We start from the raw sequence: 226,043 nt of genomic DNA on the forward strand, positions 1-226,043 counted from the left end.
CGTGTTCGCCGCGTTCGCCACCCCCGGCTCGGACCCGTTCTCGATGCTCGGCCTCGCCGCCGCGCTGACCCTGCTGTTCGAGATCTCGATCCAGATCGCCCGCTTCCACGACCGCAAGCTCGACCGCGTCCGCCACGACGAGGGCTGGGACCAGCTCGCCGACGACGAGGCCGCACCGTTCAACTACACGCCGAGCACCGTGGACGAGGAAGAACCGGCCGCCAAGCGGCCGTCCGGCAACTCCGTCGACGACATCACCTGACCGTGGGCCTGAACGCAGCACTGGCCGTCCACCCGGCCTCCGGTCGCGGCGCGGCCGCCCGCGTCGCCGAAGCGGTCGCGGCACGGCTGCGGCCCGCGGTCGACCGGCTCGACCTCCTCACCGCCACCAGCGTCGAGGAATCCCGCGCGCTCATGCGGTCCTCGCACGCCGAAGGCCTCGACGTGCTCGTCGTCCTCGGCGGCGACGGCGCGGCCCATCAAGGCGTCCAGTTCTGCGCCGACCACGGCGTCGCGCTCGGCCTCGTCCCCTCCGGCACCGGCAACGACTTCGCCCGCGCCCTCGGCGTCCCGGCCGACCCCCGCGCCGCGGTCGACGCGCTCGCCAAAGCCCTCCAGGCCGGGCACCGGCGCAGCCTCGACCTCGGCCGCCTCGGCGACACCTGGTTCGCCACCGTGCTGTGCGCCGGATTCGACGCCGCCGTCAACGCCCGCGCGAACGCGCTGCGCTGGCCCACCGGACCTCGCCGCTACGACCTGGCGATCCTCGCCGAACTCGCCGCGTTCAAGCCCCGCCCGATCGTCGTGCACACCGACGACCGCGTCCTCGAACTCGAAGCCACCCTCGTCGCGGCCGGCAACACCCCGTACTACGGCGGCGGCATCCCGATCTGCCCCGACGCCGCTCCCGACGACGGCCTCTTCGACGTCACCGTCATCGGTGCCCCCGGACGCGCCCGCCTCCTGCGGATGCTGCCGCAGCTGCGCACCGGCGAGCACGTGCACAAGCCCAGCGTCGAGACCTTCCGCACCCGGACCCTCCGCATCGAAGCACCCGGCTGGCCGGTCTACGCCGACGGCGAAGACCAAGGCCGGACGCCGGTCGAAGCGGTCTGCGTGCCCTCCGCGCTGACCGTCGTCGTGCCCGCGCCGTGACCGGCGGCACGCCGCGTGCGGAATGTCGGGGGTGTGTGGAACCCTGACGGGGTGGCCACTAGCCCTTCACCATCGCCGGCCGAGGCCTACGCTGCCTCGCGCCGCCGCGCCAAGCATCCCCAGCTGACCCGGTTTTCCGCCGAATCGGCCTTCGAATTCGACGATTTCCAGATCCGCGGCTGCGAAGCGCTCGAAGAGGGCCACGGCGTCCTGGTCTGCGCCCCCACCGGGGCGGGCAAGACCGTGGTCGGCGAGTTCGCCGTCCACCTCGCCCTCGCCGAGGGCCGCAAATGCTTCTACACCACGCCGATCAAGGCGCTGTCGAACCAGAAGTACGCCGACCTCGTCGAGCGCTACGGCAACGACGCCGTCGGCCTGCTCACCGGCGACACCTCGATCAACGGCAACGCCCAGGTGGTCGTCATGACCACCGAGGTGCTCCGCAACATGCTCTACGCGGGCAGCTCCGCCATCCCCGAACTCGGCTACGTCGTCATGGACGAGGTCCACTACCTCGCCGACCGCTTCCGCGGCGCGGTCTGGGAGGAAGTGATCCTCCACCTGCCCGACCACGTCCGCGTCGCCGGCCTGTCCGCCACCGTCAGCAACGCCGAGGAATTCGGCGAATGGCTCGTCGAGGTCCGCGGCGACACCACCGTCGTCGTCGACGAGCACCGGCCGGTCCCGCTGTGGCAGCACATGCTCGTCGGCAACCAGCTGCTCGACCTGTTCGCCGGCCAGAACGAGGCCGACCCGGGGGAGCAGCTGCGGATCAACCCCACGCTGCTGCGCAAAACCGACGACCTGGGGCGGTTCGCACCGACCTTCCGCGGACCCCGCGGCGGCCGCCGGGGCGCCCCGCCGCGCGGCCCCAGGTTCCGGCCCCCGTCGCGCGTCGACGTCGTCGAACGGCTCGACCACGCCGGGCTGCTGCCCGCGATCGTGTTCATCTTCTCCCGCGCAGGCTGTGACGCCGCGGTCGCCCAGTGCGTCCGCTCCGGCCTGCGGCTCAACGGCCCCGAGCAGGTCGAGGAGATCCGCCGGATCATCGACGAGCGCACCGCCGAGCTGCCCGAGGGCGACCTCGGCGTCCTCGGCTACTGGGAATGGCGCGAGGCGCTCGAACGCGGCTTCGCCGGCCACCACGCCGGGCTGCTGCCCGCGTTCAAGGAAACCGTCGAGGAACTGTTCGTCCGCGGCCTGGTCAAGGTCGTGTTCGCGACCGAAACCCTCGCGCTCGGCATCAACATGCCCGCCCGCACCGTCGTGCTCGAACGGCTCGTGAAATACAACGGCGAGGCGCACGTCGACCTCACCCCGGGCGAGTACACCCAGCTCACCGGCCGCGCCGGCCGCCGCGGCATCGACATCGAGGGCCACGCCGTCGTCGCCTGGCAGCCCGGGGTCGACCCGAAGGCCGTCGCCGGGCTCGCGTCCACCCGCACCTACCCGCTGCGCTCGTCGTTCCGCCCCGGCTACAACATGGCGGTCAACCTGGTCTCGCAGGTCGGCGCGGACGCGGCCCGCGACCTGCTGGAACAGTCGTTCGCGCAGTTCCAGGCCGACCGGTCGGTCGTCGGCACCGCGCGGCGGATCGAACGCAACAAGGAAGCCCTCAAGGGCTACAGCGCCGCGATCTCCGGCGATTTCGACCAGATGCTCGACTACGTCGAACTCCGCGCGAAGATCTCCGCCCGCGAGAAGACCCTGTCGCGGCAGAACACCTCCTCCCGCCGCGCGGAAACCGCCCAGTCGCTGGAGAAACTGCGCAAGGGCGACGTCATCGCGGTCCCGGCGGGCCGCCGCGCCGGGCTCGCCGTGGTCGTCGACCCCGGCCTCGACCCGATCCGCGAACCCCGGCCGGTCGTGGTCACCGAGGACCGCTGGTCCGGGCCGCTGTCGTCGGCCGACTTCCCGGCCCCGGTCGAAGCGCTCGGCCGGATCCGGCTGCCCAAGCACCTCGAACTGCGCTCGCCCAAAACCCGCCGCGACATCGCCTCGGCGCTGCGCGAATCCGGCATCGCCCTGCCCGGACGCCAGCGCCGCCGCACCGCGGCCGCCGACGACGCCGAACTCGCCTCGCTGCGCCGCGCCCTGCGCGCCCACCCGTGCCACGGCCTCGCCGAACGCGAGGCGAATCTCCGCTGGGTCGAGCGCTACCAGCGGCTCGCCGCCGAAACCGAACAGCTCGAACGGAAAGTCGCGGCCACCACGCACTCGCTGGCCCGCGCGTTCGACCGGATCCTGCGGCTGCTCTCCGAACGCGGCTACGTCCGCCCGGGCGACGGCGAGGACCGCGTCACCGAGCACGGCCGCCGCCTCACCCGCCTCTACAGCGAGTCCGACCTGCTCGCCGCCGAATGCATCCGGCACGGCGTCTGGAACGGCCTCGGCCCGGCCGAACTCGCCGCGGTGGTGTCCACGCTCGTGTTCGAGGCCCGCCGCGACACCGCGGGCGAACCCCGCCTGCCCGGCGGCGCGGTCCCCGGCGCGTGGCAGGAAACCAGCAGGCTGTGGGTCGAACTCACCGAGGACGAACGCCGCCACCGCCTCGACCGCACCCGCGAACCCGACGCCGGATTCGCGTGGCCGGTCTACCGCTGGGCGCGCGGCGAATCCCTGGAAAAGGTCCTCACCGCGGCCGAGACCAACGGACAGGAACTGTCCGCGGGCGACTTCGTCCGCTGGTGCCGCCAGGTGATCGACCTGCTCGACCAGATCCGCGACGTCCTCGGCAAGGAGGACCCGGTCGGCTCGGCGGCGGCACAGGCGGTCCGGGCACTGCGCCGCGGCGTGGTGGCCGCGGGCGCGGCATGACCGCCAGGGCACACCTTGGCGGCGACTGCGCGCGGACAGGTGTGCCCGGTCCAGACCTGTGGTTGGATCGCGCACGACACCCGCGGCCCGGCCTGCGGATGCGGACAGACGAAGGCGGAGGCGAACGATGAGCACGCCGTACGGCGGCAACGACCCGCGGCAGCAGCCCCAGTACGGGCAACAGCCCTACGGCCAGGATCCCCACTACGGGCAGCAGCCGGGCGGCGCGTACCCGCAGAGCGGGCCGCAGCAGCAGCCGTACCCGCCTCAGCAGTACGGGCAGCAGCCCTACGGTCAAGACCCGCAGTACGGCCAGCAGCCCGGCGGCTACCCGCAACAGCAGCCGCCCCAGCAGCCGCAATGGGGCCAGCAGCCGCCGCAGTACGGGCAGCAGCCGCCCTCCTACGGCCAGCAGCAGCCCTACGGCGACCCGCAGCAGCCCTACGGCGGCCAGCAGCCCGGCCAGTACGACTACGGCCAGCCGGGCGGAGCCGCGCCGGAGTCCTCGGGCGGGTCGAAGAAGGGCCTGTTCATCGGGATCGGCGCGCTCGTCGTCGTGGTGGCCGTCGTGGCGATCCTCGGCTTCGTCGCGCCCGGCTTCTTCAAGACCCAGGTCTTCAACAACCAGCAGATGCAGACCGACGTCGCGAAGCTGCTCACCGACACCTACAAGATCCAGGGCGTCAGCGGGGTCACCTGCCCGGCCGAGCAGAAGGTGGAGGACGGCGCGAAATTCGAGTGCACCGCCACCATCAACGGCAAACCGCAGCAGGTGCCGATCACCGTCAAGGGCACCGAGGGCAACTACGAGGTGTCGCCGCCCTCGGCCAAGTGACGCCATTCAATTCAGTGGCGGTCCGGCGGCCGGCCCGGCGATGATCGGGGCATGAGCGACCGCACCGTCCGCCTCCTCCGTCCCGACGAGCAGCGCGCGGCCTGGGACCTGTTCCGGGCCGCGCTGCACGTCCAGCCCGGCACCGACGAGGAATGGGAACGCGTCTCCGCGGCATACCGGGCCGAACGCAGCTGGGGCGTCTTCGAACCCGACCTGGTCGGCACCGCCCGGTCCTTCGCATCGGAAATGGTCGTCCCGGGCGGAGCGCGGCTCCCGCTGGCCGCGGTGACCGGCGTCGGCGTCAAAGCCGGACGCACCCGGCGCGGCGTGCTCAGCGCGCTGCAGGCCGCGCAGCTGGCGGACCTCGCCGAAAGCGGCGTCGCGCTCGCGCTGCTGCACGCGTCCGAAGGCGCGATCTACGGCCGCTACGGCTACGGCGTCACCACCCTCGCGAACCAGGTCGTGGTGAAGAAGCACCGCGCGCAGCTTCGCCCGGACGTGCCGGCCGGGGGAGAGGTCACGGTGCTCGGCATCGACGAGGCCGCCCCGAAATGGCCGGAACTGTACGCCTCGACCGCGATGGGCCGGGTCGCCGCGATGACCCGGTCCGAGGTCTACTGGCCGAGCCACGAAGCCCACCTGCGCCGTCGCGCGAAACTGGTCCAGACCGCCGTGCACCGCGGCCCGGACGGGACCGACGGCTACCTGATCTACCACGTCGAGGACGGCGCCACCCACGACAGCGGCAAGCTGCAGGTGATGGCGTTCCACTACGCCAACCCGGACGCGTTCGCCGGACTGTGGCGGTTCCTCCTGTCGGTCGACCTCGTCGACGAGATCGTCCTCCCGATGCGCCCGCTCGACGAACCGCACGCGCTGCTGTTCACCGACCCGCGCGCGGCGAAAACCGAAAGCACCGAGGACGAAAGCTGGCTCCGGCTGATCGACGTCCCGGCCGCGCTCGCCGCCCGCACCTACGGACCGGCCGAACCCGTCGTGCTCGAACTCTCCGACCGGTCGCTGCCCGCCAACGACGGCCGCTACCGCGTCGGACCCGACGGCGCCTCCCGCACCGACGCGGAACCGGCGCTGCGGCTCTCGGCGGACACCCTCGCGATGCTCTACTTCGGAACGTGGCGCGCGTCCGCGCTCGCCGCCACCGGCCGGATCGAGGTGCTCGACCCGGCCGCGCCCGAGGCCGCGGACGTTCTCTTCGGCACGCGCGAATCGGTGTGGTGCGGTACGTTCTTCTGACCGTTGACCAGACGTTTCGCGCAGAGGAGCGGGATTGATGCGCGCCGTGCGGGTGCTGCTGTTGTGCGGCTTGGGAATGCTCGGCGCGGCGGGCTGCGACAGCGGCACGCCCCCGCCCGCGGTCCACACAGTCACCGTCACGCCGAGCAGCTCCGCGCAGCCGAGCACCGCGCTGTCGTCTGTGCCCAGCTCTTCCTCGGCGACGCGGGTGTTCGACTCCCGGGCGATGGCCTCGGCCGTCACCCGGCTCCTCACGACCGACTACAAGCTGGCGCACGTCGGCGCGGTGTCCTGCCCGGACCGGCAGCCCGTCGCCGACGGCTCGCGGTTCCAGTGCACTGTGGACATCGCGGGCACGACGAAACACGTCCCCATCACGGTGACCGGCGCGGACGGCAACTACCGCGTCGACCCGCCGCAGTGACCCCGCCGCGCTAAATCCGATAGCCGCGCGGCGGCCCGCATTGGTTCAATCGGGACATGAGCGACTACGTGGTACGCCAGATCACCGACGCCGAAAGCCGCGCGACTTTCGAGCTTCTGGTGCGGTCCCTGCACGGAAACCCGCCCTCGGACGAGCGCTGGGCGCGGGTCGCCGAGTCCTGGACGGCGGACGGCCGGACCGGAGCGTTCCACGACGGCGAAGCCATCGGCATCGCCAGCTCCTTCGCCACGAAGCTCACCGTCCCCGGCGGCGGCACCGTTGCGATGGCCGCGGTCGACGGCGTCGGCGTCCGCGCGGACTGGACCCGCCGCGGCGTGCTCACCGCGATGATGGACCGGCAGCTGCACGATTTCGTGCAGCGCGGCCACGTCGTCGCCGCGCTGCACGCGAGCGAAGCGCTGATCTACGGCCGCTTCGGCTACGGCGTCGCCACCCGCATGGCCACCCTGCAGGTCCGGCAACCGGCCCCGCTGCGCGAAACCGTCGTCGCTCCCGGCCGTGTCCGGCTGCTGTCCACGGACGAGGCGATCGCGACGATTCCCTCGCTGTACCAACGGATCGACACGGGTCGTCCCGGCCGGATCGCCCGCCCGGAACTCTGGTGGCCGATCGCGTTCAACTGGCATCTCCACGCGGACGGCGGCAACCACCGAGTCGCTGTCCACAGTGGACCGGACGGCGACGACGGCTTCGCGGTCTTCCACGTCGTGCCGCAGAACAGCTACCTCGACCCGGAGCGCGGCGCCGCACTCGAAGTCCGCGAACTGCACGCGGCGTCCCCGGAAGCGCTGGCCGGGCTGTGGCGGTTCCTGCTGTCGGTGGACCTGATCGAGGTCGTGAACGTGCGCGGCCGTCCCGTAGACGATCCCGTCGGGCTGCTGCTCGTCGACCCGCGCCGCGCGCACACCGTCGGCCTGGACGACGAACTGTGGCTGCGGCTGATCGACGTGCAGGCGGCGCTCGCGGCTCGCGCGTACGGCTCCGCGGAACCGGTTGTGCTGGAAGTGAACGACCGGATGCTGCCGGACAACCGCGGCCGGTACCGGGTCAGCAGCAGCGGAGTCGAGCGCACTGAGGCCGATGCCGATCTGCAGCTCGACGTCGACACCCTGGCGATGCTGTACCTCGGCGCGTGGGAAGCCGGTCCGCTCGCGTTGTCCGGCCGGATCACCGGCGCGAGCGCGGAAACGCTGGCCCGGGTGGACGCGCTGTTCCGGACCGCGACGCAGCCCTGGACCGGCACGCACTTCTGATCTGGCAGGGAGGGTTCAAGCGCTCGGCGGAACCCTCCCTGACAGATCAGGCTCCGGGCAGCGCCGCGAGCAGACGCTCCACTGAACGGCCCAGATTCCACCGCTCCGCCAGCTCCGCCACGCGCTCCGGATCGGCAGGTGCGGAGGGCACCGTGTCCGGCCCGGACTGCACGACCGGCGCGTCCACCGCGACCCGCACCACGGTGGGCGCGACGGCCAGATAGTCCGCGGCGTCGGAGAGCCGCAGCCGGGTCTTCAACGGCACCCGCGAATCCCCGGCCGAGGACGCGGCGACGAGTTCCTCCAGCGAACCGAACTGGGTGATCAGTTTCGCCGCGGTCTTCTCGCCGATCCCCGCCACGCCGGGCAGCCCGTCCGACGGGTCGCCGCGCAACGCGGCCATGTCGGCGTAGGCGGGTCCGGCGTGCTCGGCCGGAACGCCGTACTTCTCGGCGATTTCCCGCTGCCCCAGCACTTCCGCCTTCGCCCAGCCCTTGCCGACGTACACGACCGACGTCGGCGTCGGCTCCGCGCGCACCAGCTGGAACAGATCGCGGTCGCCGGTGATCACCTCGACCGGAGCGTCCTTCTCCCGCGTCGCGAGCGCGCCGATCACGTCGTCCGCCTCGTAGCCGTCCGCCTCCGCGACGGCGAACCCGAACGCCTCCAGCACTTCCAGGATGATCGGCACCTGCGGGGTCAGCGTGTCGGGCACCTCTTCGACGTCCGCCCCGCCGTCCCCGGGCACCGCGACCCGGTGCGCCTTGTAGCTCGGCAGCAGATCGGTGCGGAACTTCGGCCGCCAGTCCGCGTCGAGACACGCGACCAGCCGCGACGGACGGCGGTCGGTCAGGATGCGCGCGATCGTGTCGGTGAACCCGCGCACGGCGTTGACCGGCGTCCCGTCGGGCGCGGTCATCGAATCGGGCAGCGCGTAGAACGAGCGGAAGTAGAGGCTCGCGGAATCGAGGAGGGCGAGTGGTCCGGTCACCCGCACAGCCTGCCACGTCCGGCCCGCGTTGCCCCGAAACCGGCGCCGGGCGCGTCAGCTCTCGCGAAGGCCAAGATCCGTGAAGGGCTCCTTGCGGGAATCAGATTCCCGCAAGGAGCCCTTCACGGACAACCTCCCCGGGCGCGCTGGCGGGAGAACCCGCGGCTGCCGGGAAACGGCGCGATCGGCCGCCCGCGCGGGACTTCGGCAGGAGGACCGGGGCGGCACGCCGAAGGGAGGACGGGCGGGCTGCGCCGGGTCGCCGGTACTAGGCTCGGCGTCATGTCGAGCCGATCCCTCCACCCGCCCGCTCCCGACGCCGCCGCGCTCCGCGCCCGTCTCGACCGTGCCGCGAAAGCGGCCGCCGCCGCCGGCGCCGACGCGCTGCTCGTCGCGCCCGGGTCCGACCTGCGGCACCTGCTCGGCCAGGCGGGCGGCTCGTTCGAGCGGCTGACCACTCTCGTCGTTCCCGCCGACGGCACCCCCGCGCTCGTCGTGCCGAAGCTCGAGGCACCCGGCTACGCCGACGTGCCCACCGACGACCTCGGCGTCGAGGTGCTGACCTGGGTCGACGGCGACGATCCCTACCGGCTCGTCGCCGACCGGCTCGGCAAGCCCGGCCGGATCGCGGTCAGCGACTTCACCCCGGCGCTGCACGTGCTGTCCCTGCGCGCCGCGTTCGGCGACGCCGAGCAGACGCTCGCCGGGCCGATCGTGCGCGAGCTGCGGATGCGCAAGGACGCCGCCGAGATCGAAGCACTGCGCAAGGCGGGCGCGGCGATCGACCGCGTGCACGCGCGGATGGGCGAATGGCTGCGGGCCGGCCGCACCGAGGCCGAGGTCGGCGCGGACATCACCGCCGCGATCGTCGAAGAGGGCCACACGCACGCGGACTTCGTCATCGTCGGCTCCGGGCCCAACGGCGCCAGCCCGCACCACGACGTGTCCGAGCGCGTCATCGAACGCGGCGACGTCGTCGTGATCGACATCGGCGGCCCGGTGCCCGAGGGCTACAACTCCGACTCCACCCGCACCTACTCGATCGGCGAACCCCGCGACGCCGACGTCGCCGAGACCTACGCCGTGCTGCAGCGCGCGCAGCAGGCCGCGGTCGACGCGGTCCGCCCCGGAGCCACCGCCGAGAGCATCGACAAGGCCGCGCGCGACATCATCGACGCCGCCGGCTTCGGCGAGTACTTCATCCACCGCACCGGCCACGGCATCGGCCTCGACGTGCACGAGGAGCCCTACATCATCAAGGGCAACGCGCTGCCGCTCGAAGCGGGCATGGCCTTCAGCGTCGAGCCGGGCATCTACCAGCCGGGCCGCTGGGGCGCGCGGATCGAGGACATCGTGCTCGTCACCGACTCGGGCGTCGAGCCGGTGAACACGCGCCCGCACGAACTGGTCGTGCTGGACGCATGAGCGCGGCTCGCGAGCGAATCATCGCCATTCATGCCCTCGCCTCCCCGGTGCCCAGCGTGAAACTCCTCGAGGAGGCGACGGCATGAGCACGCTGGAACCGCTCGACCAGGCGATCGTGCAGGAGCTGGCCGCCGACGGCCGGCGCAGCTTCACCGATCTCGCCGAACGGGTCGGGCTTTCGGTGTCGGCGGTGCACCAGCGGGTGCGCCGCCTCGAACAGCGCGGCGTCATCCTCGGCTACACCGCCCGGCTCGACGGCGAGCAGATCGGCCTCCCGCTCACCGCGCTGATCTCGCTCACCCCGAACGACCCGGCCGCGCCCGACGACTACCCGCAGCGGATCCAGCACATCACCGAGATCGAGTCCTGCTACTCGGTGGCCGGCGACGAGTCCTACATCCTCCTGGTGCGGGTCGCGTCGCCGCTCGGCCTCGAAGACCTGCTCCGGCGGATCCGCGAGGCCGCGAAGGTGTCCACCCGGACCACCGTCGTGCTGTCCACCCCGTTCGAGGGCAGGTCGCCGACGCTGTGAGAGTGGTACGGTAAAAGGTATGGCAACACGTAAGGTGACACTCTCGCTCGACACCGGTGCGCTCGAGTACGCCGAGCGGGCCGCGAAAGCACACGGAATCTCGGTCTCGTCCTGGCTGTCCAAGGCGGCCCGGCGCGAGGCGGTTCGGACCGGGTACACCCCGCAGCGCGCTCCCGTCACGCCGTCCGCCGAAGCGGACGAGGCGGAGCGGGCGGCGGCGGAGAAGGAGATGCGTGCGCAGGGGTGAGGTCTGGTCCTACCACCCGCCTACTGATCCCGCGCGGCAGCGGACTGTCGTGTTGCTGTCTTCGGACGGCGTGAACGAGTCCGAACGGCCTTGGCTGCTGGGCACGGAATTGCTGGACCGGGATCCGCAGGACATTCTCGGGGTGGCGGTGGATGCTCGGTATTGGGTGTCCACGTTGAATTTGACGCGGTTGTATCGGCCTTGGCTGGCGGAGAGGATCGCGGAAGTGGATTCGGATGTTCAGGAGCAGATCGATGTGGCTTTGAGGGCTGCGTTGGATTTGTGAGTTCTGGGGCGCTTCGGCTCGTCGCCTGGGGGCGACATTGCGGTTGGTGGTTGCGTGGGGGCACCCCGAAGCTGAGTGTGACTACGGCGCGGGGGTGCTTGTCAAGGCGGGAAAGATGCCTTGACAAGCACCCCCGCGCCGTGTTTTTGGCTTCGTATCGGGGTGCGGGGGTGGTGTGGGTGCTGGGTGAGTTGGGTGCGATGGCTGCGGTTGGTGGTGGGTGCGCGGGTTGGGTGGGTGGTTGGGGTGGTGTTCGCGGGTTCGGTTTAGCGGCTCAATGTGGCATGGGGCATGTGGCGCATCGAATGCCGTATTGGGTGTGGTCGCGGCGGCGCGGGGGCCGTGAAGGGGGCCTGAGTTCGTGAAGGGGGCCTGAGTTCGTGAAGGGGGCCTGAGTTCGTGAAGGGGACCCTCGCGGAGTGCTGGCTCTGGAAGTTGCGCGCGGGGTCAGCTGATGGGTTCGGGGACTGCGTGGAGCTTTCCGTCTGGCCCGGCCAGGCAGGAGGCGTTGCCTTGCTGGGTCTTGAGGAAGTCGGTGAGGCAGTCGGCGATGGCGGCGTGTCCGGCGGCGTTGGGGTGGAAGGATTCCTGCAGGGCGTGGGCTGCCCGGTCGGTCTGGGTGAGGTCGTTCAGGTGCAGGGTGAGCCGGGTGAACCATTCCGAGGCCGGGTTCGCGCCGCCGGAGCAGGCTTCGTGTTTTTCGCCTGCTCGGGCCAGGTCCAGGAATCGTGCGCCGGATTGGGCGGCGGCCTGTTTGATTCCCGCGGACAGGGTGCTGATTCCGGTGGTCGAAATCCACTGCAGGTCGTCGGTGCGGAAGGGGCAGCCGTTGAGGCTTTGCAAGTCCGGCGGGATATCCGGGCCGACCGGGGTGGCGTACGACTGAAGCACCAATTGGTAATCCGCGGGCACGTATCCGGCGTCGGCCAGGACCTTTTTCACGTCGCCTACCGCGTTCGCCACTTTGGGAACCATGGCGTCCACTTTGGACTTCCACGATTCTTTCAGCGCGACGTTGCAGGACGGGCCGTCGGCGGAGAACCAGGCCCGGAAGCATTCGCTGACCTGCGCGGAGAACTTCGGGTCGTCGTTCGCGCCGACCGCGATCACCACCGCGGCCACCCGGTGGTCTTTCACCACGTCGGCCAGTTGCGCGGCTTGGGACCGTTCGCCCCATTGTTTCGCGTCGCCCAGGGCGACCTGGGCGGAGGGCGCCCCGGAACATCCCAGGTTGACCCGCGAGGTGATGCCGGGGATGCGGACCTTCTCCACGAACGCGGCGGACGAGCGGTGGCACCAGTCGCCGTTCTTGCCGTCGGTGTCCGGGGTGTAGGCGCCCGCGCCCTCGCCGGAGACGGTGCTGTCGCCGATCGACACGATGGTCAGCGGGCCCCGGCCGGGCGGGCCTTGGCGCGGCAGAGGCTGGCCGGGCCGGCTCTCGGTGCCGAAAAAGACGAAAAAGCCTACGAGAACAGCTACGCAGGCGAGGACCAGCGCCCCCCACCACCACCGGAATCGTCGCATCGCTCGCCAAGTCTAGCGAGAACCGGCCCGGCCACGTCAGGGTTCGCGGCGGCTGGGACGCGGGTCACCGCCCATCGACTGTCTACTGTGGACTCAAGGGGTCACTCGCCTGCCCAGACCGGCGGCTTGCGGTGGGCCCACGGGGCGGCCTTCTCCAGCTGTCCGGCCAGGCGGAACAGCAGATCTTCGCGGCCGAAAGCGGCGGTGAACTGCATGCCGACCGGGAGTCCGGCGTCCGCGGCCAGCGGGACGGACATCGAGGGGACGCCGGAGACGTTCGCCGCCGCGGTGTAGGGCGAGCGGTCGAGGACGCGGTCCAGCCAGCCGAGGCCGTCCAGCTGGTCCGCGCCTTCGCCGTAGACGCCCAGCGGGACCGGCGGCTCCGGCAGGGTGGGGGAGAGCAGCACGTCGTAGCACGCGAAGTGCCGGGCGAAGGTTCGGGAGACCTGGTTGCGGATCGCCAGTCCACGGACGAACTCGTCGGCGGTGACCTGGAGGCCGTAGCGATAGCTGGCCAGCGTGACCGGCTCCAGCGTGGTCTCGTCGACCGGGCGGCCGGTCGCGGCGGCGATGCCGTCGACCCACGGGGCCAGGTTCGCGGTCCATATCCGTGCGTTGCCGAGGACGAATTCTTCCCAGGAGACGCCTAGCTCCAGCGAGGTCTCTTCGACCTCGTGGCCGAGGGATTCCAGCAGTCGCATCGTTTCGGAGAGGGCTGCGGAGACCGCTTCGGTCGGCTGCCGGCCGCCCCACGGCTGCCGCAGGACCGCCACCCGCAGGCGGCCGGGGTCGAGTCGGGCTTCTTCCGCATAGGGGCGATCGGGGTGGGGAGCGAAGTACGGGTCGCCGGGTTCGGGGCCTTCGATCAGGTCGAGCAGGACGGCGCTGTCGCGTACGGACCGGCTTAGGCTGCCCTGGACGGCCAGTCCGTTGAAGATCTCGTCGGCACCCGGACCCTGCGAAACCCGGCCGCGGGTCGGCTTCAGACCGAACAATCCGTTGCAGGAAGCGGGAACTCGGATGGAACCCGCGGCGTCGGTGGCGTGCGCGACCGGGACGATACCGGCGGCGACCGCCGCGCCGGAGCCGCCGCTGGACCCGCCTGCGCTCCGGTCCAGGGACCACGGGTTGCGGGTCGCGCCGGAGAACTCCGGTTCGGTGGTGGTGCTGTAGGCCATTTCCGGAGTGGTGGTGCGGCCGATCGTCACCAGGCCTGCCCGGCGGAAGCGGCGCATCAGGAACGAGTCCTCGGGCGACACGGCGCCTGCGGCCAGGCGGCTGCCCAGTTCGCTGCGCTTGCCCGCCATGGCGACGCCGAGGTCCTTGATCAGGAACGGCACTCCGGCCAGCGGAGCGGACCCGGGAGCCGGGGCGTCCTCCGGCGGCCAGGCTTCGACTACCGCGTTGATCCGCGGATTCACCGCTTCGACTGCTCGCGCGGCCGCGTCGGCGACCTCGGCCGCCGTCACCTCGCCGCGTGCGATCAGGTCGGCCAGGCCGACCGCGTCGCAGCTCGCGTATTCGGAGATTTTCACCAGAACGCCCTTCGGGAGACTCATTCGTATCGCGTGATACCGAGTGGTATCACGAGGAACGGTTGTGTACCGTAGCTCGTGACGAACCGCATTGCCAGCCCCTCGAGGAAGAACCGATGACGAGCACCTCCGCCCGGCGGCCGACGCGCGTCGCGACCCTCCCGCCTCGCGAGCGCATCCTCGACGCGGCCGAGGAGCTGTTCCTCAACGAGGGCGTCGTCCGGGTCGGGGTCCAGGCGATCGCGGACCGCGCCGGGACCACGAAGATGGCGATCTACCGGCACTTCGGCACCAAGGACGCGCTCATCGCGGAATGGCTGCGGATCGTGGTGCACGACTACTCCGCCGCGTTCGACGCGGCCGAACAGACGCATCCCGGCGATTACGCGGAGCAGATCCGCGCGGTGGGGCGGTTCATCGTCGACGGCCTGCCCGACTTCTCCCACCGCGGCTGCCCGTTCACCAATTCCGTCGCCGAACTGCCCGATCCGGACCATCCGGCGCGAAAGCTGATCAGCGAGCACAAGACCCGCCAGTTCGGCAGGCTCCGCGCGATGTGCGAGGGCCTCGGCCTTCCCGACCCGGAGCTGGGCGCCGCGGAGCTGACGTTCGCGATGGAGGGGGCGCAGATCGCGGTGCAGAACGGCGGCGTCGAGAACGTCGGCGCGCACCTGACGAAGATCGTCGAAGGCGTGATCAGCCGCGGGAAGCGGGACTGAGGGCCGCCCGTTTTCGTTGCAGCAGACGGCGTTCGGCCTCGTTGGTCACCAGGCGCAGGGCTTCGTCGTAGGACTCGGCGGCTTCGCCGGTCCGGCCTAGGCGGGCGAGCAGGTCCGCCCGGACGGCGTGGAAGAGGTGCCGGTTCCCGAGGTCCAGAGTGTCCACAATGGTCAGCGCGGCGGCAGGTCCCTCGACCTCGGCGACCGCGACAGCCCGGTTCAGCGCCACGACCGGCGTGGGGGTCAGGGCGAGCAGCTGGTCGTAGAGGGCGAGGATCTGGATCCAGTCGGTGCCGTCGCTGTGCACGGCGTTGATCGCGGCCTGGATCTGGTACGGCCCTGGGCGATCGAGCCGCAGGCAGCGGCGGACGAGGTCCTGGCCTTCGGCGATCAGCGTCCAGTCCCAGCGGTCGCGGTCCTGGTCGGGAAGCAGCACGGGGATTCCGTCGGCGTCGAGCCGGGCCGCGCGGCGCGATTCGGTGAGCAGTTGCAGCGCGAGCAGGCCCAGCACTTCCGGTTCGTCCGGCAGCAGGTCGGCCAGGACGCGGGTCAGGCGAATCGCCTCGGACGCCAGGTCCGGCCGGGTGAGGTCGGCGCCGCTGCTGGCGGTGTGGCCTTCGGTGAAGATGAGGTACAGCACCGCAAGGACCGAGCTGAGCCGGTCCGGGAGGTCGGCCGCGTCCGGCACGCGGTAGGGGATCCGAGCGGCGCGGATCTTGGCCTTGGCACGCACAAGCCGTTGTGCCAGCGTCGATTCCGGGACGAGGAACGCGTGCGCGATCTCCGCGGTGGTGAGGCCGCCCAGCAGCCGGAGAGTGAGGGCGACCCGGGCGGCTGTGCCGAGGGCGGGGTGGCAGCAGGTGAAGATGAGCCGCAGTCGTTCGTCGGGCACCGCGCCTTCGTCGAACGGTTCGCTCGCGTGCAGGAGCGCGGCTTGCGCGTGCCGGTCGGCGCGGGCGGATTCGCGGCGGAGCCGGTCGATCCCGCGGTTTCGGGCGGTGGTGACGAGCCAGCCCGCGGGGCTCGGCGGCAGCCCTTCGGACCGCCATTTCACGGTCGCGATCGCGCACGCCTCCTGGACGGCGTCCTCGGCGAGGTCGAGGTCGCCGAAGACCCGCGCCAGCACCGCGACCGCACGGCCGTGCTCGGCGCGGAATACCCGCTCGAGCACGGCCGTCGAGATCAATGGAACTCCCGGACTTCCACCGGCAACGTCGTGATCTCCGAAATCCGCCGCGCCCAATCCGTGGCGGCAGCGGAATCCGGGGCGGTCACGATGGTGAAGCCGCCCAGGTGCTCCTTGCCCTCCGCGAAGGGCCCGTCGGTGTACAGGACGTCGTCGCCGGAGGCCCGGACCACCTTCGCCGCGGCCGCGGGATGCAGCCCGCCCGAGAACACCCAGGCGCCGGCTGCTTTCATCTCGTCGGTCACCGCTTCGAGGCGCGCCGCGATGTCCGCGAGCACCTCGGGCTCCGGGGCTCCGCTGTCGGGCTGGTAGATCCCGAGCAGGTACTGCGGCACGGCCTCCTCCTTCGCTCAGCGCTGCCGGGCCGGCCGCACGATCATCTCGCTGACGTCGACGTCGGCCGGCTGGTCGAGAGCGTAGGCGATGGCGTCGCCGATCGCTTTCGGTTCGATGGAGTCCTTGCGGTAGATCCGCATGAACTCCCGCGTTTCCGGGACGCTGATCGTGTCCGCCAGTTCGGAGGCGACGACGCCGGGGGAGACCGTGGTGACGCGGATCGACGGTTCGCATTCCAGCCGCAGGCCCTCGGTGATCGCCCACGCCGCGTATTTCGTCCCGCAGTACACCGCCGCGGTCGGGGTGACCTGATGCGCGCCGATCGACGCGACGGTCACGAAATGGCCCCGGCGCTGGCGGGTGAAGTGCGGCAAGGCGGCGGCGATGCCGTGCAGCAGGCCCCGGATGTTGACGTCGATCATCCGGTCCCATTCCTCGACCAGCCCGGCGTCCAGCCGGGACAGCGGCATCACCCCGGCGTTCGCGACGAACGCGTCGATCTCGCCGTGGTCTCGCACCGCGCGGTCGACGAACTCGGCGACGGCGGCGCGGTCGGTCACGTCGAGGCGGTGGACTTCGATGCCGTCCGCGCTGGCGGCGAGTTCCGCGAGCCGGTCTTCGCGGCGTGCTCCGGCGACCACGTGCCAGCCGTCGGCGGCGAGCCGGCGGGCAGTGGCTTCGCCGATGCCGCTGCTGGCACCGGTGATCAGGGCGACCTTGCTCATTCGGCTTCCCTCGGGAAATCGGCGGACAGCGTGACGTCGCGCCAGTCGTCGAACGTCTTGCGGAGGGTGTCGAGGCGGGCGGTGGCGATGTCGTAGGCCGCTCGGCCGAGCAACAGGCGCAGCGGCGGTTCGGCGGAGGTGACCGCATCGATGACCGCGGTCGCGGCTCGCGCCGGGTCGCCGGGCTGCTTGCCGTAGGTGGCGAGCGTCGAGGTCCGGCGCGCACCCGCGGTGTCGGCGTAATCGTCGATGCGGATCGCGGACTCCCGCATGGACGGGCCCGACCAGTTGGTGCGGAACGCGGCCGGTTCGACGATCGTGACGCCGATGCCGAGCGGCCCGACTTCGGCGGCGAGTGACTCGCTGAAGCCTTCGACGGCGAACTTCGTGGCGTGGTAGTAGCCGGTCGCGCCGAAGGCGGCCAGCCCGCCGAGCGACGAAACCGAGACGATGTGGCCGCTGCGCCTCGCGCGCATCCCCGGCAGGACAGCGCGGGTCAGCGCCATCAGGCCGAACACATTGGCCTCGAACAACGCGCGGATCTCGGAGTCCTCGCCCTCTTCGGCGGCGGCGAGATAGCCGTAGCCGGCGTTGTTGACGAGCACGTCGATCTGGCCGAATTCACGCTGTGCCTCGCCGAGCGCGGCGGTGATCTGCTGCTGGTCGGTCACGTCGAGCGCGACGGCCAGCGCGCGTCCGGGGTGCGCGGCGACGAGGTCCGCGACGCGTTCGGGATCGCGGGCGGTGACGACCGCGCGCAGGCCGCGTTCGAGCACGGCGGTGGCGAGTGCGCGGCCGAGACCGGTGGAACATCCGGTGATGAACCAGACGGGTGTGGCGTTTTCAGACATGGATCTGCCCCTGAAGGAATTCGGAAATGGCAAAAAAGGTCAGCGGTCGCCCGCGGCGAGGCTCCCGAGCAGCCCCAGAGAGGCCTCCGACGGACTGCCCGGATCCGCTTGGTACACCACGAGTTGCTGGCCGGGAGCGCTGTTCACGGTCATCGATTCGTAGTGCAGGGTGAGCATTCCGACCAGCGGATGCCGGAACCGTTTCAATTCGTGCGTTTTCTGCCGGAGCTCGTGGCGCGCCCACAGCCGGCGGAAATCGGCGCTCTTGAGCGACAGCTCGCCGACCGCCTCGATCAGCAGCGGATCGTCCAGATCGGTGCCCGCCGCCGACCGCAGGCCGCCGACGGTGTTCACCGCGACCCGCTCCCAATCCGGGTAGAACTCCCGGGCGTCGGGGTCGAGGAACACCAGCCGCAGCAGGTCGCCGCTGTACTCGTGCCCGGCGAACAGCGCCTCGCCGAGCAGATTCGACGCGAGCACGGTCATGCACCGGCCGAGCACGACCGCGGGAGTCTGCGGCCACGCGTCCATCAGCTGCACCAGCCGCGGGCTGACCCGTTCTTTCGCGGGCGGCCGCTTCGGTCGCTTCGGCTGGGCCAGCGAGTGCAGATGGGCCAGCGCCTCGTCGTCGAGCCGCAGCGCTCGTCCGAGCGCCTCGACGACCTGCGCCGACGGCGTCCGCTCCCGGCCCTGTTCAAGCCGCACGTAATAGTCGGTGCTCACCCCGGCCAGCCGCGCGACCTCCTCGCGGCGCAGGCCGCTGACCCGGCGCCGGGTGTCGGCGAGCAGGTCCGCGTCCGCCGGGGCGGTAGTGCTCCGCCGGGCCCGCAGGAACTCGCCGAGGAGGTTGCTGTCGCTCATGAATCCAGGCTAGGTCTCCGGCGGCGGCCGCGGGGCACGCAAAGGGGGTGTGATTCTCCCACCCTCGCGGTACCCCGTGCGGCAATGGTTCAAACCTTTCCGGCCGCGCTCTGCCCGCGCGCACCGCGGCCGCGGACCCGGCAGGCAGACTGTTTTGACTGGTCAGCGGCGCAGTCCGACCCTGCTGAGACCAGCCCTCCACCGGAAAGGCCCGCCATGCGCCGAACTCCGATTCTCCTGGCCGTCGTGGCCGCCGTGTCCGCCGTGTTGCTGACCGCCGCGCCCGCACAAGCGGCCGAAACCTGGACCACGGTGTTCGAGGACACCTTCGACGGCCCCGCCGGCACCGGTCTCGACCCGCAGAACTGGCTCTACGACAAGGGAACCGGCTACCCCGGCGGTGCGGCGAACTGGGGCACCGGCGAGATCGAGACGTCGACCGACTCGACGGGCAACGTCTACCACGACGGAGCCGGGCACCTGGTGATCAAGCCGCTGCGGGACGCGAACGGCGCGTGGACGTCCGGCCGGATCGAAACCCAGCGCACCGACTTCGGCGCGCCGGCGGGCGGGCAGATGGAAATGAGCGCGACGATCCAGCAGCCCGACCCCTCGCACGGCCTCGGGTACTGGCCCGCGTTCTGGGCGATGGGCGCGGACGCGCGGCCGGTCGGCGCGACGAACTGGCCGAGCATCGGCGAACTGGACATCATGGAGAACGTGAACGCGCTGGACAAGCATTCCAGCACGTTCCACTGTGGACAGTGGGCGGGGGAGTGCCACGACCCGGACGGGATCAGCAGCGATCTGCAGGACTGCGCCGGCTGCAAGACGGGATACCACACGTACTCGGTGGTGGTGGACCGCCGGAACGCCGCGGCGGAGGAGCTGCGGTTTTCCCTGGACGGCAAGGAAACCTTCGCGGTGAAGCAGAACCAGGTGTCCGACGCCACCTGGAAGGCCGCGGTGGACCACGGGTTTTTCGCGATCTTCGACGTCGCGATCGGCGGGTCTTATCCGAACAAGGTATGCGGGTGCACCAGCCCGGGGGCGGACATCACGCCGGGGGCGGGGATGAGCATCGACGCGTTCTCGGTGAAGGTCAGCAAGGGGTGAAGGCGTTGTGCGTGTTTATCCCGGTTCTCACCGGGATAAACACGCACAACGCGCCGCGTCAGCCCGCCCCGGACAGATCCGTCGTCTCCGCCAGCCGGGTCGCCACCTCCAGCAGGGCGGCCGGGCGCGGGCCGTCCGCGCGCCACACCACCACCGTGTGCGCTGTCTCGCCCTCCAAGGGCACGAACACCACTCCCGTGCGGCGAAGGCTGTGCGCGGACCGCGCCAGCCGCGTCACGCCGACGCCGGCCGCGACCAACCCCAGCAGTCCCTGAACCGTCGCGGTGCGCTGCACGACGTCCGGAGTGAACCCGGCCGCGGCGAAATCGGCGTCGTACTTGCGATGCCAGGGATCCCACGACGTCCGCGGCGTCAGCACCCACGGCTCGTCGGCGAGGTCGGCCAAGCGCAGCGACGACCGGTCGGCCAGCCGGTGACCGGAGGGCAGGACCGCGCAAACCTCCTCGGTGAGCAGAGTGTGCGTCGCCAGCCCGTCGACCAGCGGCGGGCGCGTGAAGCCGGCGTCGAATCGGCCGTCGAGGACACCGTCGACGAGGTCCGCGATCGAGAGTTCCGCGGTCGTGACGGTCAGCTCCGGGAGCTGCTCCCGCACCGCGCGCACGACCGGCGGGAGCAGGTAGTTCGCCGTGCTGGCCAGGAAAGCCAGCCGCAGGGTGCCGAGCTCGCCGCGTACCGCACGAGCGACCGTCGCGACCGCGGCGTCGGCGCGGGCGAGCACCGCACGTGCTTCCGGCAGGAAGAGTTCGCCGATCGCAGTGAGCCGAGTGCCGCGGGCGTCACGGTCGAAGAGTTTCGCGCCGAGTTGGCGTTCCAGCACGGTGATCTGTTGGGACAGCGACTGCTGCGCGATGTGCAGGGCCGCTGCCGCGCGCGTGAAGCTCGTCGTCTCGGCGACGGCGACGAAGTAGCGCAGCTGCCGCAGCTCAGGGGTCACAGGCTGAGACTGTAGCCCGCCAGCGAACCGGTGTTGGCGGCCCACGGCAGGTGCGCGCCACGATCGGAGGCGGAAGAAACCACTGGAGGGACTGCTCAATGACCGAGGAAACCGACGGCCGCGTCTGGCTGATCACCGGATGCTCGAGCGGCTTCGGCCGCGAACTCGCCCAGGCCGCGCTGGCCGCGGGGGACCGGGTCGTCGCGACCGCCCGCAAACCGGAGACGCTCGCCGACCTCGCCGACGCAGGCGGGAACCGGGTGCGCACGGCTGCGCTGGACGTCACCGACCCGGCGCGGATCGACGCCGCGGTGCGGACCGCGCTGGACGGATTCGGCCGGATCGACGTGCTGGTCAACAACGCCGGCCACGGCTCGGTCGGCGCGGTCGAGGAACTGACGCTGCCCGATCTGCGCGCGGTGCTCGAGGTGATGTTCTTCGGCGCGGTCGCGATGACCAAGGCCGTCGTCCCGCTGCTGCGGGAACAGAGGAGCGGCACGATCGTGCAGATGAGCTCGATGGGCGGGCTCCTCGCGCCGCCCGCGTTCGGGGCTTACTGCGCGGCGAAATTCGCGCTGGAAGGCCTGTCCGAGGCGCTCGCGGCGGAGGTCGCGCCGCTCGGGATCAAAGTGCTGATCGTGGAGCCGGGCGCGTTCCGGACGTCGTTCGGCGGCGCGGCGATGCACCGCTCCCGGGCGATCGACGCCTACGCCGAGTCGACTGCGGCCACTCGCGCCGCGATCGAGGGGATGGACGGGACCCAGCCCGGTGACCCGGCGAAAGCGGCGGCGGCGATCCTTCGCGCGGTGAACGCGCCGGACGCACCGCTGCGGCTTGCGCTCGGCGCGGACGCCGTGGACGCGATCCGCGGCAAGATCGCCGCGCTGAGCAAGGATCTCGACTCCTGGGAGACGGTCAGCCGGGCCACCGCGCTGGACTGAGGACTGGTGGCCGCCCGCGCGGGCGGCCACCAGCTCGGATCACGGGTAATTCGGGACGTCGACCGGCTTGGTGCCGTCCGGGGTCGCGTCGCCCGTGTCGTTCACGACGTGGGTGATCGTGCCGCGGTGGTTCAGCGACACGGTGAGCAGGCTGTGCAGTTTCACCCCGCCGTTCTGCGGCACCTCGAACGCGTGATAGCTCGAGACGGCCGGGTTGGTGTCGAAGAAGCAGTAGCTGCCCAGGCCCCACGCCTCGTGCGACGTCACGTTCGCGCCGACCTTGTACGCGGCGTACCCGGCGGTGCCGGGCGCGGAATTCCACGAAGCCTGATCCGGGACGTCGTAAGGCATTTCGTTCTGGAAGAAGATCGTCTTCCCGTTCTGGCCGTTCCACACGACCTGGAACTTCTGGTAGTGCTCCACGAACAACCCGGTCGCGGTCACGTTGTCGCCGTTGACGAGCACCCCGGTGTCGGCGGTGTTCGTGGTCCAGCCGACGGTCCCGCTGTCGCCGTGGTCGGCGCGCCACGCCCAGACGTGGTCGACGATCGTGTCGTCGCTGTTCACGACCAGGCTGGTGGTCGCTTTCCCGGCCAGATCGCCGCCGACGCGGAAGAACACGTCCTGCAGCGACGTCGGATTCGCCGCGTGGCTCGTGTGCTTGCCGCTTTCGCCGACGGTCAGCAGGGACTGCGAATTCTGGGTGCCCGCGTCGAACAGCAGGCCCTTCACCCGCACACCGTCCACATCGGACACATGCATCGCGTCGACGCCGTTGTCCGGGATCAGCGTCGGGTAGCCGATGCCGAGCACCGTCGTGCCCGGGCGGGTCACGTTCAGCGTCTGGTCGAGGTGATAGGTGCCGGGGGTGAAGAACAGGTTGCAGCCGGAGTCGAGGGAGCTGTTGATGCTCTCCGCGGTGTCGCCGGGCTTGACGACGCGGAACTGGCTCATCGGGACGGAATCGCCGGGCGTGCCGCCGTTCGCCCAGCTCGGACCGGACGCGTTCGTGCGCAGGGACGGCAGGAAGACGCGGTAGTTGCCGCCGTCGTCCACGTACAGGTACGGCACGTCGCGCGACACCGGCGTGGTGTCGAGCGTCGTTTCCGGCGGGCTCGGGAACGAGTTGGCCGGCGCGCCGGTGGTGCCGGAGAAGACCATGTTCCAGACGCCGCCGTCCCAGCTGCCCAGCGCGGAATCCCGCGTGTACCACTGCTGCTGCGAAACGGACGCGGCCTGCCCGGACACACGGGTGTCGGCGACGTAGCCGCCGCTCGCGTAGCCGTAGCTGGCCGGGTACAGCTGCAGTCCGCCCTTGACGTCCATCCGGCGGAACGGCGCGGCCTGCGACACCGCCCAGCGGTCGCTGCCGCTGGACGGCGTCACGGCCATGTTCTCCGCCGACCGCCAGAAGTTCTGCAGTGCGGAACCCTGGTCGGACTGGTTGAAGGCGTCCACGGTGATGTCGCCGTTGATCTGGACGTCGTCCGGATTCTGTCCGAGGCCGGCGACCGAGGTGTAGAAGCCGACGTTGTCGTGCACCGCGTAGGTGCCCGGTTTGAACAGGTGCGCGACGCGGCCCGAGCCGAACTGCGCGGTCTGCGTGTCCTTCTGCGCCTCGAAGTCCTTGTCCAGCTGGGCCTGGATCGTCGCGGAAGGCATTCCCGGGTCGAAAATGTGCACGTTCGGCCCGAAGTCCGGCTGGTCGGACTGGCCGGTGCAGCCCGCCTGCCCGGACGCTGGGTCCGCGGCGGCGGGGACGGCGAGACCGGCCGCGGCGAGCAGGGCCAGCGCGAGCAGGGCAGGTCCGCGGGATCGGGACGGCCGCCCGGGCGGTCGGGAAGTCCGGTTCATGTGGGGACACCTCCGGCGGTAGGGAATTTGCCCACCAGTTTGTGGTTGGCAACAACAAATTAAACGGCCCCGCCTGTGTCGCCGGTCACAACTCGGTCACAGTTGTCTGGACCACTCGCGCCATTCCGGGTGCCGGAATCGTGATCACTTCCGGGTGACGCAGCCAGCCCCGGGCGGCGTTGTGCCCCACGATGGGCCGTGGACCTGCCACCGTGAAGATCGGAGTCTCGGTGACCCGGACAGCAACGGACAAACCCCGGCGGCTCGGCTTCGCCGCCGCCGCGTCGGCCATGGCGATGGTGTGCGGCGTCGCGACCGCCGGACCGGCCGCGGCCGCGGACTACTCGAAGGCCGGCGAAAATGTGGCTGGTTCACAAATTCTGCGGCACGAGGGCGTGCGGAGCGGGACCCCGCGGCTCGACCCGGCGACCGGTCAGACCCTCGGCCACGACGTGAGCGGACACCAGGGCGCGGTCGACTGGGGCCAGGCCGCGGGCGCGGGCGCCCGGTTCGCCTACGTCAAGGCGACCGAGGGCACCGGATACGTGAGCCCGCAGTTCGACCAGCAGTACAACGGCGCGCACGACGCGGGCCTGGTCCGCGGCGCCTACCACTTCGCCCGCCCGGACGTCTCCAGCGGAGCCGAACAAGCCGACTACTTCATCGCCCACGGCGGCGCGTGGCGCGGCGACGGCACGACGCTGCCGGGCGCGCTGGACATCGAATACAACCCGTACGGGGACGCCTGCTACGGCAAAAACCCGGCCGACATGACCGCGTGGATCGCCGACTTCACCCAGCGCTACCTGGCGAAACAGCGCCGCAGCGCGATCATCTACACCTCGACGTCCTGGTGGAAGCTCTGCACCGGCAACGCGGACGGGTTCGGCGACACGAACCCGCTCTGGCTCGCCCGGTACGCGCCGGAAATCGGCGAGCTCCCGGCGGGCTGGGACAAGCAGAGCATCTGGCAGTTCTCGCGGACCGGCAGCCTGCCCGGCGACCAGAACTACTACAACGGCCCGATGAACCGGGTGGAGGCGCTCGCCAGAGGAGGCGGTTCGTCGGCGTGATCGCCGGAAAAGCCGTACCGGGGAGGGTCCCGGCGTAGTTGGATCGCCGGGTGACTTTCGCGATCGGACTCTTCGACCTCTTCACCTACGCGATCCCGGGCGCCCTGCATCTGGCGGTCCTGGCCTATCTCGCCGGACGGCTGCACTGGGTCGACGTGGGCACCGTCGCCCGCGGGCCGGGCGCGGTGGTCGTGATCGGGATCGTGGTGGCGAGTTATCTGCTCGGGTACCTGGCGTATCCGCTGGGCGCGCGGGCAGCGCGGTGGCTGCCGCGGCGGCGGAAGCGGAACGCGCGAGAGGAATTCCTGCGCCGGAACCCCTCCGCGCGCGGCCAGGCGTTCGTCGAGGCGGACTCGTTTCTCCTGCTCTCAGCGCTGCAACTGCACGACGCCGACGCGGCGATGGAGGCGACCCGGCTGCGCACCGCAGGGCTGATGCTGCGCAACTCCAGCCCGGCGATGGCTTTCGGTTTCGTGGCGTCGGTGGTGGAACTGATCGTCGGGCCGCATCGGGTGTTCGCCGCGTGCGCTGCGGTGCTGTTCGCGGTGACAGGCCCGGCGCTGATCGCGCAGGGACGGTTGATGACGCACTGGGCGAGCGTGAAGACGCTGGAACTCAGTTTTTGGGTGCCGGAGGTGGAGGAGACGCTGGCGGCCAGGCAGAAGACGGAGCGACCTTGATGCGTTCGACGAGCGCGGGGTCGTCGAAGACAGTCACCCCCGCGATCCCGTCCCGTCGGACGTCGAGCACCGCGACGCCGAACGGTTTCCCCTGCCAGCGGACGACGGCTGCGGGCTGACCATTGACGACCGCTCGGTCCATCCGCCAATCGCCGGGACTGCCCACGGCAGCGGCGAACACCTGGGAACAGTCGCCCATGCCCTTGAACCAGGTCCGGCTCGGCAGCAGCTCCAGCGTCGCGTCGGCGCGAAGCACGTTCGTCAAGCCGGAGACGTCCGCGCTCTCGAAGGCGGTGACGTACGCGTCGAGCAGCCGCCGCGCCTGCGGGGAACTGGGCTCGACGACGTCCTCGGGACCGGACTTGACCTCGGCCAGCCGCGCCCGGGCGCGTTGCAGGCTGCTTTTGACCGCGGCGACGGACATATCCATCATCTCGGCGACCTCGGCGGCGGGGAACGCCAGCACCTCGCGCAGCAGCAGCACCGCCCGCTGAGCGGGAGGGAGCGTCTGCATCGCGGCGATCAACGCCAGCCGCAAGTCCGCGCGGTCGCCGGGGAACGGCTCGATCCACGTTTCCGGCGGCAGCACGTCCGGTTGTGCGTCGTCGGCGGGCGCACCGATGCCCGAGGGCAGGGCGCGCCGCCCGCGGTCCCGGACGGCGTTGAGGCACACGTTGGTCGCGATGCGGTGCAGCCAGGTGCGCACCGACGACCGCTCTTCGAAGCCGTCCCAGGCTCGCCAGCCGCGCAGATAGGTCTCCTGGACCGCGTCCTCGGCCTCGTGCCACGACCCGAGCAGCCGATAGCTGTGCGCCAGCAGCTCGCCGCGGAGCGGGGCCGCCGCTCGTTCGAAATCCGTCACCGGACCAGTGTCGACCGCAGCCACGATCCCGCCTTCCCAACCGCCTCGTCGGCCACGGCGGTGTTGCCGGCCGCCATCTGGAACGTGTGGACCTGGCCGGGGAATTCGTCGAGGCGGACCTCGACGTCGGCTTCTCGCATCCGCCGGGCCAGCTCCCTGCTGTCGTCCAGCAGGGATTCTTCGGCACCGGCCTGAAGATATGTCGGCGGAAGCCCGTGCAGGTCCGCGTGCAGGGGCGCCGCGAGCGGGTCGCGCGGATCCGCTCCGGCCAGGTAACCGGCGGCCAGCCCGCGGACTAGTTCTCGGGTGAAGAACGGGTCGCTGCCGGTGTCGTATGTGGTGCCGTCAGCTTCGAGGTCGGTCCATGCCGACAGCAGCAGCAAGGACGCGGGCATCGGCAGGTCCTCGTCTCGGGCACGTGCTGCGAGGCCGACTGCCAGCGTCGCTCCGCAGGAGTCGCCAGCGATGGCGATCGGGCCGGATTCGCTGGTGAGCAGCCATCGATAGGCCGCCGTGACGGTGTCGAGCTGGCTGGGGAACACGTGCTCCGGGGTGAGGCCGTACTCGACGGCGAACGTGCTGACCTCGGCTGCCCTCGCCAGGTGGCCGAACATCCGGCGGTGGATAGCGGCCGATCCGCCCACGAATCCGCCGCCGTGGATCGCCAGGATCGCCGGACCGGCCAGCGCGTTCGGCGGACGCAGCCACAGTCCGGCCGGTGCCGCTATTGCCTCGACCGCGACGTCGCCGGGTTCTGTCGCGAGCGTTTCCCAGGCAGGGGTTTGCTGACCGCGCGCCCGTGCTTCCCAGAGCGCGCGGTTGGGGTCCTGCGTTGTTGTGGTCATGACGGATAGACCCCGGGCGGCCCGGAAAGGAATCGGTCAGCTGCTGGCGGGTTCGCGCCAGATCAGGCTGGCGTCGAGCGCTGTCGTGAGGCAGGTGATCGTTTGCCGGGTGGCTTCGTCGTTGACGTGCTCGGGGAGCCAGGCACAGGCGAGGTAAGCGGCGGCGAGGTCGGCGGTAGCGGAGCCGGCGGCGAGGCATTCCTCGATCTGAGCGAGAGAGGAGCCGGTGCCGGAGGGGAAGCGCGCGCGGTGATCGCGGCGGGCTCGGCGGGGACGCGGTGGACCTGGCTGGTGGCGAGGGCGTCGCTCTCGGCCGGGTCGAGGTCGCGGGCGTCGGCGAGCACGACGCTGGTGTCCGGGACGGGGCGCAGGCCGAGCGTGTCGTCGAACAGGCCAGGTGCGGCCGGTCAACATGGACAGTGCCATCCGCCGATGTAGCTGCTGGGGGAGATGGCGGGAGTGGTGAAGTTGCCGTGGGTGTCCAGCCACAGCACTGCCAGGTCGCGGTGGCGTTGCTGCACCGCGGCTACGGCGGCGCGGCTGGTGGGACAGTCGCCGGCGGCGAGACAGGGAGACGAAGCGGGGTCAGAGCCGTGCCCCGGGGAGAGCGGTGTCGGACGCGTCGTTACTGCACCGCGTTCGTGCTGGCGGAGGTCCCGGCCGCGACGGGAAACCGCGGCCGGGATTCCACAAAGGACAGTCTCAGCGACCCCGGAACCGCGCGGCCAGCGCCGCGATCGGGGAGCGTCGTCCTCGCAGCGGGACTTCGCCCGAGGTGATGTCTGCCAGCAGCGTGGCTACCGTTTCCCGGGCGCACGTCCGGTTCGCGCCGATTCCGCCCGACGGGCCGCGCTTGATCCAGCCCACGACGTACGCGCCGGTCCGGCCCTCGACCCGTCCCGCGGTGTTCGGGATCGTTCCGGCCGCCTCGTCGAACGGCAGGCCCGGCACCGGACGACCCCGGTAGCCGACGGCGCGCACGACCTGGCCGGCGGCGATCTCGACCGGTTCGGAAGGGCCTTCGACCCGCAGGCCGCGCACCTGCCGGTCGCCGGTGATCTCGACCGGGGCCGAGTGGAAGCGCAGCACGATTCGGCGGGGGCCGTCCGCGGGCGGGGCGGTCCAGTCGACCGTCTCGCGGTCCAAGTCCCGCAGCAGCGCGGCTTTTCCGGTGCCCGCATCGATCGCGGCGGTGGTGCGCGGGTCTTCGGCGTCGACGACGAGCGGCACGGAAGACCGCTGCGCCAGCGCGATCAGTTCGGGGGAGGTGTAGGCGGCGTCTTCCGGGCCGCGCCGGGCCAGCAGCACGACTTCGCGGACCTTGCTGGAGCGCAACCGTTCCAGCGCGTGCGGAGCGATGGTCGTGCCGTCGAGATCGTCCGGGTCGGCGGTGAGGATCCGGGCCACGTCCAGTGCGACGTTGCCGGTGCCGATCAGCACCACCCGCTCCGCGGAGAGGTCGACCGCGTCCGCGGGGACATCCGGGTGGCCGTTGTACCAGGCGACCACCGTCGTCGCGGCGAGGCTGCCGGGCAGATCCTCCCCGGCGAGGCCGAGGGTGCGCGCGGACGAGGCGCCGATCGCGTAGATCACGGCGTCGTGGCGTTCGGCCAGTTCGTCCACCGTCACGTGGCGGCCCACCTCGACGCCGAGCTTCAGCTTCAGCCGCGGGTGGTCGTGGAACCTCGAGAAAGTCTCGCCGATCCGCTTCGTGTCCGGGTGGTCCGGGGCGACGCCGAAGCGCACGAGACCGCCCGCGACCGGCAGCCGGTCGATCAGCGTGACGCGCGCGTTGGTGTGCAGCAACAGGTCTTCCACCGCGTACATCCCGGCCGGGCCGGTGCCGACGACCGCGACGTCCGCGGGCTCGAGGTCGCTCGGGATGTCCCGGTCGAACGTCGGCGGGCCCCAACGGTGGAAGTTGGGCGCCGGGTTCGCGGTGACCTGCGGGCGGTCGGCGAAGAAGTCCGCGTTGATCCCTGCGTACACCTTCATCGAGTCGGTCAGCAGGTCCACCGGGAAGATCGCGTCGACCGGGCACGCGTCGGCGCACGCGCCGCAGTCGATGCAGGACGCCGGGTCGACGTAGAGCATCTCGGTGGTGCCGAAGTCCGGCTCGTCCGGCGTCGGGTGGATGCAGTTGACCGGGCAGACCGACACGCACGTCGCGTCGTTGCAGCAGGTCTGGGTGATCGCGAAGGCCATGTCAGATCAGATTCGCCCGCTTGTAGAACACCAGCGCCGGCTTCGTGAGCAGCCCGCACGAGCCGAGGAACTCCATCAGCCCGGCACAGCTCGAGCGCATCATGGACTTGTGGTGCTCGTTGGCCTTCGCCTCGCGCAGCGCGCGCTCGGCGTCCAGCCCGGCGTTCTTGTACACGTCGCGGTTGACCATGCTGCTGACGATGAAGTACGACGCGATCGCGATGACCAGCGCGTTGAACTGACGGCGCACGGCTCCCGCGCCCTCCAGCTGCTCGCGCGTCTCCTCGCGGGCGAACTTCATGTGCCGCGACTCTTCGACGACGTGGATGTTGTTGATGGTCCGCACGAACGGGACCACGCGCTCGTCGCGCATCCAGTCACGCTGCATCACGTCGAGCACCTCTTCGGCGACCAGGATCGCCGCGTACGCCGCTTCGCCGCCGGCGACCGCCTTGAAAACGCGGCCCAGTTCGACGGCGAGCCGGCGCGGCCGGTACGGGGGAGCGCCGAGCTTCTGCGCGCCGCGGGCGAACATGATCGAGTGGCGGCATTCGTCGGCGATCTCAGTGAGCGCCCACTGGAACGCCGGGTCGGTCGGGTCCTTGGCGTAGAAATCGCGCAGCACCATCTGCTGCAGGATCATCTCGAACCAGATCCCGGTGCTCGCGACCGACGCCGCCTCCTGGCGCGTCAGCTCCTTCTGCTGCTCCGGGGTCATCTCGGCCCAGTAGCTCGTGCCGTAGAGCGTGCTCCACTCCGGGCTGGCCCCGTGGAAGTCCTTGTCCAGCGGGGTTTCCCAGTCGACCTCGGTGGCCGGGTCGTAGGACAGGGTCGCGGAGGAGTCGAGCAGCCGCTGCGCGGTCTCGTGCCGGCCGGACGGGGCTGCTTCCGGTGCTCGTTGCACGTCTGCGCTGGTCATTCGGTCCTCCCTGAGCGACATTGATTAGGCGTTACCGCGGTTCACTGTTACCAAAGGTAACACCTATCTGGCCGTATCGCGAGAGGCACCGGCGAACGGGGTGTCGTCCGTTCGGGCAATCGGCCCGGGAAGGGGGCGCTGACCTGGCAGGATGAGCCAGGAACGCCTCTCCTGACCTCGGAGGAAACGCTGTCGTGACGCAACCGCCGCAGCCCGGCCAGCCGCCCTATCCCGGCGCGGGGTCGCAGCAGTACTCGCCGTTGCCGCCTGCTTACGGCGGGCAGTCGCCTTACAGCGGTCAGTTCGCGACGCAGCCGCCGATGCCGCAACCGTCGGCACCGCAGACCGCGTATTTCGGGGCCGCTGCCGTCGCCGCCGCGACGTTGGCCTCGGTCATCGGCCTGGTCGCCACGATCGGCTTCATCGTGGCCGTCATCCGGATGATCGACCATCCGTCGTCGAGCAGGCTGCTTTCCAACGGGATCGCCGGCGCGGCGGACCTAGCGATCGCGGCCCTCACAGTCGCCGGCGCGATCGGACTGTTCAAGCGTTCTCCGGCGGGCCGCATCTGCGTGCTCGTCGGCAGCAGCTTGGCGATACTGGACATCGTCGTCTTCATGCTCGTCGGTCTCGGTTCCAGTTTCGTCCGGAGGAGCGCGCCGCCGACCCTGCAGATGACGTTCCCGAGCGGCTTCCTGTGGCTGATCGTGCCGGTCGCCGCGCTGGTGCTGGCCGCGCATCGCGCGACCGGCGCGTGGCTGCTGCCGAAAACCCCGCCGCCGCCGTACCACCCCGGCTGGTGACCGGCCGCGAAGAAATCCTCCGCACCCCGCGGCTGCGGCTGACCACCTGGGTGCCGGAGGACCTGGACGATCTCGCCGAACTGCACGCCGACCGGGCGGTGATGCAGCACATGACGACCGGCCCGCAGACCCGCGCGGCAACCCGCGAACGGCTGGAGACGTTCATCGCCGAACACCGGGCGCGGGGCTGGTCGAAATGGCGCGTCGAAGGTGCGTCGGCATTTCTCGGCCGGGCCGGGTTCGGCCTCGCGCACGGCAGCGGACACCGGGAAGTCGGCTATCTCCTGGCGCGCACGGCGTGGGGCGCGGGGCTCGCCACTGAGCTGACGCGGGCGCTCCGGCAGTGGCACGAAGACCACCCGGACCCCGCTCTCGCAGCGGAACTTCGGGCGTATGTGCTGCCCGGCAACGCGGCGAGTTGCCGCGTGCTCGAGAAAGCAGGCTTCCGGGAGATCGGCGAGGAGGACGGACAGCTCGTCTTCGAATCAGGCGGTTCCTGACCGGCGCAACCTCGGCAACACCGCTAGCCACAGCAGAACGGTCGCGACCCCGTACGCCACTGTCATAGTCAGGCTCATCGACAACGGCGTGGTCCCACCCAGCGACACGAGCGGCGCGACGATCGGCCCGATCGCGAACGACGACGTCCCCAGCAAGGCCGCCGCGGTTCCTGCTCGCCGGCCATGGTCGGCCACGGCGAGCGCGTTGCCGTTCGCCTGCGTGGTCCCGCCCGCGAACATCACCAGCGCCAACGGAATCAGCAACGCCGCCAGCCCGGCCCCGAACAACACCGCACCCAGCATCGTCACGGCCGCCGCCGTGGTGAAGGTCGTGCCCAGCACGTACATCCGGACCGGCCCGGCACGCCGCACCGCCGCCCGGTTCGCCTGCGCGCCGAGCACCGACATCACCGCGTTCGCCGCGAAACACGCGCTGAACAGCTGCGGCGACAACGAGAATCCGTCCTGCAGCACGAAACTGATCGACGCCAGGTAGGTGAAGAACGCCGCTCCGCCGCAGGTGCTGACCAGCAGGAATCCCACGAAAAGCGGGTCTTTCAGCAACACCCGGAACTCGCCGCTGTCGCTGCGCCGACGGCGGGCCTCGCGCGGCAGGCTCTCCGGCAACGCGGTCGCGGCGACGATCAGCAACGCCGCTCCGATCCCGGCGAGGACGCCGAAGATGCCGCGCCACCCGACGACCGCCGCCAGCTGTCCGCCGACCACCGGAGCCACGATCGGCGCGAGCGCCCCGACGGTGGTCAGCAATGCCAGCAGCCGCACCAATTCGACGCCCTCGGCTAGGTCTCGGGCCACGGCCAACGACAGAACGATTCCGGCCGAACCGCACAGCCCTTGGAGGAATCTCGCCGCGAGCAGCACCTCGATCGACGGCGCGAAGGCGCAGACCAGGGAGAGCACGGTGAACAGCCCGATCCCGGCCAGCAGCGGACGCCGCCTGCCGAACCGGTCGCTCAACGGGCCCACGACGAGCTGGCCGAAGGCGAGCCCGAGCATGCACACCGACATGGTCGCCTGGGCGAGGCTCTCCCCGGCGCGGAGGTCGTCGGCGAGTCGCGGGAGGGCGGGCAGGTACAGGTCCATGGAGATCGGGCCGAAGACCTCCAGCAGCCCCAGCACGATTGCCATTCGGAACGCGGTTGGACGTCTCTTCGCCGGTGCTTCAGTTTGCAGTGGCTTCATCCGGCACGCAGGATCCGGTGCAGCCACGAAAGCCGGGTCGCGACTGCGGAGCGGGAGACCTCCGCATCGGGGGAGAAACCGGCGAAGCCGTGGTAGCCGCCAGCCCAGACGTGCAGTTCTGCCTGTCCGCCCGTCGCCCAGATCCGCAGGGCGTACTCGGTCGTCTCGTCCCGGAAGACTTCCGCGGCTCCGACGTCCAGGTACGCGGGCGGCAGGCCGGACAGATCGGTCATTCGCGCCGGGACCGCGTAGGGCGAGGCTGCGTCGGTGCCCCGCGCCGGACCGAGCAGGGCATTCCAGCCGGTGTCGTTGTTGTTGCGGTCCCAGGCGCCTAGTCCGTCGTATTGCTGGGCGGACACGGACTCGTTGCGGTCGTCGAGCATCGGGCACGCCAGAAGCTGTCCGGCGATGGCTGGGCCGTTGCGGTCCCGGGCCAGCAGGGCGACGCCGGCCGCGAGGCCGCCGCCCGCGCTGGCGCCGGTGACGACGATTCGGGACGGGTCGATGCCGAGTTCGCTGGCGTGTTCGACTGTCCACAGCAGACCGGCGTAGCAGTCCTCGACGGCGGCTGGGGCCGGGTTTTCCGGTGCCAGCCGGTATTCCACTGAGATGCCGACCGCGCCGAACCGCAGGACGTCGTCGACCAGGCCGTCCAGGCCGAAGAATCGGTTGCCGAGCACCATTCCGCCGCCGTGGATGCTGTACAGGGCGGGCGCGTCGGCGACTCGCGAGGCGGGACGGACGACGGTGAGCACGATGTCGGGCGCGCCCTCGGGACCGGGAACGGTGCGCTCGGCCAGTTCGACCGGGCGGTCGCCGACGATTTGCTCGGCAGGCGGGATGATCGTCGCGAAATGCGCGCGGTTGGCGAGGATCGTGTCGGCGCGCAGCGGGATTCGCTCGACCAGGTCGAGGAAAGCGGCGAGTCCAGGTTCCAGTTCCGGGTCGTAGGGCACTGGCGGGACGCTCATCTGCCCGCCTTCCCGAGGATCCGGCGCAGCCACGAGTTCCGGGTTTCGAGCGCGGCCTTGCTGATCGGCCAGTCCGGCACGTACATGTCGAACCCGTGGAAGGCACCCGCCCACACGTGCAGTTCGGCCTGACCGCCGGTCGCCCAGATGCGGAGCGCGTACTCGGTGTCCTCGTCGCGGAACGGCTCCGCGCTGCCGACCTCGATGAACGCCGGGGGCAGGCCGGACAGGTCGGTCGCGCGGGCCGGGGCGGCGTAGGGGGAGACATCGTCGGTGCCGACCGCGTCGCCCAGCAGCGACTGCCAGCCGGCGAGGTTGGCTTCCCTCGTCCACGTGCCCAGGCCGGGGTACTGCTGGCTCGCGATGGTCGTATTGCGGTCGTCGATCATCGGGCACAGCAGCAGCTGACCCGCGATGGCCGGGCCCTTTCGATCACGGGCGAGCAGCGACACCGCCGCGGCGAGACCGCCGCCCGCGCTGCCGCCCATCACCACGACGCGCGACGGGTCGATGCCGAGTTCGCCCGCGTGCTCGACTGTCCACACGAGACCGGCGTAGCAGTCCTCGACCGGCGCGGGGTGCGGGTGTTCGGGCGCGAGCCGGTATTCGACGTTCACCGCGACGACGTTCAGCTCCAGCACCAAAGCCAGCAACCGGGGGACGTCCATGTTGCGGTGGCCGACCATCATGCCGCCGCCGTGGATGTTGTAGAGCGCGGGCAGGGCGCCGTCGCTCTCGCGCGGGGAGAGGATGGTGATTTCCAGGTCCGGCGCGCCTTCCGGGCCGGGGATGGTCTGCTCGACGACGGTGACCGGCGCGTCGCCGACGGCTTCCGCGGCGGGCGGGAACATCTCGGCCATCGCGCGGCGCAGGCCGGGGATCGTCTCCGGGGTGAACGGCGGCGCGTCGGCCGGGACGATCTCGGCGAGCGCGGGCTCGATCTCCGGGTCGAACGGGACGGGGGGATAGGTCAAGACAGCCTCCTCGGCGAGGGCGGATTGGTGGTGGTTCAGGGACCCTCGGGATCGACGGCGTCGCGGTCCGCCCAGAACGGCTCCACCAGCGCGCGGATCTGCTCGGCCCCGACCTGCTCGACCAGCTCGACCGCGGCGAGGTTGTCCTCCAGCTGTTCCATCCGGGTCGCGCCGAAAAGGGTCGTGACGTTCGCGGGATGCGTCAGCGTGAACGCGACCGCGAGCCGGGCCGCGCTCGTGCCGAGTTCCTCCGCGACCTTCACGACCTTGGGCGCGTCGCGGACGATGCGTTTGCGGACGTCGCCCGGGTCGCGGCCGATCTCGCGGGTCAGCTTGGTGCGCCCGGCGAGGATGCCGCCTTCGAGGACGTCGGAGGCCTGCATCACGAAACCGTCGGCGAACAGCCGGGCGAACGGTTCGCCGTCCGGAATGGACCGGCGGCCGATGCTGTACTTAAGCTGCGCGATCTGCGGTCCGGGCACCTGCAGGGCCTCGGCGATTTCGCGCAGCCGCGCGATGTTCCCGGCCGACCAGTTGTTCACGCCCCACGCCCGGATCAGGCCGGACCGAGTCAGCCCGGCGAGGTCTTCGACCAGATCCTCGAGGGCGACGTCGTCGCGGCGCAGGTCGCCGAGGATGACCAGGTCGGCGACGTCGAAACCACCGCGCAGGAACGCGTTTTCCAGCTGCGGCCGGAATCCCTGGTCGCTGAAGCCTTCGATCCACAGCTTCGCCGAGACCAGGTAGTCCTCGCGCCGGATGTGCGCGGCACGCATGATCGCGCTCCACAGCACGTCGGTGAACACCGGCGGGTGGCCGGGCCTGCCGTAGACGCCGACGTCGAACAGGTTCACGCCGGCCTCGACCGCGGCGCGGACCATCGCGACCGCGTCGGCGAAATCCATCCGGTCGTAGGTATGCCACGAACCGAGCGACAGCAGCGAAACGTCCAAACCGGACCTGCCGACCTTGCGGCGGGGCAGCGGCGAGGATGCGGACACGAGACCTCCTTGGCTCGTAAGGGAAGGGTGATCAGGGAAGACGGGGATCGACGACGGCTTTCGTCTCGTCCAGCCGGTGCATGGCCTCGATCCGCTCGCTCGCGCCGGACAGGCCGACCGGGCTGCCGAACAGCCGGTCCCACGGCATCCGGGAGGCGAACGAGCCGAAGAACTCGATCGCATGGTGGTAGTCGGCGATGTCGCCGTTGAGCGAGCCGACGACGGTCAGCTCCTTGCCCATCACCGTGCCGAGCGGGACCGGCGTCGGCTCCGGCCCGGTGCTCCCGACGATCACGACCCGTCCGCGCTGTGCCGCCATCGCGACTGCCTCGCGGCCGATCGACGGCGCACCGGCGAAGTCCAGTACGAGGTCACCGCCGCGGCCGCCGGTCAATTCGGTGACGCGCTCGACGATCGCGTCCGAACCCCCGGCGACGTCGACCACCTCGTCGGCACCGAACTCCTTCGCCAGCTCAAGTCGCGATGCGGGCGCGCCGACGGTGGTGACGCTGCCCGCCCCGCTCAGGTGCGCGACCGCGGTGGCGAACAGGCCGAGTGCGCCGGATCCCTGCACCACTACGCGAGATCCGGGCCGGACGCCGCCGACGCGGTCGAACGCGCGCAGCACGGTTTTCGCCGCGCACCCGGCCATCGCGGCCCACGTGTCGGGCACCTCGGCGGGCAGCAGCAGCTTCGCCGCGCCCGGGACGACGTAGGCGTATTCGCACAACCCGGCGGTCGCGAACGGCGGGACGTCGGACCGCTGCAGGAATCCGTAACCGCGCCGCGAGCACGCGACCGGCTCACGCAGCACAGTGCAGCCGTAACATTCGCCGCAGGTCGATTCGGACCAGCCGATCCTCGCCCCGACAGCGATCTCCCGGCCGAGTGCGTCGCGCGTGTCCGGTCCGGCCGCGACCACTTCGCCGACCATCTCGTGGCCCAGCACCATCGGCAGCATGCCTGGAAAACTCATCTTCCCGGACCAGATCTCCACGTCCGTGCCGCACAGCGTCGCGCACGAGACGCGGACCAGCGCCGCCCCGGCCTCGAGCGCGGCGGGCAGCGGGAGTTCGGTCAGCTCCAGCGGCGCGCCGTGCTCGGTCAGCACCGCGGCGCGGGTGGAAGTCGGGACGGTCATGGGAAACCTTTCCGGGGACTGGCGGGCCCTGAGCGGCCGTGTGATGGGTTAGTCTACGGACGTCGACAAAAATGTCGAGTCCCCGAATCCCTCCAGGAGCGCCTGTGCCGACCTCAGTTGCGGACCTCGTCGTGCGGGCAGCGGCGGTGCACACCATGGCCGGCGCCGCGCCCGCGACCGCGCTGGCGGTGCGGGACGGACGCGTGCTGCGCGCCGGAACCGACGCCGACGTGCGGGAGCTGATCGGCCCCGGCACGAAGGTGCTCAACCTCGGCGACCGCGCGGTGCTTCCGGGCATCAACGACGCGCACCTGCACGGCGCCTGGCTCGGCGCGCTGTGGCCGGCCACCCTCTTCGCCGACGACGGCACGCCCGGAGCCGGCCCGGAAAAGCCGCTGCGCACCGCCGCCGAACGCCGGGCGGCGATCCTCCGTGCGGGCGAAATCCTTGCCGCACTGGGCATTACGAGCTATACCGAACCCGGTCTCGGTCCGGGGGAGGACGACGGGCGCATCGGCGCGTTCGGCATGTCCGTCGTCGAGCAGTACCGGGAACTGGCCGCCGAAGGTCTCCTGCGGGCACGGGTGACCGCGCTCTGGCTGTACGGCGAACTCGACGGCCCGAGCACCTTCGACACCTTCCGCACCGGACTGACCACAGTGGACGGATCGAGCCCGGACCCGCGCCGGCTGAACTTCCGCGGGGTGAAGATCTTCGCCGACGGCATCCCGCCGATGCGCTCGGCCTACACCCACCACTGTTACGCCGACGGCAGCCACGCCCACCTGCTCGTCGGCGGCGCGGACGACCCGGAGCGCGAGGAAAACTTCACCCGGATGGTCCTCGCCGCGCACGAGGCCGGGCTCCAGGTCGGGGTGCACGCGACCGGAGACCGGGCGATCGAGCTGATGCTGGACGCCGTCGAACGGGCCCGGGAAGAACGCGACGTCGATCTCGGGCACTACGTCATCCACGGCGACCTGGTGAACGCGGCGCAGCTCAAGCGGATGGCCCGGCTGGGGGTCGGGCTGTCCGCTCAGGCGGGGATCGCGGTGCGGACCGCCGGGGTAGTCGACACGGCGCTGGGGCTGGGCAGCTCGGAGACCGCGTGGCCGCTTCAGGAGGCACTGGACGCCGGGGTTCCGCTGTGCCTGACATCCGACGCGCCGGTCCTGCCGCCGGACTGGCGCAAGGAAATCGCCGCGGCGGACCAGTGGATGGGCCCGGCCGAAGACGTGCGGCAGCGGATGGAAACCCTGCTGCGCTGCTACACCGTGCACCCGGCTCAGCAGGACGGTGCCGCGTCGTGGAAAGGCACGCTCGCGCCGGGGATGGCGGCCGATCTCTGCGTGCTGTCCGCGGATCCGTACGCGGTGACCCCCGCCGAGCTGCCCGAGGTCGAGGTGGACCTGACTGTCCTGGATGGACAGATCGTCTTCGAGCGCTCGGGGCTGTTCGCGTAGATGCGAGGTCCGTGAAGGACTCCTCGCGGGAATCAGATACCCGCGAGGAGCCCTTCACGGACGGCTGGCTCAGGTGAGCAGCTGGCCGCCGTCCACCGGGAGGCTCGTTCCGGTGATGTGCGCGGCGGCCGGGCTCGCCAGGAACACCACCGCGGCGGCGACGTCCTCGACCGCGGCCATCCGGCCGTCCGGGATCCGCGCCACCCACGCGTCGTGCGCGGGCGAGCCGGGCGGCATCGCGGCCGCGAGCATCGGCGTCGCGACCGGGCCGGGCGCGACCGCGTTCACCCGGATCCCGTGCTCCGCCAGTTCGATCGCGGCCCATCGGGTCAGCGCGTCCACCGCCGCCTTGCTGCTTTCGTACCCGCCCATGCCCGGCGTCGGCTGTCGTCCGCCGATCGAGGACAGGTTGACCACGACGCCCGGTTCGCCGCGCTCGACCATCCGGCGGGCGACCAGCTGCGTCATCAGGAACGTGCCGTGCACGTTGGTCGAGAGAATGCGCAGCAGGTCCGCGCCGGGCAGGTCCAGCAGCCGGCCGTGGACGCTCAGGAGGCCGGCGTTGTTGACCAGGACGTCGATCGGACCGACCTCGTCGAGGGTCGCGGCGATCGCGGTTTCGTCGGTGATGTCCACCCGGATTCCGCGCCCGCCCAGCGGTTTCGCGGCTTCCTCGGCACCGTCGAGGTCGGCGAGCACCACGGAATCGCCGGCCTGGGCGAAGGCGGCTCCGATCGCGCGGCCGATGCCGCCGGCGCCTCCGGTGATCAGCACGGTACGGGCAGCGGGCATCGTCGTTTCCTTTCGCCGGGAGCGGGGTTCGCGGGCTTATAGTATACAAGCGTAGAAAATAAATCCCTTGACTCGCAGGAGGAATCGTGGCGACGGATCGACCTGGACTGGGCCCGGCGTTCCCGCGCGTGCCGGCGTTGTCGCTCGGCTCGTGGAACACCTGGGACCGGATGGATTTCGACGACGCGGTGGCGCTGATCGCCCGGGCGGCCGAATTGGGGCACGCCTTCTTCGACGTCGCGCACTACGACATGGGCCCGCATGCCGAGGGCTCCACCACCGACCAGATCTTCGGCCGCGCGGTGCGCGAGGCCGGACTCGCCCGTGAGGATTGGCTCTACTGCGGGAAACTTTGGCTCTGGGACTACCCGAACGTCGGCTTCTCGCAGCAGATGAACGTCTCACTGGAACGCGTCGGCGTCGAGTCGGCCGATCTGGTCGTGGTCGGCGACTACTTCGGCGAAATCGACCTCGAGCGGGTCGTCGCGGAGGTCGCCGAGCAGATGGAGGCTGGCCGGTTTCGTGCGTGGGGCGTGAACAATTGGCGCATTGACGATCTGCGCACAGCTTTTGCCATTGCGCGCAAGAAAGGTCTCGCGCCGCCGACCTTCGCGCAGCTCAAATACGGGCTCGCGCGCCGGTCGATGGCCGAAGGCGAGTTCTATGCGCCGCTGTTCGCTTCCGGCGAGTTGACGCTGCAGGCGTCGGATATTTTCGAAGGCGGTTTGCTGGTCGGGAATCTGGAGCCGAATCGCAAGATCGGCGCGGACGTCGGCGGCATCCGTGAGAAGATCGCCGCTGCTTGGCCGACGGTGCGGCGGATCGCCGGCGAACTGGACGCGTCCCCCGCGCAGCTGGGAATTGCCTTCTGCCTGGCCAATCCCGCGACCGCGAACGTCCTCGTGGGCGTATCGCGGCTGGCGCAACTGGAGGACAACGCGGGCGCGCTCGCCTTGCTGGAACGCGTCGGCGCGGACCGGATCCGCGAGCTGACGAGGGACCTGTGGCTCGATCGCGAAGTCGCCGCCGACGGAACCTGGTGAAGGGGCTGGTGTTTTTTGTCGACGTGCGTAGACTAAAGCTCCCCGGGTTGCCCGGAGAGGCATCCCCGACGCCGTGAGGAGCCGCCACATGACGAAACCAGCGCCGGACCGCATCGTCGACATCGCCATCGGGTACATGGGCGCGAAACAGTTGTTCGCCGCCTCGCGGATCGGCTTGTTCCGCGCGCTCGCCGACGGTCCGCGCACGGCGCCGGAACTGGCCGCGGCCACCGGCAGGGGCGAGCAGTTGACCCGGATCCTCGCCGACGCGATGAACGCGCGCGGCCTGCTGGAGCGCATCGACGGCCGCTACGAGCTGGCCGAGGACGCACGGGAGTACCTCGGCGGGGGCGGCACCACGGACCTGGCGCCGTTCCTGACCTTCCTCAACGAAATCAGCTACGGGCACTGGCTCCAGTTCGACGCCACTGTGGACAGTGGCGAACCGGGCGACCTCCGGATGGACGAGGGCCGCTGGGCGACGTTCATGGCGGGCGTGATGCGCTTCAACGCGCTGCACGCGTCGATGCTCGCGCGGGCGTTCGATTTCTCGCCGTACCGCAGCATGCTCGATCTGGGCGGTTTGTCGCCGGAATTCGCGATCGGTGCGCTGCGGGCGAATCCCGCACTGACCGCCCGGTTCGTTTTCGCCCCCGAGTCCACGCAAGGGATCACTGACGCGGTGAACGCGGCCGGGCTCGCGGATCGCACGAGCATCGACCCCGCGCCGACCGAATCCGCGGCACCGGGCGGAGAGCACGATCTGGTGATGGTGAACCACGTCGTGCACCGGTTCACCGCGGAGCAGAACAGGAAAATCCTGGCCAACGCGCGCGCCGCCGCCGCGGACGGAGCGACGTTGCTGCTGCTGGACTTCTTCCTCGACGACAACGAACGGCAACGCCCGATCGACGCGCTGCACGCGGGGGAGTACTTCGTGATCGACGGAACCGTCGTCTATCCGGAGGCGGAAGTCCGCGAATGGCTCCACGGGGCGGGATGGCGCGTATGCGATGTCCTCGCACTGCCCGGAAGCCCGCGCGTGCTGGTCGCCGACGCCGTCTGAAAACGGCCTCTCGGCCGGAGATAACGAACGCATCCGGCCCGTTGATTTTTTAGCCGACAATCGTAGACTATCCGGCACCGCGGCGAGCCGGGCCGCACTCGAAGGCCCGCCGTTCCGGGCGGGGCGCCGAGCGGCCCCGCCGGCGGTCCAGCACCCTGAGAGAGGGACTCAATGACGAGGACAAGGACAGCGGCGTTGTTCGCGGCGGCCGCCGCGGCGCTGCTCGCGATCGCCGGATGCACCGGCTCGGGCGCCGCCGGGGCGGGCGCGGGCACCGACGAGCTGAAGGCGGGCGTGTTCCTCGACGTGACGTCGTGGGATCCGGCCAACGCCGACATCGGCTTCGACGGCCCGTACCTGTCCGCGGTCTACGACCCGCTGATCGCTCTGGACAAGGACGCCAAGCCGGTGCCCGCGCTCGCGAAGTCGTGGGACTGGTCGGCCGACCGGCTGACCCTGACCCTGCACCTGCGCGACGACGTCGCGTTCGACGACGGCCAGAAGTTCGACGCCGCCGCGGCGGTCGAGAACCTCAACCACCTCAAGGCGGGCACCCGGTCCGGCCAGGCGTACGTCGACGTGAAGAGCGTCGAAGCGAAAGACCCGTCAACGGTCGTGCTCACCCTGTCCGAACGCGACGACGCACTGCTCTACTTCATGGGGCTCGGACGCAGCTGGATGGCCTCGCCCAAGGCGATCAAGGCCAATTCCCTCGCCACCGGTCCGGACGGCTCCGGTCCGTACACGTTCGACAAGGCGTCCTCGCAGCCGCAGTCGCAGTACGTCTTCAAGAAGCGCGCGAAGCACTGGGACAGCGCCACCTACCCCTTCCCGACTGTGCGGCTGTTCCCGATCACCGACCAGGCGGCCAGTTTCAACGCGATGCTGTCCGGCCAGCTGAACGTCCAGTTCGCCAACGCGGCCAACCTGCCGAAGGCACAGCAGAACGGCTGGAACGTCGCGAAGAAACCGGCCTCGTGGGTCGGCGTGCAGTTCGCCGACCGCACCGGCAGCCAGGTGAAGGCGCTCGGCGACCAGCGCGTGCGGCAGGCGATCTCCTACGCCTTCGACGCGGCCGGGATCCTCAAGGCGGTGGGCAACGACGCCGGCACGGTCACCGACCAGCTGTGGCCGAGCGGCAGCGAGGTGTACGACCCGGCGGGCAACGGCAAGTACAAGACCGACCTCGGCAAGGCCAAGCAGCTGCTCGCCGAAGCGGGCTATCCGAACGGGTTCAGCCTCAAGATGCCGATGTCCACGATCTTCCAGGCGTGGCAGCCCGCCGCCGAGCAGACGTTCGGGCAGCTGGGCATCAAGGTCGACTGGCAGAACATGTCGATGCCCGACTACCAGAAGAACGCGCCGACGTACCCGATGTTCCTCGCGGTGATCGCGATGGACGGCAACGACATGGCCACGCTGACCGACCAGGTCACCTCGGCGCAGTGGTACAACCCCAAGCCGTCGGTGGACGCCTTCCCGGAGGTGAAGGCGCTCGTGCGGCAGGCGCAGCAGGCCCAGCCCGGCGCGGCGCAGACCGCGGTGCTCAAGCAGCTCAACGCCAAGCTCGTGGACCTCGCCTGGTGGAACGTCTGGTACCAGGCCGACAACCTCTACTTCAGCGTCAAGGGCATCACCGTCACGCCGATCACCGGCATGATGTTCCCGACGCTGCGGTTCATCCAGCGCGGCTGACGCGCCCGTCGTCCCGGGTCCGTCCTTTCCGGACGGACCCGGGGAGGAGCCGGAACATGCTCACATTCATCGTCAAACGCCTGGTGTCCGGGATCCTGCTGCTCGTGCTCGTCACGAGCGGCACGTTCTTCCTGGCGCACACCGCGGTGGGGGACCCGACCGCCGGGCTGCTCGGCAACAGCGCGACCCCCGCGCAGCAGGCCGCGCTGCGCGCCCGGATCGGGTACGACCGGCCGCTGCTCGCCCAGTTCTGGGACTGGCTGTCGCACGCGGTCACCGGCGATTTCGGGACTTCCTGGCGGAATTTCCAGCCGGTCGGCGAACAGATCGCGTTGCGCGTGCCGGTGACGCTGTCGGTCGTCGTCGCCGCGACGCTGCTCGCCGCGATCCTCGGCGTGCTCGTCGGGGTCGTCTGCGGCCTGCGCCCGGGCGGCGTGGTCGACCGCGTGCTGAAGCTCGCGTCGGTGGTGCTGTTCGCGCTGCCCGGGTTCTGGATCAGCCTCGTGCTGGTCACCTGGTTCGCGATCCAGCTGCAATGGTTCCCCGCGGTCGGCTACGTGTCGCCGGACCAGTCGGTGGTCGGCTGGCTGCGGTCCATCGCGCTGCCGTCGATCTCGCTGTCGCTCGGCGCGATCGTGATGATCGCCGAACAGCTGCGCAACGGCTTCCTCCAGGTCGCCAACCAGGACTTCGTCCGCACGCTGCGGGCACGGGGCCTGTCGCCGCGCCGGGTCACGACACACGTGCTGCGCAACGCTTCGCCGTCCGCGCTGACCGTGCTGGCGCTGATGTTCGTCGGCCTGCTCGGCGGCGCGGTGGTCGTGGAGATCGTGTTCAACCTGCCCGGGATCGGTAGCCTGACCCAGTCGGCGTCGCAGATTGGGGACATCCCGGTGCTGCTCGGCCTGACCGCGGTGACCGTCGTGTTCGTCGTGATCGTCAACTTCCTGCTCGACCTCGTGCTCGGGTGGGTCAACCCGAAGGTGCGCGACCGATGACCGCTGCCCCGTTCCCCGCCACGCTCGCCCCGGTGAAGCGAATTTCCCTGCTGCGCCGGTACTTCCGCCGCCCGGTCGGGGTGTTCGCGCTGGCCGTGTTCGCGCTCGTCGTGCTGGCCGCGGTGTTCGCGCCGTGGCTGGCCCCGTACGACCCGAACCACGTCGACTTCGCGCTGACCCACGCCGAACCCGGCAACGGGCACCTGCTCGGCGGAGACTCCGCCGGCCGCGACATTCTCAGCCGGCTGCTCTACGGCGCGCGGACCACCCTGTACGGCGGCGTGATCACCTGCGTCACCGGCGTCGTGCTCGGCGTCCCGGCCGGGGTGGCCGCCGGATACTTCGGCGGCGCGACCGACCGGATCTGCTCGTGGATCAGCGACGCGCTGCAGTCGGTGCCCGGGATGATCGTGCTGCTGGTCGTCGCGGCCGGCACCGGCCAGGACTTCACCGTGCTGATGATCGCGCTCGGCGTGTTCCTCTCGCCCGGCTACTACCGGATCACCCGCGCCCGCGCGCTCACGGTGCGCCGCGAGCCGTACATCGACGCCGCGCGCGTGGCCGGCGTCGGCACACTGCGGATCCTGCGCACGCACCTGCTGCGCGCGGTGTACGCGCCGATCATCGTGCAGACCGCGCTCACCGCCGGGCTCGCCATCGGCATGCAGGCCGGTCTGCAGTTTCTCGGCATCGGTTCGGCGTCGACGCCCAGCTGGGGCCAGACGATGAACGACGGCTTCCTGAACATGCTGACGTACCCGCTGATCCTGCTGTGGCCGTCGATCGCGCTGGGCGTGACGATCGCGGCGCTGGCGTTCATCGGCTCGACGCTCGCCGACCTGGTCAGCGTCCGCGCCGAACAGCCGACGCGCCGCGCGCGGGCACGGGTTCGGGAAGCGCTCGCGGCCCCCGCGTCCTTGCCCAGTGGCGTGGCGTCCGGCGGACACGAACACGCGGCGGCGGACTGCGCGCTGCGGATCGAGAACCTGCGAGTCGGCTACGCGACCGACAAGGGGGTCAAGGAGGTCGTGCGCGGAGTGTCGCTGGACGCGGCGCCCGGCGAGGTGCTCGGGATCGTCGGCGAATCCGGGTCCGGCAAGACGCAGACGGTGTTCTCGGTGCTGGACCTGCTGCCGCCCGGCGGAACCGCGGTCGCCGACGGCATCTGGGTCGGCGGGCGCCAGGTCGGCAACGCGGCGGAGCGGGCGAAACTGCTCGGCCGCGAGATCGGATACGTGCCGCAGGAACCGATGACGAACCTCGACCCGTGCTACCCGATCGGACACCAGCTCGTCGAGCCGCTGCGGCGCGTGCACGGGCTGGACAAGGCCGCGGCGAAGGAGCGGGCGCGGGAGGTCCTGGTGCGGGTCGGGCTCACGGACCCGGACCGGGTGATGGCGAGCTATCCGCACCAGATCTCCGGCGGCATGGCGCAGCGCGTGCTGATCGCGGGCGCGGTGGCCGGGCGACCGTCGCTGCTGGTCGCGGACGAGCCGACGACCGCGTTGGACGTGACGGTGCAGGCCGAGGTGCTGGAACTGCTGCGCGAACTGCGGGCCGAGTACGGGATGGCGCTGGTGATCGTGACCCACAACTTCGGCGTCGTCGCGGACATCTGCGACCGCGTCGTGGTGATGAAGGACGGCCGGATCGTGGAAACCGGTCCGGTGGAACGGATCTTCCGCACGCCGGAGAGCCCCTACACCGCCGAACTGATCAGCGCGTCGCTGGACGACACCGAAGGCCGGGACGAGTTGGACGAAGCCTGGGAACGCCGCGGCCTCGCCCACGCGGCCGGAGAGGAGGCCGGGCGATGACGGGGCCGGCGCCGCTGCTCGCGATCGAGGACCTGGTCGTCGACTACCGGCTCAGCCGCCGGGTCCGATTCCGCGCCCTGAAAGGGATTTCGCTCGACGTCAAGCCGGGCGAATGCGTCGGGCTGGTCGGCGAAAGCGGGTCGGGAAAGTCCACTTTGGGCAAAGCCGTGCTGGGCCTGGCCGCGCCGGAGTCCGGCCGGATCACCTTCGACGGCGAGGACATCACTCACGCCCGCGGTGCGACGCGCCGTCGGCTGGCGAGCGACATCCAGGTGGTCTTCCAGGACCCGTACGGTTCGCTGGACCCGACCATGACCGTCAGCGAAGTCCTCGCCGAACCGCTGGTGGTGGCGGGCACCTCGCGCGCGGAGGCCCGAACGGTGGTCGCGGACATGCTCGACCGGGTGCGCCTGCCCGCCGACGCGGTCCACCGGTATCCCGGGGAGTTCTCCGGCGGTCAGCGGCAGCGCATCGCGATCGCGCGCGCGTTGGTCCGGCGGCCGCGGCTGATCGTGTGCGACGAGCCGGTGAGCGCGCTGGACCTGACCACGCAGGCGACGATCCTCGACCTGTTCCTCGAACTGCAGCGCGAAACCAGCGTGTCGTACCTGTTCGTGTCGCACGACCTCGGCGTCGTGCGCCGGATCTGTCACCGGGTTTCGGTGCTGTACCAGGGAGAGATCGTGGAGTCCGGGCCGACGGCTGCGATCACGCGCGCGCCGGAGCATCCCTACACGCAGCGGCTGCTGCTGGCCGTCCCGGTCGCGGACCCGGCCCGGCAGGCGGAGAGACGGGCGGCCCGGCTGGGGCTCGGATAAGCGCTCCGTCGTCAGGCCGCCTTGGGCCGCACCATGTCCGTGCCCGTTTTCCGGTTCGCCGCTCCCGCGGGCGGGTCGAGCAGGGCCGCATCCGTCGCGGGAGAATACGAGTTAGAGTCTGTAACCATGCCGAAGGTCATCGATCACGATCAGCGCCGACGGGAGATCGTCGAGGTCGCCAAAAAGCTGATCATCGAAGGCGGGTTCGAGGCCGCCACGATGCGCAGCATCGTCACCGCGGCCGGGTTCGCGAACGGTGCCCTCAAGCACTACTTCCCCAGCAAGGACAGCATCATCGCGGCGACGTTCGAGAGCGTGCTGCAGGAGACCTCGCAGCGGATGTCCGAGCTGGATCCTTCGCTGGGCCCTCTCGAATCCCTGCGCGGGTTCGTCGAGGCGGCGATCCCGATGGATGCGCATCAGATCGCGTCCGCCCGGGTGCTGTTGGTGTTGTGGGAGCATTCCGTGGCCAATCCGGACCTTGCTCGGCAGTATCGGGATTTGCTGACCAGCTGGCGGGCTGAGCTGACCTCGCGGATCGCTGCCGCGCGGGGAAGGGGGAGTCGGTGGACGCTCCGGCTATCGGGGTGTTGGCGGACGAGATCATCGCGGTGTCCATTGGGGCGAACGTGACGAGTTTGATGCATCCGGTGGGGAAGGTTGCCGGTCGTTATCGGGCTTATGTGGACGGGTTGATGGCTCGGATCGGGGATTGAGGCCGGGTTTCAGGGGTCGCGGGCGGCTCGTCGCCCTGGCGGGCGACATTGCGCCCGGTCGGTTGCGTGGGGCACCCCGAAGCCAAGTGTGCTGACGGTTCGGGGGTGCTTGTCAAGGCGGGAAAGATGCCTTGACAAGCACCCCCGAACCGCAGGGAGGCTTCGTATCGGGGTGCGGGGAGGTGTGGGTGCCTCGATGGGTGGGTGCGGCGGCTGCGGTTTTTGTGGGTCGTGAAGGGCTCCTTGGGGGGATCAAGGGCGGTGAAGGTGGCTCTCGCGGAGGTCTGGACCGGGTCGTGGGTTTTGTCTACGCTTGGAGAATGACTTCTGCGTTTCCGGTTACTCGCACGCTTGCCGGTCGTACTGTCAGCGGGCCTCCGGTGGTGCTGATTCATGGGTTCGCGTCGTCGGCGACGTCGGATTGGCCCGCGGAGTACTGGGCCGATCCGTTGGCGGCCGCCGGGCGGGAGACGGTTGTGGTGCATCTGCCGGGGCATCCTGGTGGGCCCAGGGTTGCCGAAGCGGCGGAGGTTGTCGCGGCTCGGGTGGTGGACGCGCTCGCGGAATGTGCTGGGGCGGAAGAGGTCGATGTCGTCGGGTATTCGCTCGGGGCGCGGCTTGCGTGGGATCTCGCTTCGCATCCCAAGGTGTCGGTGCGGCGGTTGGTGCTGGGAGGGTTGAGTCCGCGGGAACCGTTCGCGGCGGTCGATCTCGGCGCTGCTCGGGCGGCTGTCCAAGGTGGACCGTCGCCGGACGATCCGCTGACCGGGGCGATTGCGGCCATGGCGGCGGCGGGGGACGCGGACTCGCTGCTGAATCTCGTCGAGGGACTGGCGAGCGAGCCGTTCGATCCGGGGCCCGGGGTTCCGCGGGTGCCGACGTTGTTCCTAGCCGGGCGGCAGGACGTCATGGCGCACGGGATCGAGCAACTGGTGGCGCGCGTGCCGGGGGCGCGGTTGCGGCAGGTCGCGGGCGATCACCGCGGTGCGCTGGTGGGGGTCGAGTTCCGGGAGGCGGTGTTCGAGTTCCTCGGGGCCCGCTGAGGCGCCGAAATGGCCTCCGCGGCGGAGTCATGCCAGCCTGGAGCGCATGACGACACCGGCGCAGCTCCGCAGAACCGCCCTGTCCTACCCCGAAACGGCCGAGCTGGCCGTTGACGGCACGGTCGTGTTCACGGTGCAGGGCAAGGAGTTCGCTGCCCTGCGACCGGACCGTCAGGTCGTGCTCCGGATGACCGCGTCCGATGTGGACGAAATGCGCGCCGAGCACCCGACTGTACGCCGCGTCGCCCGGGCCGGGGTGCGGTTTCCGATCGAGGACCTCAACGGGCAGCAGCTCAACCACTGGGTGCGCCGGGCGTGGCTGGCCCGCGCGCCGAAGCGATTGGCCGCCCCGGTGGCCGCTGCCGGGACGGCGGTCGCGGGAGAGGTCGGCGACTTGCCGAAGGCGATCGGGAGCCCAGCTACCCGCGCGCTGCACGGGGCCGGGATCACGAACCTTGCCCAAGCCGCCGACCACACCGACGCGGAACTGCTGGCCTTGCACGGCGTCGGCCCGAAGGCGGTGCGGCTCCTTCGCGAGGCGCAGAAATGAAGCGCGTTAACGCTTGAACTCGGCGGGACTGACAGTGCGCGGTCCGCTGATGATCACCCGCAAGCGAGGCAGAGCCTCAAGACTGCGGTGAATCCGCTCCAGTCGGCGCGGGGTCGGGCGGGTCGCCTTCGAAGCCGTTGGCCCAGTAGCGCCCGCGCAGCGAGAGGTTCTGCAGCATCCCCGTCGCCTCTTCCGCGGACATCGGCGCGGGGTCCGCTTCGAGCCACCAGCGCAGGACGGCGAGCTGTTCCCCGACCCACGCCCTCGCCAGCACGCCGAGGTCGATGCGCGGGCGGACGTCGTGGTGGTCGGCTCGGGCCTTGAACACCGCGCACACCGCGTCGATGCGCGCGTCGGTGAACTGCCGCAGCGCCCGGCCGTCGCCCTCGCCGCGCAGGATGAGCAGGTAGAGATCCCGGTTTTCCCGCGCGTGCCGGAACAGCTCGAGCGCCGGTTTGCCGGTGAAACCCACCGAGGACGCCGGGACCAGCGGGCGCAGCCGTTCGTCCAGTTCCTCCTGGAGTTCGGTGACGACGTGCCGCAGCAGCGCGTCCTTGTCCGGGTAGTGGCTGTAGAACGTCGCGCGGCCCAGGTCGGCCCGTTCGGTGATGTCTTCCACCGTGACGTTGGCGTATCCGCGTTCGAGCACCAGCGACACCAGTGCGTCGCGGAGCAGGCCGCGGGTGCGGCGGGTACGGCGGTCAGTGGTCGGCATGTGCCCCCTTCGGTCGTCGCCGGCCCGAGTGTAGCGAACTGTTGACACCGCGACCGTTAATAGACACAGTGTTCAGCATTGGTCAATCTGACGGAAACCAGGGAGTCGGCGTGAACCTGGGCAGCTATGTCACCCGTGCCAGCACGTTCTGGCCCGAACAGCCGGCGCTGGTGTGCGGTGAGCGGCGGTGGACCTACCGCGACCTGGAGGAGCGGACGAACCGGCTGGCGTCCGCGCTGCTCGCGTCCGGCGTCGAGCCCGGGCAGGCGGTGGCCACCTTCGCCGGCAACAGCGCGGACCTCGTCGAGACCGAGATCGCTTGCTACAAGGGCGGTTTCCTGCGCGTGCCGATCAGCGCCCGGCTGTCCGCGGGCGAGGTCGAGCACATCCTGGCGGACGCGGACGTGCGGGTGCTGCTGGTCGACGCCGAGCACGCCGAAGCGGCGCACAAGGCGGCCGCCGGGACATCGTGTTCGCTGATCGACTACGACGGCCGCACGCCGGATGCCTCGTCCTACGCGGACGTGCTGGCCGCGGGCTCGCCTGAGCCGGTCGCGATCGAGGTGAGCGCGGACGATCCGTCCGTTCTGCACTTCACTTCGGGCTCCACCGGGAAGCTCAAGGCGGCGGTGCAGACGAACGGGAACCGGCTGGCGAACATGCGCAAGCGGTTGATGAGCCCGGAAGGCGCGCCGTCCGCCTCGGAGCGGTACCTTGCGGCGGGTCCGATCACGCACGCGACTGGAATGGGGTTGCTGGCGGCCTTTTCCCGCGGCGCGACGGTGGTGGTGCTGCCGCGGTTCAGCGCCGAGGAGTTCCTGCGGGCGGTCGAGGCGGAGCGGATCACCTCGACGTTCCTGGTGCCGGTGATGCTGAACATGGTGTTGTCCCATCCCGGTCTCGGAGACTTCGACCTGTCGTCGTTGACCTGCCTGCGGGTGGGCGGCGCGCCGGTGTCGCCGCAGCGGTTGCGCGACGCGGTGGCGGCGTTCGGACCGGTCGTGATGCAGGGGTACGGCCAGGGTGAAACCACCAGCGGCGTCACGGTTCTGACCTGCGACGACGTGGTGCGCGGCATCGAGGAGGACCCGGAGCTGCTGTCCTCGGCCGGGCGGCCGTTGTTCGACTCCGAAGTCCGCGTGGTCGACGACGAAGGACGGCCGGTGCCTGCCGGTGACCTCGGCGAGGTGGTGGTGCGCGGTCCGGACTGCGTGACCGAGTACTGGCACGAGCCGGAACTGTCCGCGGAGACGTTCCGCGACGGCTGGGTGTACACCGGCGACATCGGCTACCTGCGCGCCGACGGCTATCTGTTCATTGTGGACCGCAAGAAGGACATGATCATCTCCGGCGGTTACAACATCTACTGCACCGAAGTGGAATCCGTGCTCTACGAGCATCCCGCCGTTTCCGAGGCGTGCGTCGTGGGCGTGCCCGACGAGCAGTGGGGCGAGGCGGTGAAGGCGGTCGTCGTCCGCCGCTCCGAGGTCGCCGCCGAGGAACTGATCGAGTTCTGCGCGGAACGGCTGGCGCGCATCAAGAAACCCCGCTCGGTGGATTTCGCCGACGAACTCCCGGTGAACCGCAACGGCAAGATCGACCGGCGCGCCGTGCGGGACCGGTATTGGGCGGGCGAAGCCCGGAAAGTCCACTGAGGAGGCCCGGCATGTCCTTCACCCTTACCCCGGCATACGCCGACAACCCGCGGCTGGCCGAGCTGGTCGCGCGCCTGCGCGAGTATCTCTCCGGCGAACTCGCTGACTACGAGGCCACGCTCGGGCTGACTCCGGAGACACCGCTGACCCGCGCCGTGGTGGAGCCCGTCTGGAAACGCTGCCGGGAGCTGGGTTTCTACGGCGTCCACCTGCCCAGCGAGTACGGCGGCCTCAACCTGGCCTACACCGAACTGGCCGCGCTCAAGGAGGAGGTCGGCGCGTCCGGCCGGATCCTCTACCATTGCGTGCTCGGCGACCTGGGCGGCCCGCTGCGCGCCGGCGCGATCTTCTCCACGGCCACCGAGCACCAGCGCGAGCGGTACCTGCTGCCGGTGGTTCGAGGGGAACGCGCCTGCTGTTTCTCGCTCACCGAAACCAATGCGGGGTCGGACGTGCGGGCCATGCGCACCACGGCGACCCCGGACGGCGACGGCTGGCGGCTCAGCGGGCACAAGGTGTTCTCCTCGGCCGGCCCGATCGCCGCCTTCTCCGTGCTGGTCGCCCGGATGGCGGGGGAGGAGGAGCGCTACTCGGCGTTCCTGGTCGACCTCGACTCGCCGGGCTGCACCGTCGCCGACGGCGAGGTGCCGATGTCCGGCCAGCACATCGAGTCCGACATCATCCTCGACAACTGCTACGTCGGCCCGCAGCAGCTGCTCGGCCGGGTCGGCGACGGGTTGCGCATCGGACTCGGCCGGGTCACCACCAACCGGCTGCTGCACTGCCCCACGGTCCTGGGCCACGCTCGCCGCGCGCTCGAACTCACCATCGAATTCGCCCGCACCCGCCAGGTGTTCGGCGGACCGCTGGCGGCGCTGCAGTCGATCCAGCACAAGATCGCCGACATGGCCACCGCGTACTACGCGGCCCGCGCCATGACCTACGACGCACTGTCCGAACTGGACTCCGGGAGCAAACCGAGCACGGAGGCGTTCATGTGCAAGCTGTTCGTGGCGGAGAACGCCTTCCGCATCGCCGACGAGGCCGTGCAGATCCACGGCAAGGCCGGGCTCGTGCGCGGGGCGGAGGTGGAGTGGCTGTTCCGGCGCCTGCGGATGTTCCGCGTGCTGACCGGGTCGTCGGAGATCCAGAAGAACGGCATCGCCAAAGCCCTGCTCCAGACCGGGGCGCAGCGGTGAAGCCGGCCGGCACCAGGCCGCGGTCCGCCGCACCGACGGACGGCGTTGCGGGAAGCAGTTGGCTGCGCCGCTGGTCCGTGGTGGTCATGCTGCTGCTGTTCATGCTGATCAACTACGGCGACAAGACCGTGCTCGGCTTGGCCGCGCGTCCGATCATGCACGAGTTCGGACTGAGCCCGTCGCAGTACGGCCTGCTGTCCAGTTCGTTCTTCTTCCTGTTCAGCCTCTGCGCGCTGACGGTCGGCCTCGCGTCCAGCCGGATCTCGACCCGGTGGATCCTGCTGGTGCTCGCCCTGGTGTGGGCGGTGACGCAGGTGTCCGTGGTGGCCGCCGGCGGGATCGGGCTGCTGCTGGCGAGCCGGATCGTGCTCGGCGCCGCCGAAGGGCCCGCACAGCCCATGGCATTGCACGCCGCCCACAGCTGGTTTCCCAACGCCAAGCGCAATATTCCCAGTGCGTTGATCGTCGGCGGCGGCGCGCTGGGCGGGGCGATCGCGACCCCGCTGCTCACCGTGGTGATCGTGCACTTCGGCTGGCGCGCCGCGTTCCTGACCCTGTTCCTGGTCGGCTGTGCGTGGTGCGCGCTGTGGCTGGCGATCGGCCGCGACGGCCCGGTGGACCTGGCCCCGGCCGGTGTGGCGCAGGTCCCGGCCAGCCGGGTCCCGTACCGGCGGATCCTGCTTTCCGGGACGTGGCTCGGCGGGTTCACCGGAGCGTTCGGCGCGTACTGGACGTCGACGCTGATGGTCGCCTGGCTGCCGTCCTATCTCGAAACGGCCCTGGGCTACAGCACCGGCGAGGCGGCCGCGATCGCGACGATTCCCTGGCTGGCCGGACTGATCCTGACCTTCGCGCACGGCGCGATCACCCAGTGGCTGCTGCACCTCGGCGTGCCCAGTCGGATCGCGCGCGGCGTGCTCGGCGGCTGCGTGCTGATCTTGGCGGGTTTGGCGATGGTGCTGCTGCCGACCGTGACGCAGCCCGTCCTGCGGATCGTCCTGATCGCCGTGGCGTTCAGCTTCCACGGCGTCACGTTCGCCAACGGGCAGACGGTCAACAGCGAGATCAGCCCGCCCGCACAACGGGGTGCGGTGCTGTCGGTCAGCGTCGCGCTGGTCACCGTCGCCGGGCTGCTCGCGCCGTACGTCACCGGTCGGCTCGTCGAGGCCGCCGACGGACCGGCTGCCGGATTCGCCACCGCGTTCGCGATTCCCGGCGTCCTGATGATGGCGGGCGGGCTGGGCGCGCTGTTCTTCGTCCGTCCGGAACGCGACGCCCGGCGCATCGCTGCCCTGGCCGTAGTCAAGGAGAAACCGTGACCACCCCGTACACAGTGGACAATGCCTATTGGAGCCGAGGCTACGTCGACCCGGCTTTCATCCGCCTCGGCATGACGCGCGCCAGGGAAACCGGCCCGACCCGGCGAGTCTGGCGCGGCACGGGTCCGCGCCGGGAGCTGCCCGAGGATCCGCAAGACCTGGACCACCTTCTCGTGACTGCGCGTGCCGGGGGACCGGCGGTCAAGCTGGCTGAGTTCCTTGCCAGTGCGGAAACCGACGCGATCCTGGTGGCACACCGCGGAAAGATCGTTTACGAGCGGTACTTCCACGGCATGCGGGCGCACGACGTGCACCTGTCCGCATCGGTCGCGAAGTCGTGGACCGGGCTCCTGGCCGCGCTCCTGATCGACGAGGGTGCACTCGACGCGGATCAGCCGTTGTCTCACTACGCATCTGAACTCGGCGGCACCGCGTTCGGCGACGCCACGATCCATCACCTGCTGCACATGGGCACCGTGATGAACTACGGCGGACGTACGTTCTGCAAACCCCTTGAAGCACAACGCTATTTCGCCGCCGTCGGCATCGTGCCCCGCCCCGCTGGCTACACCGGGCCCACGAGCGTCAAGGAACATCTGGCCACCGCGCAGGCCGTCGCTCCGCCGGGAACCGAATTCCGCTACGACAACGGCAACACGGAGGCCGTAGCCGAAGCCCTCCGTCGCGTCACCGGCGTCAGCCTCGCGGAGCTGTGGAGCGAACGGGTCTGGGCCCGGCTGGGTGCGGACGAAGACGGTGCGTACTGCCTGGATTCCACCGGCACCGAGATCGCCTGCGGCCGCTACAGCGCGACCCTGCGCGATCTGGCCCGGGCAGGGGAGATGCTGCGCCGCGGCGGCGCGGTCGGCGACCAGCAAATCGTGCCGGAACGCGTCGTCGCCGATCTGACCGACGTGCCGCCCGGCCCCGCGCAGCGCGCCTTGCCGACCGGTGCCGTCCGGCCGATCGGGTACCACAATTTCTGGTGGGTCCCCGACGACGGCCACGGCACGTTCGGCGCGAAGGGCATCCACGGGCAGCGTCTGCAGGTCAGTCCGGGGCTCGAACTGGTCATCGCCCACTACGGATCGCACGTGATGTCGCCGTCCGTTCCGGTGCCGCCGCTGGAGGCGGTGTTCGCACAGATCGGCGATCATCTGGCCGGGTGACGCGACACCAGGGTGCCGACCGTTCTCTCTGCTAGCGTTGCGGTTGTGGTGCAGAAGGTCCGGGTGTCCGAAGCGCGGTCGAGGCTGCTCGCGACAGCCACCCGGATCTTCTACGCCGAAGGCCTTCACTCGGTGGGGATCGACCGGATCGTCGCGGAGGCCAAGGTCACCCGGGCCACCCTGTACCGGCATTTTCCCGGCAAGGAAGACCTCGTCGTCGCGTATCTGCGGGGCGTCTCCGAGATGGAGCGCGACGGAATCGGCAAGATCTTCGCCGGCAACCCACCTGCGGCCGACGCGCTGCGCGCGGTCGCCGGATTCATCGCCGACAGCATCCAGTCGGCGCACTTCCGCGGCTGCGCGTTCCTCAACGCGGCGGCGGAATACCCGGACCCCGAGCATCCCGTGCACCAAGCCGTCCTGACGCACCGCGAGTGGTTCCTGGGCACGGTCACGGACCTGCTCGCACAGGTCGGCGAGACCCCGCCGGAACCGGCGGCACGGCATTTCGTGATGCTCCGCGACGGCGCGATGGCGTCGGGCTGCCTGACGGACCCGGCCCAGGTCGGCGAGACGTTCGTCCAGGGCGTCGAGGGCATCCTGCAGCACCGCCTCGACTCGGCGAAGTAGCGCGCCGCGCGCCGTAAGACTTCGGAAAGAACGACCTGTCTTGACCGCACCCGGCCGAGCGGACAGGCTCTGAGGGAGATAGAACGTTCGGTCTCTCCTGGACGCCGACTCCTTTCCGGAAGGATCATCGTGACCATCGTTGACTCGCCTGCCGCCCGGAGCGCTGCCCCGCTGCGTCGCCTCTACTTCGTGCGGTTCGCCTTCGCGGTCGTCTGGGCCGCGCTGCTGTTCCTCACCTCGAAATCGCACCTCGGCCCGATCGGGGTGGTGCTGGTCGTCGGGTATCCGTTGTTCGACGTCGCGGCCGCGGTCGTGGACGCGCGCTCGTCCCGTGCCGCGGGGTTGTACGTGAACATCGCGATCAGCCTGCTGGCCGGGATCGGCGTCGCGATCGCCAGCGCGTCCGGCGTTCCGGCCGTGCTGCGGGTCTGGGGCGCTTGGGCCGTCGTGGCCGGTCTTGTCCAGTTGATCGTCGCGGTCGGCAGGCGCCGGATGGGCGGCCAGTGGCCGATGATCCTCAGCGGCGGCATCTCCGTGCTGGCCGGGGCCAACTTCGTTCTCAGCGCCGGCGGGCCGAACCCGTCGCTGGCCGCCGTGGCCGGGTACGCGGTGCTGGGCGGGATCTTCTTCCTGGTGTCGGCCATCCGCCTCGGCCGCGCCCCGGCGGAGAACTGACGCCGGCGAGGAAATGTCCGTTGTGGACAGTAGGGTCAGGCGAGCGTGAGGAAGAGCTTCTCCAGCTGTTCTTCGGTCATGGCGGTTTCATTGCTTTCGCCGTCAGCGGAGACGCATTCGCGCAGACCGCTTGCGATGATCTTGAACCCGGCCCGGTCGAGCGCGCGGGAGACGGCGGCGAGCTGGGTGACCACGTCCTTGCAGTCGCGGCCTTCGTCGATCATCGCGATGACCCCGGCGAGCTGGCCTTGCGCGCGGCGGAGCCGGTTGCGCACCTGCGTGACGGTGTCCTGGTCGCCGATCATGATGTCCTCTCCCTGGCTGGTCGGGCGTGGTCCACGATACCCCTGCGGGTATGTGGTCAGCTGCGGCGCTTGCTCCACGGCCACGAGCGCGGCGGCCGCGGTTCGCCGGGATGGCCGGGGCACCACTGTTCGGCCGGGACGACTGCCTTGACCTGGGCGACGTGCTGGCCGCAGCCGGCCCAGGTGGTTTTGCCGCAGGTGCGGCAGGAAACGGGACGGCACATGGTCATCCTTCCGGGATCGTGGGCGCGCCCACGCGGGGACGGCGGAGTTCGGCGAACGCCGGTACGGCGGCGGTTGCGCGCAGGGCGTCGAACAGGGCGCGTCCTTCGGCGGGGCCAGGCAGTTCGGTGAGCACCGGGCCGAAGAAGGCCCGGCCGTCGAGCTGGGTGATCGGGCTGCCGCCGGTTTCCCCGAGCGCGTCCTGGCTCGCTTGGTGCGCGTCGTGCACGGCCGGGTCCGCGTCGGCCGAATTGGCTTGGCCCGCAAGGTCTTCCGGCACTCTCGCGTCGCGCAAGGCGGCGCGGAGCACCGCGTCGCTGACCGGCTGCCGCCGCTCGTGAACGCGGCGGGCGAGCGCGACGTGGAACCGGGCGGCGGCCGCCGGGTCCTCGATCGCCGCGAGGACCCGGCCGGCGTGCAGCGAGTCCTCGACGCGCTGCCGGTGCGATTCCGGCACGGACTTTCCCTCGTTGAGGACGGCGAGGCTCATCGGCCGCATCGAGAACTCCGTGCCGGTGTCGGCGAGCCAGCGGTAGGCGAGCCAGGCGAAGGGGCAGACCGGATCCCCGTAGAGCACCACGCCGGTCATGCCAGCTCCCGGTCGAGTGCGTCGAGCGCGGACTCGAGCCGTCCGGCGGCTTCCGCGGCGACCTCGGCCATGCCCGCCTTGGGTGCGACGTCCGCCATCACCGCGGGATTGATCGCCTCCACGATCGTCTCCTCGGTGCCGTTTTCGCGGACCACGACGTTGCAGGGCAACAGCAATCCGACCTCGCGGGTCGCGGTCAGCGCGCGGTGGGCGAGGGGCGGATTGCACGCGCCCAGGACGGTGTAGCGCTCCATCCGCTCGTCCAGCTTCTCGCGCATGGTCGCTTGCACGTCGATCTCGCTCAGGACCCCGAAACCGGCGTCGGCCAGCGCGGTTCGTGTCTTGGCCATTACTTGGTCGAAACCCGCGCTTCGGTAGGTGCGGGACAAGCCCAGCTTCACGGCAGCTCCTTTCCTCGACTTTCACGATACCCCCGGGGGCATTGCACATGCCCCCAGGGGTATCCGTCAATCGTCGTTTCTGCGGTCAGTGGGGAGTCGGTCGTCGCATCGCAGGCCGTTCGCAGTCGCGCGCCGTCGACCCCTCGACGATGTAGACGGGGTGGTGTTGCTGAGCGGGGCCGTGGAGCGCTACAGCATGATCCCGCTGCTGCGTCGGGCGGTCACCGCTGGCGGGCTCGCGAGCGGCGCACGAGCAGCCGTCCGACGAGGCCGACGGCGAATACCGCGGCTCCGGCGACGATCGAGGGCCAGGGCAGGGTTGTCGCGAGGACGAGGCATCCGGCCAGTCCGAGGATTTGCAGCCACCGGGGCCAGCGGCGGTCGGGCGGCTGCTGGGTGAACGCGGAGAGGTTCGCGAGGGCGTAGTAGACGAGCACGCCGAAGGAGGAGAACCCGATCACGCCGCGCAGGTCCGCGGTCAGCACCAGCACGGATACCACGACGGCGAGGGCGAATTCGGCGTGGTGCGGGACGCGGAAGCGAGGGTGCACTGCAGCGAGCCAGGTGGGCAGATCGCGGTTGCGGGCCATGGCCAGGGTGGTGCGGCCGATGCCCGCGATCAGCGCGAGCAGCGCGCCGAGGCTGGCGACCGCGCCGCCGATGCGGACGACGGGGGTGAGCGCGCCGGCTCCGGCGTCGGTGACGGCGGTGGTCAGCGGTGCGGCGGACTCGGCGAGACGCGCGGGACCGGCAGCGAGCAGCGCGGCGGCGCCGATCACGAGATAGACCAGGACCGCGATCCCCAGTGCGATGGGGATCGCGCGGGGGATGGCGCGTTTCGGGTCACGCACTTCTTCGCTCATGGTGGCGATGCGGGCGTAGCCGGCGAAGGCGAAGAACAGCAGCCCGGCGGCTTGGAGAATGCCGTAGAGCCCGCCGGAGGACCATGCGCTGCTTCCGCCCAGGTGTGCCGGGGATGCGTTGCCGCCGAAGGCGATGCCCAGAACCAGCGTGGCGAGCGCGAGCAGGGTGATCGTGACCAGGATCCGGGTCAGCTGAGCCGTGCGGGTGACGCCGCGGCTGTTGAGGACGGCGAGGGCGAGCACGCCGGCGACTGCAACGAGGCGTTGCAACCACCACGGCCCGGGGATCGCGTAGGTGGCGAAAGTCAGTGCCATGGCCGCGCAGGAGGCGGTTTTGCCGATGACGAATCCCCAGCCCGCGGCGAAGCCCCACCATTCGCCGAGCCGTTCGCGTCCGTAGGCGTAGGTGCCGCCGGAGGTCGGGTATTGCGCGGCCAGCTGCGCGGAGGCGGTGGCGTTGCAGTACGCGACGACGGCGGCGAGCACGAGGCCGATGAGCAGGCCGGTGCCGGCGGCTTTGGCGGCAGGGCCGAACGCCGCGTACACGCCGGCGCCGATCATCGATCCGAGGCCGATGACGACGGCGTCTCCGGTGCCCAGCCGTCGGGCGAGCGCAGGCGAGTTCACAGCGGCGGGTTCTCCTTGAAGGCCGGGGCGGTCAGCCGCGGGGCTGGAAGAGTTCGACCGGGTTGCCCGCCGGGTCGTCGAGCACGATTTGGCGACCGCCGGGGGCCGCTGATGACGTCGCTGCGGAATACGACGCCGTCGGCGCGCAGCCGCGCGACTTCGGCGTCGATGTCCTCGACGATCAGGTGGATGCGGTTCCAGCCGCCGGGGGCAGGCTGGCTGCCGTCGGGCAGGGTGCGCCCGGCGGAGCTGGCCGGTCCGCTCAGCGGCAGCCGCAAGTTGCCGCGGGTGACGTCGGCGAACGCGGGCGGGAAATGCGTGCGCACGGTGAACCCGAAATGCTTGGTGTAGAACGCGATCGCGGCGTCGACATCGTCGACGAGGTAGCGCACGCTCACGAGGTCGTCCAGTTCGGCGGTCATGACAGTTCCTCCTCAGCATCGGCGGTGAGGGCGAAGGGCAGGAACCGGATCCGGGTGTCCAGTTCCCGGGCGGTGCGCCGGAACGCGGGCCAGGCGTCTCCGGTCTCGTCGAGTTCGCGGGCCGGGTCGGGAAGGCTCCAGTGGATCGTCCGGGGCTCGCCGGGAAAGTCCGGGCGCAGTTCCCGGACTTTGTCGCACAGGCTGATCACCCAGTCGAACCGCTTGCGCCGCACCGAATCCAGGTGGGTCGGCTCGTGCTCGAGGACGATGCCGTACTCCGCTGCCGCGCGGACTGCTTCGGGGCGCAGCGGCTTGGGATGGCTGCCCGCGCTGGCGACCTCGACCCTGTCTCTCGCGCGGTGGCGCAGCAACGCTTCCGCCAGCGGGGAGCGTCCGCTGTTTCCGGTGCACAGGAACAGGACTCGGAGGCGTTGCCCCTTACGGTGGGAGGCCGGTCCGGAGGTGCCCGCGAGACCGGGGTGCAGCGCGGTCCCGGCCTCCGCCCATGCTTCGGCGCATCGGGCGAGGTCGAGATGGTAGTAGCTGTCCCGCCCGTCGGCGCTGCTGCGCCGCGCGGTCACGACCCTTGCGGCTCGCAGCTGCCGCAGGTGGTAGGAGACCAGGTTCTGCGGCTGTCCGACCGCCGCCACCAGTTCCCGGACGCGCCGGTCGCTGACGGCCAGCTCTCGGGCCAGCCGCCACCGCAGCGGATCGGCCAGCAGCCGCACGAACAGCGGAGGTTCCTCGGGCACCGCCCGAGAGTACATCAAGCTGGATTGATACATCTAGTCCGCGATCGCGAGTTTCCGGCCGAGGAAAAGGAACAGAGCACCGGCTGCTGGCACAGCGGCTGGATGGCTACGCCTCTCGGCACCCGGACGTGAAAGTCGAGCAGGACCGGCTGCTCGGGCGGAGTACTCGGGCCTCGCTGGTCGTGCGGGCCGGGAACAGGGCTGCGGAACGACGGTGACCACGGCACCGTTGGCAAGAATCCGGCGAAAAGTGTCCCTCCGGCCGGTTACCCGTGCGGGTCCGCGTCCCTAGCGTTGGCCCGTGATCATCGTTTCCGCCGTTCTCATCGGCATCGCCTACACGCTGCTCAATTCCTTCCTCGCCGAGCCGCACCGACGCAGCTTCAACGCGATCATGGTCGCCGGGGCCGGAGCCGCTTACCTGAGCAGCGGCGCTTTCGGCCCCCTCGAACTGGTCTTCACCGCCGCGGTGACCTACTGCGCTTACCGCGGCCTGAAATCCTGGGCGTACATCGGCGTGGCGTGGCTCTTGCACACGGCCCTCGACGTGCTGCACCACATCAAGGGCATGCCGATCCTGCCGTTCGCGCACACCTCGTCGCTGGGCTGCGCGATCTGCGACCCGGTGATCGCCATCTGGTGCTTCACTGGCGGAATGTCGGTGAAGGAAGCCCGCACGAGACTGGTCTCCGTACGAGGCTGACCTCGCTCCATCGGCCGGATCTGATCGGTGCGAGGGACATTAAAAGACCTTCTGCCGATGGCGCGGGCTAGGCCGGGCGCCGACCAGCCCAGCCCCAGGTTGTTGTGCTGCGCCCGCATCGCCGTCGCGCACTGCGGACAATGCGACGACGGCGAGACGACCGATTCGCCGCGCGGCACGCGGCACGCGACTACGTTGAGGAACGACCCACGGCCAGCCCGAAGAGCGCGACCGTCGGCAGTAGCACGGGCATGGCGGCTCTCCGCTCCGTCGAGGTCCTTTCCCGCATGATCCTTGCGCGGGCGGCGTCGTCCCAGTGCCGAAAGACCCGGGTCGTACCCTGCCGTCGGCCTCCTCTTGTCCCGGATCCGAGCCGGACGGTTAACACCCGCCGCGCGATCCCGACTGACGCAGCGAAACCGGTGACCGCACAGGAGGAGACCATGGCCGTCCGAGTCGCCGTCGTCGACGGCCACACCCTCACCAGGTACGGCTTGGCCGGCCTGATCGCGCAGCACGAGGACCTCGCCATCGTCGCGGAGACCGGTTCGATGGCCGAGGCGGTGCGGATGGTCGAGACGGCGCTGCCGGACGTCGTGACCGTCGACGTCGCGCTGCCCGACGGCGACGGTCTCGGCCTGGCCCGCGAACTGCGCGACCGTTTCCCCGAGCTGGGGATCGTTGTCCTCACCTCGCGCGGCGAGGACGACTTGCTGTTCCGTGCGCTGGAAACCGGGGTCTCGGCGTTCGTACCCAAGACCGCGCCCGCCGAAGAGGTGCTCGCCGCGATTCGGCACGCGGCCGTTGCCGCGTCGTCGTTCACCGCGACCGGGCTCGCCCCGGCCCTGGCCCGCCGCCGCGACGGCAGCCGGGTCGCGCTCAGCCCGCGTGAGCACGAAGTCCTGCAGTTGCTCGCCGAGGGCATGTCGGTTCCGGGAATCGCGCGAACGATGTACCTCTGCCCGTCCACCGCGAAAACCTATGTTGCCCGCCTGTACGAGAAGCTGGCGGTGTCCAACCGCGCGCAGGCGCTGATGGCGGGATTGCGGGAGGGCCTGCTCGACCGGCCGGCCGGAGCGTCCGCGTGAGTGCTCTCGACCAGTCCGGTTTGGAGGTGCTCGATCGCGCTGAGTGCCTGCGGTTGCTTTCCACGGCTCGCTACGGGCGAGTCGTCTACACAGTGGACGGCCTGCCCGCGGTCCAGCCGGTGAAGTTCACGGTGCGCGACGACACGGTCTGGTTCCAGACAGCGGTCCGCAGCGCCCTGTCCAGGGCGGCCGACGGCGGAGTGGTGGCGTTCGAAGCGGACGCGCTGTCGGAGGAGGCTGCCTGGTGGGTCACGGTGCTCGGCCGCGCCATGACGACGCTCGGCGTTCCAGGGCCTGACCTGTCGTGGCGGCCGTCGCCCGCGGTGCGCGAGCTCCGGGTCGGGGTATCGATCGAGGTCGTGTCCGGCCGCCGGTTCGTCGGCTGAAACGGACTTCCGGGTGTAGGCTCCGGGCCGTTGGCTTACCGTACGCGTGTTGACGCGCAACGTGACGCCGTGGAGACCGAGTGGCCGAATCCGGTGCATCGCCTCTCCTCCGCGCCGTGGTCGCACTGGCGACGGAGGACGATCCGCGTGACACGCTGCGACGCATCGCCGAGGCTGCCTGCACTCTGACCGGCGCGCGCGGCGGCGCGGTCGCCGTTTACGAGACGGGCGACGTGATCACCGCCGGGTCCGCGGACCTGCTGCCCGCCGCGACGGTCCTTCGCCCCCTTGCCGACGTTCCGGACGAGGTGGTCGTACCCGCACCGTCCGCGGTCGCCGCGCCGATCCGGGTCGGCGACGCTGTGCACGGCGTCCTCTACCTCGCGGAGAAGGCGACCGGCGAGTTCGGCGCGGACGACCGGGAGATCGCGGCGACGCTGGCCGCGGCGGCGGGCATGGCGGTCGAGAACGTCGGCAAATACCGCCGGACGCACGCCCGGGACCGCTGGCTCACCGCCGCGCACGAGGTGACCCGGGCGCTGCTCACGGGCGCGGATCTGGACACCACCCTGTACCTCATCGCCGAACGGGCGCGAACCGTCGCCGCGGCCTCGGTCGGCGCCGTGGTGCGGCCCAGCCTCGCCGACCCGGACACCCTGGTCTTCGAGGTGGTCGCTTCGCCGATCGCCGAGCACCGAGCCCTCGCCGGGGTCACGGTGCCGGTCGAGGGCACTGCCAGCGGCGTCGCGTTCGCGACCCGGGAGACCGTGGCGGTGCGGCGATACGGCGACCACGTGGTCTCCCAGCAGAGCGGGTCCGCGGTGACGATGCCCGCCACGATCAAGGACCTCGACTCCGCGGTCGCGGTGCCGCTCACCGTCGGCCCGGACACCCTCGGTGTGCTGATGGTGGCGAAATTCGGCGACCTGACACCGTTCGCCGAGGACGAGATCGCCGAGGTCCGGGAGTTCGCCGTGCACGCGGCGCTGACGCTGGAGTTCACGCGCGCCGAGGCCGACCGGCAGAAGCTCGCCGTGTTCCGGGACCGCGACCGCATCGCGCGGGACCTGCACGACCTCGTCATCCAGCGGCTGTTCGCCGTCGCGCTCGGGCTCGAGGGGCTGAAAAGGGCCGCCGACCGGCCTGAGCTCGCGGACGGGATCAGCGGGTTCGTGCGCGATCTGGACCGGACGATCCGGGAGATCCGCAACAGCATCTTCTCGTTGCAGGAGCCCGCGGAGGCGCACGGCGGCCTCCGTTCGGAACTGCTGGGGCTCGCGCACGACAGCGCCGCCGTCCTCGGGTTCGAGCCGCGGGTCGCGTTCGACGGCCCGGTCGACACCGCCGTCACCGGCCCGATTCGCGCCGACCTGCTTGCGGTCGTCCGCGAGGCACTGTCCAACGTGGCCCGGCACGCCGCGGCGAGCTCAGCCTCGGTGGAGATCGTTGTCGACCGCGACGGGCAGCGGCTCGACCTCAGGGTGACCGACGACGGCGCGGGCCCGGGAGACCGACCCGGCAAGCACAGCGGACTCGCCAACCTCAGCCACCGCGCGGCGAGGTGGGGCGGCTCCTCGTCCTTGCGCCATCCGGACGAGGGTGGTACGACGCTGACCTGGAGCGTTGAGCTCGCGAATCCGTCGCAGGGGGCGTCATGACGATCTCGGTGTTCCTCCTCGACGACCACGAGATGGTCCGCACCGGCCTGAAGACCGTGTTGGACGCGGAGCCCGACCTCCGGGTCGCGGGGGAGGCGGGCAGCGTCGCCGAGGCGCTCGCGCGGGTCGCCGCGGTGAAGCCCGACGTGGCCATCCTCGACGTGCGGCTGCCCGACGGCGACGGCATCACCGTCTGCCGCGAGATCCGCAGCATGCTGGAGCCGCCGCCCGCCTGCCTCATGCTGACCTCCTACTCCGACGACGAGGCGTTGTTCGGCGCGATCATGGCCGGGGCCGCCGGGTACATGCTCAAGCAGATCTCGGGCACCAGCGTGGTGGACGCGGTGCGCACCGTCGCGGCAGGCGGTTCGCTGCTCGACGCGAAGCTGACCGCCTCGGTGCTCAGCCGCCTGCGCGGCGAGACCGGCCCGCAGGACACCGGGTACGCCTCCCTCAGCCCGCAGGAACGGCGCGTGCTCGACCTCATCGCGGACGGACGCACGAACCGCCAGATCGCCGAACGGCTCGTCCTTTCCGAGAAGACCGTCAAGAACTACGTCTCGGCCGTGCTGCACAAGCTCGGCTTCGAGCGCCGCACCGAGGCCGCGGTGTACGCGGCCCGGCGCAACCAGCAGCGGAACCGGCGGGGCTGAGCGTCACCCCGGTCTCGTCCAGCTGAGCACGACCACCTGCCGACCCGGGGGTACGGTCCCGCGGTGACGCAGCCGGACTCCGCCCGGTAAGAGGGCGCGGTGTAGCCGAATGCCAGCTGCAGTGTGTCGACGCTCTCGGTGTCGTTGTGCCTGAGCGTCGCGCTGTATGCGATCTCGCGCCGAGAAACCGTTGTGGTGCGCGAGAAACCGTTGCGGTGCAAGAACTTTGCGAACGCGGAGTTGCCGGGTCGGGCTCGCACCAGGTGAACATTTTTGCCAACCCTCCGTCGCGTCGGGGTCGTCGTAGTGCCACAGCGTGCGATTCGAGCGGGTTCGGCCACAGTGGGTGAACGGCGGACAGGTCCCGGCGGAGGGACGACACGCTGTCCGCCGACCGACGGACAAAATCCCCCAGTACCTCGGGGACCCGGGTCTTTCGGCACGGGTCAGCGCGGGCCGATCGCCCCGAGCGCCGTGCCGCGACGCGGCCGCAGACTCGGTGTCGGAGCAATGCCCCGGCGAAAAAACGGAAAACCGTTGCCGGCTCAGGCAAACAAGAGGGAGTCCCCATGCGCAACATCACCAAGAAGACCAAGGCTGTCCTCGCCGGGTCGCTCGTGCTGGTAGCTGTCGGCGGGGGCGTCGCGTACGCCTACTGGTCGACCACCGGCACCGGCTCCGGCACGGCAGCCGTCTCGGCCGGTGCGAGCAACCTGTCGATCACCCAGAACAGCGCGCCCACCAACCTGGCGCCCGGCGTCGCGGCCGGCGCCATCTCCGGCACGGTGAAGAACAACTCCGCCAACAACGCTTTCGTGCACACCGTCACCGTTTCGATCGCCTCGGTCGCCACCGCGCCCGGCGCGGTCGGCACCTGCGACGCGAGCGACTACACCTTGTCCGGCGCGACCATGACGGTGGACCAGGACCTGGCGACTGGCGCGAGCACCGGCTTCTCCGGCGCGACGCTCGGCTTCAACAACAAGGCCACGAACCAGGACGGCTGCAAGGGCGCGACGGTCAATCTCGCCTACTCCAGCAACTGACCGCCGGTCCGGGGGCTAGGCGCGTGCGTTGTCCCCGGACCTTTCCTCCGCCGATGGAGAACCGATGAGGAAGCTCGTGCCGATACTGCTCTGCCTGCTGGGCATGAGCGTGCTGGCCAGCGCGGCCGCCGCGGCCAAAGCCGACTTCACGCTGGGCGTGAACCCGGCGAGCCAGTCCGTGCAGCAGGGCCAGTCCGCTGCCTACACCGTGACGGCCGCCGCCACCGGCGGGTTCAGCGGGAGCATCGCGCTGACCGCCACGGGACAGCCCGGAACCGCGAGCTTCGCGCCTCCGTCGATCACGACGTCCGGAACCTCCTCCCTGACGCTGACCACGTCGTCCACGACACCGACCGGGACCTATCCCGTCACGATCACCGCGGCGAGCGGCCGGCTCAGCCACTCGATCAGCGTCACGCTGACCGTCAACCGGGCACTGTCCCCGTCGGTCGCGCTGTCGGCGACGCCAGCTTCGGCCACCGTGCCGGCGGGCTCGACGGCGGCCTACACCATCGGAATCAACCGCACGAATTTCACCGGAGCGGTCTCGTTGAGCGTGTACGGCGGACTTCCGAGCGGCGCGGCGGCCACCCTCAACCCCAGCAGCACCACGGGAAACTCGTCGACGCTGCAGGTAAGCACCTCCGCCACGACACCGCCGGGCAGCTACCCCGTCTACGTCGTCGGGTCGAGCAGCGCGGGAAACGCCTACGCTCAAGTGGAGCTCGATGTCGCCGCCCCGTCGGGAAAACCGTTCACCGTCTCGGGAGATCCCGCGGGAACGCTGGCGCCGGGTGCCCCGGCCCTGCCGGTGGATCTCTTGCTGCAGAACCCGAACAACCAGGACCTGGCGATCTCGAACCTGACCGTCACCGTCGCGAAGACCAGCTCCGCGGGCTGTGCGCCGGGCAACTTCGCGGTAACGCAGTACAGCGGCCCGTACCCGCTCCGGCTCGCGGCCCGGCAAACGGCGACGCTGTCCCAGCTCGGCGTCCCGGCCTCGGCGCTGCCGCGGATCGTGATGCTCGACCTGCCCACCAGCCAGGACGCGTGCAAGAACGCAACGGTCGCGCTCGCCTACTCCGGCGCGGGACAGGGGGCCTGACATGCGCAAGAGCCACTGGGCGACCGGCGCGGCGGCGGTCGTGCTGCTCGCCGGGACCGGAGTCGCGTTTGCGGACTGGTCCAGCACGGGCTCCGCGTCCGGCACCGCGGCCACCGGCACGATGACCGTCACGGCCGCCGCATTGTCCGGCGAGACCCCGGCCAGCACGCTGTATCCGGGCGGCACCGCCGACGCGCTCGTGAAACTGGCCAACCCCAACGGTTTCTCAGTGCAGGTCGTGGCGATCACGGCGACCGGACCCGCGCAGGCGGGCAACGGCTGCGGCCCGACCGGCGTGACGTTCACCTCGCCTTCGGGGTACGCGGATCCGCAGTTTTCGTTGGCCGCGGGCCAGTCCACTGTGCTGCGCCTGACCGGCGCGCTGGCCATGGACACCACCTCGTCGAACGCCTGCCAGGGGCAGACGTTCTCCCTTCCAGTCACGGTGACGGTGCAGAAGTGAGAGTTCCGAGGATCAGTCGTCGAAGTGCCCTCGTCCTGTCGGCGACGGCCGTTGCGCTCGCCCTGTCCGGCGGCGTGGCGTGGGCGTTCTGGACGGCCCAGGCGTCCAATGTCCCAGCCTACGGGCGGGCGGACAGCATGACCGCGGGGTCGACGCCGTCCGGCACCGTCACCGGAACGTCGGTGAACCTGGCCTGGTCCGCCGGGACGACGGTCGGCGGCCATCCCGCCGGCGGCTACCGGATCTCCCGCTATCCGTCGGCTTCGGGCGGCACCGCGACCGCCGCGGCGCAGGGCACGTGCGCTGCTGTTCCGGCGAACGCCTTGAGCTGCACGGAATCGAACGTTCCCGCCGGAACGTGGTACTACACCGTCACGCCGGTTCTGGGCGCGTGGCAAGGCGGCGAGAGCCCGCGCAGCGCGGGAATGACCACCGGCGACAGCTTCAGCCTGTCCGTGCCCGCGCTGACCGCGGGCAACGCCGCGACGGTGACCCTCACGGCCGTCGCCGCGGGCCACACCGACACCGGCTTCACCGGCGACCACCCGGTTTCCTTCAGCGGTCCCGGAAACGCGCCGGACTCGACCGCGCCGTCCTACAACAACGGCAACTCGACGGTCACTTTCGCCAACGGTGTCGCGACCGTGCCGATCACCTTGTACAAAGCGGAAAACACGACGCTGACGGCCACGTCGGGGAACGTCACGGGCAACCAGGCGGTGACTGTTACCCCGGGAGCGGCCGCACAGTTCCAGGTGCCCGCGCCGTCCGGAGCCGTCGCCGGCGCCGCGCAAAACATCACCCTCGCCGCTCTCGACGCGTACCGGAACACCGCGACCGGCTACACCGGCGGCAAGACCTTGACCTGGTCCGGCCCCGGCACGGCGGTCTCCGGCCAGGCCCCGGCCTACCCGGCGAACCCGGTCACGTTCACCTCAGGCACCGCGACGGTGCCGCTCACTCTGTACCTGGCCCAGACGACGACGCTGTCGGTCGGAGACAGCCACATCAGCGGTGTCTCGCCCAGTTTCACCGTCAGCCCTGGCGCTGCCGCGCAGTTCGCGGTCTCAACCGGCCTGGCTCAGAAGGCCGGTGCTGCATTCCCGGTCACGGTCACGGCGCTGGACGCCTACAAGAACACGGCGACCGGCTACACCGGCAGCAAGACCCTCGCCGTGACGGGACCGAGCCCCGCCCCAGACGGAACTCCTGCCCCTTCCAGCGTGGCAACGGTCTTCTCGGCCGGCACCGCCACCGCGACGCTCACCCTGGTGAAGGCCGAATCGACGACGCTGACGCTCAAGGACGGTTCGCTGACGGGCACCAGCGCCCAGCTCACCGTGAGCGCGGGCGACCCGGCCCGACTGGCCTGGTCCGGCGTGACGGTCTCGGCCGGAACGCTGAGCTCGCCGTGCATGTTCACCTGCACGGACACCGGCATCGGCAACAGCGGCACGCTCACCGCGAAGATCGCGATCACCGATGCTTACGGCAACACCGTGAGCAACCTCGGACGCACCATCACGGTCACCACGAACGGCGGCGGATTCACCTCGCCCTCGACCGGCACGTCGGTGAACCTCACGACGAGCGCGACGGGCCTCGCGGAGTCGACCCAGACGTTCACGTTCAAGTCCCAGAACGGAAGCTGGACGTCGGACATTCTCACCGCGACCAGCGGAACCTACTCGAATGCGACCGCAACGGTCACGAAGAGCTGATCCCGGGTGGAGTGCTTGGGTGGGGGATCGCGCGAAGGCCCGCTCGTCGTTCTCGGCGGTGGACCGTCGCGCGGTCCCAGCTTTGGGCCAGGACCGCGGTGAGCAAGGCGGGCGCGCTGACGAAGCTGCAGCCTCGCGTGCCGCAAGGCCAGCGACTTGCGACCGTCCCAGCCCGACTGGCATGACCTCGACGCGAGCGAGCGATTCTGGGCCCGCTCCTGTTCACGGTGCCGCTGATGGCAGTTTTCGCGCGGCGGCAAGCAGAGCACCGGGCGGCACGTCCGTAGCCCGCTTGAAATCGGCACCGCGGTACCGAGCCCCGCAGCCGCGTTTTACGGCCGGATGAGCGGCGTTGGCGGCTAGGCTGGCGGATCGTGCAGGAGACGCGTCTCGACCTCGCCCGGATCCAAGCGGCTCGCCAGCTGATCGACCCGGTCTTCCTCCACACTCCGCTGTATCGCTGCGAGACGATGGAGCCCGACCTCGGGTGCGCGGTGAGCGTCAAGCTCGAAACAGCGAATCCGGTCCGCAGCTTCAAGGCGCGAGGCACCGAGGTGATCACCAGTTTGCTCGCCGACAACCGCGCTTCGGCCGTCGTGTGCGCGAGCGCGGGCAACCTCGGCCAAGCTCTCGCCTGGTCCGGTCGCTGCCGGGGAATCGACGTCACCGTTGTGGCCTCCCGTTACGCGTCCGCGGCCAAGCTCGAGCGCATCCGTGCGCTGGACGCGAGGCTGGAGCTGGTGGACGGCGACATCGAAACGGCTCGCGAGCGAGCTGCTGTCATCGCGCGGCGCGACGGCATCCGGCTGGTCGAAGACAGCCTGGACCTCGAGACCTGCGAGGGCGCGGGAACGATCGGCCTGGAGCTGGCGGACGCCCTGGCCGGCACCGAGCCCCCATTCGACGCTGTCCTGATCGCTCTGGGCGGAGGGGCGATGGCCACCGGGGTAGGGCAGGTGCTCAAATCCTGCGCGCCGGACGTCGAGGTGATCTGCGTCCAGCCGGCGGGCGCACCGGCGATGACCCTCTCCTGGAGACAACGGCGCGTGGTCACGACCGACTCGATGGACACCATCGCCGACGGGGTCGCCGGCCGGCGACCCATCCCGGCCGTGCTGGACGACCTGCTGCTGCTCGCGGACGATGCCGTCCTGGTCGAGGAGGCGTCGATCATCGCCGGGATGCGGCTGCTCCTCGACCGGGCCGGTCTCGTCGTCGAGCCCTCCGCCGCGCTCGGAGTCGCGGCGATCCTCGAAGACCGTGCCCGCTTCGCCGGACGGCACGTGGTCACCATCGTCTGCGGCGGCAACGTCGACGCAGACGCCTACCACCGCTGGGTCGGGGCCGCTCCCGGCCGCCGGTTCTGACGCACCCCCGGCGGGCGGGCCCCGGTTTGCTGCGGGCCGGTCTTTGCGGCATCTTTACGCGTGGTGTGCCGGGAAGTCTGGTCGGCCTGCCCGTGCCCAGCCGGGCGGCGGGCGGTCCGATCGAGCCCGGGGAGTCCGATGGCGTCAGGGGTGCGGAAAGAAATCGCGAGTTCCGGCGGTGCCGTCCGGCTCGCCGTAGCCTGGGGGCATGCGCGCAGCGGACCTGGCCGAGGAGTTCCCGGTCGTCGACCTGGATGCGGACGCGCTGGCGGCCGCGCGCCTGCTGGCCGAGCACCGGTTGCCCGGGCTGGTGGTGACCGAAGCGTCCGGGTGCCCGCACACCGTGCTGCCCGCCTCCGACGTCGTGCAGTTTCTCGTGCCGCCGTATGTGCGCGACGATCCGTCGCTGGCCGGGGTGCTCAGCGAGTCGATGGCGGACCGCGTCGCGGACAAGCTGGGCGGGCGGACGGTGCGCGAGTTGCTGCCCGACGAGCCGCGCGAATTGCCCAGGGTGGACGCCGACGACACGATCGTGGAGGTCGCCGCGACGATGGCCCGGCTGCGGTGCCCGCTCGTGGCGGTCATGCGGGACCGGACGCTGCTCGGGGTGGTGTCCGCGTCGCGGCTGCTGGAGCACGCGCTGACGCCTCGCTGATCCGGGCGGTCCGCCGGTGAGCACGATCATCGCGGTGGTCGTGTTCGTGGTGGCCTACGTGCTCATCGCGACCGAGAAGGTCCCGAAGATGACCGCCGCGCTGGCCGGGGCGGGCGTGGTGCTGGCGACCGGGGTGAGCGGGTCGGCGGACGCGTTCTTCTCCGAGGACACCGGCGTCGATTGGAACGTGCTGTTCCTGCTGCTCGGGATGATGATCATCGTCGGGATCCTGCGCCGCACCGGGGTGTTCGAGTTCGTCGCGATCTGGGCGGCCAAACGCGCCAAGGGGTCGCCACTGCGGATCATGCTGCTGCTGGTGCTGATCACCGCGGTCGCGTCGGCGTTCCTGGACAACGTGACCACGGTGCTGCTGATCGCGCCGGTGACGTTGCTGGTGTGCGACCGGCTCGACATCAGCCCGGTCCCGTTCCTGATCGCCGAGGTGCTGGCCTCCAACGTCGGCGGCACCGCGACCCTGATCGGCGACCCGCCGAACATCGTCGTCGGCAGCCGCGCGGGACTGGCGTTCAACGACTTCCTGCTCAACCTGACGCCGATCGTCGCGCTCGAGCTGGTCGTGCTGGGGCTGGTGCTGCCGTGGTTGTTCCGCGGGTCGTTCGCCGTCGATCCGCAGCGGGTCGCCGACGTCATGGCGCTCAACGAACGCGAAGCGATCCGACAGCCGAAGCTGCTGATCAAGTCCGGTGTCGTGCTGTTGCTGGTGTTCGCCGGGTTCGTGCTGCACTCGGTGGTGCACCTGGACCCGTCGGTGGTCGCGCTGCTGGGGGCGGGCCTGCTGGTGCTGGGCTCGGGCACGCCGCCGAAGCAGTATCTGGCCGGGGTCGAATGGGAGACCCTGCTGTTCTTCGCCGGCCTGTTCATCATGATCGGGGCGCTGGTCAAGACCGGCGTGATCGACTGGCTCGCGAAGGTCGCCGCGGGCGCCACCGGCGGGAACGCGCTGCTGGCGGTCTTCCTGATCCTCGGGGTGTCCGCGCTGCTGTCCGGCGTGATCGACAACATCCCTTACGTGGCGACGATGAGCCCGCTCGTGCTCGCGCTCACCCACGACATCCCGGACCCGGCGCATTCCGAGGCGCTGTGGTGGTCGCTGGCGCTCGGCGCGGACTTCGGCGGCAACATGACGGCGGTCGGGGCCAGCGCGAACGTCGTGGTCCTGGGCCTCGCCGCCCGGGCCGGCGCGCCGATCTCGTTCTGGGAATTCACCAAGAAGGGCGCGGTCGTCACGCTGATCACCGTGCTCGTCGCCGCGCCGTACCTGTGGCTGCGCTACTTCGTCCTCTGACGGCAGAAGCAGGGGCTTCCGGTCAGGTGTGAGCGATCCCGCAACCATGTCCGTGACCAATTGTTGCATACTGCATCAATGTCGTCGGGTGAGAGTGCGGGGAAACGCGGGCTCGTCGTGCCGGTGCGGCCGCCGGTGGGCCGGTGGGTGCGGGAGAGCCGTGCGGGGCTGGTCGGGCTGGCGGTGCTGATCGGGGCGGGCGCGGGGCTGGGCGCGGTGGTGTTCCGGTGGCTGATCACCACGTTCACGCACGTGTTCTCCGGGCACGCGGATTATTCGGACGCGGGGCGGGCGGCGCATCCGTGGTTCCCGGCGCTGGGGCCGTGGTTCCTGCTGCTGGCCCCGGTGCTCGCGGGTCTGGTGTACGGGCCGCTGGTGTACCGGTTCGCGCCGGAGGCTCGCGGGCACGGGGTGCCGGAGGTGATGTACGCCGTCGCCGAGCGCGGCGGGCGGATTCCGGTGCAGGTGAGCGTGGTGAAGGCGCTGGCCTCGGCGTTGACGATCGGGTCCGGCGGTTCAGTGGGCCGGGAGGGGCCGATCGTGCAGATCGGGTCCGCGCTCGGCTCGTCGCTCGGGCGGCTCGCCCGGCTGCCTGAATCCAGACTGAGGATCCTGGTCGCCTGCGGGGCCGCGGGCGGGATCGCGGCGACGTTCAACGCGCCGCTGGCGGGTCCGTTCTTCGCGATGGAGCTGATCCTGCGCGATTTCGCCGCGGAGTCGTTCGGGGCGGTGGTGCTCGCGAGCGTGACGGCGAGTGTCGTCGGACGCGCGGTGTTCGGCAACACGCCGTTCCTCAATCTGCCGCCGTTCTCGTTGCGGAGCCCGGTGGAGTACCTGTTGTTCGTGGCGCTGGGCCTGGTGGTCGGCGCGTGCGGGGTGCTGTTCACCCGGGTGCTGTACTGGATCGAGGACCTGTGCGACCGGTTGTGGCGCGGGCCGGAATGGCTTCGCCCGGCAGTGGGCGGGGTGTTCCTGGGCGGGCTGCTGCTTCTGCTGCCGCAGATGTACGGGGTGGGGTATCCCGTGCTGCAGAACGCGGTCGAGGGCAAGTACGTCTTCGGGTTCCTGCTGGTGCTCATGCTCGGCAAGATCGTGGCGACCAGCCTGACGATCGGGATCGGCGGCTCGGGCGGGGTGTTCGCGCCGTCGCTGTTCATCGGCGCGATGGCGGGCACGGCTTTCGGGATCGGCGTGCACGCGTGGCTGCCGTCGGTGACCGCGTCGCCGGGGGTGTACGGGCTGATCGGCATGGGCGCGGCGTTCGCGGGTTCGGCACGGGCCCCGATCACGGCGGTGATCGTGCTGTTCGAGCTGACCGGCCAGTACACGGTGATCCTGCCGATGCTGACCGCCATCGTGATCGCGACCGCGATCAGCCGCGCGCTGTCCCGGGACACGATCTACACGCTGAAATTGCGTCGCCGCGGCATCGATCTGGACAAGCACCCGTCGGCCCGGCGGTTGGCGGACACGAAGGTCTCCGCGGTCACCGAACCGCTGCCGGAACCCCTGCGCGACGACCTGCCGCTGGAACCGGCCGCGCACGCGCTCGCGCTGTCCGGCCACGGCATCCTGCCGGTGGTCGACGACGAGGGCCGGTACCAGGGCTGCGCCACTGCCCGCGCGGTCGCCGAGGCGGTGGCCGACGACCACGAGGGCCGGGTGGGAGATCTCGCCGAATTGCCTCCGCTGGTCACCGCCGACTCCACGCTCGCCGACGCGCTCGACGCACTGGCTCAGGCTCCGGGCACCGGCCTTCCCGTGCTGACCGGCAAAGACGAGCTGACCGGATGGATCACGCACCAGTCGGTCCTGAGCGCGCTGGAACCAGCCGCGGCTGGCCGCTGAAAGCGGATCGCCTTGATACCGCCGTGGGCGCCGCCGGGTACAGACCATGCCGGTGGTGCGCCGCCCAACCGGGCAGCGCACCACCGGGTCAAGGCAACTGCCGCACCAGGTAATCCCAGACCGCCCGCATCGCGCGCGGGTGGTAAATATGCTCCCGTTTCGCGTGGGATTCTTCCGGTGGCGACCAGCTCGGCCAGCCACCGAACGACTGCGTCAGCAATTGCTGTTCACAGGCCCGCTCAAGCACCACCGCGGCGACCGTCGCGCTCTCGACGGAATCGCCGACTGCGACGATTCCGTGGTTCACCAGGAACACTGCCCGCGCATTGCCGAGTTCCGCAGCCAGCGATTTGCCCAATTCCGGGGTCAGGATCAGGTCCGCGGTCTCGGTGTAGCGAGGCACCTCGGGCGGTACGAACAGGTTCGCGGCGTGGCTTACCGGCCGCAGCTCCTGTCCGGTCGCAGCGAGCGCGACGGCGTGCGGGGCGTGCGTGTGCACCACCGCGTTGACGTCCGGCCGCGCGGCGATGACCTCGGTGTGGATCGGGTACTCGCTGTGCCGCGGGCCAGCGCCGGAAACGACCTCACCTTCGGCGTTGACGAGGTGCACCCGCTCCGGCGTCACCTCCTCCATGCCCCATTCCGCGGACTTGATCCAGACGCCTCGGCCGTCGGCGTCGCGGCACGAGACGTGGCCCCAGATGAGGTCGCCTTGTCCGGCGGCGGCCAGGATCCGGGACGACAGCGCGACGAGTTCCTGCTGTGTGCTCATCGGTGCACCAGCCCGCCGTTGACGCTGAGGGTTTGGCCGGTCAGGTAACCCGCGTCGTCGCTGAGCAGGAACGCGGCCAGGCCGGTCATGTCGTCGGCCCCGGCGGGGCGGTGCAGCGATTGGGCGCGCAGCATCGCCTCGCGTTGTTCCGGGGTCACGGTTTCCCGCGCGACTTCGGTGTAGACCGGGCCGGGGGAGAGGGTGTTGACGCGGATGCCGAATTCGCCGAGTTCGCGCGCCATGGAGAACGTCATGCCGTGCACGCCGCCTTTGCTGGCCACGTAATGCAGGTAGCCGGGACGGCCGAGTTGCACGGCGTCGGAGCCGATGTTGACCACGCTCGCCGACGGGGAAGCCTGCAGCAGCGGGAGCAGCGCCGACACGAGCAGCCACGGGCCGCGGAGGTTGACCGCCATCAGGCGATCCCATTCCTCGTCGGTGATCTCCCAGAACGGTTTCATCTTGATGGCGGAGAAGATCGCGGCGTTGTTGATCAGGCCGTCGACCCGGCCGTGCGCCTCGGTGAGCTGGGCGGCGAACTCCGCGCAGCTGGTACGGCTGGAGACGTCGAGTGCATACGCGCTGGCCTTGCCCGGGCCGTCCAGCGAGGCGGCGGTGGCTTCGACGCCGTCGCGGTTGAGATCGGCGAGGACCACGGTCGCGCCTTCGGAGACCAGGCGCCGGGCGTAGGCCGCGCCGATGCCCTGGGCCGCGCCGGTGACGACGACGACCTTCCCGGCGAGTCCGTTGAGGGTCATGTCAGGCTCCAGCTTCGGTAGGAGGGTTCGCCGTCCGGGACGATCTCGGTGGACAGCAGCGTCAGGCAGCCGGGGCAGAATGCTTGGCGCAGCAGGACTTTCCGGTCGACGAACGCGGCGGGATCGGCGTGGACGCCGGGCCCGGCTTCGGTCGAGGGACGTTCGTGGCGCCGCGCGTGCGCCATCGGTTCGGCGGTGGTGTCGCCGATCCGGGTCGCGCAGTGCCGGCAGACGACAGCGCCGGTCGCGTCGTCAACGCGGAGGTTGAGGTCGAGGTTCACTGGTGCGCTCCTTCCAGCGGCGTGAGTCCGGCGCGTTGGTAGCGCAGCCGATCGCGGTGCGCCGCAGTGGCCGCGAGGTCGGGCTCGCCGTCGGCCAGCACGACGCCGTAGACCTCGGTGGCAGCAATCGCGGACACCTTGCCGTCGCGGACATCCGCCGCGACGCGTTCGGGTTCGCGGTGGAGCGGGTCGCCGATACCGCCGCCGCCCTGCCAATGGGTGAAGTAGACGTCCGCTTCGGCGAGATCGGTTTCCAGGTGCGGCGGGAGGGTGTCCGCGCTGCCGCGCAGGTCTTCGATGGTCTGCGGGATGCGGCCGTTCGCGAGCTGGTCGCGCACGGTGGTGTCGCGGACGAGGACGTCCCATTGCGTGGCGGCGGGATAGCCGCCCGAAATGCCGGGAGCCTGCGGCACCGCCTTGCCGTTGGCGGAGACTACGAGGTGCACGCTGCGGGTGGGCGAGTCGTACGGGATGAAGCAACTCGACGCTCCGACGCCGCCGCGCCACCGGCCGGGCCCGCCCGAATCGACTTCCTCGCGCCGCCACAGGTACAGCATCGGGAAGCTGAACTCGTTGATCTCGATGTCGGCGATGCGGCCCATCGGAATGCAGTTCTCGCCGCCGGTGTCGACGCCGTCGCCGTCCACCTTCGCGCCGAGCCCGCCGGACATCGCGTCGCACAGCATCGTGGCGAAACCCCCGCCGCGCTGGTCGACTCCGGCCAGCAGGGTGAGATCCCAGGTCCCGCAGCACACGCTCATCGCCGACCGGCTCAGTTCGGCGTGCGTGCTCAACATCTGCGCGACCGTTTCGGAGACCGCGTTCTGCGTGGCCCACGCCGAGTTGACCGACGCTTTCCCGATGCCCGCCGGGAAGGTGCAGTTGTTGATCGTCCCCGGTTCGCTGACGATCTCGACGCACCGGTAGATCCCGCCCGGCGACCAGGAGATGTCCGGGCACAGCATGGTCAGCAGGATCGGCAGGATCCCGCCGCGCAATCCGGCGAGGGTGCAGTTGATGATCCCGTCGACCTGAGGGTCGGTGCCGGTGAAGTCGAAGGTGAGGGTGTCGTCCTGTTTGGACATCGCGACCACGATCTTGTGGATGTCGCGGTCGCCCGCCCGCGCGCCGTCCTGGTGCGCGACGGCCGACCACGTTCCGTCCGGCAGCGCGCGCAGTTTGGTGCGCAGCTGGGATTCCGCGTCGCCCATCATCTTCTTCATCACGGCCTTGACGGTGTCCGGGCCGTACTTGTCGATGAGCGCGGTGAGCCGGTCCTGCGCGACGTTGTTCGCCCCGATCTTGGCGCGCAGGTCCAGCCCGACCAGCCGGGGCACGCGGGACCGGCGCAGGTACATGTCCTCCATGTCCGAGCGGAGCGTGCCGCCTTCGACGATCTTCACCGGCGGGATCGGCAGCGCTTCCCAGAACACGTCGTGGCCTTCGACGGACCAGCTGCCCGGCGACACGCCGCCGAGGTCGACCTGGTGCGCGACCGCGCCGGTCCAGCAGAACAGCTGGCCGTCGTAGAACAGCGGGGCGAGGACGGTGACGTCGTTCTGGTGCAGGCCGCCGCCGATCCACGGGTCGTTGAGGAGGAACTGGTCGCCCGGCGCGATTCCCGGGTTCTCGGCGCGATGCTCCAGCGTCCAGCGCACCGCCATGTCCAAAGCGGACCCGAGCTGCATGTTGTACAGCCCGACCTGGACGGTTTCGCCGGTCTCGTCCATGATGCCCGCGCCGAAGTCGTTGCAGTCGGTCACGACGACCGAACCGGACATCCGCTTGATCGCGTCGCCCATGTCGTCGGTGATGGCGACCAAACGGTGCCGGACCACCTCGTAGGTGAGCGCGTCCACGTCCGTCGAGTCGACTCGGTGCAGGTCGAGGTCGCCGAACCGGGCTTCCGGGTCGAGGGGAGCGCCGGACTGGACAAAGCGTTCGGAGCCGGCGACGGGGATGACAGCCATCAGGAGTGTTCCTTCCGTTCGGGGAAACGGATCACGAGGTTGCCCAGACGGTCCACAGTGGCCTGAGTGCCCGGCGGCAGGGCGACAGTGGTGGTCGGCGCTTCGACGACCGCGGGGCCTTCGATCTCGTGGCCCGCGCCGAGTGCGCGGTAGTCGTAAATCGCGGCGGGCTGCCGTCCAGCGCGCACGTCGAGCAGGACCTCCCGCTCGCCGCTCGTGGCGGGCTCGCCGGGCAGGGTGTGGTGCTCAGGCAGTTCCGGCTGGATCTGCAGGATCCCGGTCGCGCGGACCCGGTAGGTGATGAGCTGCAACCCGGCGTCGGGGAAGCCGGATCCCTTGCCGTACAACGCTTCGTAGCTTGCCTCGAAGTCCCGGCCGAGCTGGTCCACCGACTCGCCGGTCAGCTCGCCGCCGGGTACTGGAGTCGCGACTTCGGCGAGCTGCATGGTGTAGCGGAGGTCGGCTTCGCGTTCGTAGCTGATCGCGGAGAAGGTCAGCCCTTGTTCCGCCAGACGGCGTTCCAGCTCCCGTTCCAGACCCCTGAACACCTCGTTCGCGGTGTCCGCCGCGACCGGCATCGCGACCGGCTGCGACTGTTCGGCGGTCAGCACGATGTCCGACGCGGCCAACCCGTAGGCGGAGAAGACCGCGGCAGTGGAACCGAGCGGGACCACGACCTCCTTGACGCCGAGGTCGGCCGAGTAGCTCGCGCAGTGCATCGGACCCGCGCCGCCGAACGCGTAGAGCGTGAAGTCCCGCGGGTCCTGGCCCGAATTGACCACGACCTTGCGGACCAGATCCGCGGTCTGGGCGTTCTGGATCGCGTAGATCGCCGCCGCCGCGTCCTCGACGGACATGCCGAGCGGGGTCGCGACGACCTTGTCGATGGCGTCGCGGGACAGCTGGACGTCCAGTTTCTTGCGCCCGCCCAGGAAATTGTCCGGGTTGATGATGCCGAGAACGAGGTCCGCGTCGGTGACCGTCGGCTCCCAGCCGCCTTCGCCGTAACACGCCGGCCCGGGCCGGGCGCCCGCGCTGCGCGGCCCGACGCGAAGGTTCCCGCCCGGGTCGACCCACGCGATCGCGCCGCCGCCGGCGCCGATGGTGTGCACGTCGACCATGGGCGTGCTGATCGTGTACTGGTTCAGGATCGTGCTGGTGGTGGTCACTGGTTTGCCGTCGACAACCAGTCCGACCAGGAATGTCGTGCCGCCCATGTCGGTCGAAATGACCTTGTCGTGGCCCAGCGAGGCGGCCATCCGCGTGCACCCGACGACGCCGCCGGTGAGCACCGAACCGATGGTGGTGATCGCGTGCGCCGGTGCGTCGGCGGCGGTGACACAGCCGCCGGAACCCTGCATCACCAGCAGCGCGCCGGTGAGCCCGCGGGCGCGCAGTTCGGCTTCGAGCGGTCGCAGGTAACTGCCGAGCCGAGGGCCGACCTGCGTGTTCATGATCGTCGTGACGTTGCGCGGGTACTCCCGGATCCGCGGGCTGACCTCGCTGGACAGCGCCACGTATACCTCCGGCGCTTCCTCCTGCACGATCTCGCGCACCCGCTGTTCGTGGGCGGGATTTCGGAAGGACCAGAGGAACGACACCGCGATCGCCTCCGCACCGTCGGCGAGCAGGTCGCGGACCGCGGTCCGGACGCCGTCCTCGTCGAGCGGGACGACGACGCGGCCCTGGTAGTCCACGCGCTCGTCGATCTCGCGGATCCGGTGCCGGGGCACCAAGGACGCGGGCTTCGCCGTGCGGGCCATGTGCTGGATGTCATCGCTGCCCAGGCCGGCGTAGCGGCCTTCGAGGTTCATGATGCTGATCGAGTCCGCGTGCCCGCGGGTGGTGAGGAAGCCGACCTGCGCGACGTCCCCGGTCACCAGTGCGTTGAGCGTCGAGGTGGTGCCGTGCACGAGATAGTCGGTGTCGGCGAGCAGCTCGCGGACGGAGATGCCGAGCTCCGCGGCCAGTTCGTCGATCGCGGTGAGGAAGCCGGTCGCGAAATCCGGGGGAGTGGACGGGGTTTTGGCCGCGGCGAGCCGGTTGTGCTGGTCGGCGACGAACGCGTCGGTGAACGTTCCGCCGGTGTCGATGCCGATGACGTACGCCATGAGGGCCCCTTTGCCTTCGGATCGTCAGAACATGACGTTGATGGACTTGGTTTCGGTGTAGCTGAGCAGTTCTTCGAGGCTTTCCTCTCGGCCGACGCCGGATCCTTTGACGCCGCCGAAGGGCACGTTGGGGAAATGCCGGGACGAGCCGTTGATCCAGACGAACCCGGCCTCGAACGCGCGGGCCACGCGGTGTGCGCGGGTGACGTCGGAGGTCCAGACGCTCGCGGTAAGGCCGTAGTCGACGCTGTTGGCGATGCGGACCGCCTCCGTCTCGTCGGCGAACGGGATGACCGACAGCAGCGGGCCGAACACCTCTTCCCGGGCGATCCGCATGTCCGGGCGCACGCCGGTGAACACGGTCGGGGCCACGAACAAGCCCTGGTCCACGCCAGCCGGACGGCCGCCGCCAGTGGCGACCCGCGCGCCCTCGGACACCGCGATGTCGATGTAGGACAACGACTTCTCGTACTGCGCCTGGTTGATCATCGTGCCCTGTTCGGTGCGTTCGTCGAACGGATCGCCGATCCGGCGCGCCTCGATCAGCTCGACCACGCGGGCGACGAGCGCGTCGTGGACGTCCTGGTGCACGAGCAGCCGCGAGTTCGACCCGCAGGACTGTCCGGACCAGGTGAAGTTCATGCCGAACACGGCTCCGGCGGCGGCTTCGAGGTCCGCGTCGGGGAACACCACCATGGCGTTCTTGCCGCCGAGTTCGAGGCTGACGTCCTTGACGCCGCTCTCGGCCGCCGCGCGCTGGATGGCGCGCCCGGTGGGCTCGGAGCCGATGAACCCGATCCGCCGCACGTGCCGGTGCCGCACCAGCGCGTCCGGCACCGCCGGTCCGTCGCCGACCACCACCGACAGCACACCGGGCGGGAAGATGTCCTTCGCCAGTTCGGCCAGCCGCAGTGCGGACAGCGGCGCGGCCTCCGGCGGCTTGAGGATCGTCGGGTTGCCCGCGACCAGCGGCGCGGCGACCTTGCCCGCGAACATCAGCGGGTGGTTGTAGGGCACGATTCGGGCCACTACGCCGACGGGTTCGCGTGTCGTCACGTGCAGTGCGGTGCTGGCGGGCACAGTCGTGCCTTTCAGTTCCAAAGCCTGTCCGGCGAACATGCGCAGCTGCGCCACCGTGACGCCGACGTCGACGCGCGAGTTCGAGATCGGCGAACCGGCGTCGACCGTGTCGAGCAGGGCCAGCTCCTCGCCGTGGCGTTCGATCGCGTCGGCCAGTTCCGACACCAGCTTCGCCCGTTCGACCGGGAGAGTGTCCCGCCAGGCCGCCCGTGCGTCGGCCGCGGCGCGTACCGCCTCGTCGACGTCGTCGGGTGCCGCGTCGGGAACCTCGGCGATCACCGTGCCGGTGTAGGGGGACACCCGGGAGAAGGTGGCGCCGGACCGCGCCGGGACGAGCTTGCCGTCGATGAGCAGGCGCCACTCGCGGTCGAGAAGGTCGGCGACCCGGGGCGGAATCTCCGGGCCGGAATGGGCTTCGAGCATCGTCGCTCCTGCGCTTCCTGAGTCCCGCGGGGACCTGGCGCCCCGCGTGCCGTCGGCTCATGCTAACCCCGAGAGCCAGGCGAAAGTCCATTCTGCGGACTTCTATTCTGTTCTCCAGAAATATCAAGCAGTATTTTGACTGGAGAGGCCCCGCAGGCGTCCTGGTCCAGATACCATGTCTGCTATGCAGACATCCGCCGCCGAAGCCGGTCCCGCGCGGCCCGCTCCCCAATACCCGATCGAATCCGTGGACCGCGCGCTGCGGCTGCTCAGGATGTTCAGCGCCACGAGAGAACTCCGGCTGTCCGACGCACGAGACGCCCTCGGCGTAGGGCAGTCGACCGCGCACCGGCTGATGGCGATGCTCGTCCACCACGGGTTCGTCGACCAGGACCCGGCCAGCCGCGTCTACCGGGCCGGGCCGGCGCTGGTCGAGATCGGGCTGTCGGTGGTGAACCAGATGGACCTGCGCGCGGTCGCACGGCCGGTGCTGCAGTGGCTGTCGGAAACCACCGGGGAGACGGTGCATCTCGGTTCGCTGGAAGGCAATCAGGTGCGCTTCCTGGACGTGATCGAGAGCGACCGGGCGCTGCGGGTCTCCGGCCGCGTCGGCCGCACCCTCCCGGCGCACGCGACGAGCCTGGGCAAGGCGATGCTCGCGCACCTGCCCGACGACCAGATCGCGCAACGCTATCCGGACGAGGTGCTCGGCCAGGTCACCACGAAGACCATGACGAGCCGCAGCGCTCTGCTGGCCGAGATCGAACGGACCCGGCGCCGCGGTTACGCGCTCAACGCGGGCGAAAGCGAGGACGGCGTCAGCTCGATCGGCTGCGCGGTAGCCCGCCCAGACGGCCCGCTCCTGGGCGGCCTGAGCGTCGCGGCCCCGACCGGGCGGATGACGAAAGCCCAGCGGGACGAACACGCGGTCGCGCTGGTGGAGGGCTGTCGGCGGTTGGCGGAGAAGCTGGTGTGAGCGAGAAGCGCGGTGGACGTCCCCGCGGCTCACGTCACGACTAGTGCTGCGATGAGCGGCCAGACGGCGTCGGGCAGGGATCACGACATCGCCGTCGCCGCTGTGCTCGTCGGCAGCCGCCTCCCATGACGCCACAAGCGAAATGCTGGGTTCTCTTACCCGGCGGCGAACGACCCGTTCACCGCCGGGGCTGGGTCAGCGAGTGGCAGACAACTCATCCGCTGTGGACAGTGGCACCGGTTCGAACATCGCCGGTTCGTCTTCCGGGAACAGGGCCGTCGGGCCGTACAGCCAGTCGGTGAACGAGTAGTCGTCCGTCGCGCGGGCGCGCAGCAGGGTGTTGCGTTGTTCGCGCTCGACGCCGCCCAGATGCCACAGGTTTCCCCACGCGCGGGCGGTGAGGACGACGCGACGACAGTGTTCCGGTCGGACCGCCTCGTATGCGGCCAGTGCGCCGTCCCAGTCCACCGTGCCGTCTTCACCGAGCAGTCGTTTCGCGTGTTCGGCCAGGACCCAGCCGTCTTCGATGGCCATGATCGCGCCTTGGGCGAGGTACTGCAGGGGCGGGTGCGCTGCGTCGCCGAGCAGCGCCAGCCTGCCGTCGACCCAGGTGGAGATCTGGTTGCGGTCGTACATCCGCCACCACTTGTCCCGCCACATCCGCGGGATCCCGGCCCGCACCTCGTCGCAGGTGGCGGCGAAGGCGGTGTCCAGCTCGTCCGGCGTGCCCCAGTCGTCCAGGCCCGCCACGGCCTTCGGAGACTCGAAAACCGCTACCTGATTGAGCAAATCTCCGCCGCGAAGTCCATAGTGGACAAAGTGGCAGCGCGGGCCGACATAGACCACGACCTCGGACAGATCGACCGGGCGGCCGACCTCGGCGATCGGCACCGTGCCGCGGTAGGCGACGTACGCCGACGAGACCGGCTGGTCGTCCGTGAAGTGCTTGCGGGCCACGGAGTGCAGGCCGTCGGCGGCGATCACGACGGGTGCGGTGTGCGTGGTTCCGTCGTCGGTCACCGCGGTCGCGGGGTCCGCTGCGTACGAGGCGATCCGTTGCTCAGTGAGGAGTTCCACTCCTGCATCGCGGCAGGCGTCGAGGAAGAGCCGGTGCAGGTCGCTGCGGTGGATGACCAGGTACGGGAAGCCGTAGCGGCGTTCGAGGTCGCGCAGGTCAAGGGCGGTCAGGTCGCGGCCGTCGACCGCGTCGCGCATGACCATCCGGTCCGGGACGACGCCGCGGGCCTTCGCGGTTTCGAGCAGGCCGTAGGCGTCGAGGATCCGGGTGCAGTTCGGGGCGAGCTGGATGCCGGCCCCGACCTCGCCGAACTCCTTCGCCTGCTCCAGCACCCGGACCCGCAGGCCGAGCCGGGACAGCGCATACGCGGTGCTCAGCCCGCCGATCCCGCCGCCGACGACGAGCACGTCAGGGGTGTCCATGGGGCTCTCCTCACAACCAGGGACCGAGATCGGGAACCCCGGTCAGCGAATGCGGCCGTCCGGCCAGGTACGCCGCGACGTCGGGCAGCGGCCCGTCCGGCAGAGTGTCGAGACCGCGTTTGGCCTGGATTTCGGCGACGAGTGCGGACAGGAACGCCTCAGGCAGGTCGGCGAACGTCAATCCGGTACCGAGGTCGACCGCGTGCACGCACACCTCGCGGGCCCGCATCCACGGGATCTCGGTGGCGGGAACCGTCCGGCCCTGCGCCGTGACCACCTGGGCTCGCCACTGCTCCGGTGTCAGCGTGGCCATCGCGGAGTCCAACGAGCGCGCCGAATCCCGCAACCAGGACGTGAGCTGGGCTTCGGACAGCTGCGAGCCCGCTTCGATGTCGGCGTTGCGCTGCTCCGGCGAGGCGTACATCGGGGTGCGCTCGCCGGTCCGCGCCCAGTGCACGAGGTTGCCGAGGGCGTCCGCGTTGGCCGCGACGTGTGCGGCGAGGTGCTTGCGGGTCCAGCCGGGCAACGCGCTCGGTCCGGACAGCTCGTTCGCGTGTGAGAGGAAAAGCTCGGTCCCGAACGAGACCCATTCCCGCGCGTCTCCGGGGGCCATCAGGATTCCTTCACGATCTGGTTCACGCACGCGCCGATCCCGGCCACCTCGGTGACGACGGTTTCGCCGCCGGTCAGGTAGATCTTCGGATCGCGCGCGTGGCCGACCCCGGCGGGAGTGCCGGTCGCGATCAGGTCGCCCGGGTTGAGCTGCACGATCGTGGAGATGTACTGCACCAGGTACACCGGGTCGAACAGCAGCGTTCCGGTGTCGTCGTGCTGCATGACCCGACCGTCCACAGTGGTCTTCACCTCAAGCGACGGCCGTATCCCGCCAACCTCGTCCGGGGTGACGACGTACGGGCCGACCGGCGTCGAGGACTGCCAGATCTTGCCCTGCGTCCACTCGACAGTGCGGAATTGCCAGTCGCGGACCGACACGTCGTTCATCACGGTGAACCCGGCGATCGCCGCCGCGGCCTCGTCCTCGCTGGCCCGCCGGACGGTCGCACCGACCACGACGACAAGTTCGACCTCCCAGTCGAGCGCGTCGGTCTCCGGCGGTTTCGCGATCGGGTCAGCCGGACCGGTCAGGGTGTCGGCGAACTTGGGGAACAGCGTCGGATACGCGGGCAGCTCGCGGCCCATTTCCTTGATGTGGTTGGTGTAGTTGTGCCCCACGCAGACCACTTTGGACGGATTCGGCACGACCGGGGCGAGGTCCGCGCCCTCGGCGGGCCAGGTCTGGCCGGTTGCCTTGGCGGCGTGCGCTTCCCAGCCGTCCTGGGCGAACAGTGCGCCGAGATCGGGGGAGCCGAGGTCGACCAGCACATCGCCGTCGAGGCGGACGGCGCGCGTGCCGCCGTCGATGCGGAGGGTGGCGAGCTTCATCGGAGGGTCTCCCGACGGTCGAGGTGGAGCGCCTCGAAGACGGGCGCGTCCGAGAAACGGAACAGGTCAAGGGCCCCGGAGTCGGAATCGGTGGCACCGGCCTCCGACTTGACGGAGAACGGCTGCCACGACGGGACGACGAACAGATCCCCGCGTGAAACCGTCCACGAAGTGTCGCCGACGGTCACCGTGCCGGAGCCGTCGAAGACCTGGCAGACCGACGAGCCGGTTTCGCGCACGGGGGCGGTCTCGCTGCCCCGGGCCACGCGGTGGAACTCGGCGCGGATGGTCGGCAGTACGTCGGAACCGTTGTGCGGATTGGCGAACCGCACTGCCGCGTGGCCCGGTTCGACTGTTCCGCCGTAGCCCTCTTTTTCCAGCTCAAGCTGGTCGCGCAACGCGGCGTCGGTGTGCTCCCACTTGTACGCCAGCAACGGCGAACCGGGCGCGACACTGCCGACAGACAGCGGTCGCAGGCCCGGATGCGCCCACAGCCGTTCGGAACGAGACCGGTCGGGCGTGATCCGCTCGGTCTCGCTGATCGTTTCGCGCCCGAACTCGAAGAACTGCGCGTCGATGCCGTACTGGAACGGGATGTCGAGACCGTCGAGCCAGGCCATCGGCTCGCGGGTGGCGTTGTGGTGGGCGTGCCAGTTCCAGCCCGCCTGCGGCAGGAAGTCGCCGCGGCGCATCGGGACCGGGTCGCCGCCGACGACCGTCCACACCCCTGAGCCTTCGACGACGAACCGGAACGCGTTCTGCGTGTGCCGGTGCTCGGGCGCGTCCTCGCCGGGCATCAGGTACTGGATCGCGGCCCACAGCGTCGGCGTCGCGAACGGACGGCCGCCGAGCCCTGGGTTGGCCAGCGCGATCGCGCGCCGCTCCCCGCCGCGGCCGACCGGCACGATCTCGCCCGCCTGCTCAGCGAGCCGCAGCAGGTTCTCCCACTGCCATCGGTGCGGCACCGCCCGCGAACGCGGGTGCGCGGGCATCAGGTCGCCGATCTCCGTCCACAACGGAACGAGCAGCTCCTGCTCGAAACCGCGGTAGAGCTTTTCGAGGGCGGGCGTGACCGCGGGCTGGTCCGGTGCGTCGACCGCGGCGAGCTGAACGGGAGTCCGCGCTGGAGTGCTGGTCATGGGGTTATGGTGGGCTGGTCCCGGTCTGCGGAAAACGGGATTCTGGTGTGCGGAAAGGCGGCCCGGATGGAGAAACGGTTCAAGGCTCCGCCGCCGTACGCAGTGGCCAGCGTAGACAACGCCCTGCGGATCGCGGCGATGCTGCAGCTCGAAGGCCCGTTGACGGTCTCGGAGGTGGCTGAGCGGATCGGCGTCGCGCCCTCGACCGCGCACCGGCTGCTCGCGATGCTCGTGTACCGCGATTTCGCCGTGCAAGACGCCAACCGGGCCTACCGCGTGGGCCCGGTGCTGGAGCTGGCCGCGCACTCGCAGTCAGCCGCGTCGAAGCTGCGCGCGGCCGCGCTTCCGCACCTGCGACGGCTGGTGGACCTGCTGGACGAGTCGGTGAACCTGACCGTCCGGACGGGGGACACGGCCCGGTTCATCGCGAGCGTGGAGTGCTCGCAGGCGTTGCGGGTCGGTTCACGCGAAGGCATGGTCTTCCCGGCCCACCAGACGACGGCCGGTCTGCTGCTGCTCGCCGAGCTGCCGCCGGACCAGGTCGAGGAGCTCTACGCGGTGGACAAGCCCGGCGAACGACCGGACCCGGCAGAGCTGCGGGCTGACCTGGCGCGCGTGCGGCGCAGCGGGTTCGCGCTCAACCAGGGCCGTTCCGAGCGGGGAGTGGTGGCGGTCGGCGTGCCGGTGCACGGACCGGACGGCCCGGTCGTCGCCGGGTTGTCGGTGTCGATGCCGAGCGTGCGGTACCGGAAAGACCAGTTGCCGACGCTGGTGGCGTCGCTGCGCGCGACGGCGGCCGCGTTGGAGGCGGACCTGCGGGGCTAGCGGTGGTCTTCGCCCGCGAGTGCCGCCGCGAAGGCCGCGTGCACGCTGAGGAACTGCTGCACCGACAACTCCGCCGCCATCCCGGGGTACTGCGGGGCCAGCCGCTTGGCCGCCCAGTTGGCCCACCGCACGTGTGCCTCGTCGACGCTCAGGTGCGCCGCTTCGGCGGCATGGCGAGCGTTCACGCCGTTCAGAATCGCTTGGTGCATCAGCGCGGGAGTCGAGCGTTGTTCCCACGCGCGCAAGGACGCCATCGAGGACAGCCGGTGCAGCGTCGACGACACAGTCGGCGGTGCGGGGCGGGGTTGCGGGAAGCCGCGCTGGAGCGGTCCCCTGCGGGGCGCCGCACTGTCCACAGTGTCGTCGACCGCGACATTCGCCGAAGCGGGCGTGCCGTGACTGTCTGCGTCGTCAGTGATCAAACTCGTCATCGTCGTCCCTCCGACGTGCGGTTACCCGCCTCCGCACGCGCGAAACCCTGGACCGTCGGGAAGCGACGGCGCGGGCGTTGCCGGGCAGCAGCGGGTCGATGTCGACCGGGTCCAGATGCGGATCGCGCAGCAGGGACCCGAAGGCGGCCTTGGCGACGGCCAGGATCGGCACCGCGAGCAAGGCCCCGACGATCCCGGCGACTTCCAGGCCGAGCGCGATGCCCAGCACCACGGCCAGCGGGTGCAGCCGGACCGCGCGCCCGAGCAGGAACGGCTGCAGCACATGGCTTTCCAGCTGCATCACCGCGACGACGATCGCGAGCACGATGCCCGCCGCGACGAATCCGTTGGCGACCAGGGCGATCAGCACCGCGACCGCGCCGGTCACCACCGCGCCGAGGATCGGCACGAACGCGCCGATGAAGATCAGCGCCGCCAGCGGCACCGCGAGCGGGACCCCGACCAGCCAGATGCCGAGGCCGATGCAGACCGCGTCCACGCAGGCCACGGCCACCGTCGCGCGCACGTAGCTGACCAGCGAGGCGAACCCGCGGCGGCCTGCGACATCGATCTCGTCGCGGAGGGAGACCGGCACGATCCGCAACAGGAAGTGCCACACCTGGTTGCCGCCGTAGAGGAAGAAAACGAGCACGAACAGCGTCAGCAGCATCTCGGTCAGCACGCCGCCGACGGTCGCCGCCGTGGAGAGCACGCGCGTGGTGAGTTCGGCGGTGTTGCCCTGGATCGTGCTGACCGCTTTGTCGAGCAGCTGCTGCACCTGCGGCAGGTGCAGCGGCCCGTGCTGCAGCCAGTTGTTGATGCTCGTCAGACTGGCCCCGACCTGGTTGCCCAGCTGCGGCAGGCTAGCGGTGACCGTGGTGACGACCAGGGTGAGCACCCCGCCCAGGACGGCGAGCCCGACGATGATCGCGACGAGCGTGGCCAGCGCACGGGGCACGTGCCAGCGCACCAGCCGCTCCACCAGGGGCGCGAACAACGCCGACAGGAGCAGGGCGATCCCGATCGGAACGGTGACCTTCGCGAGGTAGCCGAGCGTCCACGCGATGACCCCGAGCATGGTCAGGACGACCAGGAACCGCCAGCTCGCCGCCGCCGCGACCCGCAGCGACCACGGCACCGCGTCGGCGGCGTCGCCGCGGCGAGGGCGGCCACCGCCCGCGATCCGATGAGGGGGAACATGCCCGTCCGGAACGTTCATCCCGTCACCGCCTTCGCCGACAACGGTTTGGCGACCGCTTCGAGCGAACGCCGTTCAGCCCGGCTCCCCAGGACCGCCTCGGCCATCCCGCTGACGACCCCGGTCTCGTCCAGGCCGCCGAACAGCACTGGGCCGATGATCCCGCCGAGCCCGGTGCCGACCGTCGACCGGTTCGAGCCGCTCGCCGGTCGCCTTCCGGACGCGGTCCTCGATGGCGGTGACGACCCGGTCGGCCTCGCCGGCACGCCGTGGGTGAACAGCCACCGGAGGTCGCGAGCCCGACCTGAGTCTCGGAAAGGACCAGGCCGCTGCCGGATTCGGTCAGCCGGTCCGACAGCGCGCTGACGACGGTGACCTCGAGCCCGTCGAGGATCCACGCGGTGCCCAGTCCGACGAGCATCAGCCACTGCCACGACGACCACGGCAGCCGGTCCGTCCTCGCCGGCACATCGGTTCGCACCACGTCGATCACCCCGCGGCGGGAATTCCCGGCGGAGATCACTCGCAAACGGCCCGGCTAGAACCAGTCGACGGCGCGCAGCACGAAGAACGCGGCCACCACGAGCACCAGGATCGCCACGGCGAGCAGCCACCGGGCGGGCAGTTTGCGCGACGGCATCGGCTGCGGATGCGAGAGTCCCGACGTCTGTCCGGCGTCGGGCGGGGTGTCGCCGGGCGGCACGGAGCCGCCCGGTTCGAGACCCGGCACGTCGTCCGGTTCGGGCCCGGGTGCGGTCATGTCCGGTCTCCTCGTCGTGGGGGCAGTCGCCGGACAGGTTTGCCGTCCAGGACGGCGATAAACCTCTGCGGAGCGGCGTTTGTTCCAGGGAGGGACGGGTAGGCGGACGCCATGGCTGACATCAATCCCATCCAGTTGCAGAAAGACCTCGCCGGCGTCGACTACCCGGCCAAGCGAGACGACCTGGTCTCCGCCGCCGAGCGGAACGGCGCGGATTCCAGCACGCTCGACGTGCTGCGGAGCCTGCCCGACCGCACGTATGAGGGACCGAGCGGCGTCAGCAAGGAAGCCGCGCAGAAGTAAGTGCCCGGAATCGGAACCGGCTCGAGGCGGACGTGCTGCCTCGAGCCGATCTCTGCGGTGTCCATTGTGGATCTTTACCCGGCGAGCACCCGCTCGGCGATCGCGACCATGGCCTCGGTCAGCAACGCCATCTGGTCGCGCATCGAACGGTCGGGTTCCGCCTGCCAGGCGACGAACGCGCCGTCGAACCCGGCGATGCCGAAGTAGTCCAGCGCCTCGCCCACCTTCTCCGCCGCCTCCGGCCCGAGGCTGGCCCACGATTGGGAGATCATCCGGCGCATGTGCCGCCGTCCGTCGACGCGCACGCGTTCGATGATCTCCTTCACCTCGACGTCCGCGACCGCCTCGGCGCTCATCAGCAGGATCAGGTGCAGCCGCAGGAAGTCGGGTTTCGCGACGAAGACCTCGCCGGTGCGCTGCAGGAACCAGCCGAGCAGCTCGGCGGGCGGCAGGTCTTCGGGCGGATTCGCCTGTGACTCGCGCAGGTGCCGGAAGAACTCGTACGCCCCGCGCTCCATGACCGCCGACAGCAGTCCGCCCTTGGACTGGAAGTGGTGGTAGATCGCGCTCTTCGGCAGGCCGGTCTCGGTGCTGAGCACCGACATCGTCGTAGCGGAGTAGCCGCGTTCGGCCATGATCCGCGACGCAGTGTCGAGGATTTCCTCCCGGGAACGCCGTCCCCGCCGGTTCCCGGCCCGCGCTGTGTCCACGCCGAGCAGCATAGGGCCGCCGGTTTTCTGCACACCGGAATCGTGCCCGCTGCGTCTTGACGAACTCTGGTCCAGGTGTGACCGTAGCCACTAATGAACCGAACGACCGGTCCAAAACTGTGGAGCCTGGGACATGAGTGAGCACTACGACGCCGACGTCGCCGTCGTCGGATACGGCCCGACGGGCCTCGCCGGGGCGCTGACCCTGGCCGCGAAGGGCGCGCGGGTGGCCGCGTTCGAGCGAGACCAGGACGTCTACGCCCGGGCCAGGGCGGTCACGATCAACGACTGGACCATGCGGATCCTGCAGGACCTCGGCGTCGACGACCGGGTCGAACGGGTCGTCGAACCGCAGCGGGCCCTGCGCTGGGTGACCTACGACGGCCGCGAGGTGATGCGCGTCGAACACCCGCCGAGCACACTCGGCACCCGCGGGAGCAAGCCGCGGTTCTACAACATCTATCAGCCGGCTCTCGAGGCTGAGTTGCGTCGCTGCGGCGAGGAGCACTCCAGCCTGGCGGTCCGTTACGGCGTCGAGGTCGTCGCTGTCGAGCAGGACGCCAGCGGCGTGACCGTCACCGCGCGCGACCGCGAGACGGGGGAGGAGACCGCCACGCGCACCCGGTACGCCATCGCGGCCGACGGCGGGTCGTCCCCGGTGCGCAAGATGCTCGGTATCCCGATGCACGGCGACACCGGCGACACGCTGTGGATCGTCATCGACTGCCGGGTCAAGCGCTGGTGGCCGGACCGCGATTTCCTCACCTTCTGGACCGACCGCGAACGCCCGGTCGTCGACATCGCGCTCTCCGCGGGCAACCACCGGTGGGAAATCCCGCTCAACGCCACCGAAACCGAGGCGGACTTCCCCACGCACGCCGAGGTATGGCCGCTGCTGCACGCGCTGGGAGTGACCGAGGACGACGTCGAAATCCACCAGTACGCCTTCTACCGCCACCACGTGCGGATGGCCGAAACCTACCGGCGGGGGCGGGTTTTCCTGGCCGGCGACGCCGCACACCTGATGCCGCCGTGGGCGGGCGCGGGCATGCAGACCGGCATGCGCGACGCGTACAACCTGGGCTGGAAGATCGCCGGAATCGTCCGCGGCGAACTGGGCGAGGACTGGCTCGACACCTACGAGGCCGAACGCCGGCCGTCCGCCGAGTTCTACACCGGAATGGCCGTCGCGCTCGGCCGGGTGATCAAGCAGGAGGCGACTCCGGCGGAGATCGAGGCGATGAACGCCGTCCCGCCGAACCTGGTCACGCCGTGGGAACCGCCGCTCAACGCGCCGCCGACCCTCGTCGCCGGCTGGCTGCGCGGCGAGACCGGGGACGCGTCGGTCGTCGGCCGATACCTCCCGCAGCCGCTCGCCTGCGACGCCGTCGGCCGGATCGACCGGCTGGATGCGTTGCTGCCCAACGGATTCTTCCTGCTCGGCAACGACGTCGACCCGGCGACGCTGCTCACGCCCGAGGAAAAGTCCGGCTGGGACGCCCTCGGCGCGTCCTATGTCGCCGTCCGGCCGCGGACCGCGTACACCCGCGCCGCGACCGACCTCGTGGACATCGAGGACGCGGTGCTGCCCTGGCTCGACCGATACGGCGTCCAGGCGATCGCCGTGCGCCCGGACAAATTCGTCGCGGCGGCTGACAAAACCGGCCTCGCCACCCCAGTTTTCCAGCGTGGAAAGGAATCTCGATGACCGTGAAAGAACTCGCCTACGTCGTGTACGAGGTGAGCGACCTCGCCGAATGGGAGCGCTTCGCCGTGTCCCTGCTCGGCATGCAACTGGGCGAGAAGTCCGCCGACGGCCTCACCCTGCGCACCGACGAGAAGGCGCACCGCTGGATCCTCGCCGAAGGCCCCGCCGACGATCTTGTCCGCACCGGCTACGAGGTTTCGTCTCCGGCGGCGTTGGACGCCCTGGTCGCGCGGCTGCGGAAGGCGGGGGTCGAGGCGGTTGAAGGCGACCCCGGACTGGCCGCCGCGCGGAAGGTCGACCGGATCGTGCTCGTGACCGATCCACTGGGCAACGTGCTCGAACTGGTCACCGGCCTTGCCGACGCCGAAACCCCGTTCCGCAGCGACCTGCTGCTCGGCGAGTTCGTCACCGGAACCGGCGGCGCGGGCCACCAGGTGCTGCTGGCCAAAGGCGTCCCGCGGGAGACGTACCTGGCCTTCTACGAGGGACTGCTCGGCTTCAAGCTCAGCGACATCATCGTCGAGGAGGTCGCTCCGGGGATCGTCGCGGACCTGGCCTTCCTGCACTGCAACCCGCGGCACCACTCGGTCGCGTTCGGCGACATGCCGCACCCGAAGCGGACGCACCACTTCATGGTCGAGGTCTCCGATATCCGCGACGTGGGCCTCGCCTACGACCGGTGCCTCGACGCGAAGCAGCCGTTCGAGATGACGCTCGGGATGCACCCGAACGACCACATGTTCAGCTTCTACGTCCGGACGCCGTCGGGCTTCTCCGTCGAGTACGGCTGGGGCGGGCTGCTGATCGACGACGAGACGTGGCAGGTGCGGACGCTCGACCAGCTGCACTGGTGGGGCCACCGTGCGCCGGAGGCCGTCGCGGAACAGCTCGCCGGAGGTGCGCTCTGATGACCTCGCGTTACGTGCGGACCCGCGACTGGAAAATCCACTACCACGAGGTCGGCGAAGGCCATCCTCTCGTCCTCCTGCACGGCGGCGGCCCCGGTGCGACCGGCTGGAGCAACTACTCGCCGAACATCGAAGCGCTGGCCCGGAATTTCCGGGTGATCGCCCCCGACATGCCAGGCTGGGGCGACTCCGACGCAGCGGACTTCGCCACGCTCGACCACGTCGAGGCCGCGACCCAGCTGCTGGACGCCTTGGGCATCGACAAGGCCGCCTTCGTCGGCAACTCGATGGGCGGCCACACGTCGCTGCGGCTCGCCGTCGAGCGCCCGGAACGCGTGTCGCACCTCGTGACGATGGGGCCGCCGATCCAGATGAAGCCGTTTCTGTTCGGTGCCGGCGGCGGGCCGACCGAGGGCCTGAAGATCATGTTCGAGACCTACTCCGACGCGACGCCCGAGGGCATGCACCGCCTGGTCGAGATCATGGTCTACGACAAGGCCCGGTTCGCGACGCCGGAACTGTGCCAGGAACGCTCGGACGCGGCCCTCGCGCGCCCGGAGCACCTGCGCGCGATCGCGGCGGCCGCCCCGAAAGCGCCGATCCCGATCTGGCTGGACCTGGCGGCGGTTTCCGCGATCACCGCGCCGGCCCTGCTGATCCACGGCCGTGATGACCGGGTGGTGTCGTTCGAATCGACACTGTTCCTCGCGGCGAATATTCCGGATTCGCGCGCGGTCCTGATCAACCGGTGCGGGCACTGGGCGCAGCTGGAACATGCGGACGAGTTCAACCGGCTGGTGACGGATTTCGTTCTGCACCACTTATCGCCGGGCCGCGGGGCCGTCTCGGTGAAGGAGACGGCCCCGCGGCTTGAGAAGCCCACTCTCAAGCCGGAAGAAGGGCTTCCTATCGGCCCAATACCTCGTCGTTGTGCTGTCCAACCCCCGGCGCAGGCCGCGGATCGAGCCGGGCCCCGTCCACCTGTACCGGCGATTTCGGTGCCCAATGCGCCCCCGCACCGGGTTGGTCGACCTTCCCGAACAGCGCCAGTTCCCGCAGCGCGGCACCGCCGTCGCGCCCGAGTTCGGCGAAGCTGCGGTAGCGTTCCCACAGGATCCGGTGCCGCGTAAGCGTTTCCGCCACCTCCGCGTACGGCGTCTGCCTGAACCACCGGGCCAGCAGCGGCGAGATCACGTCGCGGTGCCGGTACCGGTCGGACTCGGTGGCGAACGAGATGCCCAGCGCTTCGCTCAGCCCGGCGAAGGCGTCGGCGAGTCCGGTCGCGGCGAGCATCTTCTGCCAGTGCCGTTCGGTGAGCAGCACGAGCATCACCCGGACCCCGTCGGCCGTCTCGAAATCGTCGCCGTAGGTACCGTAGATCTCGTTGCCGGATTTGGTCCGCTCATGGTCGGTCAGCTGCGCTTCCGCGAGATAACCGAGGTTCCCGGCGGTGGCGAGCGCGACGTCCTCCAGCGCGACCCGGATCGACCTGCCCTCCCTGGTGACCTGGCGATGCCGTTCGGCGGCCAGCAGGCCGACGGCCAGGTACAGCCCGGCGCAGACGTCCCAGGCGGGCACCACGTGGTTCACCGGTTCCGTACCGGTGCCGGTCAGCAGCGGGAAGCCGGTCGCGGCCTGCACGGTGTAGTCGACCGCCGCGCCGCCGTCGGCACGGCCGTCCAGCAGGACGTGGATGAGGTCCGGCCGTCGCGCGCTCAGAGCCTCGTACCCGAGGTCCGCGTGCCGCGAAGTGTTCGTCACGACCACGCATGGGTCGCCGTCGACGATCAGGTCGGCGACCCGGCGACGATCCGCTTCGGACTCCAGATCGACGGCGATCGCGCGTTTTCCCTTGTTCAGCCCGGACCAGTAGAGGCTGGTCCCGGAGTCGGACAACGGCCAGCGCGTGCGGTCGGCGGCGCCGCCCAGCGGTTCGACCCGGACGACGTCAGCGCCGAGCTGGGCGAGCGTGAGCCCGCATAGGGGGGTCGCGACGTACGCGGACAGCTCGACCACCCGCAGTCCGTCCAGCAGCGTGGGGTTCATGCGTCGTGCACCCGGGAAAAGTCCGGCTTGCGGCGTTCGCGGTGCGACGCGAGCCCCTCGTGCACCTCCGGGCCGCCGAAGCCGTAGAACTCCAGTGCCAGCGAGGAATCGAAGATCGCGCCCGCGAGCTGCCGGTACCAGAGGTTGAGGCTTTGCTTGGTCCACCGGATCGCGGTGGGTGCACCGTTCGCGAGTTCGTGCGCGATTTCCCGGGCGGTGGGCAGCAGGTCGGCCTCCTCCTCGACGCACAGCGACACCAGGCCGATCCGCTCCGCCTCGGCACCGTTCAGCGGGCGGCAGGTCATCAGGTAGTACTTGGCTTTCGCCATCCCGCACAGCAGCGGCCAGCACACCGCCGCGTGGTCGCCCGCCGCGACGCCGAGCCGGGTGTGCCCGTCGATGATCTTCGCGTTCGCAGTGACCACCGAGACGTCCGCGAGCACTCCGGCGACGAGTCCGGCGCCGACCGCGGGGCCGTGGATCGCCGAGACGATCGGCTTGGAGCAGTCGATGACGTTGTAGACGAGATCGCGAGCCTCGCGCATGGTGCGGGAACGGGCCTCGAAGTCGGTGGACAGCTTCTCGACGAGGTCGAACGACCCGCCCGCGGAGAACCCCTTGCCTTCGCCGCGCAGCAGGACGGCTTTCACCGCGGGGTCGCGGTCGAATTCGCGCCAGATGTCGGCGAGTTCGGCGTGCGCGGCTTCGCTGACCGCGTTGAGGTTCGGGGCGTCCAGGACCAGTTCGACGACGCCGTCCTCGTCCGGTCCGTCCACCCGCAGGTTCTCGAATTGTGCGTAGCGACTCATGCCGCTCCTTTCCTGCCGTCGCCGAGGAACAAGCCCTCACGGTCGTATTTCCGCAGCTGCTGGACGTCCTCCGAGGTCACCTCGGGCAGTTCGCGCAGGTCGTCCGCGACGGTGAGGTCCCAGCCGCACTGCGATCGGACGTGCTCGACGCGTTCGGCCAGCGGCTCCGGTCCGGGCGCGATCGCGGCGAGCACCAGCTCGCCGTCGCGTCGGCTCAGAATGCCGAGATCGGTGACCACCGCCCGGACCCTCGCGCCGGGACTGGTGACGTAGCTGCATTTCTCGATGAACCGCCGCGGGCTCATGGTGCCGACGACGTACGTCTCGTCGGCCCCGGTCACGACGTCGTTCCCGCCGCCCGAACCGACGAGGTACGGACCGCCCTCGATGCGGGTCGTGTTGATGTTGCCCTGCCGGTCGATTTCCGCCGCTCCGACGCAGGCGATCGACCGCGTCGCCGGGCCGTTCACCAGATTCCCCAGTGCCTGCTCAGTGTCGAGCAGCATCGAGGATGACGGGAAGTTCGCGAAGCTGAAGATGAACGGGTCACCGGGCGTCGGTGTGTAGTCCCAGAGGCCGAGTTCAGCCGCCAGCGCGACGTCGTGCCCGTCGGCCTTCGCCTGTTCGACGGCCACCCAGGCGGCGAGGTTCGCCAGCCCGGCTCCGGCCAGCACCCCGTCGGCTCCGGTTTCGGCGATCCGCGACCGGACCAGCGCGGCGAGCCAGGTCGCCGCGCGTTCCGGACGGGTCACCGGCCCGGTGTGCTCGCCGCGGCCGGTCGGCGGCGTCGGCTGGCCCAGCGTGCGGCTCAACGCGGTAAGCCGCGCTTCGCCGAGTTTGGCCAGGTAAGCGTCGTGGTCGAGGAGGATCCACTCGCGGATCCAGTCGTCAAAATCCGCCGAACGGCTGGCTTCCCGCGCCGCGATCCAGAACTCGACGTCCTCGGCATAACCGTCCACCGGCAGTTGCGCGCCCTCGGTGCCGGGGAAGACGCCGCCGGGATGCGCGCCGAACGGAGCCTCGACCACGGCCAGCACCCGGTGCGCCGGAACGCGGACGAACGAAGACCACGGACGCAGGTCGTCCACGACTCTCTCGACGGTCGCCAGCACTCCGCGCCGCGCGGCGAACGCGCCGATCGAGCCCTCGAACATCGGCGGCGCGACGGCCAGATTGCCCTGCCGGTCGGCGACCGCGGCGTGCAGGATCGCGACATCCGGCGTGAGCGGAGCGACCAGGCCGACGCGGCCGAACGGCGTGTCGACCTCCGCGTAGCCAGGGTTGTCGGCCATCGAAGAATCGCGCACCGAGCCGGTGACCACCGCGGGCACGCCGGTCGCAGCGGCGCGCAGACCCTGGATGTAGCTCAGGAACGACCAGTTCTCGACCTCGACTGAACCGTCCGCATAGGACCGCTGGAACACCGGATTCGGCGTGAACACGGGAAACGAGTCTCCCGAGTAGACAGTCACGACCTTCTCCAGGCACCCGGAACGGAACAGCACCGCCCCGAGCGACGACAGGCTGGCCATGATCAGCGTGAACCGCGACGGCCGCTGCCAATGCTGCCGCGCGATTTCGCGGACGAGCGCGCTCCAGCGGCTGTGCCCCAGGATGACGTGCAGCGCGTCTCCCTCGCGGACGTAACGGGAGACCGCCTCGTCCAGACGGCAGAACTCGGTCATCCGGCCACGACCACCAAAGTTTCGGCGACACACGCCGGTTTCTCCGCGCCTTCGAGTTCCACCGTGTACCGCGTGGTGACGGTGACCCCGGCGGCGCCGTCCTTCACCTCGGCGAACGTCGCACGGGCGCGCAGCCGGGACCCGACCGGAACCGGGGCCGGAAAACGGACCTTGCCCAGCCCGTAGTTGATCCGTGCGGACCCGAAGTCGAGCCGGACCAGCTGCGCGCTGAAGTACGGGATCAGCGACAGGGTGAGGAAACCGTGCGCGATGGTCGATCCGAACGGGCCTTTCGCGGCCCGCTTGGGATCGGTGTGGATCCACTGGCGGTCTCCGGTGGCTTCGGCGAACGCGTCGATCCGCGCCTGGTCGACGGCGAACCATTCGGTCGGCCCGATCTCCTCGCCGATCGCCGCCCGGACCTCGTCCGCCGAAGCGAAGACCCGGTTCATTCCGACACCCGCTCGAACACCGCGGCCAGACCCTGTCCGCCGCCGATGCACATCGTCTCGAGCCCGTAGCGGGCCTCGCGGCGCTGCATTTCCCGCGCCATGGTCGCGAGGATCCGGGTGCCGGTCGCGCCGACCGGATGGCCCAGCGAGATCCCGGAACCGTGCACGTTGAGCCGGTCGAAATCGGACTCGCCGAAGCCCCATTCGCGGGTGCAGGCCAGCGCCTGCGCGGCGAACGCCTCGTTGAGTTCGATGAGGTCGATGTCGGAGATCTTCAGCCCGGCGCGCTCCAGCGCGAGCGCCGAGGCGGGCACCGGACCGATGCCCATCACCTTCGGCTCGACTCCGGCCACGCCGTGCGAGACCAGCCGCACGAGCGGGCGAAGGCCCAGCTCGGCGGCGCGTTCGCGGGTGGTCACGACGCACACCGCGGCGGCGTCGTTCTGGCCGCTCGCGTTGCCCGCGGTGACCGTCGCCTCCGGATCCTGCTTGCCCAGCACCGGCTTCAGCTTCGCGAGGGTCTCGACGGTCGTGTCCGGGCGCGGGTGCTCGTCGGTGTCCACGACGACCGTGCCCTTCCGCGTCTGCACCGGCACCGGGACGATCTCCTCGGCGAACACGCCGGACTGCTGCGCGGCGACCGCGCGCTGGTGCGACGTCGCGGCGAGCCGGTCCTGCTCCTCGCGGCTGATGCCGTACTGCCGCCGCAGGTTCTCCGCGGTCTCCAGCATGCCGCCCGGCACCGGGTAGTGCTTGCCGCCGGGGGTCTGGCGGCCGCGGGTCAGCGAATCGTGCAGCATCACGCCCGCGCCGGTGGCGCCCCAGCGCATGTCGTTGGCGTAGAAGACGGTGTTGGACATGCTTTCCGCACCGCCCGCGACGATCAGCTCGCTCGCTCCCGCCTGCACCTGCAGCGCGGCCAGCAGCACCGACTGCAGCCCGGAACCGCAGCGGCGGTCGACCTGCATGCCGGGCACGGTGACCGGCAGCCCGGCGTCGAGCGCGACGACGCGGCCGATGGCGGGGGCTTCGGCGCTGGGGTAGCAGTGGCCGAGGATGACGTCGTCGATCGCGTCGGCGGGAAGACCGGTGCGCTCCAGCAGGCCCTTCAACGCGACCGTGCCGAGGTCGGCGGCGGGCACGCTCTTGAGCGAACCGCCGAAGCGGCCGATCGGGGTGCGGACAGGTTCGCAGATGACGGCGTCACGCATGGGGAGTGCCTTCCTCGTGATAGTCGGCTTCGAGGCTGGTGCGCGGCCCGGCGTCCCCGACGAGGGTCAGGGTCGCGCCGCCGGGACGGGGCTCGGTGTGCAGCCGTGCGGGCTGGCCGCAGAACAGCGGGGCCAGGTTGCGGTGCGCCAGCCGGGTCACCCGCGCGCCGGGGGAGTCCAGGCGCAGCACCTCGGCCAGGGCCAGCGACATCAGCGGCCCGTGCACGACCAGGCCGGGGTAGCCCTCGACGCGGGTCGCATACGGCCAGTCGTAGTGGATGCGGTGCGCGTTCGCGGTGGCCGCGGAGAAGCGCATCAGCAGGGTGGGATCGGTGGCGAAGTCCCAGCCGTCCTCGCGGCGACGGAAGGGAGCGCCTGCCAGCTCGGCGGGCTCGACCGGTGCTTCGGAGGCGGTCGCGCCCGCTTCGCGGTAGATGAGGTCCTGCCGTTCCTCGACGAGCGGTGCACCGTCCACACCGGACAGAACGGTCCGCACGACGACGATCACCAGCTGCCCGGAGCGGCCGGATTTCTCCGTCACCGAGTCCACTGTGGAACGACGGGTCACCGTCTCGCCGATCTTCGGCGGCCGGTGCACAGTCACCTCGCCGCCGGCGAACATCCGCCGCGGCAGGTCGATCGGCGGCAGGAACGTCCCGCGCGCCGGATGCCCGTCGGAGCCGAGTTCCGAGGAGACCGGCCAGCGGGGGAGCGCGACCCAGTGCCACAGCGGCGGCAGGTCGTCGCCCGGCCGCGGCGCGGGCAGCCCGTTGTCGAAGAGCGCGGCCAGCGCCGCGACCGGGGCCGGGTCCACCAGCTCGGCGGTCGTGACGGCGTGCGGTTCCCAGCCGGTCACATGAACCGTCCGCCGGTCACCTCGAGCACCGTGCCGGTCATGTACGACGACAGGTCGGACGCGAGGAACAGCGCCACCGAAGCGATTTCGCTGACCTCTCCAGCGCGGCGCATCGGGATCTCGGCCATCTTCTGGTCCCACGCCTTCTGCGGCATGGCCTCGGTCATCGCGGTGCGGATGAGCCCGGGCTGGATCGCGTTGACCCGGACGCCGTGGTGCGCCATCTCCTTCGCGGCGGCCTTGGTCAGGCCGACGATCCCGGCCTTGGCCGCGGAGTAGTTCGTCTGGCCGACCATGCCGACCTTGCCCGAGAGCGACGACAGGTTCACGATCGCGCCGCTCTTGCGTTCGCGCATGATCGCCGCGGCCTTGCGCGTGCCGTTCCAGGTTCCCTTGAGGTGCACGGAAATGACCTGGTCGAACTCGTCCTCGGTCATCGTCCGCATGGTCGCGTCGCGGGTGATGCCGGCGTTGTTGACGAACACGTCGACGGGGGAGAACGCCTCGTCCGCCGCGGCGAGCAGAGCGTCCACATCGGACGCCTTGGTCACGTCGCAGCGGACGCCGCGGGCGACGGCGCCGCCGCCGAGTCCTTCGGCGGCTTTCTCCGCGGCCTCGGCGTTGACGTCGCCGATCACCACGCGGGCGCCCTCGGCGACGAACAGCTCGGCGATGGCGAGCCCGATGCCTTGCGCGGCACCGGTGATGACGGCGGTCCGGTCGGTCAGCAGAGCCATGGGGTCCTCAGATCTTGTTGCGGGCGACGAGCTGGGCGGCGATGACGTTGCGCTGGATTTCGTTGGTGCCTTCGCCGACGATCATCAGCGGCGCGTCGCGGAAGTAGCGTTCGACGTCGTATTCCTTGGAGTAGCCGTAGCCGCCGTGGACGCGGATGGCGTCGAGGGCGACCTGCATCGCGGTCTCGGAAGCGAACAGCTTGGCCATCCCGGCTTCCATGTCCGCGCGCACGCCCGCGTCGAGCTTCTCCGCAGCGTCCAAGGTGAGCAGACGGGCCGCGCGCATTTTCGTGGCCATGTCGGCCAGCAGGTTGCCGACGGACTGGTGCTTCCAGATCGGCTTCCCGAAGGATTCGCGTTCCTGGGCGTAGCGGACGGCGTCGTTCAGCGCGGCCTGCCCGACGCCCAGCGCACGCGAGGCGACCTGGATCCGGCCGACTTCCAGCCCGCGCATCATGTGCGACCAGCCCTGGTTCGGTTCGCCGCCGAGGACCGCGTCCTTCGGCACCTCGCGCCCGTCGAACACCAGCTCGCAGGCCTCGACGCCGCGGTAACCCAGCTTCGGCAGCTTCTTGGAGATCGTGAGGCCGTCGCCGGGCTCGACGAGGATGACGCTCATGCCGCGGTGCGCGGGTTTCGCGTCGCGGTCGGTGATGCAGAGCAGGCCGATCAGGCCGGAGTGGGCGGCGTTGGAGATCCAGGTCTTGGACCCGGTGATCGTGTAGCCCTCGTCGGTCGGCACGGCTTGGGTGCGCATGGCCTGCAGGTCGCTGCCGCCGCCGGGTTCGGTCAGCGCCATGGTCGCGCGGATGCGGCCCTCGGCCATCGCGGGCAGGTACTTCTCGCGCTGCTCGGGAGTGCCGAAGGTTTTGATCAGATAGGTGATCACGGAGTGCCCGCCGATCGCGCCCGCCAGGCTCATCCAGCCGCGCGCCAACTCCTCGGTGACACGGGCGAAACACGCGGTGCTGACGTCCACGCCGCCGTACTCCGCGGGCGCGAGCAGGCCGAAGAAGCCGAGTTTCTTCATCTCGTCGATGAACTCGCCCGGATAGACGTCGTCGGCTTCGAATTCGCGGACGCGGGGCCGGACCCGGTCGTCCACGAATTCCGCGACCAGGGCGACCATCTGCTGTTCGTCGTCGGTGAGCGTCATCGCCCGTTCCCTTCTCGTGCCTGCCGGAGGACGCGCTGGGCGCGTTCCAGCACCGGCTTGTCGACCATCTGCCCGCCCACCGCGACCGCGCCGCCCGCGTCGGCGGCGTCGAGAATCGACTGCGCCCAGCGGATTTCCTCGCGCGACGGCCGCAGCGCCGCGGCGGCGACGGGTACCTGTTTCGGATGCACGCACAGCTTTCCGGCGAACCCGAGCCGCCGTGCGTAGTGGACTTCGTCGGTGAGGTGTGCCTCGTTTTCCAGATCCGCGGTGACGCCGTCGATCGGACCGGGCAGCCCGGCCGCGGCGGAGGCGAGCACGAGCGCGCCTCGCGCGGCGACGAACGCGTCCCGGTCGGCCGGGTCGGCGCCCAGTTCCGCGGCGAGATCGAAGCTGCCGAGCGCGAGGCGCTGCACGTTCGGGACGGTCGCGGTCTCCCGCGCGTCCAGCACGCCGCGCGCGGTTTCGACCAGCGCGATCACGACCGGCAGCACGCCGAGCTGCTCGCCCGCCGCGCGGGTCGTCGCGGGTTCGGCCTTCGGCAGCATCACGGTGCACCGGCGCCGCCTGAGCACGGTGAGGTCTTCGTCGTGCCAGGCGGTGCCGGCGGCGTTTACCCGCACCGCGCACTCGGGGTTCTCCTCGAGCCACGCGACGACCTGTTCCCGCGCGTACTCCTTGCGGTCCGGCGCGACGGCGTCCTCCAGATCGAGCACCACCAGGCTCGGCCCGGCGGCCATCGCCTTGCCGAAGCGTTCCGGCCGGTCGCCCGGGACGAACAGGAGGGTCGCCGCTTCCCGTGCCCGCGTAGCCGCGCGGCTCGTCATTTTTGCGCCTTCTTCGCTTGGCGGACCAGCCCGCCGCCGATGATCAGGCGCTGGATTTCGCTGGTGCCCTCGTAAAGCCGCAGCAGCCGGATGTCGCGGTAGATCCGCTCGACCGGCACGTCCCGCATGTACCCGGTGCCGCCGTGGATCTGCACCGCGAGATCGGCGACCTTGCCCGCCATCTCCGTGCAGTACAGCTTCGCGGCCGACGGCCCGATCCGGCGGTCCTCGCCGGACACGTAGCGCGCCGCGGTCTCGCGAACCAGCGCCCGTCCGGCCATCACGCCGGTCTGCTGGTCCGCCAGCATTGCTTGCACCAGCTGGAAATCGCCGATCGGCTGACCGCCCTGCGTCGCCGAAGCGGCGTACGCGACGGACTCGTCCAACGCACGCTGCGCGGACCCGACGGCCAGCGCGGCGATATGGACCCGGCCGCGGGCGAGCGACGTCATCGCGGCGCGGTACCCGGCGTCCTCGTTCCCGCCGACAAGCGCGGAGGCGGGCACCCGGACGTTGCTGAACGTGACGTCCGCGGTCCAGGCGCCTTCCTGGCCCATCTTCTTGTCCTTGGGCCCGACCTCCAGGCCAGGCGTGTCGGCGGGCACGAGGAAGACCGCGATCCCGGGCCCGGAGTCGTCTGCGGGACGAGTGCGCGCGAAGACGACGAAGAGATCCGCGATCGGCGCGTTGGTGATGAACCGTTTCTGCCCGTCGATCACCCAGTCGTCGCCGTCGCGCACGGCCTTGGTGCGCAGCCCGGCGGGATTGGACCCGGCGCCCGGCTCGGTCAGCGCGAACGACGCGACGACCTCGCCCGAGGCGATGCGCTCCAGCCACTGCTTTTTCTGGTCCTCGGTGCCGAAGCCGACCAGCACCTGTCCGGCGATGCCGTTGTTCGTGCCGAACATCGACCGCAGCGCCAGCGACGTGTAGCCGAACTCCATCGCGAGTTCGACGTCCTGGGTCAGGTCGAGCCCGAGCCCGCCCCGCTCCTGCGGAATCGCGTAGCCGAACAGGCCCATCTCGGCGGCCTGCGCGCGCAGATCGTCCGGGATGGCGTTGCCGTCCATGATCTCCTGCTCGCGCGGAACGACCTTCGCCCGGACGAAGTCGCGCACCAGCTCCAGGATCGGCCGGAAGTCCTCGGGGGTAACCGCTGCTGCCATGCCCCCACTATGACCCAGACGGCCCGCTGAGAAAATACTTTATCAGAAATCATCGAATGCCTCACACTGCCGGGCGACCTCCAGAGCGGGAAAATCTCCAGGTCAGACTGCAGTTTGGGCAGCGGCGGGCGCTCCCGGCGGAGACGCCGCGGCAGCCTGAGCGCCCCACGGCCGTGTAATACTTCATCCGATACCGCCGCCGACGCAGGGATGGGAGAAGGTCGTGGCGATGCCCGAAACCGCGAGTGCCGGACCGCGCCGCACCGGCCCGGCGAACCTCAAGGCGATGGCCGCGCAGGAAATCCGGCGGCGGGTCTTCTCCGGCCAGCTGCGGGCCGGGGCGAAGATCGACCAGGAAGCGCTCGCCGACGAACTCGGCATCAGCAAACTGCCTATCCGCGAAGCGCTGATCACCCTCGACCACGAAGGCGTGGTGGAGCACATCGCCCGCCGGGGCGCGTTCGTCGCCCGGATGACGCGCGACGACATCCGGGACCACTACCGCGTGTTCGGCGTGGTGTCCGGACTGGCCGCGGAACGCGCGGCGAAGAACCTTTCGCCGGAAAGCCTGCAGGCGCTGCACGATCTGGCGGACCGGATGGAGAGCGCGGCCGACCGCGCCGAACAGGAACGGCTGAACTTCGAGTTCCACCGGAGAATCAACTACGCCGCCGATTCGCGCCGGCTCCTGTCCCTTCTCGGCATGCTGTCCAAGACTGTGTCGCACGGGTTTTACGAGGCGCACGAGGACTGGCCGGACAAGGCACGGGACGACCACCGGCTGATCCTGGACGCACTGTCCGCGCGCTCGGCGGCCCGGGCGCGCACGCTCGTGGAGAAACACCTCGCGGACGCGGGCGAGCGCGCGGTGGCTTTGCTGGAGAAGCAAGGATTCTGGAACCGCTGACCAGGCGAGCGAGTCAGTCGGCCAGCCGTTTTTCTTCCGCGGCACGGACCTCCGTGCCGGGTGCGGTGATCCAGCTCGACAACAGCTGCAGCGCTTCCGCCGACGCCGAACCGGCCTCCGCGGTGTAGCCGATCATCGTCAGCCCCGGCGCGCTGGTGACCGCCAGGCCTTCGAAGCGCAAAGTCAGTTCGCCGACGACCGGGTGGCGGAACAGTTTCGTGCCGCGCTGGTGGGCTTTGACGTCGTGGGCGGCCCATCGGGTGCGGAATGCCTCGCTGCGGGTCGCGAGGTCGCCGATCAGGCTCGTGACCGCTTTCGCATACGGCGACCGGGCGGCTTCGACGTGCAGCAGCGCGACCGCGTCGTCAGCGGCTTTCTGCCAGTTGGGGAAGATTTCCTCGGCGTGGTCGTCCAGGAAGATGAACCGCGCGAGGTTCGGCGGGGTGTGATCGTAGACGGGGGCGTACAACGCGCGGCCGAGCGCGTTGGCGGCGACCAGGTCGAGGTGTCCATTCTGGACGATCGCGGGGGCGTTGACCATCGAATCGAGCAGGGCCTGGACTCCTTCGGGCACCGGCTGGCGGACCGTCCGTCCCGGTCCGGCGCGTTTTCCGGCCGCGCGGGCGAGGTCGAACAGGTGCGCGGTCTCGGTGTCGTCCAGTTGCAGCGCGGTGGCGACGGCGTGCAGGACTTCGTCGGAAACGCCGGACACCCGGCCGCGTTCGATCTGGACGTAGTACTCGGTGCTGACCCCGGCCAGCCGCGCGACTTCCTCACGGCGCAGGCCGCTGACCCGCCGCCGTCCGCCCGCGATCAGCCCGGCCTGTTCGGGCGTGATCTTCGCGCGCCGGGTCATCAGGAATTCCCGGAGGTCGTTCGCGATCGCCATGTCTCGAGGGTAAGCGCGTTCCGCGCCGGGAAGGAGGGGCTGGCGGTACCCCCGATAGACGGCCTCTGCCACGCCCGCGCGGACCGCCGCAGAGTGGGCAGCAGGACCTCGGAACTTCTGAAGGAGTGAATGCAGTGCAGAAGGTGACCTTCCCCAACGGCTCGGTCTCCATGGCGGGCAACCTGTACCTGCCGGACGGCTTCGACCCGAATGGCAGCTACCCGGCGGTCGTGGCCGTGCACCCCGGCGGCGGGGTGAAGGAGCAGACCGCGGGCCTCTATGCGGGCAAGCTGGCCGAGCAGGGCTTTGTCGCGCTCGCGTTCGACGCGTCTTTCCAGGGCGACAGCGGCGGCGAGCCGCATCACCTGGAGGACCCGGCCGCGCGGGTCGAAGACGTGCGCGCGGCGGTGGACTATCTGCAGACCCTCGGCTATGTCGACGCCGAGCGGATCGGCGGCCTCGGCGTCTGCGCGGGCGGCGGCTACCTGGTGAACGCGGCGTTGACCGACTACCGGATCAAGGCTCTGACCACGATCAGCGCGGTGAACATCGGCACCTCGTTCCGGCGCGGCTGGTACGGCACCGACTCCGATGCGGCCGCGGTGCCCACGCTGCAGGCGGTCGCTCAGCAGCGCACCGCCGAGGCGAACGGCGCCGACGCGGCGTACCTGCCGTACGTGCCCGCCGAACCGGACGAGAACACCCCGCGCGACCTGGTCGAGGCGAACGACTACTACCTCACCCCGCGCGCCCAGCACCCGAACGCCAAGAACAAGTTCCTGTTCACCAAGAGCGTGTCGCGGATTTTCACCTTCGACGCGTTCCATCTGGTCGAAGATCTGCTCACGCAGCCGACCCTGATCGTCGCGGGCAGCGACGCCGGTTCGCTGTGGATGTCCACCGAGCTGCACGGCCGCGTGCGCAGCCCGAAGAAGCTCGTCGTGGTCGAGGGCGGCACGCACATGGACTTCTACGACGTGCCCAAGTACGTCGACCGCGCGCTGGCCGAAGCGGTGCCGTTCTTCCGGGAAAACCTCGCCGCGACCGCGGCTGAGTAACCGGGAGGGGCCCGCCGGCGATCCCGGCGGGCCGCCCCGGCCTCGTTTGTCCCTCGGCCCCACAGCGCATATATTGTGCATCAGCGCGGCGGCGATGCCGTGCCCTCGGAAGTACCAGAGGTGGCCGATGGACGTGGACAGCATCGTCTCGGGCGCCGCCGGGCTGGGCGCGCGCTACCGGGATTTGTGCGCGGACGTCGGGGCCTCGCTGGGGCTGGACGTGCCGGTGCCGCGGCTGGACGGCCCGTGGGCCGACGAGGCGGCCGGTGCCGTGGGACGGTTGTGGAACGCCGTGCTGGCCGAGACCTTGCACATCGCCGACGCCCCCGGGGTCTCCGGGGCGCGGCGACGCGAGCTGGCCGAGCTGCTGGGCCGGATCCGTGCGGTCGAGGCCGAACTCGCGGAAACGCGGCTCGCCGACCGGCACCTGCTGTTGCGCCGTGTAGCCGCTTCGCTCGCCTCGGTGCGCGACGCGAAAACCGTCGACGAATTCCTCGGCCGGGTCCCGGAAGCGGGCTGCCGGCTCGGGTTCGACCGGGTCCTGGTCTCGCGCGTGGTGGATTCCGTGTGGCGGCTGCACACGATGTGCGTCGTACACGAGCCGCGGTGGGCCGACGAGATCGTCGCGGTCGGGAAGGCGTCGCCGCCCGAGTTGCGCGGCGGGCTGATCGAGGCGGACGTGGTCGACCGGGCCGAAACCCGGCTGATTTTCGATACGCAGCACAGCCAGCGCGTCGACCGCGACCTGATCCGCGTCACGAAGTCCACTTCGTACGGAATCGCCCCGTTGACGGTGCACGGCCAGGTGGTCGGCCTGCTGCACGGCGATCGCTACCACCAGGGCCGCGACGTCGACGAAACCGACCGTGCGCTCCTTACGCTGATGGCCGAAGCACTCAGTCATTCCCTGGGCCGCCTCACGATGCTGGAAGGCTTGGCGTTCCTGCGCGACACCGCGGACGGCCTGATGACGCGTCCGACGGCTCTCCCCGCCTCGCCGCCGTCGCCCGCGCCGAGCCCGCAGATTCCGTTGACCGCAAGGGAAAACCAGGTGATGGAACTGCTCGCGGCCGGTCGGTCCAACCGGCACATCGCGCGCGAGCTGGCGATCACCGAGCGCACCGCGAAATCCCACGTCACGCAGATCCTGCGCAAACTCGGCGTCACCAGCCGCACGGAGGCGATCGCGCTCTGGCTGCGCGGCGGGGGACTGTCCTAAGGTCCCATTCCTTCTCGGACCCTTGGCCGATGTGACCGCGGTCGCACCGGACCCAGAATCACCTCACACACCACGACCCGTGGAGGCAAGAGGTGACTGAGCAACGAGGCTCGGCAGGCTGGCTGGTCGGCATCGACGTCGGCGGGACCTTCACCGACATCATCGGCCTTGACCGCGCCACCGGGGAAATCCGGGACGGCAAGGTGCTGTCCACGAAGGAACAGGAACACGGCGTCCTCGAGGCGCTCGCCGCGATCGGCGTCGAGCCGTCCGAGGTCGCGGAGATCGTGCACGGGCACACCGTCGGCATCAACGCGCTGCTCAGCCGGGCGGGCGCGAAGACCGCGCTGCTGGCCACGCGCGGGCACCGCGACCTGCTCGACATCGGCCGGATGCACCGCGAGTTCGGCGACCGGTTCTACGACCCGACGTGGCTGCGCCCGCACCAGGAGCGGCCAATCGTGCACCGGCGCGACCGGATCGGCATCCCCGAGCGGATCGGCTACGACGGCACGGAACTGCTGGCGCTGGACGAGGACGCGGTCCGCGCGGCTGCTCGCGATTTCGCCGCACAGGGCGTGCAGGCGGTCGCGGTGTGCTTCATGAATTCCTACCGGGAACGCGGCCACGAGCGGCGCGCGGCGGAAATCCTCGCCGAGGAGATTCCGCATGCCTACGTGCAGACCTCGGACCTGTACCCGGTCACGAAAGAGCACGAACGGACCACGACCGTCGCGCTGGACGCGTATGTCGGACCCGCCGTGGTCGGTTACCTGCGGCGGCTCACGGTCGCGCTGGAGGAGCGGCAGTTCGGCGGCACGCTCTGGATCATGACGACCAACGGCGGCGTCGCGACCGTGCAGGACGCCGGCAAAGCGCCGGTCTTCCAGCTCGTTTCCGGTCCGGTCGGAGGAGTGACCGGCAGCCTGCAGCTGGCGCGCGAATCCGGCAAGCGGAACCTGCTGACCATGGACGTCGGCGGCACGAGCACCGACGTCGCGGCAATCGTCGACGCGCAGACCCCGCTCACCGACCTGTGGACCCTGGAAACCGGCCTGACGCTGACGTTGCCGCTGGTCGACGTGGAGAGCGTCGGGTCGGGCGCGGGCAGCGTCATCGGGCCGAACGCACTCGGGCAGGTCGCGGTCGGCCCGAAATCGGCGGGGTCGAACCCCGGCCCGGCGTGTTACGGCCGCGGCGGCACCGAGGCGACGCTCACCGACGCGTGCTTGCTGCTCGGCGTGCTGCAACCCGACCTGTTCGCGAACGGCCGGATCACCCTCGACGTCGAGGCCGCGCGCGCCGCGCTGACCCGGACGGGCGAGCAGTGGGGGCTTTCCGCGCTGGAGCTGGCCGAGGCCGCCTACCAGATCGCGTGCGAGGACATCGCGGCGAAGATCCGGACCATCTCGGTCTACCGGGGACTCGACGTCCGCGAGTTCGCGTTGCTGCCGTTCGGTTCGGCGGGCCCGATGCTCGCCGACCGGGTCGCGCGGATCCTCGGGCTCGACACGGTCGTCGTGCCCTCGACACCGGGCCAGTTCTCCGCGCTCGGGCTGCTGCAGAGCGATCTGCGGACCACGCGGGCGCAGTCGCTGATGGTCCCGCTGACCGCGGACAATGCCGAGACGGTCGAAGCTGAATTCGCCGCGATGGAACAGAGCCTGACGGAGGAATTGGCCGCGCAGGGCGTGGACCTGGACGGGCTGGCGTTCGACCGCGCGATTTTCGCCATGTACCGCGGGCAGACGTGGGACAACCGGCTGCCGCTGCGGCCGGGCCCGATGACCGCGGAACGCGTGCCCGGCGTGGCCGCCGATTTCCACGCGTTCTACCAGGATTCCTACGGATTCTCCGCGGCCGAGATCCCGGTCGTCGTTTCGACGCTGGAAGTGACCGCGGTGATCCCGAGGCCGAACAAGGTGCCGTCCACCAACGCCGATTCCGGCGAATCCCTGCTCGGCAACCGTGACCTGCGCGTACCCGGGTCCGGGGAGACCACGAGCGTGCCGGTGCACGTCCGCGAACGGCTCACGGCGGGCGAGGTTGTCAACGGGCCGGCGATCGTCTCGGAGAAGTTCGCCACCACGGTCGTGCTCCCGGGTCGCCGCGCCCGCGTCGACGCCGACCGTCTCCTGATCATCGAAAACATCATCGAGAACCAGGGCTGAGGAGCGCCGCCATGACGATTTCCGCGGAACCCGCCACCGCCGAGTTCGAACTCGACATCCTGCGCTACGGACTGATCGAGGTCGCCCGCGAGATGAACGAGGCGCTGATGCGCAGCGCGTTCTCCCCGGTCTGCCGCGACATCCTCGACTGCACCACCGCCATCCACGTCCGCAGCGGCGACGCGTGGGAAACCGCGGCGCAGTGGGAAGGCTGCATGCAGCACGCCTTCACCTCGCCGCACATCGTGAACTTCGTGATGGACGAGTTCGACGTGGACTCGCTGCAGCCCGGCGACGTCATCTTCGTCAACGACCCGTGGCGCGGAACGATCCACCAGTCCGACGTGAACCTGCTGCGGCCGGTGTTCGTGGACGGCCGCGTCGAATTCATGCTGCCCTACCTTTCAGGGATGTCCGCGGTCCGCGAGGATCGGCGGATGCAGGTGGAGCGGGTATGGCTTTCATGCCTGCTGCCGGTGATGGTTCAGAGTGCTGTGCCGCCCGCTCCACCACCTGGTTCTGACCGCTGATTAGGCACTGCGAACCATCGCTATGTAGGGCGTTGACGGCGGAATCGGGACGCACCACACCGTGTGATCGACCGGAGGTTCGATGGCAGTAAAAGCAGGCATCGATGTCGTCAAGGAGTTCCACTGGGTCGCGATCGTCGCCGCCGAGACCGGGAAAGTCCTGCTCTCCCGGCGCGTCGACAACGACCCGGACAGCATCGACGCCCTGATCGCCCAGCTGCGCCAGGCCGAAGCCGAGCACGGCGAGCTCACCGCCGCGATCGACCTGATGGGCGGAGTGGCCAGCTTGCTGACCGCCATGCTGCTGGAGGCAGGTGTCCGCCTGGTCCACGTCCCGGGCCTGGTGGTCAACCGAGCCCGCCGCGCCAGCAAGGGCGGCGAAGCCAAATCCGATCCCCGCGACGCGGCCACCATCGCCGACCAGCTGCGCCTGCGCGACGACTGGCGCATCGTCACCGCCGAGGACGACATCACCCTCGACCTGCGGATGCTGGTCTCCCGACGCCGTGAACTCGTCATCGATCAGACCCGCCGCCTCAACCGGCTGCGCGAAACCCTGGCCGGGTTCTTCCCCGGCCTGGAACGCGTCGTGGACGTGACCAACCTCAGCGACCTGCGGCTTCTGGTCCGCTTCGTCACACCGGAAGAGGTCCGCGAAGCCGGACGCGACGGCCTGATCGATCACATGCTGGCCGCGGGCGTCCGCCGCAGCTATGCCGAACCCTTGGCAGGCAAGGCGATTGCGGCCGCTCAGGCCCAGCATGTGATCGTTCCCGGGCAGAAGCGCATGGCCGAGTTCGCCCGCGAGTTCGCCACCGACGCGATCGCGGCCCGGCACCGCATCGGCGAACTGGAGAACCAGATCGCCGACGGGCTCGACCGCCACCCTGACGCGGCCCTCGTCCGAAGCCTGCCGGGGATGGGGGCCACCCTGACCGCGGAATTCCTCGCGGAGGCAGGAAACCTGGACCGCTTCGCCAGCGCCGATCAGCTCGCTTCGGCCGCCGGCCTCGCGCCGGTCCTGCAGCAGTCCGGGAAGATGAACTACCTGCGGCGAGCCACCGCCGGCAGCAAACACCTGAAGTTCATCTTCTACCAGTCCGCGTTCTGCGCGATCCGCACCGACCCACTCAGCAAAGCTTTCTACCAGCGCAAACGCGCCGAAGGGAAGCGCCATCACCAGGCACTGATCGCGCTGGCCCGACGACGCATCAACGTCCTCTACGCGCTCCTGCGCACCCGCCAGCCTTACCAGGCCGACTACCGACACACCACGGCTACCGCTGCTTGACATAAACATTAGGCAGCACTCGACCTCGCATCTGGTCGACCTCGGCGGCCCGATCCCGGGCGGTTTCTCCAACGGCACGCAGACGTCGTTCGAGGAGCAGATCAAGCTTCCGCCGTCGCTGCTTTACGCCAACGACGTCCCGGTGCGGCCGCTGTTCAACTTCATCCTGGAGAACAACCGGGTGCCGCACCTCGTCCTCGGAGACCTGCGCGCGTTGCACGGCTGCCTGGTCGTGGGGGAGCGGCAGCTGCAGGCGCTCGTCGCCCGCGGTGGGCTGGAGAAGGTGAAGGAGGCCGGGCGGTACGCGATCGAGGCGACCGAAGCAAGCATGCGCCGCGGCATCGCGGGCATCCCGGACGGCGACTACACCGTGGAGGATTTCCTCGACGAGGACGGGGTGACCGACGAACCGATCCCGGTGCGCGTGACGGTCAAAGTGCGCGGCGACAGCATGGAGATCGACTTCTCCGGCTCCGGCCGGCAGCCGCTCGGCAACTGCGGCACCGCGTGGTGCGAGGCGGTGCGGTGCATCGAAGCGGTCAAGCTGATGGTCGACCCGGGCACGCCGGTCAACAGCGGCACCCTCCGTCCTATTGAGACACTCCTGCCGCAGGGCAGCGTGGTGTGCGTGCTGCCGCCGTCGAGCTGCTCGAACCACGCGGACATCGGGGCCCGCGGCATCAACGCCGTCGCGAGCGCACTGAGCCAGGCCGTCGGCGACCGGGCGATCGCGTGCGACACCGGCACCGCGCTGGTGATCAGCCTCGGCGGCATCGACACCCGGCCCGGGCACGAGGGCATGCCGTGGGGCGCGTTCGCCCTCACCGGCGGCGGCTGGGGCGGAACGTGGAAGGAAGACGGCATTTCCTTCTGCGTCACGCCGATCGGCAACTGCCGGACCTCGGTGCAGGAGCACGTGGAGATCGAAAGCCCGTTGATCGTGGCGCAGCACGAAATGGTCCTCGACACCGCTGGCGCTGGCGAATACCGAGGCGGGCTCGGCTCGGTGTACACGCTCACCGCGCAGTCGGACACGATGGTCACGGTCACCTGCGACCGGGTGCGCGTCGGCGCGCCGGGTGCCGCCGGAGCCGGTCCGGGTGCCCCCGCATTCGGCTGGTACATCGAGAATTTCGATCTCGCCGCACATGCGGACCCGCTCGACCTCCGTGGTGCCGAACCGTTGTTCGGCATGTTCGACGACGACGGCCGCCCGGACCCGAACCACGGCGGGTTCTGCAAGGGCGCGCGGTACCAGACCGGCAAGTTCTCCGGGCTGGTGCTCAAGGCGGGCGACGCGATCCGCTTCCTGATCGGCGGAGGCGGCGGCTGGGGCGACCCGCTCGCCCGGGACCTGAACCGGCTCGGCCGCGACCTCGCCGACGGGCTGTACAGCGAGGACTTCGCCGCGAAGGCGTTCGGCGCCGTGGTGCGCGACGGCCGGATCGACGAAGCCGCGACCGCCGAGCGCCGTGCCGAACTCGCCGCCCAGCGCGACGCGGGCACCTGGGCGGTGCCGGTCGCGACGCCCGTCAACTGGATCCTGGGATAGGAGCACCCATGTCTGTCGACCGACTTCTCTTCCCCCGGCCGGAAACCCCGCGCGTGTCCGTCGAGCGCACGCCGGTGGAGGCGACCTGCCCGTCCTGCGGAAGCACGGACATCAAGCGGTACCCGGTGGCCAACTACCTCGGCCCGCGCATGGTGGTGAAGTGCCAGGACTGCTTCACGCACCTGTCGGTGACCCGGCCGGAGCCCGAGGACAACTGGCCCGCGTGGCGTTCGCCGACGCGCGACTGGGCACCGTCGCGGCTGGGGTGACGCGCATGTCCCCGACCCCGCTGGCCCGGCTGTACACGCAGTCGTACGCCGAGTACGCGCAGCGGCCCGCGATCCGGGATTCCCGGCGCGAGCTGACCTACAGCGAACTCGGCAGCCGCGCCCGGCGCGTCGCCCAGGCGTTCCGGGCGCTCGGCGCGGAACGCGGCACCCGCGCGGTGCTGCTCGGGCCCAACAGTTGCGAATGGGCCGAGGCGTACCACGGGCTCGTGCTCGGAGGCGGGGTGCGCGTCGGGCTGCTGCCCCGGCTGCACCCCGCCGAACTGGCCCAGATCGCCGCCGACGCGGAACCGTCGTTCGTGCTCGTCGACGGCGCCTGGCTCGCCGAGAACGGGAAGGCCTGGATTCCGCCGCAGGTCAAGGAAATCATCGTGTTCGGCGAAGGCACGGGAGGCCCTGACGGCATCCCGTTCGAGGAGTTGGTCGCGTCCGGCTCCGACGAAGAACTGCCGTTGCCGGACGCCGAGGACGACGCGTGGCTGCTCTACACCTCCGGCTCGACCGGGCAGCCCAAGGGCGTGCGGGTGCCGCACCGGACGGTCGGCGCGCTCGTGCGCAACGCCCGAGAGGTGCTGCCTCCGCTCGGCCCGGGCGACGCTGCCCTGCACACCGCGCCGATCAGCCACTTCAGCGGCGGGATCGCCGACGTCATCACCGCGAGCGGCGGGCTGAACGTCTACGCGCCGAAGTTCGATGCGGCGGAGGTCGCGAACGCCGCCGCCAGCGGTGAGGTGACCGTGCTCCCGCTGGTGCCGACGATGATCACGATGCTGCTGGAGGAACTCGGCCGGCGCGGCGAGCCGTCCGGCCGGGTCGGCAACGTCCGGATCCTGCCGTACGCGGGCTCGGCCATCCAGCCGGACCGGGCGGCCAAGGCGCGCGCGTACTTCGGCGAAGCGATGCAGCAGCTGTACGGCGCGAGCGAAGCCCAGCTGCCGATCGCGACGCTTCGCCCGGAGGACCACGTCGAAACCCTCAACGAGCGCGGGTTGCCTCGGCTAGCCTCAGCGGGCCGGGTCACCGCGCACGTCGAGGTCGAGATCGTGGACGCGGACCGCCGCCCGGTCCCGCCGGGAGCCACCGGCGAGATCCGCACTCGCGGCGCGCACGTGAGCGCCGGGTACTGGCGCAAGCCGGAGGCGACGGCGGAGACCTTCTCCGGCGGCTGGGTGCACACCGGAGACGTCGGCTGCCTCGACGAGCACGGGTACCTGTTCATCCTCGACCGGCGCAAGGACATGATCATCACCGGCGGGTTCAACGTGTACCCGCGGGAGATCGAGAACGTCGTCTCCGAACTGCCGGGCGTCCGGGAAGTCGCCGTGGTCGGCGCTCCGGACGAGCGGTGGGGCGAGGCGATCACCGCGTTCGTCTCGGTCGAGCCCGGGAGCGCCGTGTCCGCCGACGGAGTGCTCGCGCACTGCCGGGCGCGGCTCGGCGGCTACAAGGTGCCGAAGAAGGTCGTCTTCGTCGAGGAACTGCCGAAGACCGGCACCGGGAAGATCCAGAAGCAGATCCTGCGCGAGAAATTGTGGACCGGGCTGCAGCGCCGGGTCTGAATCTCGCGGGAACCGAAGGAGAAAACACATGGCAGCCCCGACTTTCGACAGCCGGAGCCTGTTCTTCGCGTGGAGCACGTACCGCACGGACTACGACACCTACGCGAAATGGTACGACGACGAGCACATCCCGCAGGTGATGGACGTGCCGGGAATGGTGGGAGCGCAACGGTTCCTGCTGGCGGACACCAAACCGCTGCCGGGCGTGCGCGCGCTCGATTTCGGGCACCTCGCGATCTACGAGATGGAGGGGTCGGCGCAGCCGTTCCGCGAGGAGGTCAAGCGCAAGCTGATCTCCGGGGAAATGGTGCTGCCCGACTTCATGAACCGGCCGTTCCAGGCATTGTTCCTCGACGCGGTGAGCGAGCCGTTCCTCTCCGACGCGTTCGCCGAGGCGGAAAACCTCGACGACCGGCATTTGTTCTTCGCGTGGAGCCGTCACACCGGCGACGACGCGACCTTCGCGAAATGGTACGACGAGGAACACATCCCGCAGATCATGTCCGCGCCGGGAATGCTTCGCGCACAACGGTTCGAGGTCTCCGACGTCAAGCCGCTGCCCGGAGTCGAGACCCCGGATCTCGGGCATCTGGCGATCTACGAAATCGCCGGGGACCTCGAGGGCTTCCGCGCGGAGGTGAAGCGGCAGCTGATCTCCGAGGAAATGGTGTTGCCGGACTTCATGATCCCGCCGTTCGCGGCGATGTTCCTGAAACCGGTCAGCCCGTTCTTCCTCGCCTCTCGATGACTGGGAGCTTCCCATGGCCTATCCACCCCGACGCGCCAAGCCCGAGCTCGCGCTGATCACCGGTGCCGCGGGCGGCGTCGGCTCCGCGACCGCGCGACGGCTGGCGGACGACGGCGCGAAGCTCGTCGTCACCGACATCAACGAAGAGCGCCTGGCGAAGGTCGCGAGCGACACGGGCGCGGTCGCCGTCCCGGCCGACGGCACCGACCGCGAAGCCGTCCACGCACTGGTCGCGCGAGCGGTCGAGGAGCTGGGCGGACTGGACACGGTGATCGCGACACAGGGCGCGGCGATCGGCGGGGGAGCGAGCGCGAAGCACGTCGACTCGTACCACCGCGCGCTCGATGTGAACCTGCACGGATCGTTCTACCTGGCCGGAGAAGTGCTCCCGCACCTGGCGGCCAGCGAGGGCTCCCTGGTGCTGTTCGCGTCGACGGCGGGCCTGATCGCCGGTCCGCCCGGGGCCGCCGGGTACACCGCGGCCAAGGCGGCGATCATCGGCCTCACGCGCTGGCTCGCCCGGGATTACGGGCCGAAAGGCGTGCGCGTCAACGCGGTCTGCCCGGGCTTTGTCCGGACCGCCCTCGCGGCAGGGAGCATGGGCTACCTCGCCGAACGCGAAGGCATCAGCCTGGAGGAGGCGTACGCACTGAGCGCGGCGCACGTTCCGCTGCGCCGGGTCGCGGAGCCGGAGGAAATCGCGGCCTGCTGCGCTTTCCTCGCTTCCGGAGACGCGTCGATGGTCACCGGCCACGTGCTGGTGACCGACGGCGGCGGTGCCGCGGTGGACGCTTCGACGGTGGTCTTCGACGGTTGAGGTCCAGGGAGTCGGACACCTTCGGACGGCGCATTCAACCACGCGGGCGTGCCGAACAACGGCAAGAAGCTGGCCGACCGTCCACCGCGCGACCGCCGATGTACCTGGAGTACCTGAAGCTCAATCCCGAGTACGAGAAGACGGTCGCGCTGCGCCACGGCTGCCAACCGGGTCGAGCAGGCGCAGGCGGCGATGTGGCTGTCCCCGTCGACGGCGGCTACACCCTGTGCTGAGCCATGCGACGTCGTTGACCAGCTGGACATACACATGAAATATTATGTTTCATGACTGAGCTGCCACTGCTGGCACCGGCCGTCCGATGACCGGGCCGGCCGGCGCACTGGCGCGCGCGGCGGGTCCGGTCCTCGACCGGGTGCAGGCGGATCTCCGCGGCAATCCGGTCGCGATGCTGCTCGCGGACAGCCGCGCGCGCGTCGTCGACATCCGGTACGGCGAGCGCTCGTTCGGCCGGGAAGTCACCGGGCTCGGGGTCGTGCCGGGCGTGCGGCTCGGGGAGGACGACGTCGGCACCAACGCGATCGGCACGCCGCTGGAGACCCGCCGGAGTCTTCTGCTGCGCGGCCCCGAGCACGCGATGCCCGCGTTCCACGGGTTCACCTGCTTCGGGCATCCGATCGTTCATCCTGGCACCCGCCGCGTCGCGGGCGTCCTCGACTTCGCTGTGCCGGTGAACCGGGACGACCGGCTGGCCCCGCCGCTGGTGCGCCATCTGGTCGCGGAAATCGAAAACCGGCTGCGGGCCGACGCTTCCGAGGCACAGCGACGGCTGCTCGCCGCGTTCCAAGCCGCGGCGCGCCGCCGGGATCGCCGGGTGCTGGTCGTCGGGCACGGACTCGTGCTGGCCACCCAGCCCGCGCTTGATCTGCTCGATCCGTCCGACCACGCCGCGGTTCAGGCGTGTCTTGAAGACGGCGGCGAGGACGCGCGGCTCACGTTGGCGTCGGGGCAGGCGGTGCGGCTCAGCTGGGCGGCAGTCGAGGGCACCGAAGGAACGGTCGTCGAGCTCGCGCTCGAAACGGACGACCGCCCCCGCGTCGCCGCACCGGTGCGGTGGCCGTTGCTGATCGTGGGCGAGCCGGGCACCGGCCGGACGACCATGGCGCGTCAGGCAACCGGGCCTGCCACGGCCGTGCTGGACGCGGTCGAGATCGTCCGAGTCGGCGCGGACGACTGGGCAGCGCAGGCCAGCGGTCTGCTGGACGGCGACGGCCCGCCGGTGATCGTCGAGAACATCCAGCTGCTGTCCGAGCCGCTGGCCGCCTTGGTGGCAGTGCGGACCCGGACTTCGCGACGCCGCTTGGCGCTGACGTCCACTCCGGGGGAGCACCTCGCGAGCATCCACGCGCCGATCGCGGCCAGCTGCGGCGACCGGCGGGATTTGGCGCCGTTGCGCGTCCGCCGCCACGAGATTCCACGGCTGGCACAACACATGCTGGCTGAGGAAAGCCGCGCCAGGTTCACGCCGGAGTCCTTGCGGCTCCTGGCGGCCCAGCCGTGGCCGGGCAATCTCGCCGAACTGCGCCGGGTCGTGCGCTCGGCGGCGGAGCTGCGTTCGGCCGGCGACGTCGTCCCCGCGGACCTCCCGCCTTCGTGCCGCGGCGGAGCGGCGCTCGGCTCGCCTTTCGACCGGGCCGAACGGGAAGTGATCCTGTCGGCGATCGAGGCCGCGGGAGGCAACAAGCTGGCGGCGGCCAAGGCGCTGGGGATCAGCCGGTCGACGCTGTACAACCGGATCAAAGCACTGCGGATACGCTGATGCGCCCCGCCGAACCTGGCGGGGCGCATCAGCGGCGGTTCAGCTCGTCGTGACCTGAGGGGCCGGTTCGGCGAGGTCCACCTGCCGCCGCTCCCGCAACGCGAGTGCGCAGACCAGTCCGATCACGCTCAGGATCGCGAGGAACGCCCCGAGCGCGAACTGCCCGTACGCCGCCGTGATCGCCGCCGCGACGACCGGCGGCACCGCGCCGCCCAGGACCCCGGCCACGTTGTACGAGAAGCCCGTCGCGCTGTAGCGGTACCGGGTGCGGAACAGCTCCGGCATGAACGCGCCCACCGGGCCGTAGGCGAATCCGGCGATGAAGGTCGTCACGCAGGAACCGATCGCGAAGGTCAGCGCCGAGGCGGAGTCCAGGATCGGGAACAGCGCGAGCGCCCAGCCGATCGCCACCGCGTTGCCCGCGATGATCACCTTGCGACGGCCGATCCGGTCGGAGACCGCCGCGCCCAGCACGATCGCGACCCCGAACACCGCGCCGGCCAGGATGCCGATCGTCAGCACCGTCGGGCGGCTCAGCTTGAGCACCGTCGTGCCGTAATTGATCAGATAGCTGACGGCGAGGTAGTAGAAGGCGAACACCATCACGAGCAGGCCGGAGGCGAACGTCACCTCGCGCGGCTGCTGCCGCAGCGCCTCGGCGAACGGGGCCCGCGCCGCGCCGCCGCGGGCGATTTCGCCTTCGAACGCCGGGGTTTCGTCGACCTTCACCCGGACGAACAGGCCGACGCCGACGAGCACGAAGCTGGCGATGAAGGGGATCCGCCAGCCGTAGGACAGGAACGCCTGCTCGGACATCGTCGCGTTGATGAGCAGGTAGGTGGCGCTGGCCAGCACGTACCCGATCGACCCGCCGAGCGAGCCGAACATCGACCAGAATCCGCGGCGCGCCTTGGGCGCGTTCTCCGCCGCCAGCAACGTCGCGCCGGTCCACTCGCCGCCGAGCGCGAGTCCCTGCAGGACGCGCAGGACGATCACCAGGATCGGCGCGGCGACGCCGATGTGCCCCGCCGTCGGGACGAGCCCGACCAGCGCCGTCGAGAGACCCATGATCAGCAGGGTCATCACGAGGGTGCGCTTGCGGCCGAGCCGGTCGCCGAAGTGTCCGAAAAGGATCGACCCGACCGGCCGGGCCACGAACGCCACTCCCAGGGTCGCGAACGAGGCCACCGTGCCGGCCGCCGGGCCCAGCGCGGGGAAGAACGCCTTCGGGAACACGAGCGCCGCGGCCGTCGCGAAGATGAAGAAATCGTAATACTCGATCACCGTGCCGGTCCCGCTCGCGATCGCGATCCGGCGCATGGACACGGCTGTCGCCCCGGTGTCCGCCATGGGCACCTCTTTCGTCAGGGAAGGGGGAGGGATGCGAAGCATTATGTACAAAATGCGATCCGTCAAGGGCGTCGCCGCAGCTCAGCCGGTCGGAGCTTCGGCGGCCTTGACCACAGGTGCTTGCTTGATATTATGTTTTTTCTACAGTTCCGGGCGAGCGACGGCCGTGAGCCGCTCCCGCCGGGACTCGCGCGCCGCCCGCCCGATGGGCCCAGCCGACATCAACGAGGAGCAGGCATGGCAACGATCATCGAGCAGCTCGCGGCGTTCGCCGCGGGTGCCGACGCCCGGGGATTCCCCGACGACGTAGTCCGCGAATCCCAGCGCATCCTGCTCGACTCGCTGGGCTGCGCGGTCGCGTCGCTGGACGACGAAGGCGCGCAGCGCGGGGTCGACTACGCGCGGTACCTCGGCGGCTCGACCGGACCGGCGTCGATCCTCGGCACCGGCACGAAGACTTCGGTTCCCGCCGCGGCGTTCGCCAATGCCGAGCTGATCAACGCGCTCGACCAGGACGCGGTTCTGCCGCCCGGCCATGTCACGCCGTATGTGCTTCCCGGCGCGCTGGCCACCGCTGAATCGTTGCGGGTGTCCGGTGCGAAGCTGCTCGAGGCGATCGCGGTGGCGCACGAGATGTCGTACCGGATCGGGAAAGCGACTGACTACCTGCGCGACATCAAGGACGGCGTCGTCACCATCCCCGACATCATCGGGTACAGCAGCACGCTTTTCGGTGCCGCGGCGGCGGTCGGCGTGGTGAAGGGCTTCGACAGCGAAACTCTGGCCGACGCGCTCGGCATCATGGGCTCGACCGCACCGACCAACACGCAGCGCGCGTGGATGATGCACGCCCCTGCCACCACGATCAAATACCAGCTGGCCGGCGGGATGGCACTGTCCGCGGTCACCGCCGCCAACCTCGCCGAACGCGGGCACACCGGCGACCGGCAGATGCTCGACGACCGCGAGTACGGCTTCCCGCGCTTCATCGGCACCTCCCGCTGGGAACCGGCGCCGATCACCGCGGACCTCGGCAGCCAATGGACGTTCACGCCGTTCCAGTCGTTCAAGCCGTACCCGCACTGCCGGGTCATGCACGCGCTGTTCGACGCGCTGACCGAGATCGTCGAAACGAACGACCTCCGCCCCGACGAGATCGACGCGATCACCGCGTACGGCGAGAGCTTCGTGCAGCAGCCGGTGTGGGTGAACGAAACCATCCGCAACCCGCGCGACGCGCAGTTCAGCATGACGCACGGCCTCGCCCTCGCCGCGCACCGGATCGCGCCGGGCAAGGACTGGCAGACCCCGGAAGCGGTGCTGAACCCGTCGGTCCTCGACTTGACGAAGAAGGCCGAGTTCAAGGCGCACCCGGACTACACGGAGGCGCTGAAGAACAACCCGGCCGCCCGCCGTTCGCTGGTCGAGGTCCAGGCTCGCGGCACCACCTACCGCGGCGAGCGTGCCTACCCGAAAGGCAGCCCGTCGCCCGACCCGGCCACGTACATGACTGATGACGAACTCGTCGCCAAGTTCCGGCACAACGTGGAGGGCGTAGTGGCAGATCCGGACGCGATCGTCCAAGCGGTCTTCGACCTGCGGAACGTCGAGGAGGTCTCGGCGCTGCTGAACCAGGTCAAGCCCGGAGGTGCGGCATGATCGACGTGATCAACCCGGCGACGGAAGAAGTGATCGGGTCCATTGTGGACAGCGACGCGGCGACCGTCGACGCCGCCGTGTCCGCCGCCAGCGCCGCTCTGGGTTCGTGGTCGGCCCTGTCGCCCGCCACTCGCGCCGGTTACCTGCGCGCACTCGCGGACGAGTTCGAGAAGCGTTCCGACGAGATCTCGGAGCTGGTCACGCGGCAGAACGGCACGCCGATCAGCATCACCCGCGCGATGCAGAGCCAGGTGCCGGTCTGCTACCGGTACTTCGCTTCACTGGCGGAGAAGCTTTCGGTCGAGGAACACGTCACGACGGCAAGCGGCGACGCGATCGTGCTGCGCGAACCGGTCGGCGTCGTCGGGGCCATCACCCCGTGGAACGGTCCGCAGCCGCTCATCGCGTGGAAACTCGGACCAGCGCTCGCGGCCGGCTGCACCGCGGTGATCAAACCGGCTCCGGAGACGTCTCTGGACGCGTTCGTCTTCGCGGAAATCGTTGCCGCTGCGGGGATCCCCGAGGGCGTCGTGAACATCGTGACCGGCGGACGCGAAACCGGCGCGGCCCTGGTGGCGCACCCGGGCGTGCACAAGGTCGCGTTCACCGGCTCCACCGTGGCAGGCAAGGCGATCGCCGCCGAGTGCGCGAAACAGCTGAAACACGTCACGCTGGAACTGGGCGGCAAGTCGGCGGGCATCCTGCTCGACGACGTCGATCTCGACGCCTTCCGTCCGCTGGTGCTCTCGGCCTGCGCGCCGAACACCGGGCAGACCTGCCGGGCGCTGACCCGGGTGCTGGCTCCGGAGTCGCGCTACGACGAGGTCGTGGACATGCTCGCGGCGACGATGTCCGGGATCCCGCAAGGCGATCCGCTCGATCCGACGGTGTTCTTCGGCCCGCTGGTGAACGCGACGCAACGGGAACGAGTGGAGTCGTACATCGAACTCGGCAAAGCGGAAGGCGCCGAACTGGTGATCGGCGGCGGCCGCCCGTTCGACCGCGGGTATTACGTCTCGCCGACGATCTTCCGCGGTGTCACGAACGACATGCGCATCGCCCGCGAGGAGATCTTCGGCCCGGTGCTGACCGTGATGCCGTACCGGACGGTGGACGAAGCGGTCGCCATCGCGAACGACTCCGAGTACGGCCTCGGCGGGGGAGTCTTCTCTCCCGACCGGGACCGGGCGACCGAGGTGGCCCGCCGGATCGTGACCGGCAGCGTCGGGGTGAACACCTCGACCCTGCCGATCGAAACGCCGTTCGGAGGCGTGAAGAACAGCGGGATCGGCCGGGAGCTGGGTCCGCAGAGCGTGGACGCGTACCTGGAGTACAAGACGATCTTCCGGGCATAGTGTCCGCTTGCTCCGTTGCTGTCCGGATGGCGTCCCCATCCGGACAGCAACGAGGAACTTCCACGAACAGACCGCCTGGAAAGGCAGTGCGGTCCCGCTCAGAGCTGGGGCGGGGAGAACACCGGCGACAGCGCGGCTCCCTGGGCGGCAGCGCCCGGGGGAGAGGCGGCCCCCTGAGCGGCAGTGCCTGGGGGAGACGCGGCTCCGGGGCCGGACAGCGCGTTGCGGATGAGCCGCTGCGCCGTCGCCAGGATGTCGTCCAGGCTGCCGCGTTCCGGGTTCCACCATTCGGTGGCCCAGTTGACCGCGCCGAGCAGGAACATCCGGGCTGCCCGGGGGTCGAGGCCGGGGTCGATTTCCCCGTCGTCGACGCCGGCCTGGATGAGGTCGCGCCACAACTGGCCGGTCTCGCGCTGGTGCTCCAGTTGCCGGGCCCGGATGTCCGGGGGAAGCTGGCCGAGGGTGCGCATCGCGGCCGCGGTGTAGGCCGATTCCTTCAGCACCATCTCGAGATGGCCGGCGTAGGCCGCGCAGATCCGGTCCATCGCGGTCGCCTCCGGCGGGAGCGCGGCCAGCCGGGCCCGGACGTTGTCCACCGCCATCCGGTCGCCGATGTTGACGACCTCCTCGAGGATCGCCTCCCGCGAGTCGAAGTAGTAGTAGACCGCGGGCACCCGCAGCTGCGCCAGCGCTGCGATCTCCGAGACGCGGGTGCCGTCGAAACCCTTGCGGCTCAACAGGTCCGCTGCCGCGTCCAGGATTCTCCTCCGGGTCCGGTCCGACTTGCGCTCCCGGTCCCCGCTGTCCGCTTTCGTCACCTGGCCGCCTTCCACACGGGGAAAATCTACCGGTTGCTCGAAGAATTCGGCAAGGCGGGGCAGGTCTTGCACTGTTTTCGAAAGGGTGCTAGAAAAACCCTCGTCGCCGGAAGCCGCAGCGTCGCTCCGGTTGCCTGACGAAAATATATTCAATATTATCGATCATCCCTCGCCTCGCGTCCGTCGGCCGCGGGGCGGCACGGAGGAGGAGCCCATGTCGCCCACCCTGCGGACCCCGCTTTGCGAGCAGCTGGGGATCGACGTGCCGATCCTGCAGGCAGGCATGGGCAACGTGGCCTACGGACGGCTCGCCGCCGCGGTCTCGAACGCGGGCGGCCTCGGCTCGATCGGCGGCATCGACATCACGCCGGAGCAGGTCGACGAGGAGATCCGGCTGTTCCGCGAGCTCAGCGACGGCCCGCTGTGCGTGGACCTCGGGTTCCCGGCGAACGCGCCGAAGGGACTGTCCGATGTGGACGTTCCGGAGCTGCCCGGTCCGCTCCGGCAGCTCAAGGCGGAGCTGGACGAGCGCGGCATCGAGGTCACCGCGACCACCGACCAGGCGATCAGCCTGGCGGACAACAAGAAAAAGCTGGAAATCTCGCTCGACCACGGGGTCGAGGTGATCGCGTGCGCGCTGGGCACCCCGGCCTGGGTGGTGGAAGCTTGTCACGCCAGGGGCGCGAAGGTGATCAGCATCGTCGGGCAGGCGAAGCACGCCCGCAGCGCCATTCGCAACGGCACCGACGTGGTCGTCGTGCAGGGCACCGAGGGCGGCGGGCACACCGGCGACGTCGGGCTGATCACGCTGCTGGCCGAGGTGCTGGAGTTCTCGACGGTGCCGGTCGTCGCCGCGGGCGGGCTGGTGAAGGGCGCCCAGATCGCGGCGTGCCTGACGATGGGCGCGCAGGGCGCGTGGGTCGGCACGCGCTTCCTGGCGAGCGAGGAGTCCGGTTCCGAGGACGTGTTCAAGCAGGCGGTGGTGGAGGCCGAGTACGACTCGACGCTGCGGTCGCTGCTGTTCGACGGCCTGCACGTCCGGATGCTGCGCAACCGGTTCACGGAAGTGTGGGAAGGCCACGAAGACGAGCTGTCCCCGTACCCGGTGCAGCGCGTGCTGACCATGCCGTTCAAGTACGCGGCGATGAAAGCCCGCCTCAAGACCCACATGAGCATGCCCTCGGGCGCCGGTGCCGGCATGATCACCGACCTGCCCGGCGCGGCGGAAATCCTCGAGCGGCTGGTCGAGGAGACCGTCGAAGCGTTGCGCGGCGTCGAGAAGACGGTCGAGTTCAGCTGATGGCCGGGCCGCTGGCAGGGGTGAAGGTCGTCGAGATCGGCTCGATCGGCCCGGGCCCGTGGTGCGCGATGATGCTCTCGGACATGGGTGCGGAGGTGCTCCGGGTCGACCGGGCCGCCGCCGTGCGCGACCACGTCCCGGGCGAGCAGTCCTACGAGTTCGCCACCCTGCGCGGCCGCCGTTCGGTCGGCGTCGATCTGAAACACCCAGGCGGCGCCGAGGTCGTTTTGCGGCTGGTCGAGCAGGCGGACGCGCTGATCGAGGGCAGCCGCCCGGGCGTCGCCGAGCGGCTGGGGATCGGCCCGGACGCGTGCCTCGCGCGCAATCCGCGGCTGGTGTACGGCCGGATGACCGGCTGGGGCCAGGACGGCCCGCTGGCGCAGGCACCCGGGCACGACCTGAACTACCTCGCGCTCAGCGGGCTGCTGCACGCGATCGGCCCGGCGGACGGACGGCCGGTCCCGCCTCTGAACCTGGTCGGCGACTACGGCGGCGGCGGGATGCTGCTGGCGTTCGGAATCGTGGCGGGCCTGTTCGAGGCGGCTCGGTCCAGTCAAGGGCAGGTGCTCGACGCCGCGATGCTCGACGGTTCCCTGCTGCTGGGTTCGTTGTTCCACGGGTTGCGCCAGACCGGGCGGTGGCGGGATGAGCGGGAAGCGAACCGTCTGGACGGCGGCGCGCCGTACTACGGCACGTACGAGACCGCGGACGGCAAATGGGTCGCGATCGCCGCCAACGAACCGAAGTTCTACGCGGTCCTGCTGGACACGCTCGGTCTCGCGGGCGAGGAATTGCCCGAGCAGCAGGACGAGCGCGGCTGGCCGGAGCTGCGCCGCCGGTTCGCCGCCGTCTTCCGGACGAAGACCCGCGACCACTGGGCCGAGATCTTCCGGGCGCGGGAGACCTGTTTCGCCCCGGTGCTGACGCTCGACGAGGCACCAAAGCACGAACACAGCATCGCCCGCGAAGCGTTCGTACCGGTGGACGGCGTGCTTCAGCCCGCGCCCGCACCGCGTTTCGCCCGTACCCCGGCCGCTGTGGCCGGACCGGCCGCCGTGCCGGGCGAGCACACCGAGAAAGCATTGCGGGACTGGGGATTCAGTCCCGAAGAGGTAACCGGTCTCGTTGCCGCGCAGACCGTCGTGCAGGCCGCCTGCCCTGCCGGGCCCCCGAGAAATGACGTCAACCAGCAGGCCGTCGACAGCTGAACGGAGCGCTCATGAGTGTGGTGGACAGCGGCGAACACCTCGTCGTGGACGGCGATCTGCGGGTGCCGCATCCCGGAGAACTGCTGATCGGCGGGAAGTGGCAGCCCTCGGTCGGCGAGGAGCACATGGTGGTGGTGTCCCCGGCCACCGAGGAGATCGTGGCCGAGGTCGCCGCCCCGGTCGCGGCCGACGCGGACGCGGCGGCTGCGGCGGCCGCCGAGGCGTTCGCCGGGCCGTGGCCGCAGTGGCCGATCGGCCGCCGGATCGAGGTGTGCCGGCGGTTTTGCGCCCTGCTGGAAGAACGGTCCGACGAAATCGGTCTCGTGTGGGCGGTCGAATCGGGCATCCCGGTGCGCTGGAGCAAGACGCTGCACCGGTTCGCCGCGCGAGCGGCGTGGCAGACCGCGCTGGACGCGGCCGAGGAGGCGCTGGCTCCGGAGACCAGGGCGACGCCGGTCGGAGAAGTGCGGATCGAGCGCGAGCCGGTCGGCCCCGTGCTGGCGGTGCTGCCGTACAACGGTCCGCTGGCGACGGTGGGCAGCAAGGTCGTGCCCGCGTTGCTGGCCGGTGCGCCGGTGGTGCTCAAGGCCGCGCCCGAATCGGCGCTGATGATGCGGCTGGTGGCGGAGTGCGCCGCGGCGGCCGGTTTCCCGGCCGGAGTGCTCAGCGTGCTGGCGGCGGGGGCCGAAGGCTCCCGACGGCTGGTCCAGGACCCGCGGTTCGAGATGATCTCGTTCACCGGCGGGCCGGCGACCGCGTCGGACATCCTGCGGCAGAGCGCGGACCTGTTGCCGCGCACGGTTTTCGAGCTGGGCGGCAAATCGCCCGCGGTGCTGCTGGACGACGTCGCGCTGGACCGGGCGCTGCGGCCGCTGGTGGCCGGGGCGATGAGCGGGTCGGGCCAGGTGTGCGCGGCGCTGTCGCGGACCGTCGTGCCCCGATCACGGCACGACGAGATCGTCGAGGCGCTGGCCGGTGCCTATCGCGGGCTGCGGATAGGCGAACCGCGCGCGAAGGACACCGACCACGGGCCGCTCGCGACCCGTGCCGCGCTGGACCGCACGCGGCGGGCAGTGGACCGGGCGCGGGAACAGGGCGCGACCGTCGTGACCGGCGGACGGCGGCCGGACGGGTTCGACCGGGGCTGGTACTACGAGCCGACGCTGCTGGTGGGCGCGGGCGAGCAGGACGACGTGGTGCAGCAGGAAGTATTCGGCCCGGTCACTGTCGTCCAGTCCTATGCGGACGAGGACGACGCGGTCCGGATCGCCAACGGCACCCAGTACGGCCTGGCGGCGAGCGTGTTCTCGGCGGACCCGGACCGTGCGCTCGCCGTGGCCCGCCGGATCCGTGCGGGATCGGTGGCGATCAACACCTTCGGCCCGACCATGGCCGCGCCGTTCGGCGGTGTGAAGCGGTCCGGCTGGGGACGGGAATGCGGACCCGAGGGCATCCGCGAATTCACCGACGTGAAACAGCTTCTGGTCGGCTGAGGCGGAAGGACAGGACATGGGCAACGAAGTGGCGTTGGTGACCGGCGGGGCGAGCGGGATGGGCCGGGCGTCGGTGGCGCGGTTCCTGGACCGGGGTTTCGACGTGGTCGTCGCCGATCTGAACCGCGAGGTCGCCGAGCGCACGCTCGCCGAGTTCGACGCGGGCGACCGGGTGCGGTTCGCGCACACCGACGTGAGCGACGAGGAGCAGTTCGAGGCGGCGATCGCGCAGACGGTGGAGAGTTTCGGCAAGCTCGACGTGCTCGTCAACGCCGCGGGCGTCGGCGGCGCATTCGGCCCGCTGACCGAACTCGAGGTCGACGACTGGGACTACACCTTCGACGTCGTTCTGCGCAGCGTGTTCCTGGGCGTCAAGCACGCCGGGCGGGTGATGCGGGCGCAGGGGACCGGCGGGGCGATCGTGAACTTCGGTTCGGTGGGCGCTTTCGCGGCCGGTGCCGGGGTGCAGGCGTACTCGGTGGCGAAGGCGGGCGTACAGCATCTGACCAAGATCGCCGCCTTCGAGTACGCCGCGGACCGGATCCGGGTCAACGCGGTGGCGCCGGGCATCATCACGACGCCGCTGATCGGGCTGACCGCTGAGGACCTCAAGCCGGTGCTGGGCACCGTGCAGCCGCTGCCGTACGCGGGGGAACCCGATTTCGTCGCGGGCGTGGTGTCGTTCCTGGCCAGCGACGACGCGAAGTTCATCACCGGCGAGGTGATCACCGTCGACGGCGGCATGATCGCCGCCGGGCCGCAGCTGGGGAACCTGGTCAACAACAACCCCGCGCTCAACGGCCTGGTCGGGGTGAACCGGGGGAGCACCGGCCAGAAGTCCAAGGTGCACCGCACCGTCGAAGTGGCGGGGACCCCGCGATGACGCCGGACCGGCCGTCGATCGCGGAGCGGCGGGCGGATCTCGAACGCGAGTTCGCCCCGTGGCGCTCGCGCACTCTCGACGAGCACTTCGACTACACGGCCTCCCGGTTCGGCACCCGGCCGTACGTGATCGCGGGCGAGCAGGTTTTCACCTACGAGGACGTCCGACGGCGGGCGTATCGGTTCGCGGACGGTCTGGCCGCACTCGGGGTCCGGCCAGGCGATCACGTCGGGCTGCTGCTGGCGAATTACCCGGAGTACGCGCCGTTGAAGCTGGCGATCGCGCGCGTCGGTGCGGTGGCGGTGCCGCTGAATTATCTCTACCGCACCCAGGAACTCGGGTTCGTGCTGCGCCAGTCGTGCTGCCGGGTGCTGATCACGATGACCTCCTACCGCGACCAGGACTACCTGGCGATGCTCGACGAACTCGCTCCCGGCTGGGAGCGCACCGGCCGGTGCGGGCTCGGCGATCTGGAGCGGGTGCTCACGCTCGATCCGGAAGGCCGGGGCGAGGGCCGCGAGGGCGTGGTCGACGTGCCGGAGCTGGAGCGGATCGGCGCGGCCAGCCCGGGCACGGCCCGGACCGGGACGCGCGGGCCGCTGGAGATGTCGGACATCATGTACACCTCGGGCACCACTGGCGAGCCGAAAGGCGTGCAGCTGAGCCACGACGCGTTGCTGCGCCAGGTGTACGGCTCGGCCTATTGCCGCGCGCTGCCGGACGGCAACCGGGTGGTCTTCGCGCTGCCCTGCTACCACATGTTCGCTTACGAGCAAGGCGTGCAGGCGGCCACGTTCGTCGGCGGGACGATCCTGCCGCAGCCGAGATTCGACGCGGGGGAGTACCTCCGGGCGATCGAGCAGCACGGCGTGAACGACGTGCTTGCGGTGCCGACGATGAGCGTCGCGCTGGTCGAGCACCCGGCGCGCGCCGGCACCGATCTGTCCTCTTTGGACCGGATGCTGTCCGCGGCGGCGGTCGCGCCCACCTGGCTGTGGCACCGGATCCGGGACGAGCTGGGGGTCGCCGAGCTGACCACGGCGTACGGGATGACCGAGGTCGGCGGCGCGACGGTGATGACCCAGCCGGACGATCCGCTCGAGGTGACCGCCTCCACCGTCGGCCGGCCGAAACCGAGCGGTGCGGCGAGCACCGCGGGCGGTCCGATCGCGGAATACCGGATTCTCGATCCGGTGAGCGGGGAGCCGGTCGCCGACGGCGAGGCGGGCGAGCTGGTGTCGCGCGGGCCGACGACCATGCTCGGCTATTGGCGCCGTCCCGACGCGACCGCCGCGGCGTTGCGCGACGGGTGGCTCTATTCGGGCGATCTCGGGCGGTTCCTCGACGACGGCTCGCTGGTGATCACCGGCCGGTCGAAGGACGTGTTCAAAAGCGGCGGCGAACTCGTGATGCCCAAGGAAGTCGAGGACTTCCTGTCCGGGCAGCCGGGCGTCAGCCAGGCGTTCGTCGTCGGGATCCCGGACGACCGCTGGGGCGAGGCGGGCTGCGCGTTCGTCGTCCCGGAACCGGGCGCCGCGCCGGTCCCGGACGAGCTGATCGAGGCGTGCCGGGCGAACCTGGCGCGGTTCAAGGTTCCCCGGCACGTGTTCGTGCTCGGCTCCGACGAGGTGCCGCAGACCCCCACCGGAAAAGTGCAGAAGTTCAAGCTCGTGCCGATGGCGCGGGACCTGCTCGGCACGGCCGCGTCCGTCCGCGCCCTCGGCCCGGCCTGACGAAAGCCCTTCATCGAGGCGAACAAGGAGAGAGATCAATGGCGATCACCAATCCACGCCCGGCCGAACCGACGCTGTCGGTCGTCCGGGAGACGGTCGAAGGGGCCTGTGCCCAGTGCGGGGAGCACCGGCTGCAGGCGTACCCGGTGCTGTCCGAGGCCGGCTGGTTCGACGTCGTGAAGTGCGCGGCCTGCCTGACTGACGCGCGGCGCACCCCGGGGCCGAAACTCGGCCCGATCGAACTGCTCGCGGACCGGATCTGAGGAGCGTCGACATGGCTGAGCGCAAGAACATGATCGGCGTGGACGTGGGCGGCACCTTCACCGACATCGTCTCGATTTCCGGCGGCCGGATCGAGACCGTCAAGGTCGCCACCAATGTCACCGAAAGCTACAAAGCCGTGCTGGAGGGCGCGTCCGAAGTGGACGTCGCCGCGGCGGCGGCGTTCAACCACGCGAGCACGCACGGGCTCAACGCGGTCATCACCCGGCGGCTGCCGAAGATCGCGTTCCTGACCACCGAGGGCCATCGCGACCTGCTCGACATGGCCCGCGCGATGCGGCCGCCGGAGGCCAACACCGATCCGCGCTGGCACCGCAGCTTCGGCGACGTGACCGCGCCGATCGTGCCCCGCTATCTGCGCCGCGGAATCCGCGAACGTTTCGGCGCGGACGGGACGGTGGTGATCCCGCTCGACGAGCAGCAGGCCCGCGAGGAGCTGCGGATCCTGGCGCGTTGCGGCGTCGAAGGGGTCGCGATCTGCCTGCTCAATTCCTATGTGGACGGAAGCCACGAGCGCAGGCTGCGCGAACTGGTGGCCGAGGAGATCGGCGACGTGGCGTGCTCGATCTCCAGCGAGGTCTCGCCGCTGGCGCGGGAGTACCCGCGTGCCTCGACCACGGTCGTCGACGTGCTGATGAAGCGCATCTACGGCCCGTATACCCGGGAACTGGCCGCCGGGCTCAGCGGGCTGGGGTTCACCGGCGACCTGAACTTCGCCGACTGCGCGGCCATGCTGGCGCCGGTCGAGGTCGCGATGGAACGGCCCTCGCGCATCGTGTTCTCCGGGCCCGCGGCCGGGACCGTGGCGTGTGCGCATCTGGGCGAGCTGATCGGCGAGCCGAACCTGATCTGCACCGACATCGGCGGCACCTCCAGCGACATCAGCGTGGTCACCGGCGGCAAACCATTCGTCAACACGACGTTCGAGCTGGAACACGACCTGATCGTCAACACGCTGTCGAACGAGATCGTCAGCGTCGGGGCGGGCGGCGGCAGCATCGTCAGCATCACGCCGACCGGCGAGGTGAAGGTCGGCCCGGAGAGCGCGGGCGCGGACCCCGGCCCGGCGTGCTACGGACGCGGCGGCGAAGCGCCGACAACGACCGACACCTTCCTGATGATGGGAATCCTCGACCCCGACCGGTTCGCCGCCGGGCGTTCGCGGCTCGACCCCGGACTCGCGCAGGCCGCGTTCGAGAACCTCGACACGCAGGCGACGCTGTCCGAGCGGGTGCGGTTCGCCTACCGGATGGCGCTCAACAACGTGGCCGAGGGCATCGTCGACGTGCTGGTCAAGAACGGCGTCGACCCGCGCGACCACGCGCTGGTCGCCTACGGCGCGGCCGGCCCGATGATGCTGCCGGGCCTGCTGGAGCAAATGCACGTCAAGAGCGTGCTCGTGCCGCCGCATCCGGGGTTGTTCTCCGCGCTCGGGCTGGTCAGCGCAGACCAGGTGTACGCCGACAGCCGCACCGCCTACGCCGTGCTCACCCCGGACGCCGCGGACGAGATCGACGCGGTCTACGCGAGCATGGAAGAAGCGATGACGCGGTCGCTGGGCAAGGACGCCGAACGCGTCACGTTCACCCGCTCGTTCGACGGGCAGCTGATGGGCCAGGTCTGGGAGACCCCGTTCGTCGAGGTGCCGAACGGGAAGATCACCCCGGCGGCGGTCGAGACGATGATCGCCAACTTCCACGACGGGTACGAGCAGCGTTCCGGCAACCGCTTCGAGGGGATGCCGGTGCAGGGCGTCACCTACCGGCTCACCGCGGTCGTGCCCACCCCGAAGGTCGATTACCCGGAACCGCCGCGACGGCCCGCGGGCGAATCGCCCCAGCCGGTCGGCACCATCACCATCCGGCACCTCGAGGAAACCGACCTCAAGGCCGGCGAGTACGAACGCGACCAGCTGATGCGCGGCGACGTCATCGAAGGCCCGGCGGTGATCCGCGAGCCGATGTCGACCACCTTCGTGCCGCCCGGTCTCGTCGCGGAGGTGGGCCGGATCGGCGAACTCGTCATCACCCGGGCGACCGGTCAGCAGAGGAGCGAAGGCAATGACTGACACCACGACCGAAACGCTGCTTCGCGACCTCACCGACGAGCAGTTCCTCGATCGCTACGACTGCGACCGGTTCACCGCGTCCGTGCTGGCCAACCGGCTCCGGTACTCGGCGCAGCACGTCACCACCGGTCTGCTGCACCGGGCGTTCTCCCCGATCATCGCGCTCTGCTACGACTTCGCGGCGTGCGTCTGCGCGCCGCCCGAGCAGGACTACGCGATGAGCGCGGTCACGAACGGGCTGTCCATCTTCCTCGGCACGATGTCGGCGGGCGTGCGGGTCGCCGTCGAGGAGTTCGGGCCGGAGAACCTGGTCCCGGGCGACCTGTTGATCTGCAACGACGTCTACCGGATGGGCAACCACTACAACGACGTCTGCTTCATCCGCCCGGTGTTCCACGAGGGACGGATCGCGAGCTTCATCGCGCTGCGGGCGCACCAGCTCGACGTCGGCGGCATCGCGCCCGGCGGGTTCTCGGCGGCGAAGCACAACATCTACGAGGACGGCATCTCGATCAGCCCCCGGCTGCTCTACCACGCGGGCGAGCCGGTGAAGGAGACCTTCTCGCTGATCTTCGACAACGTGCGGATGGCCGAGCTGATGCTGCCGGACTTCCACACCATGCAGAGCTGCTGCGCGCTCGGCGAGGGCCTGATCCAGGAGATCATCGAGCGCTACGGCATCGAGGCGTACCTCGGCAGCCTGCGGTACGCGTGCGACGCGTCGGCGGAAAGCATGCGCCTGGCGTTCGCCGAAATGCCCGACGGCGACTACTCCGCGACCGGTTCGCTGGACGCCGACGGCGTCGACGACAGCGAGGAGTACGTCGTCGCACTCACGTTGCGCAAGCGCGGCCCGAGGCTGGAAGCCGACTTCAGCGGCTCGTCGCGGCAGGCCCGCACCTGCATCAACGCCGGTGCGCTCGACGCGAAGACCGCGATCGGCGTCGGGTTGAAAATGCTGCTGTCGCCGGAAAGCGAGTTCACCTCCGGCACGTTCCGCGACATCGATCTGGTGATCCCGGCCGGGTCGATGGTCAGCGCCCTGCCGCCGGACGGCGCGGTCTTCTGCTACTACGAAGTGTCCGCCCTGATCAACACGGTGCTGTGCCGGGCATTGGGCTCGGTGCTGGGGGAGGCCGCGCTCGGCGGCGACTTCGGCGCGGCGTACGTGCACAACGCGTACGGCGTCGGCCCGGACGGTACTCCGTGGATGTGCTCGGCGATGGCGGGCGGCGAACACGGCCCGCGCGGCGGTTCGTCCGCGGGCGACGGCGACGGGTTCTCCTGCAGTTACATCTTCAACCTGATGTCGCCGTCGACGGAATCGCTGGAAGCGGACTTCCCGCTGCGCATCATGCGGCGCGAGTTCCTTCCGGACACTGCCGGTCCGGGTTCGTTCCGCGGCGGGGCTTCGGTCGCGAAGGACGTCATGTACACCCAGCCCGGCCAGCATCAGACCATCGCGCTGCGGTTCCGCAACGCGAGCGGCGTCGGAGTGCGCGGCGGCAACGACGGCGCTCTCGGCGGAGTCTGGATCTTCGGCCGCGACGGTGCGGAGACGACCGGTGCGTCGACCCTGGTGCCCGCGGACGACTCCTCGTACGCCAGTGCAGTCGCCGTCGCGGGCACGCTGGATCCGAAGACCCAGGCCCCGCGTCCGGACGGCGAGTACTTCTACTACGGCCGCGATCCCGGCTGGGCGACCGAAGCCGGGGCCACCTGGCGGTACGTGACCAACGGAGGCGGCGGCTGGGGCGACCCCCTGGACCGCGACCCCCAGCACGTGCTGCGCGACGTCCGCGACGAGTACGTGACACTCGCCGCCGCGGAGCGCGACTTCGGCGTGGTGATCACCGGCGATCCGCACGCCGATCCGGAAGGCCTGGTGCTCGACCTGGCCGCGACCGAACGGGTCCGGGCCTCCCGGCGCTGACCGGCAGCCGGTGTGCGGGCGCTCCTGCCGGGCGTCCGCACACCGGGGCTGGTTCTCGCTGGAGAACCCGGTACTTTCTCTGCTCAGGCGGAGAGGTGCTCGCCGAAGAAACTGGTCAGCTTCGCAACCGCGGGCGTGACGTGCTCGTCCTTGTCGTAGAGGCTGATGTGGGTGGCGCCGTCGACGACGAAGAGTTCCTTGGGCTCGTCGGCCTTCTCGACCGCCTCGCGGCTGAAGTAGCCGGTGTCGGCGTCCGAACCGATGATCATCAGCAGCGGACGCGGCGCGATCAGCTTGATCATCGCGTAGGGGTCGAACTGGGCGATCTGGTCGATGCTGCGCAGCGGCCATTCGTTCGTGGAGTTGCAGTGCCCGCCGCGGGGCGTGCGGTAGTAGTCCTGCGCCTCGCGGTAGAGCGTCGGCGCCTCTTCGAGGCCCGCTGGGCTTTCCGGTGCCCAGTTCTGCATCAGCGGGGCTTCGCCGCGCGCCTCGGCGGTGCGCAGGGCGCCGGCCTGGTCCAGCATCGCCTGCAGGATCTCCGGGCCCTGGGTGCGGCCGAGTCCTTCGACGAGCAGGCTGCGGATGTCCACCGCGCTGACAGTGGCGACGGCCTTGATCCGGTGGTCGGTCTGCGCGGCGAACGGCACGTAGCCGCCGGACGCGCAGATGCCGAGCGCGCCGATGCGGGCCGGGTCGATGTCGTCGCGGGTGGTCAGGTAGGTGACCGCGGCCCGGACGTCTTCGCCGCGCTGGAACGGGTTTTCCAGCCCGCGCGGTTCGCCCTCGCTTTCGCCCTGGTACGCGGCGTCGAACACCAGCGTCGCGTAGCCCTCGCGGGCGAGGCGCTCGGCGTAGATGCTGGCGGTCTGCTCCTTGACGCCGCCGCCCGGATGGGACACGACGACCGCGGGAAGCGGCGCGCCGGTGTGGTCGTCGGGGGTGAACAGCAGCCCGGCCAGGCTGAGGCCGGCGCTGGGGAAGCGCACGTTCGTCTTCATCGTCTCTCGTCTTCTTTCCCGTGTTGCCAGGCGATTTCCGCCGGCCGGGCCGGGGTGCTCCGGCCCCTGCCTTCGACGATGCCGCGCCTCGCGGGACCCGACAATGGGACGATTCCAGCCTGGGACAAGGTTCTCCCAGGAACACATTGTCCGAGGCGGCGCGGGGTCGGACGTGGCTCGGCTGCCGGGTCCCGGCGTGGACGGGGAGTTCGGCGGCGTCCTTTGAACGCCCCGCTCCGAATGGTGCGCCGGAAAAGACGGATGCTGGAATGGATCCCCGAGCGGGGCTGCCGTAGCGTAAGCAGACCGTCCGGGACGATCGATTCGGAATTCCCGAAGCGCCGCTTCGGATTTGCGAAATAGGTTTCCGCCGCCCGCGCGCGTAGCGTTGCGAGGATGGAACAGGCGCATTCCGGGCCGCTGGCCGGGATACGGATCGTCGAGCTGGGCGGTGTCGGGCCTACCCCGTTCGGCTGCATGCTGCTGGCCGATCTGGGTGCGGAAATCGTGCGGATCGAACGCCCGCCCGGCTACGACGGCGGCGCGCCGATCGCACCGCGGTTCACCCTGATGAACCGCGGCCGGCGCGGGGTGCCGCTGGACTTGAAGAATCCGGCCGCGGTCGCCGCGGTCCTGCGGATGGTCGAACGGGCCGACGCGCTGGTCGAAGGATTCCGCCCCGGCGTGGCGGAGAAGCTCGGCCTCGGACCGGACGAATGCCTGGCCGCGAACCCGGCGCTGGTGTACGGCCGGATGACCGGCTGGGGCCAGGACGGGCCGTGGGCGCGGGCGGCGGGGCACGACGTCAACTACGTGTCGCTGACCGGCGTCGTGCACTCGATCGGCGAGGCGGGCGGGCCGCCGGTGATCCCGCTGAACCTCGTCGGCGACTTCGGCGGCGGCTCGCTCTACCTGGCTCTCGGCGTGGTGTCCGCGCTGCTGGAAAGCCGCACCTCGGGCCGCGGCCAGGTGGTGGACGCGGCGATGGTCGACGGTTCGGCGTCGCTGATGACCGCGTTCTACGGCTTTCGCGCGGCGGGCTACTGGACCGACGAACGCGGCACGAACCGGCTCGACTCCGGTGCGCCCTGGTACCAGGTCTACGAAACGAAGGACGGCGGCTGGATCAGCCTCGCCGCGAACGAGACCAGGTTCTGGCGCAACACCCTTCGGATGCTCGGCTTCACCGAGGACGAGCTGCCCGGCCAGCACGACCGAGAGCACTGGCCGGAGATGAAGAAACGCTTCGCCGAGGTGTTTCGGACGAAGACTCGCGACGAATGGTGCGCGCTTGCCGAGGGGCAGGACGTCTGCCTCGCGCCCGTGCTGTCCATGGCAGAGGCCCCGCAGCATCCGCACCTGCGGGCGCGCGGCACGTTCGTCGAGGTCGAAGGCGTGGTGCAACCAGCGCCGGCGCCCCGGTTCAGCCGCACGCCGGGCGCGATCCAGCGGCCGCCTGCCGCGCCGGGGGAGCACGCGGACGAGGTACTGGCCGACTGGGGTTTCTCGGCGGCCGAGGCGGCGGACCTGCGCGATTCGGGCGCGCTCGGCTGAACCGTGGATTCGGAATTCCCGAATCCACGGTTCGGGAATCGTCAATTGGATTTGCGGTCCGGCGGTCTTAATCTGATGGAAACCGTGATGGGAGTACCGGAAATCATGTGCGCGAATTTCCTGAACGAAGCGCAGGCGGAATGGCTGAAAACCGTCAACGACTTCATGGACAACGAAATCACCGTCGAATACGTGCGCAAGTGCGATTTCGAGCGGCAGTACCCGTACGAGGCGTATGAGAAGATCGCGAAGCAGGGCTGGCTCGGGATCCTGATCCCGGAGTCGGAGGGCGGCTCGGGCGGGGACATCTTCGACTACTCCCTGATGGCCGAGGGCCTCGGCAAGTTCGGTTTCGACTTCGCCTGTTCGGTGCTGGTGCCGACGTTCACCGCGATGAACATCATCAAGTACGGGACCGCGGAGCAGAAGGCGCGGTACGTCAAGCCGTTCATCGACGGGCAGATCCGGTTCTCGGTCTCGATCTCCGAGCCGGACGCCGGGTCGGACGCGGCCAATACCAAGACCCACGCGCGCCGGGACGAGAACGGCGACTGGATCGTCAGCGGCTCGAAGCTGTGGTGCAGCGGCGCGGCGGCGAAGGACACCGTGATCGCGATGCTGGTGCGCACGGACAAGAACGACAAGCACAACGGCCTGTCCGTGCTGCTGATCCCGAACGACACTCCGGGCCTGGACATCCGCAAGCTGCCGACGCTGTCTCGGCACGCGACCGGCACCACCGAGATCTTCCTCGACGAGGTCCGGGTGCCCGCGGACGCGCTGCTCGGCGAGGTCGGCCAGGGCTGGAAGATCATCACCGAGCACCTGGAGCTGGAGCGCTGCGCGGTCGCCGCCGCGTATACCGGCAACGCGCAGGAGGCGGTGAACAACGCCAACCGCTACGCCCACCAGCGCACCCAGTTCGGCAAGCCGATCCGCGATTTCCAGGTGCTCAAGCACATGCTGGCGGAGAACCAGACGCGGGTCGACGCGGCCCGGCTCCTGTGCTACCGGGCGGCGCAGATGAAGGCCGACGGCCTGCCCGCCGCGCGCGAGACCTCGATGGCCAAGCTCTACGGCTCGGAAACCCTGAAGCAGTGCGCGCTCGACGGGATGCAGATCCTCGGCGGCTACGCGAACCTGCCCGAGGGCGACATGGAGCGGTACCTGCGGGAAAGCATCCAGTCGACGATCGGCGGCGGCACGTCGCAGATCCAGCGCACGATCATCGCGAAGTCGATGCGCCTGCCCGCCTGACCCGGTTCTGAGGAGAGAAGATCAATGGGGATCAACAACCGCATCGACATGCCCTACGACGAGCTGGAAGTCGGTCAGACGTTCCGCTCGGGCGGGCGGACGATCACCGAGGCCGACGTCGTCAACTACTGCGCCCTCACCGGCAACTGGATCGAGATCCACTCCAACAAGCACTACGCCGAGCAGACCCGGTTCGGGAAGCGGCTGGTGCAGGGCTCGCTGACGTACTCGATCATGACCGGCCTGATCCAGTTCGGCCCGTCGATCCAGGCGAACTACGGGATCGACAACCTGCGCTACCTCAAGCCGGTCGCGATCGACGACACGATCTACGTGACCGCCGAGGTGACCGCTAAGAAGGAAAAGGACGACAAGTACGGCGTCACGACGTTCCTGATGAAGGCCCTCAACCAGGACGGGTACGTGGTGCAGCGCAGCGAGTGGAGCCTGTTGATGCTGCGTCGCCGCGAGGACCTAGAAGCGCTGCTGGCGGCGTCGCTGCCCACGGAGAAGCAGCCGGAGCGGAAGTGACCGCCGGAGAACCGGTCGCCGCGATCGTCGGGATGGGCGACGCGTACGCGTCGAAGACCGACCGGAAAGACCCGCTGCAGCTGGCGACCGAGGCGACGATGGCCGCGCTGGCTGACGCCGGGATCGGCAAGCACCAGGTGGACGCCGTGTTCACGGGCCGCTCGCCGTGGGCGGACAAGCGGTCCCAGTGGAGCAACGTCTTCATCTCGCACCTGCAGATGCCGGTGACGCTCAACAGCGAGATCACGCTGCATGGCGCGGGGCTGACGTCGACGATCGCGGTGGCGTCGCAGATGATCGCGGCCGGCGCGGCGGAGTACGTGCTGTGCGTGCAGAGCGACGCGACCGAGCTGTTCGTGGACGCGGTGGCGATGGGCTCCGAGGCGGATTCGGATCCGCAGTACGAGGTGCCGTACGGCCCGACCATCCCGTCGCTGTACGGGCAGGCCGCGAGCCGGTACTTCCACGAGTACGGGCTGACCGAGGAAGACCTCGCCGACGTCGCGATCGCCAACCAGCGATGGGGCGCACGGCATCCGCACGCGGCCAAGCGCAAGCACGGCGAGATCGATCGCGAGAAGGTGCTGTCCTCGCCGTATGTCGCCACTCCGCTGCGCCGGTGGATGTGCTCCACCTGGGGCGGCGGCACCGGCGGTGCGCTGGTGGTCACCTCGCCCGAACGCGCCAAGGAAGCCCGCGATCCGGTCTGGGTGCGCGGCTACGGCTCGGCGACCACGCACGAGTACCTCACCGACCGGATGAACATGCGGTCCGGACGGTTCGCCGGACTGGGCCAGTTCCCGAACCTGACCCACACCGCGACCGTCGAGGCCGCCCGTCAGGCGTTCACGCGATCCGGACTCACTCCGTCCGATGTGGACATGCTGCAGCTGTCGGTGAACTTCGCGCACATGGGGCCGATCATCATGGAAGACCTGGGTTTCGCGAAGAAGGGCCACGGCATCGACGTGTACCGGGAAGGCCGTACCGGGGTCGACGGCGACCTGCCGACCGACACCAACGGCGGCTGGCTTTCCTTCGGCCAACCGGGGATCTCGTGCAATATGGACAGTCTGGTCGAGGCGGTCCGGCAGCTGCGCGGGACCGCGCTCGGTCTCGCGCCGAAGCGGAAACTGCGCACGGTGCTGGTGCAGGGCGCGGGCGGCATGCTCGCCGCGGCGGGCGTGATGGTGTTGTCCGGCAACGACGCTGGGAGGCCGTGATGAGCGAGGACTGGCCGCAGCCGTACCGGCTGCTGGACGCCGAGCCGTACTGGGCGGCGCTCGACGAGGAACGGCTCACCTACCAGCGTTGTGGTGCGTGCAGCGAAGTCGTGTGGCCCGCGCATTCGTACTGCCCGCACTGCTCCGCCCGGTCGCTGGGCTGGGAGGAGTCGCGGGGGCACGGCACGGTGTGGTCGTACAGCACGATCATGCGCGGTCCGACGCCGGTGTGGGCCGCGATCGTGCCGTACACCGTCGGGTTCGTCGAACTGGACGAGGGTTATCAGCTGTTCACGCAGATCGAAGCGGAGCCGGACGCGATCGAGATCGGCATGCCGGTCGAGGTCCGCTTCGTGCGCCGCGGGGAGCAGACGCTCCCGGTGTTCGCCCCGGCCGAGGAGGGATGACATGGCGGGACCGCTCGACGGTGTGCGGATCCTGGACCTGACCTCGAACTTCATGGGGCCGTACGCGTCCCTGCTGCTCGCGGACCTGGGCGCCGACGTAGCCAAGGTTGAGTCTCCGGAAGGGGACACCACGCGCGGCGTCGGCCCGCGGCGAAACCCCGGAATGGCCGCGATCTTCCTGCACCTCAACCGGAACAAGCGCAGTCTGGTGCTCGACCTGAAGCAACCGGAGGGCCGGGACGCGCTCGTCCGCATGATGCGCACGGCCGACGTGCTGCTGCACAGCCTGCGCCCGGCGGCGATGGAACGGCTCGGACTGTCCTATGCGGACGCCCGGGAGATCAACCCGCGGCTGGTGTACTGCGGCTGCTTCGGGTTCGGGCAGAACGGCCCCTACGCGGCGAAACCGGCGTACGACGATCTGATCCAGGCGGCGGTCGGCATGCCGGTGGTGCAGAGCCGGGGACAGGGCGAACCGGCGTACGTCGCCACGGCGATCGCGGACCGGACCGTCGGGATGGCGGTTTCGTCGGCGGTCACGGCCGCGTTGTACTACCGGGAACGCACCGGGCACGGGCAGGAGGTCCAGGTACCGATGTTCGAGACGTTCGCGCATTTCGCGATGGGCGACCATCTCTACGGGCACACCTTCGTGCCGCCGATCGGGGAGTGGGGCTACGCGCGGATGATGAACGCGGACCGCCGCCCGTACCGGACCCTCGACGGCTACCTCGGCGTCAACATCTACACCGACCGGCATTGGCAGCGGTTCTTCGCCGCGGTCGGCCGGGCCGATCTGGCCCAGGACGCGCGGTTCGCCGACATCCACGGCCGGACGGAGAACATCGGCGAGCTGTACGCCTTCCTGGCCGAGGTGTTCGCGACCCGGTCCACCGACGACTGGCTGAAGCTGCTCACCGAGGCGGACATCCCGGCGATCCGGATGAACACGCCGGAGACGCTGCTGAGCGATCCGCACATGAGCGACATCGGGTTCTTCGCCGAGCAGGACCATCCCACGGAGGGGCGGCTGCGCACCATCGGCCTCCCGCAGCGGTGGAGCGAAAGCGCTCCCGAGCTGCGGCATCCCGCGCCGCGGCTCGGCGAGCACACGGCGGAGCTGCTGCGGGAGTTCGGATTCGGCGAGGACGAGATCGGCGCGCTGCTCGCGGCGGGCGCGGCCGGGACGGGAGTGCGCGATGACGCGTGAACTGCCCCTCACGGGGATCGTCGTGGTGGAGCTGAGCGACAGCGCGTCCGCGCCGTTCGCCGGCAAGATCCTTGCCGAGCTCGGCGCCGAGGTGTGGAAGGTGGAGCGTCCGACGGGCGATTCCTCCCGCGGCTGGGGGCCGAGCGAATGGAAGGGCGACGGGGCCGCGTTCCACGCGCTCAACCGCGGCCGCCGCTACCTCAGCCTCGACATCAAGGACCGCTCGGACCTGGCGACCCTGCACCGGCTGATCGCCGAGCGGGCTGACGTGTTCCTGCACAATCTGCGTCCCGGCACCGCGGCGAAGTACGGCCTCGACGCGGACAACCTGCGGGTGACCAAACCGGAACTGGTGCACTGCGAGATCGGCGCGTTCGGCAAGGCCGGGCCGCTGCGCGAACTGCCCGGCTACGACCCGCTGATGCAGGCGTTCTCCGGGATCATGGACATCACGGGCGAACACGACGGCGGCCCGGTGCGTGCCGGGGTGTCCATTGTGGACTTCGGAACCGGGATGTGGGCGGTGATCGGCGTCCTCGCGGCCCTGAACCGGCGGCACGTGAAGCACGCCGGGGCCGCGGTCGACGCGTCGCTGCTGGAGACGGCGATCGCGTGGAACTCGGTCGGCATCGCCGGGTACCAGGCCGACGGGTACCCGGGGAGCCGGCACGGGTCGGGCGTGGCGTTCATCGTCCCGCACCGGGCGTTCGCGGCTTCGGACGGCGCGTTGATCATCAGCTGCGCCAACGACGCGCTGTTCGCCCGGCTGTCCGCGGCTCTCGGGTGTCCGGAATGGGCGGACGACCCGCGGTTCGCGACGAACGCCGCGCGGCTGGAGAACCGCGCCGAGATCGACCGGCTGATCGGCGAGCGGATCGCGACCGGTACGCGCGCGGAATGGCAGGAACGGCTGCAGGCGGCCGGGATCCCGTGCGCGCCGGTGCAGACGACCCCGGAACTCGTCAGCCACGAGCAGACGCGCGCGCTCGGCATCATCGACACTGCCGACGAGGGTGAGATCGGCGTCGTCGGGCTGCCGCTGTCGTTCGACGGCAGGCGGCCGCCGCCGTTGCCCGCGGTCCGCCCGATCGGCGCGGACAACGACCTGCTCGGCTCGGTGCTGCCGACCCGGGCGTGAACTCGTCCCCTGGAGAGAAGTGGAAAGCGTGATGGCTGCGCCGTATTCGGAGAAGCAGTGGAGTGCGATCGAATCCGCGTCCGCGGAGGAGGCGCGGGCGGTGCAGGAGGCGCGGTTGGTGGAGCAGCTGGCCTACGTCGGCACCCGCAGCGAGTTCTACCGGGAGAAGTTCGCCGGGATCGACCTGTCGCGGGTGCGGTCGGTCGAGGATCTGGCCCGGTTGCCCTTCACCGAGAAGCAGGAGCTGCGGGAGAGCCTGGCCGCCGCGGCACCGCTGGGCGCGCACGTGGCGGCGGATCCGGGCGAGATCGTGCAGATCCAAGCCTCGTCCGGGACCACCGGCAGTCCGTCCTACGTCGGGCTGACGCGCGGCGACATCACCACCTGGTGCGAACTCGGGGCCCGGGCGCTGTATGCGAACGGGTTCCGGCCCGGGGACCGGCTGCTGCACGCGTTCGGGATGAGCAAGGGGTTCGTCGGCGGGCTGCCGGTGGTGCAGATCTTGCAGTACATGGGAATCGTGGACATCCCGATCGGCGCCGAAGCCGGAGCCGAACGACTCCTGCGCGTGCAAGCCGACCAGCGTCCGAACGCGTTGATCGGGACGCCATATTTCCTGGCGTACCTGGCCGAACAGGCACCGGCGATCGTCGGGCAGGAAGCCCGGGACCTCGGGGTGCGGGCGATCAGTGTCGGCGGAGAGCCCGGTGGCGGTCTGCCCGCGGTGCGCGAGAAGCTGGAGTCGCTGTGGGGTGCGACGTCGCGGGAGATGCTCGGCGGGACCGACATCGCGTGCACGTATTGGGGCGAATGCGAGGCCGGGAACGGCATGCACTTCCTATCCCCGGACCTCATGGTCGCCGAACTGATCAATCCCGACACCGGTGAGCAGATCGCGCCGGTCGAGGGCGCGCAGGGAGAGCTGGTCTACACCGCGCTGCAACGGCAGGCATCGCCGCTGGTGCGGTTCCGGACCCGCGACCACGTCGTCGTCACCGGCACCAGCTGCCCGTGCGGACGCACCGGATACACCGTGCGCTGTATCGGACGCACCGACGACATGCTCATCGTCCGGGGCATCAACGTCTTCCCGTCGGCGATCAAGCAGCTGGTCGCCGAACTCGCTCCCGCGACCACCGGCGAGATGCGGATCCGCGCCGACTTCGAGGGGCATTCGACCCAAAAGCCGCTGCCGCTGGTGGTCGAGCACGCCGGACTGGACGACGCCCGCCAGACCGAACTGCGCGCCGCGATCGAGCAGCGGGTGCGCTCGGCGCTGAACGTGAAAACCTCCGTCACGCTGGTCCCGGACGGCACGCTGAAACGCCCTGACCACGTCAAAGTCAATCTCGTCGAACGGGTGCCCGCGCAGACCGCGTGATAGAGGTAAAGCGTGAGCGCGTTCAACAGGCTGCACCTGATCCGGCAGGTCGACCTCCTGACCCTGCGGCTGTTCCTGTCCGCGGTCGAGGAGAAGCAGATCGGGCTGGCCGCGATCCGGGAGAACGTCTCGGCGTCGACGGCCACGAAGCGGATCCACGACCTGGAGGCGATCGCGGGCATCGAACTGCTGGAGCGCGGCCCGCGCGGCGTGGTGCCGACGCCTGCCGGGGCGGTGCTCGCGCGGCACGTGCGGAAGATCTTCGGCAGCCTCGAGGACATCCGGTCGGAAATCGCGTCGTTCACCGAGGGAATGCAGGGAGATCTGACGATCGCGTCGGCGCGGTCGATCTTCGCTCCGTTTCTCGCGAGGGAACTCGGCGAATTCCACCGGCAATACCCGCGGGTCCGGTTGATCGTCCACGAAATCGAAAACAAGGAAATCCTGCAGGAGGTCGCGCGCGGCGAAGCGGACCTCGGCGTGTTCGCGGCGGCGCACGAACTCGACCTGTCCGGGGTCGACGTGACGCCGTACCGCCGGGACCGGATCGTGGTGGCGCTGCCGCGCGGGCACCGGCTGGCGGACCGGCTGAGCGTGACGTTCGCGGAGCTGCTGCCGGAGCCCCTGATCGCGGTGGGACCGATGGCGGGCGCGTTCCGGGCCGCGGCGCGCCGGCTGGGCGAGGAGTTCGAACCGGCGTTCAGCGTGCGCAGCGGGGAGGTCGCGCTGAGCCTGGTCCAGGCCGGACTCGGCGTCGCGGCCCAACCGGAATGCATGGTGACCCGGGAGTTCCTGGACCGGGTGGCGGTGGTCGAACTCGCCGAACCGTGGGCGGAGCGGAAGCTCCACCTCGCGACCGCCGCGGGCCGTCGTCCGGGTCCGGCCTGCCGGGCGTTGCTCGAACAGCTGCTGGACCGGCCGGTCGACGAACTCCCGGTGGAGAGCTGAACGCCGCTTTCCGTTCCCCGAAGCGCCGTTTCGGAGATTCCGAATTGATTCCCCGGGCGTGAGCTGCCTAACATCGAAAACGCGGCGGGAAATTTTCCCGATTCCGCATTTCTTGAGCGCGGCGAGCTTTTTCCGGTGCGATCTTCCCGAAGGAGGCCGAAACGATGGGTGCACATCGGGGCACGGTGGTCGAGTGCTGACCCGCGGCGCGGTGCTGCGCGAGGTGCCCGGCCGGTACGAGGTGGTCGAGCTGGAGGTCGACGACCCGCGTCCGGGCGAGGTTCGCGTGCGGATGGCGGCGAGCGGCCTGTGCCATTCCGACGACCACTTCGCCACCGGCGACCAGACCGCCCCGATCCTGCCGCTCGCCGGCGGGCACGAGGGAGCGGGGATCGTCGAGGCGGTCGGGCCGGGGACGACCGGGTTCGCTGAGGGCGACCACGTCGTGTTCTCGTTCCTGCCGGTCTGCGGCAGGTGCCGGTTCTGCGCCCGCGGCCTGCAGAACCTCTGCGATCTCGGCGCCTCGCTGGGTACCGGCGCGCGGCCGGAAGACCCGACGTCGTTCCGGCTGTCGCTCGACGGGCGGCCGGTCGGCCAGATGGCCGGGCTGTCCACCTTCTGCGAGCACACCACCGTCTCCACCGCTTCGGTGATCAAGATCGACCCGGACATCCCGCTCGACGTCGCGTGCCTCACCGGCTGCGGCGTGGGCACCGGCTGGGGTGCTGCGGTGAACTCGGCCGCCGTGCGGCCCGGGCACGTCGTGATCGTGATGGGCATCGGCGGGATCGGCGTCAACGCCGTCCAGGGCGCCGCGCACGCCGGTGCGGCCGCGGTGATCGCGGTCGACCCAGTGGCGTTCAAACGGGAATCCGCGCTGAAGCTGGGCGCGACGCACGCGGTCGCGGACATGGACGAGGCCACCGAATTGGCGCGGTCGATGACCAACGGCCAGGGTGCCGATTCAGCGATCGTGACGGTCGGCGTCGTGACCGGACGCCACCTCGGCCAAGGCCTCGCCGCGGTGCGCAAAGCGGGCACATGCGTCGCGGTCGGCCTGGGCGACACCTTCGTCCACGACGGGGACTTCAACCTGCACGAACTCGTCCTGTACCAGAAACGCCTGCAGGGCTCGCTGTTCGGCGCGAGCGCCCCCACCGCGGACATCCCCGCCCAGCTGGAGCTGTACCGCCAGGGTGCGCTGAAGCTCGATGAACTGATCACCACCCGCTACGCGCTCGAAGACGTCGCCGCCGGGTTCGACGACATGAAGGCCGGCCGCAACCTCCGCGGTGTCCTCGTCCACGCGGGAGGGTGAACGGAATGCGGCGATGAGCACGATGGACGGGAAAGTCGCGCTGGTCACGGGCGGCACTGGCGGGATCGGCCGGGGTGTCGCGCGGCGGTTGGCCGCGGCCGGGGCGACGGTGGTGCTGAACGGCCGGACCGAAGCCAAGGCCGAAGCAGTGCTGGCAGAGCTGGACGGCAAGGGCTGTTTCGTGGCGGGCGACGTCCGGTCCGCACAGGACATGCAGTCCGTCGCGGCGGAGGCGGCGGCGCGGTTCGGCGGGATCGACATCGTCGTGCCCAGTGCGGGTGGCAACGACGACGAAGCGCGCACCACCGCGGTTCGCGGGCCGTTCCCGGATCTCGACCTGGAACGCGTCACGACGTTCATCGGCGCGGCGGTCGCGGCGAAGCTGAACGTGGTGCAGGCCGCGGTGCCGTATCTGCGGGCACGCGGCGGCGGCAGCGTCGTCTTCGTGACCTCGGCGGGCGGGCGGGTCCCGACCCCTGGCCAGACCGCGATCGCGACCTTTTCTGGCGGGTTGATCATGGCGAGCAAGGTGCTGGCGAAGGAGCTGGCGCGCGACCGGATCCGGGTGAACTGCGTCTGCGTGACCGTGGTCCGCGACTCTCCGTCGTGGACTGCCGCGTTCGAGTCGGAGGGCGCGGTGAGCGATCGGCACCGGCGGCAGTACGAGAAGATCGTCGAGCGCAGTCCGCTCGGGGTCGCCGCGCCGGAGGACATCGGCGATGTCGTCGCCTTCCTCGCCTCGGAGGAGTCGCGGTATCTCACCGGGCTGATCGCCAGCCCGACCGGCGGTCTCACCGTCCACTGAGGAGAAGCCACGAGCGAACCGCGGCCTGGACCGGTCCTTGCGATCAAGCAATTAAATATTTTATATTTCCACACCTTCAACACACTGCCGGGTGAAACCGGCTCCGGGATGAGGACGACATGAGCGTACAAGGACGTATCGCGCCTGCCGAAGCGGCGACGAAACGCCGCGGGAAAGTGCTGACGGCCGCGATCGCGGCGCAGTCACTGGAGTACTACGACTTCTTGATCTACGGAACCGCCGCGTCGCTGGTGTTCAACCACGCGTTCTTCCCGTCGACGAGCGTCGCGGCCGGGGTGCTGGCCGCGTTCGCGACGTTCGCGGTCGGGTTCGCCGGACGCCCGGTGGGTGCGGCGCTCTTCGGGCACATCGGCGACCGGTTCGGGCGCAAGCTCGCGCTCGTCGCCTCGACGCTGTCGATGGCCGTGGCGACCACTTTGGTCGGGTTGCTGCCGACGTTCTCCTCGATCGGTGCGCTGGCCCCGGTGCTGCTGGTGATCCTGCGCGTCGGGCAGGGGATCGCGGTCGGCGGGGTCTGGGGCGGGTCGACGCTGCTCGCCGTCGAGCACGCTCCGCCGAACCGCCGGGGCCTGCACGGTTCGCTGCCGCAGCTGGGCGTCTTCGCCGGGATGGTGCTCGGCACCCTCGTCTTCGTCGTGCTGTCCGCCGTTCTCGCGGCGGACCAGTTCTCCGCGTGGGGCTGGCGGATCCCGTTCCTGCTGGGGATCCTGATGATCCCGGTCGTGTTCTACATCCACCGCTACCTCGAGGATTCCCCGGAGTTCCGCGTGGTGGAGGAGAAGCTCGCCGCCGCGCCGAAACGCTCGTCGGTGGTGCAGGTGCTGCGCCGGCCGAAGAACCTGCTGCTGGTCGTGTTCATCTTCCTGCCCGCGACGATCATGTTCTACGCGACCGCGACCGGTCTGCTGGACTACGGGGTGCGGGACCTGAAGATCGCGAAGGGCACGATGCTCACCGCGGTGATGTTCTCGATGATCGCGACCGGCGCGAGCACTGTCCTCTGTGGATGGCTGTCGGACAAGCTCGGCAGGCGTCCGGTGTACGCGGGCGGCGTGGTGCTCGCCGGCGTGTGGGGCTTCGCGCTTTTCCCGCTGGCCGAAACTCGGAACTTCTGGGCGATTCTGCTGGCGATCGTGGTCGGGCAGATCTCGGTCGGCGCGATGTTCGGGCCTGGCGTCACGATGTTCGCGGAGATGTTCCCGCCGTCGGTCCGGTTCTCCGGCGCGTCGATGGGCTACCAGCTGGCCAACATCATCGGCGGGGGACTGGCCCCGTTCGTGATGGCGGCGCTCATCGCCGCGACGCACACGACGGTGTACGTGTCGGTCTACATTCTGGCGGCCTGCCTGGTCAGCCTGGTCCCGCTCGCGCTGCTGGGCCGCCGGGCCTTGACTCCAGCCGTGACCGAAGAATAATATAAAATATTATCAACCTGAGGAGGAGGTGCGCGATGGCGCCTCGAACGGATTCCGAGCTGAGCTGCCGGGCACTGGCCCTCCTCCGTGTCGTGGCCGCCGGGAGAGCGGAGATCACCTGCAGCAGCGAGCCCGACATGTTCGTCGACGGCGTGCCGTGCTGCGACCAGTACACCGCGCACGCGCTCGCTCGCCGGGGTCTGGTCGTCCAGACCGGACCGGCGGAGCTGGGAAAGCGGGTTCGCGCGCGCCTCACCCCGGCTGGGGTCGCGGCGCTGGGAGTTGTCGGAGAGGCGGCCTGAGAGAGCAACGGGCGGTGCGACGGCCGAGGAGACTGCCGCACCGCCCGTGACCATGTGCTCGTCGGGTTGAGCCGGGGAGGTCTGCCGATTCAGCACACCTCCCGTCCACTGTGCACAGCGGAGGGACCGCTCGCGAGGAGCGTCGTTCCGAACGAACAAGGAGTGAGCTGATGGTTTCCGCCGCAGTCCCGGCTTTCGGGGACCGCAATCTGTTTTTCGCGTGGAGCACCTACACGACCGACTACGGCACCTACGCGAAGTGGTACGACGAGGAGCACATCCCGCAGGTGATGGACGCGCCCGGGATGGTCGGCGCGCAGCGGTTCCTCATCGCGGACACCAAGCCACTGCCGGGCGTGCGTTCGCTGGACTTCGGGCACCTCGCGCTGTACGAAATGGACGGAAGCGCGCAGGGTTTCCGCGACGAGGTCAAGCGGAAGCTGATCTCCGGGGAAATGGTGCTGCCGGACTACATGGTGCAGCCGTTCCAGGCGCTGTTCGCCAAGCCGGTCAGCGAGCCGTTCCACTCGGACCTGTTCGCGGACGTGGAAAACCTGGACAACCGGCACTTGTTCTTCGCGTGGAGCCGCCACACGGGAGACGACGCGACGTTCGCGAAATGGTACGACGAGGAACACATCCCGCAGATCATGTCGGCACCGGGAATGCTTCGGGCGCAACGGTTCGAAGTCTCCGACGTGAAGCCGCTGCCGGGGGTAAAGCCGGTCGACGAGGGACATCTGGCGATTTACGAAATCGACGGCGCCCTCGAAGGCTTCCGCACGGAAGTCAAGCGGCAGCTGATTTCCGGGGAGATGGTGCTGCCGGACTTCATGGTCCCGCCGTTCGCGACCATGTTCCTCAAGCCCGCCAGCCCGTTCTTCCTCTCGGATCGCGGGGCGTGATGCGCGAGATCGAGATCGCCGGTGTCACCGTGCCGCACCTCGACTCGGTCTACGTGGCCGGGGAATGGGTGCCAGCGACCGGAGCCGCGTACGAGGTCGTCTCGCCGTCGACCGAGAAGACCGTCGCCGAGGTGACGCTGCCGTCGGCGAAGGAGGCGGACGCGGCGCTCGCGGCCGCGACGGACACGGAGTGGGGACGGCTGCCGGTCGAGCAGCGGGTCGAGATCTGCGCGCGGTTCTGCACGGCGCTGGAGGCCCGGTTCCCGGACCTGGGCACGGTCTGGGCGGCGGAAGCGGGCATGCCGGTGCGCTACAGCGCGACGCTGCACAAGTATGGCGCGGCGGGTGCGTGGAACTCCGCACTGGATTGCGCCGTGGACGCGCTGCGCGACGACCGTCGCAGTTCGCTGCTCGGCGATGTCGTGGTGCGTCGTGAACCGGCCGGGGTCGTGGTCGCCATCCTGGCCTACAACGGCCCCGTGGTCACCATGGCCACGAAGGTCGTCCCGGCCCTGCTCGCGGGCTGCCCGGTCGTGGTGAAGGCAGCGCCCGAGTCGCAACTGATCATGCGGCTAGTCGCCGAATCCGCCGCGACGGCGGGCTTCCCGGCCGGTGCGTTGAGCATCCTGTGCAGCGATGTGGAGGTGGCACGGCAGCTGACGGCGGACCCGCGCGCCAACCTCGTCTCGCTGACCGGCGGCCGGGTCGCCGCGCAGCACATCATCGACGCGACGCGGGAGCGGTTCGCCCGCACGCACCTCGAACTCGGAGGCAAGTCCCCGGCGCTGATCCTCGACGACGCCCCACTCGACCGGGTGCTCAAGTCGCTCGTGCCCGGAGCGACCGGCGGTGCCGGACAGGTGTGCGCCGCGCTGTCGCGGGTGCTGATTTCGCGACAGCGTCACGACGAGCTGGTCGACCGGCTCCGCACGGCTTGGCAGGGACTGCGAATCGGCGATCCGTTCGACCGGGAGACGCAGATCGGACCGGTGGTGAACCCCGCCGCGCTGCGCCGGACCGAAGGCTTCGTGGACCGTGCGCTGGCTGCCGGGGGAGAGCTCGTCGCCGGAGGCAGGCGGCCGGAAGGATTCTCCGCGGGTTACTACTACGAGCCGACGCTGATCACCGGTGTCGCCCGGGACGCGGATCTGGCGCGGAACGAGGTGTTCGGCCCGGTCACGGTCGTGCAGACCTACGAAGACTTCGCCGACGGCCTGCGACTGGCCAACGACACTAGCTTCGGCCTCGCCGCGAGCGTCTACACCACCGACCGCGCCCTCGCGTGGGAGGCCGCGTCGGCCATCTCCGCCGGCTCGGTCGCGATCAACACGTTCGGTCCCGCGGTGAGCGCCCCGTTCGGCGGGGTGAAGGGCTCGGGCTGGGGCCGCGAGTCGGGGCCGGAAGGCATCCACGAGTTCACCGAGCTGAAGCAGATCGTCGTCGGACCGGGCGTGTAGAGACAGGAGAGCGGGCCATGACGTTCACCAGACTGCTCGACGCGGTAGCCGACCAGCTTCCGGCGCCCGGCGGAGACCGGATCGCGGTGAGTTTCGACGGCCTCGAACGGCTGACCTACCCGGAGCTGCGGGACAAATCGCTGCGCTACGCGACGGCGTTGCGGGAACTCGGTCTCGGCAAGGGCGACCGGCTCGGCCTGATGCTCTTCAACGACTCCGAGTACCTGCCGCTGTGCTTCGCCGCGATGCGCCTCGGCGTGGTCGCGGTCCGGCTCAACTTCCGGCTCGCGCCGGCCGAGCTGAAGTTCATCCTCTCCGATTCGGGCAGCAAAGCGGCGATCGTGCACAGCAGCCTGCTCGACCGGATCGAACCGATGCGCGCGGAGACCGGGGTCGAGACGTTCATCGTCCGCCCGGATTCCGCCGATCCGATCCCGGAATGGGCGCTTCCGTTCGATGTGCTGCTCGGTCGCGAACCGCTGGCCGACGCGCCGGAGGTGACCGACGCGGACCCGATGTCACTGCTCTACACCTCGGGCACCACGGGCTTGCCCAAAGGCGCGGTGTGGACGCACGCCAACACGGTCAGCACCGCCGTCGCGCAGGCGCTGCGCTGGCGGTTCTCGCCGGAGACCGTCGCGCTGGTGCCGGGCCCGCTCTACCACGCGGGCGGCTTCGAGGCGGTGACCGCACCGGCGTTCCTGGTGCACGGCACCGTCGTGTGCCTGCGGTCCGGGAACTTCACCGTCGACCGGCTGCTCGAGGTCCTCGAAACCGAGGAGGTGACCGACTGCCTGCTGTTCTCCTTCATGCTGCACGACCTCCTGCGCGTGGACGGCATCGAAGACCGGCTGCCGAAATCGGTCACGCATTTCATCATCGGCGGCGACACGATGATGCCGTGGGTGGTCGAGGAAGTGCGGCGGAAGCTTCCGTGGGTGCGGCTTACCCAGGTCTACGGCCTCACCGAGGGCGGCGCGATCGCGACGACGCTGGACGACGGGGACTTCGACGCCCAGCCGAAAAGCGTCGGCCGTCCGGTGCCGCTGACCGAAGTCCGGGTCGCCGGTCTGGGACTCGAACCGGCCCCTCCCGGCGAGGTCGGCGAGATCCTGGTCCGCGGGCCTTCGGTGTGCGGCGGGTACTGGAACCGCCCGGACGCGAACCGGGACACCTTTGTGGACGGTTGGTGCCGCACCGGGGATCTCGGCTTCGTCAACCCGGACGGTTTCCTCGTGCTCGCCGGCCGGGCGAAGGACATGATCCGCAGCGGCGGGGAGAACGTGTACCCGGCCGAGATCGAGCGGGTGCTGACGCAGCATCCGGCGGTGCTGGACGCGGCCGTCGTCGCGGTGCCGGATCCGAAGTATCTCGAAGCCGGCTGCGCGGTCCTGGTGCTCGCCGAGGGAACGAAACTCGACGACGCGGAGTTGCGGGCGTACTGCCGGGAGAATCTGGCGTCCTACAAAGTGCCCCGGTATTTCGTCGCGCAGCCGGAATTGCCGCGCAACGCGTCCGGGAAGATCCTCAAGTTCAAGCTGCGCGAAAAGTACGGAAAGCTCGGCACCCCCACGGATTCCGGCGTGACGCGACCGGGAGAGGACGGCACGCGATGAACCACCCGGTCCGGCGGCGCAAGCCCGAACTGGCGCTGGTGACAGGTGCGGCGGGCGGCGTCGGCTCGGCCACCGCGCGGCGGCTGGTCGAGGACGGCGCGAAAGTCGCTCTCACCGACCTGAACGCCGAACGGCTCAAGGAACTCGCCCACGAACTCGGCGCGGTCGCCCTGCCCGCCGACGGCACCGACCGCGCGGCGATCCACGACGTGGTCGAGCAGGCCGTCGCCCAGCTGGGCGGCCTCGACACCGTGATCGCCGCCCAGGGCGCGGCGGTGTCGGGCACCGCGCGGCCCGCGCACGTGGAGGCGTACCAGCGTGCGCTGGACGTGAACCTGCACGGTTCGTATTACCTGGCCGGGGAAGTGCTGCCGCATCTGGTGGAGCGGCAGGGCTCGCTGGTGCTGTTCGCGTCGACCGCCGGGTTGATCGCCGGTCCGCCCGGGACCGTCGGGTACACCGCGGCCAAGGCGGGAATCATCGGCATCACCCGCTGGCTCGCTCGGGACTACGGGCCGAAGGGCGTCCGGGTGAACGCGGTCTGCCCGGGCTGGGTCCGCACCCCGCTCGGCGAGGGCGCGATGGCCTACCTGGCCAAGCGCGAGGGCATCACGCTCGACGAGGCGTACGCGCTGACGACGAAGCACGTGCCGCTGCGCCGTGCCGCGGAACCGGAGGAGATCGCGTCGGTGTGCGCCTTCCTCGCCTCCGGCGACGCTTCGATGGTCACTGGCCACGTCCTGGTCGCGGACGGCGGCGGCGCGGCGGTGGATTCGTCCACTTTGGTCTTCGACGAGCCGTGAACCAGGTCGCGGGCGAGGGAGGGGACTGCCAGCACCTCCCACCGCCGCCCGCGGGCGCTTAGCGTACGGAGGGGAACTGCCCCGCGTTTCGTCCCGAAGGAGCTCGCCATGCCGCTCGACCCCGAAACCCGCGACCGGATCGGCACCGCTTCGGAGATTCACATCAGCAGCTACCGTCGCGACGGTTCACTCCGGCGGTGGACCCCGATCTGGGTGGTTCAGGTCGGCGACGATCTCTACGTCCGCTCGGCGTACGGCACCGAGGGCGGCTGGTACCGCTGGGCGACCGCCGAGCAGCTCGCCCGGGTGCGTGTGGACGGCTTCGAGACCGACGTGGCTCTGCGCCCAGCCTCGGATGCCGACACGAACGCCGCCGTCGACGCCGCGTATACAGAGAAGTACCGCAGCCAGCCGAGCGCCCTGGCACCGATGGTCGCGGAGACCGCCGCCGCCACGACGACCCGGCTGGAGCCAGCACCCGCCTGACTCATTCGACCCAGGTCACCACTTCGTCCAGCCCGGCCCGGGCGGTGCGGTAGCTGTTCGTCGGATGGTCCTCGTCGGCGTAGCCGAACGAAATCCCGAGCAGGATCTTCCGGTCTTCCGGGATCTCGAAGTGCTTGCGGATCAACGTCGCGTGCCCGGCGAGCGCGGCCTGCGGGATCGCGCCCAGCCCCAGGCTCCGCGCCGCCAGCAGGAAAGTCCCCACATACAGTCCGCTGTCGACTGCGCCGTACAAGTCGTGCACTGCGTCGGTCGTGACGATCGCGACGTGCGGGGCGCCGAAGAAACGGAAGTTCTCGAACGCCTGCCGCGCGGACGCTTCCCGGTCGCCGCGTTCGATGCCGACGGCCTCGTACAACTGCCAGCCGCTCGCCCGGCGGCGCTCGCGGTACACCCCGCGGTACACCCCGCGGTACTCGGCGGGCGGGGCGAAATCGAACTCCGCCGGGTGGTCCCGCGCCCACTCTGTCATCGCCTCGCGGAAGCGCTCGGTACCGGTTCCGCTGGTGACGATCACCTGCCAGGGCTGGGTGTTGCACCAGGACGCGGTCCGCTGCGCGAGGGTCAACAGCCGTTCGATGACCGGCTTCGGCACCTGGCGGTCCTGGTAGGCGCGGCAGCTCCACCGGGTGGCGAGCAGGTCTTCGAGGGCTTCGTCGGGGGTCATGCCACAAGTATAAAATATATTTAGCGAGCCGTGAGGCTCAGTTTCGCAGCCAGTACGCCACCGCCTCCGCGCGGTTCGCCGCGTCGAGCTTGCGCAGGATGTGCGTGATGTGGGTCTTCACCGTGCCTTCGGAGATCGAGAGCTTCCGCGCGATGGCCCGGTTCGCGTCGCCGCGAGCCATCAGCTCGATCACCTCCACCTCGCGGGCCGACAGCAGCGGATGCCGCGGCAGGGCAGCAGGCTCGGGCGGCGGAGCGATGCGCACGTCGGCGGCGAGCCTGGTCATTCCTTCCTGCAGCGAAGCCAGTCCTTCGAGGACGGACACCCGGGCCAGTGTCTCGCTCACGCCCTCGGCGTAGAGGTTCAGCACGGCGCGGTCGGTGGCGTCGACTTCGCGGCGGGGCGAGTAGTAGCTGTCCGCGTGCAGCAGCCCGACGACTTTCCCGTACGCCTGCAACGGCGCGATGGCGTAGGACGTGCAGCCGGACATCGAGACGAGCTGCCGGTTCACGCGGGGGTTCTCCTGCACGTCGTACACCAGGCCCGCGCGCGCCTGCCGGACGACGTCGGATTCGACCAGCGAGCCGTCCAGCCGCGGCGGGGCTTCGCGTCCGGCGGCGAGCATTTCCTCGGCCAGCCGGGGATCCTGCTCGATCACCATCTTCCGCAGCACCCAGGTCGCATCGTCCACAGTGGAGACGAGCACGCGGTCGAACCCGAGCGTGCAGGCCTCCTCGGCGGCGCGGGAGAGGAGTTCCTCGGCGGTCGACGAGGTGTGCAGCCGGGTCAGCGCGCGGCGGACCCGGCGCATCGTCGAGACCCCGTCGGCGACCCTGGCATCGTCCACTCGGGACTCCAGCTCGCGGACCCTGGCCAGCAGTGCGGTGAGCCGGGGCAGGCGCTCCGGTCCGGGGGCCGCGCCGAGCTGCGCCATGGTGGCGTCCCAGACCTGTCCGAGCAGGCGTTTCGCCGGCAGCACCTCGGCGCAGCGGCCGACCGGCAGCAGCCGGTCGAGAACGGAACTCGCGTGCAGCCCCAGCTCGCGGACCTGATCGGCCAGATCCGCGCTCAGCCGGACGCTGTCGAGCCGCGGGAAACCTGTCGCGCTCATGGGCAGCCCCTCGGGAAAATTTCGCAGAGGAAATTTTGCACATTATATACCGGAGGTACCTGCCGGGCCACTCCTCGCATCGGCCGTTCGGGGTAGCGGAATACGACCGGCGGCAGATGCGGCGGCCGGGTGACGGCCGACACACTGGCCGCGCTGTCCCACCCATCGAACCGGGAATCCCATGACTACCGCAACAGTGGCAACGAAGCCACGCGTGTCCTTCCGGGCACGCCTCGGCGGCTTCGACCAGACCTACCTGGTCCTCGTCATCACGGTGCTGCTCGCCCTCGCGGCCGGGGCCACGACGACGAATTTCCTCACCGCAGGCAATTTCGGCAGCATCCTCAACCTGTCCGCCGCGTTCGGCATCCTCGCGATCGGCGAGGCGATCGTCATCCTCGGCAAGGGGCTGGACCTGTCGGTGGCCGGCATCGGGCTCGGCTGCGCGCAGGCGACGCTCGCGTTCATCAGCGAAGGCATGCCGGAATGGCAGGCGATCGCGCTGATGGCCGGTCTCGCGCTGGCGATCGGGCTGGTGAACGGCATTCTCGTCGCCGTCTTCGAGGTGCCGGCGCTGTTCGTGACGCTGGCGACCGGCATGCTGGCGATCGGCGGGATCGACATCCTCTTCCTCAGCCAGAACGTCTACGGGGTGCCCGCCGGGTCGTTCCTGTCGCAGCTGAGCGGCGGCGGGGTGCTCGGCGTGCCGAGGCCGGTGCTCATCGCCGGCGGCGCGTTCCTGCTCGCCTGGCTGTTCATCGCCTACACCTCGCCCGGGCGGCTGATCCGCGCGATGGGCGACAATTTCGAGACCGCCCGGTCGACCGGCGCGCCGGTGCGGCCGCTGCAGATCCTCACCTACGTGCTGTCCGCGCTGCTCGCCGCGGTGGCCGGTTTCGTGACGGTCTCGATCCAGGGCAGCGTGCAGACGACGGTGACGTCGTTCGACCCGATCCTGTTCACCGCGCTGACGGTGGTGGTGATCGGCGGGGTCTCGCTGTCCGGCGGGCGCGGCACGATCCTGGGCGTCCTCGCCGGAGCCCTGTTCGTCGGCGTGCTCAACAACCTGCTGGTGCTGCACGGGCTGAGCACCGCCGTGCAGGACCTCATCCGCGGCGCGGTGCTGGCGGCCGCGATCGCCTTCGACGCGTGGCTGCATCCGCGCAACGAGGAAACCGAGAAATCCGGGGAACTGTGACCGGCAACGACGCCGGGGAACGGAAGTAGAAGCGCATGAAGATCACCAGGAAGCTGTTGGTGCTGGCCGCCGCGGCGGCGCTGGCCGGGGCCGGCCTGTCCGCCTGCTCGGTCGGGGGCGGGTCCTCGGACTCGGCCGGCGCCGCGACGAACGCGGTGTTCAGCGGAAACGAGCAGTTGATGCCCATGCGGCAGAAGTCGCACGACGCGTTGAAGGGCAAGAAGATCGCCTTCGTCCCGATTCTCTACAAGGGCTACAAGCTCACCGAGAACTGGGGCACCACCATGCAGCGCACCTTCGAGAACCTGGGCGCGGACTTCCAGGTCTACGACTCGAACTTCAGCAGCGACCGGATGATCAGCACGATCAACGACCTCATCGCGCGCAAGGCCGCCGACGTGCTCGTGCTGCAGAACCAGGACCTCGGCCTGCTCGACAACGCGGTGGACCGCGCGCAGAAGGCCGGCATCTACACCGTCATGCTGAACATGCCCTCCACCCGGCTCGGCGACGCGTTCGTCGGCGTCGACGTCTACGGCGCGGCCCAGTCGATCGCCAAGCGCGCGGTCTCCGACTGCAACTCCCGCAACGCCCCCAAGACGATCTCCATCATCGACGGCCCCGGCAACGACCCGGCCTCGATCCTGTGGGACCAGGGCATCAAGGACGTCGTGGAGAAGGAGGGCTACAAGACCCTCGTCGCGCACTCGCAGTTCCAGAACGCGCAGGCGCAGGCGGCCGCGGAATCGGTGCTGCAACAGCAGCAGGGCAAGGTGTGCGGCTTCATGGTCACCTTCGACCTGAACTCGGTCACCGTCGGGCAGACCGTCAAGGCCGCCGAGGGCCGCGGCCAGGTGGCGCCGGGTTCGGTCGGCGTCTACACGCTCGACGCGGACAAGGACTGGTGCAACGCGCTCAAGCAGGGCGTGGTGACCGCTTCGGCCGCCTACGACGTGCAGGGCATCGGCGCCGCCGGCGCGGTGGCGGTGCAGAACCTGCTCACCAACGGGGTGAAGCCGGGTGCCTCGCATTCGGTCGCTTACGTGTCGAGCACGGTCGTGGACAAGTCGAACATCGACCAGACGACCATCGCCTGCTACCAGAGCAAGTGAGCGAGGACGAGTCCTGATGACAACGTCGTCTCCGAGGCGCCGCAGCGGTTTCCGTCCGCTGCGGCGCGGGCTGGACGCCTTCGGCATGACCGGCGGCCGGCCCTCGGAAAGAATCGCCCGCTACAGCACCGTCTCGGACCTGTTCGAGAAGCGGTGGATGGAAGGCGCGGTGCCGCTGGTGCTGGCGCTCGTGCTGTGCGTGTACGTGATCGCCACGACCAACGTCGGGCCCGCGAACGCGCCGCTGGTGCTCGACGAGGTGTCCGAGTACGGCCTGCTCGCGATCGGGCTGACCGTGGTGCTCGTCGGCGGCGGCATCGACCTGTCGGTCGGGTCGATCGTCGGATTCTGCGGGCTGGGCGCGATGGTCGCGGACCGGGTGTGGCTGTGGCCGACGGCCCTGGTGGTGCCCGCCGCGATCGTCGCGGGCGCGGTGCTCGGGGCGGTGAACGGGTTCCTCATCGCGATCCTGCGGATGCGCCCGTTCATCACCACCCTGGTCACGCTGATCGCCTTCGGCGGCGCGGCTTCGGTGCTGCAGAACGCGAACAGCACGCGCATCGGCGTCACGAAGCCGTCGCTGGTGTGGGATTTCTTCAACGACGGCCGGATCCTGGGCATCCCGACCGCGTGGTTCCTGTTCGCGGTGGTGCTGATCGTGGTGCATCTGGCGCTCACGCGGTCCCGCTGGGGCTGGTGGGTCACCGCGACCGGCTCGGACCGGCGGTCGGCGCGGCGCAACGGCATCCCGGTCACCGCCGTGACCTTCTGGACCTACGTGCTGTCCGGCGCGCTCTCCGGAACGGCGGCGATCCTCACCTCGGCGCGGCTGGCCCGGACTGACCCGAACGTCGGCAACAGCTGGGAGATCATCGCGCTGACCGCGGTGGTGCTCGGCGGCGTCAGCATCAAGGGCGGCCGAGGTTCGGTGCTGCGCGCGGCGGTCGGCGTGGCGGTGGTGACGATCATCGAGCAGGCGACCGTCTCGGACGGCGCGCAGGGCTCGTACTACACCGTCATCCTCGCCGCGGTGCTGCTCGTGTTCACCGTGCTGGACCTCAAATGGGGCAAGTACCGGCAGCGTGCGGTGGAGAAGCTGAAGATCGACCCGGCGAGGTTGCGGCTCGGTCCGCTGGTCGACGTCACGAAGCCGGGCACGGTCTGGTCGCTCAACCGCAGGCTCACCGACGCGCCTCCGGTCGGGCTCGGCAAGATCCGCGGCGCGGAGGACTGCGCAGTGGACGCCGAGGGCAACGTGTACTGCGGCGATCAGCGCGGCTGGGTGTGGCGCTTCCGCGGACTCGACGACACCGAGGGCGAGATCTTCTCGCGCACCGGCGGATTCCCGTGTGGACACGCGTGGGACGCCGAAGGACGGCTGGTCGTCGCGGTCGGCGGCATGGGCATCTACCGCATCGGCGCCGACGGCGAGCCCGAACTGGTGGCGAACAAGGTCAAGCGCAGCCCGCTGTCGCTGATCGACGATTCGGGCCTGCGGGCGATCGACGACCTGGACATCGCGCCGGACGGCTCGATCTACGCCTCGGACTTCTCCACCCGCACGAACACCGCGGACTTCCTGCTGGAGCTGGTGGAATTCCGGCCCAACGGCCGGGTGATCCGGGTGACGCCCGACGGCAAGACCGAGGTCGTGGTGTCGAACTACGTGTTCCCGAACGGCATCTGCACCGCGCACGACGGCGAGTCGATCCTGATCGCCAGCACCGGGCTGTGCCGGGTGGACCGGCTCTGGATCGCCGGGGCGAAGAAGGGGCAGCTGGAACCGGTGCTGGAGAACCTGCCCGGTTATCCGGACAACATCAACCGGTCCTCCGACGGCAATTACTGGATGCCGTTGTGCGCGATGCGGACGCAGATGTCCGACCTGCTCGGCCGGTACCCGGCGGTGCGGCGGCGGATGACCCGCGAGGCGTCGGTGGACAACTGGGTCGTGCCGCAGCTGAACACGTCGTGCGCGATCAAGTTCAGCGACCGCGGCGAGATCCTCGCCGTGCTGTGGGACGAGACGATGGAGAACTACCCGATGGTGACCGCGGTGAAGGAACGCGACGGGCACCTGTACCTGTGCGGCGTCAGCAACAACCGGATCGGCCGGCTGGAGCTGGACCCGAGCGAGGTCGGCGACATCGACCCGGCCGCCGTGCCGGGGACCGCCGGGGTGCGCAAGGCCGCGGAGGCGTTGCGATGAGCCCGGTGCTGGACACGGTGAAGGAGTGGATCAACCCGAACTGGGGTCGCGCGCGGACGGTGCCGCCGATGGACACCGGACTGCGGCCGAACCTCCGCCTCGACGGAGCGACGGAACTGCTGCCCGCGGGCGAGTACGAGCCGGACGACGTGGTGGCGACCGCCGCAGGGCTGGTCTTCAGCAGCGGCAACGACGTCTACTCGGTGCGCGGCGGCGAGGTGACGCGGCTGGCCTCGCTCGGCAGTCCGGTGACGGCGCTGACCGCACGGGACGAGCAGGTCGTCGCGGCGGTCGAAGGACGGGGCCTGGTTTCCGTGTCGGAGTCCGGCGAAACCGAGGACTTGTGCACGGACGCGCCGGTCACCACATGCGTCACGGCGCTCGCGACGGACGGCTCAGCACTGCTGGCGACTGTCGGTTCGACGAAGGTGGCGGAGTGGCCGCGGGCGCTCGTCACCGGCGACCGGTCCGGGCTGCTCGTGCGGGTGCACGGCGCGCAGGCCGAGGTGGTCTCGGAACACCTCGCGTGGCCGTCCGGGGTCGGGGTCGCCGCCGGTGAAGTGCTGCTCTCGCTGAGCCTGGACCACCGGATCGAAGCACGGTCCGCGCCGGGCAAGCGAGGCCGGGTGCTGAGCGCGAACCTGCCCGTCTATCCGGGACGGGTGCACGTGCGCGAGGACGGCTGGTGGTTCGCCGCGCCCTACATCCGCAACCGGGTCACCGAGCTGCTGCTCGACGAGCCCGCGCTGCTGGCCGAGATGACGGAGAAGATCAGCCCGGGCGAATGGTTCGTGCCGCGGCTGCGCGCGGGCGACCCGTTCACCGACACGATGCAGATGGGCCAGCTGCGCGTGCTCGGCGTGGTCAAGAGCTGGGCGCCGGCCCGGTCGTGCGGGCTGGTGTTCCGGATGGACCCGACCGGACGCGTCGCCGAGAGCGCGCACGCCCGGGTCGACAGCCCGCGGCACGGGGTCACGGGCCTGACTGTCCACAACGGACACGTGGTCGCGGCCGCGCGCGGCGGCCGGAACCTGCTGCGGCTGGAGGACGCATGAGCACAGAAGACCCGGTGCTGCGGCTGACGAACATCAGCAAGCGCTACAGCGGAACGTACGCGCTCGACGGCGTCGACTTCGACGTGCGGCCGGGCGAGATCCACGCACTCCTCGGCGAGAACGGCGCCGGGAAGTCCACCATGGTCAAGATCGTCTCCGGCGCGGTCGCGCACGATTCGGGCACGCTGGAGGTCGACGGGGTCGCGCGGGCGTTCACCACGCCGCGCGAATCGGTCGAGGCCGGCGTGGCGATGGTGTACCAGGAAGGCTCGCTGGTCGAGTCGATGACCGTCGCGCAGAACCTGTTCATGGGCGACGAGAAGGTGTTCAACAACCTCGGGCACCTGAACGTGGTCGCGCGAGAGCTGCTGGAATCGCACAACTTCCACATCCGCCCGGACGTCGCGGCGGGCGCGCTCGGCGTCGGCCAGAAGCAGATGGTGGAGATCGCCCGCGCGGTGCACCGCAACGCGAAGCTGGTGATCCTCGACGAGCCGACGTCTTCGGTGACCCCGGAGGAACGGCTTCAGCTGTTCCTGTCGATGCAGCAGCTGAAAAAGCGCGGCATCGGCGTCATTTTCATCACGCACATGCTGGACGAGGCGTTCGAGCAGGCCGACCGGATCACCGTGCTGCGCGACGGCGTGGTCCAGGGGACGCTGGCGAGGCCGGAGTTCAGCCGCGACCGCGTGGTGAAGATGATGGTCGGCCGCACCGTCGAGATGGGACGGGTCGAGCCGAACCGCGCGCCCGAGCCGACGCCCACGCTGCAGGTCGAGGACGTGACGCTGCTGCCGGTGGTGCGCAACATGGCGTTTTCCGCCTACGCCGGGGAAATCGTCGGCATCTACGGCCTGGTCGGCGCGGGGCGCAGCGAGACCGCGATGATCGTCAGCGGGATCATGAAACGTCGCAGGCTGCGCGGCGGACGGGTGCGGCTCAACGGGGAGCCGGTGCGGTTCCGCACGCCCCGGCAAGCCCGCAAGGCCGGGATCGTCTACATCACCGAAGATCGCAAGGCCTCCGGCTTCTTCAGCCATCTCACGATTGCCGACAACATCTACCTCGGGCACCTCTGCGGCGCGCGCCGGCTGCCGTTCCTGTTCCGGCCCGGTGCGCGCACCTCGATCGCGAAACGGTTCGTCGAGCAGTTCCACGTCCGGACGCTGCAGCCGACCAAGGCGACCGTCGAGGAGCTGAGCGGCGGGAACCAGCAGAAGATCGTGCTGGCCAAGGGCCTGACCCGGAAGCCGCTCGTGGCGATCATCGACGAGCCCACCCGGGGCGTGGACCTCGGCACGATTCCCGAGATCCACGCGATGATCCGGGCGCTGGCCGACGACGGGGTCGCGGTCGTGGTCATTTCCTCGTACCTGCCGGAGATCCAGGCGCTCTCCGACCGCGTGCTGGTGGCGCGCGCGGGCAGCATCGCCGCGGAGTTCTCGCTGGAGGAAGCCGACGAGGAAAGCCTGATGTTCGCTGCGGTGCACTGATCCGAAAAGGACGGAAAATCTCATGCGCGGAGTCATTTTCAAGGGCGACCGGGTGCTCGAAATCCAGGAGTTCGCCGACCCCGAACCGGGGCCGGACGAGGTGGTGCTGGAGATGAAGGCGTCCGGCATGTGCGGCAGCGACCTGCACTTCTACCGGGCACCCGCCGGGCAGGCGCTGGCCGCGTTCGGCATGACCGGCGACGACGCCGGGTTCATCGGCGGGCACGAGCCCTGCGGCGTGGTGGCCGCGATCGGCACGGCCGTCGACCCGCGCGCGGTGCGGGTGGGGGACCGGATGATGGTCCACCACTACGACGGCTGCGGGTTCTGCGACCTGTGCCGCACCGGCTGGCCGCAGATGTGCGAGCGGGGCAACGTCATCTACGGCGCGACCGCGCACGGCGGCCACGCGGACTACCTCAAGGTGCCCGCGCGGACCCTTGTGCCGTTGCCGGACGAGCTGAGTTTCGCCGCGGGAGCCGCGATCTCGTGCGGCACCGGCACCGCGTACGGCGCGCTGACCCGGCTCCAGGTCAACGCGCGCGACACTCTGGCGGTGTTCGGCCAAGGCCCGGTCGGCCAGGCAGCGGTGCAGCTCGCCGCTGCGATGGGTGCGGAGGTCATCGCGGTGGACATCGCCGCGGAGCGCGTAGCTCGGGCGAAGGAATTCGGTGCGGCGCACGCGCTCGACTCGACGTCGGTCGATCCGGTCGAGGCAATCCGGGAGCTGACCGGTGGCAAGGGCGTGACCAAGGCGCTCGACTGCTCGGGCGCTCCGCCCGCCCGGGCCGCAGCCGTGAAGTCCGCCGCGAAGTGGGGCTCGGTCGCGTTCGTCGGCGAGGGTTCGACGGTGACCCTGGACGTCAGTCCGGACCTGATCCGCAAGCAGTTGACGGTGGTGGGTTCGTACACGTTCTCGCCGGTCGGCCAGGCGGACTGCGCCCGGTTCATCGCCCGGCACGGCGTCGAGGCGGACCGGGTCTTCACCGACCGCTGGCGGCTGGACGACGCGGTCGAGGCCTACACCGCGTTCGACAAGCAGACCGGCGGCAAAGCGGTCATCGAGTTCTGAGCCCTGGCGACGAAGAGCGCAGCCGCCTGCGCTTTTCGTCGCTTCAGCGCGGGTCAGGCCTGACTGTCTCCACCTCGGCCGGGCCGACGGCCGCCAGAATTGGCTGCGCGTCCTTGGCCAGCGAGACCACTCGGTCGGTGGCACCAGACAGCGTCCGGTAGCCCTCGCTCGCGTACAGCGCGAGATTCCCGCTGCTGGCGGCTCCGGTGGAGAGCGCGAAGCGGAGGACCTCCGGCCCCGCTGCGGCCTCCGCGAGCTGCAGCAGCCGTCGGCCGAGGCCCTGTCCGCGGAGGTCGGGAGCGACGGCGAGCCGCCCGATGTGCCAGTCGGCACCGGTCTGCCGCGCCCGGACCATGCCCAGCAGACGGCCGTCCCGCCACAGGCCCCAGGCCCGCCAGGCGGCGAGCCACTCCCGCACCTCGGCCACCGACTCGCGCAGAGCCGGCAAGTCCAAGGTGTCGTTGGCCAGCGCCTCGTCGACCCAACAGCAGCGCTGCAGAACTGCCACCTCAGGCGCGTCGTCGGCGGTCAACTGCCGCACGTACGCTCCGGGCAGCGAGATCAGCGGCGTGCTGTCCGCGCGTGCGCGCTCGCGCATCGGCCGCAGAGCGTGCGCGACCCGGACCAGTTCCTCCAGCATGCCGGTGGCCGCACTGACGCGCGCGGCATCAGGCAGGACGCGCCCCTGTTCGGTCGCGTCCGCGATCCGGATCGCGACCGTGGCGCCCAGCGGCACCAGGCGCAGCGTGGTCACCACTTGCTTGGCGTGCTGGACCGCTCGGGTGCCCGCCGAGGTGTTGCCGTAGCTGACGAAGCCCATCGGCTTCCACGCCCACTCGCGGCCCAGGTAGTCGAGGGCGTTCTTGAGGGTCGCGGGCATGCCGTAGTTGTATTCCGGCGTCACCACGATGAAGCCGTCCGCCGCGTCCGCGAGTTCGCTCCACCGCCGGGTGTGCTCCTGGCGGTAGACGCCCGAGGACGGGTGTTCTTCCTCGTCGAGGAACGGCAGTTCGAGGTCGGCGAGAGACACCGGCACGAGTTCGGCCCCGAGCTCCCGGGCACGCGGGCCGATCGCCTCGGCCAGCCACGCTCCGACGGCCGGGCCGAGGGCTCCGGGACGGGTGCTGCACACCAGGACCAGGACGCGCACCATTTTCGTTGACATGGAAACGAACGGTAGCGACTAGACTGTTTCCATGTCAACGAAAGCGCCGGACGACGCGGTCCGCTGGCTGACCCCAGAGGAGGAGCGCGCCTGGCGGGCGTTCCGCCGCCTGACGACCGCGGTCCAGGCCGGGACGGCGCGCGACCTGGCCGAGCTCGGGCTGTCCGAACCCGACTACGAGGTGCTGAGCACGCTGTCGGAGCGGCCCGAGCGGACCAGCACCCTGCGCGACCAGGCCGCCAAGATGGCCTGGTCGCGCAGCCGCCTGTCCCGGCACGCCACCCGCATGGAAACGCGCGGTCTCGTCCGGCGGGCGCCCGATCCGAGCGACGGCAGAGGCTGCCTGCTCATCCTCACCGACCTCGGCTTGGACACTCTGCGACAAGCCGCCCCTGCCCATCTCGAGTCGGTGCGACGGCACTTCCTCGACCGGCTCGCGGCCGAGGATCTCGCCGCGCTCGTGCGGATCGCCGCGAAGGTGGAGCACCTTCCGGTGTCAGAAGACCTGGCGGAATCCTGAGCCCGGCCAGCTTCTCCGCCGCTTCAGACCAGCAGGAGCTTCGCGAATTCGGCGACCGGCTGGTCGAGGTCGCCGTCCTTGATCGCGCGCAGCAGTTCGGTCCGCCGGTCCTCGGGCAGCGCCGAGGAGAGGACGTCGTGGAACTTCGCGTCCAGATCCGCCTGCGACATCGGGTTTTCCGCGGTGCCGATCGGATTGTCCACGAACACGTGCTCGGCAGTTCCGTCCTGATAGGACACGGTCAGGTCCGCGACCCAGCGTCCGGGGTACTGCTCGTCCAGCTCCGGCCGGACCTCGATCTTCACCTTCCGGGCCAGCGCGGCGACGTCGCTGTCCTCGCCGAGGTCCAGCTGCCCGGCCAGGTACGCCTGGTGCGTCGAGAATCCGTTGCCGCGGCCCAGCATCGACAGCGCGAACTGGAACGGCAGGCTGTACTGCAGGTGCTCGATGATCTTCGGCGCGTAGGCGTTACGGTTCTGGTTGCCGATCACGACGTCTCCGCCGGTCTGGATGCCCAGCAGCACCGATTCGACCTGGTCCGGCTTCCCGGTCAGCTGCCGCGCGCCGTCGACGTAGGCGTGGTTGATGCCGCAGCAGCAGTAGGGCTTGAGCCAGATCCGGGAGATCTCGAACGTCCGGTCCAGTCCGAAGCGGACTGCGGCGTCCTCGCCGACGTCGAGCCCGGCGAAGGCGCGGAAGAAGCCTTTCCCGCCGGTGAGGAAGGTGGTCGGGCCGGTGATCCCGGCGGCCGCCAGTTCCGCCGCGCGGATGCCGTTCCGGGTGCCGATGCCGGAGTGCACGCGCTTGATGGAACCGCCGCCGGAGGAGTACTCGGTCGTGCCCGAGGCGTGGCTGAGCGCGATCGAGAGCGCGTGTCCGGTGGTGTCCAGGTCGAATCCGCGCAGTTTGGCGACCACCGCGGCGGCGCCGAAGGTCGACAGCAGGCCGTGCGGGTGGAACCCGCGCACGAGGAGGTCGGGGTTCGCGAGAGTGCCGATCCGGGTGTAGACCTCGTAACCCGCGACGATGGAGGTCAGCACGTCGCGCATGTCCGCGCCGAGTTCTTCGCCGACGGCCAGCGCCGCGGAAACCACACAGCTGCCCGGGTGCGCGGAGCTGGCGCGGTGCGCGTCGTCGTACTCGAAGCCGTGGCCGAAGGTGGCGTTGACGAATGCCGCGTCGGCCGCGCTCATCGCGTCGCCGCTCGCGACGACGTGCGCGGTGCCCGGGGCGTGGGCCGCGCGGGTCACGTCGAGCACGGCTTGGCTCCACGGCAGAGCCGCGCTGCCCACCTGCAGGGCGAGCTGGTCCTGCAGCAGCCGGCGGGCCCCGGCGAGGGCCTCGGCCGGGATCGCGTCGAAGGTCAGGTCGGTCACGAGCCGGGCGGCGGCTTCCTCGACCGGGGAGAAGGTGCGCACAGAGATTGCCTTTCAGGAGAGGGGCAGGCCGTAGGACTTGAGTTCGACGTAGGCGTCGAAGCCCTCGGGGCCCGCTTCGCGGCCGATGCCGCTGTTCTTGAAGCCGCCGATCGGCGCGGTGAAGCCGACCGGGTTGCCGTTGACCTCGACCGTGCCGGTGCGGATCTGCCGGGCGACGGCCAGCGCGTGCTCGGGGTCGGCGGAGAACACCGACCCGTTCAGCCCGTAGTCGGAGTTGTTGGCGATGGCGATCGCCTCGTCCTCGGTGTCGAAAGTGTGCACGGTCAGGACCGGGCCGAAGATCTCCTCCTGGGCGATCTTCGCGTCGGGGTCGACGTCGCCGAAGACGGTGGGGGAGACGTACCAGCCGCGGTCCAGCCCGTCCGGCCGTCCGCCGCCGACGAGCAGCGACGCGCCGGACGCCTTGCCGTCGGCCAGATAGCCCTCGACGCGGGTGCGCTGGGCCGCGCTGGCGAGCGGGCCGATCTCGGTCGCCGGGTCGAACGGGTCGCCGACCGGCATCGACCGGACCAGGTCCACTAGCCGGTCGTGGAACTCGTCCCGGCGCGAGCGGGCGACGACGATCCGGGTCTTGTTGCTGCACACCTGGCCGGTGTTGCGCAGCGAGACGGCGCGGACGGCGGCGATCGCGGCGTCCAGATCGGCGTCGTCGAGCAGGACCGCCGCGGACTTGCCGCCGAGTTCGAGCGTGCAGCGGCGCAGGTCCTGTCCGCAGAGCGCGCCGATCCGCCGTCCGGCGGCGGTGGACCCGGTGAACGAAACCTTGTCGACGCCGCGATGCCGGACCAGGTATTCGCTGACTTCCCGCCCCGCCGGGACGATGTTGACGACCCCGTCCGGCAGCCCGGCCTGCTCCAGCAGGTGGCCGAGCAGGTACGCGTCGAGCGGGGTTTCCGGCGACGGTTTGAGCACCACCGTGCAGCCGGCCAGCAGAGCGGGGGCCAGCTTGATCATGGTGATCAGCAGCGGCGCGTTCCACGGCACGATCGCGGCGACCACGCCGACCGGCTCGCGCGTGACGAGGGCGTGCCCGGTCGCGGACCGGCGGGTGTCCTGCCACGGGTAGTCCGGCGCGAGGTCGAGAAACGCGTCGAGCAGCAGCCGGGGACCGATCGCCTGCATCTTGCCAGAGAGCGTGATCGGGCAGCCCATTTCGGCGCTGACCAGGTGCGCGATCTCGGTTTCGTGCTCGGCGAGCGCGCTGCTGAGCTTGCGCAGCACCGCCGCGCGGTCTTCGAGCGGCATCCGAGGCCATGGGCCTCGGTCGAACGCGTCCCGCGCGGCGGCGACGGCGGTGTCGATGTCCGCCTCGGTGCCTTCGGGCACGCGGGCCACGACCTCTTCGGTCGCGGGGGAGACCACCTCCAGGACCCGGCCGGACGCGGGCGCCGCCCACCTGCCGCCGAGGAAAAGCTTGTCGTAGTGGCCTTGCCACACCGGGGGTTGCGCGGGCATCAGGGCACGCTCCTTGGTCGTCCGGGGAAACCTCAGGCAAGCATACGTAATATAAAATATCTAGAACAGACCTCGGCTGGCTCCGCTCGCCGGGTTGACGGGTGGTCGGCCAGATAATATAAAATATTATCTCAGCCACCCCCTGGAGCGAAGGCGGGCGACATGCAGCACAAGCCACTCGACGGCATCCGGATCCTGGAGATCGGGGGCTACATCTCGCTCCCGTTCGGGACCTCGATGCTGTGCGGCCTCGGCGCGGAGGTCGTGAAGGTGGAGAAGCCGGTCTTCGGTGAGGACTTCCGGCGGCGGATGAACGAGGAAAGCCCGTACTTCCGCCAGTACAACGCGGGCAAGCGCAGCCTGTCGGTCGACCTCAAGACGGCCGAGGGGATCGAGCTGGTCAAGGCGCTGGTGCCGCGGTTCGACGTGGTGCTGGAGAACCTTCGGCCCGGCAAACTGGCCGCGATGGGCCTCGGCCCCGAAGACTGCCGGGCACTGCGGCCGGATGTCGTCTACGGCTCGGTCACCGGGTTCGGCTCGACCGGACCGCTGGCGGACCGGCCCGCCTACGACACGATCGGGCACGCGTTCGGCGGGCTGTACTCGCTGTTCAGCGACGAAGGCCGGCCGCAGCTGGCGGGCGGGCTGAGCGCGGACCTCGTCACCGGGCTGACGACGGCCGCGGGCGTGCTGGCCGCGCTCGTAGGAAGGCTGAAGACCGGGCAGCCGCAGCGGATGGAGACCTCGATCATGGAGGCGGTCAGCACGTTGACCGCCGACGGCATCACCCAGGCCTTCGAACTCGGCCACGACCCGAGCCGCACCAGCAGGCATCCGCAGGCGCAGAACTTCTGCGTGCCGACCTCGTCCGGGGAGTACCTGGCGGTGCACCTGTCGTCGTCGCAGAAGTTCTGGCAATCGCTGTGCCGCGCGCTGGAGCGCACCGATCTGCTGGAGGACCCGCGCTTCGCCGAGTACCGGCCGCGCGAGGCGAACTACTTCGAGCTCGTGCCGATCGTCGAGGCGGAGTTCGCGCGCAAGCCCAAGGAGCATTGGGAACGCGTGCTGACCGAGCACGACGTGCCCTTCGCGCCGGTGCTGTCCATGACCGGGTACCTCGACCACCCGCAGATGCGGCATCTGGGCATCGCCGACCACCAGCCGGACGGCCTCGCGCTGCTCCGTCCGCCGTGGACGTTCGACGGCGCGCGCCCGGACCGCTCTCCCGTCGCGCCGAAGGTGGGCGCCGACTCCCGTGCGGTGGCCAGCGAGGTGCTGGCGGCCGACGACGTCGAAAAGCTGTTCGCGACCGGCGTCCTGTACGAATCCTGACCGATCACTGGAGAACTTCGATGAAGCCGTACCGTTCCATGCTCTTCGTGCCCGGCCACAAGGCCTCGTGGGCCGACAAGGGTCTCGCGTCCGGCGCCGACGCGCTGATCCTCGACCTCGAGGACTCCGTGCCGGCCGCGAACAAGGACGAGGCGCGCCCGGTGGTCGCGGAGACGATCGACCGGCTGCACGCCCAAGGCGTGCGCCCCGACCTCTGGGTGCGCCCGAACGCGTCGGTCAGCGGCCTGCAGGGCGCGGACCTGGAGGCGGTCATCCGGCCCGGGCTGGCCGGGCTGTTCCTGCCGAAGGTGTTCGACGCCGAGGAACTGGTGCGCATCGACGCGGTCGTCTCGCACCTCGAAGCGCGCGAGGGGCTGCCCGCCGGGAGCATCGGGCTGATCGTGAGCTACGAGACCGCTGCGTCGATGGCGCACTGCGAGGAGATCGCGGCCGCGACGCCCCGGGTGTCGAGCCTGCTCGGCGCGACCGGGCCGAGCGCGGACGTCGGCCGCGAGCTGGGCTTCGAGTTCACTCCCGCCGGGCTGGAGACGCTGTACCTGCGCAGCCGGATCGTGCTCGCCGCCCGCGCGGCCGGTCTGCACCATCCGGTGGCCGGGGTGTGGCAGGACATCCGAGATCTGGACGGCGCGCGCCAGTTCTGCCTGGACAACAAGCAGCTCGGCTACCGCGGGATGGTGTGCATCCACCCGTCGCACGTGGCGATCGCCAACGAGGTCTTCACGCCGACGCCCGAGGCGGTCGACCACTCGCGCCGGCTGATCGACGCGTTCCGCGAGGCGGAGGCGGCGGGCAGCGCGGCGGTGGACTTCGAGGGCCAGCACATCGACATCGCGCACGTGAAGACCGCGGAAGGGATCGTCGCGCAGGCGGAGGCGATCGCGGCCAACGCCTGATCGAGCACCCCTGCGCGGCACCAGGTTCCCGGCCAGGGACTTCAGCGGGGCGGCCGCACCGGCTGTTGAGCGTCCACACCGGACGCCACGCTGCGCGAAAGGCCCGAGCCAGCACCATCTGGCTGGGTGTTGTCGTCCCCGCTGCCCGCCAACAGCCCGCCCCGGCAAGCGAGGTCATTCGACCTGGGGGCACGCGCGCCTCAGCCGCCGCCTTGAGTCCCTGGCATTGGTGCCGGGCTCCCCGCGAGGAGCCCGGCACCGTCTTCTGTGGACTATTCCGCCTCGTCGGCCCAGAGACCGCGTTCCTCGAGGATCCGCACGACGTTGTCGGCGCCGTCGAGGATGTGCCGTTCGGCGATCGTGCGCGCCTTGCGGACGTGCCTGCCGCGCAACGCCTGCACCAGCTCGGCGTGATCGGCCAGCGTGTGCTCGACGTGGCCTTCGATCGAGGCGTAGAAGCGGTTCGGCAGGTGCTTGACCACGGAGCTGAGCAGCAGCGTCAGCCGGTGGGAGTCCGCGGCCAGGTTGAGCTGGCGGTGGAACTCGTGGCCGAGCCGGGTGATGGCCTCCTGGTCGCCGGCGTCGGCGGCCTTCTCGAAGTCCTCGTTGACCGCTTCGAGGCGGGCCAGCTGGTCCGGCGTGATCTTTTTCGCCGCCCGCGCCGCCAGTTCGGCGGAGAACTGGGCCTGCGCCCAGAACAGGTCGCGCACGTCCTGGCGCGACACGGGCGCCACGACGAACCCGCGCCGCGGCACGAGTTCCACGAAGCCCTCGCTGCGCAACGAGAGCAGGCCTTCGCGCACCGGCGTGTTGCTCACCCCGACCGCCTCGGCGATCGGCTCGGTGCGGAGGAATTCGCCCGGCTTGACGTCCCCGGACATGATCAGTTCCCGGACGTAGGTCGCCACTTCCTCGGGCAGCTGCTGGCGGCGGTCGCCGCCGCGCAGCCGGGTCAGTTCGTCGGCCACCGGCCACCTCCCCAATGCCTGGAAGCAGCTTCCAGGATCTGTTGTCCAACCGGAAACATGATATATGAACGGCAGGCGATTATGGCACGACCGGCAGGCTCGCGGGCGCGCCGACCTGCCGGGGATCGACCGGTGCGGGCGCGAGCAGCGCGGTGCCGCTGACCGTGCCGAGCGGTCCTTGCCGGTCGAACACCGTCGCGGTCGTCACCGCCACGCCGTCGTGCTCGACCCGGTGGTCCGCGGTGAGGCCCAGTTCCAGGTCGTCGGCGGGGACCCGGCCGAGGGTGAGCGTCAGGTCGGCGTTGACGAATTCCAGGCCGGCCTCGCCCCAGTTGGTCACGAGGTTCACCAGGTCCGCGGCGGTGGCCGCGTGCTGGAACGGCGTCGGCCGCTCGCCGCGCACGATCTCCTGCGGGAACACCCACAGCGTCTTGCGCGAGGAGTTCTGGTGAGGTTCGGGCGACCCGGTCCAGCCGACGCCCTCGCTGTGGAACACCCGAGGCTCGTCCGTCGCGGGGAGCAGACCCGGCGGCGGCGCCATCAGCCCGCCGGCCGGGGCCCAGACCGTGCCGGTCGCGGGGGAGCCGGCGGCGAGGAACAGTCCGGACGCCTTGCCGACGAGGGTTTCTCCCTGCCACAGCGTCGCTTCGACGAGACAGAGCCGACGTCCGCGGCGCACCACTTCCGCCCGCGCGACCGACGGCACGAAACCGGCCGGGCGCAGCAGGTCGACGGTCCAGCGGGCCGGGCGGAGCAATCCCGTCCCGGCGGCCTGCTCCGCGGCGCGGGCGAGCGCTCCGCTGGTGGCCATCCCGCGAAGCTGGGCACCGTCGCCCCAGCTGGCGCGCGCTTCGGGAAGGGGGAGCAGGAGCTCGCCGTCCGGGCCGGGTTCCGCGGTGAAAAACGCCATCATCACCCCGCGAAGATAACATTTTATATCGAACAAGCGCGGGCTGGCCGGTGCCGCGCCGTCCCTTGCCGCGAGCAGCAGACAATACATAATATGAAATCAAGCTTGTCCTGACCGCCGAGGAGTGCCGATGACGACCGAGACGACCCGCTCCGGACCGCTGACCGGAGTGCGGGTCCTGGCACTCGCCGGGATGGGGCCGACGCCGTTCGCGAGCATGCTGCTGGCCGACCTGGGCGCCGAGGTGGTGCGGGTGGCGCGCCCGGCGAACCGCTCCGGCCGCGCGCTCGGCCAGACCGAGGGCATGGCCGCCGAACACGACCTCGCCAACCGCGGCGTCGCGACCGTGCAGGCCGATCTCAAGTCCCCGGAGGGGGTTCGAGCGGTGCGGCAGCTGGCCGAAGCGGCGGACGTGTTCATCGAGGGCTACCGGCCGGGCGTCGCGGAGCGGCTGGGCCTCGGCCCGGAGGTGCTGCTGGCCGGGAACCCCGCCCTGGTCTACGCGCGGCTGACCGGATACGGCCAGTCCGGTCCGCTGGCGCAGCAGGCGGGACACGACATCAACTACGTCGCCCAGACCGGTGCGCTCCACGCGATGGCGCGGGCGGGGGAGGCGCCCCGGCCGCCGATCAACCTGCTCGGCGACTACGCCGGCGGGGCGCTGGTCGCGGCGTACGGGATCGTGAGCGCGCTCCTCGAAGCTCGCGCGTCGGGCCGGGGGCAGGTGCTGGACGCGGCGATGATCGACGGCGTCGCCCTGCTGACCGCCAAGCTGCAGGGATTGCGCGCGGCCGGCCGCTATTCCGACGAGCCGGGCACGAACTACCTTGATTCGGGCGCGCCGTTCTACGACACCTATCGCTGCGCCGACGGCCGGTATGTCGCGGTCGGCGCGCTGGAACCGGACTTCTACCGCGAGTTCGTCTCCCGTCTCGAGGTGGACCTGACCGGCTGGCCGGAGCAGGACGACCGGGAGAACTGGCCTCGCCTGCGCTCGCTGATCGCGGCCGCGTTCGCGGCGAAGGACCGCGACGAGTGGGCCCGGATCTATGCGGGCACCGACGCCTGTGTCACGCCGGTGCTCACGTTCGACGAGGCGGCCGAGCATCCGCACAACGCCGAACGCGGGGTGTTCGACCGGGTCGGCGATGTGCTGCACCCGCAGCCGGCGCCGCGGTTCAGCCGGACCCCCGCACGCGAACCGTCCGCGCCTGAAGCCGGGGCGCGGGACCTGAACCGGCTGCTGGCCGCCTGGGCGCCGCGCCGGGCGCGGTCGGCCTGAGGCGGGACCCGCTGGCCGGGCGTTCTCTGGACGCAGGCGCGCAGATAGTATATTTTATATTTAATGACGCGGGCGATCGCACCGCTGCCCGGGACGCTTCGACCGGGGACGACCGACCAGACGCCGGGCGCGCGGCGGGGAGAGGACTACCGATGGCAGGCTTGTATTTCGAGGAGTTCGAGCCGGGGATGGTGATCGACCACCCGACGCGGCGCACGGTCACCGAGGCGGACAACACGCTGTTCAGCGTGATGACGCTCAACCTGGCCCCGCTGCACCTGGACGCGGAGTACAGCAAGGACACCATCTACGGCCAGCGGCTGGTGAACAGCCTGTTCATCCTCGGGCTGGTGTCCGGGGTGACCGTGCCGGAGACGACGCAGGGCACCACGCTCGGCAACCTGGGCTTCGAGAAGATCACCTTCCCCAAGCCGGTGTTCCACGGCGACACCATCCACGTGCGGACCGAGATCGTCAGCAAGCGCGAGTCCAAGAGCCGAAACGACTCGGGCATCGTCATGTTCCGGCACCTCGGGATCAACCAGCGCGACGAGATCGTGTGCGACGCGCTGCGCGCGGGCCTGATGCTGAAGCGGTCCGCCGCCGAGGCGCCCGCCGCGCAGAGCTGAGCGGGAAGGGAGCGGACATGGCCGAGGACGAGACGGGTTTCGCCTGGGTGCCGCCGCGAGAGGTGCTGGACCGCAGCCGGTACCTCGCCGCGCTGCGGAAGTGGGGCTTGCCCGGCGACGCGGACGGCGTGGCCGAGGCGAACCGCCGGGCGATCGCCGATCCGGAGTGGTTCTGGCGCGCCGTGGTCGAGGACCTGGACGTCGCCTTCGCGGAGCCGTTCACGCGGGTGCTCGACGAGTCCGAGGGCAAGCCGTTCCCGCGCTGGTTCGCCGACGGGCGGATCAACGTCGCCGAACTGTGCGCGCACCGGCACGCCCGCGGCGCACTCGCGGGCAAGACCGCGGTCGTCTACGAGGGCGATTCCGGACAGCGGCGCACGCTGACGTTCGGCGAGCTGGACGGCCAGGTGCGCGGGTTCGCCGCGAACCTGGCCGCGCTAGGCGTCTCGCGAGGCGACCGGGTGGTGCTGTTCATGCCGGTGGTCCCGGAAGCGGTGGTGGCGTTCCTGGCGATCGCCATGCTCGGCGCGGTCGCGGTGCCGACGTTCAGCGGCTACGCGGCGGACGCGCTCGCCACCCGGCTGCAGGATTCGGAAGCGGTCGTGCTGATCACCGCGGACGGGACGACCCGCCGGGGCAAGCAAGTCCCGCTGAAGGAGACCGCCGACGCGGCTCTGCGGGAAGCGCCTTCCGTAAAGCGTGTCGTCGTGGTCCGCCACCTCGGCATCGACGTGCCGATGACGGACGGCCGGGACGTTTACTACGACGAGCTGGACCCGTCGCCCGCGCCGGTGGAAACCGCGGCGACCGAGGCCAACGACCCGCTCACCGTCGTCTACACCTCGGGCACCACGGGACGGCCGAAGGGGATCGTGCATTCCCACGGCGGGTTCGCGGTCAAGACCGCCGTCGATTTCGCCTACGGCTTCGACGTGCACGCCGACGACGTCGTCTGCTGGATCACCGACCTCGGCTGGCTCGTCGGCCCGATGCTGATGACCGGGCCGCTGCAGCTCGGCGCGACGATCGTGATGATCGAGGGCCTGCCGACGCATCCCACGCCGGACCGGATGTGGGAGATCGTCGAGCGCAACGGAGTGACTGTGCAAGGCATCGCTCCGACCGCGGCCCGTGCGTTGCGTGCGGCGCAGGAGAAGCCGGAGCACGCGCTGGCGACGCTGCGGGCGTTCGTCTCCACTGGCGAAGCATGGGACGAGCCGACCTGGTGGTGGCTGTTCGAGCAGGTCGGGAAGCGCCGGGTGCCGATCGTCAACTACAGCGGCGGCACCGAGGTGGGCGGCGGGCTGATCGTCGGCTACCCGTTCCTGCCGGGCGAGGCGGCCGCGTTCACCGGGCCGTTGCCCGGCGTGGACGCGGCGGTGCTCGACGACACGGGGCAGCCGGTCGTCGGCGCGATCGGGGAATTGGCCGTGCGCAACACTTTCCCGGGCATGACGCACGCGTTCTGGCACGACCGCGAGCGCTACCTCGAGACCTACTGGTCGCGGTTCGACGGGATCTGGGTGCACGGCGATCTGTCCAGTGTGGACGAACACGGGCAATGGCGGATCCACGGCCGCTCCGACGACACGCTCAAGCTGGCCGGCCGCCGCGTCGGCCCGGCCGAGATCGAGGCGGCGTTGCTGCGCGACGAGCGGATCGCCGAGGTGGCCGTGATCGGTGCCCCGGACGAACTGCGCGGCCAGCGCGCGGTGGCGTTCGCGGTGCTGCGCGCACCGGGGGCCGACCGCGCGGACTTGGCGGCGACCGCGCTGGAGAACGCGGGAAAGTCGTTCGCCCCCGAGGTGTACGTCGTGCCGACGCTGCCCAAGACCAAGAACGGCAAGATCATGCGGCGCGCGATCCGGGCGCGGTTCGTCGGGGCCCCGGTCGGCGACCTGTCGTCGCTCGATCCGGCCACGCCGCTGGAAGACATCCCCGTACTCGCTGAGGAGACCGCGAAATGACCGACCCGGAAAGCAACGTCGAGATCGTCCGGAAGGCGACCCGGGAGCTGGCCCGCAAGTTCGACCACGACTACTGGCTCGACAAGGACCGCAACCACCAGTACCCGTGGGAGTTCGTCAAGGCGTTCGGGGCCGGCGGCTGGCTCGGCGCGATGATCCCGGAGGAGTACGGCGGCATCGGGCTCGGCCTGGAAGAGGCCGCAGTGATGATGGGGGAGATCTCCGCGTCGGGCGCCGGCATGGCCGGTGGTTCGGCGATCCACTTCTACGTGTTCCCGCCCGCCCCGCTGGTGAAGTACGCCTCGGAGGAGCTCAAGCGGGAATTCCTGCCGAAGCTGGCGACGGGCGAGCTGCTGATGGCGTTCGGCGTCACCGAGCCGGACGCCGGGGTCGACACGTCGCGGATCAAGACCAAGGCGACCAAAGTGGACGGCGGCTGGAAGATCACCGGCAAGAAGGTCTTCATCACCAACGCCCAGAACGCGCAGAAGATCCTGCTGCTGGCCCGGACGTCGCCGCGGCGGGACGACAAGCCGCTGTACGGGATGTCGCTGTTCTTCGCCGACCTGGACCGCGAGCGCATCACGGTCCGGGAGATCGAGAAGCTCGGCCGGGCCGCGATCGACACCAACGAGCTGTTCATCGACGACCTGTTCGTGCCGGACGACCGGTTGGTGGGCGAGGTCGACAAGGGCTTCTACTACCTGCTGGACGGGCTGAACCCGGAACGCATCGTGGTCGGCATGGAGGGCGTCGGCCTGGGCCGGGCGGCGCTGGACATCGCGTCGGAGTACGCGAAGAACCGGGTGGTGTTCGACCGTCCGATCGGGCAGAACCAGGCGGTGGCGCACCCGCTGGCGGATTCGTGGATCCGGCTGGAAGCCGCCGAAGGCATGGTGATGCGGGCGGCGCGGCTCTTCGACGAAGGCAAACCGTGCGGTCCGGAAGCCGCGGCCGCGAAGTACTTGGGCGCCGAGAGCGGTTTCGAGGCGTGCGACCGGGCGTTCTCGACTCTCGGCGGCTACGCGTACGCGAAGGAGTACCACGTCGAGCGGCTGTGGCGTGAGGTTCGGTTGCTGCGCAACGCGCCGTTCTCTCAGGAGATGGTGCGGAACTACATCTCGCAGCAGGTCCTCGGGTTGCCCCGCTCGTACTGAGGCAGCTCGCGACGGGGCAGAGGGCGAGGCCTCTGCCCCGTTGTGCGAATTGACATTTTATGGCTCCACCAGGTGCCCATTACGGTCGAATTCATGGAGCGGAACTTTCAATCGGCCGAAGAACTCGCGGCCGCCTTGCACGCCGGTGAGGTGACCTCACTGGAGCTGACCGACGAGGCCATCGACCGCATCGAACGGGAAGACAAGGCACTCAACGCGATCTGCGTGCCGGACTTCGACCGGGCCCGCGCTGCCGCGCGCGAAGCCGACCAGGCGCGCGTCCGCGGCGAGGACGCGCCGCTGCTCGGCATCCCGGTGACGGTCAAGGAGTGCTACAACGTGGCCGGGCTGCCCACGACCTGGGGCATGCCGGAACACCGGGGTTTCCTGCCGGCGGAGGACGCGGTACAGGTGGCGCGGCTCAAGTCCGCCGGTGCGGTGATCCTCGGCAAGACCAACGTCCCCTTGGGACTGCAGGGTTTGCAGAGTTCCAACCCGGTCTACGGCACCACCAACAACCCGTGGGACCAGGATCGCACGCCCGGCGGTTCGTCCGGCGGATCGGCAGCGGCTCTGGCGGCGGGCTTCGGCGCGTTGTCCATCGGCTCCGACATCGGCGGCTCGCTGCGCACCCCGGCGCATTTCTGCGGGGTGTACGGGCACAAGCCTTCGCTCGGCCTGGTGGCGAACCGAGGCATGGTCCCGCCGGCCGTTCCGGCGTTGCCGGTCGACCTGGATCTCGCCGTCGTCGGCCCGATGGCGCGTACTGCTCGCGACCTCGCGCTCCTGCTCGACATCATGGCCGGGCCGGACCCGCTGACGTACGGCGTGGCGCACGAACTGACGCTGCCGCCCGCGCGCCACGAGCGGCTGAGCGACTTCCGGGTCCTGGTGCTAGACGACCACCCCTTCATTCCGACCGGCACCGCGGTGCGGGCTGGCGTGGACCGGGTCGCCGAAGCTCTGCGCGATGCCGGTGCCCAGGTCGACCGGCACAGTGCGTTGCTGCCCGACCTGGCCGAAGCCGCGACGCTCTACACGGAGCTGCTGTTCTCGGGTTCCGTCGCGCGTTTCCCGGTCGAAGCGTACGAGCAACTCCAGGCGCGTGCCGCCGGGCTGAGCGCCGACGACCAAAGCCTTGACGCGGCGCGGCTGCGCGGGATGGTGGTCACCCACCGCGACTGGCTCGCGGCGAACCACCGCCGCGAACTCCACCGGCACGGCTGGCGGCAGTTCTTCGCCGAGTTCGACGCCGTCGTCTGCCCGGTCACGCCGACGCCCGCGTTCCCGCACGACCACAACCCGGATCTGCTGGCGTGCCGGATCGACATCGACGGCGTCGAGTACCCGTTCTTCGACCAGCTCGTCTGGGCCGGTCTGGCCACCATGCCCGGCCTGCCCGCCACCGCGATGCCAGCGGGCTTCTCGCCCGAGGGGCTGCCGGTGGGCGTGCAGGTCATCGGGCCGATGTTCGAGGACCGGACGCCGCTGCGCCTGGCCGAACTGCTGGAGCAGCGGCTCGGCGGCTTCCAGAAGCCGAACTGAGCCGTACTAGCCGGCGGCCCGTTGCCTTGCGCGCCAAGGCTTCCGGGGCGAACACCGACTGTCCACAAAGGATTCGGCTTTCCTCGCCATCCGCCGCCCGGGGAAGGCGTCACGCACGGTGAGTGTTGACACGCTCCGCTCGTCATTCATACATTATCTCCACCTTTGTATGAATGACGAGCGGAGCTGGTTCGGATGAAGCTCGGCAAGACCGCTGTCGTCCTCGGCGGAAGCGTCGCGGGCCTGTGCACCGCCGGTGCGCTGGCCCCGTACTTCGAGCAGGTGCTCGTGCTGGAGCGGGACGAGCTCCCGGAGGAGGCCGAGCACCGGCGCGGGGTGCCGCAGAGCAAGCACCCGCACTTCCTGCTGAACTCGGGCCGCCGGGCGATCACCGCGCTCTTCCCCGGATTCGAGGACGACCTGGTCGGGGCGGGCGGCCTGCACCTGATGCCGTCGATGGACGCCGCCTACCTGGACCGGGACGGCTGGTCGGCGCGCAAGCGCAGTGCGATGACGATGGTCTACAGCTCGCGGATCCTCATCGAGCGCGTGCTGCGGGACAAGGTGCGCGAACTGTCGAATGTGGACATCCGGGAGGGTGTCGCGGTGCGCGGCCTGGCCACCGCGGCGGGGGCGGTCACCGGGGTCGAGGTCGCCGCGCCCGGCGGCGAGGAACACCTGGACGCCGACTTCGTCGTGGACGCGATGGGCCGCGGCTCGCCGGTGGCGAACTGGCTGGTGGCGGCGGGCTGGCCGGAGCCCGAGGTGCGGACCCTCGACGCCAAGGTCACCTACACCTCACGCTGGTACGAGCTGCCCCCGCCGGAGCGCCGGCCGGCGTCCTGGTGGTGGCGGCACCTGGTGCTCATGCCGACCCAGGACCGCGGCCGGCATCCCGCGGAGCACGAGTTCCTGGTGAACTTCTTCCCGATCGAGGGCGACCGGGTCATCGCGTGCATGGGCTCGTGGGGCCTGGAAATGCCGCGGACGGCCGACGCCTTCGGCGAGTCGGCCCGCCGGGTCCGGACGCCGCTGTTCGCCGCCGCGATGGACCGGTGCACGCCCACCTCGGAAGTGCATCTGACCCGGTCCACCGGCAATCGGTGGCGGCGGTACGACCGCTGGGCGAACCCGCCGCGAGGTCTCGCGTTCGTCGGCGACTCGATCTGCGCGTTCAATCCGTTCTACGCGCAGGGCATCAGTTCCGCGTCCGGGTCGGCACTGCTGCTGCGCGAGCATCTCGCCCGCGCCACCAGCCTCGACGCGGGCTTCTCCGCGCGATTCCTTGCCGCACAGCAGGATCTTCTGCAGGTGCCGTGGACCCTGGCGATGGCTCGCGACCGGGGTTACGAGTGCGCGGAGGGCACCGAGCGGCTGTCCGAGCGGAAACGCCGCCTCCTCGCGGCCGTCTCCGCCCCGGCGTTCAGCCTCATCGTCGGGGCCGCCCGGGAGGACGACGTCGTCGACGAGCATTTCGCCAAGGTGTTCAACCTCGACGAGTCGCTGGGCGAGATGATGCGCAATCCGCGCGTGCTCGCCGGGCTCGCCCGCTACTGCGTTCGCTCGGTGCTGGGCCGGCACCGGGTGCCCTACGGTTTCGATCCGCACGTCGAGCCGCCCGCCACCGACTATTCTCCGGCCGCGGTCGCGGGATGAGCGCCGTCTGCGGGCCGGACGCGGAGGCGGTCACCCGGCGGCTCGGGTTCGACTGCCACGACGTCAGCCCAGTGGTCTCTGTCCGGGTGCCGTGGGAGCTCGCGCATTGGACGATGCCGCTGCTCGAGGTGCTGATCGTCGGCGGCGCCGTTTTCGCTCTGTGGCACGCCGTGCGCCGCTACCGCGCGGGCGATCCGGTCAACCTGGCGCTGTGGTGGGCCTCGCTGGTGTATCTCGTCGTCACCGAACCGCCGCTGTATTTTCCCGAATGGTTCGGCCTCGACCGGCTGTACGGGTTCATCTTCGCGCACAACCGGTTCACCGTGCAGTTCATGGGAGACCGGCTGCCGCTCTACATCGTGGCGTTCTATCCGGTGATCAGCCAGCTCGCCTACGAGCTCGTGCGGTCGCTCGGGATCTTCCGCCGCCGCGGCCCGCTGGCCGGGGCGGTCGCCGTCGCGTTCGCCTGCCAGGTCTTCTACGAGGTTTTCGACCAGGTGGGCCCGCAGCTCGGGTGGTGGGCCTGGAACCCGGCCAACCGCATCGTCAACCAGCCGGCGCTGGCTTCGGTTCCGATGACCAGCATGCTGTTGTTCGCTTCGGTTTCGATGGCGGCCATGACCTACCTGGTGGTGCGTTTCACCGGCGGCCGCCGCGGTTGGCGGCTGGTGCCGCGCATTCTCGCGGCGGGCGTCCTCACCCCGTTCACCATGGCAGTCGCTGGTCTCCCCTCGAGCCTGTTCGGCGGCGACCATCCCGACCCGACGGCGCAGGCCTGGGTGCTCGGCGTGGAACTTGCCCTGGTCTGGCTCGCCGGCGCGGGGCTCGTCGTGGCACAGCTGCGCTCCGGTGAGCGCGGAACGGACGAGCCGCTCTCGGTTTTCGGCCGGTACTACCCGGCGATTTACCTGCTCGGGATGGCGGTGTGCTGGATCGGGGCCTTGCCCGCCTACCTCGGAGCCCGAGACGGGGTCACCAGCGCCGGAACCCCGATCGGGAGCGGGCCGTACGCGCTCGCCTGTTTCGTCGCCGCCGGTTTGCTGCTGGCCGCGCAGCGCGCAGCCGCTCGCCGGGACGCGCCCGTCGCTCGTTGACCTGCGGCCTCGTCTGGGACGATGGGCGCCATGGGGTACCACGGATGGCAGGGCGACCCGCCGGGAGCCGAGGACGAGGCACGCCGCCGGATCGTGCAGGCGGCGATCGCGTGCATCGACCGCGCCGGGCTGGCCAAGACCAACCTGTCCCACATCGCGGCGGAAGCGGGCGTGACCCGGCAGACCGTGTACCGCTACTTTCCCAGCCTGGCCGAGATCCTGCGCGCCGTCGCCCACGCGGGCGCCGACGAGTTCGCCGAACGGATGCGGCGGCACCTGTCCGCGTTCGACAGCCCGGTCGAGGTCGCCGTCGAATCCGTCGTCTTCGCGGTCCGCAGCCTGCCCGACGAGCCTTATCTCGGTTTGCTCCTGCAGGCCGGGGAAGCCGACTACTTCACGGCCGGAACCGCCACGCCGCCGTCGTTCTCCCTGGGCGCGCGGATCCTGCGCGACACCGAGGTGGACTGGTCGGCCGCCGGGGTGCGCACTGACGCCGAACTCGAAGAACTCGCCGAGATCCTGATGCGGCTGTTCATGTCGTTCCTGCAATACCCCTCGACGCCCCCGGCGACCGACGACGAACTGCGCGGGATGGTGCGCCGCTGGATCGGCCCGGCACTGCGCGGGTGATCCCGGCACGGCGTCGGGCGTCCACAAAGGACGCCGTCGGTCCGGTCAGGACCAGGTGACCGGAGGCTCGTGCACCCCGAGGTAAACCTCGCAGTCGCCGAGGGGGTCGTCAGCCTGGACCTCGGTCAAGGCCCTGGCCGGTGCGCTCGCCCGCCGTGCTCCGGACGCGGGCGCCGGCGGTGGTGGGTTCGGGGATGTGCTCGTGTCAGCAGTGGCGTCAGCGCGACCCGAAGGTGCCCGGTTGTCACGGCAGTCGCATACACCCCCGCGCTTGCGGGTAGTGCTTCAAGACGGCCGACGACGCTGTGCTGGCTGTGGAAGCTCGTGCGAAGGGAACGGTGAACGTGAACATCAACAAGCTGCTGTACCGGCCGATGGGCATGCTGTTCGGCGTGCTGGGCGGTCTGGCCGCCAACGCGGCGTTCGAACGAGCGTGGAAGGTGATCGCCGGCACCAAAGAGGCGCCCACCCCCCTGCAGAAGGACCGGGGCTGGGGCGAGGTGCTCTTGGCGGCGTCCGTCCAGGGAGCGATCTTCGGCCTGGTCAAGGCGGCGGTCGACCGGGGCGGCGCGACCGGCTACGACAAGCTCACCGGGCAGTGGCCCGGGGACACCGACAAGCACGACAGCGCCTGAGATCCGCGGCACCGCTGCCGCGAGCTCAGCGGACTTCAGCGCGCGGCAGTGTGCCGGGGGTGCGCAGCGGATACCCGGAGGGTGTCGGTGCGCCGTTCGAGGAAGAGGTCCGGATGGACGAGGTGGGCGAGGTTCGCCGGGCTGCGGTCCCGTTGCACGAACCGACGGAGCTGGAGCCGCTGCTGGACCGGATCGGCGACGCTCGTTACGTGCTGCTCGGCGAAGCGTCGCACGGCACTTCGGAGTTCTACTGGTGGCGCGCGGAAATCACGCGGCGGCTGATCGCCGAACAGGGCTTCTCCTTCGTCGCGGTGGAGGGCGATTGGCCGGATTGCCACCGGCTGCACTGCTGCGTGTCGGGTGCGCCGGGCGTCCCGAAGGACCCGGCGCAGGTGCTGTGGGAGTTCGACCGGTGGCCGCGGTGGATGTGGGCCAACGAGGAGGTCGCCGAGTTTGCGCGCTGGCTGCGCGAGTTCAACGCGGCCCGTTCGGCCGGGCGTCCGCCGGTCGGGTTCCACGGCCTCGACGTCTACAGCCTCTGGGACTCTTTGCGCGCGGTGCTCGGCTACCTGCGGCAGCACCGGCCGGAGCACGTTGACCGCGCTTTGGCCGCGTGGCGCTGTTTCGAGCCGTACGAGCAGCAGCCGCAGCGGTACGCGAGGGCCAGCGCGATCGTGCCGGACGGCTGCCAGGACGAGGTCGTGGCGCTGCTGGCCGAACTGCGCCGCGCGAGGGACGGCTCGTCGCCGCCCGGGCTGGACGCGGGCTTCGTCGCCCGGCAGAACGCCGAGGTCGTGGCCGGCGCCGAACGCTACTACCGCGAACTGGTGCGCGGCGATCGGCGGTCCTGGAACGTCCGCGACCGGCATCTCGCCGACACTCTCGACCGGCTCGTGCGGGCATACGGCCCCAAGGCCAAAGCGGTCGTGTGGGCGCACAACACCCACGTCGGGGACGCCCGCGCCACGGACATGGCCGCGGCCGGAATGCTGAACCTCGGGCAGCTGGTGCGCCAGCGGCACGCGCGAGAAGGCGTGGTCACCGTCGGATTCGGCAGTCACCGCGGTTCGGTGATCGCGGGCGAACGCTGGGGTGCGTCGCCGCGCCGGGTAACCGTCCCTCCGGCGCGCGAGAACAGTCTCGAAGGGCTGCTGCACCAAGCCGTGCCCGACGACCACACGCTCTTCGTCTTCCCGGACCAGCCCTCCGGCTGGGCCGACCAGCTCCGCGGCCACCGCGCGATCGGCGTGGTCTACCGACCGGACTCGGATCGCGGCCACTACGTGCCCACCGTTCCGGCCCGCCGCTACGACGCCTTCGTCCACTGCGATTCCAGCAGCGCGCTGACCCCCTTGCACCCGCTCGAGGACGAACTGGTCCCAGCGGAGGCCGAGACGTATCCGAGCGGACAGTAAGTCCAGGAACGACGCTTCCGGCCGCCGGTCCGCTGGGTATCGGAGACGCGAGTTGTGGGTATCCGACCGCGCACAGACCTTTGCCGCTCAGGAGACGACATGCGCTACCAGTCCGCCGGTCCCGCGACGAGCCGAGCGCCCCGCCGTTCGTGGCTTCGGATTTTCGGGGTCGGCCTGCTGTTGTGGGTGCTGACGGTCGTCGTCACGTTCGCGACCGGCAACCCCAATCTGGTGCCGACGCTGGTCCTGCTGGGCAGCTTCCTCGTGCCCGTCACCTTTGTCGCCTGGGCGTTCGGGCGGCAGCACAGCGGCGAGGTGACCGCGGAGCTGCTGCTGAACACGTTCGTCACCGGCGGCGTGCTCGGGGTGCTGGGCGCTTCGCTGCTGGAAACCTACCTACTGCACCCGTCGCCCGGCCTGTTCTTCGGGGTCGGTCTGGTCGAGGAGGCCGTGAAACTCGCCGCTCTGGCTTTCCTCACCCGCCGCCTGACCCGCAAATTCGCCGTGGACGGCATGATTCTGGGTGCTGCGGTCGGCTTCGGCTTCGCCGCTTTCGAATCGGCTGGCTACGCCTTCACAGCATTGTTCACCGAGCACGGCCTCTCGCTGGTCGATCTGGTCCAGACGGAAATCCTGCGCGGCCTCCTGGCACCGGTCGGCCACGGACTGTGGACCGCGATCCTCGGAGGAGTGCTGTTCTCCGCAAGCGACCATCGGCACTTCGCGCTCACGCGCCGCCTGCTCTTGTCGTACCTCGGCGTCTCGGTGCTGCACGCCCTGTGGGACTCCATGCACGGCATTGCCCTGACCCTCACGCTGCTGCTGACCGGCACCCCGACGCAATCCCAGCTGCTTCAGGAGGGCTATCAAGTACAGCCGACTCCCTTGCAAGCCAACCTCTTCACGATTTTGAGCTGGGGCGGCCTGGCTGTACTGGCTTTGGTCGGCGTGGCATGGCTGCTCCTGGAACGCCGCGGCGCTAGCCGGGGCACGCAGTCCGGGGTGCTGTGGCGAGTGCCGACTGTCCGAATGTGACACTGCCGCTCGGACCGCAGTGCGCGAGCGAAACTCCGCGCTCAGTACGGTCGCGCGGTCAGTCCTCGGTGAGGTCTTCGGACGGCCAGCGGGTAAGGAACGCGCCGAGTGCGTCGTCGATGAGCTTGCCTTGTTCCGTCGGTTCGTGCCCGGGGCCGAAGTGCTCGCTGAATGCGTCGCCCACGACGTCGATCATGGCTTCTTGCTGGTCGAGCGTGGGTTTATCCTGCACCCGAAATGCGGCCAACAGTTCAGGGTCGTGCTTCTCCAGCAGGCTGGTCACGATCGGCTGGAACCGGTTGCGGAGGCTGTCCAACACCGTGCTCGCTCGTGCCTCTGGCCTGTTCGTGTTCATGCCGACCCTGTCGTGTTAACCGTGGCGTCCTTGCCGACGTAGCTGCACTGCGGAATGTTCAGTGACACCGGCTGCGAACTGCCCGTGCGGGGCAGCTCGCAGCCGGTGGATGTCGTGTCAGCTCTGTCAGGGCAGGCAGAGGGTGGCGAGTCCTATTCCCGGCCAGCGTCAGCAGGAACAGCCACGTGCTTTGCCGCGGCTGGCGGATGCCTCGCCCGGCCGCAGGCAAACCCTCGCGATCATCCGCTCGGGTCAGCGAGGCTGATCAGCCCACCACTTCTGCCCGCTTTCCGGCAACGTCTGGATCGGGTCGTAATACGGGTACTTCCGCTGCAATGCCTCCCGGTCCTCGTGTTCGATCCCGGTCCGGTAATTCTTCGTCCAGTACGAAATCCCCAGATCCCGGTCGTACTCCGCCACCTGGTGCACCCACCGTTTCCCCACATAAGGAACATCGCACACGATCCGCGGCGTCGCATACCCCGGCAAGTAGCCCATGATCGAATGCTGCAATTCCTGCGCTTCCCACACGGCGACCCGCCAATGCTCCGCATTGGGAATCATGTCGCACATGTAGAAGTAGTACGGCAGAATATTGGCCTCGCCCTGCAAAGCGAAGCAAAGATCCAACAGCGCGGCCGGAGTTGCGTTGACCCCGCGCATCAGAACGCCCTGGTTCCGCACATCCCGCACGCCGACCTGCAAGGCCGTCCTCGCCGCCTCCGCGACCAGCGGCGTCACCGACTGTGCGTGGTTCACGTGCGTGTGGATGGCCAGGTTCACCCCGCGCGCCTGGGCCGTCAGGGCGACCCGCTGCAAGCCCTCGGTGACCTTCGGCTGGAGCCAGTGCTGGGGGAGCGCCGCGAGCGCCTTCGTGGCGAGGCGGATGTCGCGCACCGTCTCGATGTCCATCAGGCGCATCAGGAACGACTCCAGCTGCGGCCACGGCACGTTGGCCACGTCGCCGCCGGAGACCACTACGTCGCGCACTCCGGGGGTGCGCTTGAGGTAGTCGATCATCGCGTCCTGGCGGTCGACCGGCTTGAGCGCGAGCTTGTGCTTCTCGACCTGTTCGGTCGAGTTGCCGACGAGGTCCATCCGGGTGCAGTGCCCGCAGTACTGCGGGCAGGTCGAGATCATCTCGGCCAGCACCTTGGTCGGGTAGCGGTGGGTGAGCCCCTCGACCACCCACATCTCCGCCTCGTGCAGCGAGTCGCGTTCGGCGTGCGGGTGGCTCGGCCACCGTTCGTGCCGGTCGCTGCGCACCGGGAGCATGTAGCGGCGGATCGGGTCGGCGTGGAACGCCTCGGTGACCTTCGCCGGGTCGGTGCCCGCGTGCGGGGCCATCGTGTTGATCATCTGCGGCGGCAGCAGCATCGACATCGTGGCCATCTCGCGCTGGTCGGCGAGCAGGTCCTCGTAGAACCGGTCCTCCAGCAGGTCGCCCATCAGCGCCCGCAGCTGCTTGACGTTGCGCACGCAGTGCACGCGCTGCCACTGCGCGTCCCGCCATTCTGCCTCGGTCACGTCGTGCCAGCCGGGGAAGCGGCGCCAGTCGGGTTCCACCAACTCGGCGCGGACGTACTCGTACGGCTGGTCGAAGGCGGCGGCAGTCGGCACAGGTTCCTGGATCGCAGTCATCTGTACTCCTAGTCGTCGGGAACGCGTGAAAATATCCTGCCATAACGTTAGTCGACCGTAAATCTTTCTGCATGATGACCCGGTCTGCCCTGCTCGGAAGGGCAGGCGAGAGACTCGGGGCGTGAACGACAGCACGACGCTCCTGCTCGGCGGCCGCCTCTACACCCCGTCCTCGCCGGACGCCACCGCGATGGCGGTCTCCGGCGGCACCGTGGTGTGGGTCGGCCAGGACGCTCCGGCCCGCGCGCTGCACCCGGACGCCGAGGTGGTCGACCTGGGCGGGGCGTTCGTCGCGCCGGCGTTCGTGGACGCGCACGTGCACGCCACCTCCACCGGCCTGCACCTGACCGGCCTCGACCTGACCTCCGTGCGCAGCTCCGCCGAACTGCTCGCCGCGGTGCGCGAAGCCGTCGTTCCCGGGCAGGTCCTGCTCGCGCACGGCTGGGACGAGTCGTCCTGGACCGAGCAGCGGCTGCCGAGCCGCGCCGAACTGGACGACGCCGCCGGTGACACGCCCGTCTACCTGAGCCGCGTCGACGTCCACTCCGCCCTGGTGTCGAGCGCGCTGGTCAAGCTCGCGCCGGGCGTCGAATCCGCCGCCGGATGGTCCGCCGACGGCCCGCTCACCCGCGACGCCCACCACCGCGTCCGAGGCGCGGTCCGCGACGCGGTCACCCGGCCGCAGCGCCAGGCGGCCCAGCGCGCGTTCCTCGAGACGGCCGCCGCGCGCGGGATCGTGTCGGTGCACGAATGCGCGGGCCCGGACATCTCCGGCGAGGAAGACTTCGCCGACCTCCTCGCACTGGCCGACCCGAGCCTGCCCGAGGTCGTCGGCTACTGGGGCGAACTCAACGGCCTCGAGACCGCCCGCCGCCTCGGCGCGCACGGGGTCGCCGGAGACCTGTTCGTGGACGGGGCCCTCGGCTCCCGCACCGCGGCCCTCACCTCGCCGTACTCGGACGAGCCCGGCACCTCCGGCTCTCTCTACGCCGACGCCGGGGTCATCGCCGACCACCTGGTCGCCTGCACCGAAGCCGGGCTGCAGGCGGGGTTCCACGTCATCGGCGACGCCGCCGTGGGCGAAGTGGTCGAGGGATTCCGGCTCGCCGAGAAGCAGGTCGGCCAGCGGCCCCTCGCCGCGTGCCACCACCGGCTGGAGCACCTGGAAATGGTCACTGCGGAGCAGGCGCGCGCACTCGCCGGATGGGGCGTCGTCGCGTCCGTGCAGCCGTTGTTCGACGAAGCCTGGGGCGGCGACTCCGGCATGTACTCCGAACGGCTCGGCGCCCGGGCGACAGCACTGAACCCGTTCGCACAGCTCGCGGCGGAAGGAGTCGTGCTCGCTTTCGGCAGCGACGCGCCGGTGTGCGCGGTCGACCCGTGGGCGGCGGTCCGCGCGGCCGTGCACCACCACACTCCCGAAGCGCGCCTCTCCGCTCGCGCCGCCTTCACCGCCCACACCCGTGCCGGGCACCGCGCTGCGGGCGTCAACGACGGTGTGACCGGCAGCCTTGTCCCCGGCGCGCCCGCGCACTACGCGATCTGGGACGCGGCCGACCTCGTCGTAGCGACGGCCGACAGCCGCGTGCAGCGCTGGTCCACCGACCCGCGTTCGGGCGTGCCGCCGCTGCCGAGGCTGGAGCCGGGCACGCCGTTGCCGCGCTGCCTGCGCACCGTCCGCGGCGGCACGGTCATCTACGACGAGTTCACACCGGCCGCTTAGAGTTCCGGGTGTGGCAGTGAGCGTGGCGGGCGCCGAATCGGGCGTTCCGCACAAGACCAAGCGAAAGCGGGCGTGGAAGCCCTGGCTCGCGCGCGTCGCGGCGACGGCGGCGACGGGCTACGGCTACTACCTCAGCTTCGCGCCGCGCCCGCTGTGGTGGCTGGCCCCGATCGCGTTCGCCGCGTTCGCGCTGGTCCTTCGTGGACGGTCGTTCCGCGGCGCGTTCGGGTACGGCTTCGTGTTCGGCATGGCGTTCTTCGTGCCGCTGCTGGTGTGGCTGCAGGACTTCCTCGGCCGCGACTTCGGGCCGCTGCCGTGGCTGGCGCTGTCGTTCGCGCTGTCCCTCTACTTCGGACTCGCCGGGTTCCTGATCCGCGTCGTCTCCCGGCTGCCTCTCGCGCCGCTCTGGGGCGCGCTGGTCTTCGTCGCGCTCGAAACGCCGCGCGCGTGGTTCCCGCTCGGCGGTTTCCCGTGGGGCCGCGTCGCGTTCAGCCAGCCCGAGGGCGCGTTCCTGTCGCTGGCATCGGTCGGCGGCGCGCCGCTGGTCGGCCTCGCCGTCGTGCTCACCGGTTTCGGCCTGGCCGCGGTCGTCGCCCGGCTCTGGCGCACGCGTAAAGCCTGGGACCGCGCGCTCGTGTGGCCGGCCGTGCTCACCGTGCTGCCCGCCGCGGCCGGGCTCGCGGTGTGGCCGACGATCGGAACGGAGGCGCAGAACGGTTCGCTCACCGTCGCTTCCGTGCAGGGCAACGCGCCGGACATCGGCCTGGACCTGCAGGGGCAACGCGGAGTGCTGCGCGCCAACGCCCTCGCCGAGAGCGCCCGCCTGCTGCAGAAAGTCCACTCTGGACAGGCGCCGAAGCCGGATCTGCTGCTGTGGCCGGAAACCTCGACCCCGCTCGAGGGCGACGACCCGGGCGTCGACCAGATGGTTTCGGCCTTCGGCTCTCCCGCGATCATCGGCGCGCTCGTGCGGACCCCGGACGGGGCGGCGGAGAACTCCGCGGTCGTCTGGGATCCGAACACCGGCCCGGGGCAGCGTTACGTGAAAAAGGATCTGGTGCCGTTCGGCGAGTACGTGCCCGCCCGCGCCGTCGCCCGGCTGGTGACGCCGTTCATCGACGACACCCGCGACATGCGTCCCGGCGACGGCTCCAACGCCGCGCTGTCGGTCGCGGGCGCCAAGGTCGGCGTGTTCATCTGCTACGAATCGGCGTTCGACGGTCCGGCTCGCGACGCGACCGCCGCAGGCGGCGAGCTGCTCGTCGTGCCGACGAACAACGCCTGGTACGGACCGGGGGAGATGAGCTACCAGCAGCTGGCGATGGCGCGGCTGCGCGCGGTCGAACACGGGCGCGCGGTGGTGGTGTCGGCGGTGTCCGGGGTGAGCGCGTTCGTCGCCCCGGACGGGACGATCACCAGCTCCACCGGCCTTTTCACGGCGGATGCCCTGGTCGGGCGCGTGCCGCTGCGCACGCAGACTACGCTGTCGGATCGAATCGGTGCGTGGACGGAGTACGGACTGCTGGCGTTGGCGATCGCGGGTGTCGCCGGCGGGTTCGTGCTCCGTTTTCGCACCCGGCGCGGCACGGCGGCGCCGACGGGGACCACAGCAGGGGAAGCGGCGGGCTGACCCGCCGGATGCGGAGGAGACGGATGGCGCAGGCGCCGCGGGGGGCCGAAACGATCGAACCGGTGCTGGTGGTGATCCCGACCTACAACGAGCGGGACAACCTCGCCCCGGTGCTGGACCGGCTCCACAAGGCACTCCCGGACGTCGACGTGCTCGTCGTCGACGACGGCAGCCCGGACGGCACCGGCGAGCTGGCCGACGAGCGCGCGGCCGCGGACAAGCGGGTGCACGTGCTGCACCGCACCGCGAAGGAAGGTCTCGGCAAGGCCTACATCGCGGGGTTCCATTGGGGGATGGAGCGCGGCTACGCGACGTTCGTGGAGATGGACGCCGACGGCTCGCACGCGCCGGAGGACCTGCCGCGGCTGCTGGACGCGGTCGGCGACGCGGACCTGTCGATCGGGTCGCGGTACGTGCCCGGCGGCAGCACGGTGAACTGGCCGCTGCGCCGGACGCTGCTCTCGCGAGGGGCGAACCTGTACTCGCGGATCGCGCTGGGGATCAAGGTGGCGGACATGACCGCCGGGTTCCGCGCGTACCGCCGTCCGGTGCTGGAGAAGCTGGCGCTGAACGAGGTCGCCTCGCACGGCTACTGCTTCCAGATCGACCTCACGCGCCGCACCGCGGACGCCGGGTTCGACATCGTCGAGGTGCCGATCACCTTCACCGACCGGGAAATCGGCGTGTCGAAGATGAGCGGCGGGATCATGTCCGAGGCGTTCTTCCGGGTCGCGGAGTGGGGCGTGCAGCGCCGCCTGGCCCAGCTGAAGAGGCTGCTGGGCCGAGGCTGACCGGCTGCTAGCCCAGGACGCGGTAGGTGAGGTGTTCGGCGCGCGGCGTCGACACCGCACCGAGCGGCTCCAGCCGCACCGGTCCGGGATTTCCCTGGGGGAACAACGGCGTTCCGTCGCCGAGGACGATCGGCGCGAGGTGGATCCGCAGCACGTCCGCCAATCCCGCGTGCAGGACCTGCGACGCGATCGATCCGCCGCCGCCCACGGTGACGTCTTTTCCGCCCGCGGCAGCGCGAGCCTGCTCGACCGCGCTCGCGAGGCCGTCGGTGACGAACCGGAACCGCTCGCCCAGCCGGGTTTTTTCCGGCCGCGCATGGGTGACGACGAACACCGGCACCGCGGGGACCCGGTCCTCGCCCTCGCCGTAGCCGTCCACGTCGGGCCAGCCGTTCGGGCCGTCCACGACGTCGAACATGGTGCGGCCCATGACGACCGCACCGGTTTCGGTGAACGAGCGGTGCAGGATCTCCGAGTCGCGCGGCGTCGGGTCGGACACCCAGGCGTGCAGCGGTTCGCCGCCGACGCCGAGTCCGTGTTCGGGCCCGGCTCCCGGGGCGGTGACGTAGCCGTCCAGCGACATCGAGATGTCCACGACCACCCGGCTCGCTTCCGGCCGGTCCGCCGCGCGCGCGAGTTCGTCGAGCCGGTCCATCGAATCGCGGACGCCGCGTTCCATTCCGCTCGCGACCATGGCGTCGCGGGTCTCGACGCTGGGGAAGACCGACCGGGTCCGCAGCCGCGTCCGGCCGTCGACGTCCTCGAAGGTCAGCGTTTGCAGGCTGACGTTGCCGGGCGCGCCCTCGTACTCGAAGGTCTGGACGATCCGCTCGGCTCTGTCCACGGCGTGGAAGACGCCGCGGAACACGTGCTCGCTGCCGTCGGGAGCGACGTGCACGTAGCGGTACGCCCCGCCGGAGTGCGCGGCGAACTCGAGGATCCGCATCTCGACGTCGCGCGGACCGAGCCAGCGGGTGAGCAGGCCGGGGTCGGTGTGCGCGCGGAACAGCTGAGCGGGCGTCGCGTCGAATTCGCGGACGACCTCGATGAACGGGCTGCCGGGCTGGGCGGTGATGGTGGTCGGGTTCGCGGTCATCGGTCCTGCTCCTTGGTCTCTTCGAGAAGGCTGTCGAGGCGGCGGTATTCGCGTTCGCGGGTCAGCCGGTAGGTGTCGATCCAGCTGGTCAGCTCTTCGAGAGCGGCCGCGTTGAGGTGGCACGGGCGGCGCTGGCCGTCGCGGCTGCGCGTGATGAGCCCGGCCGCCTCCAGCACCTGGACGTGCCGCGACACGGCTTGCTTCGTCACCGGGAACGGCTCGGCCAGTTCGTTCACGGTCGCTTCTCCGCGCGACAGCCGGGCGATCAGCGCGCGCCGGATCGGGTCGCCCAGCGCGGTGAACGCCCGGTCCAGCCGGTCCTCGACGTTGTCAACGGGCATCTTTATCAACCGATCTCTTTATCAAGCGGTACGTTGACAATAAGCCCGTCGCGTCGCGGGAGCAAGAGGGGAAACGGGATTCAGCGGACCTTGCGCACCGAGGTCGTCTCGACGTCGGCCGCCGCACCGCTCGCCGCGACCGGCCTGAGCGGCGGGATTGGCTGCCCGGCCTCGTCGACCAGTACGGAGTGGTCTTCGCCGGGGGAGAAGGCGTGCCGCTCGCCCCACTGCCGGAGGGCGACGACGACGGTGAACAGGTCCCGTCCGGCCGGGGTGAGCGAGTAGACCTGCCGTTTGCCCGACTCGGCGGTCCGCCGGTCCAGGACGCCGCGTTCGACCAGGCGGCGCAGCCGGTCGGCGAGGATGTTGCGGGCGATGCCGGTGCGGTGCTGGAAGTCGGTGAACGCCCGCGCGCCGTCCATCGCGTCGCGGACGATCAGCAGGCTCCACCGGTCGCCGACGAGGTCCAGAGTGCGGGCCACTGGGCACGACGGGTCGGTCCAGGCCGGGGTGTCGCCCACGATCAGGTGCCTCCTCGATGAGTTGCTCTTTGAAACCATTCTGCCGTACGGTGCAATCAGTTGCAATTCGCTACTGATTGGGGGAGTCATGGGCCTCACCACCGGCCGCCGGACAGTGTTCGCCGCCGTGTGCGCGGTCGCTGTCGCGAGCATCTACGCCGCTCAGCCTGTGCTGGCAGAAATCGGCCCGGACCTGGGCGTGCCGGACGCTGATCTGGGCTGGATCGTCGCCGCCGGACAGCTCGGCTATCTGGCCGGACTCGCCGCGTTGGTGCCGCTGGGCGATCTCGTCGACCGGCGCAAGCTCATCGCCGCGCACCTGCTGCTGACCGCCGTCGGCGCCGCGCTGGCCGCGGTCGCCGCACAAGCCTGGCTGCTGCTGACCGGACTAGCGCTCGCCGGCCTCTTCGCGGTGGTCGTGCAGACGACAGTCGCCTACGCCGCCGCTCTGTCGACGCCCGAGGAACGCGGACGCACCCTCGGCGTCGTGACCTCGGGTGTGGTCATCGGCATCCTCGGCGCACGGGTCGCCGCCGGCGCACTGGCCGAACTGTGGGGTTGGCGCAGCGTCTACGTCGCGCTCGCGGTACTGCTGGTGACGCTCGCCGGTGTCGTACTTAAGACGATGCCGCCGGATCCGCGTCGCGACGGCACCACGTATCGGCAGGTGCTGACTTCGCTCGGCGGCCTGTTCCGCGAGCCGCTGTTCCTCTCACGAGGGCTGATCGCGTTCTTCCTGTTCGCATCGTTCGGCACGCTGTGGAGCGGTCTGTCGCTGCCGCTCGCCGCGGACCCGTGGAACCTGAGCACCGCGCAGATCGGCTTGTTCGGGCTGGTCGGTCTGGCCGGCGCGCTGGGCGCCGCCCGCGCCGGACGCTGGGCCGACCGCGGATGCGCGAGCCTCGTCACCGGGGGAGCGCTGATCCTGCTGACGGCGTCCTGGCTGGCGGTCGGCCAGCCGTCGCTGTGGCTGCTGGGGCTGGGCGTGCTGGTGCTCGATTTCGCCGTGCAGGCGGTGCACGTCAGCAATCAGCACCTGCTCACCGCGGCGCATCCCGACCGCACCAGCAGCGTCATCGGCGGCTACATGATCTTCTACTCGCTCGGCTCCGCCCTGGGCGCGGCCACGACCACGGCGGCGTTCGCGACGGCGGGCTGGACCGGTTCGAGCGTCTTGGGCGCGGCGTTCGCCGGGTGCGCGTTCGCGGTCTGGGCGGCAGCGAGGTTCGCCCGGGGTCGGGCGGAGGTCCGGGCTTGTTCGGCCTCCTGAGCCCGCCGCGAAGGCGACGCGGACGCGGAACGGCCCCCGCGGGGGGAGGTCGCGGGGGCCGTTCCTGTTCGGTGGTGGGAGCCAGCTACTGGCCGAGGCTCAAGCGGACCGGCTGGTCCGGCGTCCCTTGAGCTCGGCGAGACGTTCGTTCAGCAGGTCCTCGAGCTCGGGGATGGAGCGGCGCTCCAGCAGCATGTCCCAGTGCGTCCTGGGGGGCTTGACCTTTTTTTGCTCGGGCTGCCCGCCGTCGACGATCTCGGATTCGCTGCCGTGCAGGCGGCACTCCCACACCGTCGGGATCTCGGCGTCGTCGGAGAACGGCACCTCGAACTCGTGGTTCTTGGGGCAGGAGTAGCGCACGGTACGGCGCGGAGCGAGATCGTGATTGCGGTCGGTCTCGTAGCTGACCGCTCCCAGCCGGCTTCCACGGAGAACACGGTCGGCCATAGTGGGATTCCTTTCAGTCAGCTCCGGGTGGAGCCAGGGTGATGCTCACCCTATGCAACGAACACAGTGCCCGAGAGATTCCCGGCACGCCATGTCACTGCTCACGATGAGCTGCGTCACCCGTGGTCTTCAGCTTCCTCCAGAGGGAGTCGTTTCGCCCTCTGACGTGACGCGGATACCGCCTTCTTAGTGCGGATATCCCCCAGTCGGGCTAGTTAGGTTAGCGTTAGGGCAACCGTAACTGACCGTGCTGGGCGGCAGCGGGTCCCAGATCCCCCGAGCGGAAGTGAAGGCGGCACAGTACCTGATAACGGACCGTGACCGTTTCGGCATCAGACCGTGCTGAAGCTGAAGATTCAACTACAGAGTGTTCGGTATCAGCCACCACCACGGTGTCCCCCTCGCGGAGAATCACGTCGTCGCGGACCCGCGCGTTGAACCGGCCGGGCAGCCCGCACCAGCAGAGCACCTCGACCTGGACCGGCTGGAGCTCGTCGGCGATTTCGAACAGCCGGGCCGCTCCGGGGAACAGCCGGCTGCGGAAGTCGGTCGCGATGCCGAAGCAGTACACGTCGATGCCGGCCTCGTCGGCGAGTTCGGCGAGCTGGTCGACCTGGTCGGGGGAGAGGAACTGCGCCTCGTCCACGATCACGTAGTCCACGTGCTGCCCGCGCGCCCACTGCTCGCGCACCAGATCCCGCAGGTCGGTGCCGGTCGCGACCTCGGTCGCCCGCCGCGCGATGCCGATCCGGCTGGTGATCTGCGGCGCGCCGGACCGGTCGTGGCGGACCAGCACCAGGCCGCGCCGCCCCTGGCGCGCGTGGTTGTGGTCGATCTGCAGCGCCAGCGTCGACTTCCCGCAGTCCATCGGGCCGTAGCAGAACTTCAGCCGTCCCCGCGCGGGACCGTTGCGCCGGGCCCCGGCGGGCGGGGCCGCGGAAAGCGCGTCGGTGGGGTCGTCGAGCACAACGTCGTCTGCAGCGGTCACGACGACCGACCCTATCGGGGCCTCACAGCACCTCCGGCGGACGGTTGCCGGCGGCCGCGATCGCGCGCCGCACCGGCACCAGCGCGACGAACACGAACCCGAGCACGAAGAACACCACGAGCGCGACGATCGCCAGCCGGAACGACCCGGTCGCCTGCCCGACGCCGGCGAACACCAGCGGCCCGAGCCACGACGTGCCCTTCTCGCCGACGACGTAGAGCGAGTAGTACTGCGCGTCCTTCCCCGCCGGGATCATCTGGCTGAACAGCGACCTGGCCAGCGCGTTCGTCCCGCCCAGCACCAGCCCGATGCCGATCGCCACGGCGAAGAACTGCAGCGGCTGCTTCGGCTGTACGAAGTACGCCCCGCCGAGGACCACGACCCAGAGCACGAGACTGACCAGGATCGTCCGCTTCGCGCCCAGTCGTCGCGCGAGCAGGCCGTGCAGGACGCCGCCCGCGTAGGCGAGGAACTGGATCACCAGCACCGTGATGATCAACACCTCGTCGGAGAACCGCAGCTCGTCCTTCCCGTACTGCGCCGAGACCGTGACGACGGTGTTGATCCCGTCCGCGAAAAGCAGGTAGCTGCCGAGGAAGGCGAGCGTGAGCGGATACGCCTTCGCCTCGCCGAGCGTCTGGCGCAGCTCGCCGAAACCGGCCCGCAGCACCGAGACGCCGCGCGCGGTCGCGGTCGGCACGTGGACGCGGGGGAGCCGGCGCAGGGTCGGGACAGTGAACACGGCCCACCAGATGCCCGAGGTGAGAAAGCAGATCCGGACCGCGAGACCGGTGTCGATGCCGAGGGATTCGCGGCTGAGGTAGAAGGCGAGCTGCAGCGCGAGCGCGAGCCCGCCCCCGAGGTAGCCGAACGCCCAGCCCTTGGCCGAGACGTCGTCGCGCTCGTCCGGCGTCGCGATGTCCACCAGGAACGAGTAGTAGACGACCAGCGAACCGCCGTACCCGATGTTCGCGAGGACGAACAGCGCCGCGCCCAGCTGCCAGTCCGAACCGGCCATGAAGAACATCAGCGCCGACGCCGCCGCGCCGAGCACGGCGAACCAGCCGAGGATCTTGCGCTTGTTGCGGCTGCGGTCGGCCACCGCGCCCGCGATCGGCAGCACCAGAACCTGCACCACGGTCGCCACCGACAGCAGGTAGCCCCACAGCGATCCGGCGGGGAAGTGGAGGCCGAACAGCGACACGTCGCAGTGGTTGAGCTTGTCGTCGGCTCCGGCCGCGTTGAGGCAAGCCCTGTCCCCGTTAAGGGTGATGTTCTGCTTCGCGTCCGCCGCCGCAACGGAGCTCATGTACAGCGCCCCGAACACCGTCGTGACCGACGAGTAGAACGGCGAATTGGCCCAGTCGTAGAAGTACCAGCCCCACCGTTCCCGTTTGCTGTCCCGGGTCTCGGCCAGCGTCATCCACGGCTCCTCGTTCGGTGCGAATCTCCAGGTCGCGCCGGACATTACTGGCGCGGGCCCGGTCGGTACCGCCGAAGGGGGCAAACCGTGTCCGGTTCGTCGCTTCCGGTTCCGCCACGCCGCGCGACGGACCGCGCGACACGCCGGGCCGGGCGTGTCGCTGCCGGGATAGCCGGGCGTGTCATGTGAGACTGCTGTGCGTGGTGTGACTCTTGTGGTCGATGAGTCACGTGCTTAGTGTGCGTGGCATGACCACTCGCGTTCGCACTGCCAGACGGGCCGCAGCCAGAGCCTTGCTGCTCGTGGTCGCCGTCCTCGGCATGGAACTCGTCGTCACCGGCGCCGCCTCCGCGGACCCCGCCTCGGGCATCTGGGCCAAGCTCCGCATGTGCGAATCGAGCGGCCGCTACTCGATCAACACCGGCAACGGCTACTACGGCGCCTACCAGTTCGACATCCCCACCTGGCGCAGCGTCGGCGGCCAGGGCCGCCCCGACCAGGCCAGCCCCCGCGAGCAGGACTACCGCGCGCTCTACCTGTACCGGATGCGCGGCTGGCAGCCCTGGGAATGCGGCGGCATGCTCGGCCTGTCCAACGACGGCGACGCCCGCAGCAAGCGCGTCCCCGCCTGGGAAGAGGCCGCCTACATCGGCGGCGGCGGGCTTCCGACCCCGCCCGCGCCCCGGCCCCAGCCCACTCCGCCGCCGGGACCGCCCGGCGCGACTCCCGCCTGGCCCGGCCTCGTCTACGCCTACGGCGACTGCGCCCCCGCGCTGCGCACCTTCCAGCTGCGGATGAACGCCTTCGGCTACGGCTTCAACGGCACCGGCTGCTACTACGACAAGACCCGCACCGCGGTCCTCGACCTGCAGCGCGCCAACGGCATCAACGACTCGGGCCGGCTGGGCCCGAAGACGTGGAAGGCCGCGTGGGAAGGCAAGGCTCCTCGCTGACCCGCGCCGCCTCGGCGTAGCGCGCGGCGAGCTGCCGGAACGCCGTGTTCAGTTCGGCCGGGCCGACGACTTCGATGTCGGCGTCGACCCGGCCTAACGACGCGGCCAGCCCGCGCCACGACCAAGCCCCGAGACTCACCCGGCACCGCTCCGGCCCGAGCGCCTCGATGACGCCTTCGCTCAGGTAGCTCGCCGCTTCCGTCGCCGGCAGATGCAAGATCACCTCGCCGCGGCAGGGCCATTCGCCCGACAGATCCGTCCCGCGGAACCGGGCGGCGACGAACGCGGCGACGTCGGCCAGCCCGCGGTCCGCGAACTTCGGTCCAGTGGGCGTACGCGGCGTGATCCGGTCCGCGCGGAAAATGCGCCAGTCCTCGCGATCGAGATCCCAAGCGACCAGATACCAGCGCCGGCCCCACGTGACGAGATGATGCGGCTCCACGCGCCGAGGCGGCGTATCCGTTGGGGCGTAATCGAACCGGAGCACCTCTCGGGCACGCACGGCGGCGCTCAACGCGACGAGAGTCCGCGGGTCCGTGCTGGGCACCGGACGTTCGACGGCGGTGAAGCTCAAGGCGTCGACGCGATGCCGCAGCCGCGCGGGCATCACCTGCCGCACGGTCTGCAACGCCCGCTTGGCCGCCTCCTCGATCCCCGCCCCGGTCGCCGCCTGCAACGCGATCGCCAGCGCGACCGCCTGGTCGTCGTCGAACAACAGCGGCGGAAGCTGCGCCCCAGCGTCGAGCCGGTAACCGCCGTCCGGCCCCTTCGTCGTGACGATCGGATAGCCGAGCTCCCGCAACCGGTCGACGTCGCGGCGCACCGTGCGCGGACTGACCCCCAGCCGTTCGGCCAGCAGCGCACCCGGCCAATCCCGCCGCGACTGAAGCAATGAGAGCAGCGACAGCAACCGCGCGGAGGTCTTCGGCACGCCGCCGATCCTGCCTCGAATAGCGGTCAGGACCGGTCCGCTACTTCCACGCACCCCGCTCCCGCAGCACCTCGCGCAGCAGATCCGGCCGGTCGGTGACGATCCCGTGCACGCCGAGGTCCAGAAGCGTCCGCATCTGGTCCGCGTCGTCGATCGTCCACGTGTGCACCTCGAACCCGCGCCGCACCGCCGACTTGACGAAGGCCTGGTTGACCACGGTCAACGGCCCCTGCCGCACCGGTACCTGCGCGAGCCAGCCCGCCGCGAACCGGCTCGTCTGCAGCAGCGGAGCCCGGCCGCTCGCCCACAACAGGAAAGCCGACCGCGGCCCCATCGCGGTCAGCAGCTTCGGCCCCGCCAGCCGCCGCAGCCGGGTGAGCCTGCCGTCCGAAAAGGACGCCGCGGCGACCCGCTCGATCGCCCCGGTCCGCTCCAGCGTCCGCACGAACGGGACCACCGCGCTGTCGGCCTTCACGTCGATGTTGAAAAACGCGTCCGGCAGCTCCTCGAGCAGATCCTCCAGCCGCGACAACGGCGCCCGGCCGTCGATCTTCACGTCCTTGAGCTGCGCCCAGGTCTGGGTCGCGATCGCGCCTCGCCCGTCGGTCGTGCGATCGAGCGTCGCGTCGTGATGGACGACGACCACGCCGTCCGACGTGGCGTGCACATCGGTCTCCAGATAGCGGTACCCCTCGGCCACCGCGCGCTGGAACGCCGGAAGCGAGTTCTCCAGCCCGTCCAGGTCGCCGATGTGCCAGCCGCGGTGGGCGAAGGCGCGGGGGAGCGAGTCGGCGAGGTACGGAAACGGTGGACGCATGCGTCCAGTCTGCGCCATCGGTGTGGCCCCGTCGTGAGAACGTGATGGACAGCTAGAGTCCGGCGGGTGAGGGAACTGGCCGAACACGCTCTGACCGGCGACGAACGCGTCGTGCCGCGCCGCACGAACGCCCCGAAACACTGCGGCTGGTGCGGACGCCGCCTGCCCGAAGCGGGCAACGTCGGACGCCGCCGGCGCTACTGCGGACAGTCCTGCCGCCAGCGCGCCTACGAACGCCGGACCGCTCTGCAGCGCAGCGGCCTGCCCGAAGACGCGGTCGTGCTGTCGGACACCGAGATCGCCGCGCTCCAGGACCGGCTCTTCCAGCTGCGCTGCGCCGCGGAGGACATCGTGACCGCCGCCCAGGACGGCGCGTCGGCAGGGGAGCTGCGTCAGCTCGCGGAGGAGATCGCGGCGGCGGCGAAGGATCTCGAACAGCTTCGCTGAGGTCCCCGCGCGACCAGAGATTCGAGTTGACCTTCCACCAGGGTGACAGGTGCAGGGTGAGCCCATGGGCCAGGAGACCGACCGCTACCCGATAGGCGAGCTCGCGCGGGGTCGTCCCGGTTCTGGTCCGACAGCGGAGTAATACGGCCTTTCAACCGGGCGGTCCTGCGCAACGCCCTCGGCCGAAACAACCGGTCCGAAGGACTGGCCCTGATGTACGAGCTCGCCCGACTGCCCGCCCGCGAGCGGCAACGGCTCATCGACATCGCCGAGTTCATGCGAGAGATGCCGCCGCGGTTGCCCGACGACCCGACCTCAGAGCAAGTGGACGGGTGGGTAGAACTGGCCGAACTCGTCTCCGACGACGACTTCCGCCGCGCGACGCGGCAGATGGTGCTCCGTGGCGAAACCGACAACCGCATCGAATTCGGCCTCAACATCCGGCCGACGGTCCTCGAGCACGCCCGCCCCGCTGCCGAGCAGGGAATCGCACCGGGATCGGACGCCGGGCACGTGATCCTCGACCGCATCGTGCCCGCTGATCTCGGCGACGCCGAAGCACAAGCACTGCTCGACTGGCCGAGAACCGGGAAGGACTACTGCCGAACCGCCCGGCGCAGGGGAGAGGCTGAAGTGGTCTCTCCGCTTCCCATGACGCGGCAACTCCACGGCGTCGGAGATGAGCCCGGGGGAGCATCTGCGCGATTCGCTGTCGACGGGTCGCGGAGTCCAAGCCCAGCCTGCCCGTGGTGCGAGCTAGCGCCCAGACGGCCCGCGCGGGCTACGACTGCGGACGCTCCGCAGCCTTCGCCAGATTCTCCAGCGACGCCTCCAGCATCTCGACCGTCGTCGACCGGGCGCGGGAGTTCCGCCCCGTGTCGTCGGGGTCCAGGTCGGACCAGTCGTAGGTGTGAGTCACCTCGGTCCGCGTCGCGCTGAGCGGCTTCAGTTCCCAGCGCCACAGATGCCCCGGCTCCTCCCGACCCGGTTCCGACGGACGCCACGCCACCCGACGACCCTCCTCGAACTCCACGATGCGGTTCTGCCGCACGCCGCTGTACGTCAGCGTCATGGTGAACACATCGCCGACCGCATGGACCCGCTGGCCCGGCTCGGCCTCGGCCAAGTTGTCGTTGCCGTCCCAACTCGGCTGCTGCGCCGGGTCGGCGATCAGTTCGAAAATCCGCTCCGCGGGGGCCTCGATCTCTCGGCTGGCGCGCACGACGCGCGAGGGTTCGTCAGTCACGCGCTCATGCAATCACATCGGCCTCCCGCGCGGTGCCTTCTTTCCGAGACAACCCGTTGAGCGCGCGATAGGTCCGGTTGCTCGCCGCGGCCGCTCGCTGTTCCCGGCCGGTCGCCTCGATGTAGTTCTGACTCGTCGCCAGGCTCGCGTGCCCCAGCAAGGACATGATCTCCGACGCGGTCGCCCCGTCTTCGGCCAGCCGCGTGGCGAAGGTGTGCCGCAAGGCATGGAGATTCGCGCCCGTCGGCACGCGGTCGTGCAGACCCGCCCATCGGTAGCACGACTTCACCAGGTACTCCAGCGCACCGCGGCCGATCGGGTTGCCCGCCCGATCTCGCAGCAGCGGTTCGCTCGCCGGGAAACGCTGCCGGGGAAAGCGACGGCGGCACGAAGCCTGGTAGTCCTCGATCAGCTTCGCCATCGCCGGCTGTACCGGGATCGAGCGGTCCCGGCTGCCCTTGCCGTGGACGTGCAGCCGCAATTCACCGTCACGCCCGACCACCGACCGGGGCGTGAGCGCGCGCATTTCCGCTGCCCGCAGGCCCGCGACCAGCCCGAGTGCCAGAACCAGCACATCCCGCTCCGGCCAAGGATCCCGCGCGCGCCGGGCGCCGTCGGCCGCCGCGGTCAGCAGTTGCTCGGGAGTTTCCTCGCCTCGCAAGGGTTTCGGCGTGAGCGGGGGAGTCTTGGGCCGCGCGACGGCTCCCATCGGATTGCCCGGGAGCAGTCCGTCCGACACGCAGAAGGTGAGGAACTGGTTCCACGTCGACCACGCCCGCAACACCGAACTTTTCGCGTGATTGTCGGCGAACGCGCCGAAGGCGGCCCGCAGCACCGGCGCGGTCAGCTCTTCGACGTCCACCTCGTCGCGACCCAGCTCCGCCTGCAGGAGAGCGGTGATCCCGGCGAGGTCCCGCCGATAGGCGGCAGTGGTGTGCGGCGAGTCCTTGCGCGGCCGCCGTGCCGCGAAGAACGCTTGCTGTGCCTCGGAAACGAGCATAGTGATCTTGTACCGCACAGCACCGACAATTTCGACGCTAGCCGTCGTCTGATATATGATGCATAATAGCGATTATGCATGAAACATGGCTGCGGAAGGGGCTCGACCAGGCTTGAGAAGGGGCTGAATCCCCTTGGGGGACAGCACTTTCCGATCTGCTCGTTTGGCTCCCGGAAGTTCCCCGTGCGGTGCACAATGTCCGTGTTCAGGCCGGTGTAGGCACTGTGGGCAGATCTGGCGCTGGGCCGGATCTGTGACGCGTTGATCTGGCTGAGCGGATCTTCAGGCCGCCTGAGCTCATGTTGGCGCGTCCGACAAAGTTGTTGTACTCCAACCTCAACGTCCAGCCAGTCGTGCTTAATTCGTCACGGTGACGAATTAAGCACGACTGGAACGGCAGTTCTCGTCGGGGATTCCGGGGTTGCTCTCCGCGGGGCGACTCAGGACTCGACCAGAGGCCGCAGGGTCGAACGTGCCGCGAGGCGACGCCGGCTGATGCGGACTGACTGACTCAGCCACCGGCAGCTCACGTCGAAGCGTGCGAAGCCAAGCCTTCCGACGGCGTCAGAAACCCTCAGGAAGCCTCTCCTCAACTCGCTGATCAGCAGGTCAGCAAAACGCCGATAATGTACATTATGTCAAGTAAGCGGCTGGGCGGGATCCCAGACCCGCTCGCCCGCTGAACTGCCTCACCACGCGAGCGGGCCGTCGATGTCCGTGTACGTGCCGGTCGGTCCGTCGGTTCCGATCTGCGCCATCCGGACGATGATCTCCGCGCCCTGTTCGACCGGCTGTCCGCCGCGGCGTCCGTTGATGTCCGTCCGCGTGTAGCCCGGCTCGACGGCGTTGATCCGGATCCCCGGGAACGCCTTCGCGTACTGCACGGTCACCATGTTCACGGCAGCCTTCGACGCCGGGTACGCCACGCCGCGGTACGCGTACTGGTGCGTCGCCGGGTCCGTCACGCGGCCAAGCGATCCCAGCGCACTGCTCACGTTCACCACCACCGGCGCGGACGAGCGTTGCAGAAGCGGCAGGAACGCGTGCAGCACTCGCACGACGCCGAAGACGTTGGTCTCGAACGTTTCCCGCATCAGGTCGGCGGTGGTTTCCACTGCGCCGACCGATTCCCCATCGCTCTTCAGTTCGACAGCGATGCCTGCGTTGTTGACGAGCACGTCCAGTCCCCCGTCCGCCTCAACGGTTTTCGCTGCCGCGAGGACCGACGCCTCGTCGGTGACGTCGAGCTGGACGGTGCGTGTGCCGAGTTCCTCCGCGGCTCGCTGGCCGCGGGCGGCGTCGCGGGCGCCGAGGTAGACAGTGTGTCCGGCGGCGACCAGGCGGCGGGCAGTTTCGTAGCCGAGTCCTTTGGTGGCACCGGTGATGAGTGTTGTGGTCATGGCCGCGAAGGTAGGTGCTGGAGCGCGCGCCAGGTCAAGCGTCGGTGGCAGGATGGACGGATGCCGTTGCCTGAGCCGACGACGCACGACTGGTCTCGTGAGCACGATCCGGAGCATCTGCGGCTGATCCGCGAGAATCCGGCGCGGTACGCGCCGACCGGGACGCGTCACCTGATTCTCGAGGTGCTCGCCTACGCCGCCGACGAGGCTGAGGACCGGGGCGCGGGCCGTGCGGTCGTCGAATTTCACCCGGACGGTTCGGTTTCGGTTTCGGACGACGGGCGCGGGACGCAGATGGCGGTCGGCGACGACGGGCGGCCGGTGCGGAAGCCGGTGATGGCGACGAAAGACTTCCGGTACTTCGATTCTCCGCCCGCCACTCCCCTCCCTGACGGGCATCCGCGGTACGGGATGTCGGTGGTCGCGGCGTTGAGCGAGTGGTTGGTGCACACGAACCGCCGGGCCGAGGGCGCGTGGACGCAGCGGTATCGCCACGGCGTTCCGGCGGGCGAACTGGTCGCGGTGCCGTCGGACGGGACGACAGGGACGACGGTCCGTTTCCTTCCTGCTGCCGGGTTGGGCGGCGAGGTGTCCGCCGAGTCGGTGCGGCCGTTGGCGGAGCGGTTGAGCCGGGTGCTGGCGGTCGAGGTCTAGTCCGCTCCCCTGGGCGGGCCTTGGCTGATGCGGCGCAGGGTGGGTTCGAGGCGGTCGAGGTCGCTGGTGGTGATCAGCTGCCGTTCGTCCCACCAGGTCGCGCCGGCTTCGGCCAGCGGGGCGATCAGGTCGCGGGCCCGGGCCGGGTCGCCCGGTGTGCTGCCGCCGACCACGATCTCGAACTTCTCCCCCGCGCCGTGTTTCCGGGCGTAGGAAACGACGTCCCGGACGTCGTCGGCTCCCGGGACGACGCCGTGCGTGGCGTTCTTGAACAGCGGGGCGATTCCGTCCCAGCGCGCGGCGCGGCGGACCGGCCTGCGGTTGGGCCAGACGGCGGCCAGCCAGACCGGCGGGCGCGGCTGTTGGACGGTGGCGGGCAGGAGGGTGACGTCGCGGACCTGGTAGTGCTTGCCGTCGTGGTCGACCGGGTTGCCGGACCAGTATCGGTCGAGGAGGCCGAGGCTTTCGTCGAGGTGCTCGGCCAGGACGACCGGGTCGGTGGGTTCGCCGAAACTGCCGAACTCGTCCTTGATCGGCCCGCCGAGGCCGGTGCCGAAGATGACCCGTCCGCCGCTGAGGGCGTCGAGAGTGGCGACCTGGCGGGCGAGGTGCTCCGGACGGCGGCGAGGCACCGCGGTGACCAGCGTGCCAATCTTGAGCTTGGTGGTCGCCAGCGCGGCCGCGGTCAGCAGCATCCAGGGATCGCCGAACGGCGCGCCGCGGCGTTTTTCCTTGTCGTGGACCACGTGGTCCCAGAGGAACAGCGCGTCCCAGCCTTCTTGTTCGGCCGCTGCCGCCACTCTCGCCACGGTCCGGGCGTCGGCGAAGTCGCCGAAGTTCGGGATGTTGACCGAGAAGCGCATACGGGACATGGTCCTGGCGGAAGAGCTGGCGCGGCAAGCGAATAAGCGGCTGCACGTAGCCCGGCACCGCGCGTCCGGTAACCGGCAGGGGTGGGCAGCCGTTGACGCAAGTTGTGAATCGATGGTTCACTTCTTCCCGTGGCCTACCGCAGAACGCCCAAAGTCCAGGAGCGCCTCGACGCGCTCCGGGACAGCATCCTGGACGCCACCGTGCGGCAGTTGGCCGAGCACGGGTACTCCGGCTGTTCGGTAGCCGCCGTCGCGGAGCGGGCGGGCGTGGCGGTGGGCACGGTGTACCGGCACTTCCCTACCAAGGCCGACCTGGTCGTGCGGGTGTTCCGGCAGGTCGTGTCCCGCGAGGTCGAGGCCGTGCGGTCGGCCGCGGGCGGACCGGCCGATCCGGTGGCGCGGGTCGTGGCGGTGTTCGAGACGTTCGCGGTGCGGGCGTTGAAGGCGCCGCGGCTGGCGTATGCGCTGCTGGCCGAGCCGGTGGACGCGGTGATCGACGCGGAGCGGCTCGAGTTCCGGCGGGTGTTCCGGGACGTCGTGGCAGAGCATGTCGCCGAAGGAGTGCGGACCGGGGTGTTGCCCGCTCAGGACGCGGCGGTCAGTGCGGCGGCGTTGGTCGGTGCCGCCGCGGAGGTGTTGATCGGCCCGCTGACCAGCGGCGGGTCGGCGGAGGTCAGCGAGTTGAGCACGTTCGTCGTGCGGTCACTGGGAGGTTCGGATGCCCGCAACGCATGAGGTCGTCAATCAGGTTCCGCCGCTGGAGCACGACGTCGCGGCCGATCCGGCGCTGGCGGAGGCGGTCGGGCGCACCGACGCGTCGTGGGTCGTCGACGAGCTGCACGAGCTGGGGCGGCTGGCCGGCAGCGAGCAGGTGCAGGAGTGGAGCCGGCTGGTCAACGAGAACGAGCCGGTGCTGCGCACGCACGACCGCTACGGGCACCGGATCGACGAGGTCGAGTTCCATCCGCATTGGCACGATCTGATGAACGTCGCGGTGTCGCACGGGCTGCAGGCCGCGCCGTGGCGGGACGAGCGGCCGGCCGCGCACGCGGCGCGGGCGGCGAAGTTCTATGTCTGGAGCCAGTCCGAGGCGGGGCACACCTGCCCGATTTCCATGACCTACGCGGCGGTTCCGGCGTTGCGCGCCAATCCCGAGCTGGCCGACAAGTACGAGCCGCTGCTGGCCTCGACCGAGTACGACTTCGGGCTCCGCGAGCCGAGCACGAAACGCGGCCTGATCGCGGGCATGTCCATGACCGAGAAACAGGGCGGTTCGGACGTCCGCGCGAACACCACCACTGCGCGGCCCGCGGGCGACGGCAGCTACCGGCTGGTCGGGCACAAGTGGTTCACCAGCGCGCCGATGTCGGACATGTTCCTCACGCTGGCGCAGGCTCCCGGCGGGCTGTCCTGCTTCCTGCTCCCCCGCGTGCTCCCGGACGGCAGCCGGAACCCGATCCGGTTGCAGCGTTTGAAGGACAAGCTCGGGAACCGGTCGAACGCGTCGTCGGAGATCGAGTACGACGACGCGGTGGGCTGGCTCGTCGGCGAGGAGGGCCGCGGGGTCCGCACGATCATCGAGATGGTCAACAACACCCGGCTCGACTGTGCGCTCGGCAGTGCGTCGGGCATGCGGCTGGGCGCGGTCCGCGCGGTGCACCACGCGACGCACCGGCACGCGTTCGGCAAGGCGCTCGTAGACCAGCCGCTGATGGCGAACGTGCTGGCGGACCTGGTGATCGAGGCGGAAGCGGCGGTGGCGGCGTCGATGCGGCTGGCGGCCGCGGGCGATCGGCGCGACGACGAGCAGGAGCAGGCGTTCCGCCGTCTCGGGCTCGCCGTGACGAAGTACTGGGTGTGCAAGCGGGCCCCGATGCACGCGGCCGAGGCGCTGGAATGCTTTGGCGGCAACGGGTATGTCGAGGAGTCGGGAATGCCGCGGCTGTACCGGGAAGCGCCGCTGATGTCGATCTGGGAGGGTTCGGGCAACGTCGCGGCGCTCGACGCGCTGCGGGCGATGGGACGGCAGCCGGAGTCCGTGGCGGCGTTCTTCGCCGAGGTCGAACTGGCCGCGGGCGGGGACGCGCGCCTCGACGACGCGGTCGACCGGCTCAAGAAGGATCTGTCCGATGTGGACGATCTGGAGTTCAGGGCGCGGCGGGTCGTCGAGTCGATGGCGTTGGTGCTGCAGGGTTCGCTGCTGGTGCGGCACGCGCCGCGCGCGGTGGCGGACGCGTTCTGCGGCACGCGGTTCGGCGGCGACTGGGGCCTGGCTTTCGGTACTTTGCCCGCTGGAACCGACACTTCCGCGATCATCGCCCGCGCCCGCGTCTAGTCCGCGTGTTTCGCCGGACAGGGCGCGGCGGCGCGGGCTACTGTCCCTGCCCGTGACCGAACCTGTTTACGTAACCGAGACGCGGACCGCGTACGACACTGTCGCCGAGAATTACGCCGAGCTGCTGAAGGACTTCCTGCAGGACGCCACCTGGGACCGCGCGGTGCTCACCGCCTTCGCCGAACTCGTCGGCGAAGGGCCGGTCGGCGACCTGGGCTGCGGCCCCGGTCGGCTGACCGGGTATCTCAAGACGCTGGGACTGGACGTCTTCGGCGTCGACCTGTCCCCCGCGATGATCGAGGTCGCCCGCCGGACGCATCCGCACCTGCGGTTTGAGGTGGGCTCCCTCGCCGCGCTCGACCTCGAAGACGGCTCCCTCGCCGGGGCGCTCGCGTGGTACTCGCTGATCCACACGCCGCCCGAGGAGCTTCCGGTGGTGGCCAAGGAACTCGTGCGGGTGCTGCGTCCGGGCGGCTGGCTGCTGACCGCGTTCCAGGTGGGCGACAACGAGCACCGCCGCATCGAGAACGCCTACGGCCACGACATCGCGGCGGATGCCTACCGGCTTGACCCGGATTTCGTCGCGCAGCTGCTGACCGACGCCGGTTTCGTGGTGGACGCGCGGCTGGTGCGCGAGCCTGGCCCGAGCTTCGAAGCGACGCGGCAGGCGTACTTGACAGCCCGCAAGGAGGGCTGAGGAAAGTCCACTGGGGACAGAAGTGGGCGGGGAGTTCTCCCTGCCCACTTCAACATATAGCGCACCCCGGGGCTTGCGGCAAGGCCCGGGTGGTGCTCCACAATCGTCCGCCGGAGCCACTGCCTGCGGAAATACCGCGGGCGGGATCGGCTCCGGTACAGGGGACGAGAAGTTGATGGCGGACGTGATCGTGGTGGGGGCCGGGCCGGCGGGCGTGATGCTGGCCGCGGAGCTGCGGCTGCACGGGGTGCGCGTGGTCGTGCTGGAGAAGGAGGCGGAGCCGCCGAAGTTCGTGCGCGCGCTGGGGATGCACTCGCGCAGCATGGAGGTCTTGGACCAGCGGGGAATGCTGGAGCCGTTCCTCGCCGAGGGCACGACGCACCCGGTCGGGGGTTTCTTCGCGGGGATCCCGCGTCCCGCTCCGGAACGGCTGGACACCTCGCATCCGTACGTGCTGGGGCTTCCGCAGCCGATCACCGACCGGCTGCTGGCCGAGCACGCGGTCAAGGCGGGTGCGGAGATCCGGCGCGGATGCGAGGTCGTCGGGCTGAGCCAGGACGGCGACGGGGTGAGCGTCTCGCTGGCCGACGGCGGCGAACTGCGGGCGCGTTATCTCGTCGGCTGCGACGGCGGGCGGAGCACGGTGCGCAAGGCGCTCGGCGTGGCGTTCCCGGGCGAGCCCGCGCGCCGCGAGGTGTTGCTGGGCGAGATGGAGGCGACGGCGGATCCGGCCGAAATCGCCGCGGTAGTCGGGGAAATCCGCAAAACGCAGCTGTGGTTCGGGGTCGGTCCGCTCCGCGACGGGCTGTTCCGCGTGGTCGTGCCCGCGGCCGGAGTGATCGAAGACCGGGAGGCGCGGACGCCGACGCTGGAGGAGGTCAAACATCAGCTGCGCGAGTACGCCGGGACGGATTTCGGCGTCCACTCCCCTCGCTGGCTCTCGCGATTCGGGGACGCGACCCGGCAGGCCGAGCACTACCGCGTCGGCCGGGCACTGCTGGCCGGCGACGCGGCGCACGTCCATCCGCCGCTGGGCGGGCAGGGCCTCAACCTCGGCATCCAAGACGCGTTCAACCTCGGCTGGAAACTCGCCGCCGAGGTCAACGGCTGGGCTCCGGCGGGGTTGCTGGACACCTACGAGGCCGAGCGGCACCCTGTGGCGGACGCCGTGCTGGACAACGTCCGGGCGCAGGCCGTGGTGATGTCACCCGATCCGGACGGGCGCGCGATGCGGCGGCTGATGACGGAGCTGATGGCCTTCGAGGAGGTCAACCGGCTGCTGCTGGAGAAGGTGCTCGCGCTCGACATCCGCTACGACTTCGGCGACGGGCATCCGCTGCTCGGCCGGCGGATGCCGGATCTGCCGCTCAAGCGAGGGCGGCTGTACGAGCTGATGCACCAGGGCCGCGGGCTGTTGCTGGACCAGAGCGGGCAGCTGTCGGCGGAGGGCTGGGCGGACCGGGTCGACCACGTCGTCGACGTGAGCGAGGACCTCGACGTGCCGGCTGTCCTGCTGCGGCCGGACGGGCACGTGGTCTGGACCGGACAGGATCAGGACGAGCTGAACACGCGGTTGTTGCAATGGTTCGGCGCGAAGCGATGAGGACGTAGCGGGGTCGAGCGGGTTCCCGGCTTCCCTGGGGGTGCCGGGAACCCGCTCGGCCGCGGTCAGGGGTGCACCGGACCGCCCCAGCAGTCCTGTTTGCCCAGCCGTACGGACGTGTTGGTGTACACGCCGTCGGCGATGGTGTCCTGCATGATCGACCGCTGGTCCGTCGGGCGCGGCCACTGGTAGCACCAGTGCTGGGCGAAGTAGCCGCCCGCCGCCTGGATCGGGTCGAAATCGCAGATGCCGTCGGTCTGGATGCAGTAGCGGATGGACCGGACGCCGGCGAAGTCCGGGCGGCCCGCGCCGAACGACACGTAGCCGCCGAACGGCGAGGGCAGGCCGGTCCCCGGCGGCAGCGTCGCGCTGATCCCGGTCCCGGCCGGGCCGGGCGGCTGCATCGGGTCGGCGAACAGTTTGGCGCTGAACTTGGCCTTGTCCACGCCCAGCTGTCCGTCGGCGATGTCGTTGAGCACCATGTTCGCCACGATCGCGCCCTGGGAGTAGCCGACGACGGTGAACTCGGCGTCCGGGTTCTCGCGGTAGGCGTCCTGGACGACCTGGCGGCCCCGGTCGTGTCCGATCGCGACGCTCCGGTCCATCGGGGTCTGGTCGCAGTTGGGCGCGCCGGCGGCTCCGGCGGGGTAGTCCACGACCCGCGCGATGCCGCCCCGCAGCCACTCCGGACGGTAGACCGACGCCTTCCCGTCGCAGGTGCCGCCGATCAGGATGTAGTAGTGCGCGTCGTCGGCGTGCGCCGGCGCGGCGCTGGCGAATCCCGCGCCGAGCGTGGCGACGACCGCGCCGATCAGCGCGATCCTCCTGGCTTTCTTTGCCATCGGGTCCCCTCCGCATCGAATGGTCAAGGTGTTGCTGAACGCATTCGGAAAGCTAGGGAAAACCCATGAAATCCTGCTGAAAGCATGATCGCCGCCGGACCGTGGCGTCGGCCGATGCCGCTGGTCAGGCCGCACCGGCACCCGATCCGAGTCCACTGGATCGGGTGATCCGCGGCGGACGCCGCCTCCCGGTCAACCCGGACTGCTCCCCCGGCGTGCGCCGCGAGCAGGAGGAACGTCGCGCAGGGGCGGGCCGGCGACCACGGTGTTGTGGACGGTGCCGATCCCTTGCACGGTCATGCGGACGGAGTCGCCGACGCGCAAGGGCGGCGGTTGCCGGTCGCCGTGCCATCCCCACAGTTCGGCGAGGCAGCCGCTCCCGCAGGTTCCGGAGCCGAGCACGTCGCCGGGCCGGACCCAGGTGCCGCGGCTGGCGTAGGCGATCAGTTCGGCGAAGGCCCAGGCCATGTTCGCGAGCGTGTCGCCGCCGATGCGGGTGTCGTTGACGAAAACCTCCATGGCCAGGTCGTACCGGCCGCCGCTTTCGCAGTCGGCCAGTTCGTCCGGGGTGACGAGCACGGGGCCGAGGGTGGTGGCGGTGTCCTTGCCCTTGGCCGGTCCGAGTCCGACGCGCATTTCCCGGCTCTGCAGGTCGCGGGCGGACCAGTCGTTGAGGATGGTGAACCCGGCGATGTGGTCCGCGGCCTCGGCGACGGACAGGTTGAAGCCCGCTTTGCCGATGACCACCGCGACTTCGAGTTCGAAGTCCAGCACTTCGCATCCGGGCGGCATCGGGACCGGTGCGCCGGAACCGATCGCGGCGTGCGGGTTGGTGAAGTAGAAGGCGGGCGCTTCGTACCAGGCGTCCGGGATCTCGCTGCTCCCGGTGATCGCGCGGAGCGAGCCGGCCGTGTGCTGTTCGAAGGTGATGAAGTCGCGGATGCTGGCGACCGGCACCGGGACAGCGATCGATGCGGTTTCGTCCCAGTCCTCCCCCTGGCCGACCGTCGCGGGGTCGCCGGCGGCGAGCACCTCGAAGACGTCCGCGGTCGCGGGGAGCAGGTCGATGCGATCGCCGTCGACGACGCCGTAGCGCTGCACACCGTCGACAAGTACGGAACCGATTCTCATGCAGTCTCCTCGTCGAAGATCGCCACCGCGCGGGTCCAACCGGCCGACGCCGCGTGGATCTTGACCGGGAAGCAGGCGATCTGGAATCCGGTGGCCGGGAGGCTTTCCAGGTTGTGCAGCTTCTCGATGTGGCAGTAGCCGATCTCGCGACCGGCTCGGTGGCCCTCCCAGATGACGGAGGGGTCGTGGTCGCGGGCGTAGCGTTCGGCGGTGTACCGGAACGGGGCGTCCCAGCTCCAGGCGTCGGTTCCGGTCACCCGCACCCCTTGCTCGAGCAGGTGCAGGGTGGCGGCGCGGCCGATTCCGCAGCCGGAGTCGACGTAGTCGTCCTGGCCGTAGCGGGCGCCGGCCCGGGTGTTGACCACCACGATGTCGAGCGGGCGCAGCCGATGGCCGATCCGGTCGAGTTCGGTGTCGATGTCGGCGGGCGTGACGACGTGGCCGTCGGGCAGGTGGCGGAAGTCCAGCTTGACTCCCGCCTGGAAGCACCAGTGCAGGGGCACCTCGTCGATCGTCATGGCCCGGCGGCCTCCGTCCATAGTGGACGCGTAGTGGTAGGGGGCGTCGAGATGAGTGCCGGTGTGAGTGGTGGCCTCGATGCGCTCGATCGCCCAGCCTTCGCCGTCGGGCAGGTCCGCGGCCGTCGCGCCCGGGAAGAAACGGAGCAGATCCGGGACGGACTGCCGGTGGTCGACGTAGCTGATCGAGGGCCGGTGGCCGGGCGGGTCGGAGGCGATCCCGCCCCGCAGCGGGACCGAGATGTCCACGAGCTGTCGCATGGCTGCTCCTTATCGCGGGATGACCGGGACGAGCAGATGGGAGGCGTGGTCGCCGCCGACGTGGATGGCGGCGGTCGTCGCCGGGCGGTGGAGATCGGGGTGGTCGTGGGTCATGAAGCCGAGGTCGCTGTCCCCGGGGACCAGCTCCAGGCGGAGCCGCTCGCCCGGGGCGAGGGTGATGCTGGTCGGCCAGATCTCGACCTCGAGCAGGGCCGGCTCGTCGGGCGCGAGGGGGATCTCGCGGGTGTGGGGGTGCCACGGCCGGTACGGCAGTGACTTCTCGGCATCGGTCTCGCGGTGGGAAGCCTTGAGCCAGCCCAGGGTCATCGGGACCGGGCCGCCCTGGGGGCCGACCGCCGGGATCGGCTCGCCGTCCGCGCCGATGTGCTGCACTCGCGCGAAGACGTCGAGGTCGTCCTGGTCGGCGCTGAGCCACAGGCGCAACGCGACCGGACCGGTCAGCTCGAGCGGCTCGGACACCGGGGCGGTGTCGAAGCTGGCGGGATACGCCACCGTCGCAGCGTCTGCGGGCGGCTCCCAGTCGAGGACACCGTCGCCGAGATGGAGCTCGCGCCACTGCGTCTGCGGAAGCGGGAAGTCCGTGGCGTCTCGCCATTCGACCTCCCGCCCGTGCCGGATCGCCAGCCGCACCGGAGCCACGCCGTCCATGCGGTCGGGCTGGTCTTTGAGGAAACGGTCGAGGAAGCGCAGTTGCAGATCCAGTGCCCACTCGGCGTAGTAGGGATCGATGTGGGTGCCGGTGTGCACCACGAGCCACTTGTCCCGCGAGGCCGCACGGGCCCAGCCCTCGATGTTGCCGCGCAGGTGGACGTGCAGGGCGCCCCAGTTGCCGGCCGACAGCACCGGCGCGGTGACGCGGTCGAGATCGACGATGTGCGCTTGGTGGTAGTCGTCGAGCACGGGATGGCGTGGGAGCACTTCGCGCCAGTCGTCGCCGTCGTCGCTGTTGCGCTGGGGGGTGATCTGGCGGTTCCACCAGAACTCGATGAACCCGTGGGCGTACAGGCCGCCCTGGTAGACGAAGTCGCGGTAGAAGTCGGTCGCGCCTTCCCAAGCCACGATCGCGGCGAGATGCGGCGGCTGGAGCTCCGCGACCCGCCAGCCCATCATCGCGAGCCACGAGATGCCGCTGGACGCCACCTTGCCGTTGGCCCACGGCTGCTGCGCCGCCCACTCGACGACGTCGTAGAAGTCCTCGGAATCGCCCGGGCTCATCAGGTCCATCCGGCCGGGCGACTTGCCGGTGCCCCGGGTGTCGGCGCGCAGCACCGCGTAACCGCGGGCCGTCCACCACTCGGGATCCGGGGTCTCCCAGACCATGTGCCCGTGCTGCGGCACCAGTTCGTAGAGCGGATAGCGGTCCGGCCAGTGCACGTCCTTGCCGTACGGGCTGATCGACGCCAGCACGGGAAACGCGCCGTCGTCGTCCGGCAGGAACACGTCGGCCAGGATCGGCGAGCCGGTGCGGGTGGGGACCTCGATGTCCCGTTCGATGCGCATCTCAGAACTCCTGTGGGGTGGGCAGCCGCTGTTAAAGCCAGTCGACTTGCGTCAGGAGTATGCGGCGCTCCTCCACTAAAAGCAAGCGGACTTGTATTAGAGTGCATGCCGTGAGCGATGCGGAGGTCCGGAGACGGCCGGGCGGACGGACGGCCCGCGTGCGCGCCGCGGTCCTCGAGACCACCAGCCTGCTCCTGCAGGAGCAGGGCCTGGCGGACCTGAAAGTGTCCGAGGTGGCCCGGCGCGCGCAGGTGAACGAGACGACGATTTTCCGGCGGTGGGGCACTCGCGAGAACCTCATCATCGACGCCTTGCTCGCCGACGCCGCCGAACAACTCCCGGTGCCCGACACCGGGAACCTGCGGGACGATCTGGTCGCCTACGCCACAGCGCTCGCGAAATACCTGACCTCGCCCGCCGGCAACGCCCTGGAGCGAACGCTGGCCTCGGCCGGCGACGACCCGGCCACCCAGCAGCTGCGCGACCAGTACTGGAACTCCCGCTACGCCCAGTCCGGCCAGATCGCCGCACGGGCGATCAAACGCGGAGAGCTGCCCGACGGCACCGATCCCCGCTTTGTGCTCCAGATGCTCGTCGCGCCATTGCACTTCAGAATCGTGCTCACCCGCGAGCCGCTCGAACCGGACCTGCCCACCCGCATTGTCGACGCCCTCCTCCGAGGGCTCGGCGCGGCCGCTGGACCTCCGCAGCCGAGGCCGGAACTCTCCTGAGACGCGGAGGGCGAGAACGTGACTCTCGCCCTCCGCTGCGACCTGTCCCGAATTGGCGACCGTGTTTCCTGCGACCCGCAGGAGGTGAGCGGGCCGTGTCCGACAGACTCATTCGCTCGCCGGGCACGGCTGAATGACGCACCGTAGCCCGCAGAATGGCCACCACTGCTGGAAAGGGTGACTCGCGAAGCCGCCAGTCACACCATCCCGCCGCGCAGTCCGGAGCCTCCGACTGCGCGAGGCTCGCGAGCGGGTTCAGCGGACGCGGGGCGTGAACTCCGCGAGATCCGGCAGCGGCGGCACCGCCCGGGCATACGCGTCCGCGGCCAGCACTCCGGTGGTGACCCGGGTGGCGGTGCGGCGGCCGAGTTCGTCGAGGATTTCCTGTTCAGTCCGGCCCCGGGCGAGCAGCAGCAGGAAGGGGTCGGCGTCGAGCAGCCACGCGACCTGGAACGACAGCGCGGCGGCGTGCCGGCACGGGAGTTCCCAGCCGGGGCAGTCGCAGTCCGGGTCGAGGTCGCCGATGCCGGGCAGCAGCGGGACGACCTCGGCCAGCTCCGGCGGCAGGTGCCGGTCGAGCAGCGCGGCGAGGTGCCCGGAGTGGTCGGCGGCGCGGTCGAGCAGCAGCTCCCAGTCCGTCGCGGACAGTTCGGCCAGGTGCACGCCGGTGCGGTACGGGCCGTCGTCGGCGTCGTCGGCGTCCTCGGTGGTCGCGGTGATCAGGCCCGGGCTGACCGTGATCGGGCCGACCAGGCCCGCCGCGGCGTAGCTGCGGCCCTTCTTCAGCTGCCGCAGGTCGAGCGCGGTGTCCTCCATCGCCTGCAGCCACGCGCGGCCCCACCAGGTGCGGGCGAACGGGCCGCGGCCGGCGCGGGCGGGGAACGCAGGGAATCCGCGGACCCGGTCGGTCATCGCGGCCTCCGGAGGGTGACGAGCTCGGCCAGTTCGGCGTCGGTGAGTTCGGTGAGCGCGGCCTCGCCGGAGGCGAGCACCGCGTCGGCGAGCGCGCGTTTCTCCCGCAGCATCACCGCGATCCGGTCCTCGACCGTGCCTTCCGCGACCAGCCGGTGGACCTGCACCGGCCGGGTCTGCCCGATCCGGTACGCGCGGTCGGTCGCCTGGTCCTCGACCGCCGGGTTCCACCACCGGTCGTAGTGCACGACGTGGTCGGCGCGGGTGAGGGTGAGCCCGGTGCCCGCGGCCTTGAGCGACAACAGGAACACCGGCACGTCGCCGTTCTGGAAGCCGCGGACCAGCTCCTCGCGCCGGGCGACCGGGGTTCCGCCGTGCAGCAGCTGCGCCGGGACGCCGCGCGCGGCGAGGTGCCGTTCGAGCAGCCGCGCCATCACCACGTACTGGGTGAACACCAGCACGGCGCCGTCCTCGGCGAGGATCGTGTCGAGCAACTCGTCGAGCAGTTCGAGCTTGCCGGACCGGCCGGCGAGCGTGCTGTCCTCAGGCTCGCCGAGGAATTGCGCGGGGTGGTTGCAGATCTGCTTGAGCGCGGTGAGCAGCTTGACCACGCGGCCGCGGCGAGCCATGCCGTCGCTCCCGGAAATGTCGGCCATCAGCTCCCGCACCGTTGCCTCGTACAGCGCGGCCTGCTCGGCGGTGAGCGACACCGGCCGGTCGGTCTCGGTCTTCGCCGGAAGCTCGGGCGCGATGCCCGGGTCGGATTTGCGGCGGCGCAACAGGAACGGCCTGAGCAGCCGGGATAGCTGTTCGGCGACGGCCGGGTCGGCCCCGGATTCGACCGGCTTTCCCCAGCGCCGGCGGAAGTCGGCGAGCGGACCGAGCAGGCCGGGCGTGGTCCAGTCGAGGATCGCCCACAGCTCGGTGAGCGTGTTTTCCACCGGCGTGCCGGTGAGCGCGACTTTCGCCGCGGAAGGCAACAGCCGCAACGCTTTCGCGGTGTCGGAACGATGGTTCTTCACGTGCTGCGCCTCGTCGGCGACCAGCAGATCCCAGCTCACCTCCGCCAGCGGCGCGGGGTCCGTGCGCAGCGTGCCGTAGGTGGTCAGGACGAAGCCGCCGCCGAGATCGTCCAGCGACCGCGCGGTGCCGTGGAACCGGCGCACCGGCGTCCCGGGCGCGAACCGGCGGATTTCCGTTTCCCACGTGCCCAGCAGCGAAGCCGGGCACACGACCAGCGTCGGGCCGGCATCGCGGTGCAGGTGCAGGGCGATGAGCGTGACGGTTTTGCCGAGCCCCATGTCGTCGGCGAGGCAGCCGCCCAGGCCCAGCCCGGTGACGGTGTCGAGCCAGTGCAGGCCGCGCAGCTGGTAGTCGCGCAAGGTCGCCGCCAGCCCGGCCGGCTGCGGCACCGGCCCGGGATCGGCCGACAGCCGCGCGCGCAGCTCCTCGAGCCAGCCGTCGGTGCGGACGTCGACCTGGTCGCCGTCGACCTCGGTGCGGCCGGTGAGCGCGACGCCGAGTGCCTCGATCGCGGTCAGCGGCTTGAGCGTGCGATCCCGGGCGCGGTCGGCGGTAGTGCGGTCCAGCAGCACCCACCGGTCCCGCAGCCGGACGACCGGACGCTGGGCTTCGGCGAGCGCGTCGAGCTCCGCGACGCTCAGCTCGCTGTCGCCGAGCGCGAGCTGCCAGTCGAACTGCAGCACCCGGTCGCCGCCGAAGAACGACCGCGCGTCGGACGGCGCGTCGCCCGGCCGGACCACCGCGCGGGCGGCCAGCCCGGTCAGCTCCGCGGGCCAGTGCACCGCCAGTTCCGCGGCGTCGAGCGCGCCGGCGAGCAGTTCGGCGATCTCGCGGTCTCCCAGCGCGACCGACGACGGAACCGCCGCCGACAGCAGCGGAGCCAGCGCGGGCCACACTTCGGCCCCGTGCCGCAGCGTCAGCAGGACCTCGTGCCGCGCCTCCTGGCTTCCGGTGCGCCACAGCTCTTGCGCGTCGACCAGCGGTTCGCTCCCGCCGTGCACCTGGACGACCGCGCGGAACCGGCCGCCCGCCAGGTCGTCGGATTCGATCCGCAGCGACACCCGCAGCGCCGGCCGCACCCCGGCGACGTCGCCGAGGAACCGCAGCAGCAGCGGGTACGGCTCCGGCAACCGCGCCGGATCTCCCGGGATCGGCGCCGCGTGGGCGTGCGGCGGCATCGCGTCGGCGAGGCGGCGCAGCCACGCTTCTTCGTCGGGGTCGAGCGGTCCGGTCCATCCGGCCGAGGCGCGCCGTTCCGCGGCTTCGGCGGCCAGCGCCCAGAACCGAGCCGACGGATCTGTCAGCGACCGCAGGACCGGCACCGCCTCCGCAGTCGGCAACCGCAGCGCGGGCACGGTGCGCACCCCGTCCGGCAGCACGACCTCGACCGTGCCGGGAGTCCCGGGACCGTCCGGCTCCGCGCCGTCCGGTCTCCAGAACACGATCCGGCCCGGCTCCACCACTGCTGAATTCAGTGCTCCGCCCTCCCCTGGCTGGCCGCTCCACGCTAGCCTACCGGAAAACTCCGTACTGCGTACAAGGAGCGAAATGGACACCGAGGAGGCGGGCGATCCGCGGCGGACCATCGAACTGCTCTGGGGCGTGCCCGGTCCCCCGCGCCGCGGCCCGAAACCGAAGCTCTCGGTCGAGCACGTGGTGTTCGCCGGGATCCGGATCGCGGACGCAGACGGGCTGGAGGCGGTCACCATGCGGCGGATCGCCGACGAACTGGGCGTCGCGACGATGTCGCTCTACACCTACGTGCCCGGCCGCGCCGAGTTGCTGGCGCTGATGCTCGACCACGCACACGGCGAACTCCCCGGCGAGCTGCCGGAGGGCTGGCGGGCCGGGCTCGCCGCGGTCGCCGAAGACCTGTGGCGGCTCTACCACCGGCACCCGTGGCTGCTGGAGATCCGCGTCGGCCGCCCGACGCTGGGCCCGCACACTTTCGCCAAATACGAGCGCGAGCTGGCCGCGATGGACGAGCTCGACCTCGACGACGTCCAGCTCGACGCGATCGTCAGCCTGCTCAACGGACTGGTCGCGGGCGCGGCACGCGGTTCGGTGGACGCGACCCGCGCCGCGCGCCGCAGCGGGATGAGCGACCTCGACTGGTGGAACCGCTCCGCGCCGGTGCTGGCCGAGATCCCGGCGGCGGACCCGGCGCACTTCCCGCGCGCGAGCCGGGTCGGCACCACCGCGGGGCTGGCTTACGGCGGATCCTCGGATCCCGAGCACCATTTCCGGTTCGGGCTCGAGCGCATCCTCGACGGGATCGGCCAGCTCGCCGGCGCCTGACCGCGCGAAATTGTCGGGGCCTCGGTTTACCGTTCGGAGGGTGTCGGCGGAAACGTCCGCCGGCGCGTACGAGGAGGGAGCACGTGGTGACCGGGCAGCCCGACGCGGCCGAAACCGCGCTCGCGCAGGCGTTCCGCGACGAGTGGGGCTCCGTCGTGGCCACGCTCATCCGCGTCGCCGGCGACTGGGACCTGGCCGAGGAGTGCGCCCAGGACGCGTTCGCGCTCGCCGTGCGCACCTGGCCGCGCGACGGCGTTCCCGACCGCCCCGGAGCGTGGCTCACCACCGCCGCCCGCAACCGTGCCGTCGACCGGCTCCGGCGCGCGGCCGTGGGAACGGGCAAACTCCGGGAGGCCGCGCTTCTGGCGGTCCCGGACGAACCGGCCACTGTCCACAGTGGAGCCGGCGACGCCGTCGGTTTCGAGGACGACCGGCTCCGGCTCATTTTCACCTGCTGCCATCCCGCGCTCGCCTTCGAAGCGCAGGTCGCGCTCGCGCTGCGTACGCTCGTCGGGCTCAGCACCGCGGAGATCGCCCGCGCGTTCCTGGTGTCCGAATCGACGATGTCGCAGCGGCTCGTCCGGGTGAAACGCAAAATCCGCGCCGCCGGGATCCCGTACCGCGTGCCGCCCGCCCATCTTCTGCCCGAGCGCACCGCGGCGGTGCTCGGCGTGCTGTACCTGTTGTTCAACGAGGGCTACGCGGCCAGCGAAGGCGACGACCTCCAGCGCCCCGACCTGGCCGGCGAAGCCATCCGGCTGGCCCGTCTGGTCCGCACCCTGCTGCCGGACGAACCCGAGGCCACCGGCCTGCTCGCGCTGCTCCTGCTGCAACACGCCCGGCGCAGTACGCGGAACGGCCCCGACGGCGAGTTGATCCCGCTCGACGAACAGGACCGGAGCCAGTGGGACGCCGCGGCGATCTCCGAAGGCACCGCGCTGCTGGAGGGAGCGCTGCGGCGGCGCACGCCCGGGCCCTACCAGGTCCAGGCCGCGATCGCTGCCTGCCACGCAACCGCCGCCCGCGCCGAAGACACCGACTGGGCGCAGATCGCCGGGCTCTACGTCCAACTCCTCCGTTTCCGGCGGGATCCCGTGGTCGAACTGAACCGCGCGGTCGCGGTCGGGATGGCCGTCGGGCCCGAAGCCGGGCTCGCCCTCGCCGACCGGCTGACCAACGATCTGGCGGGCTACCACCTTCTGCCCGCCACCCGCGCGGACTTCCTCCGCCGGCTCGACCGCACCGAAGAAGCCCAGGTCGCGTACGCCGAAGCGCTCGCGTCGGCTCGCACCGGAGCCGAACGCCGCTACCTCCGGAGACGACTTTCGGAAATTTCTTCGCCGGAGGTGTCTGTCTCCGCGTCTTCCGTTCGTCGGGAAGGCAAACCGACCCCGGAAGGACAGCCATGATCACCAAAACCCTTCGCGTGCCTGGCGCGGAGATCCACTACGACGTCGCCGGCTCCGGACCGCTGCTGCTCCTGGTGCCCGGCGGACCGGCGGACGCCACCGGGTTCACCGCGCTGCGCCCGTGCCTCGCCGACCGCTACACCGTCGTCACCTTCGACCCGCGCGGCATCTCCCGCAGCCGGACCACCGAGCTCGACGACGACCTGGTCGGCCAGCACGCCGAGGACGTCCAGCGGCTGCTCGCCGAACTGGACGCCGGACCGGTTTCGGTGCTGGCCAGCAGCGGAGGCGCGATCACCATGCTCGAGCACACCGTCCGCTACCCGGGAGCGGTGCGGACGCTCGTCGCGCACGAACCGCCGGTCAGCCGGTATCTCGGCGACCTCCTGGCCGATTTCCCGGACATCCCGGCGATTTACCGCGAGCACGGCACCGACGCGGCGGTCGGGGCGTTCATGGCCGCCAGCGGGTTCGAGATCCCGCCGCAGCCCGAACAGCCCACCGCCGAGGAAATCGAACAAGGCAAGCAGATGCGCGGCAACTTCGAGGTGTTCTTCGGCAAGCTGTTGGGCGCCATCGGAGCCTGGGAACCCGATCTCGAAGCGCTCGCCGCCGCGGACACCCGGATCGTCGTCGCGGTGGGCGACGCCGTCGGAACCCCGGCGTACGAGGCCGGCGTCGGGCTGGCCCGCGCGCTCGGCGGCGAGCCCGTCCAGTTCCCGGGCGACCACGCCGGGTTCGCCGCCCAGCCCGAGGCGTTCGCCGCCCGCCTCGCCGAAACGCTCACCGAGGAGAACTGATGCGCTACCTGCTGATGATCGCCGGATCCGAGGAGCCGACCCCCGAGCAGCTCGCCGTCGGCTGCGGCGGCTGGTCCGAGGACCTGCAAGAACGCGGCATCCTCGTCGGCGGCGGAGGCCTGCACCCGCCCGCTACGGCCACCACGGTGCGCGTGCGCGGCGGCGACGTCCTGCTCACCGACGGGCCGTTCGCCGAGACCAAAGACCAGATCGGCGGCTACGCAGTGCTCGAATGCGCCAACCTCGACGAGGCCGTCGAACACGCGTCCCGGCACCCGGCCGCCGCCTACGGCACCATCGAAGTCCGCCCGCTGCTCGGCTGACTCCCGCGTCCCCGAAAGGAACCACGTTGCCCTCCATTGTGGACAGAGACGAACAGCGCTACGCCGGCTACCGCGCGACGGTCGGCTTCGACGGCATGGCGGACGTCGCGCACCAGATCGCCGCGATCGTCGGCAAACTCGCCGAACGCGGCCTCGAACCCGCCGACGCCCCGTTCTTCCGCTACCTGCTGCTCGGCACGGACATGCGGACGGTCACCGTCGAAGCCGGAGTGCCCGTCGCGGACCCGGTCGACCTCGGCGACGAGTACTTCACCGACGTGGTGCCCGCCGGGAAATACGCCCAGGCCACCCACCACGGCCCGCCCTCCGGCCTCTTCGCCGCCACCGCCGACCTGCTCGCCTGGGGCGAAAAAGAGGACGTGCGCTGGGACCGCATCGTCGAGGCCGACGGCGAGCACTGGGGCGCGCGGCTCGAGATCTACCGCACCGACCCGCAGGTGGAGCCGGACGCGAACAACTGGGACACCGACCTCTGCTTCCGGCTCGCCGACTGACCCGCCGGCGGTCCCGGGGTCACGCGCCCCGGGCCGCCAAAGCGCCGACCAGACAACCGAATCCGGCCGCGGACAGCACCGTGCGCGCCCGGTTCCAGCGCACCCACGGCGTCTCGAACCGGGCGCGCAGCGTGGCGACGTCAGCCGTGTCCTTCTCGAGGGCGTTGTTCATCGGCACGTTGATCGCGCCGGTCACCACGAGCATCGCCGCCAGCAGCAGGCTGCCCGCGACAAGCCAGGGCAGCCCGCCCCGCGCGTCGCCCGTGAGGTGCAGGACCACGGCCGCGATCGAGGATGGCGACGTTGATCCCGCGCATCGCGGTCACGAACGTGTGGTCGTCGGCCTGGCCGAGACCCGGCATCACCGACACCGTGTACGCGTAGAACAACCCCGCGATCAGCCCCGCCGCGACCACCGCCGCCACGAGCACCGCTTCGGAAACGACCGCCATCGCACTGCCCTCCTCTGTCCCGAACACACCCCAGTCAACCCGCGGACCGCGAGACGATCCATCGGTTATCCGCTCGGAACCATGCGTCATCGTCTCGCCAGGAGACCTCCATGCAGCACACGCTCCCCAACGGCGTCGCACTCGGCGCCGAACACTTCGGCGACCCGGCCGCGCCGCTCGTCCTGCTGGTCGGCGGCACCACGATGCTGTCGTGGCCGGACACCCTGTGCGAAGCCCTCGCCCGCGACGGACGGCACGTCGTGCGCTACGACCTCCGCGACGCAGGCGCCTCCACCACGCTCGACCCGGACGCCCCGGCCTACACCCTGCGCGACCTCGCCGCCGACGCAGCCGCGCTGGCCCGCGAACTCGACGACCGGCCTGCGCACCTGGCCGGAATCGGGGTCAGCGGGTTCGTCGCCCAGGTCGCCGCGCTCGACCACCCCGAGGCGTTCTCCGCCCTGACCCTGTACGGAACCCGGCCCGTCGCGCCCGGACCAGTCGACCCCGACCTGCCCGACCACGACGCCAAGGCCATGCGCCAACTGTTCGCGCTGCCGATGCCGGACTGGTCGGACCGTGCCGCCGTCGCCGAACGCGCCGCCGCCAGTGCCGTGATCCTCGGCAACGACCCGGACGCCGCCCGCACCGTCGCGGCCCGGATCTTCGACCGCGCGGCCAGCACCGAGCCGGTCGTGCAGATGGCCAACCAGCTGGGCATGGTGTTCTCCCAACTCGACTGCACTCCTCGCTGGCGCGAGCGCCTGCCGGAACTCGCGATCCCGACTGTGGTGCTGCACGGCCGCCGGGACGTGTTTTTCCCGGTCGGCAACGGAGAAGCGCTCGCCCGCGACATCCCCGGCGCCCGGCTGGTCGTCCTGGACGACGCTGCCAGCGCGATCCCGGACGCTGCCGCCGACGAGATCGCCGAGGCGATGCTCGCTGCCTGAACCGGGAGGCGCCAGGCCGCCTGAAATGGGCATCTCGCGCGACCCCAGAGCGGTGCCAGTTTTGGACCTGTCGCGAGCCGCCACCAC

At 70.3% G+C, this 226,043-nt stretch carries 216 protein-coding genes and 4 pseudogenes (1 of these 220 running past the window's edge); 133 read left to right on the forward strand and 87 right to left on the reverse strand.

Annotated features, from left to right (window positions below; all coding sequences use genetic code 11):
* The 7 genes from tatC to ATK30_RS39995 all read left to right on the forward strand — a co-directional run.
* On the forward strand, positions 1-262 hold the 3' end of the coding sequence (gene tatC, locus ATK30_RS39965) for a twin-arginine translocase subunit TatC (RefSeq protein ID WP_101439885.1). The gene continues 707 nt to the left of window position 1, outside the view; the window shows 262 of its 969 coding nt (coding positions 708-969); its start codon lies off the left edge, out of view; its stop codon occupies positions 260-262.
* 2 nt (positions 263-264) lie between these two features.
* A complete protein-coding gene (locus ATK30_RS39970; RefSeq protein WP_101439886.1) occupies positions 265-1,155 on the forward strand; it encodes a diacylglycerol/lipid kinase family protein in 891 nt (296 codons plus the stop codon).
* 51 nt (positions 1,156-1,206) lie between these two features.
* A complete protein-coding gene (locus tag ATK30_RS39975) occupies positions 1,207-3,972 on the forward strand; it encodes a DEAD/DEAH box helicase (RefSeq protein WP_101439887.1) in 2,766 nt (921 codons plus the stop codon).
* A 127-nt stretch (positions 3,973-4,099) separates the two neighbouring features.
* Entirely contained in the window at positions 4,100-4,807 is a 708-nt protein-coding gene (locus ATK30_RS39980) for a DUF4333 domain-containing protein (protein ID WP_101439888.1), read from the forward strand.
* Positions 4,808-4,858: 51 nt separating this feature from the next.
* Positions 4,859-6,061, forward strand: coding sequence for a GNAT family N-acetyltransferase (locus ATK30_RS39985; RefSeq protein ID WP_101439889.1), 1,203 nt, complete (start codon positions 4,859-4,861; stop codon positions 6,059-6,061).
* A 37-nt stretch (positions 6,062-6,098) separates the two neighbouring features.
* Positions 6,099-6,485: a DUF4333 domain-containing protein gene (locus tag ATK30_RS39990; protein ID WP_101439890.1), complete on the forward strand. Its 387-nt coding sequence runs from the start codon at positions 6,099-6,101 to the stop codon at positions 6,483-6,485.
* Between the two features lie 56 nt (positions 6,486-6,541).
* Complete coding sequence (locus ATK30_RS39995) at positions 6,542-7,759, forward strand: GNAT family N-acetyltransferase (RefSeq protein ID WP_101439891.1); 1,218 nt, start codon at positions 6,542-6,544, stop codon at positions 7,757-7,759.
* 46 nt (positions 7,760-7,805) lie between these two features.
* Here the strand turns inward: ATK30_RS39995 and ATK30_RS40000 are convergent, their stop codons facing one another.
* Positions 7,806-8,750, reverse strand: a complete 945-nt coding sequence (locus ATK30_RS40000; protein ID WP_101441317.1) for a 5'-3' exonuclease — start codon at positions 8,748-8,750, stop codon at positions 7,806-7,808.
* A gap of 282 nt (positions 8,751-9,032) precedes the next feature.
* On the opposite strand from ATK30_RS40000, the gene ATK30_RS40005 reads away from it, so the two are divergent.
* From ATK30_RS40005 to ATK30_RS40020, 4 genes are all read left to right on the forward strand, one after another.
* Positions 9,033-10,175, forward strand: coding sequence for a M24 family metallopeptidase (locus tag ATK30_RS40005; RefSeq protein ID WP_101439892.1), 1,143 nt, complete (start codon positions 9,033-9,035; stop codon positions 10,173-10,175).
* An 82-nt stretch (positions 10,176-10,257) separates the two neighbouring features.
* The gene (locus tag ATK30_RS40010; protein ID WP_101439893.1) at positions 10,258-10,707 is read left to right on the forward strand and encodes an Lrp/AsnC family transcriptional regulator; all 450 of its coding nucleotides are present in this window, start codon (positions 10,258-10,260) and stop codon (positions 10,705-10,707) included.
* A 19-nt stretch (positions 10,708-10,726) separates the two neighbouring features.
* The gene (locus ATK30_RS40015; RefSeq protein ID WP_101439894.1) at positions 10,727-10,954 is read left to right on the forward strand and encodes a hypothetical protein; all 228 of its coding nucleotides are present in this window, start codon (positions 10,727-10,729) and stop codon (positions 10,952-10,954) included.
* Complete coding sequence (locus tag ATK30_RS40020; protein WP_101439895.1) at positions 10,941-11,240, forward strand: hypothetical protein; 300 nt, start codon at positions 10,941-10,943, stop codon at positions 11,238-11,240. The genes ATK30_RS40015 and ATK30_RS40020 overlap by 14 nt, the downstream gene beginning before the upstream one ends.
* A gap of 447 nt (positions 11,241-11,687) precedes the next feature.
* Here the strand turns inward: ATK30_RS40020 and ATK30_RS40025 are convergent, their stop codons facing one another.
* Both ATK30_RS40025 and ATK30_RS40030 read right to left on the reverse strand, forming a co-directional pair.
* The gene (locus ATK30_RS40025) at positions 11,688-12,764 is read right to left on the reverse strand and encodes a GDSL-type esterase/lipase family protein (protein ID WP_101439896.1); all 1,077 of its coding nucleotides are present in this window, start codon (positions 12,762-12,764) and stop codon (positions 11,688-11,690) included.
* A gap of 101 nt (positions 12,765-12,865) precedes the next feature.
* Complete coding sequence (locus tag ATK30_RS40030) at positions 12,866-14,323, reverse strand: amidase (RefSeq protein WP_208637542.1); 1,458 nt, start codon at positions 14,321-14,323, stop codon at positions 12,866-12,868.
* A gap of 92 nt (positions 14,324-14,415) precedes the next feature.
* Here ATK30_RS40030 and ATK30_RS40035 point away from each other — a divergent pair, with 92 nt between their 5' ends.
* Positions 14,416-15,018 carry a TetR/AcrR family transcriptional regulator gene (locus ATK30_RS40035; RefSeq protein WP_101439897.1) on the forward strand — a complete coding sequence of 201 codons (603 nt, stop codon included), beginning with the start codon at positions 14,416-14,418 and terminating at the stop codon, positions 15,016-15,018.
* On the opposite strand, the gene ATK30_RS40040 is transcribed toward ATK30_RS40035, so the two are convergent.
* The 5 genes from ATK30_RS40040 to ATK30_RS40060 are packed head-to-tail and all read right to left on the reverse strand — an operon-like array spanning position 14,996 to position 18,977.
* Positions 14,996-16,204, reverse strand: a complete 1,209-nt coding sequence (locus ATK30_RS40040; protein WP_101439898.1) for an RNA polymerase sigma factor — start codon at positions 16,202-16,204, stop codon at positions 14,996-14,998. The two genes, ATK30_RS40035 and ATK30_RS40040, sit on opposite strands and share 23 nt — an antisense overlap.
* Positions 16,201-16,539 (reverse strand): YciI family protein, encoded by a 339-nt coding sequence (locus ATK30_RS40045; protein ID WP_101439899.1) that lies wholly within the window; start codon positions 16,537-16,539, stop codon positions 16,201-16,203. Before ATK30_RS40045 ends, ATK30_RS40040 begins: the two co-directional genes overlap by 4 nt.
* A gap of 15 nt (positions 16,540-16,554) precedes the next feature.
* Entirely contained in the window at positions 16,555-17,265 is a 711-nt protein-coding gene (locus ATK30_RS40050) for an SDR family oxidoreductase (RefSeq protein WP_101439900.1), read from the reverse strand.
* A complete protein-coding gene (locus ATK30_RS40055) occupies positions 17,262-18,116 on the reverse strand; it encodes an oxidoreductase (RefSeq protein WP_101439901.1) in 855 nt (284 codons plus the stop codon). Before ATK30_RS40055 ends, ATK30_RS40050 begins: the two co-directional genes overlap by 4 nt.
* A 39-nt stretch (positions 18,117-18,155) precedes the next feature.
* On the reverse strand, positions 18,156-18,977 hold the full coding sequence (locus tag ATK30_RS40060; RefSeq protein ID WP_101439902.1) for a helix-turn-helix transcriptional regulator: 822 nt from the start codon (positions 18,975-18,977) through the stop codon (positions 18,156-18,158).
* A 246-nt stretch (positions 18,978-19,223) separates the two neighbouring features.
* On the opposite strand from ATK30_RS40060, the gene ATK30_RS40065 reads away from it, so the two are divergent.
* Entirely contained in the window at positions 19,224-20,093 is an 870-nt protein-coding gene (locus ATK30_RS40065) for a glycoside hydrolase family 16 protein (protein WP_208637543.1), read from the forward strand.
* Positions 20,094-20,151: 58 nt separating this feature from the next.
* On the opposite strand, the gene ATK30_RS40070 is transcribed toward ATK30_RS40065, so the two are convergent.
* A complete protein-coding gene (locus tag ATK30_RS40070; RefSeq protein WP_101439904.1) occupies positions 20,152-21,048 on the reverse strand; it encodes a LysR family transcriptional regulator in 897 nt (298 codons plus the stop codon).
* Positions 21,049-21,146: 98 nt separating this feature from the next.
* Between ATK30_RS40070 and ATK30_RS40075 the strand changes: the two genes are divergently transcribed.
* Positions 21,147-21,989 (forward strand): oxidoreductase, encoded by an 843-nt coding sequence (locus ATK30_RS40075; protein ID WP_101439905.1) that lies wholly within the window; start codon positions 21,147-21,149, stop codon positions 21,987-21,989.
* A 39-nt stretch (positions 21,990-22,028) separates the two neighbouring features.
* Here ATK30_RS40075 and ATK30_RS40080 read toward each other — a convergent pair whose 3' ends face one another.
* Positions 22,029-23,843, reverse strand: coding sequence for a hypothetical protein (locus ATK30_RS40080; protein ID WP_101439906.1), 1,815 nt, complete (start codon positions 23,841-23,843; stop codon positions 22,029-22,031).
* 290 nt (positions 23,844-24,133) lie between these two features.
* Here ATK30_RS40080 and ATK30_RS40085 point away from each other — a divergent pair, with 290 nt between their 5' ends.
* Positions 24,134-24,916 (forward strand): lysozyme, encoded by a 783-nt coding sequence (locus tag ATK30_RS40085; RefSeq protein ID WP_101441319.1) that lies wholly within the window; start codon positions 24,134-24,136, stop codon positions 24,914-24,916.
* A gap of 50 nt (positions 24,917-24,966) precedes the next feature.
* Positions 24,967-25,596, forward strand: a complete 630-nt coding sequence (locus ATK30_RS40090; protein WP_208637545.1) for a hypothetical protein — start codon at positions 24,967-24,969, stop codon at positions 25,594-25,596.
* Here ATK30_RS40090 and ATK30_RS40095 read toward each other — a convergent pair.
* The 4 genes from ATK30_RS40095 to ATK30_RS40110 all read right to left on the reverse strand — a co-directional run bounded on the left by ATK30_RS40095 (position 25,532) and on the right by ATK30_RS40110 (position 30,427).
* Positions 25,532-26,458 (reverse strand): RNA polymerase subunit sigma-70, encoded by a 927-nt coding sequence (locus tag ATK30_RS40095; RefSeq protein WP_244194869.1) that lies wholly within the window; start codon positions 26,456-26,458, stop codon positions 25,532-25,534. The two genes, ATK30_RS40090 and ATK30_RS40095, sit on opposite strands and share 65 nt — an antisense overlap.
* Positions 26,455-27,303 carry an alpha/beta hydrolase gene (locus ATK30_RS40100; protein ID WP_101439909.1) on the reverse strand — a complete coding sequence of 283 codons (849 nt, stop codon included), beginning with the start codon at positions 27,301-27,303 and terminating at the stop codon, positions 26,455-26,457. Before ATK30_RS40100 ends, ATK30_RS40095 begins: the two co-directional genes overlap by 4 nt.
* Positions 27,304-28,005: 702 nt before the next feature.
* Positions 28,006-29,508, reverse strand: coding sequence for an FAD-dependent oxidoreductase (locus ATK30_RS40105; protein ID WP_101439910.1), 1,503 nt, complete (start codon positions 29,506-29,508; stop codon positions 28,006-28,008).
* Position 29,509: 1 nt separating this feature from the next.
* Positions 29,510-30,427, reverse strand: a complete 918-nt coding sequence (locus ATK30_RS40110) for an AurF N-oxygenase family protein (RefSeq protein WP_101439911.1) — start codon at positions 30,425-30,427, stop codon at positions 29,510-29,512.
* A 194-nt stretch (positions 30,428-30,621) separates the two neighbouring features.
* Between ATK30_RS40110 and ATK30_RS40115 the strand changes: the two genes are divergently transcribed.
* Positions 30,622-31,230, forward strand: a complete 609-nt coding sequence (locus ATK30_RS40115) for a hypothetical protein (protein WP_101439912.1) — start codon at positions 30,622-30,624, stop codon at positions 31,228-31,230.
* The gene (locus ATK30_RS40120) at positions 31,227-31,730 is read left to right on the forward strand and encodes a GNAT family N-acetyltransferase (protein WP_208637546.1); all 504 of its coding nucleotides are present in this window, start codon (positions 31,227-31,229) and stop codon (positions 31,728-31,730) included. The genes ATK30_RS40115 and ATK30_RS40120 overlap by 4 nt, the downstream gene beginning before the upstream one ends.
* Here the strand turns inward: ATK30_RS40120 and ATK30_RS40125 are convergent.
* The 5 genes from ATK30_RS40125 to ATK30_RS40145 are packed head-to-tail and all read right to left on the reverse strand — an operon-like array spanning position 31,716 to position 37,020.
* The gene (locus ATK30_RS40125; protein ID WP_244194870.1) at positions 31,716-32,879 is read right to left on the reverse strand and encodes a multidrug effflux MFS transporter; all 1,164 of its coding nucleotides are present in this window, start codon (positions 32,877-32,879) and stop codon (positions 31,716-31,718) included. The genes ATK30_RS40120 and ATK30_RS40125 overlap by 15 nt on opposite strands.
* 50 nt (positions 32,880-32,929) lie before the next feature.
* Positions 32,930-33,904 (reverse strand): alpha/beta hydrolase fold domain-containing protein, encoded by a 975-nt coding sequence (locus ATK30_RS40130; protein WP_101439915.1) that lies wholly within the window; start codon positions 33,902-33,904, stop codon positions 32,930-32,932.
* Complete coding sequence (locus ATK30_RS40135; RefSeq protein WP_101439916.1) at positions 33,901-34,878, reverse strand: alpha/beta hydrolase; 978 nt, start codon at positions 34,876-34,878, stop codon at positions 33,901-33,903. Before ATK30_RS40135 ends, ATK30_RS40130 begins: the two co-directional genes overlap by 4 nt.
* A gap of 35 nt (positions 34,879-34,913) precedes the next feature.
* Positions 34,914-35,879, reverse strand: a complete 966-nt coding sequence (locus ATK30_RS40140; RefSeq protein ID WP_101439917.1) for an aldo/keto reductase — start codon at positions 35,877-35,879, stop codon at positions 34,914-34,916.
* Positions 35,880-35,910: 31 nt separating this feature from the next.
* Positions 35,911-37,020, reverse strand: coding sequence for a zinc-binding dehydrogenase (locus ATK30_RS40145; protein WP_101439918.1), 1,110 nt, complete (start codon positions 37,018-37,020; stop codon positions 35,911-35,913).
* Positions 37,021-37,124: 104 nt separating this feature from the next.
* Here ATK30_RS40145 and ATK30_RS40150 point away from each other — a divergent pair, with 104 nt between their 5' ends.
* Complete coding sequence (locus ATK30_RS40150) at positions 37,125-38,483, forward strand: amidohydrolase (RefSeq protein WP_208637547.1); 1,359 nt, start codon at positions 37,125-37,127, stop codon at positions 38,481-38,483.
* Between the two features lie 69 nt (positions 38,484-38,552).
* Here the strand turns inward: ATK30_RS40150 and ATK30_RS40155 are convergent, their stop codons facing one another.
* Complete coding sequence (locus ATK30_RS40155) at positions 38,553-39,275, reverse strand: SDR family NAD(P)-dependent oxidoreductase (RefSeq protein WP_101439920.1); 723 nt, start codon at positions 39,273-39,275, stop codon at positions 38,553-38,555.
* Between the two features lie 86 nt (positions 39,276-39,361).
* Between ATK30_RS40155 and ATK30_RS40160 the strand changes: the two genes are divergently transcribed.
* From ATK30_RS40160 to ATK30_RS40200, 9 genes are all read left to right on the forward strand, one after another.
* Positions 39,362-40,318, forward strand: coding sequence for an aldo/keto reductase (locus tag ATK30_RS40160; RefSeq protein ID WP_101439921.1), 957 nt, complete (start codon positions 39,362-39,364; stop codon positions 40,316-40,318).
* 88 nt (positions 40,319-40,406) lie between these two features.
* Positions 40,407-41,384, forward strand: a complete 978-nt coding sequence (locus tag ATK30_RS40165) for a methyltransferase family protein (RefSeq protein WP_101439922.1) — start codon at positions 40,407-40,409, stop codon at positions 41,382-41,384.
* Between the two features lie 171 nt (positions 41,385-41,555).
* Positions 41,556-43,079, forward strand: a complete 1,524-nt coding sequence (locus tag ATK30_RS40170) for an ABC transporter substrate-binding protein (RefSeq protein ID WP_101439923.1) — start codon at positions 41,556-41,558, stop codon at positions 43,077-43,079.
* Positions 43,080-43,135: 56 nt separating this feature from the next.
* A complete protein-coding gene (locus ATK30_RS40175; RefSeq protein WP_101439924.1) occupies positions 43,136-44,077 on the forward strand; it encodes an ABC transporter permease in 942 nt (313 codons plus the stop codon).
* Positions 44,074-45,894 carry a dipeptide/oligopeptide/nickel ABC transporter permease/ATP-binding protein gene (locus ATK30_RS40180; protein ID WP_101439925.1) on the forward strand — a complete coding sequence of 607 codons (1,821 nt, stop codon included), beginning with the start codon at positions 44,074-44,076 and terminating at the stop codon, positions 45,892-45,894. Before ATK30_RS40175 ends, ATK30_RS40180 begins: the two co-directional genes overlap by 4 nt.
* Entirely contained in the window at positions 45,891-46,712 is an 822-nt protein-coding gene (locus ATK30_RS40185; protein ID WP_101439926.1) for an ABC transporter ATP-binding protein, read from the forward strand. Before ATK30_RS40180 ends, ATK30_RS40185 begins: the two co-directional genes overlap by 4 nt.
* Positions 46,713-46,838: 126 nt before the next feature.
* Positions 46,839-47,345, forward strand: a complete 507-nt coding sequence (locus tag ATK30_RS40190; protein ID WP_244194871.1) for a TetR/AcrR family transcriptional regulator — start codon at positions 46,839-46,841, stop codon at positions 47,343-47,345.
* Positions 47,346-47,748: 403 nt separating this feature from the next.
* The gene (locus ATK30_RS40195) at positions 47,749-48,471 is read left to right on the forward strand and encodes an alpha/beta fold hydrolase (protein WP_101439927.1); all 723 of its coding nucleotides are present in this window, start codon (positions 47,749-47,751) and stop codon (positions 48,469-48,471) included.
* A 46-nt stretch (positions 48,472-48,517) separates the two neighbouring features.
* Complete coding sequence (locus ATK30_RS40200; RefSeq protein ID WP_101439928.1) at positions 48,518-49,021, forward strand: helix-hairpin-helix domain-containing protein; 504 nt, start codon at positions 48,518-48,520, stop codon at positions 49,019-49,021.
* A gap of 76 nt (positions 49,022-49,097) precedes the next feature.
* On the opposite strand, the gene ATK30_RS40205 is transcribed toward ATK30_RS40200, so the two are convergent.
* Positions 49,098-49,736 (reverse strand): TetR/AcrR family transcriptional regulator, encoded by a 639-nt coding sequence (locus tag ATK30_RS40205; protein ID WP_101439929.1) that lies wholly within the window; start codon positions 49,734-49,736, stop codon positions 49,098-49,100.
* Positions 49,737-49,846: 110 nt separating this feature from the next.
* Between ATK30_RS40205 and ATK30_RS40210 the strand changes: the two genes are divergently transcribed.
* The 6 genes from ATK30_RS40210 to ATK30_RS40235 all read left to right on the forward strand — a co-directional run bounded on the left by ATK30_RS40210 (position 49,847) and on the right by ATK30_RS40235 (position 56,383).
* Positions 49,847-51,391: an acyl-CoA synthetase gene (locus tag ATK30_RS40210; protein WP_101439930.1), complete on the forward strand. Its 1,545-nt coding sequence runs from the start codon at positions 49,847-49,849 to the stop codon at positions 51,389-51,391.
* A gap of 11 nt (positions 51,392-51,402) precedes the next feature.
* Positions 51,403-52,590, forward strand: a complete 1,188-nt coding sequence (locus tag ATK30_RS40215) for an acyl-CoA dehydrogenase family protein (protein ID WP_101439931.1) — start codon at positions 51,403-51,405, stop codon at positions 52,588-52,590.
* 86 nt (positions 52,591-52,676) lie between these two features.
* Positions 52,677-53,909: an MFS transporter gene (locus ATK30_RS40220; RefSeq protein ID WP_208637548.1), complete on the forward strand. Its 1,233-nt coding sequence runs from the start codon at positions 52,677-52,679 to the stop codon at positions 53,907-53,909.
* Complete coding sequence (locus tag ATK30_RS40225; protein ID WP_101439933.1) at positions 53,906-55,078, forward strand: serine hydrolase domain-containing protein; 1,173 nt, start codon at positions 53,906-53,908, stop codon at positions 55,076-55,078. Before ATK30_RS40220 ends, ATK30_RS40225 begins: the two co-directional genes overlap by 4 nt.
* Positions 55,079-55,141: 63 nt before the next feature.
* On the forward strand, positions 55,142-55,708 hold the full coding sequence (locus ATK30_RS40230) for a TetR/AcrR family transcriptional regulator (RefSeq protein ID WP_101441320.1): 567 nt from the start codon (positions 55,142-55,144) through the stop codon (positions 55,706-55,708).
* A 126-nt stretch (positions 55,709-55,834) separates the two neighbouring features.
* On the forward strand, positions 55,835-56,383 hold the full coding sequence (locus ATK30_RS40235) for a hypothetical protein (protein ID WP_460431575.1): 549 nt from the start codon (positions 55,835-55,837) through the stop codon (positions 56,381-56,383).
* Positions 56,384-56,418: 35 nt separating this feature from the next.
* Here ATK30_RS40235 and ATK30_RS40240 read toward each other — a convergent pair whose 3' ends face one another.
* From ATK30_RS40240 to ATK30_RS40265, 7 genes and pseudogenes are all read right to left on the reverse strand, one after another.
* On the reverse strand, positions 56,419-56,688 hold the full coding sequence (locus ATK30_RS40240) for a metal-sensitive transcriptional regulator (RefSeq protein ID WP_101439935.1): 270 nt from the start codon (positions 56,686-56,688) through the stop codon (positions 56,419-56,421).
* 56 nt (positions 56,689-56,744) lie between these two features.
* A complete protein-coding gene (locus tag ATK30_RS45475; RefSeq protein ID WP_167442079.1) occupies positions 56,745-56,912 on the reverse strand; it encodes a hypothetical protein in 168 nt (55 codons plus the stop codon).
* A 2-nt stretch (positions 56,913-56,914) separates the two neighbouring features.
* Positions 56,915-57,499, reverse strand: coding sequence for a mycothiol-dependent nitroreductase Rv2466c family protein (locus tag ATK30_RS40245; protein WP_101439936.1), 585 nt, complete (start codon positions 57,497-57,499; stop codon positions 56,915-56,917).
* Entirely contained in the window at positions 57,496-57,900 is a 405-nt protein-coding gene (locus tag ATK30_RS40250) for a DUF302 domain-containing protein (protein ID WP_244194872.1), read from the reverse strand. Before ATK30_RS40250 ends, ATK30_RS40245 begins: the two co-directional genes overlap by 4 nt.
* 221 nt (positions 57,901-58,121) lie before the next feature.
* On the reverse strand, positions 58,122-59,390 hold the full coding sequence (locus ATK30_RS40255; RefSeq protein ID WP_101439937.1) for an APC family permease: 1,269 nt from the start codon (positions 59,388-59,390) through the stop codon (positions 58,122-58,124).
* Positions 59,391-59,421: 31 nt separating this feature from the next.
* Positions 59,422-59,812, reverse strand: a pseudogene (locus tag ATK30_RS40260) (VOC family protein).
* Entirely contained in the window at positions 59,809-60,579 is a 771-nt protein-coding gene (locus ATK30_RS40265) for an arsenate reductase/protein-tyrosine-phosphatase family protein (RefSeq protein ID WP_101441322.1), read from the reverse strand. Before ATK30_RS40265 ends, ATK30_RS40260 begins: the two are co-directional and overlap by 4 nt.
* A gap of 286 nt (positions 60,580-60,865) precedes the next feature.
* On the opposite strand from ATK30_RS40265, the gene ATK30_RS40270 reads away from it, so the two are divergent.
* Positions 60,866-61,267, forward strand: a complete 402-nt coding sequence (locus tag ATK30_RS40270) for a DUF6010 family protein (protein WP_167442081.1) — start codon at positions 60,866-60,868, stop codon at positions 61,265-61,267.
* A 113-nt stretch (positions 61,268-61,380) separates the two neighbouring features.
* On the opposite strand, the pseudogene ATK30_RS47365 reads toward ATK30_RS40270, so the two are convergent.
* Positions 61,381-61,785, reverse strand: a pseudogene (locus tag ATK30_RS47365) (prepilin peptidase); the annotation flags it as partial.
* On the opposite strand from ATK30_RS47365, the gene ATK30_RS40280 reads away from it, so the two are divergent.
* The 12 genes from ATK30_RS40280 (at position 61,711) to ATK30_RS40335 (ending at position 74,563) form a co-directional block, all read left to right on the forward strand.
* Positions 61,711-62,355, forward strand: coding sequence for a response regulator transcription factor (locus tag ATK30_RS40280; RefSeq protein ID WP_101439938.1), 645 nt, complete (start codon positions 61,711-61,713; stop codon positions 62,353-62,355). The pseudogene ATK30_RS47365 and the gene ATK30_RS40280 sit on opposite strands and share 75 nt — an antisense overlap.
* Positions 62,352-62,741 (forward strand): pyridoxamine 5'-phosphate oxidase family protein, encoded by a 390-nt coding sequence (locus ATK30_RS40285; protein WP_167442082.1) that lies wholly within the window; start codon positions 62,352-62,354, stop codon positions 62,739-62,741. Before ATK30_RS40280 ends, ATK30_RS40285 begins: the two co-directional genes overlap by 4 nt.
* 116 nt (positions 62,742-62,857) lie before the next feature.
* On the forward strand, positions 62,858-64,399 hold the full coding sequence (locus ATK30_RS47010) for a sensor histidine kinase (protein WP_279630040.1): 1,542 nt from the start codon (positions 62,858-62,860) through the stop codon (positions 64,397-64,399).
* On the forward strand, positions 64,396-65,052 hold the full coding sequence (locus ATK30_RS40295) for a response regulator (protein WP_101439941.1): 657 nt from the start codon (positions 64,396-64,398) through the stop codon (positions 65,050-65,052). Before ATK30_RS47010 ends, ATK30_RS40295 begins: the two co-directional genes overlap by 4 nt.
* A 569-nt stretch (positions 65,053-65,621) precedes the next feature.
* Entirely contained in the window at positions 65,622-66,098 is a 477-nt protein-coding gene (locus ATK30_RS40300; RefSeq protein WP_101439942.1) for a hypothetical protein, read from the forward strand.
* A 64-nt stretch (positions 66,099-66,162) separates the two neighbouring features.
* A complete protein-coding gene (locus ATK30_RS40305) occupies positions 66,163-67,203 on the forward strand; it encodes a COG1470 family protein (RefSeq protein WP_101439943.1) in 1,041 nt (346 codons plus the stop codon).
* 1 nt (position 67,204) lies between these two features.
* Positions 67,205-67,666, forward strand: coding sequence for a hypothetical protein (locus tag ATK30_RS40310; RefSeq protein WP_101439944.1), 462 nt, complete (start codon positions 67,205-67,207; stop codon positions 67,664-67,666).
* Entirely contained in the window at positions 67,663-69,387 is a 1,725-nt protein-coding gene (locus ATK30_RS40315; protein WP_143271481.1) for a hypothetical protein, read from the forward strand. The genes ATK30_RS40310 and ATK30_RS40315 overlap by 4 nt, the downstream gene beginning before the upstream one ends.
* A 374-nt stretch (positions 69,388-69,761) precedes the next feature.
* On the forward strand, positions 69,762-70,754 hold the full coding sequence (locus tag ATK30_RS40320; protein WP_101439946.1) for a threonine ammonia-lyase: 993 nt from the start codon (positions 69,762-69,764) through the stop codon (positions 70,752-70,754).
* A gap of 208 nt (positions 70,755-70,962) precedes the next feature.
* The gene (locus tag ATK30_RS40325) at positions 70,963-71,409 is read left to right on the forward strand and encodes a CBS domain-containing protein (protein WP_009078280.1); all 447 of its coding nucleotides are present in this window, start codon (positions 70,963-70,965) and stop codon (positions 71,407-71,409) included.
* A gap of 16 nt (positions 71,410-71,425) precedes the next feature.
* Positions 71,426-72,715 (forward strand): ArsB/NhaD family transporter, encoded by a 1,290-nt coding sequence (locus tag ATK30_RS40330; RefSeq protein ID WP_101439947.1) that lies wholly within the window; start codon positions 71,426-71,428, stop codon positions 72,713-72,715.
* Positions 72,716-72,793: 78 nt separating this feature from the next.
* Positions 72,794-74,563, forward strand: a complete 1,770-nt coding sequence (locus ATK30_RS40335; RefSeq protein ID WP_101439948.1) for a chloride channel protein — start codon at positions 72,794-72,796, stop codon at positions 74,561-74,563.
* An 88-nt stretch (positions 74,564-74,651) separates the two neighbouring features.
* Here ATK30_RS40335 and ATK30_RS40340 read toward each other — a convergent pair whose 3' ends face one another.
* From ATK30_RS40340 to ATK30_RS40365, 6 genes are read right to left on the reverse strand one after another with little or no spacing between them, the layout of a single operon-like run.
* Entirely contained in the window at positions 74,652-75,335 is a 684-nt protein-coding gene (locus ATK30_RS40340) for a class II aldolase/adducin family protein (protein WP_101439949.1), read from the reverse strand.
* The gene (locus tag ATK30_RS40345; protein WP_101439950.1) at positions 75,332-76,093 is read right to left on the reverse strand and encodes an SDR family NAD(P)-dependent oxidoreductase; all 762 of its coding nucleotides are present in this window, start codon (positions 76,091-76,093) and stop codon (positions 75,332-75,334) included. The genes ATK30_RS40340 and ATK30_RS40345 overlap by 4 nt, the downstream gene beginning before the upstream one ends.
* Positions 76,090-76,374 carry an acetone carboxylase subunit gamma gene (locus ATK30_RS46670; RefSeq protein WP_101439951.1) on the reverse strand — a complete coding sequence of 95 codons (285 nt, stop codon included), beginning with the start codon at positions 76,372-76,374 and terminating at the stop codon, positions 76,090-76,092. The genes ATK30_RS40345 and ATK30_RS46670 overlap by 4 nt, the downstream gene beginning before the upstream one ends.
* Positions 76,371-78,344 (reverse strand): hydantoinase B/oxoprolinase family protein, encoded by a 1,974-nt coding sequence (locus ATK30_RS40355; protein WP_101439952.1) that lies wholly within the window; start codon positions 78,342-78,344, stop codon positions 76,371-76,373. Before ATK30_RS40355 ends, ATK30_RS46670 begins: the two co-directional genes overlap by 4 nt.
* Positions 78,344-80,455, reverse strand: a complete 2,112-nt coding sequence (locus tag ATK30_RS40360) for a hydantoinase/oxoprolinase family protein (protein ID WP_101439953.1) — start codon at positions 80,453-80,455, stop codon at positions 78,344-78,346. Before ATK30_RS40360 ends, ATK30_RS40355 begins: the two co-directional genes overlap by 1 nt.
* Positions 80,456-80,479: 24 nt before the next feature.
* Complete coding sequence (locus ATK30_RS40365; RefSeq protein ID WP_101439954.1) at positions 80,480-81,958, reverse strand: aldehyde dehydrogenase family protein; 1,479 nt, start codon at positions 81,956-81,958, stop codon at positions 80,480-80,482.
* Between the two features lie 184 nt (positions 81,959-82,142).
* Here ATK30_RS40365 and ATK30_RS40370 point away from each other — a divergent pair, with 184 nt between their 5' ends.
* On the forward strand, positions 82,143-82,934 hold the full coding sequence (locus ATK30_RS40370) for an IclR family transcriptional regulator (RefSeq protein WP_158242569.1): 792 nt from the start codon (positions 82,143-82,145) through the stop codon (positions 82,932-82,934).
* A 195-nt stretch (positions 82,935-83,129) separates the two neighbouring features.
* Here ATK30_RS40370 and ATK30_RS40375 read toward each other — a convergent pair whose 3' ends face one another.
* The 4 genes from ATK30_RS40375 to ATK30_RS40390 are packed head-to-tail and all read right to left on the reverse strand — an operon-like array spanning position 83,130 to position 86,956.
* Positions 83,130-84,374, reverse strand: coding sequence for an FAD-dependent oxidoreductase (locus ATK30_RS40375; RefSeq protein ID WP_183123780.1), 1,245 nt, complete (start codon positions 84,372-84,374; stop codon positions 83,130-83,132).
* Between the two features lie 10 nt (positions 84,375-84,384).
* Complete coding sequence (locus ATK30_RS40380; protein WP_101439956.1) at positions 84,385-84,987, reverse strand: maleylpyruvate isomerase family mycothiol-dependent enzyme; 603 nt, start codon at positions 84,985-84,987, stop codon at positions 84,385-84,387.
* The gene (locus ATK30_RS40385; RefSeq protein WP_101439957.1) at positions 84,987-85,817 is read right to left on the reverse strand and encodes a fumarylacetoacetate hydrolase family protein; all 831 of its coding nucleotides are present in this window, start codon (positions 85,815-85,817) and stop codon (positions 84,987-84,989) included. Before ATK30_RS40385 ends, ATK30_RS40380 begins: the two co-directional genes overlap by 1 nt.
* Entirely contained in the window at positions 85,814-86,956 is a 1,143-nt protein-coding gene (locus tag ATK30_RS40390; RefSeq protein ID WP_101439958.1) for a cupin domain-containing protein, read from the reverse strand. Before ATK30_RS40390 ends, ATK30_RS40385 begins: the two co-directional genes overlap by 4 nt.
* Positions 86,957-87,022: 66 nt before the next feature.
* Between ATK30_RS40390 and ATK30_RS40395 the strand changes: the two genes are divergently transcribed.
* A complete protein-coding gene (locus tag ATK30_RS40395) occupies positions 87,023-87,781 on the forward strand; it encodes an IclR family transcriptional regulator (protein WP_101439959.1) in 759 nt (252 codons plus the stop codon).
* Here the strand turns inward: ATK30_RS40395 and ATK30_RS40400 are convergent.
* From ATK30_RS40400 to ATK30_RS47015, 3 genes are read right to left on the reverse strand one after another with little or no spacing between them, the layout of a single operon-like run.
* A complete protein-coding gene (locus ATK30_RS40400; protein ID WP_101439960.1) occupies positions 87,778-88,212 on the reverse strand; it encodes a hypothetical protein in 435 nt (144 codons plus the stop codon). The two genes, ATK30_RS40395 and ATK30_RS40400, sit on opposite strands and share 4 nt — an antisense overlap.
* Positions 88,193-89,431 carry an AI-2E family transporter gene (locus tag ATK30_RS40405; RefSeq protein ID WP_101439961.1) on the reverse strand — a complete coding sequence of 413 codons (1,239 nt, stop codon included), beginning with the start codon at positions 89,429-89,431 and terminating at the stop codon, positions 88,193-88,195. Before ATK30_RS40405 ends, ATK30_RS40400 begins: the two co-directional genes overlap by 20 nt.
* Complete coding sequence (locus tag ATK30_RS47015; protein ID WP_279630042.1) at positions 89,428-89,559, reverse strand: hypothetical protein; 132 nt, start codon at positions 89,557-89,559, stop codon at positions 89,428-89,430. The genes ATK30_RS40405 and ATK30_RS47015 overlap by 4 nt, the downstream gene beginning before the upstream one ends.
* Positions 89,560-89,811: 252 nt before the next feature.
* On the opposite strand from ATK30_RS47015, the gene ATK30_RS45215 reads away from it, so the two are divergent.
* Entirely contained in the window at positions 89,812-89,952 is a 141-nt protein-coding gene (locus ATK30_RS45215; RefSeq protein ID WP_158242570.1) for a hypothetical protein, read from the forward strand.
* Here the strand turns inward: ATK30_RS45215 and ATK30_RS40415 are convergent.
* A complete protein-coding gene (locus ATK30_RS40415; RefSeq protein WP_101439962.1) occupies positions 89,949-90,170 on the reverse strand; it encodes a DUF6480 family protein in 222 nt (73 codons plus the stop codon). The genes ATK30_RS45215 and ATK30_RS40415 overlap by 4 nt on opposite strands.
* Positions 90,171-90,281: 111 nt before the next feature.
* Here ATK30_RS40415 and ATK30_RS40420 point away from each other — a divergent pair, with 111 nt between their 5' ends.
* Positions 90,282-90,473, forward strand: a complete 192-nt coding sequence (locus ATK30_RS40420; protein ID WP_101439963.1) for a DUF2795 domain-containing protein — start codon at positions 90,282-90,284, stop codon at positions 90,471-90,473.
* 74 nt (positions 90,474-90,547) lie between these two features.
* On the opposite strand, the gene ATK30_RS40425 is transcribed toward ATK30_RS40420, so the two are convergent.
* Positions 90,548-91,183 (reverse strand): TetR/AcrR family transcriptional regulator, encoded by a 636-nt coding sequence (locus tag ATK30_RS40425; protein WP_208637549.1) that lies wholly within the window; start codon positions 91,181-91,183, stop codon positions 90,548-90,550.
* Positions 91,184-91,316: 133 nt separating this feature from the next.
* Here ATK30_RS40425 and ATK30_RS40430 point away from each other — a divergent pair, with 133 nt between their 5' ends.
* The 3 genes and pseudogenes from ATK30_RS40430 to ATK30_RS40440 form a co-directional block, all read left to right on the forward strand.
* Entirely contained in the window at positions 91,317-92,891 is a 1,575-nt protein-coding gene (locus ATK30_RS40430; RefSeq protein ID WP_101439965.1) for an FAD-dependent monooxygenase, read from the forward strand.
* Positions 92,888-93,799: a VOC family protein gene (locus ATK30_RS40435; protein ID WP_101439966.1), complete on the forward strand. Its 912-nt coding sequence runs from the start codon at positions 92,888-92,890 to the stop codon at positions 93,797-93,799. Before ATK30_RS40430 ends, ATK30_RS40435 begins: the two co-directional genes overlap by 4 nt.
* Positions 93,799-94,581 (forward strand): annotated as a pseudogene (locus ATK30_RS40440) (alpha/beta fold hydrolase); the annotation flags it as partial. The gene ATK30_RS40435 and the pseudogene ATK30_RS40440, both read left to right, overlap by 1 nt.
* 124 nt (positions 94,582-94,705) lie before the next feature.
* Here the strand turns inward: ATK30_RS40440 and ATK30_RS40445 are convergent.
* Genes ATK30_RS40445 through ATK30_RS40490 form a run of 10 tightly spaced genes read right to left on the reverse strand, consistent with a single transcriptional unit; the run spans position 94,706 to position 104,744 of the window.
* Positions 94,706-95,845: a CoA transferase gene (locus ATK30_RS40445; protein WP_101439967.1), complete on the reverse strand. Its 1,140-nt coding sequence runs from the start codon at positions 95,843-95,845 to the stop codon at positions 94,706-94,708.
* Positions 95,842-96,654 carry an enoyl-CoA hydratase/isomerase family protein gene (locus ATK30_RS40450; protein ID WP_101439968.1) on the reverse strand — a complete coding sequence of 271 codons (813 nt, stop codon included), beginning with the start codon at positions 96,652-96,654 and terminating at the stop codon, positions 95,842-95,844. The genes ATK30_RS40445 and ATK30_RS40450 overlap by 4 nt, the downstream gene beginning before the upstream one ends.
* Positions 96,651-98,339 carry a CoA-transferase gene (locus ATK30_RS40455; RefSeq protein WP_101439969.1) on the reverse strand — a complete coding sequence of 563 codons (1,689 nt, stop codon included), beginning with the start codon at positions 98,337-98,339 and terminating at the stop codon, positions 96,651-96,653. The genes ATK30_RS40450 and ATK30_RS40455 overlap by 4 nt, the downstream gene beginning before the upstream one ends.
* Entirely contained in the window at positions 98,336-98,791 is a 456-nt protein-coding gene (locus ATK30_RS40460) for a MaoC family dehydratase (RefSeq protein WP_101439970.1), read from the reverse strand. Before ATK30_RS40460 ends, ATK30_RS40455 begins: the two co-directional genes overlap by 4 nt.
* Positions 98,788-100,002, reverse strand: a complete 1,215-nt coding sequence (locus ATK30_RS40465; RefSeq protein ID WP_101439971.1) for an acetyl-CoA C-acetyltransferase — start codon at positions 100,000-100,002, stop codon at positions 98,788-98,790. The genes ATK30_RS40460 and ATK30_RS40465 overlap by 4 nt, the downstream gene beginning before the upstream one ends.
* Positions 99,995-100,858, reverse strand: coding sequence for an HTD2 family dehydratase (locus ATK30_RS40470; RefSeq protein WP_101439972.1), 864 nt, complete (start codon positions 100,856-100,858; stop codon positions 99,995-99,997). The genes ATK30_RS40465 and ATK30_RS40470 overlap by 8 nt, the downstream gene beginning before the upstream one ends.
* Positions 100,855-101,595, reverse strand: a complete 741-nt coding sequence (gene fabG / locus ATK30_RS40475) for a 3-oxoacyl-ACP reductase FabG (RefSeq protein ID WP_101439973.1) — start codon at positions 101,593-101,595, stop codon at positions 100,855-100,857. The genes ATK30_RS40470 and fabG overlap by 4 nt, the downstream gene beginning before the upstream one ends.
* Before the next feature lie 7 nt (positions 101,596-101,602).
* Positions 101,603-102,751, reverse strand: a complete 1,149-nt coding sequence (locus ATK30_RS40480) for an acyl-CoA dehydrogenase family protein (RefSeq protein WP_101439974.1) — start codon at positions 102,749-102,751, stop codon at positions 101,603-101,605.
* Entirely contained in the window at positions 102,748-103,578 is an 831-nt protein-coding gene (locus ATK30_RS40485; RefSeq protein WP_101439975.1) for an HpcH/HpaI aldolase/citrate lyase family protein, read from the reverse strand. Before ATK30_RS40485 ends, ATK30_RS40480 begins: the two co-directional genes overlap by 4 nt.
* Complete coding sequence (locus ATK30_RS40490; RefSeq protein ID WP_101439976.1) at positions 103,575-104,744, reverse strand: acyl-CoA dehydrogenase family protein; 1,170 nt, start codon at positions 104,742-104,744, stop codon at positions 103,575-103,577. Before ATK30_RS40490 ends, ATK30_RS40485 begins: the two co-directional genes overlap by 4 nt.
* A gap of 229 nt (positions 104,745-104,973) precedes the next feature.
* On the opposite strand from ATK30_RS40490, the gene ATK30_RS40495 reads away from it, so the two are divergent.
* Positions 104,974-105,651 carry a GntR family transcriptional regulator gene (locus ATK30_RS40495; RefSeq protein WP_101441325.1) on the forward strand — a complete coding sequence of 226 codons (678 nt, stop codon included), beginning with the start codon at positions 104,974-104,976 and terminating at the stop codon, positions 105,649-105,651.
* Between the two features lie 13 nt (positions 105,652-105,664).
* Here the strand turns inward: ATK30_RS40495 and ATK30_RS40500 are convergent, their stop codons facing one another.
* Positions 105,665-106,540 (reverse strand): helix-turn-helix domain-containing protein, encoded by an 876-nt coding sequence (locus tag ATK30_RS40500; protein WP_101439977.1) that lies wholly within the window; start codon positions 106,538-106,540, stop codon positions 105,665-105,667.
* A gap of 65 nt (positions 106,541-106,605) precedes the next feature.
* On the opposite strand from ATK30_RS40500, the gene ATK30_RS40505 reads away from it, so the two are divergent.
* From ATK30_RS40505 to ATK30_RS40555, 12 genes are all read left to right on the forward strand, one after another.
* Positions 106,606-107,598, forward strand: a complete 993-nt coding sequence (locus ATK30_RS40505) for an alpha/beta hydrolase (protein WP_463672432.1) — start codon at positions 106,606-106,608, stop codon at positions 107,596-107,598.
* A 127-nt stretch (positions 107,599-107,725) separates the two neighbouring features.
* Entirely contained in the window at positions 107,726-108,817 is a 1,092-nt protein-coding gene (locus ATK30_RS46675; RefSeq protein ID WP_101439978.1) for a helix-turn-helix transcriptional regulator, read from the forward strand.
* A gap of 92 nt (positions 108,818-108,909) precedes the next feature.
* Positions 108,910-110,988 carry a hydantoinase/oxoprolinase family protein gene (locus ATK30_RS40515; protein ID WP_101439979.1) on the forward strand — a complete coding sequence of 693 codons (2,079 nt, stop codon included), beginning with the start codon at positions 108,910-108,912 and terminating at the stop codon, positions 110,986-110,988.
* An 11-nt stretch (positions 110,989-110,999) separates the two neighbouring features.
* Positions 111,000-111,518 carry a hydantoinase B/oxoprolinase family protein gene (locus tag ATK30_RS40520; RefSeq protein ID WP_208637550.1) on the forward strand — a complete coding sequence of 173 codons (519 nt, stop codon included), beginning with the start codon at positions 111,000-111,002 and terminating at the stop codon, positions 111,516-111,518.
* A gap of 82 nt (positions 111,519-111,600) precedes the next feature.
* On the forward strand, positions 111,601-112,809 hold the full coding sequence (locus ATK30_RS40525) for an IS110 family RNA-guided transposase (RefSeq protein WP_101439980.1): 1,209 nt from the start codon (positions 111,601-111,603) through the stop codon (positions 112,807-112,809).
* A 31-nt stretch (positions 112,810-112,840) separates the two neighbouring features.
* The gene (locus tag ATK30_RS40530; RefSeq protein ID WP_279630054.1) at positions 112,841-114,361 is read left to right on the forward strand and encodes a hydantoinase B/oxoprolinase family protein; all 1,521 of its coding nucleotides are present in this window, start codon (positions 112,841-112,843) and stop codon (positions 114,359-114,361) included.
* An 8-nt stretch (positions 114,362-114,369) separates the two neighbouring features.
* A complete protein-coding gene (locus tag ATK30_RS40535; protein WP_101439981.1) occupies positions 114,370-114,630 on the forward strand; it encodes a hypothetical protein in 261 nt (86 codons plus the stop codon).
* A 5-nt stretch (positions 114,631-114,635) separates the two neighbouring features.
* A complete protein-coding gene (locus ATK30_RS40540) occupies positions 114,636-116,207 on the forward strand; it encodes a class I adenylate-forming enzyme family protein (protein ID WP_143271483.1) in 1,572 nt (523 codons plus the stop codon).
* Positions 116,208-116,235: 28 nt separating this feature from the next.
* Complete coding sequence (locus tag ATK30_RS40545) at positions 116,236-116,955, forward strand: hypothetical protein (RefSeq protein WP_101439983.1); 720 nt, start codon at positions 116,236-116,238, stop codon at positions 116,953-116,955.
* A gap of 13 nt (positions 116,956-116,968) precedes the next feature.
* The gene (locus ATK30_RS40550; protein WP_101439984.1) at positions 116,969-117,772 is read left to right on the forward strand and encodes an SDR family NAD(P)-dependent oxidoreductase; all 804 of its coding nucleotides are present in this window, start codon (positions 116,969-116,971) and stop codon (positions 117,770-117,772) included.
* A 98-nt stretch (positions 117,773-117,870) separates the two neighbouring features.
* Complete coding sequence (locus tag ATK30_RS47020) at positions 117,871-118,005, forward strand: hypothetical protein (RefSeq protein WP_279630043.1); 135 nt, start codon at positions 117,871-117,873, stop codon at positions 118,003-118,005.
* An 86-nt stretch (positions 118,006-118,091) separates the two neighbouring features.
* Positions 118,092-119,549, forward strand: a complete 1,458-nt coding sequence (locus tag ATK30_RS40555) for a helix-turn-helix domain-containing protein (protein WP_101439985.1) — start codon at positions 118,092-118,094, stop codon at positions 119,547-119,549.
* A gap of 39 nt (positions 119,550-119,588) precedes the next feature.
* Here ATK30_RS40555 and ATK30_RS40560 read toward each other — a convergent pair whose 3' ends face one another.
* Positions 119,589-120,899: an MFS transporter gene (locus tag ATK30_RS40560; RefSeq protein WP_101439986.1), complete on the reverse strand. Its 1,311-nt coding sequence runs from the start codon at positions 120,897-120,899 to the stop codon at positions 119,589-119,591.
* A gap of 237 nt (positions 120,900-121,136) precedes the next feature.
* On the opposite strand from ATK30_RS40560, the gene ATK30_RS40565 reads away from it, so the two are divergent.
* Together ATK30_RS40565 and ATK30_RS40570 are read left to right on the forward strand one after the other, a co-directional pair.
* Positions 121,137-122,558 (forward strand): MmgE/PrpD family protein, encoded by a 1,422-nt coding sequence (locus ATK30_RS40565; protein WP_101439987.1) that lies wholly within the window; start codon positions 121,137-121,139, stop codon positions 122,556-122,558.
* Positions 122,555-123,913 (forward strand): aldehyde dehydrogenase, encoded by a 1,359-nt coding sequence (locus ATK30_RS40570; protein ID WP_101439988.1) that lies wholly within the window; start codon positions 122,555-122,557, stop codon positions 123,911-123,913. The genes ATK30_RS40565 and ATK30_RS40570 overlap by 4 nt, the downstream gene beginning before the upstream one ends.
* 98 nt (positions 123,914-124,011) lie before the next feature.
* On the opposite strand, the gene ATK30_RS40575 is transcribed toward ATK30_RS40570, so the two are convergent.
* Positions 124,012-124,731 carry a TetR/AcrR family transcriptional regulator gene (locus ATK30_RS40575; RefSeq protein WP_244194873.1) on the reverse strand — a complete coding sequence of 240 codons (720 nt, stop codon included), beginning with the start codon at positions 124,729-124,731 and terminating at the stop codon, positions 124,012-124,014.
* 214 nt (positions 124,732-124,945) lie between these two features.
* On the opposite strand from ATK30_RS40575, the gene ATK30_RS40580 reads away from it, so the two are divergent.
* The 8 genes from ATK30_RS40580 to ATK30_RS40615 are packed head-to-tail and all read left to right on the forward strand — an operon-like array spanning position 124,946 to position 135,631.
* Positions 124,946-126,031, forward strand: coding sequence for an NAD(P)H-dependent flavin oxidoreductase (locus ATK30_RS40580; RefSeq protein WP_101439990.1), 1,086 nt, complete (start codon positions 124,946-124,948; stop codon positions 126,029-126,031).
* Positions 126,031-127,239: a CaiB/BaiF CoA transferase family protein gene (locus tag ATK30_RS40585; RefSeq protein ID WP_101439991.1), complete on the forward strand. Its 1,209-nt coding sequence runs from the start codon at positions 126,031-126,033 to the stop codon at positions 127,237-127,239. The genes ATK30_RS40580 and ATK30_RS40585 overlap by 1 nt, the downstream gene beginning before the upstream one ends.
* Before the next feature lie 11 nt (positions 127,240-127,250).
* The gene (locus tag ATK30_RS40590) at positions 127,251-128,732 is read left to right on the forward strand and encodes an aldehyde dehydrogenase family protein (protein ID WP_101439992.1); all 1,482 of its coding nucleotides are present in this window, start codon (positions 127,251-127,253) and stop codon (positions 128,730-128,732) included.
* A 16-nt stretch (positions 128,733-128,748) separates the two neighbouring features.
* Positions 128,749-129,615: an SDR family NAD(P)-dependent oxidoreductase gene (locus tag ATK30_RS40595; RefSeq protein WP_101439993.1), complete on the forward strand. Its 867-nt coding sequence runs from the start codon at positions 128,749-128,751 to the stop codon at positions 129,613-129,615.
* The gene (locus ATK30_RS40600) at positions 129,612-131,348 is read left to right on the forward strand and encodes a class I adenylate-forming enzyme family protein (protein WP_101439994.1); all 1,737 of its coding nucleotides are present in this window, start codon (positions 129,612-129,614) and stop codon (positions 131,346-131,348) included. Before ATK30_RS40595 ends, ATK30_RS40600 begins: the two co-directional genes overlap by 4 nt.
* Before the next feature lie 38 nt (positions 131,349-131,386).
* Entirely contained in the window at positions 131,387-131,611 is a 225-nt protein-coding gene (locus tag ATK30_RS40605) for a hypothetical protein (protein ID WP_101439995.1), read from the forward strand.
* Between the two features lie 11 nt (positions 131,612-131,622).
* Complete coding sequence (locus ATK30_RS40610) at positions 131,623-133,698, forward strand: hydantoinase/oxoprolinase family protein (protein WP_244194874.1); 2,076 nt, start codon at positions 131,623-131,625, stop codon at positions 133,696-133,698.
* Positions 133,691-135,631 carry a hydantoinase B/oxoprolinase family protein gene (locus ATK30_RS40615; protein WP_101439996.1) on the forward strand — a complete coding sequence of 647 codons (1,941 nt, stop codon included), beginning with the start codon at positions 133,691-133,693 and terminating at the stop codon, positions 135,629-135,631. The genes ATK30_RS40610 and ATK30_RS40615 overlap by 8 nt, the downstream gene beginning before the upstream one ends.
* Before the next feature lie 83 nt (positions 135,632-135,714).
* On the opposite strand, the gene ATK30_RS40620 is transcribed toward ATK30_RS40615, so the two are convergent.
* Positions 135,715-136,629, reverse strand: a complete 915-nt coding sequence (locus tag ATK30_RS40620; RefSeq protein WP_101439997.1) for an alpha/beta hydrolase — start codon at positions 136,627-136,629, stop codon at positions 135,715-135,717.
* 396 nt (positions 136,630-137,025) lie between these two features.
* On the opposite strand from ATK30_RS40620, the gene ATK30_RS40625 reads away from it, so the two are divergent.
* From ATK30_RS40625 to ATK30_RS40705, 18 genes are all read left to right on the forward strand, one after another.
* Positions 137,026-138,183 (forward strand): CaiB/BaiF CoA transferase family protein, encoded by a 1,158-nt coding sequence (locus tag ATK30_RS40625; protein ID WP_101439998.1) that lies wholly within the window; start codon positions 137,026-137,028, stop codon positions 138,181-138,183.
* Positions 138,184-138,270: 87 nt separating this feature from the next.
* Positions 138,271-139,440 carry an acyl-CoA dehydrogenase family protein gene (locus tag ATK30_RS40630; RefSeq protein ID WP_208637551.1) on the forward strand — a complete coding sequence of 390 codons (1,170 nt, stop codon included), beginning with the start codon at positions 138,271-138,273 and terminating at the stop codon, positions 139,438-139,440.
* Between the two features lie 24 nt (positions 139,441-139,464).
* The gene (locus ATK30_RS40635; RefSeq protein ID WP_101439999.1) at positions 139,465-139,971 is read left to right on the forward strand and encodes a MaoC family dehydratase; all 507 of its coding nucleotides are present in this window, start codon (positions 139,465-139,467) and stop codon (positions 139,969-139,971) included.
* Complete coding sequence (locus ATK30_RS40640) at positions 139,968-141,194, forward strand: thiolase family protein (protein WP_208637552.1); 1,227 nt, start codon at positions 139,968-139,970, stop codon at positions 141,192-141,194. Before ATK30_RS40635 ends, ATK30_RS40640 begins: the two co-directional genes overlap by 4 nt.
* Entirely contained in the window at positions 141,194-141,601 is a 408-nt protein-coding gene (locus ATK30_RS40645) for a Zn-ribbon domain-containing OB-fold protein (protein WP_101440000.1), read from the forward strand. Before ATK30_RS40640 ends, ATK30_RS40645 begins: the two co-directional genes overlap by 1 nt.
* Before the next feature lies 1 nt (position 141,602).
* Positions 141,603-142,811, forward strand: a complete 1,209-nt coding sequence (locus ATK30_RS40650) for a CaiB/BaiF CoA transferase family protein (protein ID WP_101440001.1) — start codon at positions 141,603-141,605, stop codon at positions 142,809-142,811.
* A complete protein-coding gene (locus tag ATK30_RS40655) occupies positions 142,801-143,949 on the forward strand; it encodes a CaiB/BaiF CoA transferase family protein (RefSeq protein ID WP_101440002.1) in 1,149 nt (382 codons plus the stop codon). The genes ATK30_RS40650 and ATK30_RS40655 overlap by 11 nt, the downstream gene beginning before the upstream one ends.
* 31 nt (positions 143,950-143,980) lie before the next feature.
* Complete coding sequence (locus ATK30_RS40660; protein WP_101440003.1) at positions 143,981-145,330, forward strand: phenylacetate--CoA ligase family protein; 1,350 nt, start codon at positions 143,981-143,983, stop codon at positions 145,328-145,330.
* Positions 145,331-145,342: 12 nt separating this feature from the next.
* Positions 145,343-146,278, forward strand: a complete 936-nt coding sequence (locus tag ATK30_RS40665; protein WP_101440004.1) for a LysR family transcriptional regulator — start codon at positions 145,343-145,345, stop codon at positions 146,276-146,278.
* Between the two features lie 193 nt (positions 146,279-146,471).
* Positions 146,472-147,596: an NDMA-dependent alcohol dehydrogenase gene (locus ATK30_RS40670; protein WP_101440005.1), complete on the forward strand. Its 1,125-nt coding sequence runs from the start codon at positions 146,472-146,474 to the stop codon at positions 147,594-147,596.
* 13 nt (positions 147,597-147,609) lie between these two features.
* Positions 147,610-148,401, forward strand: a complete 792-nt coding sequence (locus ATK30_RS40675; RefSeq protein WP_101440006.1) for an SDR family NAD(P)-dependent oxidoreductase — start codon at positions 147,610-147,612, stop codon at positions 148,399-148,401.
* Between the two features lie 119 nt (positions 148,402-148,520).
* Complete coding sequence (locus ATK30_RS40680; RefSeq protein WP_101440007.1) at positions 148,521-149,837, forward strand: MFS transporter; 1,317 nt, start codon at positions 148,521-148,523, stop codon at positions 149,835-149,837.
* Positions 149,838-149,872: 35 nt separating this feature from the next.
* Positions 149,873-150,139, forward strand: coding sequence for a hypothetical protein (locus ATK30_RS40685; RefSeq protein WP_101440008.1), 267 nt, complete (start codon positions 149,873-149,875; stop codon positions 150,137-150,139).
* Between the two features lie 170 nt (positions 150,140-150,309).
* The gene (locus ATK30_RS45220; protein ID WP_158242571.1) at positions 150,310-151,044 is read left to right on the forward strand and encodes a hypothetical protein; all 735 of its coding nucleotides are present in this window, start codon (positions 150,310-150,312) and stop codon (positions 151,042-151,044) included.
* The gene (locus ATK30_RS40690) at positions 151,044-152,501 is read left to right on the forward strand and encodes an aldehyde dehydrogenase family protein (RefSeq protein WP_158242572.1); all 1,458 of its coding nucleotides are present in this window, start codon (positions 151,044-151,046) and stop codon (positions 152,499-152,501) included. Before ATK30_RS45220 ends, ATK30_RS40690 begins: the two co-directional genes overlap by 1 nt.
* Before the next feature lie 17 nt (positions 152,502-152,518).
* Positions 152,519-154,117 carry a class I adenylate-forming enzyme family protein gene (locus ATK30_RS40695; protein ID WP_101440010.1) on the forward strand — a complete coding sequence of 533 codons (1,599 nt, stop codon included), beginning with the start codon at positions 152,519-152,521 and terminating at the stop codon, positions 154,115-154,117.
* Positions 154,114-154,920: an SDR family NAD(P)-dependent oxidoreductase gene (locus ATK30_RS40700; RefSeq protein ID WP_101440011.1), complete on the forward strand. Its 807-nt coding sequence runs from the start codon at positions 154,114-154,116 to the stop codon at positions 154,918-154,920. Before ATK30_RS40695 ends, ATK30_RS40700 begins: the two co-directional genes overlap by 4 nt.
* A 108-nt stretch (positions 154,921-155,028) precedes the next feature.
* On the forward strand, positions 155,029-155,406 hold the full coding sequence (locus ATK30_RS40705) for a DUF2255 family protein (RefSeq protein WP_101440012.1): 378 nt from the start codon (positions 155,029-155,031) through the stop codon (positions 155,404-155,406).
* A gap of 1 nt (position 155,407) precedes the next feature.
* On the opposite strand, the gene ATK30_RS40710 is transcribed toward ATK30_RS40705, so the two are convergent.
* Together ATK30_RS40710 and ATK30_RS40715 are read right to left on the reverse strand one after the other, a co-directional pair.
* The gene (locus ATK30_RS40710; RefSeq protein WP_101440013.1) at positions 155,408-156,091 is read right to left on the reverse strand and encodes a nitroreductase; all 684 of its coding nucleotides are present in this window, start codon (positions 156,089-156,091) and stop codon (positions 155,408-155,410) included.
* Between the two features lie 37 nt (positions 156,092-156,128).
* A complete protein-coding gene (locus tag ATK30_RS40715) occupies positions 156,129-157,202 on the reverse strand; it encodes a LuxR C-terminal-related transcriptional regulator (RefSeq protein ID WP_101440014.1) in 1,074 nt (357 codons plus the stop codon).
* Positions 157,203-157,416: 214 nt separating this feature from the next.
* Here ATK30_RS40715 and ATK30_RS40720 point away from each other — a divergent pair, with 214 nt between their 5' ends.
* The 6 genes from ATK30_RS40720 to ATK30_RS40745 are packed head-to-tail and all read left to right on the forward strand — an operon-like array spanning position 157,417 to position 165,341.
* On the forward strand, positions 157,417-158,400 hold the full coding sequence (locus ATK30_RS40720; RefSeq protein WP_158242573.1) for an ABC transporter permease: 984 nt from the start codon (positions 157,417-157,419) through the stop codon (positions 158,398-158,400).
* A 35-nt stretch (positions 158,401-158,435) separates the two neighbouring features.
* The gene (locus ATK30_RS40725) at positions 158,436-159,512 is read left to right on the forward strand and encodes a sugar ABC transporter substrate-binding protein (protein WP_101440016.1); all 1,077 of its coding nucleotides are present in this window, start codon (positions 158,436-158,438) and stop codon (positions 159,510-159,512) included.
* 16 nt (positions 159,513-159,528) lie between these two features.
* On the forward strand, positions 159,529-161,721 hold the full coding sequence (locus ATK30_RS40730; protein WP_101440017.1) for an ABC transporter permease: 2,193 nt from the start codon (positions 159,529-159,531) through the stop codon (positions 161,719-161,721).
* Positions 161,718-162,776 (forward strand): hypothetical protein, encoded by a 1,059-nt coding sequence (locus tag ATK30_RS40735; protein ID WP_101440018.1) that lies wholly within the window; start codon positions 161,718-161,720, stop codon positions 162,774-162,776. The genes ATK30_RS40730 and ATK30_RS40735 overlap by 4 nt, the downstream gene beginning before the upstream one ends.
* Positions 162,773-164,269, forward strand: a complete 1,497-nt coding sequence (locus ATK30_RS40740) for a sugar ABC transporter ATP-binding protein (RefSeq protein ID WP_101440019.1) — start codon at positions 162,773-162,775, stop codon at positions 164,267-164,269. The genes ATK30_RS40735 and ATK30_RS40740 overlap by 4 nt, the downstream gene beginning before the upstream one ends.
* Before the next feature lie 22 nt (positions 164,270-164,291).
* The gene (locus ATK30_RS40745) at positions 164,292-165,341 is read left to right on the forward strand and encodes a zinc-dependent alcohol dehydrogenase family protein (RefSeq protein WP_101440020.1); all 1,050 of its coding nucleotides are present in this window, start codon (positions 164,292-164,294) and stop codon (positions 165,339-165,341) included.
* Positions 165,342-165,384: 43 nt separating this feature from the next.
* Here the strand turns inward: ATK30_RS40745 and ATK30_RS40750 are convergent, their stop codons facing one another.
* Positions 165,385-166,506: a GNAT family N-acetyltransferase gene (locus tag ATK30_RS40750; protein WP_101440021.1), complete on the reverse strand. Its 1,122-nt coding sequence runs from the start codon at positions 166,504-166,506 to the stop codon at positions 165,385-165,387.
* Positions 166,507-166,537: 31 nt separating this feature from the next.
* On the opposite strand from ATK30_RS40750, the gene ATK30_RS40755 reads away from it, so the two are divergent.
* Positions 166,538-167,026 (forward strand): MarR family winged helix-turn-helix transcriptional regulator, encoded by a 489-nt coding sequence (locus ATK30_RS40755; RefSeq protein WP_101440022.1) that lies wholly within the window; start codon positions 166,538-166,540, stop codon positions 167,024-167,026.
* Positions 167,027-167,049: 23 nt separating this feature from the next.
* Here the strand turns inward: ATK30_RS40755 and ATK30_RS40760 are convergent, their stop codons facing one another.
* Both ATK30_RS40760 and ATK30_RS40765 read right to left on the reverse strand, forming a co-directional pair.
* Positions 167,050-168,444 carry an MmgE/PrpD family protein gene (locus tag ATK30_RS40760; RefSeq protein ID WP_101440023.1) on the reverse strand — a complete coding sequence of 465 codons (1,395 nt, stop codon included), beginning with the start codon at positions 168,442-168,444 and terminating at the stop codon, positions 167,050-167,052.
* Between the two features lie 12 nt (positions 168,445-168,456).
* Positions 168,457-169,920, reverse strand: coding sequence for an aldehyde dehydrogenase (locus tag ATK30_RS40765; RefSeq protein ID WP_101440024.1), 1,464 nt, complete (start codon positions 169,918-169,920; stop codon positions 168,457-168,459).
* Positions 169,921-170,082: 162 nt separating this feature from the next.
* On the opposite strand from ATK30_RS40765, the gene ATK30_RS40770 reads away from it, so the two are divergent.
* Together ATK30_RS40770 and ATK30_RS40775 are read left to right on the forward strand one after the other, a co-directional pair.
* Positions 170,083-171,252, forward strand: a complete 1,170-nt coding sequence (locus tag ATK30_RS40770; RefSeq protein WP_101440025.1) for a CaiB/BaiF CoA transferase family protein — start codon at positions 170,083-170,085, stop codon at positions 171,250-171,252.
* A gap of 20 nt (positions 171,253-171,272) precedes the next feature.
* On the forward strand, positions 171,273-172,166 hold the full coding sequence (locus tag ATK30_RS40775) for an HpcH/HpaI aldolase/citrate lyase family protein (RefSeq protein WP_101440026.1): 894 nt from the start codon (positions 171,273-171,275) through the stop codon (positions 172,164-172,166).
* Positions 172,167-172,438: 272 nt separating this feature from the next.
* Here the strand turns inward: ATK30_RS40775 and ATK30_RS40780 are convergent, their stop codons facing one another.
* Both ATK30_RS40780 and ATK30_RS40785 read right to left on the reverse strand, forming a co-directional pair.
* Positions 172,439-173,134, reverse strand: coding sequence for a GntR family transcriptional regulator (locus ATK30_RS40780; RefSeq protein WP_208637553.1), 696 nt, complete (start codon positions 173,132-173,134; stop codon positions 172,439-172,441).
* Positions 173,135-173,213: 79 nt separating this feature from the next.
* Complete coding sequence (locus ATK30_RS40785) at positions 173,214-174,047, reverse strand: acyl-CoA thioesterase domain-containing protein (RefSeq protein ID WP_244194976.1); 834 nt, start codon at positions 174,045-174,047, stop codon at positions 173,214-173,216.
* A gap of 127 nt (positions 174,048-174,174) precedes the next feature.
* Here ATK30_RS40785 and ATK30_RS40790 point away from each other — a divergent pair, with 127 nt between their 5' ends.
* The 11 genes from ATK30_RS40790 (at position 174,175) to ATK30_RS40840 (ending at position 187,089) form a co-directional block, all read left to right on the forward strand.
* Positions 174,175-175,326 (forward strand): CaiB/BaiF CoA transferase family protein, encoded by a 1,152-nt coding sequence (locus ATK30_RS40790; protein WP_101440028.1) that lies wholly within the window; start codon positions 174,175-174,177, stop codon positions 175,324-175,326.
* 152 nt (positions 175,327-175,478) lie between these two features.
* On the forward strand, positions 175,479-175,955 hold the full coding sequence (locus ATK30_RS40795) for a MaoC family dehydratase (RefSeq protein ID WP_101440029.1): 477 nt from the start codon (positions 175,479-175,481) through the stop codon (positions 175,953-175,955).
* A gap of 17 nt (positions 175,956-175,972) precedes the next feature.
* Complete coding sequence (locus ATK30_RS40800; protein ID WP_101440030.1) at positions 175,973-177,922, forward strand: AMP-binding protein; 1,950 nt, start codon at positions 175,973-175,975, stop codon at positions 177,920-177,922.
* Positions 177,919-179,079 (forward strand): acyl-CoA dehydrogenase family protein, encoded by a 1,161-nt coding sequence (locus tag ATK30_RS40805; protein ID WP_101440031.1) that lies wholly within the window; start codon positions 177,919-177,921, stop codon positions 179,077-179,079. Before ATK30_RS40800 ends, ATK30_RS40805 begins: the two co-directional genes overlap by 4 nt.
* Positions 179,080-179,172: 93 nt before the next feature.
* Positions 179,173-180,624: an amidase gene (locus ATK30_RS40810; RefSeq protein ID WP_101440032.1), complete on the forward strand. Its 1,452-nt coding sequence runs from the start codon at positions 179,173-179,175 to the stop codon at positions 180,622-180,624.
* 195 nt (positions 180,625-180,819) lie between these two features.
* Positions 180,820-182,280, forward strand: coding sequence for an FAD-dependent oxidoreductase (locus ATK30_RS40815; protein WP_101440033.1), 1,461 nt, complete (start codon positions 180,820-180,822; stop codon positions 182,278-182,280).
* Positions 182,277-183,374, forward strand: a complete 1,098-nt coding sequence (locus ATK30_RS40820) for a hypothetical protein (RefSeq protein ID WP_101440034.1) — start codon at positions 182,277-182,279, stop codon at positions 183,372-183,374. Before ATK30_RS40815 ends, ATK30_RS40820 begins: the two co-directional genes overlap by 4 nt.
* Before the next feature lie 30 nt (positions 183,375-183,404).
* Positions 183,405-184,004: a TetR/AcrR family transcriptional regulator gene (locus tag ATK30_RS40825; RefSeq protein WP_101440035.1), complete on the forward strand. Its 600-nt coding sequence runs from the start codon at positions 183,405-183,407 to the stop codon at positions 184,002-184,004.
* A gap of 344 nt (positions 184,005-184,348) precedes the next feature.
* Positions 184,349-184,639, forward strand: coding sequence for a DUF4235 domain-containing protein (locus ATK30_RS40830; protein WP_312878533.1), 291 nt, complete (start codon positions 184,349-184,351; stop codon positions 184,637-184,639).
* Between the two features lie 59 nt (positions 184,640-184,698).
* Entirely contained in the window at positions 184,699-186,054 is a 1,356-nt protein-coding gene (locus tag ATK30_RS40835) for an erythromycin esterase family protein (protein WP_244194875.1), read from the forward strand.
* Positions 186,055-186,153: 99 nt separating this feature from the next.
* Entirely contained in the window at positions 186,154-187,089 is a 936-nt protein-coding gene (locus tag ATK30_RS40840; RefSeq protein ID WP_101440036.1) for a PrsW family intramembrane metalloprotease, read from the forward strand.
* A gap of 58 nt (positions 187,090-187,147) precedes the next feature.
* On the opposite strand, the gene ATK30_RS40845 is transcribed toward ATK30_RS40840, so the two are convergent.
* Together ATK30_RS40845 and ATK30_RS40850 are read right to left on the reverse strand one after the other, a co-directional pair.
* Positions 187,148-187,372 carry a hypothetical protein gene (locus ATK30_RS40845; RefSeq protein WP_143271484.1) on the reverse strand — a complete coding sequence of 75 codons (225 nt, stop codon included), beginning with the start codon at positions 187,370-187,372 and terminating at the stop codon, positions 187,148-187,150.
* A 324-nt stretch (positions 187,373-187,696) separates the two neighbouring features.
* Positions 187,697-189,085, reverse strand: a complete 1,389-nt coding sequence (locus ATK30_RS40850; protein ID WP_208637554.1) for a KamA family radical SAM protein — start codon at positions 189,083-189,085, stop codon at positions 187,697-187,699.
* Positions 189,086-189,206: 121 nt separating this feature from the next.
* Between ATK30_RS40850 and ATK30_RS40855 the strand changes: the two genes are divergently transcribed.
* Genes ATK30_RS40855 through ATK30_RS40865 form a run of 3 tightly spaced genes read left to right on the forward strand, consistent with a single transcriptional unit; the run spans position 189,207 to position 193,229 of the window.
* The gene (locus ATK30_RS40855) at positions 189,207-190,808 is read left to right on the forward strand and encodes an amidohydrolase (protein ID WP_101440038.1); all 1,602 of its coding nucleotides are present in this window, start codon (positions 189,207-189,209) and stop codon (positions 190,806-190,808) included.
* Between the two features lie 10 nt (positions 190,809-190,818).
* The gene (gene lnt / locus ATK30_RS40860) at positions 190,819-192,438 is read left to right on the forward strand and encodes an apolipoprotein N-acyltransferase (protein ID WP_101440039.1); all 1,620 of its coding nucleotides are present in this window, start codon (positions 190,819-190,821) and stop codon (positions 192,436-192,438) included.
* 23 nt (positions 192,439-192,461) lie between these two features.
* Positions 192,462-193,229 carry a polyprenol monophosphomannose synthase gene (locus tag ATK30_RS40865; protein ID WP_101440040.1) on the forward strand — a complete coding sequence of 256 codons (768 nt, stop codon included), beginning with the start codon at positions 192,462-192,464 and terminating at the stop codon, positions 193,227-193,229.
* 7 nt (positions 193,230-193,236) lie between these two features.
* Here ATK30_RS40865 and ATK30_RS40870 read toward each other — a convergent pair whose 3' ends face one another.
* The 3 genes from ATK30_RS40870 to ATK30_RS40880 form a co-directional block, all read right to left on the reverse strand.
* Complete coding sequence (locus ATK30_RS40870; RefSeq protein WP_101440041.1) at positions 193,237-194,325, reverse strand: SRPBCC domain-containing protein; 1,089 nt, start codon at positions 194,323-194,325, stop codon at positions 193,237-193,239.
* Complete coding sequence (locus ATK30_RS40875) at positions 194,322-194,666, reverse strand: ArsR/SmtB family transcription factor (RefSeq protein ID WP_101440042.1); 345 nt, start codon at positions 194,664-194,666, stop codon at positions 194,322-194,324. Before ATK30_RS40875 ends, ATK30_RS40870 begins: the two co-directional genes overlap by 4 nt.
* Before the next feature lie 80 nt (positions 194,667-194,746).
* Entirely contained in the window at positions 194,747-195,226 is a 480-nt protein-coding gene (locus tag ATK30_RS40880; RefSeq protein ID WP_101440043.1) for a winged helix-turn-helix transcriptional regulator, read from the reverse strand.
* A 49-nt stretch (positions 195,227-195,275) separates the two neighbouring features.
* Between ATK30_RS40880 and ATK30_RS40885 the strand changes: the two genes are divergently transcribed.
* The gene (locus ATK30_RS40885) at positions 195,276-196,457 is read left to right on the forward strand and encodes an MFS transporter (RefSeq protein ID WP_101440044.1); all 1,182 of its coding nucleotides are present in this window, start codon (positions 195,276-195,278) and stop codon (positions 196,455-196,457) included.
* Between the two features lie 99 nt (positions 196,458-196,556).
* Here ATK30_RS40885 and ATK30_RS40890 read toward each other — a convergent pair whose 3' ends face one another.
* The 3 genes from ATK30_RS40890 to ATK30_RS40900 form a co-directional block, all read right to left on the reverse strand.
* Positions 196,557-196,904, reverse strand: coding sequence for an RNA polymerase-binding protein RbpA (locus ATK30_RS40890; protein WP_009078445.1), 348 nt, complete (start codon positions 196,902-196,904; stop codon positions 196,557-196,559).
* 226 nt (positions 196,905-197,130) lie between these two features.
* Positions 197,131-197,892, reverse strand: coding sequence for a thymidine kinase (locus ATK30_RS40895; RefSeq protein ID WP_208637555.1), 762 nt, complete (start codon positions 197,890-197,892; stop codon positions 197,131-197,133).
* 22 nt (positions 197,893-197,914) lie between these two features.
* Positions 197,915-199,315 (reverse strand): MFS transporter, encoded by a 1,401-nt coding sequence (locus ATK30_RS40900; RefSeq protein ID WP_101440045.1) that lies wholly within the window; start codon positions 199,313-199,315, stop codon positions 197,915-197,917.
* 248 nt (positions 199,316-199,563) lie between these two features.
* On the opposite strand from ATK30_RS40900, the gene ATK30_RS40905 reads away from it, so the two are divergent.
* Positions 199,564-200,268 (forward strand): transglycosylase family protein, encoded by a 705-nt coding sequence (locus ATK30_RS40905; protein ID WP_101440046.1) that lies wholly within the window; start codon positions 199,564-199,566, stop codon positions 200,266-200,268.
* On the opposite strand, the gene ATK30_RS40910 is transcribed toward ATK30_RS40905, so the two are convergent.
* Both ATK30_RS40910 and ATK30_RS40915 read right to left on the reverse strand, forming a co-directional pair.
* On the reverse strand, positions 200,201-201,199 hold the full coding sequence (locus ATK30_RS40910; protein WP_101440047.1) for a helix-turn-helix transcriptional regulator: 999 nt from the start codon (positions 201,197-201,199) through the stop codon (positions 200,201-200,203). The genes ATK30_RS40905 and ATK30_RS40910 overlap by 68 nt on opposite strands.
* Positions 201,200-201,239: 40 nt before the next feature.
* On the reverse strand, positions 201,240-202,016 hold the full coding sequence (locus ATK30_RS40915; protein WP_101441335.1) for a glycerophosphodiester phosphodiesterase: 777 nt from the start codon (positions 202,014-202,016) through the stop codon (positions 201,240-201,242).
* A gap of 66 nt (positions 202,017-202,082) precedes the next feature.
* Here ATK30_RS40915 and ATK30_RS40920 point away from each other — a divergent pair, with 66 nt between their 5' ends.
* A complete protein-coding gene (locus ATK30_RS40920) occupies positions 202,083-202,463 on the forward strand; it encodes a hypothetical protein (protein WP_101440048.1) in 381 nt (126 codons plus the stop codon).
* A 315-nt stretch (positions 202,464-202,778) separates the two neighbouring features.
* Here the strand turns inward: ATK30_RS40920 and ATK30_RS45225 are convergent, their stop codons facing one another.
* The 4 genes from ATK30_RS45225 to ATK30_RS40940 form a co-directional block, all read right to left on the reverse strand.
* Complete coding sequence (locus ATK30_RS45225) at positions 202,779-203,027, reverse strand: hypothetical protein (RefSeq protein ID WP_158242575.1); 249 nt, start codon at positions 203,025-203,027, stop codon at positions 202,779-202,781.
* Between the two features lie 217 nt (positions 203,028-203,244).
* Positions 203,245-203,709, reverse strand: coding sequence for an SRPBCC family protein (locus tag ATK30_RS40930; RefSeq protein ID WP_208637556.1), 465 nt, complete (start codon positions 203,707-203,709; stop codon positions 203,245-203,247).
* 4 nt (positions 203,710-203,713) lie between these two features.
* Positions 203,714-204,727 (reverse strand): tyrosine-type recombinase/integrase, encoded by a 1,014-nt coding sequence (locus tag ATK30_RS40935; RefSeq protein WP_101440050.1) that lies wholly within the window; start codon positions 204,725-204,727, stop codon positions 203,714-203,716.
* Between the two features lie 671 nt (positions 204,728-205,398).
* Entirely contained in the window at positions 205,399-206,109 is a 711-nt protein-coding gene (locus ATK30_RS40940) for an SDR family NAD(P)-dependent oxidoreductase (protein WP_101441336.1), read from the reverse strand.
* Positions 206,110-206,169: 60 nt separating this feature from the next.
* Between ATK30_RS40940 and ATK30_RS40945 the strand changes: the two genes are divergently transcribed.
* Positions 206,170-206,763: a hypothetical protein gene (locus ATK30_RS40945; RefSeq protein ID WP_208637557.1), complete on the forward strand. Its 594-nt coding sequence runs from the start codon at positions 206,170-206,172 to the stop codon at positions 206,761-206,763.
* On the opposite strand, the gene ATK30_RS40950 is transcribed toward ATK30_RS40945, so the two are convergent.
* Entirely contained in the window at positions 206,760-207,626 is an 867-nt protein-coding gene (locus ATK30_RS40950; protein WP_101440051.1) for an LLM class flavin-dependent oxidoreductase, read from the reverse strand. The two genes, ATK30_RS40945 and ATK30_RS40950, sit on opposite strands and share 4 nt — an antisense overlap.
* A 138-nt stretch (positions 207,627-207,764) precedes the next feature.
* Here ATK30_RS40950 and ATK30_RS40955 point away from each other — a divergent pair, with 138 nt between their 5' ends.
* From ATK30_RS40955 to rox, 4 genes are all read left to right on the forward strand, one after another.
* On the forward strand, positions 207,765-208,370 hold the full coding sequence (locus ATK30_RS40955) for a TetR/AcrR family transcriptional regulator (RefSeq protein ID WP_101440052.1): 606 nt from the start codon (positions 207,765-207,767) through the stop codon (positions 208,368-208,370).
* On the forward strand, positions 208,354-209,970 hold the full coding sequence (locus ATK30_RS40960) for an acyl-CoA dehydrogenase family protein (protein WP_101440053.1): 1,617 nt from the start codon (positions 208,354-208,356) through the stop codon (positions 209,968-209,970). Before ATK30_RS40955 ends, ATK30_RS40960 begins: the two co-directional genes overlap by 17 nt.
* Before the next feature lie 52 nt (positions 209,971-210,022).
* On the forward strand, positions 210,023-210,667 hold the full coding sequence (locus ATK30_RS40965; RefSeq protein ID WP_101440054.1) for a class I SAM-dependent DNA methyltransferase: 645 nt from the start codon (positions 210,023-210,025) through the stop codon (positions 210,665-210,667).
* 175 nt (positions 210,668-210,842) lie between these two features.
* Complete coding sequence (gene rox / locus ATK30_RS40970; protein WP_101440055.1) at positions 210,843-212,270, forward strand: rifampin monooxygenase; 1,428 nt, start codon at positions 210,843-210,845, stop codon at positions 212,268-212,270.
* Positions 212,271-212,335: 65 nt separating this feature from the next.
* Here the strand turns inward: rox and ATK30_RS40975 are convergent, their stop codons facing one another.
* The 4 genes from ATK30_RS40975 to ATK30_RS40990 all read right to left on the reverse strand — a co-directional run bounded on the left by ATK30_RS40975 (position 212,336) and on the right by ATK30_RS40990 (position 216,543).
* Positions 212,336-213,112, reverse strand: coding sequence for a PE-PPE domain-containing protein (locus tag ATK30_RS40975; protein WP_208637558.1), 777 nt, complete (start codon positions 213,110-213,112; stop codon positions 212,336-212,338).
* 192 nt (positions 213,113-213,304) lie between these two features.
* The gene (locus ATK30_RS40980; protein ID WP_101440057.1) at positions 213,305-214,243 is read right to left on the reverse strand and encodes a fumarylacetoacetate hydrolase family protein; all 939 of its coding nucleotides are present in this window, start codon (positions 214,241-214,243) and stop codon (positions 213,305-213,307) included.
* Entirely contained in the window at positions 214,240-215,022 is a 783-nt protein-coding gene (locus tag ATK30_RS40985) for a cyclase family protein (RefSeq protein WP_101440058.1), read from the reverse strand. Before ATK30_RS40985 ends, ATK30_RS40980 begins: the two co-directional genes overlap by 4 nt.
* 9 nt (positions 215,023-215,031) lie before the next feature.
* Complete coding sequence (locus ATK30_RS40990; RefSeq protein WP_101440059.1) at positions 215,032-216,543, reverse strand: CocE/NonD family hydrolase; 1,512 nt, start codon at positions 216,541-216,543, stop codon at positions 215,032-215,034.
* Between the two features lie 110 nt (positions 216,544-216,653).
* Between ATK30_RS40990 and ATK30_RS40995 the strand changes: the two genes are divergently transcribed.
* On the forward strand, positions 216,654-217,274 hold the full coding sequence (locus ATK30_RS40995; RefSeq protein ID WP_101440060.1) for a TetR/AcrR family transcriptional regulator: 621 nt from the start codon (positions 216,654-216,656) through the stop codon (positions 217,272-217,274).
* Between the two features lie 255 nt (positions 217,275-217,529).
* Here ATK30_RS40995 and ATK30_RS41000 read toward each other — a convergent pair whose 3' ends face one another.
* Both ATK30_RS41000 and ATK30_RS41005 read right to left on the reverse strand, forming a co-directional pair.
* A complete protein-coding gene (locus ATK30_RS41000) occupies positions 217,530-218,186 on the reverse strand; it encodes an SWIM zinc finger family protein (protein ID WP_101440061.1) in 657 nt (218 codons plus the stop codon).
* A complete protein-coding gene (locus ATK30_RS41005; protein ID WP_463672433.1) occupies positions 218,183-220,531 on the reverse strand; it encodes a DEAD/DEAH box helicase in 2,349 nt (782 codons plus the stop codon). Before ATK30_RS41005 ends, ATK30_RS41000 begins: the two co-directional genes overlap by 4 nt.
* 226 nt (positions 220,532-220,757) lie before the next feature.
* Between ATK30_RS41005 and ATK30_RS41010 the strand changes: the two genes are divergently transcribed.
* The 5 genes from ATK30_RS41010 to ATK30_RS41030 all read left to right on the forward strand — a co-directional run bounded on the left by ATK30_RS41010 (position 220,758) and on the right by ATK30_RS41030 (position 224,554).
* Complete coding sequence (locus ATK30_RS41010; protein WP_101441339.1) at positions 220,758-221,507, forward strand: TetR/AcrR family transcriptional regulator C-terminal domain-containing protein; 750 nt, start codon at positions 220,758-220,760, stop codon at positions 221,505-221,507.
* An 86-nt stretch (positions 221,508-221,593) separates the two neighbouring features.
* On the forward strand, positions 221,594-222,916 hold the full coding sequence (locus tag ATK30_RS41015; protein WP_101441340.1) for an RNA polymerase sigma factor: 1,323 nt from the start codon (positions 221,594-221,596) through the stop codon (positions 222,914-222,916).
* Complete coding sequence (locus ATK30_RS41020) at positions 222,913-223,716, forward strand: alpha/beta fold hydrolase (protein ID WP_101440062.1); 804 nt, start codon at positions 222,913-222,915, stop codon at positions 223,714-223,716. The genes ATK30_RS41015 and ATK30_RS41020 overlap by 4 nt, the downstream gene beginning before the upstream one ends.
* Complete coding sequence (locus ATK30_RS41025) at positions 223,716-224,039, forward strand: YciI family protein (protein WP_101440063.1); 324 nt, start codon at positions 223,716-223,718, stop codon at positions 224,037-224,039. Before ATK30_RS41020 ends, ATK30_RS41025 begins: the two co-directional genes overlap by 1 nt.
* Positions 224,040-224,065: 26 nt before the next feature.
* Complete coding sequence (locus tag ATK30_RS41030; RefSeq protein WP_208637559.1) at positions 224,066-224,554, forward strand: GyrI-like domain-containing protein; 489 nt, start codon at positions 224,066-224,068, stop codon at positions 224,552-224,554.
* Positions 224,555-224,573: 19 nt separating this feature from the next.
* Here the strand turns inward: ATK30_RS41030 and ATK30_RS47825 are convergent.
* Positions 224,574-225,006 (reverse strand): annotated as a pseudogene (locus ATK30_RS47825) (anthrone oxygenase family protein).
* A 110-nt stretch (positions 225,007-225,116) separates the two neighbouring features.
* On the opposite strand from ATK30_RS47825, the gene ATK30_RS41040 reads away from it, so the two are divergent.
* Positions 225,117-225,956 (forward strand): alpha/beta fold hydrolase, encoded by an 840-nt coding sequence (locus ATK30_RS41040; RefSeq protein ID WP_101440065.1) that lies wholly within the window; start codon positions 225,117-225,119, stop codon positions 225,954-225,956.
* Positions 225,957-226,043: the final 87 nt, after the last annotated feature.

This window comes from Amycolatopsis echigonensis (genome assembly GCF_002846615.1).
Classification (GTDB): domain Bacteria; phylum Actinomycetota; class Actinomycetes; order Mycobacteriales; family Pseudonocardiaceae; genus Amycolatopsis; species Amycolatopsis echigonensis.

Bases quoted from the DNA above. Each gene is read 5' to 3' on its own strand.
- ATK30_RS39980 (WP_101439888.1), top strand. From the start codon at position 4,100: ATGAGCACGCCGTACGGCGGCAACGACCCGCGGCAGCAGCCCCAGTAC.
- ATK30_RS39985 (WP_101439889.1), top strand. From the start codon at position 4,859: ATGAGCGACCGCACCGTCCGCCTCCTCCGTCCCGACGAGCAGCGCGCG.
- ATK30_RS39990 (WP_101439890.1), top strand. From the start codon at position 6,099: ATGCGCGCCGTGCGGGTGCTGCTGTTGTGCGGCTTGGGAATGCTCGGC.
- ATK30_RS39995 (WP_101439891.1), top strand. From the start codon at position 6,542: ATGAGCGACTACGTGGTACGCCAGATCACCGACGCCGAAAGCCGCGCG.
- ATK30_RS40005 (WP_101439892.1), top strand. From the start codon at position 9,033: ATGTCGAGCCGATCCCTCCACCCGCCCGCTCCCGACGCCGCCGCGCTC.
- ATK30_RS40010 (WP_101439893.1), top strand. From the start codon at position 10,258: ATGAGCACGCTGGAACCGCTCGACCAGGCGATCGTGCAGGAGCTGGCC.
- ATK30_RS40015 (WP_101439894.1), top strand. From the start codon at position 10,727: ATGGCAACACGTAAGGTGACACTCTCGCTCGACACCGGTGCGCTCGAG.
- ATK30_RS40025 (WP_101439896.1), bottom strand. From the start codon at position 12,764: ATGCGACGATTCCGGTGGTGGTGGGGGGCGCTGGTCCTCGCCTGCGTA.
- ATK30_RS40030 (WP_208637542.1), bottom strand. From the start codon at position 14,323: ATGAGTCTCCCGAAGGGCGTTCTGGTGAAAATCTCCGAATACGCGAGC.
- ATK30_RS40035 (WP_101439897.1), top strand. From the start codon at position 14,416: ATGACGAGCACCTCCGCCCGGCGGCCGACGCGCGTCGCGACCCTCCCG.
- ATK30_RS40050 (WP_101439900.1), bottom strand. From the start codon at position 17,265: ATGAGCAAGGTCGCCCTGATCACCGGTGCCAGCAGCGGCATCGGCGAA.
- ATK30_RS40055 (WP_101439901.1), bottom strand. From the start codon at position 18,116: ATGTCTGAAAACGCCACACCCGTCTGGTTCATCACCGGATGTTCCACC.
- ATK30_RS40060 (WP_101439902.1), bottom strand. From the start codon at position 18,977: ATGAGCGACAGCAACCTCCTCGGCGAGTTCCTGCGGGCCCGGCGGAGC.
- ATK30_RS40075 (WP_101439905.1), top strand. From the start codon at position 21,147: ATGACCGAGGAAACCGACGGCCGCGTCTGGCTGATCACCGGATGCTCG.
- ATK30_RS40080 (WP_101439906.1), bottom strand. From the start codon at position 23,843: ATGAACCGGACTTCCCGACCGCCCGGGCGGCCGTCCCGATCCCGCGGA.
- ATK30_RS40085 (WP_101441319.1), top strand. From the start codon at position 24,134: ATGGCGATGGTGTGCGGCGTCGCGACCGCCGGACCGGCCGCGGCCGCG.
- ATK30_RS40100 (WP_101439909.1), bottom strand. From the start codon at position 27,303: ATGACCACAACAACGCAGGACCCCAACCGCGCGCTCTGGGAAGCACGG.
- ATK30_RS40105 (WP_101439910.1), bottom strand. From the start codon at position 29,508: ATGGCCTTCGCGATCACCCAGACCTGCTGCAACGACGCGACGTGCGTG.
- ATK30_RS40110 (WP_101439911.1), bottom strand. From the start codon at position 30,427: ATGACCAGCGCAGACGTGCAACGAGCACCGGAAGCAGCCCCGTCCGGC.
- ATK30_RS40125 (WP_244194870.1), bottom strand. From the start codon at position 32,879: ATGGCAATCGTGCTGGGGCTGCTGGAGGTCTTCGGCCCGATCTCCATG.
- ATK30_RS40130 (WP_101439915.1), bottom strand. From the start codon at position 33,904: ATGAGCGTCCCGCCAGTGCCCTACGACCCGGAACTGGAACCTGGACTC.
- ATK30_RS40145 (WP_101439918.1), bottom strand. From the start codon at position 37,020: ATGACCGTCCCGACTTCCACCCGCGCCGCGGTGCTGACCGAGCACGGC.
- ATK30_RS40155 (WP_101439920.1), bottom strand. From the start codon at position 39,275: ATGCCCGCTGCCCGTACCGTGCTGATCACCGGAGGCGCCGGCGGCATC.
- ATK30_RS40165 (WP_101439922.1), top strand. From the start codon at position 40,407: ATGACGAAACCAGCGCCGGACCGCATCGTCGACATCGCCATCGGGTAC.
- ATK30_RS40170 (WP_101439923.1), top strand. From the start codon at position 41,556: ATGACGAGGACAAGGACAGCGGCGTTGTTCGCGGCGGCCGCCGCGGCG.
- ATK30_RS40175 (WP_101439924.1), top strand. From the start codon at position 43,136: ATGCTCACATTCATCGTCAAACGCCTGGTGTCCGGGATCCTGCTGCTC.
- ATK30_RS40180 (WP_101439925.1), top strand. From the start codon at position 44,074: ATGACCGCTGCCCCGTTCCCCGCCACGCTCGCCCCGGTGAAGCGAATT.
- ATK30_RS40185 (WP_101439926.1), top strand. From the start codon at position 45,891: ATGACGGGGCCGGCGCCGCTGCTCGCGATCGAGGACCTGGTCGTCGAC.
- ATK30_RS40190 (WP_244194871.1), top strand. From the start codon at position 46,839: ATGCCGAAGGTCATCGATCACGATCAGCGCCGACGGGAGATCGTCGAG.
- ATK30_RS40195 (WP_101439927.1), top strand. From the start codon at position 47,749: ATGACTTCTGCGTTTCCGGTTACTCGCACGCTTGCCGGTCGTACTGTC.
- ATK30_RS40200 (WP_101439928.1), top strand. From the start codon at position 48,518: ATGACGACACCGGCGCAGCTCCGCAGAACCGCCCTGTCCTACCCCGAA.
- ATK30_RS40205 (WP_101439929.1), bottom strand. From the start codon at position 49,736: ATGCCGACCACTGACCGCCGTACCCGCCGCACCCGCGGCCTGCTCCGC.
- ATK30_RS40215 (WP_101439931.1), top strand. From the start codon at position 51,403: ATGTCCTTCACCCTTACCCCGGCATACGCCGACAACCCGCGGCTGGCC.
- ATK30_RS40220 (WP_208637548.1), top strand. From the start codon at position 52,677: ATGCTGCTGCTGTTCATGCTGATCAACTACGGCGACAAGACCGTGCTC.
- ATK30_RS40240 (WP_101439935.1), bottom strand. From the start codon at position 56,688: ATGATCGGCGACCAGGACACCGTCACGCAGGTGCGCAACCGGCTCCGC.
- ATK30_RS45475 (WP_167442079.1), bottom strand. From the start codon at position 56,912: ATGTGCCGTCCCGTTTCCTGCCGCACCTGCGGCAAAACCACCTGGGCC.
- ATK30_RS40245 (WP_101439936.1), bottom strand. From the start codon at position 57,499: ATGACCGGCGTGGTGCTCTACGGGGATCCGGTCTGCCCCTTCGCCTGG.
- ATK30_RS40265 (WP_101441322.1), bottom strand. From the start codon at position 60,579: ATGTACTCTCGGGCGGTGCCCGAGGAACCTCCGCTGTTCGTGCGGCTG.
- ATK30_RS40280 (WP_101439938.1), top strand. From the start codon at position 61,711: ATGGCCGTCCGAGTCGCCGTCGTCGACGGCCACACCCTCACCAGGTAC.
- ATK30_RS40295 (WP_101439941.1), top strand. From the start codon at position 64,396: ATGACGATCTCGGTGTTCCTCCTCGACGACCACGAGATGGTCCGCACC.
- ATK30_RS40300 (WP_101439942.1), top strand. From the start codon at position 65,622: ATGCGCAACATCACCAAGAAGACCAAGGCTGTCCTCGCCGGGTCGCTC.
- ATK30_RS40305 (WP_101439943.1), top strand. From the start codon at position 66,163: ATGAGGAAGCTCGTGCCGATACTGCTCTGCCTGCTGGGCATGAGCGTG.
- ATK30_RS40310 (WP_101439944.1), top strand. From the start codon at position 67,205: ATGCGCAAGAGCCACTGGGCGACCGGCGCGGCGGCGGTCGTGCTGCTC.
- ATK30_RS40325 (WP_009078280.1), top strand. From the start codon at position 70,963: ATGCGCGCAGCGGACCTGGCCGAGGAGTTCCCGGTCGTCGACCTGGAT.
- ATK30_RS40335 (WP_101439948.1), top strand. From the start codon at position 72,794: ATGTCGTCGGGTGAGAGTGCGGGGAAACGCGGGCTCGTCGTGCCGGTG.
- ATK30_RS40340 (WP_101439949.1), bottom strand. From the start codon at position 75,335: ATGAGCACACAGCAGGAACTCGTCGCGCTGTCGTCCCGGATCCTGGCC.
- ATK30_RS40345 (WP_101439950.1), bottom strand. From the start codon at position 76,093: ATGACCCTCAACGGACTCGCCGGGAAGGTCGTCGTCGTCACCGGCGCG.
- ATK30_RS40355 (WP_101439952.1), bottom strand. From the start codon at position 78,344: ATGGCTGTCATCCCCGTCGCCGGCTCCGAACGCTTTGTCCAGTCCGGC.
- ATK30_RS40360 (WP_101439953.1), bottom strand. From the start codon at position 80,455: ATGGCGTACGTCATCGGCATCGACACCGGCGGAACGTTCACCGACGCG.
- ATK30_RS40365 (WP_101439954.1), bottom strand. From the start codon at position 81,958: ATGCTCGAAGCCCATTCCGGCCCGGAGATTCCGCCCCGGGTCGCCGAC.
- ATK30_RS40370 (WP_158242569.1), top strand. From the start codon at position 82,143: ATGCAGACATCCGCCGCCGAAGCCGGTCCCGCGCGGCCCGCTCCCCAA.
- ATK30_RS40375 (WP_183123780.1), bottom strand. From the start codon at position 84,374: ATGGACACCCCTGACGTGCTCGTCGTCGGCGGCGGGATCGGCGGGCTG.
- ATK30_RS40380 (WP_101439956.1), bottom strand. From the start codon at position 84,987: ATGGCCCCCGGAGACGCGCGGGAATGGGTCTCGTTCGGGACCGAGCTT.
- ATK30_RS40385 (WP_101439957.1), bottom strand. From the start codon at position 85,817: ATGAAGCTCGCCACCCTCCGCATCGACGGCGGCACGCGCGCCGTCCGC.
- ATK30_RS40390 (WP_101439958.1), bottom strand. From the start codon at position 86,956: ATGACCAGCACTCCAGCGCGGACTCCCGTTCAGCTCGCCGCGGTCGAC.
- ATK30_RS40395 (WP_101439959.1), top strand. From the start codon at position 87,023: ATGGAGAAACGGTTCAAGGCTCCGCCGCCGTACGCAGTGGCCAGCGTA.
- ATK30_RS40400 (WP_101439960.1), bottom strand. From the start codon at position 88,212: ATGACGAGTTTGATCACTGACGACGCAGACAGTCACGGCACGCCCGCT.
- ATK30_RS40405 (WP_101439961.1), bottom strand. From the start codon at position 89,431: ATGAACGTTCCGGACGGGCATGTTCCCCCTCATCGGATCGCGGGCGGT.
- ATK30_RS40415 (WP_101439962.1), bottom strand. From the start codon at position 90,170: ATGACCGCACCCGGGCCCGAACCGGACGACGTGCCGGGTCTCGAACCG.
- ATK30_RS40420 (WP_101439963.1), top strand. From the start codon at position 90,282: ATGGCTGACATCAATCCCATCCAGTTGCAGAAAGACCTCGCCGGCGTC.
- ATK30_RS40430 (WP_101439965.1), top strand. From the start codon at position 91,317: ATGAGTGAGCACTACGACGCCGACGTCGCCGTCGTCGGATACGGCCCG.
- ATK30_RS40435 (WP_101439966.1), top strand. From the start codon at position 92,888: ATGACCGTGAAAGAACTCGCCTACGTCGTGTACGAGGTGAGCGACCTC.
- ATK30_RS40445 (WP_101439967.1), bottom strand. From the start codon at position 95,845: ATGAACCCCACGCTGCTGGACGGACTGCGGGTGGTCGAGCTGTCCGCG.
- ATK30_RS40450 (WP_101439968.1), bottom strand. From the start codon at position 96,654: ATGAGTCGCTACGCACAATTCGAGAACCTGCGGGTGGACGGACCGGAC.
- ATK30_RS40455 (WP_101439969.1), bottom strand. From the start codon at position 98,339: ATGACCGAGTTCTGCCGTCTGGACGAGGCGGTCTCCCGTTACGTCCGC.
- ATK30_RS40460 (WP_101439970.1), bottom strand. From the start codon at position 98,791: ATGAACCGGGTCTTCGCTTCGGCGGACGAGGTCCGGGCGGCGATCGGC.
- ATK30_RS40465 (WP_101439971.1), bottom strand. From the start codon at position 100,002: ATGCGTGACGCCGTCATCTGCGAACCTGTCCGCACCCCGATCGGCCGC.
- fabG (WP_101439973.1), bottom strand. From the start codon at position 101,595: ATGGCTCTGCTGACCGACCGGACCGCCGTCATCACCGGTGCCGCGCAA.
- ATK30_RS40480 (WP_101439974.1), bottom strand. From the start codon at position 102,751: ATGACGCTCACCGACGACGAACAGCAGATGGTCGCCCTGGTCGCGGAA.
- ATK30_RS40485 (WP_101439975.1), bottom strand. From the start codon at position 103,578: ATGACGAGCCGCGCGGCTACGCGGGCACGGGAAGCGGCGACCCTCCTG.
- ATK30_RS40490 (WP_101439976.1), bottom strand. From the start codon at position 104,744: ATGGCAGCAGCGGTTACCCCCGAGGACTTCCGGCCGATCCTGGAGCTG.
- ATK30_RS40495 (WP_101441325.1), top strand. From the start codon at position 104,974: ATGCCCGAAACCGCGAGTGCCGGACCGCGCCGCACCGGCCCGGCGAAC.
- ATK30_RS40500 (WP_101439977.1), bottom strand. From the start codon at position 106,540: ATGGCGATCGCGAACGACCTCCGGGAATTCCTGATGACCCGGCGCGCG.
- ATK30_RS46675 (WP_101439978.1), top strand. From the start codon at position 107,726: ATGGACGTGGACAGCATCGTCTCGGGCGCCGCCGGGCTGGGCGCGCGC.
- ATK30_RS40520 (WP_208637550.1), top strand. From the start codon at position 111,000: ATGACGATTTCCGCGGAACCCGCCACCGCCGAGTTCGAACTCGACATC.
- ATK30_RS40525 (WP_101439980.1), top strand. From the start codon at position 111,601: ATGGCAGTAAAAGCAGGCATCGATGTCGTCAAGGAGTTCCACTGGGTC.
- ATK30_RS40535 (WP_101439981.1), top strand. From the start codon at position 114,370: ATGTCTGTCGACCGACTTCTCTTCCCCCGGCCGGAAACCCCGCGCGTG.
- ATK30_RS40540 (WP_143271483.1), top strand. From the start codon at position 114,636: ATGTCCCCGACCCCGCTGGCCCGGCTGTACACGCAGTCGTACGCCGAG.
- ATK30_RS40545 (WP_101439983.1), top strand. From the start codon at position 116,236: ATGGCAGCCCCGACTTTCGACAGCCGGAGCCTGTTCTTCGCGTGGAGC.
- ATK30_RS40550 (WP_101439984.1), top strand. From the start codon at position 116,969: ATGGCCTATCCACCCCGACGCGCCAAGCCCGAGCTCGCGCTGATCACC.
- ATK30_RS47020 (WP_279630043.1), top strand. From the start codon at position 117,871: ATGTACCTGGAGTACCTGAAGCTCAATCCCGAGTACGAGAAGACGGTC.
- ATK30_RS40555 (WP_101439985.1), top strand. From the start codon at position 118,092: ATGACCGGGCCGGCCGGCGCACTGGCGCGCGCGGCGGGTCCGGTCCTC.
- ATK30_RS40560 (WP_101439986.1), bottom strand. From the start codon at position 120,899: ATGGCGGACACCGGGGCGACAGCCGTGTCCATGCGCCGGATCGCGATC.
- ATK30_RS40565 (WP_101439987.1), top strand. From the start codon at position 121,137: ATGGCAACGATCATCGAGCAGCTCGCGGCGTTCGCCGCGGGTGCCGAC.
- ATK30_RS40570 (WP_101439988.1), top strand. From the start codon at position 122,555: ATGATCGACGTGATCAACCCGGCGACGGAAGAAGTGATCGGGTCCATT.
- ATK30_RS40580 (WP_101439990.1), top strand. From the start codon at position 124,946: ATGTCGCCCACCCTGCGGACCCCGCTTTGCGAGCAGCTGGGGATCGAC.
- ATK30_RS40585 (WP_101439991.1), top strand. From the start codon at position 126,031: ATGGCCGGGCCGCTGGCAGGGGTGAAGGTCGTCGAGATCGGCTCGATC.
- ATK30_RS40590 (WP_101439992.1), top strand. From the start codon at position 127,251: ATGAGTGTGGTGGACAGCGGCGAACACCTCGTCGTGGACGGCGATCTG.
- ATK30_RS40595 (WP_101439993.1), top strand. From the start codon at position 128,749: ATGGGCAACGAAGTGGCGTTGGTGACCGGCGGGGCGAGCGGGATGGGC.
- ATK30_RS40600 (WP_101439994.1), top strand. From the start codon at position 129,612: ATGACGCCGGACCGGCCGTCGATCGCGGAGCGGCGGGCGGATCTCGAA.
- ATK30_RS40605 (WP_101439995.1), top strand. From the start codon at position 131,387: ATGGCGATCACCAATCCACGCCCGGCCGAACCGACGCTGTCGGTCGTC.
- ATK30_RS40610 (WP_244194874.1), top strand. From the start codon at position 131,623: ATGGCTGAGCGCAAGAACATGATCGGCGTGGACGTGGGCGGCACCTTC.
- ATK30_RS40615 (WP_101439996.1), top strand. From the start codon at position 133,691: ATGACTGACACCACGACCGAAACGCTGCTTCGCGACCTCACCGACGAG.
- ATK30_RS40620 (WP_101439997.1), bottom strand. From the start codon at position 136,629: ATGAAGACGAACGTGCGCTTCCCCAGCGCCGGCCTCAGCCTGGCCGGG.
- ATK30_RS40625 (WP_101439998.1), top strand. From the start codon at position 137,026: ATGGAACAGGCGCATTCCGGGCCGCTGGCCGGGATACGGATCGTCGAG.
- ATK30_RS40630 (WP_208637551.1), top strand. From the start codon at position 138,271: ATGGGAGTACCGGAAATCATGTGCGCGAATTTCCTGAACGAAGCGCAG.
- ATK30_RS40635 (WP_101439999.1), top strand. From the start codon at position 139,465: ATGGGGATCAACAACCGCATCGACATGCCCTACGACGAGCTGGAAGTC.
- ATK30_RS40645 (WP_101440000.1), top strand. From the start codon at position 141,194: ATGAGCGAGGACTGGCCGCAGCCGTACCGGCTGCTGGACGCCGAGCCG.
- ATK30_RS40650 (WP_101440001.1), top strand. From the start codon at position 141,603: ATGGCGGGACCGCTCGACGGTGTGCGGATCCTGGACCTGACCTCGAAC.
- ATK30_RS40655 (WP_101440002.1), top strand. From the start codon at position 142,801: ATGACGCGTGAACTGCCCCTCACGGGGATCGTCGTGGTGGAGCTGAGC.
- ATK30_RS40660 (WP_101440003.1), top strand. From the start codon at position 143,981: ATGGCTGCGCCGTATTCGGAGAAGCAGTGGAGTGCGATCGAATCCGCG.
- ATK30_RS40675 (WP_101440006.1), top strand. From the start codon at position 147,610: ATGAGCACGATGGACGGGAAAGTCGCGCTGGTCACGGGCGGCACTGGC.
- ATK30_RS40680 (WP_101440007.1), top strand. From the start codon at position 148,521: ATGAGCGTACAAGGACGTATCGCGCCTGCCGAAGCGGCGACGAAACGC.
- ATK30_RS40685 (WP_101440008.1), top strand. From the start codon at position 149,873: ATGGCGCCTCGAACGGATTCCGAGCTGAGCTGCCGGGCACTGGCCCTC.
- ATK30_RS45220 (WP_158242571.1), top strand. From the start codon at position 150,310: ATGGTTTCCGCCGCAGTCCCGGCTTTCGGGGACCGCAATCTGTTTTTC.
- ATK30_RS40690 (WP_158242572.1), top strand. From the start codon at position 151,044: ATGCGCGAGATCGAGATCGCCGGTGTCACCGTGCCGCACCTCGACTCG.
- ATK30_RS40695 (WP_101440010.1), top strand. From the start codon at position 152,519: ATGACGTTCACCAGACTGCTCGACGCGGTAGCCGACCAGCTTCCGGCG.
- ATK30_RS40700 (WP_101440011.1), top strand. From the start codon at position 154,114: ATGAACCACCCGGTCCGGCGGCGCAAGCCCGAACTGGCGCTGGTGACA.
- ATK30_RS40705 (WP_101440012.1), top strand. From the start codon at position 155,029: ATGCCGCTCGACCCCGAAACCCGCGACCGGATCGGCACCGCTTCGGAG.
- ATK30_RS40710 (WP_101440013.1), bottom strand. From the start codon at position 156,091: ATGACCCCCGACGAAGCCCTCGAAGACCTGCTCGCCACCCGGTGGAGC.
- ATK30_RS40715 (WP_101440014.1), bottom strand. From the start codon at position 157,202: ATGAGCGCGACAGGTTTCCCGCGGCTCGACAGCGTCCGGCTGAGCGCG.
- ATK30_RS40725 (WP_101440016.1), top strand. From the start codon at position 158,436: ATGAAGATCACCAGGAAGCTGTTGGTGCTGGCCGCCGCGGCGGCGCTG.
- ATK30_RS40730 (WP_101440017.1), top strand. From the start codon at position 159,529: ATGACAACGTCGTCTCCGAGGCGCCGCAGCGGTTTCCGTCCGCTGCGG.
- ATK30_RS40735 (WP_101440018.1), top strand. From the start codon at position 161,718: ATGAGCCCGGTGCTGGACACGGTGAAGGAGTGGATCAACCCGAACTGG.
- ATK30_RS40740 (WP_101440019.1), top strand. From the start codon at position 162,773: ATGAGCACAGAAGACCCGGTGCTGCGGCTGACGAACATCAGCAAGCGC.
- ATK30_RS40745 (WP_101440020.1), top strand. From the start codon at position 164,292: ATGCGCGGAGTCATTTTCAAGGGCGACCGGGTGCTCGAAATCCAGGAG.
- ATK30_RS40750 (WP_101440021.1), bottom strand. From the start codon at position 166,506: ATGTCAACGAAAATGGTGCGCGTCCTGGTCCTGGTGTGCAGCACCCGT.
- ATK30_RS40755 (WP_101440022.1), top strand. From the start codon at position 166,538: ATGTCAACGAAAGCGCCGGACGACGCGGTCCGCTGGCTGACCCCAGAG.
- ATK30_RS40765 (WP_101440024.1), bottom strand. From the start codon at position 169,920: ATGCCCGCGCAACCCCCGGTGTGGCAAGGCCACTACGACAAGCTTTTC.
- ATK30_RS40770 (WP_101440025.1), top strand. From the start codon at position 170,083: ATGCAGCACAAGCCACTCGACGGCATCCGGATCCTGGAGATCGGGGGC.
- ATK30_RS40775 (WP_101440026.1), top strand. From the start codon at position 171,273: ATGAAGCCGTACCGTTCCATGCTCTTCGTGCCCGGCCACAAGGCCTCG.
- ATK30_RS40785 (WP_244194976.1), bottom strand. From the start codon at position 174,047: ATGATGGCGTTTTTCACCGCGGAACCCGGCCCGGACGGCGAGCTCCTG.
- ATK30_RS40790 (WP_101440028.1), top strand. From the start codon at position 174,175: ATGACGACCGAGACGACCCGCTCCGGACCGCTGACCGGAGTGCGGGTC.
- ATK30_RS40795 (WP_101440029.1), top strand. From the start codon at position 175,479: ATGGCAGGCTTGTATTTCGAGGAGTTCGAGCCGGGGATGGTGATCGAC.
- ATK30_RS40800 (WP_101440030.1), top strand. From the start codon at position 175,973: ATGGCCGAGGACGAGACGGGTTTCGCCTGGGTGCCGCCGCGAGAGGTG.
- ATK30_RS40805 (WP_101440031.1), top strand. From the start codon at position 177,919: ATGACCGACCCGGAAAGCAACGTCGAGATCGTCCGGAAGGCGACCCGG.
- ATK30_RS40810 (WP_101440032.1), top strand. From the start codon at position 179,173: ATGGAGCGGAACTTTCAATCGGCCGAAGAACTCGCGGCCGCCTTGCAC.
- ATK30_RS40815 (WP_101440033.1), top strand. From the start codon at position 180,820: ATGAAGCTCGGCAAGACCGCTGTCGTCCTCGGCGGAAGCGTCGCGGGC.
- ATK30_RS40820 (WP_101440034.1), top strand. From the start codon at position 182,277: ATGAGCGCCGTCTGCGGGCCGGACGCGGAGGCGGTCACCCGGCGGCTC.
- ATK30_RS40825 (WP_101440035.1), top strand. From the start codon at position 183,405: ATGGGGTACCACGGATGGCAGGGCGACCCGCCGGGAGCCGAGGACGAG.
- ATK30_RS40840 (WP_101440036.1), top strand. From the start codon at position 186,154: ATGCGCTACCAGTCCGCCGGTCCCGCGACGAGCCGAGCGCCCCGCCGT.
- ATK30_RS40850 (WP_208637554.1), bottom strand. From the start codon at position 189,085: ATGACTGCGATCCAGGAACCTGTGCCGACTGCCGCCGCCTTCGACCAG.
- ATK30_RS40865 (WP_101440040.1), top strand. From the start codon at position 192,462: ATGGCGCAGGCGCCGCGGGGGGCCGAAACGATCGAACCGGTGCTGGTG.
- ATK30_RS40870 (WP_101440041.1), bottom strand. From the start codon at position 194,325: ATGACCGCGAACCCGACCACCATCACCGCCCAGCCCGGCAGCCCGTTC.
- ATK30_RS40875 (WP_101440042.1), bottom strand. From the start codon at position 194,666: ATGCCCGTTGACAACGTCGAGGACCGGCTGGACCGGGCGTTCACCGCG.
- ATK30_RS40880 (WP_101440043.1), bottom strand. From the start codon at position 195,226: ATGGTTTCAAAGAGCAACTCATCGAGGAGGCACCTGATCGTGGGCGAC.
- ATK30_RS40885 (WP_101440044.1), top strand. From the start codon at position 195,276: ATGGGCCTCACCACCGGCCGCCGGACAGTGTTCGCCGCCGTGTGCGCG.
- ATK30_RS40890 (WP_009078445.1), bottom strand. From the start codon at position 196,904: ATGGCCGACCGTGTTCTCCGTGGAAGCCGGCTGGGAGCGGTCAGCTAC.
- ATK30_RS40900 (WP_101440045.1), bottom strand. From the start codon at position 199,315: ATGACGCTGGCCGAGACCCGGGACAGCAAACGGGAACGGTGGGGCTGG.
- ATK30_RS40905 (WP_101440046.1), top strand. From the start codon at position 199,564: ATGACCACTCGCGTTCGCACTGCCAGACGGGCCGCAGCCAGAGCCTTG.
- ATK30_RS40915 (WP_101441335.1), bottom strand. From the start codon at position 202,016: ATGCGTCCACCGTTTCCGTACCTCGCCGACTCGCTCCCCCGCGCCTTC.
- ATK30_RS40940 (WP_101441336.1), bottom strand. From the start codon at position 206,109: ATGACCACAACACTCATCACCGGTGCCACCAAAGGACTCGGCTACGAA.
- ATK30_RS40945 (WP_208637557.1), top strand. From the start codon at position 206,170: ATGCCGTTGCCTGAGCCGACGACGCACGACTGGTCTCGTGAGCACGAT.
- ATK30_RS40950 (WP_101440051.1), bottom strand. From the start codon at position 207,626: ATGCGCTTCTCGGTCAACATCCCGAACTTCGGCGACTTCGCCGACGCC.
- ATK30_RS40960 (WP_101440053.1), top strand. From the start codon at position 208,354: ATGCCCGCAACGCATGAGGTCGTCAATCAGGTTCCGCCGCTGGAGCAC.
- rox (WP_101440055.1), top strand. From the start codon at position 210,843: ATGGCGGACGTGATCGTGGTGGGGGCCGGGCCGGCGGGCGTGATGCTG.
- ATK30_RS40975 (WP_208637558.1), bottom strand. From the start codon at position 213,112: ATGGCAAAGAAAGCCAGGAGGATCGCGCTGATCGGCGCGGTCGTCGCC.
- ATK30_RS40980 (WP_101440057.1), bottom strand. From the start codon at position 214,243: ATGAGAATCGGTTCCGTACTTGTCGACGGTGTGCAGCGCTACGGCGTC.
- ATK30_RS40985 (WP_101440058.1), bottom strand. From the start codon at position 215,022: ATGCGACAGCTCGTGGACATCTCGGTCCCGCTGCGGGGCGGGATCGCC.
- ATK30_RS40990 (WP_101440059.1), bottom strand. From the start codon at position 216,543: ATGCGCATCGAACGGGACATCGAGGTCCCCACCCGCACCGGCTCGCCG.
- ATK30_RS41000 (WP_101440061.1), bottom strand. From the start codon at position 218,186: ATGACCGACCGGGTCCGCGGATTCCCTGCGTTCCCCGCCCGCGCCGGC.
- ATK30_RS41010 (WP_101441339.1), top strand. From the start codon at position 220,758: ATGGACACCGAGGAGGCGGGCGATCCGCGGCGGACCATCGAACTGCTC.
- ATK30_RS41020 (WP_101440062.1), top strand. From the start codon at position 222,913: ATGATCACCAAAACCCTTCGCGTGCCTGGCGCGGAGATCCACTACGAC.
- ATK30_RS41025 (WP_101440063.1), top strand. From the start codon at position 223,716: ATGCGCTACCTGCTGATGATCGCCGGATCCGAGGAGCCGACCCCCGAG.
- ATK30_RS41040 (WP_101440065.1), top strand. From the start codon at position 225,117: ATGCAGCACACGCTCCCCAACGGCGTCGCACTCGGCGCCGAACACTTC.